The 178,687-nt window shown below is 44.3% G+C and carries 135 protein-coding genes, 1 tRNA gene and 5 pseudogenes; 80 read left to right on the forward strand and 61 right to left on the reverse strand.

All coding sequences use genetic code 11. The features are described from left to right. Both GPLA_RS04535 and GPLA_RS04540 read right to left on the reverse strand, forming a co-directional pair. Positions 1-448: PfkB family carbohydrate kinase (locus GPLA_RS04535; protein WP_264370809.1), on the reverse strand; the 448-nt coding region annotated here is incomplete at its 3' end. A 37-nt stretch (positions 449-485) separates the two neighbouring features. Next, entirely contained in the window at positions 486-2,075 is a 1,590-nt protein-coding gene (locus GPLA_RS04540; RefSeq protein ID WP_007103660.1) for a sugar porter family MFS transporter, read from the reverse strand. 344 nt (positions 2,076-2,419) lie between these two features. Here GPLA_RS04540 and GPLA_RS24185 point away from each other — a divergent pair. From GPLA_RS24185 to GPLA_RS24245, 3 genes and pseudogenes are all read left to right on the forward strand, one after another. Beyond that, positions 2,420-4,806 (forward strand): annotated as a pseudogene (locus tag GPLA_RS24185) (beta-galactosidase). Between the two features lie 600 nt (positions 4,807-5,406). Next, on the forward strand, positions 5,407-6,708 hold the full coding sequence (locus tag GPLA_RS04550; RefSeq protein ID WP_007103662.1) for a cystathionine gamma-synthase family protein: 1,302 nt from the start codon (positions 5,407-5,409) through the stop codon (positions 6,706-6,708). A 397-nt stretch (positions 6,709-7,105) separates the two neighbouring features. Then, positions 7,106-7,633 (forward strand): prepilin-type N-terminal cleavage/methylation domain-containing protein, encoded by a 528-nt coding sequence (locus GPLA_RS24245; RefSeq protein ID WP_040513915.1) that lies wholly within the window; start codon positions 7,106-7,108, stop codon positions 7,631-7,633. Positions 7,634-7,820: 187 nt separating this feature from the next. Here the strand turns inward: GPLA_RS24245 and aldA are convergent, their stop codons facing one another. From aldA to GPLA_RS04580, 4 genes are read right to left on the reverse strand one after another with little or no spacing between them, the layout of a single operon-like run. Continuing rightward, positions 7,821-9,284: an aldehyde dehydrogenase gene (gene aldA / locus GPLA_RS04565; protein ID WP_007103665.1), complete on the reverse strand. Its 1,464-nt coding sequence runs from the start codon at positions 9,282-9,284 to the stop codon at positions 7,821-7,823. Positions 9,285-9,289: 5 nt separating this feature from the next. Then, complete coding sequence (locus tag GPLA_RS04570; protein ID WP_007103666.1) at positions 9,290-10,054, reverse strand: 2,5-didehydro-3-deoxy-L-galactonate 5-reductase; 765 nt, start codon at positions 10,052-10,054, stop codon at positions 9,290-9,292. Positions 10,055-10,093: 39 nt separating this feature from the next. Beyond that, positions 10,094-11,116, reverse strand: coding sequence for a zinc-dependent alcohol dehydrogenase (locus GPLA_RS04575; protein ID WP_007103667.1), 1,023 nt, complete (start codon positions 11,114-11,116; stop codon positions 10,094-10,096). A 9-nt stretch (positions 11,117-11,125) separates the two neighbouring features. Further along, a complete protein-coding gene (locus tag GPLA_RS04580; RefSeq protein ID WP_007103668.1) occupies positions 11,126-12,262 on the reverse strand; it encodes a mandelate racemase/muconate lactonizing enzyme family protein in 1,137 nt (378 codons plus the stop codon). Between the two features lie 216 nt (positions 12,263-12,478). On the opposite strand from GPLA_RS04580, the gene GPLA_RS04585 reads away from it, so the two are divergent. The 4 genes and pseudogenes from GPLA_RS04585 to GPLA_RS04600 all read left to right on the forward strand — a co-directional run bounded on the left by GPLA_RS04585 (position 12,479) and on the right by GPLA_RS04600 (position 18,954). Then, positions 12,479-13,048: a GntR family transcriptional regulator gene (locus tag GPLA_RS04585; protein WP_226993060.1), complete on the forward strand. Its 570-nt coding sequence runs from the start codon at positions 12,479-12,481 to the stop codon at positions 13,046-13,048. 531 nt (positions 13,049-13,579) lie between these two features. After that, on the forward strand, positions 13,580-16,354 hold the full coding sequence (locus GPLA_RS04590; protein WP_007103670.1) for a TonB-dependent receptor: 2,775 nt from the start codon (positions 13,580-13,582) through the stop codon (positions 16,352-16,354). Positions 16,355-16,612: 258 nt separating this feature from the next. Beyond that, positions 16,613-18,166: a tryptophan halogenase family protein gene (locus tag GPLA_RS04595; RefSeq protein WP_007103672.1), complete on the forward strand. Its 1,554-nt coding sequence runs from the start codon at positions 16,613-16,615 to the stop codon at positions 18,164-18,166. A gap of 120 nt (positions 18,167-18,286) precedes the next feature. Further along, positions 18,287-18,954 (forward strand): annotated as a pseudogene (locus GPLA_RS04600) (SapC family protein). Between the two features lie 312 nt (positions 18,955-19,266). Here the strand turns inward: GPLA_RS04600 and GPLA_RS04605 are convergent. After that, entirely contained in the window at positions 19,267-20,217 is a 951-nt protein-coding gene (locus tag GPLA_RS04605; protein ID WP_007103673.1) for a class II glutamine amidotransferase, read from the reverse strand. Positions 20,218-20,483: 266 nt separating this feature from the next. On the opposite strand from GPLA_RS04605, the gene GPLA_RS04610 reads away from it, so the two are divergent. Both GPLA_RS04610 and rho read left to right on the forward strand, forming a co-directional pair. Next, a complete protein-coding gene (locus tag GPLA_RS04610; protein ID WP_007103674.1) occupies positions 20,484-21,011 on the forward strand; it encodes a gamma-glutamylcyclotransferase family protein in 528 nt (175 codons plus the stop codon). Between the two features lie 402 nt (positions 21,012-21,413). Then, complete coding sequence (gene rho / locus GPLA_RS04615) at positions 21,414-22,382, forward strand: transcription termination factor Rho (protein WP_007103675.1); 969 nt, start codon at positions 21,414-21,416, stop codon at positions 22,380-22,382. Between the two features lie 794 nt (positions 22,383-23,176). Here rho and GPLA_RS04620 read toward each other — a convergent pair. Continuing rightward, entirely contained in the window at positions 23,177-25,174 is a 1,998-nt protein-coding gene (locus GPLA_RS04620) for a PAS domain-containing hybrid sensor histidine kinase/response regulator (RefSeq protein WP_007103677.1), read from the reverse strand. 436 nt (positions 25,175-25,610) lie between these two features. On the opposite strand from GPLA_RS04620, the gene GPLA_RS04625 reads away from it, so the two are divergent. Next, positions 25,611-26,081 carry a DUF6789 family protein gene (locus tag GPLA_RS04625; RefSeq protein ID WP_051997637.1) on the forward strand — a complete coding sequence of 157 codons (471 nt, stop codon included), beginning with the start codon at positions 25,611-25,613 and terminating at the stop codon, positions 26,079-26,081. Between the two features lie 148 nt (positions 26,082-26,229). Here the strand turns inward: GPLA_RS04625 and GPLA_RS23680 are convergent, their stop codons facing one another. Beyond that, positions 26,230-26,472, reverse strand: coding sequence for a hypothetical protein (locus GPLA_RS23680; RefSeq protein ID WP_007103679.1), 243 nt, complete (start codon positions 26,470-26,472; stop codon positions 26,230-26,232). Positions 26,473-26,723: 251 nt separating this feature from the next. On the opposite strand from GPLA_RS23680, the gene GPLA_RS04635 reads away from it, so the two are divergent. From GPLA_RS04635 to recD, 6 genes are all read left to right on the forward strand, one after another. Beyond that, on the forward strand, positions 26,724-27,725 hold the full coding sequence (locus GPLA_RS04635; RefSeq protein ID WP_007103680.1) for a zinc-binding alcohol dehydrogenase family protein: 1,002 nt from the start codon (positions 26,724-26,726) through the stop codon (positions 27,723-27,725). A 115-nt stretch (positions 27,726-27,840) separates the two neighbouring features. Next, entirely contained in the window at positions 27,841-28,992 is a 1,152-nt protein-coding gene (locus GPLA_RS04640; protein WP_007103681.1) for an L-dopachrome tautomerase-related protein, read from the forward strand. 225 nt (positions 28,993-29,217) lie between these two features. Then, positions 29,218-29,871 carry a peroxiredoxin-like family protein gene (locus tag GPLA_RS04645; protein WP_007103682.1) on the forward strand — a complete coding sequence of 218 codons (654 nt, stop codon included), beginning with the start codon at positions 29,218-29,220 and terminating at the stop codon, positions 29,869-29,871. A gap of 334 nt (positions 29,872-30,205) precedes the next feature. Further along, positions 30,206-33,667, forward strand: coding sequence for an exodeoxyribonuclease V subunit gamma (gene recC / locus GPLA_RS04650; protein ID WP_007103683.1), 3,462 nt, complete (start codon positions 30,206-30,208; stop codon positions 33,665-33,667). Next, positions 33,664-37,599: a UvrD-helicase domain-containing protein gene (locus tag GPLA_RS04655; protein ID WP_007103684.1), complete on the forward strand. Its 3,936-nt coding sequence runs from the start codon at positions 33,664-33,666 to the stop codon at positions 37,597-37,599. Before recC ends, GPLA_RS04655 begins: the two co-directional genes overlap by 4 nt. Beyond that, on the forward strand, positions 37,593-39,602 hold the full coding sequence (gene recD, locus GPLA_RS04660; protein WP_007103685.1) for an exodeoxyribonuclease V subunit alpha: 2,010 nt from the start codon (positions 37,593-37,595) through the stop codon (positions 39,600-39,602). Before GPLA_RS04655 ends, recD begins: the two co-directional genes overlap by 7 nt. Positions 39,603-39,644: 42 nt before the next feature. Here recD and GPLA_RS04665 read toward each other — a convergent pair whose 3' ends face one another. Further along, positions 39,645-44,033 (reverse strand): hypothetical protein, encoded by a 4,389-nt coding sequence (locus tag GPLA_RS04665; RefSeq protein WP_007103686.1) that lies wholly within the window; start codon positions 44,031-44,033, stop codon positions 39,645-39,647. A gap of 164 nt (positions 44,034-44,197) precedes the next feature. On the opposite strand from GPLA_RS04665, the gene GPLA_RS04670 reads away from it, so the two are divergent. From GPLA_RS04670 to GPLA_RS04680, 3 genes are all read left to right on the forward strand, one after another. Then, positions 44,198-44,587, forward strand: coding sequence for a DUF2750 domain-containing protein (locus GPLA_RS04670; RefSeq protein ID WP_007103687.1), 390 nt, complete (start codon positions 44,198-44,200; stop codon positions 44,585-44,587). 1 nt (position 44,588) lies between these two features. Continuing rightward, positions 44,589-45,164 carry a DUF6942 family protein gene (locus tag GPLA_RS04675; protein WP_007103688.1) on the forward strand — a complete coding sequence of 192 codons (576 nt, stop codon included), beginning with the start codon at positions 44,589-44,591 and terminating at the stop codon, positions 45,162-45,164. Between the two features lie 146 nt (positions 45,165-45,310). Next, on the forward strand, positions 45,311-47,074 hold the full coding sequence (locus GPLA_RS04680) for a SufS family cysteine desulfurase (protein WP_007103689.1): 1,764 nt from the start codon (positions 45,311-45,313) through the stop codon (positions 47,072-47,074). Positions 47,075-47,115: 41 nt separating this feature from the next. Here the strand turns inward: GPLA_RS04680 and GPLA_RS04685 are convergent, their stop codons facing one another. After that, positions 47,116-47,655, reverse strand: a complete 540-nt coding sequence (locus GPLA_RS04685) for an isochorismatase family protein (RefSeq protein ID WP_007103690.1) — start codon at positions 47,653-47,655, stop codon at positions 47,116-47,118. A 286-nt stretch (positions 47,656-47,941) separates the two neighbouring features. Between GPLA_RS04685 and GPLA_RS04690 the strand changes: the two genes are divergently transcribed. After that, positions 47,942-48,901: a purine-nucleoside phosphorylase gene (locus GPLA_RS04690; RefSeq protein WP_051997639.1), complete on the forward strand. Its 960-nt coding sequence runs from the start codon at positions 47,942-47,944 to the stop codon at positions 48,899-48,901. Between the two features lie 9 nt (positions 48,902-48,910). On the opposite strand, the gene GPLA_RS04695 is transcribed toward GPLA_RS04690, so the two are convergent. Continuing rightward, on the reverse strand, positions 48,911-49,150 hold the full coding sequence (locus tag GPLA_RS04695; protein ID WP_007103693.1) for a DUF3565 domain-containing protein: 240 nt from the start codon (positions 49,148-49,150) through the stop codon (positions 48,911-48,913). 263 nt (positions 49,151-49,413) lie between these two features. On the opposite strand from GPLA_RS04695, the gene GPLA_RS04700 reads away from it, so the two are divergent. Next, complete coding sequence (locus GPLA_RS04700) at positions 49,414-50,037, forward strand: MarR family transcriptional regulator (RefSeq protein ID WP_007103694.1); 624 nt, start codon at positions 49,414-49,416, stop codon at positions 50,035-50,037. After that, entirely contained in the window at positions 50,037-50,768 is a 732-nt protein-coding gene (locus GPLA_RS04705; protein ID WP_007103695.1) for a DUF3307 domain-containing protein, read from the forward strand. Before GPLA_RS04700 ends, GPLA_RS04705 begins: the two co-directional genes overlap by 1 nt. An 8-nt stretch (positions 50,769-50,776) precedes the next feature. Here GPLA_RS04705 and GPLA_RS23910 read toward each other — a convergent pair whose 3' ends face one another. The 4 genes from GPLA_RS23910 to GPLA_RS04720 all read right to left on the reverse strand — a co-directional run bounded on the left by GPLA_RS23910 (position 50,777) and on the right by GPLA_RS04720 (position 55,298). After that, entirely contained in the window at positions 50,777-51,076 is a 300-nt protein-coding gene (locus GPLA_RS23910; protein ID WP_083881996.1) for a hypothetical protein, read from the reverse strand. Between the two features lie 106 nt (positions 51,077-51,182). After that, the gene (locus GPLA_RS04710) at positions 51,183-52,568 is read right to left on the reverse strand and encodes a GGDEF domain-containing protein (protein ID WP_007103696.1); all 1,386 of its coding nucleotides are present in this window, start codon (positions 52,566-52,568) and stop codon (positions 51,183-51,185) included. 188 nt (positions 52,569-52,756) lie between these two features. Further along, positions 52,757-54,001 carry a glycosyltransferase family 4 protein gene (locus tag GPLA_RS04715; protein WP_040513900.1) on the reverse strand — a complete coding sequence of 415 codons (1,245 nt, stop codon included), beginning with the start codon at positions 53,999-54,001 and terminating at the stop codon, positions 52,757-52,759. Positions 54,002-54,005: 4 nt separating this feature from the next. Further along, positions 54,006-55,298: a GGDEF domain-containing protein gene (locus GPLA_RS04720; RefSeq protein WP_007103698.1), complete on the reverse strand. Its 1,293-nt coding sequence runs from the start codon at positions 55,296-55,298 to the stop codon at positions 54,006-54,008. 54 nt (positions 55,299-55,352) lie between these two features. On the opposite strand from GPLA_RS04720, the gene GPLA_RS04725 reads away from it, so the two are divergent. Beyond that, entirely contained in the window at positions 55,353-56,420 is a 1,068-nt protein-coding gene (locus GPLA_RS04725; protein ID WP_007103699.1) for a 2-dehydropantoate 2-reductase, read from the forward strand. A gap of 4 nt (positions 56,421-56,424) precedes the next feature. Here the strand turns inward: GPLA_RS04725 and cysZ are convergent, their stop codons facing one another. Then, the gene (cysZ, locus tag GPLA_RS04730; protein WP_007103700.1) at positions 56,425-57,159 is read right to left on the reverse strand and encodes a sulfate transporter CysZ; all 735 of its coding nucleotides are present in this window, start codon (positions 57,157-57,159) and stop codon (positions 56,425-56,427) included. Positions 57,160-57,374: 215 nt separating this feature from the next. On the opposite strand from cysZ, the gene smc reads away from it, so the two are divergent. Genes smc through GPLA_RS04750 form a run of 4 tightly spaced genes read left to right on the forward strand, consistent with a single transcriptional unit; the run spans position 57,375 to position 64,612 of the window. After that, on the forward strand, positions 57,375-60,860 hold the full coding sequence (smc, locus tag GPLA_RS04735) for a chromosome segregation protein SMC (RefSeq protein WP_007103701.1): 3,486 nt from the start codon (positions 57,375-57,377) through the stop codon (positions 60,858-60,860). A gap of 21 nt (positions 60,861-60,881) precedes the next feature. Further along, entirely contained in the window at positions 60,882-62,186 is a 1,305-nt protein-coding gene (gene zipA, locus GPLA_RS04740; RefSeq protein ID WP_007103702.1) for a cell division protein ZipA, read from the forward strand. A 50-nt stretch (positions 62,187-62,236) separates the two neighbouring features. Beyond that, a complete protein-coding gene (gene ligA, locus GPLA_RS04745) occupies positions 62,237-64,270 on the forward strand; it encodes an NAD-dependent DNA ligase LigA (protein ID WP_007103703.1) in 2,034 nt (677 codons plus the stop codon). A 3-nt stretch (positions 64,271-64,273) separates the two neighbouring features. Continuing rightward, positions 64,274-64,612 (forward strand): DUF3392 domain-containing protein, encoded by a 339-nt coding sequence (locus tag GPLA_RS04750; protein WP_007103704.1) that lies wholly within the window; start codon positions 64,274-64,276, stop codon positions 64,610-64,612. Positions 64,613-64,697: 85 nt separating this feature from the next. On the opposite strand, the gene GPLA_RS04755 is transcribed toward GPLA_RS04750, so the two are convergent. Further along, positions 64,698-65,237 (reverse strand): DUF2062 domain-containing protein, encoded by a 540-nt coding sequence (locus tag GPLA_RS04755; RefSeq protein WP_007103705.1) that lies wholly within the window; start codon positions 65,235-65,237, stop codon positions 64,698-64,700. A gap of 49 nt (positions 65,238-65,286) precedes the next feature. Here GPLA_RS04755 and GPLA_RS04760 point away from each other — a divergent pair, with 49 nt between their 5' ends. From GPLA_RS04760 to GPLA_RS04805, 10 genes are all read left to right on the forward strand, one after another. Next, entirely contained in the window at positions 65,287-67,566 is a 2,280-nt protein-coding gene (locus GPLA_RS04760; RefSeq protein WP_083881998.1) for a DNA internalization-related competence protein ComEC/Rec2, read from the forward strand. A 104-nt stretch (positions 67,567-67,670) separates the two neighbouring features. Next, positions 67,671-69,428, forward strand: a complete 1,758-nt coding sequence (msbA, locus tag GPLA_RS04765; RefSeq protein WP_007103707.1) for a lipid A export permease/ATP-binding protein MsbA — start codon at positions 67,671-67,673, stop codon at positions 69,426-69,428. Continuing rightward, positions 69,425-70,408 carry a tetraacyldisaccharide 4'-kinase gene (gene lpxK / locus GPLA_RS04770; RefSeq protein ID WP_040513901.1) on the forward strand — a complete coding sequence of 328 codons (984 nt, stop codon included), beginning with the start codon at positions 69,425-69,427 and terminating at the stop codon, positions 70,406-70,408. Before msbA ends, lpxK begins: the two co-directional genes overlap by 4 nt. 7 nt (positions 70,409-70,415) lie before the next feature. Beyond that, the gene (locus GPLA_RS04775) at positions 70,416-70,622 is read left to right on the forward strand and encodes a Trm112 family protein (protein ID WP_007103709.1); all 207 of its coding nucleotides are present in this window, start codon (positions 70,416-70,418) and stop codon (positions 70,620-70,622) included. A gap of 9 nt (positions 70,623-70,631) precedes the next feature. After that, positions 70,632-71,396: a 3-deoxy-manno-octulosonate cytidylyltransferase gene (kdsB, locus tag GPLA_RS04780; RefSeq protein ID WP_007103710.1), complete on the forward strand. Its 765-nt coding sequence runs from the start codon at positions 70,632-70,634 to the stop codon at positions 71,394-71,396. A 38-nt stretch (positions 71,397-71,434) separates the two neighbouring features. Continuing rightward, positions 71,435-71,668, forward strand: a complete 234-nt coding sequence (locus GPLA_RS24300; RefSeq protein ID WP_040513903.1) for a hypothetical protein — start codon at positions 71,435-71,437, stop codon at positions 71,666-71,668. A 102-nt stretch (positions 71,669-71,770) separates the two neighbouring features. Continuing rightward, positions 71,771-72,769: a D-cysteine desulfhydrase family protein gene (locus GPLA_RS04790; protein WP_007103711.1), complete on the forward strand. Its 999-nt coding sequence runs from the start codon at positions 71,771-71,773 to the stop codon at positions 72,767-72,769. A gap of 161 nt (positions 72,770-72,930) precedes the next feature. Beyond that, positions 72,931-74,715: a GGDEF domain-containing protein gene (locus GPLA_RS04795; protein ID WP_007103712.1), complete on the forward strand. Its 1,785-nt coding sequence runs from the start codon at positions 72,931-72,933 to the stop codon at positions 74,713-74,715. Between the two features lies 1 nt (position 74,716). Then, on the forward strand, positions 74,717-75,157 hold the full coding sequence (locus GPLA_RS04800) for a GNAT family N-acetyltransferase (RefSeq protein WP_007103713.1): 441 nt from the start codon (positions 74,717-74,719) through the stop codon (positions 75,155-75,157). A gap of 10 nt (positions 75,158-75,167) precedes the next feature. Then, complete coding sequence (locus GPLA_RS04805; RefSeq protein ID WP_007103714.1) at positions 75,168-75,662, forward strand: DUF2919 family protein; 495 nt, start codon at positions 75,168-75,170, stop codon at positions 75,660-75,662. 78 nt (positions 75,663-75,740) lie between these two features. On the opposite strand, the gene GPLA_RS04810 is transcribed toward GPLA_RS04805, so the two are convergent. Next, positions 75,741-76,154, reverse strand: a complete 414-nt coding sequence (locus GPLA_RS04810; RefSeq protein WP_007103715.1) for a hypothetical protein — start codon at positions 76,152-76,154, stop codon at positions 75,741-75,743. 20 nt (positions 76,155-76,174) lie between these two features. Then, positions 76,175-77,083, reverse strand: coding sequence for a LysR family transcriptional regulator (locus GPLA_RS04815; protein ID WP_007103716.1), 909 nt, complete (start codon positions 77,081-77,083; stop codon positions 76,175-76,177). 126 nt (positions 77,084-77,209) lie between these two features. Between GPLA_RS04815 and GPLA_RS04820 the strand changes: the two genes are divergently transcribed. Next, the gene (locus GPLA_RS04820) at positions 77,210-77,884 is read left to right on the forward strand and encodes a hypothetical protein (RefSeq protein ID WP_007103717.1); all 675 of its coding nucleotides are present in this window, start codon (positions 77,210-77,212) and stop codon (positions 77,882-77,884) included. Positions 77,885-77,903: 19 nt separating this feature from the next. Here GPLA_RS04820 and tcdA read toward each other — a convergent pair whose 3' ends face one another. Then, positions 77,904-78,728 (reverse strand): tRNA cyclic N6-threonylcarbamoyladenosine(37) synthase TcdA, encoded by an 825-nt coding sequence (tcdA, locus tag GPLA_RS04825; RefSeq protein ID WP_007103718.1) that lies wholly within the window; start codon positions 78,726-78,728, stop codon positions 77,904-77,906. 249 nt (positions 78,729-78,977) lie between these two features. Here tcdA and GPLA_RS04830 point away from each other — a divergent pair, with 249 nt between their 5' ends. Together GPLA_RS04830 and GPLA_RS04835 are read left to right on the forward strand one after the other, a co-directional pair. After that, positions 78,978-80,399 (forward strand): mannose-1-phosphate guanylyltransferase/mannose-6-phosphate isomerase, encoded by a 1,422-nt coding sequence (locus tag GPLA_RS04830; RefSeq protein ID WP_007103720.1) that lies wholly within the window; start codon positions 78,978-78,980, stop codon positions 80,397-80,399. 27 nt (positions 80,400-80,426) lie between these two features. Beyond that, entirely contained in the window at positions 80,427-81,872 is a 1,446-nt protein-coding gene (locus tag GPLA_RS04835) for a phosphohexomutase domain-containing protein (RefSeq protein ID WP_007103721.1), read from the forward strand. Between the two features lie 104 nt (positions 81,873-81,976). Here GPLA_RS04835 and gltA read toward each other — a convergent pair whose 3' ends face one another. Beyond that, a complete protein-coding gene (gltA, locus tag GPLA_RS04840; RefSeq protein WP_007103722.1) occupies positions 81,977-83,257 on the reverse strand; it encodes a citrate synthase in 1,281 nt (426 codons plus the stop codon). 412 nt (positions 83,258-83,669) lie between these two features. Between gltA and sdhC the strand changes: the two genes are divergently transcribed. The 8 genes from sdhC (at position 83,670) to sucD (ending at position 93,552) form a co-directional block, all read left to right on the forward strand. Next, the gene (gene sdhC, locus GPLA_RS04845) at positions 83,670-84,044 is read left to right on the forward strand and encodes a succinate dehydrogenase, cytochrome b556 subunit (protein ID WP_013753529.1); all 375 of its coding nucleotides are present in this window, start codon (positions 83,670-83,672) and stop codon (positions 84,042-84,044) included. Beyond that, positions 84,038-84,385: a succinate dehydrogenase, hydrophobic membrane anchor protein gene (gene sdhD / locus GPLA_RS04850; RefSeq protein ID WP_007103724.1), complete on the forward strand. Its 348-nt coding sequence runs from the start codon at positions 84,038-84,040 to the stop codon at positions 84,383-84,385. Before sdhC ends, sdhD begins: the two co-directional genes overlap by 7 nt. Further along, entirely contained in the window at positions 84,386-86,155 is a 1,770-nt protein-coding gene (gene sdhA, locus GPLA_RS04855; RefSeq protein ID WP_007103725.1) for a succinate dehydrogenase flavoprotein subunit, read from the forward strand. 14 nt (positions 86,156-86,169) lie between these two features. Continuing rightward, positions 86,170-86,880, forward strand: coding sequence for a succinate dehydrogenase iron-sulfur subunit (locus GPLA_RS04860; RefSeq protein WP_007103726.1), 711 nt, complete (start codon positions 86,170-86,172; stop codon positions 86,878-86,880). Positions 86,881-87,055: 175 nt separating this feature from the next. Continuing rightward, a complete protein-coding gene (locus tag GPLA_RS04865) occupies positions 87,056-89,878 on the forward strand; it encodes a 2-oxoglutarate dehydrogenase E1 component (RefSeq protein WP_007103727.1) in 2,823 nt (940 codons plus the stop codon). A 9-nt stretch (positions 89,879-89,887) separates the two neighbouring features. Beyond that, positions 89,888-91,390 carry a 2-oxoglutarate dehydrogenase complex dihydrolipoyllysine-residue succinyltransferase gene (gene odhB, locus GPLA_RS04870; RefSeq protein ID WP_007103728.1) on the forward strand — a complete coding sequence of 501 codons (1,503 nt, stop codon included), beginning with the start codon at positions 89,888-89,890 and terminating at the stop codon, positions 91,388-91,390. Between the two features lie 123 nt (positions 91,391-91,513). Next, positions 91,514-92,683: an ADP-forming succinate--CoA ligase subunit beta gene (gene sucC, locus GPLA_RS04875; RefSeq protein WP_007103730.1), complete on the forward strand. Its 1,170-nt coding sequence runs from the start codon at positions 91,514-91,516 to the stop codon at positions 92,681-92,683. After that, a complete protein-coding gene (sucD, locus tag GPLA_RS04880; protein WP_007103731.1) occupies positions 92,680-93,552 on the forward strand; it encodes a succinate--CoA ligase subunit alpha in 873 nt (290 codons plus the stop codon). Before sucC ends, sucD begins: the two co-directional genes overlap by 4 nt. 60 nt (positions 93,553-93,612) lie before the next feature. Here sucD and GPLA_RS04885 read toward each other — a convergent pair whose 3' ends face one another. Further along, positions 93,613-94,653: a cupin-like domain-containing protein gene (locus GPLA_RS04885; protein WP_153810532.1), complete on the reverse strand. Its 1,041-nt coding sequence runs from the start codon at positions 94,651-94,653 to the stop codon at positions 93,613-93,615. 453 nt (positions 94,654-95,106) lie between these two features. Between GPLA_RS04885 and GPLA_RS04890 the strand changes: the two genes are divergently transcribed. From GPLA_RS04890 to GPLA_RS24305, 3 genes and pseudogenes are all read left to right on the forward strand, one after another. Then, the gene (locus GPLA_RS04890; protein WP_007103733.1) at positions 95,107-97,956 is read left to right on the forward strand and encodes a TonB-dependent receptor; all 2,850 of its coding nucleotides are present in this window, start codon (positions 95,107-95,109) and stop codon (positions 97,954-97,956) included. Positions 97,957-98,105: 149 nt separating this feature from the next. After that, the gene (locus tag GPLA_RS04895; RefSeq protein WP_007103734.1) at positions 98,106-99,596 is read left to right on the forward strand and encodes a tryptophan halogenase family protein; all 1,491 of its coding nucleotides are present in this window, start codon (positions 98,106-98,108) and stop codon (positions 99,594-99,596) included. Position 99,597: 1 nt separating this feature from the next. After that, positions 99,598-101,119, forward strand: a pseudogene (locus tag GPLA_RS24305) (tryptophan halogenase family protein). A 172-nt stretch (positions 101,120-101,291) separates the two neighbouring features. Here the strand turns inward: GPLA_RS24305 and GPLA_RS04905 are convergent. Further along, positions 101,292-103,547, reverse strand: coding sequence for an alpha-amylase family glycosyl hydrolase (locus GPLA_RS04905; RefSeq protein ID WP_007103735.1), 2,256 nt, complete (start codon positions 103,545-103,547; stop codon positions 101,292-101,294). Between the two features lie 372 nt (positions 103,548-103,919). Between GPLA_RS04905 and GPLA_RS04910 the strand changes: the two genes are divergently transcribed. Next, the gene (locus GPLA_RS04910; RefSeq protein ID WP_007103736.1) at positions 103,920-105,824 is read left to right on the forward strand and encodes a glycoside hydrolase family 13 protein; all 1,905 of its coding nucleotides are present in this window, start codon (positions 103,920-103,922) and stop codon (positions 105,822-105,824) included. A 783-nt stretch (positions 105,825-106,607) separates the two neighbouring features. Continuing rightward, positions 106,608-107,468 carry a 3-keto-disaccharide hydrolase gene (locus GPLA_RS04915; protein ID WP_007103737.1) on the forward strand — a complete coding sequence of 287 codons (861 nt, stop codon included), beginning with the start codon at positions 106,608-106,610 and terminating at the stop codon, positions 107,466-107,468. Between the two features lie 116 nt (positions 107,469-107,584). Here the strand turns inward: GPLA_RS04915 and GPLA_RS04920 are convergent, their stop codons facing one another. The 5 genes and pseudogenes from GPLA_RS04920 to GPLA_RS04935 form a co-directional block, all read right to left on the reverse strand. Further along, positions 107,585-109,462 (reverse strand): sialate O-acetylesterase, encoded by a 1,878-nt coding sequence (locus GPLA_RS04920; RefSeq protein WP_007103738.1) that lies wholly within the window; start codon positions 109,460-109,462, stop codon positions 107,585-107,587. 410 nt (positions 109,463-109,872) lie between these two features. Beyond that, positions 109,873-110,166 (reverse strand): YciI-like protein, encoded by a 294-nt coding sequence (locus tag GPLA_RS04925; RefSeq protein WP_007103739.1) that lies wholly within the window; start codon positions 110,164-110,166, stop codon positions 109,873-109,875. Positions 110,167-110,506: 340 nt separating this feature from the next. After that, positions 110,507-110,683 carry a hypothetical protein gene (locus GPLA_RS23415; RefSeq protein WP_007103740.1) on the reverse strand — a complete coding sequence of 59 codons (177 nt, stop codon included), beginning with the start codon at positions 110,681-110,683 and terminating at the stop codon, positions 110,507-110,509. 51 nt (positions 110,684-110,734) lie between these two features. Then, positions 110,735-110,916 (reverse strand): annotated as a pseudogene (locus GPLA_RS24310) (aldehyde dehydrogenase); the annotation flags it as partial. A gap of 177 nt (positions 110,917-111,093) precedes the next feature. Next, a complete protein-coding gene (locus GPLA_RS04935; protein ID WP_007103741.1) occupies positions 111,094-111,729 on the reverse strand; it encodes an SDR family oxidoreductase in 636 nt (211 codons plus the stop codon). A gap of 393 nt (positions 111,730-112,122) precedes the next feature. On the opposite strand from GPLA_RS04935, the gene hpf reads away from it, so the two are divergent. Continuing rightward, the gene (hpf, locus tag GPLA_RS04940) at positions 112,123-112,479 is read left to right on the forward strand and encodes a ribosome hibernation-promoting factor, HPF/YfiA family (RefSeq protein ID WP_007103742.1); all 357 of its coding nucleotides are present in this window, start codon (positions 112,123-112,125) and stop codon (positions 112,477-112,479) included. Positions 112,480-112,663: 184 nt separating this feature from the next. After that, positions 112,664-112,891, forward strand: a complete 228-nt coding sequence (locus tag GPLA_RS04945) for a hypothetical protein (RefSeq protein WP_007103743.1) — start codon at positions 112,664-112,666, stop codon at positions 112,889-112,891. Positions 112,892-112,959: 68 nt separating this feature from the next. Here the strand turns inward: GPLA_RS04945 and GPLA_RS04950 are convergent, their stop codons facing one another. Together GPLA_RS04950 and asnS are read right to left on the reverse strand one after the other, a co-directional pair. Next, entirely contained in the window at positions 112,960-113,877 is a 918-nt protein-coding gene (locus GPLA_RS04950; protein ID WP_007103744.1) for a LysR family transcriptional regulator, read from the reverse strand. Between the two features lie 246 nt (positions 113,878-114,123). Next, positions 114,124-115,521, reverse strand: coding sequence for an asparagine--tRNA ligase (asnS, locus tag GPLA_RS04955; RefSeq protein WP_007103745.1), 1,398 nt, complete (start codon positions 115,519-115,521; stop codon positions 114,124-114,126). Positions 115,522-115,782: 261 nt separating this feature from the next. On the opposite strand from asnS, the gene GPLA_RS04960 reads away from it, so the two are divergent. Both GPLA_RS04960 and GPLA_RS04965 read left to right on the forward strand, forming a co-directional pair. Then, the gene (locus GPLA_RS04960) at positions 115,783-116,169 is read left to right on the forward strand and encodes a hypothetical protein (RefSeq protein WP_007103747.1); all 387 of its coding nucleotides are present in this window, start codon (positions 115,783-115,785) and stop codon (positions 116,167-116,169) included. 185 nt (positions 116,170-116,354) lie between these two features. Next, positions 116,355-116,666 carry a hypothetical protein gene (locus tag GPLA_RS04965; RefSeq protein ID WP_040513910.1) on the forward strand — a complete coding sequence of 104 codons (312 nt, stop codon included), beginning with the start codon at positions 116,355-116,357 and terminating at the stop codon, positions 116,664-116,666. Between the two features lie 81 nt (positions 116,667-116,747). On the opposite strand, the gene cysK is transcribed toward GPLA_RS04965, so the two are convergent. Beyond that, the gene (gene cysK / locus GPLA_RS04970) at positions 116,748-117,764 is read right to left on the reverse strand and encodes a cysteine synthase A (RefSeq protein WP_007103750.1); all 1,017 of its coding nucleotides are present in this window, start codon (positions 117,762-117,764) and stop codon (positions 116,748-116,750) included. 140 nt (positions 117,765-117,904) lie between these two features. Here cysK and GPLA_RS04975 point away from each other — a divergent pair, with 140 nt between their 5' ends. The 3 genes from GPLA_RS04975 to ggt all read left to right on the forward strand — a co-directional run bounded on the left by GPLA_RS04975 (position 117,905) and on the right by ggt (position 121,662). Beyond that, positions 117,905-118,357: an Lrp/AsnC family transcriptional regulator gene (locus tag GPLA_RS04975; protein ID WP_007103751.1), complete on the forward strand. Its 453-nt coding sequence runs from the start codon at positions 117,905-117,907 to the stop codon at positions 118,355-118,357. A gap of 179 nt (positions 118,358-118,536) precedes the next feature. After that, positions 118,537-119,910 carry a Na+/H+ antiporter NhaC family protein gene (locus tag GPLA_RS04980; protein ID WP_007103752.1) on the forward strand — a complete coding sequence of 458 codons (1,374 nt, stop codon included), beginning with the start codon at positions 118,537-118,539 and terminating at the stop codon, positions 119,908-119,910. Positions 119,911-120,012: 102 nt separating this feature from the next. Continuing rightward, entirely contained in the window at positions 120,013-121,662 is a 1,650-nt protein-coding gene (gene ggt, locus GPLA_RS04985) for a gamma-glutamyltransferase (RefSeq protein ID WP_007103753.1), read from the forward strand. Positions 121,663-121,747: 85 nt separating this feature from the next. Here ggt and GPLA_RS04990 read toward each other — a convergent pair whose 3' ends face one another. The 5 genes from GPLA_RS04990 to GPLA_RS05010 all read right to left on the reverse strand — a co-directional run bounded on the left by GPLA_RS04990 (position 121,748) and on the right by GPLA_RS05010 (position 127,757). After that, on the reverse strand, positions 121,748-122,467 hold the full coding sequence (locus GPLA_RS04990) for a hypothetical protein (RefSeq protein WP_083882000.1): 720 nt from the start codon (positions 122,465-122,467) through the stop codon (positions 121,748-121,750). A gap of 223 nt (positions 122,468-122,690) precedes the next feature. Next, positions 122,691-124,574 (reverse strand): alkaline phosphatase, encoded by a 1,884-nt coding sequence (locus GPLA_RS04995; protein ID WP_007103757.1) that lies wholly within the window; start codon positions 124,572-124,574, stop codon positions 122,691-122,693. Positions 124,575-124,587: 13 nt separating this feature from the next. Continuing rightward, positions 124,588-126,171 (reverse strand): alkaline phosphatase, encoded by a 1,584-nt coding sequence (locus tag GPLA_RS05000; protein WP_007103758.1) that lies wholly within the window; start codon positions 126,169-126,171, stop codon positions 124,588-124,590. Positions 126,172-126,452: 281 nt separating this feature from the next. Further along, on the reverse strand, positions 126,453-127,208 hold the full coding sequence (gene lpxH, locus GPLA_RS05005) for a UDP-2,3-diacylglucosamine diphosphatase (RefSeq protein ID WP_007103759.1): 756 nt from the start codon (positions 127,206-127,208) through the stop codon (positions 126,453-126,455). Between the two features lie 54 nt (positions 127,209-127,262). After that, positions 127,263-127,757: a peptidylprolyl isomerase gene (locus tag GPLA_RS05010; RefSeq protein WP_007103760.1), complete on the reverse strand. Its 495-nt coding sequence runs from the start codon at positions 127,755-127,757 to the stop codon at positions 127,263-127,265. A gap of 185 nt (positions 127,758-127,942) precedes the next feature. Here GPLA_RS05010 and cysS point away from each other — a divergent pair, with 185 nt between their 5' ends. Continuing rightward, on the forward strand, positions 127,943-129,337 hold the full coding sequence (cysS, locus tag GPLA_RS05015; RefSeq protein ID WP_007103761.1) for a cysteine--tRNA ligase: 1,395 nt from the start codon (positions 127,943-127,945) through the stop codon (positions 129,335-129,337). Between the two features lie 140 nt (positions 129,338-129,477). Here cysS and GPLA_RS05020 read toward each other — a convergent pair whose 3' ends face one another. From GPLA_RS05020 to GPLA_RS05070, 11 genes are all read right to left on the reverse strand, one after another. Then, complete coding sequence (locus tag GPLA_RS05020; RefSeq protein WP_007103762.1) at positions 129,478-130,569, reverse strand: NHL repeat-containing protein; 1,092 nt, start codon at positions 130,567-130,569, stop codon at positions 129,478-129,480. Positions 130,570-130,920: 351 nt separating this feature from the next. Next, positions 130,921-131,523, reverse strand: a complete 603-nt coding sequence (leuD, locus tag GPLA_RS05025) for a 3-isopropylmalate dehydratase small subunit (protein WP_007103763.1) — start codon at positions 131,521-131,523, stop codon at positions 130,921-130,923. 10 nt (positions 131,524-131,533) lie between these two features. Continuing rightward, positions 131,534-132,958, reverse strand: coding sequence for a 3-isopropylmalate dehydratase large subunit (gene leuC / locus GPLA_RS05030; protein WP_007103764.1), 1,425 nt, complete (start codon positions 132,956-132,958; stop codon positions 131,534-131,536). A gap of 30 nt (positions 132,959-132,988) precedes the next feature. Next, complete coding sequence (locus GPLA_RS05035; RefSeq protein ID WP_007103765.1) at positions 132,989-133,606, reverse strand: isochorismatase family protein; 618 nt, start codon at positions 133,604-133,606, stop codon at positions 132,989-132,991. Positions 133,607-133,626: 20 nt separating this feature from the next. Beyond that, positions 133,627-135,492: a hydantoinase B/oxoprolinase family protein gene (locus GPLA_RS05040; protein ID WP_007103766.1), complete on the reverse strand. Its 1,866-nt coding sequence runs from the start codon at positions 135,490-135,492 to the stop codon at positions 133,627-133,629. A 9-nt stretch (positions 135,493-135,501) separates the two neighbouring features. Next, positions 135,502-137,565 carry a hydantoinase/oxoprolinase family protein gene (locus tag GPLA_RS05045; protein ID WP_007103767.1) on the reverse strand — a complete coding sequence of 688 codons (2,064 nt, stop codon included), beginning with the start codon at positions 137,563-137,565 and terminating at the stop codon, positions 135,502-135,504. A gap of 32 nt (positions 137,566-137,597) precedes the next feature. Then, positions 137,598-138,500, reverse strand: a complete 903-nt coding sequence (locus GPLA_RS05050) for a hydroxymethylglutaryl-CoA lyase (RefSeq protein ID WP_007103768.1) — start codon at positions 138,498-138,500, stop codon at positions 137,598-137,600. Beyond that, a complete protein-coding gene (locus GPLA_RS05055) occupies positions 138,500-139,702 on the reverse strand; it encodes a CaiB/BaiF CoA transferase family protein (RefSeq protein ID WP_007103769.1) in 1,203 nt (400 codons plus the stop codon). The genes GPLA_RS05050 and GPLA_RS05055 overlap by 1 nt, the downstream gene beginning before the upstream one ends. Before the next feature lie 42 nt (positions 139,703-139,744). Then, positions 139,745-142,321: a TonB-dependent receptor gene (locus tag GPLA_RS05060; protein WP_007103770.1), complete on the reverse strand. Its 2,577-nt coding sequence runs from the start codon at positions 142,319-142,321 to the stop codon at positions 139,745-139,747. A 19-nt stretch (positions 142,322-142,340) separates the two neighbouring features. Continuing rightward, positions 142,341-144,191, reverse strand: a complete 1,851-nt coding sequence (locus GPLA_RS05065; RefSeq protein WP_007103771.1) for a sigma 54-interacting transcriptional regulator — start codon at positions 144,189-144,191, stop codon at positions 142,341-142,343. A 310-nt stretch (positions 144,192-144,501) separates the two neighbouring features. After that, positions 144,502-144,906, reverse strand: coding sequence for a VOC family protein (locus tag GPLA_RS05070; protein WP_007103772.1), 405 nt, complete (start codon positions 144,904-144,906; stop codon positions 144,502-144,504). Positions 144,907-145,207: 301 nt separating this feature from the next. Between GPLA_RS05070 and GPLA_RS05075 the strand changes: the two genes are divergently transcribed. After that, on the forward strand, positions 145,208-145,669 hold the full coding sequence (locus tag GPLA_RS05075; protein ID WP_007103773.1) for a VOC family protein: 462 nt from the start codon (positions 145,208-145,210) through the stop codon (positions 145,667-145,669). A 28-nt stretch (positions 145,670-145,697) separates the two neighbouring features. On the opposite strand, the gene GPLA_RS05080 is transcribed toward GPLA_RS05075, so the two are convergent. Together GPLA_RS05080 and gloB are read right to left on the reverse strand one after the other, a co-directional pair. Further along, a complete protein-coding gene (locus tag GPLA_RS05080) occupies positions 145,698-147,359 on the reverse strand; it encodes a LysM peptidoglycan-binding domain-containing protein (protein WP_007103774.1) in 1,662 nt (553 codons plus the stop codon). 29 nt (positions 147,360-147,388) lie between these two features. Continuing rightward, on the reverse strand, positions 147,389-148,162 hold the full coding sequence (gene gloB, locus GPLA_RS05085; protein WP_007103775.1) for a hydroxyacylglutathione hydrolase: 774 nt from the start codon (positions 148,160-148,162) through the stop codon (positions 147,389-147,391). Between the two features lie 156 nt (positions 148,163-148,318). On the opposite strand from gloB, the gene GPLA_RS05090 reads away from it, so the two are divergent. Further along, positions 148,319-149,068: a methyltransferase domain-containing protein gene (locus GPLA_RS05090; protein WP_007103776.1), complete on the forward strand. Its 750-nt coding sequence runs from the start codon at positions 148,319-148,321 to the stop codon at positions 149,066-149,068. Between the two features lie 60 nt (positions 149,069-149,128). On the opposite strand, the gene metG is transcribed toward GPLA_RS05090, so the two are convergent. Continuing rightward, on the reverse strand, positions 149,129-151,156 hold the full coding sequence (gene metG / locus GPLA_RS05095) for a methionine--tRNA ligase (RefSeq protein WP_040513911.1): 2,028 nt from the start codon (positions 151,154-151,156) through the stop codon (positions 149,129-149,131). A 118-nt stretch (positions 151,157-151,274) separates the two neighbouring features. Here metG and apbC point away from each other — a divergent pair, with 118 nt between their 5' ends. Continuing rightward, positions 151,275-152,339: an iron-sulfur cluster carrier protein ApbC gene (gene apbC / locus GPLA_RS05100; protein WP_007103778.1), complete on the forward strand. Its 1,065-nt coding sequence runs from the start codon at positions 151,275-151,277 to the stop codon at positions 152,337-152,339. A 78-nt stretch (positions 152,340-152,417) separates the two neighbouring features. Next, a complete protein-coding gene (dcd, locus tag GPLA_RS05105; protein ID WP_007103779.1) occupies positions 152,418-153,017 on the forward strand; it encodes a dCTP deaminase in 600 nt (199 codons plus the stop codon). Positions 153,018-153,119: 102 nt separating this feature from the next. Here the strand turns inward: dcd and GPLA_RS05110 are convergent, their stop codons facing one another. Continuing rightward, complete coding sequence (locus GPLA_RS05110) at positions 153,120-154,019, reverse strand: AraC family transcriptional regulator (RefSeq protein ID WP_007103781.1); 900 nt, start codon at positions 154,017-154,019, stop codon at positions 153,120-153,122. Positions 154,020-154,133: 114 nt separating this feature from the next. Here GPLA_RS05110 and GPLA_RS05115 point away from each other — a divergent pair, with 114 nt between their 5' ends. Both GPLA_RS05115 and GPLA_RS05120 read left to right on the forward strand, forming a co-directional pair. Continuing rightward, on the forward strand, positions 154,134-154,601 hold the full coding sequence (locus GPLA_RS05115) for a YHS domain-containing (seleno)protein (RefSeq protein ID WP_007103782.1): 468 nt from the start codon (positions 154,134-154,136) through the stop codon (positions 154,599-154,601). Positions 154,602-154,948: 347 nt separating this feature from the next. Then, positions 154,949-155,025, forward strand: a tRNA-Pro gene (locus GPLA_RS05120). A 219-nt stretch (positions 155,026-155,244) separates the two neighbouring features. Here the strand turns inward: GPLA_RS05120 and GPLA_RS05125 are convergent. After that, positions 155,245-155,649 (reverse strand): DUF1801 domain-containing protein, encoded by a 405-nt coding sequence (locus GPLA_RS05125; RefSeq protein ID WP_007103783.1) that lies wholly within the window; start codon positions 155,647-155,649, stop codon positions 155,245-155,247. 276 nt (positions 155,650-155,925) lie between these two features. Here GPLA_RS05125 and GPLA_RS05130 point away from each other — a divergent pair, with 276 nt between their 5' ends. From GPLA_RS05130 to GPLA_RS05160, 8 genes are all read left to right on the forward strand, one after another. Continuing rightward, positions 155,926-157,851, forward strand: coding sequence for an alpha-amylase family protein (locus GPLA_RS05130; protein WP_007103784.1), 1,926 nt, complete (start codon positions 155,926-155,928; stop codon positions 157,849-157,851). Positions 157,852-157,901: 50 nt separating this feature from the next. Continuing rightward, positions 157,902-158,768 carry an alpha/beta hydrolase gene (locus GPLA_RS05135; protein ID WP_007103785.1) on the forward strand — a complete coding sequence of 289 codons (867 nt, stop codon included), beginning with the start codon at positions 157,902-157,904 and terminating at the stop codon, positions 158,766-158,768. Positions 158,769-158,805: 37 nt separating this feature from the next. After that, positions 158,806-161,271, forward strand: a complete 2,466-nt coding sequence (locus GPLA_RS05140) for a glycoside hydrolase family 31 protein (RefSeq protein ID WP_040513912.1) — start codon at positions 158,806-158,808, stop codon at positions 161,269-161,271. Between the two features lie 350 nt (positions 161,272-161,621). Continuing rightward, positions 161,622-162,191, forward strand: coding sequence for a substrate-binding periplasmic protein (locus GPLA_RS05145; RefSeq protein WP_007103787.1), 570 nt, complete (start codon positions 161,622-161,624; stop codon positions 162,189-162,191). 267 nt (positions 162,192-162,458) lie between these two features. Continuing rightward, positions 162,459-162,779, forward strand: a complete 321-nt coding sequence (locus tag GPLA_RS23100) for an excalibur calcium-binding domain-containing protein (protein ID WP_007103788.1) — start codon at positions 162,459-162,461, stop codon at positions 162,777-162,779. Positions 162,780-162,941: 162 nt separating this feature from the next. Beyond that, on the forward strand, positions 162,942-163,571 hold the full coding sequence (locus GPLA_RS05150) for an HD domain-containing protein (protein WP_007103789.1): 630 nt from the start codon (positions 162,942-162,944) through the stop codon (positions 163,569-163,571). A gap of 153 nt (positions 163,572-163,724) precedes the next feature. Continuing rightward, positions 163,725-164,111: a ribbon-helix-helix domain-containing protein gene (locus GPLA_RS05155; protein ID WP_007103790.1), complete on the forward strand. Its 387-nt coding sequence runs from the start codon at positions 163,725-163,727 to the stop codon at positions 164,109-164,111. Between the two features lie 222 nt (positions 164,112-164,333). Next, positions 164,334-165,257 (forward strand): M14 family metallopeptidase, encoded by a 924-nt coding sequence (locus tag GPLA_RS05160; RefSeq protein ID WP_007103791.1) that lies wholly within the window; start codon positions 164,334-164,336, stop codon positions 165,255-165,257. A gap of 78 nt (positions 165,258-165,335) precedes the next feature. Here GPLA_RS05160 and GPLA_RS05165 read toward each other — a convergent pair whose 3' ends face one another. Further along, positions 165,336-166,142 (reverse strand): class II aldolase/adducin family protein, encoded by an 807-nt coding sequence (locus tag GPLA_RS05165; protein ID WP_007103792.1) that lies wholly within the window; start codon positions 166,140-166,142, stop codon positions 165,336-165,338. Positions 166,143-166,231: 89 nt separating this feature from the next. Between GPLA_RS05165 and GPLA_RS05170 the strand changes: the two genes are divergently transcribed. Beyond that, a complete protein-coding gene (locus tag GPLA_RS05170; RefSeq protein ID WP_007103793.1) occupies positions 166,232-167,170 on the forward strand; it encodes a LysR family transcriptional regulator in 939 nt (312 codons plus the stop codon). Positions 167,171-167,522: 352 nt separating this feature from the next. After that, a complete protein-coding gene (locus GPLA_RS05175) occupies positions 167,523-168,806 on the forward strand; it encodes a DEAD/DEAH box helicase (protein ID WP_007103794.1) in 1,284 nt (427 codons plus the stop codon). A gap of 117 nt (positions 168,807-168,923) precedes the next feature. On the opposite strand, the gene GPLA_RS05180 is transcribed toward GPLA_RS05175, so the two are convergent. Continuing rightward, entirely contained in the window at positions 168,924-170,336 is a 1,413-nt protein-coding gene (locus GPLA_RS05180; protein ID WP_040513913.1) for an MFS transporter, read from the reverse strand. 186 nt (positions 170,337-170,522) lie between these two features. Next, a pseudogene (locus GPLA_RS05185) lies at positions 170,523-172,212 on the reverse strand (RluA family pseudouridine synthase). 297 nt (positions 172,213-172,509) lie between these two features. Between GPLA_RS05185 and GPLA_RS05190 the strand changes: the two are divergent. The 3 genes from GPLA_RS05190 (at position 172,510) to GPLA_RS05200 (ending at position 175,160) form a co-directional block, all read left to right on the forward strand. Beyond that, complete coding sequence (locus GPLA_RS05190; protein ID WP_007103796.1) at positions 172,510-172,917, forward strand: DoxX family protein; 408 nt, start codon at positions 172,510-172,512, stop codon at positions 172,915-172,917. 115 nt (positions 172,918-173,032) lie between these two features. Beyond that, positions 173,033-173,509 carry a peptide-methionine (S)-S-oxide reductase gene (locus tag GPLA_RS05195; RefSeq protein WP_007103797.1) on the forward strand — a complete coding sequence of 159 codons (477 nt, stop codon included), beginning with the start codon at positions 173,033-173,035 and terminating at the stop codon, positions 173,507-173,509. A 343-nt stretch (positions 173,510-173,852) separates the two neighbouring features. Beyond that, on the forward strand, positions 173,853-175,160 hold the full coding sequence (locus GPLA_RS05200; RefSeq protein ID WP_007103798.1) for a transporter family protein: 1,308 nt from the start codon (positions 173,853-173,855) through the stop codon (positions 175,158-175,160). Positions 175,161-175,316: 156 nt separating this feature from the next. On the opposite strand, the gene GPLA_RS05205 is transcribed toward GPLA_RS05200, so the two are convergent. From GPLA_RS05205 to GPLA_RS05220, 5 genes are all read right to left on the reverse strand, one after another. Next, the gene (locus tag GPLA_RS05205; protein ID WP_007103799.1) at positions 175,317-175,607 is read right to left on the reverse strand and encodes a hypothetical protein; all 291 of its coding nucleotides are present in this window, start codon (positions 175,605-175,607) and stop codon (positions 175,317-175,319) included. A gap of 7 nt (positions 175,608-175,614) precedes the next feature. Further along, on the reverse strand, positions 175,615-175,809 hold the full coding sequence (locus GPLA_RS23915; RefSeq protein WP_007103800.1) for a hypothetical protein: 195 nt from the start codon (positions 175,807-175,809) through the stop codon (positions 175,615-175,617). 15 nt (positions 175,810-175,824) lie between these two features. Then, a complete protein-coding gene (locus GPLA_RS05210; protein WP_007103801.1) occupies positions 175,825-176,496 on the reverse strand; it encodes a C39 family peptidase in 672 nt (223 codons plus the stop codon). A gap of 19 nt (positions 176,497-176,515) precedes the next feature. Beyond that, positions 176,516-176,863: a hypothetical protein gene (locus GPLA_RS05215; RefSeq protein WP_007103802.1), complete on the reverse strand. Its 348-nt coding sequence runs from the start codon at positions 176,861-176,863 to the stop codon at positions 176,516-176,518. 82 nt (positions 176,864-176,945) lie between these two features. Continuing rightward, positions 176,946-178,592 (reverse strand): hypothetical protein, encoded by a 1,647-nt coding sequence (locus GPLA_RS05220; protein ID WP_007103803.1) that lies wholly within the window; start codon positions 178,590-178,592, stop codon positions 176,946-176,948. Positions 178,593-178,687 lie beyond the last annotated feature (95 nt).

The following is a 178,687-nucleotide window of genomic DNA, read 5'->3' on the forward strand; positions in this document are numbered from 1 at the left end:
TGCTGCCGTTAGCTTTAAGACGGGTTATCATTTTGATAAAACCGCTTTTATCTGCCTCCGGCAATATGGCCAGCGTAATACCACTAAAGTAAACGAGATCGAAATGCGGCCAATTGGCTTGGCAATCATTTTTTTCTATAAGCTGCATAAGTTGTGTGGCGGCAGAATCTTTACGCCAGTAATCAAAGTGACGCTCGCCGCTGGGATCGTTTTGGATCGCGTAGATACCCACATTGTTATCGGTTGAGGTAAGGGCCAACTGGCTATTAATACCTTGTTGTAACCAATGCTCTGTCATCAGAGTGCTAAATGCGTCTTGGCCTACGCCGGTGAGAAAGTAGCAATCTAGGCTGTCCTCCCATCGTTTGGCATAGACCAGTGAATTGTAGGTATCACCCGCGAAGGAGTGACTCAAGCCAGCATGCTCGTTCAGACTAAGCTCAAGCATGCATTCGCCTATCGCTAACAACGAAGGATTTGGCATATTAAGCAACGCTCGCTTTGGTTTGTGGGCTATATAAATCCAGTTCAATTTCTTCAATGGTTTTGTTTTTGGTTTCTGGCATGATTTTGCACAAGATCACGAAACCAATCGCCCCGCTAATGGCATAGAAAAGGAATATGTCACTGGCTCCCATATGACTCAACTGCCATGGGAAGAACTGCTGAACCAGATAGCTAACGATACTCGCCAGTAAAGCAAACATCGGAATGGCCGTACCCCGAATGGCAATCGGGAATATCTCTGAAAATAACACCCACATCACGGGACCAATTGAGAAGTGAAACGCTGCTATATAGCCCATCACCCCGATTAAAATCATATTCGCGTTCACATTAGTGGCCATTTGCATCAACTGACCCTCATGCCTTCTAAACTCTTCAAGACCAATCACGGATTGCAGCATATTTTTAAATTCGATATCTGATGAGAAGGCCGTGCTCACCATATTCGCCATGCCCAAGGTGTTATGTTCCCGCGTGAATGCGCTTATTTGTTCTGGCGATAGCATATAGGTGGCCTGGCTAAACGCGTAGTGGCACATAAATAAGCTGATGGTGCCGGCTGCAAGACCATAAATAACCAATGGCCTACGACCCAGACGGTCCACAAGCAGAACCGCCCCAATGGTAAAGACTACACTGACTAATCCGACGATCAGAGCTTGAAAGAATGCGGCGTTGGTGCCAAGACCGACTTGCTCAAATACAGTGGGAGCATAAAACATGATGGCGTTAATACCGGTAATTTGTTGCACCACACCCATGGTTAGGCCAATAAGCGCGGCCTTGCGCATTTTGCTGCCAAACATGGCTTTTAATGCTTCCATCGTGGACAAGGCATGTTTATCACCCAGCTCAACGCTGTGCTGAATTTGCGCTAATTCACGTTGTGCTTCTGCAGGGGATAAGAAACGCTGCAACACTAGGTTTGCTTGTTGAATATGGTTATTCATCACCAACCAGCGGGGGCTCTTAGGAATGAAAAATAATAAAATTAACCAGATAATAGCCGGTATGATCTCGATAGCGAGCATCCAGCGCCACGTATGGGTGTTTAACCCCATAGCAATAACCCAATCGGCATCCAGTTGTGAGGCTTGTAAGATAAGGTAGTTAGCGAAGTAAGCCGTCGATAGGCCAACAACGATGTTAATTTGTATCATGGCAACCAATTTCCCCCGTAGCTTGGGCGGGGCGATTTCGCCTATATACATGGCTGCAACTGACAACGAGGTAAAAGCTAAGCCGCCGACGAAGCGCGCCGTCACTAACATCTCAAAGGACACCGCTAAAACAGAGGCCACAGCAGACAAAATATACAAAAAAGCAATAATCAGTAAGGCTAAGCGCCGACCGTATTTATCGCAAATCATGCCTGTGATAAGCAGGGCAAACAGAACCCCAAAACCAGGAGCACTGACCACAGCACCAATTTGTAAGTCGGATAAGGAAAACTCTTCGGATATAAATCTTACAGTGCCTGAGATCAGTGCTGCATCTAAGCCGAAAATGAAACCGCCAAATGCCACTACAATCGCACAGAAAAAAACATGCCTTACTTGATTATTCATTGATGTTCCCATTTACGTCGAGTAGTGCACACTACTTATTTTACATTATCTTAATACTAACCCAATTATTGATAATTGTTAACAATTAATTATCAGGTGAGAAATGACCGTTATCTTGAACAGCCTAGTTTTTATTGCATAAACCTTTGTATGCAACGCATTTTCTTGTGGTACTGGGTAATACGGGTACTTATCCAAATTGGCGCTCATCAATTAAACAACGGATAATCGTATAACTTTCACATTATTATATGATAATAAAATTGTTAACAATTTTACATTAACAATCTGCCATGTATAATGCAAAAATGTTAATTTTGTTAATATTCTTACGAGGAAAAATTATGAATGTCAAAAAAACTGTGTTGTTCTGCGCCGTCATGGCTGCATTATCTGGCTGTAGCGCTAGTGGGTCGGATGATAATACCGATGTGGCAGTTGTTTCTCCTAATGATAAGCATATTAATACCCAAAGCGACGAGCAAGCCCTAGGACTGGAAACGATATTTGATGCATCACAAGCTGACGCGCTACAAGACGTTAAGTGCACCAATGCAAGCGGTACCGTAAACAACGCATCAAATGCAGGCTTAACGGTCACTTTTCATGGTAAGAGCAATATTAATAGTGCTGTGGATTTTGTGCCTAGGGTGCCATGGGATTGGAGCAAATTAAATGATTTTAATATCGCGTTTGATATCAGTAATCCTGGTGAGCACTCAGTGCAATTGTTCCTGAATATTTCTGATACAAATGGCGATACCTACACCCGATCGGTAAGCGTACCTGTGGGCGGACAAAAAACCTATTACGCCAAAATGGCGGGGCATGATCTGGCTAAATCTATTAGTGACTCAAAGAACGAATTTAACTTTACGTCTGGTCTGCGCTCGAATCCAGATACCTGGTCATCTGACGATATGCAGTTCATTTCATTGTGGGGCAAAAAAAACCTTAGCTCAGCGGTATAAGTAAAATATCCCTTAGCATACAGAACAATTTATTTGATAAAAAGGTCACCATTAATAACATTCGTTTGCGCAAAAACCCGCCTATGGATACCCAGTATCTTACTGGGGTAGTGGATAAATTTGGTCAAAATGCCAAACGCGAATTTGTCGGTAAAGTGCACTCGTTAGATGAATTACATAAGGTGCGCGATCAGGAGCTCGCTGAGCTAGATGGAAAATGGAACGCGGCGCGTTCTAAATGGGGCGGTTGGCTGAACGGCCCTAAACTTGAAGGAACCGGGCATTTTAGAACGGCTAAATATAAGGGGAAATGGAGCTTGGTTGACCCAGATGGATACCTGTATTTTGCCACCGGACTCGATATTATTCGGTTAGCAAACTCATCTACTATGACAGGCTATGATTACCCTGCATCCGCGTTGGCGAAAGCGGACAATGCGGATGTCACTCCCGCTGATTCACAAGGTCTTAACCGTGTTGATGACAGTGCCGTGCCGTTACGCTTTGTGGCATCCAAGCTGAGAAAAGACTTGTTTACTTGGTTGCCCGAATATGACGAACCTTTGGGAAAACATTATGGATATCGCACCGGAGTGCATTCAGGCCCGCTAAAACAAGGTGAAACCTACAGTTTTTATTCGGCTAATTTGGATCGTAAATACAGTGAGCTTGCTCCTGATTATATGCAGAAGTGGCATGACGTTACCTTGCAGCGTATGCGCAACTGGGGATTCACTTCACTCGGAAATTGGACCGATCCGGCGTTTTACGATAATCAACAAGTACCATTTTTTGCTAATGGCTGGATCATCGGCGACTTTAAAACCGTTTCCAGCGGCGACGATTTTTGGGGCAACATGCCAGATGTATTCGATCCTAAATTTAAAGAGCGTGCATTGCAGACCGTTAGCGTGATCGCACAAGAAGTCAAAAATACCCCTTGGTGCGTCGGTATTTTTATTGATAACGAAAAAAGTTTCGGACGTAGCGAAACGCCTCAGTCGCGGTACGGCATTGTATTCAACACCCTTAAACGTGATGGGCATGAGGTACCCACTAAAGCCGCTTTTACCAAGATGATGAAAAATAAGTATCACAGCATAGAGGCTTTGAATTCTGCGTGGGGTAAAGATATTGCTTCTTGGAATGTCTTTGATAAAGGCATGGATTCAACATTATCGCCGGATCCCAAATCTGCTGACAAACAGCTAGAGGATTACAGTGATATGTTATACGCCTATGCTGATAAATATTACGCAACGGTTGATAACGCATTGCAAACCTACTTACCGGATCATCTCTATCTAGGTTCACGTTTCGCTGATTGGGGCATGCCCATGGAAGTGGCAAAAGCCGCGACAAAATATGTCGATGTAATGAGCTATAACATCTACAAAGAAGGATTACACCCCAAAGGTTGGGAATTCTTAGCGGATTTTGATATGCCATCTATTGTAGGCGAATTCCACATTGGCGCCACTGATAGCGGGTTATTTCATCCGGGTTTGGTACACGCGGCCACCCAACAAGACCGGGCTGATATGTATCAAGACTATATGCATACTATTATTGATAGCCCATATTTCATCGGAGCGCATTGGTTCCAGTATATGGACTCGCCAATTACCGGACGTGCTTATGACGGTGAAAACTACAATGTAGGGTTCGTGAATGTAACTGACACACCTTATGCCCCCATGGTTAAGGCCGCAAAAGCGTTACATCAAAATATGTACCAACGCCGTTTTAACGCCCAGTAGCGATTCTTTATTGTATGCAGCGCTATTTTCTTAGCGCTGCAGCTCCTATATCGATAATCATCAACCCCCTGATTTCCGTGTTTATCGATTCGTTGAATAGCGCAAGCGTAAATTAACCTTGAATAAGTCTGTTAACATATTTGGTTGATAGCGCAGCCAAACATGTTGTTTCCCCTAAGCGGTACGGCGTTATAACGCACATCTAAGCGCATTTGTACTGCGCGCTTAACGATCTTTTCATTATCGTTTTTCAATCATAAAATCGACTGCATACCATCCATTAAGCTGCACATTGCTAAGACATTTAAATGATTCTGCGAATTTCAGTGGCAGAATAACAAATAGTAAAATTGAGTACCCGCTCAGGTATTGACTGCCAACGCCCCATTGTCGTCTGTGTTTAAAGCGCATCGAGTGGGTTAAAGAGTATGATATTATTTTGCAAATTTGATTTTTCATTGCTCATTTATATGGCGCTGCCACTAGGTTTTGTAGCGCGTTGGCCTAGCGAGCAAAGGTGATTTTAGCGTGCAGCTTAGACAATGCAGGCATAACGAACAGCAACGTTTAAGACGATATCTACAACAGGAATAACAGATTATGGCGAACGATAGAAACTACAAAAAAAGCAAAATCGGTGATCACGTACTTAAGCCTGAAACCATGATGATGTCCTATGGTTATGACCCACAATTGTCTGAAGGTTCGGTTAAACCGCCGGTTTTTCTAACGTCGACATTTGCCTACCAGACACCGGAAGAGGGCGAAGAATTCTTCCACATTATGGCTGGGCGTAAGCCCGCACCACAAGGCAGTGTGGGTGGCCTGATCTACAGTCGCTTTAACCATCCCAACGTAGAAATTGTTGAAGACCGCCTATCTCTGTTCGAAGGCGCTGAATGTTCAATCGTTTGCTCCAGCGGCATGGGGGCTATCAGTGCTATACTGCTGGCTTATCTGCGCCCTGGTGATGTGATTGTGCAAAGTGCACCTCTTTATGGCGGCACAGAAACCTTGATCCGTAAATTTCTTCCCGAATTCAACATCGAAACTGGCGAATTCCACGACGGTCTGGACGAGTCGGGGATGCTTACCTCACTACGAGCTGCTGGTAAAAAAGGCCGCGTCGCCATGGTGTTTATTGAATCACCGGCCAACCCAACAAACTCCCTTGTCGATTTCGAAGCACTCAACCGGGTGTTAGATATTATCGAAACTGAGACAGGCCACCGGCCAATCAGTGTTTGCGACAACACGCTTATGGGGCCGGTTTTCCAACAAGTCGTGCCCCAAGGCATTGATATGGCTATGTATTCGCTGACTAAATACGTTGGTGGTCACAGCGATCTCGTTGCTGGCGCCGTTTGCGGTAGCCGTGAAATGTTGCGCCCCGTTCGCGCAACTCGTGGCGCGCTCGGCTTGAATCTTGACCCGCATACGAGCTGGATGATTTCCCGCTCACTGGAAACCTTGAGCATCCGCATGGAACGCGCCGCCGACAGCGGCCGTAAAGTGGCACAATGGATCGCGGATAATGGCTACATTGCAGCAAAAATCCTCCATCCTGAATTTATCCAAGATATAGCCTACCAAGCTGTGTATAAGCGCCAATGCTCAGGGCCGAGTTCGACCTTCTCATTTGTGCTGGACGTGTCAAAATCAAGCGCCTTTCGCTTGATCAACAATCTGTCTATTTTTAAATCTGCCGTCAGTCTGGGTGGCAGTGAAAGTCTTATCTGCCACCCAGGCAGCACCACACATTCGGGGGTGTCTACGGAGTTACGCGATAAATTCGGTATTACTGACGGCCTTATCCGCCTATCAATCGGTCTTGAGCACCCTGATGATCTTATCGCCGATCTCGATAATGCTTTCGAGGTGACTTTCAAGCAGAAAAAATAGGCTTAGCAGCCCGCAATGCAGGCTGCTAATGGCGATAGGGGCTTTACCGTCCGGTTTGAACATGACTGGAGTCATAATTCAGCACGGGGTTATGGATTTGCTTATAAAACCGTCAGCCCTGTGATGATACTTATTTTGCAGATAGGGCCTGCGCATCATGCCGGGTCTTTGACTGCGCCCTTGTATAAACAACAATCTCGAAAACATCGTACAGCATTGATTTTTACTGCATTTTTCATATTCATTTTGTAATTAATTCATATACCTATGTATATTTCCGTGGGTCCCATTGCAATTATGATCCCGATATAATTTACAATTATAACGATTGCACAGTATCGGGTTCATCTAAAGCCTATACGTAATAATATGGATTGTGGGATTTAGAAGAATGATTATGGACAAGCCTTCTAAGCGAGGTGCGCAAAGTGGATTTACCTTAATTGAATTAATTATTGTCATTGTTATTCTTGGAGTATTAGCGGTGACTGCGGCGCCACGATTTCTCAATTTGAACAGTGACGCTCATATTGCAGTCTTAGAAGCGATGGGCGGCGCAATTAAGTCATCTGGAACTTTGGTGTATGCCAAGTCAGCCATTCAAGGACAGAGTAATTTTGTGGTTGGCAACGTTGATTTGGACGGTGATGGCACATCGGATATTGAAACAAAATACGGATACCCAAGTGGCTCTCGCCGCAATGGTATTTCAAAAGCCATGAGTGATTCTTTTGCGACGGATTGGATATGGTCTACTAACTATACAGAAAGCGTATTTTATCTGACCTTGGCATCATTTACGCACACGTCCGGAGCATACGTTAATCAAGTGCCTATTGTCGCTTCAAACTGCTATTTAGTATACAACACAGCTGACAGTGTTGGTTCATCACCTTCTATTGAATACTTCACCTCAGGTTGTTAACACCATCGTATTTATGTCCCAGAAGCAAGCGTAGTAAGGGCACTCAAGTCGTGAGTTTAGTGAAATAAGCAATTCCTTCGGGCAGGAGAAGCGCTAATAGAATATAAAAAGGGTAAACCTAGGTTTACCCTTTTATTGTGTAGGACACGGACAGCAATGTTTTGCTCTTGTTATATTATTTTTATGCTTAGCCTTCGTTGATGTAAACAGTTTTCTTTTCGAGATATTGCTCGAGGCCAAACTTGCCATCTTCACCACCAAATCCGCTCTGTTTCCAACCATTATGGAAACCCTGATGCTGCTCACCCATACCGCGATTGATATACACTTCACCCACTTCCAAATCACTAATGGCTTGATTGATGTTGGCAAAGCTTTGTGTGTGAACGTAAGCACTTAACCCGTAGATACTGTCATTACAGAATTCAATGGCTTGTTGCATGCTACTGACTTTTATCACTGGTAGAATAGGGCCAAAGGTTTCTTCATGTACCACGATATTGTCTTGACTCACATCCACTAACACTGTGGGTTCGTACCAACATCCGCCTTCAAATCCTTCTACGGTTGCAGTTTTGCCGCCGGTGGCAAGGGTTGCGCCTTGCTTGAGACTCTCTTGTACTATGTGATCAATATTGTTGATTTCGCGTTGATTGCACTTAGGGCCCATCTGCGTGTCGGCCGCCATTGGATCACCTACTTTTAAGCTTTTAACCAAAGGCAAGAATTTTTCCATAAACTGGTCGTAAATTCCTTCATGCACATATAAACGCTCAACACAGGTGCAGACTTGACCACAGTTTGCAAAACGTCCCCAAAGGGCGTCTTCGGCTGCTTTATCCAGATCCGCATCATCCATAACGACCATAGGGGCCTTGCCACCCAATTCGAGCATGACTGGGGTCATATATTCCGCGCTGGTTTTATAGATTTGCTTACCCGCAACCGTCGAGCCGGTCATGGTAATCATTTTAGTGATGGGGTTTTCGCACAGTGCTTGACCTACCACTGAACCACTACCATTAATCACATTTAGTACGCCTGGTGGAATACCTGCTTCGTTGGCCAAACGGCCAAGTTCTGTGGTGGCCAGTGGTGTTTCTTGGGTGGGTTTGAGTACCATAGTATTGCCGGTAATCAAAGCCGGGCCAATTTTACGACCCGCCAGGGCTAAGGGGAAATTCCACGCGGTAATACCCACTACAACGCCTCTGGGTACTTTATGGATATAGATTTTTTCGTCTAGGTTATCTGAGGGCAGAATATCGCCTTCGATCGTTAAGGCATTGTCACAGGCATAGTCTATAAAGGTCGCAGTGACATCCACTTCCATTTCAGCCACAGAAAGCAGCTTGCCTTGTTCGGCGACTAACATAGGTGCCAAAATATGCTTGTTGTCACGGATCTTATTGGCAAAGGTCCGCAAAATAGTCTGACGAGTACGAGCGGTTAATTTTGCCCAGGATTTTTGCGCCTTATTGGCGACTTCTAGAGCGTGCTGAGCGTCTTGCTCACAGCCCTGTGGAATTTCACCAATGACTTTGCCAGTGGATGGACTAAGCACTTCAATAACACCCTGGGCTTTTGAGGCAACATACTGTCCGCCAATGAAGTTAACATTGTTGTTAAAATTAAAATCTTGAATACTCATTGAGATTATCTCCCCATCCAGCCGCCATCGACCAATAAAATCGCGCCATTTACGTAACTTGCTGCTTCAGACGCTAGGAACACCGCTGGACCTTTGAAATCTTCTGGTGTACCCCAACGACCTTGTGGAATGCGTCCCAATATAGCAGCAGAACGCTCGGCGTCGTTACGCAATGCTTCCGTATTGTCGGTATCAATATAACCTGGTGCTATGGCATTCACATTTACACCTTTGCCAGCCCATTCGTTGGACAGTGCCATGACCAGTTGACCAATAGCGCCTTTACTTGCTGCGTAACCAGGTACGGTTATGCCACCTTGGAACGTCAGTAGCGATGCCGTGAAAATGACTTTACCGGCACCGCGGGCTACCATTTCCTTGCCAATCTCTCGGCTTAGAATAAATTGTGAATTCAAGTTAACGTCAATGACCTTGTCCCATAGATCATCGCCATGCTCTGCGGCTGGCGCACGTAATATTGTGCCAGCATTGTTCACCAGAATGTCAATTTTCGGAAAATCAGCTTTTACCGCTTGAATAAAAGCATACAAAGCGTCGCGGTCAGAAAAGTCGCACTGGTAGCCGGTAAAGTTACGACCTAATGCCGTTACTTCTTTTTCTACGTCCGAGCCTTGTGATTCTAAGCTTGCGGAGACACCAATAATATCGGCGCCTGCTTCGGCTAAACCTAATGCAATGCCTTTACCTATTCCACGTTTACAGCCGGTAACTAAAGCTAATTTGCCTTCTAAACTAAACTTTTCTAACATATCAATTCTTTCCTCATAATCAATCGTGGCTAACGGTAACTACTGGGCATTACACTCAACTAGCGCTTTCATACCTTGTGGGTTTCCATCCATACTGGCAAATGCATTACCTATGTCTGCTAGTGGACTAACAGAACTAATAAAGGGAGTAAGATCAATTTGGCCGCTAGCGATTAACTCGATAGCCCAGTCAAAATCTGCCGCTTCGTAAACCCGGGCACCTAATAGCTCAAGCTCTTTCCAGAAAAATTGGAATAGATCAATCGGCGGTTGTGTTGAGTGAATTGCTACCATGACAATGCGGCCGCGACGACCAGCAATTTGTGTCATGGCTTCAATGGCGGGCAATACGCCTGATACTTCAAATACCACGTCAGCCCCTTTTGTCCCGGTCCAATCATCTACATAGGCGGCTAAATCGGTATCCATTGGGTTGACTGATTTCACCCCGAGTTCATCGGCAAAAGCTCGGCGACTTTCATTTGGTTCAGACACTAACACTTCAGCACCAACGCTTTTAGCAACGGCTGCGACTAATTGACCAATGGGGCCTCCCCCTAAAATGACGGCTTTTTCACCGGCTTGTAAACGTGAACGACGTACATCATGGCAAGCAACCGACAAGGGCTCAATTAATGCGCCTTGTTTTAAATCAACTTTAGCCGGCAATTTGTGCAACGTGCGGGCTTTCACTGTCCAACTAGACTGGAACGCCCCAGGGGTATCAATGCCCATAAATTTAAGGTTTTGACAAATATGGGTCAGGCCAGCATCGCACGTTGGGCAATCACCACACCAATCAAGTGGACGTACAACCACTTTTTCTCCTACGGCAAAGCCGTTAACGCCTTTGCCTATTTCGGCTACTACACCGGAAATTTCATGGCCTATGGTTTGTGGAATTGAAACACGTTTATCCATCACGCCATGGTAAATGTGCATATCGGTACCACAAATTCCCACATAACCAACATTTAGTCGAACTTCACCTTCCTGTGGAGCAATTGCATGCCCTTCGACGACTTTAAATGATTTATTACCAATATATTGAGCTGCGTACATGCGCGCCTCCTAGGAATGTTTAACTAAATAGGGAGTAAGTAACTCTGACTTAAATTCGACGCCCACTCCGGGGGTGCTAGGAGCGACGGCTTTACCGTTTTCAAGTTTCAGAGGGTGGGTGGTGTATCTATCTATAGGGAATGAATGCACTTCTAAGTAGCCTGCATTAGGCTGAGAGGCCATTAGGGATACGTGCAATTCATGCATACCGTGACTGCAAACAGGTAAATTGTTTGCATAAGCCATAGTGGCAACGGCTAACCAACCGGTTATGCCACCAATGTTTGATGCATCGGGTTGTAAAAAACCAAGTTTAGCCTGCGCAATTGCTTGGTTAAACTCGTATACAGTGTGCAGGTTTTCGCCCATGGCTAATGGAATGTTGATCTTGTCAGCTATGTGGGCAAATCCAGCATAGTCATCTGGAATAGTGGGCTCTTCAAACCAAGTGATATCGTATTGCTCAATGGCTTGGGCGAACTTGATAGCCTTATTTACCGTCAGTGAATAGTTGGCGTCCACCATAAAGGTAGCATCTGGGCCAATAAGGTTACGGACCGCCGCGACTCTGGCGACGTCTTCACGGTAATCTTCTTTGCCTACTTTAATTTTAACCGCTTGAAAACCGTTATCTAAGTAGCCTTGAATATTGCTAAGCAACTTTTCAGTTGAAAAGTTAAGGTCAATGCCACCTGCATAGCAATTAACTCGGTCACTGCAACCACCGGCTACCTTCCACAAGGGTTGTTTGAGCACTTTACAATGTATGTCCCACAGGGCGATATCTACCGCAGAAATCGCAAAACTCACTAAGCCACCGCGGCCGATATAGTGCAGGTGATATTGCATTTCTTCCCATAAATGGGTGATACAGCTTGCATCTTTACCAAGTAGAAAAGGTGTTAACTCGTCATTTAATAACGAATAAATAGCGCGGCCACCTTTACCACCTGTGTAGGTATATCCCACACCTTGGGTGCCGTCGGCGCAGGTAATGGTGCATAAGATCAGCTCAAAATGAGTATGATCGCCGTGTTTCGCATCGTTCAACACTTCATCCAGAGGCACGTTAAATAATTCAACGTTAATTGACGTTATTTGTGAACGGTTCATGGCAGGTGTGTCTAATTTGGTGATGACACTCATGATAATCCTGACTAGGTAAATTGATCGTGAATTAATTGTACATTGTTAACAATTAATTGCAAACCTAAATATTGATGTTATATATATGAACATTGTTAACTAAAAATATTTATCACAAGTAGATTTTTTCGTTTATTATATGGCATAAAATAAAATACTGCTTTTTGGGAAGCTTACCTTATGAAATCTAACAAAATTCTTTCCGTCAGAGAGTAAATCGCTGATGTACTCCGTTCTGATATTATTTCAGGTGAACTCGAACCAAACAGCAAACTGAACGAGCAACAGCTAGCAGAAAGGTTTGGTACCTCTCGTGGTCCGATCAGAGACGTGCTTATTAAGCTGACCAAAGAAGGTTTGTTGGTCAGTAAAGATAATGTGGGCTCGTCAGTGAGTAGTCCGTTGACCTCCGAATTACAAAAGCTAAGTATCGATATCCGGCGCAAAATTGAAGAGCATGCGGTTAAGCAGCTAGAAAATAATATTTCAGAAGCTGATCTTGCACGTATGGATGCCATTATCGATAAGATGCAGGAGCATTTCGATAAAGAAGAATTTACCGAATTAACCAAGACCGATATTGAATTTCATAAATACTTTGTTGGTCTGGCGGGTGGAGAAGATTTAACTAACTTGTGGTACCCAGTGGTACTGAGAATGCGTATGAACTACCAACGGATCCGCAACTCACAAACTCTAGTCGACGAGCATCGTCATATTGTGGATGCACTGCGGAAAAACGATCTCAAATTGGCCATTTCAAGCATTCGTAAAAACATAAAATAACCTTATATAAAGCCGTTTTATACAAAACGGCTTTTTTTGTTCATTTCTACTTGCCTATGCATTTCTGTAGTCAATATCACTGGCTATTCAACAACGACACCTTTTTTTTACCATCAACGAACTTTTATTTAGTAATGTCAGTAAGTGTGACTTTAATTCTGCTCTAGTGTGGTGAGCATTCCCCTTTCTTAAGGGTAAATAAATTGCTATTTGTAATGGGGCTTTCGTTATATTCCAACTCACTTAAATTTAAATTTATTATTATAATTTACAATGTCTTAGCGTGTAAATTTAGCTGAAAACTTCTTTCAAACATCAAGCCAATAAAATGCAAAAAAACGACCTAGCGACTTAATTCCAGCCTTGATAATTGTAAAAATATTGTTGATTTAGTTTGACTTCACACTACAATTTTCATTATATTTTGTAGATTGTTAACATTAAGGTTGATGACAATATTGGTTTTGTCATGTGGTAGATGTGACTAGAACTTATTCTTTCTGAATATCCAATATCTTCGAGGTGCACGAAATGAGTAACACAAAATTTAAACTAAACGCCATATGTATGGCGATGTTAGTGTCGTCCGCTAGTGTCTACGCTCAGCAAACGCCAGCGAATGCTGACGAGAGTGATGTTGAAGTGATTAATGTCACAGGTATTCGCAGCGCATTAAGTAAGTCGGCATCCATTAAACAAGAATCATCTGGTGTGGTTGACGCTATTTCTGCTGAAGACATAGGTAAGTTGCCAGATACCAACTTAGCCGAATCATTACAACGCATTAGTGGTGTATCAATTGACCGAGCCAATAATGAAGGTAACAAGGTTACCGTACGCGGTTTCGGTCCAGATTTTAACTTGGTGACCTTAAATGGTCGTCAAATGCCAAATTCATGTGCATTGCAATCTGCGGGGGTCTCTCGTAGTTTTAACTTCCGGGAAATCGCGTCAGAAAGCGTGTCTGGGGTCTCGGTATTTAAAACCGGTAAAGCCAATGTTGCCTCAGGCGGCATCGGAGCCACCATTGATATCAGTACTGCAAAGCCGTTTGATTATGATGGATTTAAAGCATTTGCCAGTGCGAAAGGTGTATACGATACCAGTGTAGAAACCGGCAGTAATATCACCCCTGAAATCTCAGGTATGATCAGCCAAACCTTCGCCGATGGTAAATTTGGTGTGTTGTTATCAGCTTCTCACTCGGAGCGTGATAGCGGTCGTGATCGCGTTGGGACGTCATCAGGTTGGGTGCGCAACCGTGCTAACCCTGATGGTGTTGACGCCAGTGCAATCAATTCCACTAACAACCCAACTGGGGCTTATTGGGTACCTTGGACACCGGAAATCGAACGCTTTGATACGGAACGTGAGCGTCAAAATGCGCAGTTGGTTTTACAGTTTGCACCCAACGATCGCATCGAAGCCACGCTTGATTACACCCTGTCACGTTTTGAAGAGACCAGCTATACCAACAAACAAGCATTTTGGTTTGATAACCCAACTGGGGTCGCCGATGAAAACGGTACCTTGGTGAATATCAGTAATGTTAACGATGAATTAAATTTCTGGGCCTGGGAGCGTTACGAGAAAAAAGAAAACGATTCAATCGGTTTTAATCTTAAGTGGCAGGCAACAGAGGCATTAAATCTGTCTTTTGATATTCATGATTCAACGTCTCACTCAAATCCAGATGGGCAAACTGCTGAAACTCTAGCTAACTTGAAAAATCCACCGGGTTCAGTGAGCTTAATTGCTGCTGATTTCAGTGGCGAAATCCCGTCGATTACTGTGGATGACTCTGGTTTACCGGGCGGTGCGTATAACCCTGACAATATTGTGTCTGATTTATACCAATTGCGCGGTTACGAGATGAAAAACAACATCAAGCAATACCAGTTTAATGGTAAGTGGGATAACCTCGAAGACGGCGCATTAGCCGCCATTAACTTTGGGGTAATGTACACCGATTATCAGGTTGATACGTATTTGTCTGAGCGCTTCTCTTTTGTGGATATTCCACTGGATGATTTGGGCTTAACGTTTTCGCCGTTGGGTAATTTCGCTGATCAGTTCTCGGGTGCCAGCAACTTGTTTCCCTTTATTCCCAAATATGATGCTAGTCGTTTTGTAGATATCGTCAAAGATCAAGGTTTGTTCCTTGCGCCTGATGTCACCACCAATGGGGTGAACGAAGAAACGACGGCCTTGTATGTCTCTTTTGACTTTAGAACTGAATTCAATCATTACCCCATAGATCTTAATGTGGGCGTTCGCTATGAAGACACTGACGTCAGTGCTTATTCAGTGCAACCAGGTATTATCGCGCTGAACTATCGGCACGCAGAAGAATTACGCCCGTTCTTTGACACCACAGCCACGGCACAGGAGTTAGACGGCAGTTATACCCGTATATTGCCGAACCTAGATTTTAGTATGGAGTTAACAGAGGATGTAAAAACGCGTTTCTCTTATAGCCGAACATTAGCCAGAGCGGGTATCAGTGCTATGTTCCCAGCTACGCGCATTGACGCACGTCCTGAAGGGCCATTTAATGCCTCTCAGGGGAACCCAAATCTGTTACCTATTACTTCTGATAACTTCGATATTTCACTTGAGTGGTATGACAACGACGGTAGCTACGCATCAGTTGGGTATTTTAAGAAATTCGTTGAAAACTTCATTGGTGCAGGCGTTGAACAACGTGCCATTAATGATGTTAACGGTAACCCATTACGTGACCCAAGTATTAACCCACGTCCTGGATGTCCTGATTCATCTGATACGCCGAATCCTGACTGTTTAAGCCAAGCGTCTGACCCGATTGTGATGTTTGATGTGTCGACGCCAGATAACCTACAAAATCGTGAAGTAGACGGTTGGGAATTTAATGCCCAGTATATGTTTGCGGATACCGGCTTTGGGGCCGTGGCTAACTACACCTTAGTTGACAGTGATGAAGCATTTGACCCCTATGATTTCGATCAAACCATCGCTTTAACTGGTTTAAGTGATTCAGGTAACTTAGTGGGCTTTTATGAAAATGAAAAGCTACAAGTACGTGTAGCGTATAACTGGCGTGATGAGTTTTTGTTAGCACTGGGCACAGAGCCTACGTTTACCGAAGCTTATGGTCAGTGGGATCTCAGTGTTAATTACGAGATTAATGAAACCTTCACCGTGTATGTCGATGGTCTCAACTTAACGGATGAAACCGTGCGTCGTCACGGACGTTTCGACCAGCAGTTAATTTCTGCTGAGCAATACGGGCCGCGCTTCAGTTTTGGCATTAGCGGTAAATGGTAAATCGCTCTGTCATCAACCTGGGGTTGCAATCCTAGGTTGATGGCGCTGTCGGTGAGCAGCGCAAATAGATAAAAACGTCAAACTAGCGAAAAATCCTTAACAGCCGCCACATTGAGCGGCTGTGTTATTTAGGTCGATTATGCACGCTGCACCAATCGATAGAGGCAAAATGTCAGCAGTGTTATGGTTAACTGCGTTAGGGCGGCGAAATAAATATGCCCATGGCAAAGCAATACACAAACCTTGGGAGAGTGGTCAGTGACACACGCAATTCAGTCCATTGTTATCGTTGGCGGGGGGACCGCAGGTTGGATAACGGCAGGAACGTTGGCGGCCAAGCTTAAAAATGAGCATGCTACGGGCTTTACCATTACATTAGTTGAGTCGCCGGATGTTAAACCCATCGGGGTTGGGGAGGGAACTTGGCCTACTATGCGCCGTACACTTAAAGCGATGGGCATAGGAGAAACCGACTTTATTCAACAATGTAATGTGTCATTTAAACAAGGGGCTAAATTCGCCAAGTGGGTCACGGGGGAGGAGGATGACTTCTATTATCATCCTCTGGTACTGCCACAAGATTTTGATAGGACTAATTTGGCGCGTCATTGGGCATACGCGCCCAGCGGGCAGTCCTTTTCTCAAGCGGTCAGTCCACAGGAAACCGTGTGTGAATTAGGCTTAGCGCCTAAAGCTATTACGACAGCCGAATACGCGTCCATTATTAATTATGCCTATCATCTTGATGCGGGGCTTTTTTCAGCCTTTTTGCAGCAACACTGCACCGATAAGCTTGGGGTGCGGCACATACTGGACAACGTTAGCCATATTAATTCGGCCTTGAATGGCGATATTACCAGTGTAAGCACAGCGCAAAATGGAGACATCAAGGGGGATTTATTTATCGACTGCACTGGCTTTAAATCGCTGCTGTTAGGGGAGCATTTCAAGGTCGGTTTTAAATCCTGTAAAGACGTATTATTTGTCGATCAAGCTCTTGCCATACACGTACCTTATGATGACGAAAATGCACCTGTGGCATCCCATACTATTTCCACCGGACAAAGCGCAGGTTGGGTGTGGGATATTGGCTTGCAAAATCGCCGTGGGGTAGGGCATGTTTATTCCAGTGCCCATACGAGTGAAGAGCGAGCTGGCGAAGAATTGCTGCATTATATTCGCCAAACAGGAGGCAGCGTCAACAGTGCGGATATTCGTAAAATTCCATTAAATCCAGGCCACAGAGAAAAGTTCTGGCAACGAAACTGCGTAGCCATTGGTTTGTCCGCAGGCTTTCTTGAGCCCCTTGAAGCATCATCTTTGCTGCTTGTCGAGATATCCGCCTCTATGATTGCAGAACAGTTTCCTGCCATGCGCGATGCAATGGACGTCATTGCCAAGCGGTTTAACCGCACGTTCTTGTATCGCTGGGAGCGCATAATCGACTTTTTGAAACTGCACTACATGTTAACCCAACGCAATGATTCAGATTTTTGGATTGATAACCGCGACCCAGTAACGATCCCCCAAAGCCTGCAAGATCATCTAACCTTATGGCGCTATCAGCCACCTTGGCACAATGATTTTGAGGATGCGGTTGAAGTATTTCCTGCTGCAAGCTATCAATATGTATTGTACGGAATGGGGTTTTATACTCAGCACAGTGCATTAGGACTATCAGACGCTTATCAGCAAAAAGCTGTCAGTTTACGACACAAAAATAGTCAGCAGTGTGAGCAGATGCGCAGAAACTTGCCAACCAATCGGGCATTGTTAAACAAAATTCATCAGTATGGTTTACAAAAAGTGTAATAGGATAACCCCAGAATAAAGTTGCGTACGAAGGCGCAATAGCACCCATTAAAAAATAAGGAGGCGGCCGTGGCTCAGCCTGTACTACTCGATATCAAGCATCATAGTGACATCCGTATAGTGACTAACAGAGGCGCTGAATACGGCGAAAATGTACATTTCATCCCAGTCGTTGCTGATGAGGTTAGAGCCTTAGTATTGGCCTACCCCATTTGCTTTTTAAAAGATAACAACACAGGGCAATTCGGCTTAAACGTGATCACGGGTTTTGAAGCAGGTGAGAACCTATTTTTGGATAATAATCAATGGTGTAGCCATTATGTGCCGCTCCATTTACGACGCCAGCCCTTTATGGTCGGCGTGACCGAAAGCGGTGCCGAGCCCACTAACGACAACACCGTCATCACTATTGATATGGACAGCCCAAGAGTGAATACCAGTCAGGGGAGCGTTTATTTGACGAGCACGGGAAAGCCAACCGCTACTTAGACGAAATCAGTGATTTACTGAGTCAATTAATGTCTGGTAATAAACGCACGGAGATTTTTATCAATGCGTTAGTGGAGCATGACTTAATTGAACCCGTGCAACTGGGTATTACCCTTTCAGGTGGCGAGCAAAAACGTTTTGATGGTTTGTATAGCATCAACGAAAGCAAACTGGCCGCATTGACAGGGGAAGCCTTGGAACAGTTTCACAGCAAAGGCTACATGCAGGCCTGTTACTTAATCTCGGCCTCAATGGGGCATATTCAAAAACTAGTGGAATGGAAGAAGGCGCGAGGTTAATTAGCCAAAAGCGTCCTATTTAATTTATTGTGTGGTGAGGGGGCGCTAGGTTGTCGTGCAAGGTGTTGCTTGAATATTTAGTTACGTCATTCGAGCAATGATTTCAAATCTTGGGCGCATCTTGCAGAATGTTTTTTATCATGTTTAAGCCTCTATTATTTGCAATAAGTTTATTAATCACGGAGCAATCGCCAATCAAATCTGATGTTTGTTCCCTCTAACTCTGACCCTAAGCGTTATTATTTGAACGCTCGAGGGAGGGAAAAATACCCCTATCATGAAGGGTGCTAAACACCCGTACGTTTCACCCATTTATACGTTCAATTTACTGACCTTTCTCGTCACGTTTGTGCCCTTTTTCTCGATAACGACGATTTCACCGAAATTGATATTCAGCCAATTGTCGGCATTTTCAGTTAGCGGTTCCGAGGCAAATATAGCGGACGTTGCCTCGTCGCCAGAACATACATCAATGTCGTAAGATTTTTCATATTGTTGAAAATTTCGACCTGTAAGCAAATACATAGGTTCTAGGACCATGGATAGCGCATAGTCTTTTGTATCAGGACCTGACTTTCGTAATGCTTTCCAGTCGCCAGTTACGTCGATTTCGCCGTTATGTCCAGTACCATAATTGACCCCGATAATTCGGTTGGGGGCAACCAAGGCAATCTTTAACTTGTTGAGCGCTAGGAGATCGAGGTTTTTCATCGTTTGGACGATGAGTTTAAGCATGTCCTCGAACCCATGTTGAACATCCTCGTTACTATCACTCTTGAGCAATGACAGAAGAAGCACGTAAAGAAACTCTGTGTCTGTGGTGCCGCGCATCTGTTTCAGGTACTTATTCTTACAGTGCGATAGTAGTTCTTTTTGTAATAATCTCCAATTCGACAAGTTACCGTTCTGAGCAATAATCCATGGAGTTTCTTGAAACGAAAAAGGGTGGCAATTTTCGTCGGCTAGTACTGTTTTCGAATTATAAGCTGCTGCTCTTACGTGAGCTAACATGGTGCTAGCCTGAATACTTGGTATGATCCCTTCGGCATTATCATCGTAAAAAGCAGGCATGGGCCTATGATAGAGCAAGGGTTCTTCTGGTTTCAAAAGATGTTTGCTCCAGGCGCCAAATCCCCAGCCCGCTAGTTGAAGTAACGGATGAAGTTCAGGGTCCAAAGACTGATTTATCAGACTATTCTCTGGCTTCAGTAGTAAGCTTTCAAGCGGTATTTCTGGTCCGATATAAGCAAGAACTCGGCACATGATTTATCCTTATTTGTTGAGTAAACAGGCGTACCTATGTTCGCTCACGTAACTATCGTTTATTACCGCATACAGCAGTATAGCCTGTGCCCATTAGTGCATACCCTTGGACTAGACGCAAATCGAGGGAGCAAGGAATTTACTTCTTTGTTTTGATAAGATAGGCACAATGCTCTGGTGGTCAATGAGCGCAAGCGCGGGCTTATGGTTAGTGTTTGCCTATCGCTGACGCCTTAACTTAACGCTATTAATACTGGAGGGCACATATGTCAGAACTGCTTTATGCCGCGTACGGCAGTAACTTGCATCCATATCGGCTATGCGCACGTGTACCCACTGCCAACCTCATTGGTATCAGCCACATAGACGGTTACGGTTTGCGGTTCAACAAGCGTGGCAAGGACGGTTCGGCCAAATGCAGTATAGAGGTGGCGGCAGAAAAAACATGTGTTGCCGTCTACAGTATCAATACCGATGATACGGCAGTGCTCGATCTGATTGAAGGACTTGGTCGCGGATACCATCGGGCCATAGTTGAAGTGAGTAACGTTGGGCCGTGTTGGACATACATTGCGACGCCAGAGGCCGTGGATAACACGTTAATACCATTTAGCTGGTACAAGCGACTTGTGATGCTGGGGTGTGAATACCATGATTTCCCGGTCGCGTATGTCGACGCTATTCGCGCTATTGCAGATGTAAACGACCCGGTGATTGACAGACATACTGTGAATCTCGAGCTGGTCGGGCGACTGGAGCAAGTTATGCACAAAGGTGATTTCATCGACCGCTGACGTCCTTAAATAGGAATAAATGGACCGAGTACCTATCGCGTCAGATATCTCAGAGTTTACAACCGTCCTGACCATAACATTATGCGTCATCACTGATTAATTTGTACTTCAAGCGTCGTAATTCACACAATACTGTTCGGTAAATGGTGTAAGATAGGAATATCTCCCATGTCATAATCAGCGGTCAATTCTAGCGTAATTGCGGTTTAAGCACCGTATTGCTTATCGTCGATTCTATCGGTCATTAGTTCCTTTGGTTCCCCAACCATAGTTTGGTAAGTAAGCAAATTAGATAGATGAATGGATCCAGCATAAAATATTGTTCGAGCAATAAATTGAGCTGTTCCGCAAGGGCCTGTGAACACCTCTAAAAATTAATCTCTAAGGCGATAAACCAATACCATGACAAGAAAAATATTATCTTTGAAGTTGAAAAGAAATAACGATCAGCAAGTCGACAAAGCGGTAGAAGAGGGCAAAGAGGCGTCTTATGTTGACCCACTAAAGCGTTTTTCAAATGGCGTGGCCATCAATCCGTATCAACATATTCAGTTAGCACTTGGCTCTGAGCAACCGACTATGCGCGCGATGGATTTAATCACGCCAATCGGAATGGGCCAGCGAGGGTTGATTGTTGCTCCCCCAGGCTGCGGGAAAACTACCCTGTTAAAACATATTTGCCAAGCGGTGGGTAAAGCGCACCCCGAGATTAAGCTCTATGCCTTGCTCATTGATGAGCGGCCTGAAGAGGTGACGGATTTTAAGCGCAGTGTGCCAGCAGAAGTCCATGCTTCATCTACCGATGAGAGCTACGATCAACACGTTCGTATGGCCAATGCATTGCTAAAGACTGCTCGCCAACAAGCTGGTGAAGGTCACGATGTCATGATAGTTATTGATTCGCTTACTAGGCTTACCCGAGTACACAATGCTGAGCGTAAAAGCAGCGGTCGTACTATGTCAGGCGGCATGGACGCACGTGCCATGGAAATACCGCGAAAATTGTTTGGTGCCGCTAGAAAAATTGAAAATGGTGGGTCGCTTACCATTCTAGCGACCATACTTTCTGATACGGGCAGCCGAATGGACCAAGTCATCTTTGAGGAGTTTAAAGGCACGGGTAATATGGAAATTGTTTTATCACGTGAGGTTGCCCAGCAACGGATATTTCCTGCACTGGATATAGCGAAAAGTAGCACTCGTCGTGAAGAGCTGTTGCTAAATGCCAAAGATATGGAACACGTGAGAGTGTTGCGCAGAGCGATTGCTCATCTTAAACCGTTAGAAAGCGCCAAAAAACTTGCTGAATTGCTTGAAAAGTATCCTACGAATGCTGAGTTGCTGACTCAATTTATGCTTCAAAAAGCATAAATTCACTGGGTTCAACGAATGTTTATGTCTGCAATAAGCAGTGATGGGAAGGTTAATTATACAAGGGGGCTGAGCTTTCATCGTGTTAACGCAATGGCTATCTAATCTTATTAATCAGTTAATTGAATAATATCTGTTTGCTCGATACTGGTCGCACTGAACGACGAAATCGCTATGGGTACTTAGGATAATTTTTGCGCACGTTTTTGCGCAGTGATAACAACCATTTCATATTCATCGTCATTGCTGGTATTTGCTGGCGGAACTTGTTGAGCTAAGCAGGTCGAAGAAACTGAAAATATCAGACTGCTAATAAGTCCATTTTTATAAACGGATATTTGGCTGAGTATGGTGCCGGTATTAGATGTTCCTTTTCTAAATTACATTGCACGAGCCTAGGTGTTCGATTAAACCATGTTGATGGTATTTTATTCGCTCAGCAAAAAATAAAGTCGATAATTTAGCCATTTTGTTGGAGATCCGAACGAGGTAATTGTCTGGAAATAACCTGGAAACAATAAGTGCTAGTTATAATGAAATAGCGGCTCAAGTGCAAAGGTGAGATGAACATATGGTTAATTGCAGTAACAAACCGACAACCTATTTTCATTATTTCTAGCGTGCACAAACGAATATTGGGACAGAAAAATGCTACATTTGAAGTGTGTTTATATCATTCGAGTATCAAATGTCTGGATAAATTTAACGTACGTAAACGCTAGGCGTTTAAGGGAAAAAACAGCCGCATACAGAGTTCCTTCACCCTACATGCGACAACAGACTTAAGCCGTTATTCACTTAACTGGTGAATCATTTACGGTAAAGATGTTTACTAAATCTGCTAGTTTCACCGGCTTAGTGAAGTGGAAGTCAAAGCCTACTTCTTTGGCTTTACGCACATCTTCTGCTTGACCGTAACCGGTCAAAGCGACAATTATTCTTTTTTTGTTTTTGTGAATTATGTTCTTAGCCACTTGGTAACCATTCATGTCGGGTAAACCGATATCCAATAAAACAATGTCTGGGTCAAAATCGTCAACCGCACTCAATGCTTCAAGAGCTGTATATGCTGTGATTACACTATGCCCCTGCAAGCCTAATAGCTCTGCCATGGTATCTGCTGAGTCGGTATTGTCATCGACTACCAAGATGCGCTTGTGCACTGTATTAGGTTTAACGGGTGTGTTTGGGGCTAATGTCGAAGCGTCTACTCTGGGTAAATGAATGCTAAAACATGAACCTTTGCCTAAACCGTCACTGTGCACCGTGACGTTACCCCCATGCATATGCACTAAGCGCTGGACGATATTTAAACCTATGCCTAATCCGCCTTGGGATCTATCCAATGTCTGCTTCGCTTGGGTGAATAATTCAAACACGCTAGCTTGCATATCAGCAGAAATACCGCAGCCGTTATCGGAAACGGTAATTTCAGCCAAGTCTTCTAACGTGTTTACTTGAATCTCTATTTTTCCGCCCACTTGGGTATACTTAATCGCATTATTAATGATGTTTGTTAAACACTGCACTAGACGGGTCATGTCACCACTGACATATAATTTATGTTCATGGTCGATGAAATTAACTTGGTGATTCTTCTGCGCTATTGCACTTTGTAATGATTCAGTTGCTACATTCACTATACTGGATAAACTTAGGGTTTCATGTTGTAACGTGATTCGGTTTTGACTGATACGTGATACATCGAGTAAATCATCCATCAGGTGGGTTAGATGGGTGACTTGACGGGCTAATATGCTGCCAATATTCTGTAGGCTGCTGTCTTGCTCAGTTGTTTGGATCAGCATCTCGCTAACATTGCGAATCGGCGCTAAGGGATTACGCAGTTCATGGGCTAACATGGCGAGAAATTCATCTTTACGGCGATGTTCTTCTTGCAATGATCTATTTGCAATAACACGCTCAGTGACGTTGTATCCTTCGACTAATATGCCGCTAACTTGTCCATTAGTTTCTAATATTGGTTGGTAAATAAAGTCTACGAAAATAGGTTCGCGTGTACCAAAGCTCAATGGAGCAGCTATACCTTGATGGCTATTACCACTTTGATAAACCTTATCTAGTAGCTCAACGAAACCTTGAGCGCCCACTTCGGGAACTACATCTGTGACTTTTTTGCCTAAAATATCAGCTTGGCCGAGCATTTCACAGTAGTTACGATTGGCATACTCAAAACGATGATCAGCCCCATGTAATACGCACATAAAGCTAGGCGCTTGATCAAAAAGGGCGCGCCAGCGTGCTTCTGCTGTTTTCATGCGTTGTTCGGCGAGTACTTGTTCTGTCGTTTCTGTTGTTATCACTAAGATGCCGCCAACACCGTAGTTAGCTTCAGGATGATCTATCGGGCCATAACTGTATGTCCAATACATTTCTTCTCGTTTGCGATTACGGGTAATGAACAGCAGTTGATTTTCATGCCAAGTGTGACCATTCCCTGACATGACCTGAGTGATTTGCGGCTCAATTTCTGGCCAAATTTCGGCCCAGCACTCATGCCCCCGTTGCCCTAATGCACTTGGGTGACGTTCAGATCCTAATGTGCGGGCATAGGGGTCATTATAAAATTGAATTAATTCTTCACCCCACCAAATAAGCATTGGGTGTCCGGTAGATAACAATAGGCGTAAGCTGGTTTTTAAGGGTTGTGGCCAAGTCTCTGGATTGCCCAATGACGTTGTATTCCAGTCGTAGGCACGAATAAGCGCACCCATCTCGCCGCCGCCAGACATGAAATTTAACTGGGTATGTGTACTTAGCTCTTGAGCCATATATTTACTTCTCAGCCAACATACTACCGTTGGCCCCTGTGGTTACGAAAGCACGCTTGATCCGTTGGCTGTTATTCCAGAGGTTAACAGAACGATGGTGAGGGGGGTGCTTACTCCTTAATAAAGCACACAGCATATTATATAAACCAGCTTGGATACTAAAACTTTTTGTCGTTCGTGTGGCTAAATACTTTGTCAAAGATTTTGATGAACAAGTCGGCAATAATGACATGGTGCGCCAGCGGGATATTTCGACTCTAAGCACGAGTAATTGTAACCTGTAACCGCTGTGTTCTAAGGAGGGGAACGGCTGAGATCCCACGCATCTAGCTCTATCTATTGGCGGTTATTGACCCCAATGATTGCTTGCAAATGAATGCCTGTATGTTAAACAAGGAGTTGTTAACACACAGTTAAAATCGAGAGGGCTATTACTATGTCGTTTAATGTATCCGTTATTTTAAAAGGTATAATTGCTGGATTCGTTGGTACTCTAGTACTAACAGGGTTGATGATGATTAAAAAAAACATGGGCGTTCTGCCCACGTTAGATCCCGTCCATATGCTGTCTACCATGGCGGCTGAAAAAATGGGCACACAAGTTAGCTTAACCACAGGTTGGATAATGCATTTTGCAATTGGCGCGTTTGCTTGGGGCGGCGCTTTTGCCGTGTTTAATCGTGCTTTACCTGGACGCTCGCAAATTGGCAAAGGGATTGTTCTTGGTATCGGCGCTTGGTTGTTAATGATGATTGGGCCCATGCCAATGAGTGGTGCTGGATTGTTTGGTCTTTCAATAGGGATCATGGCACCGATAATGACACTTATACTACATATTGTATTTGGAGCAGTGATGGGGTTTACATTTGCTAAATTGCTTGGCAATCCCCAATCCTCTGCTGTTTAGCTACCATCTGTGGCCCTAAGTTCGTTTATTTAGGGTCTATTTGCACAACTCAATGAAACCCCCGGAGGAGAAACCCATCCGGCTAGTTAGTATAAAAATCTTAATTGGCTTTTTTAAATTGTTTTTTTAACGTATTCACTTTGCTTACTTAGCGATTTTTGATCTCTTTCTTAAGGGCTTTGGCTGTTGCTTTTGCCATGGGAATTTTCGGTTTTAGCTTAAATTTAGAGTTGCTCATCAACTCAGTTATGAACTCACGAATAAATCGCCTAACTTCTCGGGCTGCACTGGTATCAAGCTCTTCCCATAAGCCGACAAACTCGGCACGTTCTTGCTTATCAATGCGGACAATTAACTGATTATTTTCCTTCTTTGTTTTTTTAGCACTCAAAGTATTGCCCTAACCGAAGCAAGATTTAATGAAGTAAACCGTATAGCAAATGTATATACATATACATGCATCGCTTTTTTAAGGAAGTTACTTTAGCTCTCGCTTAGTTTATTCACGACAAAGAGATGTTTATCTTCAAATAGTATTTGAAGATGTTTTATATATTCATGTGTTTTTAAAATATTCAAGTGGATTACAATGACGCTATCATTTGAGGAGAAACCTTTTTATACACAAAATTGGAGAATGTAATGAAAGCGATTGGTTATAAACGTCCCAGTGAAATATTAACGAGCGGTTCGTTACAGGAATATGTACATGAAGTTCCCGTTGCGACGGGTAGAGACTTGTTGGTTGAAATAAAAGCCATATCGGTTAACCCAGTTGATACCAAGCTTAGAGCCAACCTTCATGGTGGGGTAAGAGAAAAAATTCTCGGTTACGACGCGGTGGGTATCATCACCGCGGTGGGGGATGAGGTGAACCTCTTTAATGTAGGTGATCGCGTTTTCTATGCTGGTGATATGACTCGCCAAGGCAGTAATGCTGAGTTTCAGTTAGTCGATGAGCGTCTTGTGGGTTTAGCACCGGCGACGATTTCAGATGCGCAAGCGGCAGCGCTGCCGTTAACGGCTGTTACAGCGTGGGAATTATTGTTTGACCGTCTGCAGCTTAATGCCGACAGTCAACAAAGCTTGTTAGTGATTGGCGCAGCCGGTGGGGTGGGCTCGATTTTGGTTCAGTTGGCGAAGCAACTGACTAAGGTAACTGTTATTGCAACCGCTTCTCGGGAAAAAAGTGCTGATTGGGTGCGTAAACTGGGCGCCGATCATGTTATTAATCACCATGAATCTTTGCCTAAACAACTTGCCGAGCTGGGGTTTACCAGTGTGGATAATATTGTCAGTTTAACCAATACAGAGGATCATTTTGACGAAATAGTCGAGAGCATTACCCCGCAAGGTAAGCTTGCGTTAATTGATGACCCAAGCAGCATTAAAATCGGGGCGTTAAAGAGAAAGAGTGTATCTTTGCATTGGGAATTCATGTTTACCCGTTCCTTATACCAAACGGATGACATGCAAAAGCAACACGAAATATTAAGCCAAATCGCTAAGTTGATTGATAAGGGTACGTTAGTCACGACCTTAGGTGAACACTTGGGCAAAATTACCGTTGAAAATTTGCTTAAAGCCCATGCTATGCTTGAGTCGAAAAGCGCGGTAGGCAAGTTAGTACTCGAAGGCTTTTAAGCATTGTTTGGATAAACAATCAAAGCTAACGATAACCATTTTCCTTAACCCAAGGATATGCCTGTATGTCTTGTCATGCTTGACTTAGCGGGCACATTAATTAGAGATAAAATATATGAAGGTTCAATCGAGTCCACCGAGCATACTTGCTCGCAAATTAACGTTACTAACCTTAATCGGTGTGTGGGCATTAATCAGTTCACAAGCGTATGGGCAAAGCCAGCCAGAAAGTCAGCCACAAGACATTGCCCATGAACTCGAAACTTATGCGTTGTTTGATGAGAGCACGCCGCCTGGCAATATTGCCATTGGTCCTGATGGGCGTAAATTTCTCAGCGTGCATGGGTTTTACGGACAAGCCTTACGAATGGTTGAGTTATTTAACGATGGCTCGGTTAAGCCATACCCCAATAAAGCGTGGGCGTCAGCACCGGACGAAAATCAAATCGGTTTGTATAACGTGTTAGGGGTTGACGTGGATCAGAAGGGAGTGCTGTGGATGCTAGATACGTCTAGCGATGATCATGCAGGTCGCTTGGTCGGTTGGAATACGCGCACCGAATCCCTTGAGAAAATAATTTACATTGCCAAGCCTATGATCACCAGTGGTTCGTTTTTGAATGACTTAGCGATTGATAATAAACACGGCACCATTTATTTGGCCGATACCGCTGCAAACGAGCAAGCTGCTATTATCCTGGTTGATATAAAAACAGGACAAACAAGACGTGTACTAGAAGGCAGCCAGTTCACCCAGGCTGAAGATGTCGACATGTCAATCGACGGCACAGTGATCACCCTTGGTGGCGAACCAGTACGACTAGGTGTGAATCCGATCACCATCGATCCGGAATCGAATTGGCTTTATTTTGGCGCTATGTCAGGTACATCAATCTATCGAATCAAAACGGATGATTTGATTGACGTTAGCCTTGATATGTCCGCACTGGAAAACAAGATCCAGCGTTACGGTGATAAATCCCTATCTGACGGTATTACGGTCGATGGCGGCGGTAATGTGTACGTCACCTCTGTTACGCAAGGCGCAATCGAAGTAACGGATTCCTCAGGCGACAGCCGTACCTTATACAAGGATCAACGTATCGTGTGGCCAGATGGCTTTGCACATGGTCCCGATAACTATATTTATTTTACCGTGAACGAGTTACATCGCTCGCCCGTACTCAATGCCGGTAAAAATGCCAGTCAGGGGGAATTTAAAGTGATGCGTTTTCCGGCATTGTTTACGTCAAAAACGGCTCGTTAATCTCGTTAAACAGGGGATCGTATTCGATAAGAACAAGTAAATCTGAACCAAAAACGTCGTGTTAACTCATACCCAGTAACTGCGGCGTTTGATAAATCAAATGGGCTAAAATAAACGAGCTCAAAACGCCGTTAAGTGTCTTTGATTAAATCACAGCAGATCTTGTTGCGTTAGACGGGGAAATCAGCTCACTAACGCCCCATTTTAACGATAAGGAGTGGCAAATTGAGTAATTTAAGAGAGCAAACTAAAGCGCAAGTAGCCAAGTCGCGCCAAGCCAAACCTGAATTTATGCGAATGATGGATGAGTTGATGCAACAAGCGCATGAGTTTGAACAAGGTAAAGAGGCGGTGCTCGTCGGCCAACCGGGGCCTGAATTCAGTTTACCGAATGTGCAGGGTAACGATGTAACGTTAGCGGAATTACGCGCCAAAGGCCCAGTGGTGGTGACCTTCTACCGAGGTGACTGGTGCCCGTATTGCAATCTACAACTTAGAGCATTGCAGTCTATTCTGGGTGATATTCATCAACTTGGCGCTGAACTGGTAGCGATTAGCCCGCAAATACCAGATGATAGCTTATCGCAAAAAGAAAAATCCGAAATAGCATTTCCAGTATTATCAGACCAAGATGCTCAAGTCGCGGCTGCTTATGGTGTGGCGTGGCAGGTGCCGGAGTTGATTTTAGCGCATATGCGTAAAGACAGAGGTCTGGATTTAGCGCAAATTAATAATGGCAACGGCAGCGTATTACCTATCCCCGGAACCTTTATTATTGGCCGGGATGGCGTGGTACTTTGGCGATACGTTGATGTGGATTACAGAAAGCGCGCCGAGCCTGGCGACATACTGAGCGCACTTAAGGCGTATCAAGGCTAGCGTCAGTAATAAGGCTGGGGATTTATCTATATTGATGACGGGCGTTTAGTTCACCCTAAAGGGGGGATAAACACAGGTCATGGGGTTCCTTTCAATATGAAATCAGGGTTTTATTCAGTTCTTTTACTGGATGTAAACCCGCTTTTCTCTAAAACACCCAGACTGTATTTTGGGTTTATTTAAGCGCGTTTATCAAGCCATCGTATGGTTTTCAACTTATTGTACTGATTCACTTTTCTGACTGCAGAGCTTGCTTGCGGTGGCCAAACAATAGTGGTTTTATAAACAGTATTTTTGCTACACTTGGCTATCAATTTCCAAAGTGAAGTTCGTCATGTTACATCTGGTTCAGTCTAATAAAATGGAAAGTCTTGCTGCCTATCTCATTGGTTGGTTAGGTGAGAGTAAAAGTACTCTGCAAAACATATTTTCCCCTGATGTAGTGCTGGTACAAAGCCCCGGAATGGCTCAGTGGCTAAAAATTGAGATAGGACAAGCACTTGGCATTGCAGCCAATATTGATTTTCCGTTGCCCTCCAGTTATATCTGGCAATTGTACAAGGGACATGTGGCTGATTTACCAGAGCAATCCGCCTTCACCAAAGACAACATGACTTGGAAACTCATGAGTATTTTGCCTAGCATGAGTGGCAAACCTGAGTTTGCCAGCATTGCCCAGTACTTAAATGACGACCAACCCCTCAAGCTTTACCAGTTGTGCCAAAAAATAGCCGATATCTATGACCAATATCTGGTTTATCGTCCTGAGTGGATTTTGACTTGGGAGCAAGGCGAGAATAACTTGCCTGATACCGACGTTGATGCTCAGCCTTGGCAACCTATTTTGTGGCGCGCCTTAGTCGACTTTGCCAAAGGGTTAAATGAATATCCTTTTCATCGGGCGAATTTACATCAACGCTTACTAACCGAATTAACAAAAATTAACCACCAAGACGAGGCGTTAAAACCGTTATTCGTATTTGGCTTGTCTGCCATGCCCGTGCAACAACTAGAGATTTTTGCGGCTTTGGCAAAAACACGTGACGTGATCATATTCTGGTTTAACCCCAGTGCTCACTATTGGGGAGATATTGTTGATAACAAACAGGTTTTACAAGCCAAATTGCAAACCTTATTAAAACAGGCGAGTGATGAGTTTGCAGGCGGCATCAGCGGAGTGGAAGATTATTTGCTGGTGGGGAATCCATTATTAGCATCATGGGGCAAGCAAGGGCGGGATTATCAGGATATGATCTTAGGCTTAGAGGTAGAGCTACACGATGCGTTTATCGAGCAAAGGCCTGAAAGCTTGTTAGAGCATATGCAACATGAAGTGCTCGCGCTGACCCATCGAGGCGCTGCTGAGCCTCTGCCAGCAGAAGAGTTGTTGTCAAACGGTGAGCACTATCCCAAGATAGCAATTGGGCAAGAGGACAGCACGCTTCAGGTTCACGCTTGTCATTCGCCGGTACGTGAGCTTGAAGTATTGCATGATCAGCTGTTGCATCTTTTTGCCCAAAATTCCGAACTACATCCTGGCGATGTCATCGTTATGATGCCAGATGTTGCGGGCTATGCTCCGATCATTGATGGGGTCTTCGGTGGCACAGATAAAGCCTTGAACATTCCCTATGCAATTTCTGATCGCAATGCTCAGCAAGAATCTCCCTTATTGAACAGTTTCATGCAGCTCATGTCGCTGCATCAAAGCCGTATTGGATTGTCTGATGTATTAGCCTTGTGCGAAGTACCCGCCGTGCAGCGTAAATTTGATATTAACCCTGAGGAATTTGATTTACTGAGTGTTTGGCTCGGCGATGCAGGTGTGCGTTGGGGCTGGGATGGTGAGGATAAGTTACGCTGGGCGCTGCCCAATGAACCTCAGAATACCTGGTTGTTTGGTTTACAACGCTTGCTGGCCGGTTATGCCATGGGCGGTCAAGGTATGTTCGACGACTCTGTACAACAAATTGCGCCTTACGAGCATATTGAAGGTCAACATGTTATTGCCTTGGGCAAATTTTATCTGTTTAGCCGTGAGTTAGGTAAAGCGTTAGCGTTTTGTCAGCAAAGCGCTAGCCTTGAAATGAAGAAACAAGGGGCTCTTGCGCTGATTGAACAAGTATATCTGCCTGACGATGATGACCAGTCATACATACTGCAGTTGCGTCAATCTATTGAACAAATGACCGCGCACCAAAATCAATATACCGGCGAGATTGTACACGATGTATTTCTGGCTGAACTTGAACAGAATCTGTCGAGTAAAGGTGTTGGTCAACGATTTTTAGCCGGCTATGTCAATTTTTGTACTCTCATGCCCATGCGAAGTGTGCCGTTTAAGGTAGTGTGCCTGTTAGGGTTAAACGATGGCGATTACCCAAGACAAGTTGTGCCAGTCGGCTTTGACTTGATGCGGATAGGCAAAGGCCGACGGGGGGATCGTTCCCGTAGACTAGACGATAGATATTTGTTTTTAGAGGCAATATTATCAGCACGTAAACGTCTTTATTTAAGTTTTCAAGGTTTTAGCGCCAAGGATAACTCTCCGCGCAGCCCGTCAATATTACTCAGCGAATTACTTGAATATACCGAGCAAACATTTTGCTTAGTAGGCGATGATGGATTAACACCAGATGCCTGCGTACATAACTTACATCAGCATATATATCACGAACATGCGTTGCAGCCGTTTAATCCAAGGTATTTCAGTGCCGATGATGAGAGGATATCGCAGCGCAGTTTTCAAACTCATTGGTTGGCATTGGCGCAGCAACTTGACGAGGGCTATGTTGCTAGGGATGAACCATTGGACTTTTGTCCAATGCCGTTGTCCATATTACCCGATGTGGCACATACGAGCGAGGTTGAATTAGACGAGTTATTGCAATTTTTCAGTAACCCAGCGAAAGCTTTTTTTAGCCAGCGCTGGCAAACGCGTTTAACCCGTATTTATGATGTGCAAAGCGATGATGAACCGTTTGAGCTTGATGCACTTTCTCGCTATGTATTAAACGAGCGGTTTGTCACAACAGAGCATCAGGATTGGACCGCTCGCTTGCGTGCTGAAGGTAAATTACCCACTGGCAATATTGCGGACATCAGTTTGCAGCCGATTCGTAAACAGTCTCAAGCATTAGCTGATGCACTCGCCGCTATCATTGGCGGGCCCCTTGATGAGGTGCGTCCTAAACGCGAGGAGATCAATCTTGAACTGAGCTGTCTATGCCCGCTAACGTCTGACCTTGACAGTGCTAGCTCCGGATCTCAAACGCAGAGCAACACTGTGCTGCAAAGTATCCAAATAACCGGTTGGATTGATAACTTGTATAACGGTAATTTACTCTTTTGGCGACCAGGTAAGGTGAAAGGCAATAACATTACGCAATTATGGTTAACCTGGCTGGCCTTGTGTGCCAACGGCAGCGTAGCTAAGGATAAGTGTGCATATTTTGTTGGCATAGACGATAAAGAACCGTTTCGTGTGGGCGTTGTTGATATGGCTGAAGCAAAAACGCAGCTTGCTGTTTTTATACGTTACTGGCGTATAGGACAGCGACAGGTGCTGCACTTTTATCCTAAAACGGCCTACGAGTGGTTAAGTGTGCAGGATGAAACAAAAGCGTTGTTAAAAGCACAGCAGGCATTTTATGGCAGTCATTTTGCCAAAGGTGAGGGAGAGGAGCCGCATATTCGCAGAGTTTGCCCTGATTTGACCCAACACTTTGACGCTTTCAGTGATGTGAGTCACGCGTTACTTGGCCCCTTATTTGACGAATTAGGAAGCCAATCATGATCCCATTAGATACCAAAACCTTTCCTTTAGTGGGCTCATCATTAATTGAAGCGAGCGCAGGTACAGGTAAAACATACACCATAGTGAATTTGTATTTACGTTTACTGTTAGGGGATGAGTGTGCACCTCTGAGTGTGGACAAAATATTGGTGGTGACCTTCACCAATGCGGCCACCGCAGAGCTGAAACAACGTATTCGCCAGCGCCTGCACAGCGCGTATTTAGATTTTTACGCAGGCGAGAGTACAGATGAGTTTACCCAATATCTCATTGAGCGCAGTGCCAATCTTGAGCTCGCTTGCCACCGTTTATTGTTAGCGATCAAACAAATGGACGATGCTTCCGTGTTCACTATTCACGGCTTTTGCCAGCGCATGCTCAGCTTGCATGCGTTTGAGAGTGGGGCAATGTATGAGCAAAGTCTGGTTCTTGATGAATCTCAGTGGTTAAAACTGGCAGTAGAAGATTACTGGCGGGGGCATATGGTCAATATCCCCGTGGGGATCTTAAAAGAGGTCCTTAAAATATGGCGCGGCCCATCTGCACTGCAATCGAATTTGCAGTCGTTGTTATATCGTCATGTCACGCCACTGCAAACCGTTGATATTGCCACGAGTCATCAAAGTGTTGAAGGTTATATTGCAGCGGTGCATGAAACGAAACGCTGGTGGTTAAACAACACAGTTGCGACTCAAATTTCTGAAGCTGGGCTTAAAGCGAATACCAAATTGGGTAAAGTCGATTTCATCGAAAAAATGCAAGCCTTTTGCCTAAGCGATGAGACACAAGCGGATTTTGACAAAGATGTGTGGCATGCGTTTAGACCTGAAAAAATCACGAGTGCCATGAAAAAAACCTCGAAAAGCCTAACGCATTTGGACTTTACCCGCTTTGAAGCACTGGTGCGTTTGCAACAGCAATGTCACGAGCAGCTTTTACTGGCCTACAGTCTGGATGCACTGAAAGAGATTGCATCGAATTTGGCTAGCAATAAGAAACGTTTGCAGTTGCTGTCTCCAGACGATTTACTGAGTAATTTACACCGAGCCTTAACTGACCAAGTATTGCCAATTCAGACAGGCGACGGCGGGGCACAAACGCAACAGTCTCTGGCAAAAGCGATTCAGTTGAGTTACCCCGCCGCGCTTATTGATGAGTTCCAAGATACGGATCCTATTCAGTTTGATATTTTCCGTATTATTTATACGCAAGACTTTAGCGATATTCAGCCTTGTTGGGTGGCTATTGGCGACCCGAAACAGGCTATTTATGCGTTTCGTGGGGCTGATATTCATACCTATATTGCTGCCAAAGAGCTGGTGGACCCGTCGCACCAATTTACCTTAGGAACGAATTGGCGCTCTCAACCTAGCTTGGTTGAAGGGGTGAATACTTTGTTTAGCCAAAGTGAAGCCGGTTTCTTATTTAAAGACAGTATTCCATTTCAAGCGGTGAACAGCGTCGAGCAGAAAAATGGCTTACAGCTTGTGGGGCAAAAGCACAATAGTTTGGACTTTCACCATTTACTCAGTGATAGCGGCGCTCCCCTTAGCTGGGGAGATGCGCAAAGTGCCATGGCTAAACACTGTGCATGGCGTATTGCTGATTTTATCGCCCAAGGTGCAAATGGCGAAGCGAAAATAGCGCAGCGCGCGCTTATGCCCGGAGATTGCTGCGTATTGGTGCGGGATCGAAACGAAGCGGATACGATTAAACAATCCCTCGCTGAGCTCGGGGTCGATAGCATGTTTTTGGCTCGTAAAAGCGTATTTGCAAGTCAAACCGCTGTGGATTTGTTTGCCATAGTGCAAGCGCTGGCGAACCCTAGCCATGACCGTTATTTACGCGGCGCCATCAGCAGTGAATTATTTTGTTATGACGCCCAAGCACTAGACGACCTATTCAGTGACGAATGGCAGTGGCAAAAATTGGTAGAGCAATTTGCCTATTGGCACCAGCTTTGGCAGCGACACGGTTTGATGATGGCGTTAAACATTTTGATGCGCCATTTCGGTCTCGCCGAACGACTGGTGGCGCATTATCGTGATGGACAGCGACGTTTAACTGACTTACGTCATTTAGTCGAATTGCTGCAAGTGCAAAGTCAATTAATGACTGGGGAAAGTCAAATGTTGCACTGGTTTCAAGAGCATCTAGCCGAGCCAGATAACGATAATGAAGGCCAGCAAATTCGACTAGAGACAGAGCAAAATTTAGTGCAAATCATCACCCAGCACACCAGTAAAGGATTGGAATACCCGCTAGTCTTTATTCCGTTTGCTGCACGCTGCCGTGAAATGAAAGAAGCTATTTATCACAGTGAGAAAGAAGGCCTAGTCATTGATTTTCTGGCTGCTGATGCCAACTTAGCATTAGCGGATCATGAACGCTTAGCAGAAGACATTCGCTTACTGTATGTGGCGTTGACGCGGGCGGTGCATTACTGTTTTATCGGTCTGTGGAATAACAGTCATCCGCAACGTAAAAAAGAATCACAGTTGTTACAAACGGCGCTCGGTCGGGTGCTGTTTAACCAAGACAGTCAAATGAGCGACGCGGTTATCGCTAAGCGTTTAGATGACTTAGGCCGTGATATAGATGTGGGCTATCACGGGTTTAGTGCTCATGATGCGCAACGCGCAGTCAATGATTTAAAACAAATTCAACAGGCCCGAAGTGTGCAAAATACTGATAATAGTGCCTCGAGCAATAGGCTAACTAGGTTAACAGCTGCACATTTACCCCATGGGGTGACTCGGCGTTGGCGGTTAACCAGCTACTCTGCGATTAGCAGTCAGCAACATCATGAATTTCTATCCCCGGGACTTGATGAAGGCAACGATAAGATTGATTTACTGGCCAGTATTGGGACGCAATCTGGCGTTGAGACAGTAGTTAATAGACCGGCGCAACCATCTTCTGAACAATCTGCAGCGCTGGGTGAACTCGGCACGGATGGTGTTATTACCCAGCAACCCCCTAATAATGAAATGTTATCAGACGTGGAAATGCAGCTACCGCTCGAGGATACATTTGACAGCTTAACCGAAAGTGTCAATGAGCAGGAAGTGTTGGATCAATTCACGTTTGTCAAAGGGGCGCAAGCAGGCTCTTTTTTACATGCTGTGTTGGAATCGATTGATTTCGCTAATCCCGTTGAGTTGACGAGCGTGATAGCTGAAAAAGGCACTTGGTATGGTATTGAGGATAAGTGGTTTTCGGTCATTGAAACGTGGATCCTCGATGTATTACAAGCCAAATTGTCCAGCGATATCCCCGATGCTACACAGCAATGTGAATGGGGGAATCAAAGTGAAAATCTTAGTTTGAGTGACTTAAGCAAACAACAAGTACTGGTGGAGATGGAGTTCCATATACCCTTGGTTGAGGTGCAGGCGAAAGTCTTTAATCAAATATTGAATCGACATATTCCCCAGCGACACCATCATTATCAGTTCGAGCAACTCAATGGCATGCTGAAGGGATTTATAGATTTAACCGTGCAACATCAAGGGCGATTTTACGTATTGGATTATAAGTCGAACTATTTGGGGGCGGACTTCGCGGATTATCATGGTGAGGCAATGGCGAAGGCCATGGAAGAACATGATTATTATTTGCAGGCTATTTTATACACTTTAGCACTGCATCGTTGGCTGAAAAATAAATGGCCTGACTATGATTTTAGCCGTGATATGGGCGGGGCGTATTACACCTTTTTACGGGGCATGCACAGTGAGAAACCGGGCAATGGGGTGTTTTATATTTTGCCGTCACAGGCGTTAATCGACGATCTTGATGCGTTATTTAGTGGCCAGTATGACAAAGCCGATAGAGCGAGCAAAAATGAGATTGCTGACCCAGATGCAACAAAAAGCACTGACAACAGCGGTGATGCATCCACGTCACAAGGACAATTAGATTTATGGTAGCCAATAGCGAACAAAGTGTTGATAACAACGAAGAGTGTAAAGTGGCCACCACGGCCAGCATTTTACGCGACTTGCTTAATGTTGGGCGTATTCGCCCGTTAGATGCTGCATTCGCTGAGTTTATTATACATCATGAGCACGCAGACTCGGTACTCGATCACGGGGGAATTCATATCGTCGGCTTGCTAGCGGCGTATTTGAGCAGTCGATTAGGTGAGCAAGACAGCTGCCTAACATTGCACAGCTTTTATCAGCCTTTCTTACCCTTTTATCATTTTGGCTCATCAGCAGAGCTGAACCATGTGCTTGCTGCTTCGACGTGCGTGGCTAGGCTCGATGCAAATCGGCCATCAACGGATATTAACAAGCCCTTGGTGCTGGAAGGAAATGAGCTGTATATGCAGCGTTATTGGCAATACGAAGTGCATCTCGCTGACAAAATTAACAGTATGACAGGGCAACCATCGGTACTAGATATGGATGAAGGCCGTGCTTTATTGGCGCAGTTATTTATCCATAAAGCACCGCTTCCCGTCGATGAGGCACCTTCAAACGCCAATGGTACAGAGTATGACATTGACTGGCAAAAAGTGGCGGTGTGTCTTGCGGCCAGTCAAAATGTTAGCGTGATAACAGGTGGGCCGGGAACGGGGAAAACCACGACTGTTATTCGTCTAATGGCACTGCTACAAGGATTAGCGCGGCACAAAAAAAGTCGTTTGCAAATTAAGTTAGCCGCGCCGACTGGCAAAGCCGCTGCCCGTTTAAGTCAGTCTATTAGCGCGGCTATGGGGCATTTACCCGAAGCGCTGCAAGCGGATTTACCTACCCAGTGCAGCACCATACATCGCTTGTTGGGCAGTATCCCTAATAGTCCCTATTTTCGTTTCAACGAGCAACATCCGCTTCACGTGGATGTATTGATAGTGGATGAAGCCTCCATGGTCGATTTGCCGCTGATGAGTAAATTGTTCGCCGCATTACCCCGTCACGCCAAAATTATCTTGTTAGGGGATAAGGATCAGTTAGCCTCAGTAGAAGCGGGCAGTGTGCTGTCTGATATTTGTGCGGCGGCACAGAATTTTTCGCCCACGGTTTACAACCAACCACCGCCCTACAGCAGCGATGCATTAACGGTGATTAAAGCCTTGTGTCAAATTGAATTAAGTACACCCTATGTGAATAACGCAAAAATCAGCAACAGCTTAGCGCTGTTGCATAAAAGCTATCGTTTTAGTGAGCACAGCGGTATTGGTCGTTTAGCGAGAGCCATGAATACAGGCAAATTACCTGCGTCTAAAGCCTTGTTTGCCAATACCGATTACCCTGATGTGCGCTGGAACGCCAGTGATGAGCCCAAAGCGTTGGTCAATAATTTGCTCAAGGGCTATCAAGCGTATTTTTCGTGCGTACAAACGCTGTGCACAGATGGCCAGTTCGAAACTCAGGGCACAGAGGTATTTGCTTTGTTACAGCAACAACAAGTGCTGTGCGCACAGAAAGAGGCAACTTGGGGAGTGCATCAGATGAATGCGCTGATTGAGTCTGAGTTAAATAAACAAGGCCTGATTGACCTGGGTCGGGATTTTTATATTGGGCGGCCCGTTATGCTTAGGCAAAACGATCATAGTTTAGGATTATTTAACGGTGACATAGGCATTGTCATGCCTGATGAGCAAAATGAAGGGTTGGTTAAAGTTTGGTTTGTCACTGAACAGAATACCTTGCGCGGCGTCTTGCCTAGCCGCTTACCACCCCATGAAACAGTCTATGCGATGACAATTCATAAAAGTCAGGGCTCAGAATTTGAGCATGTTTATTTGTGCTTGCCTCGAGTCGAAACACGCTCTCAAGCACGCCTATTGAGTCGAGAGTTATTGTACACTGGCCTGACCCGAGCGAAAAAGTCATTCACTTTGTACAGTGATGAACAGGCATTATCAGTCAGTATCGCCAGGCGCTGTAAACGTGGCAGTGGTTTGGCAAAACGCCTAATCGGCTAAGATCAAGCCAGCCAAAATAGCCGTCAGTCTTTTAGGTCAGCGCTAATCTTTGAGGTGGCCGCGCAACATGTTGGCACTTGTGGTTAAACTGGCAATGGTGCCGATAACCCCAGCAAGAGACGCCGCTATTATATATAACGATTGACCCGACGTGAGAGCAACGGCACCAATAACCAGTACCAGCAACAAACCTAAGGGCAGACGGTAGTTTTTCCAGGTGCCGGCTTCGCCGTCGTTAACTAATTGATTCATTGTTTGTGCGCTTTCAGCGTGGCGCACAAAATGAGCAAAACTTTGGTTGATGATGGTGACGTGCCTACGCTGGACCTTGATCAAGCCTGCTAATGCCAGATGCTCGATCATTTCACTGTTTTTTGGGTTGATATAGTGGCCCTTCGCCAAGTTGTACAAAGCGAGCTTTTCAGCATTGGAGCACAACTCCCATTTGTAGCGATATAAGGCACCGGCAATTAACAGTATGTAATTGATGGTTGCCCAATAACGCGTGCTATACAGTTTACTTGATGCACGTTTTAGGTGGGTATAGGCTTTACGTAGTGCGGCCGATTTGTGCCAACTGGAGAGGTTTTCCCAGATCAGCCAATTAGTCAAATTAAATGGTGGTGTTAGCTCGCTAATGGCCATTTCAGGTGCGGTAACACAAGGGAATAAGCAGGCGAGATCAGCAAATAGGTGAATTTCATCATGCATGACCTCTTGATCAATTTGTTGAGTGATCTTGCTGGGTAATTGAACATTAAAGTCCAGTAAACAATCAGCCCAAGATAAATAATCAGCATGGGCTAATTTGGCTGTATCGTTAACCTGTGCGAGAGGGTCTTTCATCTTCACCCGCTGCAAACTGTAGAATCCAGCGTACAGGGTTAATCGGCTAATTTTACCCAGTAAAACCAAGGATTTAAGCTCCATCAGTAGGGTAAGCAGCGCGGATCGGTGTTTAGGCACTTCTAAGCATACTTCGATGTCCCATATTTCGAGGTTAAAACCCTGGCCATTGGGCTCAGCGCGTAACGTCATTTTTATGTTAGGTAAGTCGATTTTTTCGGTTTTAAAGCGTCGCAAGCACGGGCTAATTTGCAGTAATAAAGCAAAGCAGGGTAACGTTGTCATACCCTCGAAAAATACCTGTTGTGAGACGCGAGGTTTATGCAATTCAGTCAGATGCAGCAAGGTCGTTAAATCAATTCCATTCGGTTTGGCTGAGTCCACTTTAAGGGTTAGCTGTGGTGATATTTGGTCGCATTTTTCATCACTCATTGGCAGGTTTAAACTGCGGATATGGCGTAAGAAAAAAGACGAGTAATAGAGTCTTTGCCACAGCGTCACACGGTTAAAGTGCAGCCAAGCAAGCAGCACTAGGGTGATTGCACATAAGCCGAATATCGTTGCCCAGATGGGCATATTGAAGCTTTTCATGTTGGATGCGTCGTTAACCAATGCATTATTGGGCTCAGGCGTATGAGAAAATGTGATAAATGAGTCTAACCAAGGCCAATCTTGCGTGGCGTTGATCAAATCTAATGCATTGGGGAAATCGTCAGGGGTGACCACAGTTGAATAGTTTTCGCACTGTTGTTTGGACTGCTGTTGGCTTTTATTGTGCGGCGTCTCGATGGGGTTATGACCATTGAGTAACGCGGCGGCGTCCATACGGTGCTTGGTTATTGAGTTTGGGAAGCGCGTTAACCCAATAGCGGCGATTTCTGCCCGTTCTCGATTAAACTTGTTGCACTGTTGGTATTGGTAATAATGTGACAGGTTCTTCAGGGGAATGGTCATCACGGAATTTAAATAGAAAGCTTGCCCTAAGGCTAATGCGCCTAGACCAACAGCCAAAAATAAGGCACCTTTTTTGCCTTTTTTATGGATCGAAAAACTTTCTCCAGCGGATTCGAATAGTAGCTTATACCCGCGATACCCAAAGTAAAATATCAGTAGTAAAGTGCACGCAATAATCCAGAGGAAATAACCTGCGTTTTCCTTGGGGTAAATAATTAAATGAGTGAAGGTAAAAAGGCAATACATAATCCCAATCAAGGTTGAGCATAAATGCAGCATTTCTTTGGTGTCAAAAGTGGCCGGCAGATTAACGACTTGTTTAAGTTTGTCGGTATCAAATACTCTGGCTAATAGCCAACTTATTAAGGCAAGCACAGTGACAAAGACAGCAAAGCTAATGCACAGAAACATGAACTGGCTGGTCATCAGGGCATCTAGGCTGTCATCTGGGTAGAAAACCACTACGGCCCATTTATCTATGATGCTAGGCTGCACAAAAAATCGACCTGCTTGTCCGTGGTAAAAACCATTTATGGCATTGTTTACGCTTGCTCCTGGGGATGCGGTTTTATCTAGTGCAGCGCGAATACGCTGGCTTAATATAGGACTATGATTGCCAGAAAAATATAAATTTTCTACCAAGGAACGACTGGCATCACCGTGGAACAATACGTCACCGTTGTCTCTGTCGACTACCATAAAGGTCATGTCCATTGGGGCCGGTGGGGCGAGGCTGACTCTTGGTAACAGTACATCTGCGGCAATGACATCTGCGTAACGATTGGCTTTAGGGCTGTGATCTTGGGCAAGATTGCGCTCTTTGTAATCTGCGGTATACAGGGGCATAGAGATAGTGGTGCCACGGGTGGCGTTGTTAACGTTGAGTAGACGCTGAATATACACTTGCGTGTAGCGCTGTGGTGTTTCGCCGTCGCTTTTAATCTTGCGATTGGGTAACGTCCAGCCTTTGTGATCACGAATTTTCTTAAAATAATCTCGGTTTGACAGCTCAAAACCTTCAGGTAACACGTTATTTTCAACAAAATAGAAAGACGGCGTCAGAATAGCGCCATCTTTGTTCAGTAAAAATACATTCAGTAGGTTTAATGCGTGATTTGACTCAGGCGCAGTCGATATATAGGTTTCTAAACTCTCATTTGGGGTTAAGTTTAGGCTGAGGTTGCGGGCGAAAAAATCAATGATTTGGGCGTTTTCGGGGGCAATGTCATCACTGTGTAAAAAACGACTTAAATTGGTCGCATTTAAATCACTTGTTAGGGAGAGATGATTCTCATCGTCACAATAATAATTAAGGGAGAACTGGGCGTCACTACTGGCAGCTGCGTTGGGTAAATCACTGAATCTAGCCTCGTCGTTTTTTGCGTTATCAGGCTTTGCCATATCTTGGCAGCGAATGTCCGAAATACTGAGCAGCGCGGTGTGAAACTCGGCTAACAAATCACCTTCTATAAGTTGGCTTGTTTGTGCTCCGGGTAAGACAATCGGCGGCGTGTCTTTTTGTTTTTGGTAAGCGGTGCTCTGTTGAAGTAACTGATAGAAACTACGGTACTGATGAAGCTTATCAAATACCTCAAATACATCATGCTGTATGTTTTGCGCCACGATTTTAGCGTATTCGACGGCTTGTTGATCTTTGTTGTAACCTACTACATATTTTTGCAAATATGCCAATAACATGGATAACACCACAATAAAAAATGCATAGCTAATCAGGTGCGTGAGATTGCGATTGGTTGGGGTTATGGAGTGCGTGATGGGTAGCAAGAATAACCGAACTAAGGCCAGCATAAACAACAAACTAACCAAACTGACAACTAACAGCGACGCGTTCCAACTAGTAGTACTTTGTTGAATAAGCTTTGCTCTGGGCAATAAGCCTATTAGGTAAAGGTGATTTAGCGTTTCGCTTTTTTCGCCATACTGGTAAGTAATAGGAATGTCGAGTGCGAATGGGAAAGCAAATACGCGGTATTTCCCATAAGACAGGGTAATATCAATATGGCTGCTGTAGCTGGGTAATGGCACTTTATCGCCTGATGGTTTGCCCTCATCCGCCATTGACAATAAGGAGCGGGTTTCCTGACGCAAAAAGGCACGGTTGATACTGGTTAAATCGACAATCGATATGGTTTTTTCGTGTCCGGTGGATGCGAGTACGACGCCATCTTTATTGGCGAACAAATACTGACTGAAACCTGCTTGGGGGATGGGCAAAATATCTTCTACATCAAGTTTGGCATTGAATACTTTCTTAGGATCTTGAATGTTGATTTGCTGCGCTGACAGGGTGTAAGTAAGGGATTTACTGACGCTGCGCAGAGGTGTGCTGGTGACGCGCTGGTAACTGGGCAACAGTGAACGGATTGAGGTTTCGCTCTCGCTGTATTCGTGGGCGCGTTTAATTTTATCTAGGTTTTCATTGAGGGTATTTGAGGCTTCGTACAGGATCCGGTAGAGATTATTATTACTCGAACCTTCTTCGATGTTGCTGTAGTACAAATAGGTGTAGAGGCCTGCGGCAGAAAGTAAAATAATAAACAATAAAAACACCCGTCTCTTTGGCGTTTTTGGGGGGGATAGTGTATTCTGCGCCACCGATTTTGCCGACATTGATTCTCACCTGTTCCTTGTGTTGTTAAGTAACAGTTCAGAACGAGAGAAAAATCAAGTTTCTGGCCGAAATTTGCACAAATTTGAGGTGTAAGCCAAACTGGTATGGCTTGTTGGTACGCTCTCGTAACTCATCACAAACTCACTATATTCAGGAGCAAAACATGACAGAAATTTCAGCGGAAGAATTTATTACCCTTAGTAAATTGTTGCCCGAAGAACGTTTCGATTATGCCGTAACCCGCATGATTGAATCTCAGCATTTATGGGGACTTTTTGGTGATAATGGTTGGTTGATGTTAAAAGCTGAAGATGACGCCTGTGTGCCTGTTTGGCCCTATGCTGAGTTTGCCCAAGCATGGGTGAAAAATGACTTTCCAGATTGTCAGCCTAAGCAAATTGATTTTGCCCAGTGGCATCAAGCTTGGCTACCCGGCATGCAAAAAAATGGCACCTTAGTCCTCGTCTTTCCATTAAGTGAAGATGAAGAGGGGATCATGTTAGAAGCACAAGAGATGCTTGAGTGTATCGACGAGGAATTACAAGGCGAGTAGGGTGTTAAGCTCGGTTACCCTTGATACCGGCTTAGGTGCTACCGATGGACGTATTAAGGTCTATATTGCCAATCGTCCACCTTATCGAGACTTTCTCACGAGCAAGGCGCTCACCGCTCTGTGTGCGGGCGATATAGAGCAGATCAATCGTCATGGTGGCAATGGGTGGCGTAAGGTTTTTAACGTGTACGCCAAGCTTATATTTGCTTGGCGCAGTGTTGATCCTAGGTTACATACTCAGTTACCTGGTGGCGCTTGTACTAGTTGGCAAGCCTATCGAGACCAATTTTTGCTTCAAGAGTCGAGTCAAACGTCTTTGCTTTTTAGTCCGCCAGCACTCGAACAACAGGTGACCACCGATAATCATGTGTATCACATCATCATGGGGCGCACCTACGCTAAGTCGTTGTTGGCAGATTTAGCTTCGGACCAAAATGACAGCTTGAATTTAATCTGGCATGACAATGAATTTGCTAGCGATGACGCCAAACGGGTCGTGGTGTGTCCATATTTTGATTATCGTCAGTTATCTAATGCTAAAATCATGCGTTTGATTGAGTTGTTACAAACATACTAATTTCGTGGGCAAGCACCTGACTGCGTCAATATGGGTAATCCATGTAGCTGTTTATCAATCGAGTGTACAAACGTGCGAATTGACTTGATTAAGATATTGATTTTAACAACAATTCATTCCTGTTATTTCCTCCCTCTGAGTGTGTTATGTCCGAGTCTTTTTTACGTCAACAATTTCCCATTTTTAGTCAACACAACACGGATACACCTTGGGTGTACTTTGATAATGGGGCAACGACGCAAAAACCACAGACAGTTATAGATACCATTCAGCGCTTTTATTCACGGCAAAATGCCAATGTGCATCGTGCTAGCCACAGGGTCTCTGCGGCAACCACCGAAATGTTTGAACAAACACGTAAAGACGTCGCGGCTTTTATCAATGCGGCCAGTGAAAAAGAAATCATCTGGACCAAAGGTTGCACTGAAAGTATTAACTTGATTGCCAATGTATTAGCCAAAGGGCATGTTTCAGCGGGTGATGAAATCGTACTGTCGGCCCTTGAGCACCACGCCAATATTGTGCCTTGGCAGCAAATCGCCAAGGAGTTGGATTTACGCATTCGGGTGATCCCAGTGGACGAAAATGGTGTGTTGCAAGCTGATAAAGCCAAAAGCATGATCTCTCATAAAACGGCGTTGGTGGCGGTAGGTCATGTATCGAATGCGCTGGGTAATATTAATCCAATTGATGTCATTATCGCCCAAGCCAAGAAACATGGGGCGCTGACATTGATCGACGGTGCTCAGGCTGTCGCGCATTTATCGGTGGATGTGCAAGCACTGGACTGTGATTTCTATGTTTTTAGTGGTCATAAAATTTTTGGCCCCACAGGGATAGGTGTTCTATATGGTCGTCAAGTGTTACTAGAGGGACTGCCACCCTATCAGACCGGCGGAGAAATGATTGAAAGAGTCAGCTTTTCAGGCACTACGTTCCAAGGGTTACCCTTTAAATTTGAAGCTGGCACGCCAAATATCGCTGGAGTACTTGGATTAGGAGCGGCGATATCGTTCGCTCGTCATCACGCGCTAATGATATCGGCTCAAGAGCAGGCATTATATCGGGCTCTTATTCATGGTTTACAAAAGATTGTAGGCATACGCCTCTGGGGAGAGATAGATAACAGCATATGCATACAGTCGTTTAGTATTGATGATGTGAACAATCAAGATCTTGGGGTATTGCTGAATGAACATAATATTGCCGTACGAGTGGGTCATCATTGTGCCATGCCGCTTATGCAAGCACTGGGCATAGATGGCACTGTTCGTGTTTCGTTGAGCGCATATAACACCCTAGATGAGGTAATTTACTTCCTTCGCACGCTGGACATTATTCTTCGCACGCTTAAGCCGAATGTAATGCTTGCACCTCAAGCACATGTTAATTCCCCAGCGAACGATCATCCTAACATCAGTGACTCGGGAGAATTGAATAGTGTATTCAGCATACCAGTGCAACGTAAATATTCTTTTAATGTTAATGATGATTTTGATTTTGATTTTGATTTTGAAAGAATGCCGCTGGCATTACATATTCGTCAAGCGAGTAGTTGGGACGAAACCTATCGACAAATTATGCTGGCGGGTAAACAACTGAATAAATTGTCACCTGAGGAACAGATTGGCCAGTATGAAGTGATGGGCTGTGAAAGTCAGGTGTGGCTTAAGTGTGTTAACCAAGGTCATCATTTAGCGCTTTGGGCCTATTCACCGAGTAAAATAGTCCGCGGTCTATTGGCCATCATTTTTGAGCCGTTAGCGCATTTGACGATCAAGCAGATTAAGCAGTTTAATTTGCATGGATATTTAGATGCCCTGGGATTAGGTCGGCATGTGAGTCAGTCCAGAGGTAACGGCTTACAAGCTGTCATTGAACACATCCAAAGGCATGTCAACGAACGCTGATTTGCAGTCACTAGTATGTTTGTGGTGTGACTAAAAGGCGTTTATTTAATCAAAGGTAAGATAGCTTTAAACGCAGGGGTACGGCTATCACCTACTAATTCGTATAAAGCCATTTCAACGCTGGTCATGGCGGCGCCTTGGCGGCTCAACTTATTTATCGCTAAGGTTTTGTTTTCTGCCAAGCGAGAAGACGTCGCGTCACAAACAACATCCACTGAGTAGCCTAAATTAAGCATACCCAGTACACTTTGATAAACACAAATATGCGCCTCAATGCCACATACTAACCAGTTTTGCTTAGTATGTTGTTTTAACGCATCGAGAAATTCTGGTGCGGCACAGGCATTGAATGTGTGTTTAGTAATGGGGCTCCGAGGGGATAGTTCTTCACTAAGTGTTATGACGGTTTTGCCTAATTTTAGTGGTGCTTGTTCTAAGTAGATTATGGGTAATTCCAGTACCTTTGCGGCCTTAATAAGCATTAGGGTGTTGTGAATTAGCGTATCACTTTCATATACCATGTGCGCTAAATCACCTTGTATATCGACTACCACTAGGCCAGTGTTTTGAATTGTTAACATGTGGGCACCTATGACATGGGATAAGCTGTTACGTTAGCTAAGCCTAGGACGTATAACAATGCAATTCGGTGCATTGACGCCTCACTATGGTGCTTATTCATGTTTTTTCGTCATTCGCTTTTATTCAAAATATTGATTTTTAATGACTTATTTTTTCTTTCAACGGGCGTGCTTTTTGCTTTACAAAGCGCATTCGTGTTCAGTCTGGTTGCTATAAATCAGTCGTACCATTCATTAGGTTAGGAGTTGTCTGTTGAAGTTCGTATTTTTTGTTTTGTGTTTATTGATGAGTGTGTCTGCCGTTGGGGTAGAAAAGGAGCCCCTGGCGGTAAAAGTGTTTATTGCCGGTATGTTTGAAATCGGCGGGAATCAAGGTGACAAGGCGGGGGAGTTTCAACATTGGTTTGAACGCTACTTTGTGGACACTGCGCCGATAACTGTAAAAGGTGCATTGAGTCCAGTGTTTTGTAATCAAGATGGCGTGTGCGGTTCTGTGTTAGGAATGGGCAAAGTGGCCTCTTCTTCGTCTATGCAGGCAATTGTTTTAAATCATCAATTTGATTTTAACCACAGCTACTTCATTGTTAGTGGGGTGGGTGGCGTGCCGCCATCACAAGGGACAATTGCAGACGTAAACTGGGGAAGTTGGCTGATTGATTATGACTTGGGCCACCGCTGGATGCCAGATGAAGGCATAGCCGGTGAACCGGTATTTATGCCAAGGCAAGGTTATGAAGATATTCGACGTTATCAGCTTAATTCTAGGTTGGTTGATTTGGCCGTGGGCTTGTCTAAAGATGTGCAACTTCAAGATTCCGCCGAAGCTCAAGCTTATCGTATGCGTTATACTCAACCTCAGGCTCGTCGTAAACCCACAGTGACAGTCGGTACGCATATTGCTGGTGACACTTTCTTTCATGGCCCAGGCCTGTCCGCACAAGCCCAATATATTAGCCAGTTATATGGCGCAGATGACTATATGATTGCCGAAATGGAAGGGGTGGCGATTGCACAAGTTCTATCACGGACGGTGGGGATCGATAGATTGCTCAGTTTACGTGGCGCGGTGAACTTTGATCAGGGAAACCCCAACGAAACCACCTTGGCACACCTTGACCCTGCTCCCGGTGAAACGGCAGGTGGTTTTGCTGAAACAGTCGAAAATATCGCGTTGGTGGGAGAAAAAGTGGTCGATTATCTGGTGGAGAATTGGGCCGATTTCAAAGATGGCGTCCCTGCTCATTAGTCTGATTGTTCATTTTCTGGCTATATGATTCGGACTCGCTGGAGGGCAAAAATCTAATGGTGCTGTTTGGTCACACTTTTTGCATTCAAGTATGGCATGTAAATGCTGCTCACGTCCTTGGGGCGTGAGTACCCAAGGCCGATTGATCCAAGGAGGATCGTGGCGAACATGTTGAAAATGACCACAGGCCAGTTTAGCGACCCAATGAGATTCATCGTCTTGGGTATAGTCAATAATAGGCTGTTGCATATGGTCTATTTCCTCGAGTGTTAGCGGCTAGATTCATTGTTAACGCGGCGCATAAACCGCGTGAGAGTGTTATTTGAACAAGTCCTTCGTGATGTCCTTTGTGTTTACCAAACAACTTTATTTGGTTGTTTGTCTTATTGACACCCATTAAAGGTTGTAATCCAGTTGAACAATCATTTTTGGTTGTTTTTGTTGCGGCGCTATTATCATTGATCGTACACTGACTGCAGATTTAACCATAGGTACAACCCGAGGTGATATCCATGATTGCTGTTTTGACAGGAGATCTGGTGGACTCAACGGCCATGTCACGCAAGGATTATCAATTAGCTGTGACCTTAATGGAAGACTATATTACAGCATGCCAGAAACGTTTTAACGCCCGAGGTGAGTTATATCGAGGTGATGGTATACAATTGATTTTTTGTCAGCCTCAACATGCCATGCGCGGGGTGATTGAATTAAAAAGCTTACTTTTCTCGGCAACTCATACTCAAAAACCCATTGGTATTACGTTGTCGATTGGTTTAGGCGATCAGCTCATCGAAGGCAGTAAGCCGAGTGTTTCTCAAGGCTCTGCATTTACCTTATCAGGCCGCGGCTTGGACACGACACCCAGTGGACATGTGAGTTTGCATCATGAGGGTGGCGACTTTTATGAGGCGCTCGTATTAGCGACGCAATTTCTTGACCATTTACTGAACTCGCACACACAAATGCAAGCCAGAGTGTTATACCACTATTTAAAAGCCGGTTTCCCTACTCATTCTCAATTAGCCGATGTTTTAGGTACCAGTCAGCAAAATGTGACTAAGCATTTGAGCCGAATGGGAGGCGATTTAATCAAGCAGTATTTAGCCTTGTACGAGACGAAGGTGAATAACTAATGACGTTGTTATTATTAATGGTCTTGGCCCATGTTATAGCCGATTTTTATATTCAAAAAGATACCTGGGTGACGTGTAGAAAAGACAATCATTATGCTTCTTGGGGTTTGTGCAAACATGTGCTAACCCATGTGTTCTTATTGATCGCGGCTTTGTGGATCAGCGGGCAGTTAAACGGATCGGGATGGATTGCCATTGTTTTGATTGGATTTACTCATATGCTAATCGATATATGGAAGTCCTATAAGAATGACGGGTTATATTATTTCTTACTCGATCAATCCTTTCATTTGTTGGTTATTGTCGTGGCGTGGTTAGTCTTGAGCGGCAGTACGTTCGCAGAAATAAAAGCTCAGCTGTTATGGGTGTTGCAGATAAAATATCTGGCAATTGCCTGTGTTTACGTGATCGCGTGCCGGCCAGCCTCAATCGCGATATCGATAGCATTAAGCAATTACACCACACAGTTAGCAGACAAACAGACAGGGCTTGCATCCGCAGGGCGCTGGATAGGTTATCTGGAGCGTTGTTTAATTATTTCGTTTATTATCATAGGCCAATTTGCCGGAGTCGGATTTCTGCTGGCCGCCAAAACAATTTTCCGTTTTGGCGATCTGACCAAGGAGAAAGATATGAAGTTAACCGAGTATATGATGCTAGGTACCTTATTGAGCTTTTCGTGCGCCCTATTGTTAGGGTGGTGGGTGAATAAAAGTTTCTTGTCGCTTTAGCGCGCTGGTTAGATGATCAATGAAAAGCTTAGTAATACCCGTTTGCCTTGTTCAATGCGGGTAACACTGTGTTCGTACTTATCCGGTCGGAATAAGTAAATGCGTCCAAAAAAATTCATGATGCATTTTTGACAATGAAAAACACCGCCTATCTTAGGTTGCTTCAAGACAATATTAAATTTGTAGTATCTCCCGTTCGGCACAGGATCGATATGATTCATTACCTTATGCTGATTGGGATAGGTCACTAAGTATGCAGAGACACGTTTGGATGTGAATAGTACCTTGTTACGAACACGAGCTAGCAAGGTAACCTCCTAAGCCAATTAATTTTAAAAAACGATTGTAGCATTCTTGAACAATCGTTTTTTTGTTAATTTAGGCGTAATTAGATGGATTGACGCTAGCTTAGTATTAATTGATTTTATGCACGCGCACACAATTTTTCCCTGCGCGTTTAGCTTCATAAAGGGCATCGTCCGCCACTTTAACAAGTCGCTCTAATGAGCGAGCCTGAGGCGTATATGTCACCCCAAAACTTGCTGAAATGAGCAAGTCTATGTTGCCCATTAATACCAAAGGGTGCTCAGCTATTTTAGCACAGGTACGCTGGGCAATGACCCGAGCTTTTTCGACCTTAGTGGCCGGCAGTAAAATAACAAACTCTTCGCCCCCCCAGCGTGCAATAGCATCGTGCTCGCGTAGTTCACTTTGTAATAAATGAGCGATTTCAATTAATACTTTGTCGCCCACATTGTGTCCATGGGTGTCATTAATACGTTTGAAGTTATCCACGTCTACCATGATTAGACTAACCTCTTGGCTAGCCCTGACGATTTTGTCGAAACGCCATTGAATATGTGGCCGATTGTGCAGTTGAGTGAGAGGATCGAGCTGATGTTTTTTAGCTGATTCACGTTCAAAAAAACGAATAATCACATGGGCGGTAACGAATATCACGAAAATAGCCAATAATACAAAAGAGGTATGACTGGTATACGCTTCCGTACTGGCATCTTTGCGTGATGACAGAGGTGTGAGCAGGTATAGTTTCCAGTGCAGTGCCTTTAAATCGATTTGGGCAATTAAACTAGTGGCATCAGGCGTTTTAACAATAATATTGTTCAAATTCGGTAAACTTTGCTGCTCTGGGGTTAACGCCTGAAACCAGTGCAGTTGCTCCACAGAAAGAATACGCTGACCGTCAGCGAGCAGTTTGGGGTTTGAGGCCAACACCACATCCTGGTTGTTATCCGCAAAGATAAAGTCATAACCAAAAGAGTCTTTGTATTTGTCAAATACCTCTAAGAAGGTTTTTAAGCGCTTGCCAACCCCAATAAAACCAAGAAATACCCCCTGATCGTTAAACACTTTCACATCAAAATAAATGTGGATATCTTGTCGATTACCTAATGCTGCTGCTATGTTTTTTGGTTGTTGTTTTACCCTAAAATACCATTCTACTTGACCTTCTTTTAAGGCTAATGTGCTGCCATTGGCGTTGTATTGTTTACGGCTGGTTTCGCTGGCGACAAAAAAGTCCATGTTGTAATCCATGGACATGCGTTTGACTAATGCGAGCATGGCCATATCATCAATCTGTTTGGCCGCCATTAAATTGCGTAATGTCGGCGTATTGGCGAGGATCTGCGCAGTATGTAGGGGTTTAACTAATTCTTCTGTGACCAAATCAAATGCTGGTGACATAGATTGCTGTTGCAGACGACTTTGTTCTTCGACTGAGTCAGATAAGGTTAAATAACCACTGATCGCCACAGCAATGGCCATAATAAACAACATGCTGGGCACTTTGAAGCCAAGATGGGATAACCTACTTCGATGGGGAGTGCTCAACGCGAAAATCCAATTGCCATTAAAAATTATAAAGCTTACGTGTTATTTCAGCTCAGGAATATACAATTTTAGTCGTAGTTTTTGTATAAAAAACCCACTAAAAGTAAATTTTTAGCCACTTTTGCGTGTCATCGCTAGCTTTCTAAGGGACGATTTTTAGCCTCAATCCACTGGGCCATATACTGGGTACTTTTATGTTGGTGATGTTGCAACATGCTACCTGTGAAGTTTTTCAGTCTATGGGCCGTCAGGTTATTTTTAAGCTGTGTTAAATGGTTAATAAGTGCCGGTGCTAGCTGCCGTTTATCAAAGCGCTGTAAGGCATGCTCGCCTCGTTCACCGGCTTGGTGCCATAACGCTGGGTCTTGATATAACGCAACTGCCTGAAAGGCAAACTCCAGTGCACTATGGGCAATGGCACCAGGCCAAGTATCTTCAGTACACATGCCCTCAGCGCCAATGGATGTGGTAACACTTGGCGTATTGCACAGCATGGCTTCTGCCAACTTGCCTTTAATGCCGGCACCAAAACGCAGGGGAGCCAAGCATACGCGGGCGTCGCCCATGACCGCTTTGGCATTCTCTGCCCAACCTTTGATATGAAAACCTTGCTTGGCATTGTGCAATTGACTGGCCTTTGGTGGCGGATAAGCCCCATAGATGTGCAGCTCAGCGGCTGGTAGAGCTTGTCTAATCAAGGGCCATATTTCTGTCTTTAGCCACAGAACAGCATTCCAGTTGGGTTCATGGCGAAAATTGCCAATGCTGATGAAGTGCTGGCGCTGTGAGAAGGTTTTGTGTTTAGAAGCATCACCACTTGGCACTAAGTCGAGCATAAACGGACAATGATAAAGCAATGTCTCAGGCACACCGAAAGTATTACCTAGCAGTGCATGTTCATAATCGGAAATAATTAAACTCAAATCACAGCGATAGATAGAAGCCACTTCACGAAGCGCCAAATCACCCTTTAAGTCTTGCTCGGTTACCGCACGATCCTGTTTGAACGCACGATGACGAGCATCGCGCAAACTATGTAAATCCTCGGTATCAAGCACGCGCAGAGCGTTTGGGCAATGCTTTGCCACGCGCCAGCCAAACTGTTCTTCTAACATAAAGCGATCGAACAACACCATATCGGGCTGTTGTTGTTGAATAAAATCGTCAAAGCTAGGGCAATTTAGCGAGATACTGTGTTCGCTTATGGCCATTTTAGTGAGGTCGATTTTATGCTCGCCTTGCAAAGCTGGGCTGGCAAAGCTGACAGTCCAGCCTTGCTGGGTAAAGAGTGTCAGCAAGCTCATCATATGTTGCCCAGCTGCGGACGAGTTTGGTTCAGGCCAGACATAGCCGATGACTAAAACGTGTTGAATTGACATAATATTATCCGGGTTGCTTGGCGAGCTGTACGCAGTTACGGCCTGCTTTCTTGGCAGTATATAGAGCAACATCTGCTTGCTTCATAATATCGCTAAACTGACTGTGTTGACTGTTGCGTTTAGCAATACCAAAGCTGGCGGTAATGTTCACTGTTTTACCTTGAGGTTGTTTGCTTGCACCGCGTTTTGGCGCTTTTTTAGGACGAGGTTTATCACGCAATGTAATTGGATAATCAGCAATAAGCTGACGAATTTGCTCTACAAAAGGCAGCGCCTGATCGGGAGTTTTACGTGGAAATATCAATACAAACTCTTCGCCACCGAAACGAAATGCCTTGCCACCACCTCCGATTTTATTTAAACGGCTGGCGACAAGTCTAAGTACTTCGTCTCCCACATCGTGGCCATAAGAGTCATTGAATTTTTTAAAATGATCGATATCTGCCATGACCACGACATATTTTCGACCAAGTGTATTCACGTACTGCATCAGTGCCCGGCGAGATGGGATGGCGGTCAGTTCATCTTTGAACGCCATGTTAAAACTGTCTTTTAACATGGCGTATAGAAAGCTTGTAGCTAACGTTAGGGCTAATACATTATGTAATTCGAATTGGGCATAGGCTGGCATTATCGCCACAAAGACCACACTTAATAACAATGCACCGTGGTTATGGTCAGGTACATAGAGGAATCGCGCAAAACAAAGCACAACAGAAAACGTCACTAATAGCCACTCGAAAGGTGTGTACAGGGCGTTCAGTCTTGGCTCTAAATTATTGGCCAAGGTATATATTGGACTGAGAAAATTTTGACTGATTGCAGGCAAGTGCCCCAACATTAGCCAACTGAATACGCCGACAAGTGTGAGCTTTACTAGGGTCAGTATTAGGTTGTGAGAGGAAAAGCCGCGGTCCTTGGCGCAGCTTAAATAGCTGAGCATCAATAACGCCATTAGCGGTAAGCGGCGGGTAAAGTCAGACGAGAGGGCTATTTTTTCTTGTGCAAACAACAGTAGTATAGCGGTTAAAATACAGCACCAAAATAATCGACTCCGGCCAAATTGCAGTGCAATTAACGCTGTAATAGTGACGGCTAAATAGCCAATCCACGGCAATGGAATAAACCAGTCAAGAAGTAATGGGCGTTGTGTTTCAAATGAATACAGCACAAGAAGAAGCAATGTTGCATACACAAAAATGTGACGAAAAATATTGTGCAAATAGGTCAAAATGTCAGACTCGAGCTGGGTGTAAAGCGCTATTGTATGAAATTTTTGTTTGTTCCATAAGTGCATGTGTTAATTTGCTACAAATTAAATGAATATTATCAATCTGTTAAAAGGAGACTTATGTCGTCTCACGTAGTTTTTGGAGCCGGATTAATTGGCAGTTATCTAGGCGCAAGCATGCATCAATTAGGGTTTAAGGTAGCACTTGTTTGCCGTGCATCAGTGAAAAGCAAGTTAGCTCAAGGTGTTACTCTAACAGACTATCAAGAGCACTATGCTCAAGCCCAAGAGCTGAATTTTCTTGATAGCGAAGTGCTATTAAAATTAAAACCAGAACAAATAGCCTGTGATTATTTATGGTTGACCGTTAAATGCCATGGTGTTGAACAAGCTTTGCTCGATATTGCGCCGCTGGTAAGTAAACGTACGGTAATTTTGTGCTGCCAGAATGGCTTAGGATCTGAGGCTCCTGTTAAGCGCGCCTATCCCAATAATACTGTGCTTAGGGTCATGGTGCCATTCAACGTGGTGGAGCTAGAAAAAGGCCATTTACATCGTGGCTCACAAGGTGATTTAACGATAGAACAGGCTAATAAGGCGGATCTCAGTGAGAAATTAGTCTCCAGTCTCAATAGTGACTTATTACCTGTCGCCCTTTCAAAGGACATGCAATCCTTGCTGTGGGCAAAACTGCAGCTAAATTTGGGGAACAGTATTAATGCGTTAGCCGATATTCCGGTGAAAAGCATGTTGCAGCAACGGGGCTATCGCGTAGTTATTGCCACCATGATGCAAGAGTTGCTAGCAGTATCAAAAGAATTAGGACTCGAGTTGCCAAAAGTAACATCGGTACCGGCAAATGTGGTGCCATACGTTCTTAAATTGCCCAACTTTTTGTTTAAATTGGTGGCCAATAAAATGCTGGCTGTTGATCCTAATGTGCGTACATCAATGTGGTGGGACATGTCACAAAATAAGCCGACAGAAATACAGTATCTCAACGGCGCTGTGGCCAATGAAGGAGCAAGGGTAGGTGTACCCACCCCTGCAAATAATCGAATCGTGGCTTTAGTTGAGGCTTTATCAGAGGCTAAAAGTAGCAACCGAGTCGGAGGTAAACAACCGAAAATTGCGCTTACTCGCCCCGTAAGTGCCTCTCAACTGCAAAGGCTCATTCGACAAGACTGATGCCTTAGTGGTGACTGTCGTTTAATACCTTGGGTTTAAGATTATCCACCCACATAGCCGTTGCACCGCAAATAGCCACCGGCATAACCAGAAAGTTAACAATGGGGATCATCGAGAAAACGCTGACCCCAATGCCAAAACTAAAGCAACTTCCGCGGCTTTGATTAAGGGTACGGCGCATGTCTTTAAAGGATACTTTGTGGTTATCGAAGGCATAATCACAATATTGAATGGCCATCATCCAAGCACTAAACAGAAACCATAATACTTGGCCTATCACTGGCAAGATAAAGAACAATAATAGAAAACCTATGGCCCGGGGCAAATAGTAGCCAAGTTTCGATAGCTCGCGACCTAAGGTACGTGGAATGTCTTTGACTATGTCCATTACCCCAGTATCACCTAAATCTTGGCCGGTCAGGTGTTTCTCCACTTTTTCTGCTAATAAGCCATTAAACGGTGCGGCAATCCAATTTGACAACGTCCCGAAAATAAGGGCAAAAACCAGTAAAACACTGATGACTGCCAAGGGCCAAATGATGTAACTTAACGCAGTCTTAAGCCAGCCTAGCCAGTCGGGGATAAGCTCGACTAACCAAATAATCGCGCCATCTATTTGGCCAAAGAGGGCATATAATGCGCAAGAAAATAAGATCAGATTTACTGCTAAAGGAATAAACACGAAGCGCTTCAAGCCCTTGGTTTGAATTAACGTAAAACCTTGTAGGAAATAATTCACAGATCTGCCTCTTTTGTATACTATTTGTACATTTAGTTGTTACTCGCCAAAAATTATGTAAAACCTTGAATTAATTGGCAAATGTAGATGCTAACTTAGGTTATTATACTGACGAACTCAGCTTCGGCAAAACGTCAATTGTTACACGGGGTGAGTTTTGCTACATTTTGACTGTTTCCCATAATAACGATAAAACCGGAATCACTCTTTTATTCATGCGTTTAAAGAAAATAAAGCTCGCGGGGTTTAAGTCTTTTGTTGACCCAACCAGCATTCCCTTTCCAGATGATATGACGGCGATAGTCGGGCCTAACGGCTGCGGTAAATCTAACGTGATAGATGCTGTGCGCTGGGTTTTGGGGGAAAGCTCTGCCAAAAATTTGCGCGGCGATGCCATGGTCGACGTTATTTTTAACGGCTCCAGCGCGCGTAAGCCTGTCTCTCAATGTACAGTTGAATTGGTATTTGATAATACGTCTGGGCGTATTCAAGGTGAATTTGCCAGTTACAATGAAATATCGGTTAAGCGCCTGGTCAGTAAAGATGGGCAATCTAGCTATTTCCTTAATAATAGTAAATGTCGACGCCGAGATGTCACTGACTTGTTTCTTGGTACCGGATTAGGCCCCCGTAGTTATGCCATTATCGAGCAAGGAACGATTTCTCGCTTAATTGAATCCAAGCCCCAAGAGTTACGGGTTTTCATTGAAGAAGCTGCGGGGATCTCCAAATATAAAGAACGTCGCCGTGAAACTGAAAACAGGATCCGCCATACAAAAGAAAACCTTGAGCGTTTAGAAGATGTGCGCGGGGAACTGGGTGCCCAACTGCAAAAACTTGAGAAACAAGCCGTAGCAGCCAAACAGTATAAAGCGCTTAAACAGCAAGAACGTCAATATCGTTCAGAATTAGTGGCAATTCGCTGGTCAAATTTTAATGACACAATTATCACGTTAGAACAAAAAGCTCAGCAGCAAGAAACCGATTTACAAGCCTTTATTGCTCGTCAGCGTGGCGATGAAAAAGAAATCACGGTTTATAAAACGCGCCAACAAGAACACAAACAGCAATTACAGGATACCCAACAAGTCTATTTTCGGTTAGGTACAGACATTACTCGCCTTGAGCAAAATCAGTTGCACAGTAAACAGCGTATCGCACAAATAACTCAAGAACTGGCAACGCTTCAAGAAGCCGTAAACGATAGTGAATTAGAACAAAAAACCAGTGCGCAGCGCCTATCAGACTTAAATCACGTTATCACCCTAGATGCGCCAGAGCATGAGTTGACCGCTCAGGCATTGGAGGATGCAATTTGGCAATTACAAAGCTTGGAAGAACGACTTGCTAATGAGCAGAATCAATGGCGAGAGCAAGAGCTGACGCACCAAAAATGTAAGCAACAGAGCCAAAACAATCACGAAAAAATTCAGTCCATCTTGGCGATGCAAATGCGTACCCAAGAGCGAGTAGGGGAAATTTCTAACGAGATCACTGCGCTGCAAACAACCGAATTTAGCCAACAAATTAGCTTAGCCAATAAAGCCCAACAGCTCGCTCAAAGCCAGTTTGATGAAGCACAGGTTAGTTATCAGGCGGTAACCGAAACATTGCATCAAGCGGAGCTTAATTGGCGCAGTGCCGATGACGAAAGAGCGCATACCAAAGGTGAGTTGCACGCGCTCAATGCGCAAATTTCCGCGTTGCAAGGAGTTCAAAATTTAGCGGTGGGTCATCAAGACCATCAACAACAATTGACCGATATGGGCATTGAGAGTCAGCCTTGGCAGGCGTCATTAACAGTCACTCCTGGATGGGAGCGAGCGGTTGAGGCTGTCACTGCACAGTGGCAAAATGCGTTATTGCTCAACTACCCAAAAGATATCGCGAATCTACTTGTCACCAAAGAAATGCAAGGTTTAGCTGTTATCTTTGGCAATGCACCCTCCCTGGAACCAAAAGCTAATACTTTAGGTTCAGTGCTGCATGATTGTCACTTTCCCTTGTGGATGGGGGATATTCGCCTAGCGCAGTCCAGAGATGACGCGATGAAGCAGCAGACATCATTGGATCTAGGTCAAAGCGTGGTGAGTGCGGATGGACTATGGGTCGGCAGTGATTGGCTGATTGATGGCTGCAAAGAGGAAGAAAGCGGTATTATTCAACGGACCAATGCCATAGTGTCGTTAGAAACTAAACAACCAGATATAGAGTTACGTTGCGATATTGCGCAGCAAGAAAGTGTGCAAGCCCAGCAAAACGTCGAGCGACTTAGTCAAGATAAAGAACACCATCGTAATGCACTTTCGGCCTGTGAAGGCGAGCTGAACAAATGTAAAAATCACTGCCAATGGTTGGTACAACAACAGCAAAGTGATAGCCAGCGTCAGCGTAAACTTGATGTTGAATTACAGCGCCAAAAGGCGGTGCTGGGCGAGGAGGAAACTCAATTAACGGACTTAAGGGCACAGACAGACGCGTTGGCTGAAACGTTGGTGACCTTGAACGAGCAGCAAACAGACATTGAACAGCAACGGGAACAGCTAAATAAACAAATACGAGAACAGCGGCATCAAGTCGATAATCTGAAAAACCGCCAACATCAACATGCCTTAACTCTCAAAGGGCAACAAACAGAGCAGCAGAATTTATTAATTGCACAAGGACGCGAAACGGCCCAGTTGCAAAATATGTTGTATAAAAAAGAACAGCTTACGAGTGAATTAACGCAACTATCAGGCCCTTTGACAGACCAAGTCGAGCAATTACAAAGTATGTTACGTGAGCATCACCTTCTTGATGAAACGCAGCAGAAACTGCAGATCACGTTAGGCGACATTGAGCATGAGCTTGGCCAGATAGAGAAAGGCCAACAGGCAATTAATACGCAGATTCAGCAGATGCAGGTGAATGTTCAGAATACCAAATTGGAATGCGAAGGTTATCGCGTGAGAGCCAATAGTGTGGTTGAGCAGTTAAATGAAATGAAAATACAGCTCGATCCCTTGCTTGAGAGCCTTAATGAAAATGCTAATGAAAAACAGTGGCAAATTTATCTTGAACGCACAGTTGCCAGCGTAGCGAGACTGGGGGCCGTGAATTTAGCCGCGGTAGAAGAGTACGATGTTCAAGCACAACGTAAACAGCACTTAGATGAACAAAATCAAGATCTTGAGTCTGCACTGGAAACATTAGAGCAAGCCATTCGTAAAATTGACAAAGAAACCAGAAGTCGCTTTAAAAATACCTTCGATCAGGTTAATAATGGTTTGCAGACTTTGTTTCCAAAAGTCTTTGGTGGTGGTTCGGCGTACTTGGCGCTGACCGATGATGATTTATTGGAAACGGGTGTCAGCATTATGGCAAGGCCACCGGGAAAGAAAAATAGTACAATTCATCTGCTTTCTGGTGGAGAAAAAGCTCTGACCGCTTTATCATTGGTTTTTGCCATCTTTCAATTGAATCCTGCGCCATTCTGTTTATTGGATGAAGTGGATGCACCTTTGGATGATGCCAATGTTGGACGTTTTTGTAAGCTAGTCAGTGAAATGTCTAGTAGTGTGCAATTTATTTATATCACCCACAACAAAATTGCTATGGAAATGGCGAGTCACTTAACAGGTGTAACTATGGCGGAACCGGGTGTTTCACGCATGGTAGCCGTTGATGTAGAACAAGCGCTAGCTATCGCGCAAGCATAAAAAAGGGTATGAGTTAATTCGATGGAAGATGTATTACGCTGGACGTTATTTATAGTGGGCACCTGTGCGATTGCAGGGGTGTTAATTCATGGTTTGTGGGTATCTCGTAAGGCAACCAGCAAAGATAAACGCGGCGCGAAAGTTGACCGTCAGCGCAGAGACGGCTTGCATACGCCTGCGTCATCCGAGCCTAGATTTTCTTCGTTTGATGAAGATTTTGAGCAAAATGATACCCAGGCAGATAAGTCAGATTTTGATGACTTTGGCGTAGGACCCGTGCGCGTCGTGAGCAATAATCATTCCCTTGAAACGAATACGCCATCCGAGGAACAGTCTGACGATGACAGCCATTACGGGCCAGAATCCTCGGATGATGTAGATAAAGAACAAGACGTGGAAGAGGGAGACGCTCTGCCAGCCGACTTCGACCCTATGATTGAACCCGCTTCAGCGCCACCACCTAAGCCAGTGACCCCACCTGGTAAAGTGTACGCTTCGGTTGTAACCCAACCTAAACCTGAATATGCCGCTCAAGCTAACCATTATACCCAAGCGGGTGCACGCCAAGTAAAAGATGTGCCTGAGCCGCCCACATTTTTGCTAAAAAGTGGGCAGCAAAAAGACGGAGTTCAAAAAGCGCCGACAGAGGAATTACTGCCACAGCCGGCTGTGTCACCGACTACTTCGGATGGGAATGTCGGTGGACGCCAAATAGACTCGGATGTGACAAATAAAGTGATGCACAGCCGTAAAAATGAAGTGGCAAACCGCAAACGTCGCGAGCCAAAATTTACCGAAGATCAGTTGAATATCGATTTCGATGAACAGCAGGCTGATAATAATAAGGGCCCGGCGCAACCACAAAGAAGTGAAGCAAAACCTCAGGCGGCCGAGCAGCCTCAAGAAGTCTTAGTACTCAACGTTAAAACCGCAGACGATGCACCCATCCAAGGGGCGTCGTTATTACCCATGTTACTTACCTTAGGTTTTAAATTTGGCGATCAAGATATATTTCATCGTCACGTGAATGCTAACGGTAAAGGGCCAGTACTGTTTAGCTTAGCGAATATGTTTAAACCGGGTGTGTTTGATATTGATCACCTAGAAAATTTTACCACCCAGGGCGTGACTTTATTCATGATACTGCCGATTGAAGGGGACCCACATCAGGTCTTCAATATGATGCACAACGCGACCCGCAAAATTGCCGATGAATTTAATGGGCAAATTCTAGATGGTCGGCGTAGCATGTTAACCAAACAAGGTTTGCAGCAATACGTTGAACGCATTCGCGAGTTCGAACGTAAGCGAATGATACGTCGCTAATTTTAGGGAGCGTTAGCTCCCTGTTTTCTTTGAATATCTTGGAACATTTTATGTCTAATGCTTTGTCACCTGCCCAAAGGCTGACGCAACTTATCAATACGATTAACGAATATAACTACCAGTATTACGTACTCGACAATCCAACGGTGCCAGATGCGGAGTACGACCGTTTAATGCGAGAACTACTCGACATTGAACAAACTTATCCAGACCTGCGCAGCTCTGATTCGCCGTCACAGAAAGTGGGTGGCACGGCGCTCAGTGCGTTTGAGCAGGTTGAACATGAAGTGCCCATGTTGTCGTTAGATAATGCATTTGACGAGCAAGACATGGTGGCGTTTGAAAAGCGTATTAAAGACAGACTAAAAAATACCGACAAAATTGGGTTTAGTTGCGAACCCAAGCTAGATGGTTTGGCCGTCAGCATCTTGTATGAAAATGGCAAATTAGTGCGTGCAGCGACCAGAGGCGATGGTCGTGTGGGTGAAAACATCACCACTAATGTGCGTACAATTGCCAATGTACCCCTTAGTTTACGTGGTGATAGCTACCCAAGTCGCTTAGAAGTACGCGGCGAAGTGATTATGACCAGAGCAGGCTTTGTTACCCTAAATGAAGCTCAAATTAATAAGGGCAAAAAGCCCTTTGTGAATCCAAGAAACGCTGCAGCAGGCAGCTTACGACAGCTTGATCCTCGGATCACCGCTGGGCGACCACTATTGTTCTATTGTTATTCTCTCGGTTTAGTTGAAAATGAACAGCAACCTTTGGATACCACCCATTCGTCGCGCCTAAAACAGTTAAGTGAGTGGGGGTTGCCTTTAAGTAAAGAACTCGAAACCGCAACCGGCGCGCAAGAGTGTCTTGAGTATTTCCATAAAATTGGTGAGTTGCGCAGCCAATTAAGCTATGACATTGATGGGGTGGTTTTCAAAGTAGACGACATCGAAATGCAGCAAGCCCTAGGCTTTGTTGCCCGGGCGCCTCGCTGGGCTATCGCCCATAAGTTTCCTGCTCAAGAAGAAATCAGTTCCTTGCTGGATGTCGAGTTTCAGGTTGGTCGAACGGGGGCTATTACACCTGTTGCGCGCCTTGTACCTACCTTTGTGGGTGGGGTCACTGTATCGAATGCCACGCTGCACAACCAAGATGAAATTAATCGTCTGGGGATCATGATTGGAGACACCGTCATCATTCGCCGGGCAGGGGATGTGATCCCGCAAATTGTCGCCATCGTGACCGAAAAACGCCCTGCAGATGCCAGAGAAATAACCTTTCCAACTGCGTGCCCTATGTGTGACTCAGCGATTGAAAAATTGGAAGGTGAAGCGGTTGCCCGGTGTACAGGCGGACTTTACTGTAAGGCCCAGCGTAAAGAGGCCATGAAACACTTTGCTTCACGCAAGGCTTTAGACGTCGACGGTTTAGGTGACAAACTCATTGAGCAATTAGTCGATGGGGATATGGTCAAAAGTCCCGCGGACTTTTTTTCCTTAGATATAGCGCCTCTATCGAGTATGGAGCGCATGGGGGAGAAATCTGCCGTCAATTTGGTTAACGCACTCGAACATAGCAAAAAAACCACGTTAGCTAAATTCTTATACGCATTGGGGATCCGCGAGGTGGGTGAAGCCACGGCACAAAATTTAGCGCTGCACTTTTTAACCTTAGAGGCCATAGAGCAGGCAGATATCGAATCCTTACAAACCGTGCCTGATGTGGGCGTGATTGTTGCTCAGCACGTATTTAATTTTTTTAGGGAAGCGCACAATCTCGAGGTCATAAAGGCATTGCGTGATGCAGGTGTACATTGGCCAACAATAGAAAAAATAGCGCTGGATCAGTTACCACTAGCTGGGCAAGTCTATGTGTTAACAGGCACGTTAAACGTGATGGATCGTAATCAAGCTAAAGCGAAATTACAGGCTCTTGGGGCCAAGGTTTCCGGTAGCGTTTCTGCCAAAACGGATTGCTTAGTCGCGGGGGAGAAAGCGGGTTCAAAATTGACCAAGGCCCAAGATTTAGGTGTTAAAGTGATAAACGAAGATGGCATGCTCGCCATGTTTGCTGATTTGGAAGGTTAAGTCGTGGACCTATCGATTATCTTTGAAGGCTTAGCCAGTCTCACGCGCTGGTTAAGTCCGTATTATGCTGAAATTTCTATGACCATAGTGGCCACTGTGTTGGTAATTTACGGGGACATACTAAACAAAAAGATCAAACATATTTTGTCGCCCTACCACTTTATTGTGCGCACCTCGGTATTTGTTGTTATTTGTGCTTTTGGTTACGGGGCATTGGTTATTTTTACCACTCCCCACGTCAAACTCGTATTAATGATGATCCCTAGCTTGTATCGTGGAATAAGTGTCGTCAGTCTGTTTTTGTTGTTGGGGTATTTGGCGGAACATAGACGCTATATCTAATGCGTTTTCTGCAAATAATCAGGAATAGGGCAAGTGCCTTTTAAAGCGATTAATGAAAAGCCAGCATAGAATGCTGGCTTTTTTGCTATTTACTACATTTAACTCTTTTGGCTTGGTACTTCGCTTGGCGCACTTGCCATGCCTTAACAACAGACCAACGCCAAACATAATTTAAACCAAAAAATCCGACTAATCCAAAGAAGACAGAACACACACCACAACCTAATAAAAACGCAGGACCGATCGTTTCTATGCTTTGCACTACCCAATCCCAACTTAATTGAAAATGAAACGCTTGGGTATCGGTACCTAATAGAGTGGCACCGACGAGATAGGCGCCGTAAAAAATGGGCGGCATGGTAAACGGATTCGTGATCCAGACAGTGGCCATAGAAAGCGGCAAGTTGACGCGTAACGGTATTGCGACTGCGGCTGACAGCCACATTTGAAACGGTACCGGCCAAAAAGCGAAAAACAAGCCCAGACCAAATGCCCCTGACGCCGAACGGCGATTGAGGTGCCATAGATTGGGATCGTGCAACAAGGTGCCGAATATCTTCAATGCTTTTTGCTTCTTAATCTTATGGTGATCAGGTAAAAAGCGTTTAATGAACTTTTTCAGCATAATTCTCTATAATGTGTTGTGAAGTGATACACAGGATGTGCCTAGCACTATGGACGGTAGACTTTTCAGTTTTATTGCAGCAAGTATGTCTGCCTTGTTTTGGTTGTCACTTCCCGCGATCCTCATTCTACCAATAATCCTGTGTCTTGCCATACTGCTATGGCGTTTGCCGCGTATCATTTCAAGCTGCAAACGTTTTAACCATTACTGCAGTTGTTTTTTGCTAGGTATTTTTTGGATGGCAAGTGTAGGGCATTGGCAGCAAACTTGGCAACTCCAAGCAGACGATTTTACCCAAGGAATTTGGATCCAAGGACGAATTACGAGTCTAATCGACGGTAAACAAAGTCCACGCTTTAATCTTGATATCTCAGTTATCGAGCAGCGTTCATTAGTGAAAAAAAGACGCATTAGACTGAGCTGGACAAAGCCAATGTGGTCATTAAAACAAGGCCAAAGGGTGCAGTTATGGGTGAAATTGAAACCTGCTCATGGCTTAGCAAATCAAGGTGGTTTTCATTATCAACAGTGGCTCTTTAGCCAAGATATTGTTGGCACAGGCTATGTTAAAACAAGTGAAAACAATATATTACTCGAACCTAACCTCAGCGTGCGTCAGCGCCTATTAGATCAAATTATGGCAACTGAACTGGCGACCACTCCTTGGATAGCCGCCCTTGCATTAGGTCATCGAGGTCTGCTGACGCAGGACGATTGGTTGTTGGTACAGCGCACCGGCATTGCGCACTTAATTGCTATATCTGGGTTACATTTAGCCCTAGTTGCCAGTTTGTGTTATTTGCTCATCGCCAGCGTTTTACTTTTTTGTTACCGAGTGTTAATTACGACTCAAACGGTAAACTTTCATTTTGTCAGCATCTTAATTACGTTGTTTGCCACTTTGGGTTACGCCTATTTGGCAGGACTCGGTTTACCCGCCATGCGTGCATGGTTGATGTTGGCGCTAACGGCGTTGTTACTCTTTACTCGCCTGTATTGGGGAATAAAACGTATTCTACTGGTCAGTATCAGCGCATTTATTTTGCTATTCCCATTGAGTTTATTTGGGCAAAGCTTTTGGTTAAGTTTCAGTGCTGTGCTAATCATAAGTTTTGTGTTTTGGCGATGGCCAGTCAAGCATCAAGGTTTTTCCATCAAGAACTGGTTTGCTGGGATGTGTCGACTGCAACTGACGTTAAGTATTTTGATGCTGCCAATCGTCGCTTGGCAGTTTTCGTTTGTTTCTTTGGCAGCGCCATTGGTTAATCTAATCGCTGTGCCCTTAGTGACTCTAATTGTTGTGCCTCTATGCTTGCTCGCTGTGGTGATGCTGTTATTGAACTTGGCTCGGGGTGATGATGTGCTGGTGTTGGTTGATTATGGCTTACAATTATTACTTGATAAGTTGGTTGAGGTCAGTAACTGGTCAGCCTCGGCGTTTACAATACCGGCTATTCCGGCGCTGGCTTGGGTCTGCTTAACCTTAGCAACGTTAGTCATAATATTGCCCCGTGGTTTATTACCAAGAGTAGCGGCGGTTATGCTTTGTTTACCTTTATTGTCTTATGGGCTTACAACACGCGCAACGCACTGGCAAGTAAATGTACTCGATGTTGGACAAGGTCTTTCGGTAGTCGTAAGCAGGCACAATGACGCTTTGCTATATGATGTTGGTGCAGCGTATCCCAGCGGTTTTAATATGGCTGATAGCGTGCTTACACCCTATTTACACAGTCACGGAATGACGCATGTTGGCATACTCGTTTTGAGTCATTTCGATAATGATCATAGCGGCAGTGAACCTGCGCTACGTCGCTCTATGTCGATTCTACGCACGTACACGACTAAAGATAAATGTCGTTATGGTTGGCAAATGTATTGGCAAGGTTTACAAGTTTCAGCATTGTGGCCAGACGATCCTAGCTTGCACAACGATAACAATGGCTCCTGTGTGCTGCGCATAACGGATGGGCATACAAGTGTGTTATTGACCGGAGATATCGACGCATCAGTAGAACGAAAATTGGTGCAACACTACGGCGACGCGTTGCAATCACAGATATTAATTGCACCACATCATGGCAGTAACACTTCATCGTCGGCGGAATTTATTACGGCAGTTGCACCACAGCATGTCATTTTTAGTCAGGGATTTATGAATCGTTGGGGGTTTCCTAAAAATGAGGTGGTGACACGTTACCAACAGACAAATGCACAACTCTATCGTACGTCTGAAGACGGACAGATACAGGTGACGGTTGAAGATAGGGGCATAAAAGTGCGTACTTTCCGCCACGATATGTATCCATATTGGTATGCAAATCATTAAATTGTCTGAAAATTAAGCATTAAATAATTGATAGTTGGGGAAATTCCCCCTAACAGTTACAATATCCCAGTGTAACCTTAACTAAGTCGAACTCTAACGCTTTCATGACTCATACTTTACCGTCTCAAAATGTATTCAAACGCTTCGCCGTTTATCTTAAAGATTTCAAGTTGGCTTTTATCGTGGCCATCATTGGCATGGTCGGCTATTCACTGATCGACGCTTACGTTATCTCGCTATTACAGCCTATTATTGATGGTAATGGTGGTAAATGGGATTACGATTATCTGCGCTTAGCGGCCTATTTTGTTATCCCGGTATTTGTGGCAAGAGGGATATTTAATTTTATGGGTACCTACACCCTTTCTTGGATCTCTAGCCAAGTGGTAATGAAGATGCGTGAACAGCTTTTTCATCAATACATGCACTTGCCTGTTGCGTTTCACGACCATCACCCGTCTGGTCAGCTTATATCTAAAGTGATTTATGATACTGAACAAGTGGCGGGCGCAGCAGGAAAAGCCTTTCTGACGCTCATCAGAGAAGGCGCTTTGGTTTTTGGTTTACTTTTTTGGATGTTTTATCATTCTTGGCAATTAGCGTTAATTTTTATTTTGATTGGCCCTTTGGTCGCCATTATTGTCTCTATTGTGAGCAAACGTTTTCGCTTGGTCAGTAAAAATATTCAACAAGCCATGGGCAACTTGACCTCGTCTGCGGAGCAGATCATCAAAGGCCATAAAGTAGTACTCATGTTTGGTGGACAAGATTTAGAGGCGTCGCGATTCGCCAAGAAAAACAACCATAACCGTCAACAAAATATGAAATTAGTGATTGCGCAAATCCTAAGTGTCTCCTCTATTCAAGTTATTGCCTCGGTGGCACTGGCGGTGGTTTTATATATATCAAGCAAACCTAATTTCATTACCGACTTAACGCCTGGCACGTTTGTGACTGTAGTGGTGGCTATGACCATGCTACTCAAGCCATTGAAGCAGCTCACTACGGTCAACAGTGAATTTCAAAAAGGCATGGCTGCGTGTGTGAGTATTTTTTCAGTACTTGATAATGCCATTGAAAAAGATACCGGCAATCAGCCACTGAACAAGGCAAAGGGCAAACTAGAATTTAGGGATGTGACCTTTCATTATCCTAACAAAGAAGAGGCGGCTTTATCGGATATGTCGTTTACCGTCGAACCCGGGAAAATGTTTGCCTTAGTGGGTCGCTCAGGTAGCGGAAAGTCCACTATATCTAGCCTGCTCACGCGTTTTTATGATGCCCAGCAAGGCACCATTTTATTGGATGGTGTACCGCTACAAGATTTCAAACTAAAAGATTTACGCCGTCAATTTGCCCTTGTTTCCCAGCATGTCACGTTATTTAACGACACAATTGCTAATAATATTGCCTATGGCTCTGAAGGGAGGGTGACACCAGAACAAGTGTTAGCAGCTGCAAAAACAGCTCACGCGTTAGAATTTATCGAACAATTGCCCCAGGGCATGGAAACCCTAATAGGTGAAAATGGCTTGATGCTTTCAGGAGGGCAACGCCAGCGTTTAGCGATTGCTCGAGCGGTTTTGTTAGATGCACCTGTGCTTATTTTAGATGAGGCTACATCAGCCTTGGATACGGAATCAGAAAGACTGATTCAGGATGCGTTAGAGACGTTACAACAAGATCGTACCAGTATCGTTGTCGCTCACCGCCTGTCGACGATCGAAAGCGCTGATCAGATATTAGTCATAGAAAAAGGGCGTATATTAGAGCAGGGCGATCATGGATCATTGTTGTCACACGACGGTGCTTACGCTCAGCTACACAAGCTGCAGTTTGGTGATGGACAAACCGTCGCGTGAGATGGATCGAACGTGTTTGGTACCAGCAGCCTTGGTATAAGTGGCCAATTATCATATTGATGTTGCCCTTAACCTGGTTATTTTGGCTAATATCTCGTTTGCGTCGTGGGGCATTTTTACTCGGTTTTAAAACATCTATTAAAGTGTCAGCGCAGGTCATTATCGTCGGTAATATCAGTGTTGGTGGTAACGGAAAAACACCTTTAGTGGTGCATTTAGCAAAATTTTTAGCGGCCAACGGTTACCACCCAGGGGTATTAAGTAGAGGTTACGGAGGACAATCCGAAAGCTACCCGTGCAGCGTCACCCAAGACAGTCAGCCAGAGCAAGTGGGTGATGAGCCTGTACTCATGCGTCAACATGTAACATGCCCTATGGTGGTCGACCCTAAGCGCGCCAGAGGCGCACAGTTTCTAATTGACACGCACCACTGCGACGTAATTATTTGCGATGATGGCTTGCAGCATTATGCGTTGCAGCGGGATATTGAAATTGTGGTAATGGACGGTAAACGCCGTACCGGAAACCAATTTTTAATGCCCTCAGGCCCCCTAAGAGAATCAACCGCTAGACTAAAAAATGTTGATTTTGTGGTCATCAACGGGGAGGGGGCATCAACTAACGAATACTTGATGCAACTCGTTCCAGGACAACTCATCAATGTAAAGCAGTCGACGCAGCGCTTAGCACTAAATGCGCTTAAATCGCCAGTTGTTGCTGCTGCGGGTATCGGTCATCCGCAGCGCTTTTACGAATTACTTGAGCAACAGGGCGTCACGTTAAAACAGTGCTTGAGTTTTGTTGATCATCATCAATTCGAAAAAGCCGATTTGCCTCAAGAACGTGTGCTGATGACCGAAAAAGATGCTGTTAAGTGCCGACCTTTTGCGCATGAAGACTGGTGGTATTTACCCGTTAATGCCAAGCTTGATACAGATTTTGAACAGCAATTGTTAACCAAATTACGCAATAAAAAGTGAGATGAATATGGCATTTGATAAAAAATTACTTGAGATAATAGCGTGTCCTGTATGCAAGGGAACGCTTATTTTAGATAAGCCAACCGACGCAAATGAACGTTTGGTTTGCCGATTTGACCGTTTGGCTTACCCAATTGAGCAACATATTCCAGTGCTGCTTGAAACAGAGGCTCTGGTGTTATCCAGTGAAGAATTAGAAAAAATCACCAAGTAAGGCTGCCCTATGAACTTTAATGTGATCATTCCCGCACGTTATGCATCGTCTCGATTTCCAGGTAAGCCGCTGGTTGAAATTAATGGCAAACCTATGGTGCAGCACGTGTATCAAAGGGCGATAGAGTCAGGTGCGTCAAATGTGATTGTTGCCACAGACGATGCGCGTATTGCAAAAGTGGTCAGCGATTTTGGTGGGCAATACTGTATGACCGGCGCCCATCATGAGTCTGGGACGGAGCGACTGGCAGAAGTGGTTGACATGCAGAACATGCTTGCCCAAGAGATAGTGGTTAATGTGCAAGGTGATGAGCCGTTTATTCCAGCTGAAAATATTCAGCAGGTCGCCGAAAACTTGCATCATCATCAACAAGCTGAAATGGCCACCTTGGCGGTAAAAATAGTTGATGTAGAAGAAGCATTTAACCCTAATGCAGTAAAAGTCGTCTTGGATAAACAGGGCTACGCCATGTACTTCACTCGAGCGACGATCCCTTATGATCGTGCGCGTTTTTTAGATGAGGATAGCATAGACGAAATTGGTGATTACTATCTCCGCCATGTGGGGATTTATGCTTACCGCGCAGGTTTCATTAAGCAATACGTTAATATGTCACCGTCAGGCTTAGAGCAAATTGAATCTTTAGAACAATTGCGAGTGTTATGGCATGGCGAAAAAATCCACGTGGATATCGCTCGAAAAACGCCTCCAGCAGGGATTGATACTCCTGAAGACTTAAAACGAATATTAGCCGACCCGAGTATCGTTTTTTAAGAACGAGTTTGCGCAGTGTTTGTGAAAGGAGGTCAGCAATGTCAAACCTTGTTATTACCGGTGCCAACCGCGGGATAGGCTTAGCATTTGTTAAGTATTATCTTGCCCAAGGACATCAGGTCTACGCACTTTTTCGTAATACGTCTGACGAGCTGACTGGAAGTAAAGCACAGGTCATGTGCAAACCGAGATGGCTAACTACGGCGGCGATGTTTACCTGTCACTGCACGCGCCGCCATTGCCTTGCGTATTCAGCCGTTAACCCTTACTAATAGCGGTTCACTTTCTTACGCTAATGGGGAAAATATTCCCTGGTAAAAGACGCAAACCTGCCATGTTAGGTTTTATTTTTGCGATGTCCTCAGAGGCCAATAATGTCAATAAATACAATAAATAAAGTTGAATTGGGGGTATTTCCGACCCCCATTCATAAGTTAGCCCGTCTTTCGGCTCATCTGGGCGGCCCTCAAATTTATATTAAACGAGATGATCTTACTGGCTTAGCCTTAGGTGGCAATAAAACTCGTAAGCTTGAGTATTTACTGGCAGATGCAGTGGCACAAGGTTGTGATTGCGTGATTACTGCTGGAGCAGCCCAATCCAATCATTGTCGCCAAACGGCAGCAGGCGCTGCAAAATTGGGTTTAGGCTGTCATTTAGTACTAGGTGGTCAAGCACCCAATATGGCCAATGGAAACTTGCTGCTTGATGCGCTTTTTGGGGCGCATATTCATTGGAGCGGTGAAAAACGCAAAGGCGAAGATATTCCAAAATTGGTTAATGAACTGCTCAGCCAAGGAAAAAAACCATATGTTGTACCCTACGGTGGTTCGAATACGATAGGAGCTATTGGTTTTATCCAGGCTTATTCTGAATTGATGTCACAGTGCGAGTCATCACATGAGACATTAGATTTTTCTGATATCGTATTTGCGTCAAGCTCTGGCGCGACGCATTGCGGGTTAGTGCTTGGGCAGCATATCCATAAAGGAAAAAGTAACATAATTGGTATCAATATAGACAAAGATGAAATGGGTAAAGACAGTTACAAATGCCAACTACAGGCGTTGATAGAGCAAAGTGCACATACGCTAGCGATTGATTATCAGGGCTCAATTGATGAATTGCATCTAATTGATGATTACATCGGTCAGGGTTACGGTGTGGTTGGAGAGCTAGAACGTGAAGCCATCGCCTTGTGTGCTCAGTACGAGGGGATTTTACTCGACCCCGTTTATACAGGGCGCGCGATGGGGGGATTAATCGATATGATCCGCCGTAAACAGTTTAGTGCTCACAGCAACGTACTCTTTTGGCATACCGGCGGAGCGCCTGCTGTGTTTGCTTACGCCAGTGCGCTGCAGAACGTTTAGTGGTTGATTTTCAACCACTTGTTGCAAGTTGCCGTGCATTAGATCAATTTTATCGCCTGATTGCACGATAAGTGTGCAGTTCAGTTAATTTAATGGTGGATAAAATTTTTCTTAAACACTATGGTTTATCCCCTCCTTTAGTCTAAGTGGTTGGTGATTTTGTGAAAGGGTTGTTGGCGATAAACGTCTTTTTTTGGCTTTGTACGTCTTATGCCTATGCTGAGCATAGTGAAGAAGTCGAAAAATTTATTATTGCCGCGCAAGCTGCCACCTATGATTGCCCAAAAAGCGATATCAATTCTGCCCTCGATACTTACCTCGCCTCCGACGAAATCATTAAAGGCCAACAGGATAGGCTGCGGCTGATCAAATCGCATTCTTTGATCTGTGTTGGCCAATATGAGCAGGCTCGTGACATTTTAAATGGGCTATTTAACGATAACACCATAGATAAAAGCAGTGCCCTTTATGCGGGGGCTGTGTATCAACTTGGCTTTATTCTGGATGTTCAAGAAAACCCCCAGCGCTGTGATTATTATGCTCAGGCGGAATCTTTGGCAAGGGATCGTTATTCCGATATTTATCTGAGTGCACAACTAGGACTCATCACTGTATGTAATCAGAAAACCACCGATATTTCAGTGAAGTTAGGTAAGCTGTACTCATTATTGGAAAAGTTTGTTGAGTTGGATGATATTGCTGCGGTAGCGCATATCCATAACAATATCGGTCTGCTCTACGGCAGTATAGGACAAAATGAACTCGCGGCTGAGCAATACTTGAAGTCTTATTATATGGGGCTTGAGGTCTATGCAACGAACAACCAATTAGCGACACTGATTAGTGCCATCAGCGCTAATATGGCCAGTGGCGATGTCGTGGCAGCTAAACAAAATATTGAAATATTTAGGCGTGCCAATTTAAGTGTGAATACCCCGTTAACCAATGCATGGTTACATTATGCTGAAAGTCGTTATTATTTCCGTTTAGAAGACTATGATCATTTACGTAATAGTTTGCTAAAACTACATTTTTATCTACCTAAGGTCAGCAGCGATATCATTCATCGCAATGCCAAGCTTTATGGCGTGGCATTATGTATTTATGATAAAGACACCCAGTGCGTAGAGGATTTTTTAGCAGAGCAAGAAGCGTTAAGTGAGCCCCAACACAAGAAATTTTTAGCCAGACGTGATTACCTTTGGGTGATGGCAAATGCCTATTTCTATACTAATAACCTTGAGAGCGCCGAAAAAATATTTGATTTATATACACGTTTAGCTAACAAGCAAATATTAGATCAGCAGCGTTCAGGCCGAGTGCTCGGCGTGGCAAATTTACATAGTCAAATTACCTCGCTAGAAACCGAATTAGAGCAGCAAGCGGTGCAGAAATATCGTTCTATTGTGATATTAAGCCTCGGATTTATTTTACTGTTAGCTGGGGTCTATTTCTTGGTCGTCAAACGCTATATCAAAAGTGTCAGCAGCGACACATTAACCGGCTTGTTTAACGAGCGAGCAGTGATCGGCATGATGCGTCGTTTGCCACAAGCGCAAAATGGGCGAACGAATGCCTTGGCGCTTATTAATATTAGTAATGTGCGAGATGTGCAAAGTAAACATGGCCACATCGCCGGTGATAGAGCGTTACAAGCTGTGACCTATTGCTTACATAAAGTCACCCGGGAAGAAGATGTAGTTGGCCGGGTGGGCAGTGAACAATTTGTGGTGTGTTTGCGCAGCATTGACGAAGCGTTGGCCCGAGAATTTTTTGAACGAATACAAAGCGCCTTGAATGATACGCAATTCATCGCTGCGGTAGGCGAACAAGTTTTGATTGAGAGCCAAATGAGTATTTATTTATCCGTCGAGGGATTCTCTGATATCGAGGAGGTGCTAGCGGATATGCGCGATTCACTTTCTGATAAAGATGAGTCAAAGTGACATGACACAGATAATTTGCAGTATTGTGAATACTCAAGAACAGCTAGCACGCTGCTTCCCATTAATGCATCAGCTTCGTTTGCATCTTACCCTCGAGGCATTTTTGCAACAAACGCGTCAACAACAAGCAAACGGCTATCAACTATTACAAGCAGTCTATGGGCAAAATATTTGTGGTCTTGCTGGGTTCAGTCTTGGACAAAAGCTTGCTTGGGGTAAACATTTATACGTGGATGATTTAATCACTAATGAAAATCAGCGTTCAATGGGGGTTGGTGGGGCTATGCTTAAATGGCTAGAACAGTATGCATTGCAACACGATTGCGACCAGCTGCATCTTGACTCTGGTGTGCAGCGTTTTTCTGCACATAAATTTTATTTACGTGAAGGGTTTGTTATTTCCAGCCATCATTTTGCTAAATCCCTAGCTTTGGCTGAATAAACAGAATTCTATGCGTTTATTGCTTCCCCTTAAATATTACGACGATGCTGGGCGTATCAAGCCATCTAAAGCACTGCTTTGGTGTTTGTTCTATATTTGCCGGCCAATATGGGTATTTATTGCATCTCTTACCTTTCGTCAAGATAGCGGGGCATTGTTAGTCTTATTTTATCCTCATAACAGTTATTTTTATAGCAGTTTGCTGATCGCGCTACCAAGCTTTTTGGTGGTGTTATTAATAAGCTTTAGGGCAAAACTATGGGATGGTCGCGCAGGCGTTTTATTTACTCTGATTAAGCCATTAATACTGTTAAGCCTAGTGACCGACATTGCCTTTCATATACTGATGGCTTCTAAGCAAAACTGGAGTTTTTCTTGGCTGATTGCCGTCACCATTTTGCTGGATAGTATTTACATGTACTGGATAAAAAACAATCAACACTTAGCTTTGTTGAGCCTTGATTGGTCAAAACCATCGGTGCCATCAACTAATATCGCCAAATAAATTAAGTACTGGCGTGATGCTAATCTGCTGATCAGGCGGGGACGGGTAAGAACCTAATCAGCATCTTATTGAATACAATTATTGGCGATTGTTAGCTACAGCTTGTTCAAAGTAGTTTTTAACACTGATTTGGCTGTCATTTACCAAACGTTGATAACAAATACCAGCAAAAGCATAGGTGTTGCCAGCGTACTCTAATACGACATAAGGGGCGCGTTTATCTGATTCGTCATATTTCCAAAAACCGCCTATTTTCCGACGAAATAACTCGCCAACATAGGCGCCGTATATATTGCAGATAGTAAATACTGCATTTTCTTCTAATGCTTCAGATTCGTATTTACCCAACCAACTTAAAATGACATCGTCGACGACGGCCAAACTCTGTTCGCTCTCATCGAGAACGACAGCAAATTCTTGTTCTGTGGTTTCGATGGCATTTTGGGCGCTGTCGATCATCAATTGTGTTAATTCTTCACGGGTCATTTGCATTTCGGTCTCCAAATTGGACATTATTTTTCTATAAACTGGGTATTAAAAGGACTTTGCTTGATTAACGTTTGATATAGCAAGTTTGTACCTGGGCCGCAAGAATCAGGTTTAGGCTTAACCACATAACATATTAACGGCCTGAAACTACTGCCTTTTATCGGTAGCCTGTGTAGGGCCTTTGACTCAATTAAATGCTCGACGATAAAATCAGGTAGCCAGCAAAATCCAATGTTTTCTAATAGTAAGTCAACCGCTGTTTCAAATGTACTTACGGTCCAGCGTTGTTCTGATTTAAGCCAGCCTTGTTTTTCACTTGGTGTGCGCGATGTATCTTTGATGACGAGTTGCAGGTGTTGCTGTAGCTCGTTTGGATCTATAGGGCCTTCTAGTGAAGCGAGTTCGTGCTCTGGGTGACATACAGGGTAAAGGGAGCATTCTGCTATTGGCTCGCCTAAAAAACCTTTAGGCATAATAGGCGATATCGCTAAATCTGCCCAGCCTTGAGTGATTGCTTCTTCGGTACCAGTCAACACGGTTTCGATGATCCGCAACCGGCTGCCGCGACTTTCTGGGTAAAATGCGTTTAGAACGGGATAAAGCAACTTTTTAGGGTATGCTAAGTCTACCGCTACGGTAATTTCAGGCTCCCAATCCTGATTAATATTCCCCGCTAACTCCTCTAAATCTTGTACGTTCTGGGTAAGGTGACGAGACCGACGTAACATCACTTCGCCGGCTTCCGTTAAAAAGGCTTTACGACCTTTCACTTCTAATAGTTTTACCCCTAGCTGATCTTGAAGCTTAGCCACCGCATGATTTAAAGAAGATTGACTTTTATTTAATTTATTAGCGGCATGGGCATAGCCACCGAAGTCTACAACAGCTTGCAGGATGCGCCATTGCTCTATGGTCGTTTTCGCACGATACATTAGGTTTCTAATTTTTCGAAAGAATATAGCTATGCTAGGGGGAGTTGCAGGCAAAAACAACTTAAGTTGATCTCAAATCGTTGATTAGGCGTAAATTATTGTCTGTTTAAAGCTAAATTATTTATTATGCGCTATTCATCCTTACTACCGTTTTCAGCTTTACTTGTTTTGGGCTTAATGTCATTTCTTATTGATGTGGACATCATTCCACCTGGTATTGAGTTACTGGAATCATTAAAAGCGCGCTTTGATGGATATTTGTACTGGCTGATTCTAGCGATTATTTTACTCGAATCGATTGTTTACGTTGGCTTCTACTTTCCCGGACAATTTTTTGCGGTCTTATTAGTGGTATTGGCCAAGCCACAATGGAACGACATCTTGTATTTAACCTTGGCAATGGTAACGGCGGCAACGCTTGGCTCTATGCTCAATTACTATATGGGAAAACGATTTGCTCAGCATGAAAAGAAAACACCTATAAATCGTAAATCCTCAATTAAGTATCTATTAGTCGCAATGATCCACATTAATTCGTTGGCATTTTATATGTTCAATCAAGGTGCTCAGCGCAGGCCGTTCAAAGTGGTTTTTTTAGCCGGTTTGCTGAACTTGCCTTATTACCTCGGATTAATATTCGCAACCACGGTACTCAGCGAAGAGATCATGAAATTGGCAGAGAATACCCTGTTTATTTTATGTGCCATTGGGATTTGGCTGCTAGTGTGTGTGTACCTAGATATTAAAAAATACCGTAATACAAAGTTATACGCCCACCAAAGAGAACAGGAATTGAAATAAGGTCCAAGGGTAGGCGGTATTATAAAATATTTTCTTCGAGGCTAATCGTTCTTGGCTGCGGGTTTTGCTTTTGTGCCGTGAGCTTCTGGATAACGCGAGCAGCAGCAACAAATCCAAATGTCGCAGTCACTGCCACTGATGCGCCAAAGCCATTATTGCAATCAAGTTTTACACTGCCGTTCGTCAGGTTTTTAGTCTGGCACACTGAGCCGTCGGCTTGGGGGTAGCGCAGTTGTTCGGTAGAAAATACACACTCCACTGCAAATCGACGCTTTGGATTGGTGGTAAAACCGTATTCCTTGCGCAGTATATAACGCAGTTTTGCCGCCAGAGGATCCTGAATCGTCTTTGCTAAGTCAGCCACAGCTATTTGCGTTGGGTCGATTTGTCCGCCGGCACCACCAATGGTTATTATCGGGATTTTGCTGCGTTTACAGTGTGCCACCATGGCGGCTTTCGCTTTTACACTATCAGTGGCTTCCACCACATAGGACATATCTTGTGTCAGTAGCTGCTTAACATTATCAGGCGTCACAAAGTCTTCCAGCACATCAACCCGGCACTCAGGATTGATCTGCAAGATGCGTTCGCGCATGGCGTCGACTTTTGCTTCGCCCACGGTGTTTTGCAAGGCATGTATTTGCCTGTTGGTATTGGTGACACAAATATCGTCTAGATCAATCAGCGTAATATGACCCACTGCACTGCGGGCAAGAGCTTCTGCTACCCACGAACCAACGCCGCCAATACCAACAACGCAAACATGGGCGCTACGAAGAATTCCAGTTTCATTGACACCGTATAAACGTTGGGTTCCGCCGAAACGTTGGGAAAATTGACTCATGGTAGACCGCTGTATTGAATTGTTAAACGCTAGTATATCAGGGCAAGGTATACTTTTTGCAAGCCATTGTGGTTTGATTGGTTTCGTGCCCAGCATGGGTGCGGTTAAGCTAGAGAACAGAAACATCATTTATTTTCGGTATTTAGGCGATATAAATCGTTAGTTCGTTGAATATAGGGGATGGTTTTAATACCATCCATACAGATCAATTTAGTCGTAATTAGTTTAGATAATAAAAAGGAAAATGAAATGAAACCTGTCGTTTTAGCTGGTGGTAGCGGAAGCCGATTATGGCCAAAATCTCGTGCGGCGCTGCCGAAGCAATTTCTGCGATTAACCTCAGACTTGACCATGTTGCAAGATACTGTGGCTCGCCTTGATGGCACCCAAGCGGAACAACCCATTGTAATATGTAACGACTCTCATCGCTTCCTTGTTGCTGAGCAATTAAGACAGCAAAATATCCAGCATGGCGGTATTTTACTCGAGCCTATGGGTCGTAATACTGCTCCCGCCATTGCACTCGCTGCGCTTCACGCGTCGTTAAACGGCGAAGACCCTACCTTGCTTGTTTTGGCCGCTGATCATTTAATTAATGATACTGCCGCGTTCCACAAAGCGATTGCTCAGGCGGAAATATTGGCAGAGCAAGGTAAATTAGTCACATTCGGCATCGTGCCAGACAGTGCGCATATTGGTTACGGATATATTCGTAGTGGCGACAAAGTTGCCAATACTGAGGTAGGCTTTGATGTCGCCGAGTTTGTTGAAAAGCCAGATTTAGCCACGGCTCAGCAATATGTTGATTCAGGTAATTATTTTTGGAACAGTGGCATGTTCTTATTTAAGGCCAGCCGTTATCTACAAGAGCTGGAAAAATATGCACCGGATATGCTCGATATCTGCAAGCGCGCAATTGCTACCGAAACCCCTGATTTGGAATTTGTGCGGGTTGACGCTGAGATATTTGCTACCTGTCCTGATGACTCAATTGATTATGCTGTCATGGAAAAGACAGATGCTGCTGCCGTCGTGCCCTTAGATGCAGGGTGGAGCGATGTAGGAAGTTGGTCTTCGTTGTGGGAAACAGCAAAAGTCAAAGATGAAAATCAGAATGTTATTATTGGTGACGCTATTTTAGACGATGTGCATAACAGCTATATAAATGCAGAACAGCGACTTATTTCAGTGGTTGGCTTGGACGATGTGGTTGTAGTTGAAACCAAAGATGCGGTTTTGGTCGCCCATAAAGACAAAGTACAAAATATCAAGAATGTGGTAAATAAACTTAAAGCAGATAAACGTCCTGAGTTTGAATTTCACCGAGAAGTCTTTCGCCCTTGGGGCAGTTATGACTCTATCGACAACGGTGAGCGTTTTCAGGTGAAGCGTATCACCGTAAAACCAGGAGAAAAGCTGTCTGTGCAAATGCATCATCATCGTGCTGAGCATTGGATTGTTGTGGCTGGGACCGCGAAAGTGACCAATGGCGATGAGACGCTATTGTTATGTGAAAACCAATCAACTTATATTCCCGTTGGTGTGGTGCATGCGCTAGAAAATCCAGGGCGTATACCGTTAGAGCTCATCGAAGTGCAATCAGGAACCTATTTAGGGGAAGATGACATAGTGCGCTTTTCAGACCGCTATGGTCGTGTTGAAACTAAGTAATCGTTCACGAATTAGGAAGATAACTGTATGAAGATAACCTGTTTTAAAGCTTACGATATACGCGGTAAGTTGATTGAACAACTTGACGAACGCGTGGCATATCGTATTGGCCGTGCGTTCGCTGAACATTTCAGTGCCAAGACGGTTGTGGTCGGCGGGGATGTACGCCTGACTTCCGAACCGCTCAAACTCGCTTTAAGCGCTGGTTTGATTGATGGAGGGTGCCGGGTAACTGATTTAGGCATGACAGGCACAGAAGAGATCTATTTCGCTACCAAGCACCTTGCAGTGGACGGCGGAATAGAAGTAACAGCCAGTCATAATCCAATTGATTATAACGGTATGAAGCTGGTCAAAGAAGGTTCGCGTCCAGTCAGTGGTGATACGGGCTTATTTGCCGTGCAGGCGTTAGCTGAGAGTTATAATGACTCAGATGTCGAAGCAGGCTTGCAGCAATACGTTAACCGTTTCGTTTCCGATGATGATTTCATACAGGGACAATGTAGTATCTGTCCTGAAAAGTTACAGCGAGGTGGTCAATATTCAACTTTGTCCATCATGGATGCTTATGTTGAACATATGTTGAGCTATGTTAACAGCGATGGGTTGACGCCGCTTAAATTAGTGGTGAACGCGGGCAACGGTGCCGCCGGCAAAGCGCTAGATGCCATAGAAGCCGGACTTGTGAGTAAAGGTGTACCGATTGAATTTATTAAAATTCATCATCAACCAGACGGAACGTTCCCAAACGGCATTCCTAACCCTTTGCTACCAGAAAGCCGTGCAGATACGGCCAACGCAGTAATACAACACCGAGCTAATATGGGGATTGCTTGGGATGGTGACTTTGACCGTTGTTTCTTGTTTGACGAAACCGGTGAATTTGTTGAAGGTTATTATATTGTTGGTCTGTTGGCGCAGGCATTTCTAGAAAAAGATCCCGGGGCAAAGGTCATTTATGATCCACGTGTATACTGGAATACCGAAGATATAGTCAAACGTGCCGGTGGTGTGCCGATTAAAAGCAAGACAGGGCACGCCTTTATTAAAGAACGTATGCGCGCGGATGATGCTGTGTATGGCGGAGAAATGAGTGCTCATCATTACTTCCGTGATTTTGCCTATTGCGACTCAGGGATGATCCCTTGGTTGTTAGTGGCAGAGCTTTTATGTTTACAGCAGAAACCACTTTCTAAAATGGTTGCTCAACGTATTGCCGCGTTCCCATCATCAGGGGAGATTAATTCAGTATTGCAGGATCCCGATGCCTCGATTGCTAATATCTTGCAGGCCTATGAAGAAAAAGCCAATGTAGTGGATTACACAGACGGGATTGGTCTTGAGTTTGATGCATGGCGTTTCAATTTGCGTAAGTCTAATACTGAGCCAGTTGTTCGCTTGAATGTTGAGTCTCGTGGTGACATTCAATTGATGCAAGCTAAAACCAAAGAGTTATTAGCCATGCTAAAATAGTATTAAGGATGTCTAAAAAATAGAGGTGTCTGTTTTCATAGTCACCTTATTTGAAATAAAAAAATAGCGCCAATTGGCGCTATTTTTGTTTATAACATCGAGAATTATTTTTCGATTTTATTATATTTACGCTGTGCTTCACCGGTATAAAGTTGGCGAGGTCGACCGATTTTCTGACCTGGTTGGCTCAACATTTCGTGCCAATGTGATACCCACCCTACGGTTCTTGCTAGGGCAAAAATACAGGTAAACATGTTAGTCGGAATACCGATGGCTTTAAGAATAATACCTGAGTAAAAATCTACGTTCGGGAATAATTTCTTTTCAGCGAAGTACGGGTCACTTAGGGCGATGCGCTCTAGTTCCATAGCGACGTTTAACAAAGGATCATCGATATTCAATTCAGCCAACACTTCGTGACAGCTTTCACGCATGACCGTTGCACGGGGATCGAAATTTTTGTAAACCCGATGACCAAAGCCCATTAAACGGAAAGGGTCATTTTTATCTTTCGCACGGTCAATAAATTCAGGGATACGGTCTACTGAACCAATCTCTTGCAGCATGTTTAAACATGCTTCGTTAGCCCCACCATGGGCAGGTCCCCAAAGTGATGCAACGCCTGCGGCGATACAAGCATAAGGGTTAGCACCTGATGAACCAGCTAAACGCACGGTAGAGGTAGATGCATTTTGCTCATGGTCAGCATGCAAAGTGAAAATTCTATCAACAGCACGTGAAACGACCGGGCTGATTTTGTAATTTTCTGCTGGCACAGAGAACATCATATTTAGGAAGTTTTCCGCATAAGAAAGGTCATTACGTGGATAAACAAACGGCTGGCCGATGTTATATTTGTAACACATTGCAACCAATGTCGGCATCTTAGCCACAAGACGATATGCGCTACGTAAACGTTGCTCTGGGTCCGAAATATCTAAATCGTCGTGATAGAAAGAGGCCATCGCACCTACAGTGCCACACAACATCGCCATTGGATGCGCATCACGACGGAAGCCACGGAAGAAGTTATTAACTTGATCGTGAACCAAAGTATGGCGGGTAATCGTATCTTTAAAGTCACGATACTCTTGGGTAGTCGGTGTTTTGTCATGTAACAACATGTAACACACTTCTATGTAATCAGAGTCGCGGGCTAAATCTTCAATTGAGTAGCCGCGGTGTAATAAAATACCTTTAGCTCCGTCGATGTATGTAATCGACGACTCACATGAACCTGTCGCCATAAAGCCCGGATCGAAAGTGAAATACCCCTGTGACCCCAACGTACGAATATCGATTACATCATGCCCTGCAGTGCCAGATAGAATCGGAAGTTCGACTACTTTGTCACCTGCTTTCAAAGTGGCTTTATTGTCTGCCATGTATTGCTCTCCTCAGAAAAGTTCTGTTTGCGATAAGCCGCATTATATGATGTTTATCGGGGAAAATTGGCGCTATTTGTACTCAGGTTGACGCCAGAAGTCAATTTAAAACCATTTTTGCTTAATAATTATTCACTTCTATTCTACCCTAAATATTCACCGTAATTATGCATGTAATTTATGCTTGATTATAAGCCGTTAATAACGAACAACAATTGTATTTATTGGCGCTGCTGGATATACTCCTGCTTGTCGTCTAGCTCTTGTTAACAAGAATAATTATAGCAACAAATTGTTTACAATTTGCTAACAGGATGGGCGGCAGGACACATGTATCTTTAAGCGATTGGTTATGTGCAACACATTTCCAAACAATGACTAGACAACCTACGGGTAAAACAGGCATCAAAACGTGAAAAAGCAGAGACCAGTTAATTTACAACTAAATACAATCAGTTTTCCCCCTGCAGCTATAACATCTATCCTTCATCGCATAACGGGCGTCGCAATGTTTTTTGCGTTGTTGTTTGTGATTTGGGCTTGGGCGGAATCTGTATCTTCTCCAGACGGTTTTGCATTTGTGCAAGAACAAATGTCAGGAGTTATCGGTAAGATAATCGCAATCGGTACTATCTCAGCACTGACTTATCATATACTTGGCGGCTTACGTCATTTAGTGATGGACATGGGGCATTGGGAAGAACTTGAGTCAGGCAACAATAGCGCGAAGATTGTTATTGGTTTGTGGATTGTACTGACCGTCGTTGTAGGAGTTTTATTATGCTAACTAACCAAGCGAATTTTAAGCGCGATGGTGTACAAGATTATGTCACCGTACGTGCAACTGCGATCATTATGACCGCGTTTACGTTTTATATGCTGTGGTTTTTCCTTAGCACCCCGACAGTGACTTACGAAATCTGGCACGGTTTGTTTTCATCTTTAGCCATGAAAGTATTCACTTTTGCAGCACTGGTATCAGTGATGCTGCATATCAGAATCGGTTTTTGGCAAGTGCTAACCGATTACGTTAAATCAACAGGCCTTCGCGCCGTTGTGCAATTTTTTATTAACCTAGTAGCGTTTGTATATGTTGCTGTGGGTTTATTTGTTTTGTGGGGTCTATAAATGGGTATTCCAGTTCACGAGTATGATGCGGTTGTAATTGGTGCTGGCGGTGCAGGTATGCGTGCTGCATTACAAATTTCCGAGTCAGGAAAGTCTTGCGCGTTATTATCAAAAGTATTCCCAACCCGTTCACACACAGTGTCAGCTCAAGGCGGTATTACGGTCGCCTTAGGTAACTCCCATGAAGATAACTGGGAATGGCACATGTATGACACCGTTAAAGGGTCAGATTACATTGGTGATCAAGACGCTATTGAATACATGTGCAAAACCGGCCCTGAAGCCATTATTGAAATGGAAAACATGGGGTTACCTTTTTCACGTTTCGAAAACGGAAAAATTTATCAACGCCCTTTTGGTGGCCAATCACAGAATTTTGGCGGCGAGCAGGGTGCACGTACTGCGGCTGCAGCTGATAGAACAGGCCATGCGTTATTGCATTTGTTGTATCAACAAAACGTAAAGAATAAAACGAAAGTATTCAGTGAGTGGTATGCACTTGATTTAGTGAAAAACCAAGACGGTGACGTTGTTGGTTGTACCGCTATCGACATTGAAAGTGGCGAAGTGGTTTTCTTCAAATCAAAAGCAGTCGTATTAGCAACCGGTGGCGCAGGACGTATCTTCGCTTCTACCACCAATGCTCACATCAATACTGGTGACGGTGTTGGTATGGCGATACGTGCTGGTGTGCCCATGCAAGACATGGAAATGTGGCAATTCCACCCGACCGGTATAGCAGGCGCAGGTACATTAGTGACCGAAGGTTGTCGTGGTGAAGGGGGTTACCTTCTGAATAAAGACGGTGAGCGCTTCATGGAACGTTATGCACCTAACGCGAAAGATTTAGCTGGTCGTGATGTTGTTGCCCGCTCGATGATGACGGAGATCCGCGAAGGTCGTGGATTTGACGGTCCTTTAGGTCCGCATTTGAAATTGAAACTTGATCATCTAGGTAAAGACGTACTCGAGTCACGCTTACCAGGTATCCTTGAATTGTCGCGTACTTTCGCTCACGTTGATCCGGTAAAAGAGCCCATCCCCGTGATTCCTACGTGTCATTATATGATGGGTGGCATTCCGACTAACGTAAATGGACAAGCATTAAGTATTGATGCCCAAGGCAATGAAAAACCGATTCAAGGCTTATTCGCCTGCGGTGAAATTGCATGTGTATCTGTGCATGGTGCAAACCGCCTTGGTGGTAACTCATTGCTTGATTTGGTGGTATTTGGTCGTGCGACAGGTTTACACCTTGGCAAAGCAATCGATGAAATTGAAAGCCGTGAAGCCACAGCTGATGACATCGACGCAGCATTAACGCGTTTTAACCGTTGGGAAAACTCCGAAGCGGGTAAAGGTGAAGATCCGGTTCAAATCAAGAAAGACTTGCAGCAATGTATGCAGCTTAACTTCTCTGTATTCCGAGAAGGCGATGCCATGGCTGAAGGTCTGAAAGAGCTCGGCGAAATTCGTGAGCGTTTGAAAAATGCTCGTTTAGATGACAAGAGTAGCGATTTCAACACTGCGCGTATTGAGTGCCTAGAATTAGACAACTTGATGGAAACGGCATACAGCACGGCTGTTGCAGCAAACTTCCGTACAGAAAGTCGTGGTGCACACAGTCGCTTCGATTTCCCAGACCGTGATGACGCGAATTGGTTATGTCACTCCGTTTACTTGCCTGAAGGCGACAAAATGTTGAAACGTGACGTAAATATGACACCTAAACTACGTGAGGCTTTCCCACCGAAAGCCAGAACTTACTAAGAGGAGTGCAGCATATGCAATTATCATTTTCTGTTTATCGCTATAACCCAGATGTAGACAATGCTCCTCGTATGCAAGACTACACGCTTGAGGTTGAAGAAGGTCAAGACATGATGGTGCTTGATGCACTTATCGCGTTGAAAGAAAAAGATCCAACGTTGTCCTTCCGTCGTTCCTGCCGTGAGGGCGTTTGTGGCTCTGATGGTATGAACATGAACGGTAAAAATGGTTTGGCGTGTATCACGCCGCTGTCTACGTTTGGCCGTAAGAAGATCATCGTACGTCCTTTACCGGGCATGCCAGTGGTACGTGACTTAGTCGTCGATCTATCTCAGTTTTACAATCAGTACGAAAAAATTAAGCCATTCTTAATTAATGATAATAACCAGCCTCCTGCGCGTGAGTTTTTACAATCACCTGAAGAGCGTGAGAAGTTAGATGGATTATACGAGTGCATTTTATGTGCATGTTGTTCATCATCATGCCCTTCGTTTTGGTGGAACCCCGATAAGTTTATCGGCCCTGCTGGTTTATTACACGCTTACCGCTTTTTAGCGGATAGCCGTGATACCGCAACAGAACAACGTTTAGGTGATCTTGATGACGCATTTAGTGTGTTTCGTTGTCACGGGATCATGAACTGCGTTAGTGTCTGTCCAAAAGGATTAAACCCGACTAAAGCGATAGGCCAAATCAAGTCGTTGCTGTTACAGCGGGCTGTTTAGTTTTTAATTCTGTAAGTTAGGTCTGCAGAATGATAATGTCTAAATAGCCATCCCGAACAGGGTGGCTATTTTTTTGTTTTCAAACTGCAGTTTAAGGTGAGCATCCGCAAACCTTTAAAGGTCGTGTGCAGCAGCACATTTAATTGTGAGTCTTACTACAAATCAAGGGACAACAATGCAACAAAGCGTGATGAAAGCATGGTGGGAATCTTCTCACATGGCTGGTGGCAACGCTGCTTATGTAGAAGAATTATACGAAGCATATCTCGATGACGCAAAAAGCGTATCCGATGAATGGCGTGCTATTTTCGATAAATTACCTAAGGTTGAAGGCGCTGAGGTTGAGACCAAGCACAGTGAAATTCGTGACCAATTTCGTGCATTAGCTGCACTTGGCCCTGTTGCTAGAGCAGGAACGGTTTCAAAAGGCACATCTAATGCCAGTGACGAGAAGCAAGTTAAAGTATTACAGCTTATCAATGCTTATCGTTTTCGCGGTCATCAGCATGCCAACCTCGACCCTTTAGAGCTTTGGAAACAACCGAGAGTTCGCGATCTTGAGTTATCGCATCATTCGTTATCGGAACAAGATTTTGAAACAGTATTCAACATTGGTTCGTATGCCATAGGCCAAGACAGTATGAAGTTGGGTGATTTATTTAAATCACTAAATCGTACCTATTGTGGCTCTATCGGTACCGAGTACATGCACATTACCGACACTGAACAAAAGCGTTGGTTACAAGACCGTATTGAATCTGTGCAAGCTAAACCTCAAATCCCTCGCGATGAAAAAGTATCGATTCTTAAAGGTCTTATTTCTGCCGATGGCATGGAAAAATACCTAGGGGCTAAATTCCCAGGAGCGAAACGTTTCTCTTTAGAAGGTGGTGATGCGTTAGTTCCGATGCTAAAAGGCTTAATTAGCCACGCGGGCGATCACGGTACCAAAGAAGTGGTTATTGGTATGGCTCACCGAGGACGTATTAACGTTCTGGTAAACGTACTAGGTAAAAACCCTTCCGTTTTATTTGATGAGTTCTCAGGTAAGCATGACAACACTTTAGGTGCTGGCGATGTTAAATACCACGCAGGTTACTCTTCAGATTACGCTACGCCGGGTGGCAACGTGCATTTAGCACTAGCATTTAACCCGTCTCACTTAGAAATCGTTAATCCAGTGGTTATTGGTTCGGTGCGGGCTCGTCTAGATCGCAGAAATTGTACGGATGGCTCAGTTGTTTTGCCTATTACTATTCATGGTGACTCGGCGATTGCTGGCCAAGGTGTAGTGCAAGAAACATTTAACATGTCTCAAACTCGCGGCTTTAAAGTGGGTGGGACGGTGCGTATCGTTATCAACAACCAAGTTGGCTTTACGACATCGAATAGCGAAGATACACGCTCTACTCAGTACTGTACTGATATTGCGAAAATGGTTCAGGCACCTATATTCCATGTGAATTCAGATGATCCTGAAGCGGTTATGTTCGTGACCAAATTGGCATTAGATTACCGCAACAAATTTAAACGTGACGTGGTCATTGACCTAGTTTGTTATCGCCGCCACGGACACAACGAAGCTGATGAGCCAAGTGCAACTCAGCCAGTGATGTATAAAAAGATCAAGAAGCATGCTGTTCCGCGTCAATTGTATGCAGAGCAGTTGTTAGCTGAAGGCTCTATCGAATCCCATGAAATAGATAAGTTAGTGTCAGATTATCGCGCCGCACTTGATCATGGTGCCTGTGTGGTGGAAGAGTGGCGCCCGATGACAGAGCATTCGGTAGATTGGACACCATACTTGGGCCATAGTTGGGATGTGCCTTACAACAACGCCATTAGTGTAGATAAAATACGCGAATTGGGGCAGAAGCTGTGTAGTTTCCCAGAAAGAATCAAGTTGCAATCCCGAGTCGGTAAACTCTATCAAGACCGAACAGCTATGATCGATGGGGAAAAACCTCTCGATTGGGGTATGGCGGAGAATCTTGCTTACGCCTCGATAGTTGATGGTGGTTTGGATATCCGCATGACAGGACAAGATTCTGGACGTGGAACCTTTTTCCATCGTCATGCTGTGCTTCACAGCCAATCAGATGGCGAGACTTATATGCCCTTGGCACACTTGCATGAAAAGCAAGGTACCATGGAAATATACGACTCCGTGTTATCTGAAGCGGCAGTGTTAGCATTTGAATTTGGTTATGCGACGGCAGAACCCGGTACCTTAACAATCTGGGAAGCCCAGTTCGGCGATTTCGCCAACGGTGCGCAAGTGGTGATAGACCAATTTCTTAGTTCAGGTGAAGCGAAGTGGGGTCGTTTGTGCGGCTTAACCATGTTGCTTCCTCATGGCTACGAAGGACAAGGTCCTGAGCACAGCTCGGCACGTCTAGAGCGTTTCTTACAAATGTGTGCTGATCATAATTGGCAAGTATGTGTGCCTTCAACACCTGCACAGGTATTTAACATGTTACGCCGTCAAGCTATACGCCCAATGCGTAAGCCATTGATCGTGATGTCGCCTAAGTCATTGTTGCGTCATCCGTTAGCGGTTTCTTCACTAGAAGAATTGTCCACTGGTGTATTCCAAAACGTGATTGATGAGATTGACGAAATGGATGCCGCTAAGGTCAAGCGCGTCGTGATGTGTTCGGGTAAAGTTTATTATGACTTGCTTGATCAACGTCGTAAGAGTGAACAAGATGACGTGGCGATCATACGTATCGAGCAGTTATATCCGTTCCCTCATGCTGAAATTGAACCTATCGTCGAAAAGTTCAAACATGTTACCGATTGGGTTTGGTGTCAAGAAGAGCCACAGAACCAGGGCGCTTGGTATTGCAGCCAACACCATTTCTGGTCCGCTATTCCAAACGGCGCAAAACTTAACTATGCCGGTCGTAACGCATCAGCGTCACCTGCGGTAGGATATATTTCTGTTCACAACCAACAACAAAAAGACTTGGTTGATGATGCATTAACTATTAAATAAGGATCCAGTATGTCAATAGATATTAAAGTACCGGTATTGCCAGAATCTGTGGCCGATGCATCAATTGCCACTTGGCATGTAAAGGTAGGTGAACAGGTTACTCGCGATCAAAACTTGGTTGATATCGAAACCGATAAAGTGGTACTTGAAGTGGTTGCGCCCGCTGATGGAGTGTTGAGTGATATCCTTGATGAAGAAGGTGCAACGGTATTAGGTGAGCAAGTCATTGCTAAATTTGAAGAGGGAGCTGGCGCGGCACAAGCTAAAGAGCAAAGTGCACCAGCTACAGAGAATAAATCCAGTAATAAATCCAGCAATAAAGGTGAGTCAGTGGAGATTAAAGTACCTGTGCTGCCCGAATCAGTGGCAGATGCAACCATAGCAACGTGGCATGTTCAACCGGGCGAAGCGGTTTCTCGTGACCAGAATTTAGTTGATATTGAAACCGATAAAGTGGTTTTAGAAGTGGTTGCGCCAGCCGATGGCACCTTGAGCGAAATTCTTGCTCAAGAAGGTGAAACGGTTATGGGCGAGCAAGTTATTGCTAGTTTCGCATCAGGCGCTGCACCAGCCAAAGCTGATGCACCTGCTGCCAGTAGTGATAATGACAAGGCAAGTGGTGCGGAAAATGACGCACTTAGCCCATCTGTTCGTCGTTTATTGTCAGAAAAAGGCATTGATGCTGCAAGCATTAAAGGCACAGGCAAAGGCGGTCGTGTGACCAAAGAAGACGTTGAGAAATCATTGTCTGCGCCAAGTAAAGCCGCGGCTCCAGCTAAAGCAACCACTGAAGCGCCAGCGCCTGCTGGTGAACGCACTGAAAAACGTGTTCCTATGACTCGTTTGCGCAAAACGATTGCCACGCGTCTACTTGAAGCGAAGAACTCCACAGCGATGCTGACGACGTTTAACGAAGTGAACATGAAACCCATCATGGATCTTCGTAAGCAATATCAAGAGTCGTTCGAAAAACGCCACGGTATTCGTTTAGGTTTCATGTCTTTCTATGTGAAAGCCGTGACCGAAGCCCTTAAACGTTTCCCTGAAGTGAATGCTTCTCTTGACGGTGATGATATTTGTTATCATAACTATTTTGACATATCGATAGCGGTTTCTACCCCTCGTGGTTTGGTTACACCTGTATTGCGAGACTGTGACAATTTGGGTATGGCAGGCATCGAAGGTGGTATTAAAGCACTTGCACTTAAAGGTCGTGACGGTAAGTTGTCAATGGCAGATATGCAAGGCGGTAACTTCACTATCACAAACGGTGGTGTGTTCGGTTCTTTGCTTTCAACGCCTATTATTAATCTACCCCAGAGTGCTATCTTAGGAATGCATAAAATCCAAGATCGTCCTATGGCGGTAAATGGTAAGGTGGAAATCTTACCTATGATGTATTTAGCACTTTCTTATGATCATAGAATCATCGACGGTAGAGAGTCGGTTAGTTTCTTGGTTACGATCAAAGAAATGTTAGAGGATCCAACGCGTCTGCTACTGGATGTATAATCGGATCTAGGCGGGTCAATCTTTGATTAACTCGTATCTCGCCGTTGTTGTTTCTATGATATCGGCTAACAAAATCAAGCTGCCAAGCGCGGCTTTTTTCTTAAACAAAACGGATAGAAAACCATGAATTTGCATGAATATCAGGGTAAACAATTATTCGCTGAATACGGTTTACCTGTATCTGAAGGATATGCTGCGGAAACTCCGCAGGCAGCAGTTGAAGCTGCAGATCGTATTGGCGGTACTGAATGGGTTGTGAAATGTCAGGTTCACGCTGGTGGTCGCGGTAAAGCAGGTGGCGTTAAGCTTGTTAAAACCAAAGATGAAATCAAAGCATTTGCTCAAAAATGGCTTGGTCAAAATTTGGTGACTTATCAGACAGATGAAGCTGGGCAACCAGTAAGCAAAATCTTGGTAGAAAGCTGTACAGATATTGCCCAAGAATTGTACCTAGGTGCAGTTGTTGACCGTGCCTCTCGTCGTGTCGTTTTCATGGCATCCACTGAAGGTGGTGTTGAAATCGAGACGGTTGCTGAAGAGACACCAGAAAAAATTCTTAAGGCTGAGATTGATCCTCTTGTAGGTGCTCAACCTTACCAAGCTCGCGAAATCGCGTTTAAACTTGGTCTTAAAGGCGTTCAAATCAAACAATTCACTCAAATCTTCATGGGTTTGGCTAAATTGTTCGAAGAAAAAGATATCGCACTAATTGAAGTTAACCCGCTTGTTATTAAAGAAGACGGCAACCTTCATTGTCTTGATGCGAAAGTCGCAATGGACAGCAATGCTGCTTATCGTCAGCCTAAGCTGACAGAAATGCACGATCCTTCACAAGAAGATGCTCGTGAAGCTCAAGCAGCTAAGTGGGAACTTAACTATGTAGCACTTGATGGCAACATCGGTTGTATGGTTAACGGTGCAGGCCTAGCAATGGGTACCATGGATATCGTTAACTTGCATGGCGGTTCTCCTGCTAACTTCCTAGATGTTGGCGGCGGTGCAACTAAAGAACGTGTTGCTGAAGCATTCAAAATCATCCTTTCTGACTCAAATGTTGCAGCTGTTTTGGTTAACATTTTTGGTGGTATTGTTCGTTGTGACATGATTGCTGAAGGTATCATAGGTGCTGTTAAAGAAGTGGGCGTTACCATTCCTGTTGTTGTGCGTTTAGAAGGTACAAACGCAGAGCTTGGCCGTGAAGTATTGGCTAACTCAGGTTTAGATATCATCGCTGCTTCTAGTTTAACGGATGCTGCAAAACAAGTTGTTAAAGCTGCCGGAGGTGCCGCATGAGCGTACTAATCGACAAAAACACCAAGGTAATCTGTCAAGGTTTCACTGGTGGACAAGGTACTTTCCACTCAGAACAAGCTATCGAATACGGTACACAAATGGTTGGTGGTGTTACACCTGGTAAAGGCGGCACAACTCACCTTGGTTTACCTGTTTTCAATACAGTACGTGAAGCGGTTGCAGAAACAGGCGCAACAGCGACTGTTATTTATGTACCTGCGCCATTCTGTAAAGATTCTATCGTTGAAGCGGCTGATGCTGGTATCGAATTGATCGTGTGCATCACTGAAGGTATTCCTACGCTTGATATGCTTTACGTAAAAGAATACGTAAATCGTAAAGGCGTACGTATGATCGGCCCTAACTGCCCAGGTGTTATCACCCCAGGCGAATGTAAGATCGGCATCATGCCTGGTCACATCCATAAGCCAGGTAAAGTAGGTATCGTTTCACGTTCTGGTACTTTGACTTACGAAGCTGTAAAGCAAACAACTGATGAAGGTTTCGGTCAATCTACCTGTGTTGGTATTGGTGGCGACCCTATCCCGGGTTCAAACTTCATCGACATCCTACAGATGTTCCAAGACGATCCTAAAACTGAAGCAATTGTGATGATTGGTGAAATTGGCGGAACGGCTGAAGAAGAAGCGGCTGCTTACATCAAAGCTAACATCACTAAACCTGTTGTTTCTTACATTGCTGGTGTTACTGCACCTGCTGGTAAGCGTATGGGTCATGCTGGTGCAATTATCTCTGGTGGTAAAGGTACAGCTGATGACAAATTTAAAGCTCTTGAAGATGCAGGCGTTAAAACTGTTCGTTCACTTGCTGACATTGGTCAAGGCCTTCGCGAAATTACCGGTTGGTAATCACGTGTGAGCAATAAAAAAACCCGCTAACAGCGGGTTTTTTTATTTCTGCAGATTATTTTACCCTAATAGTTTTGCTAACCACTGATGAACTTGATGACTGACTTTATCCGTGTACTGACCCAATATACCTTTGGCCGCTTGGGGGATATGTTCACCGGGATCTGTGTCTTTATCAAACAGGTAATGCTCTAACATGCTTTTCCAAGCTTGTTGCTGTTCGTACGGTTGACTTTTCAACGCTTGAATAGCGTGAATAAGCATAGGAAAGGGTAGGGCCGTGGAAACCTTATTGCCGCTCCACCAATAATTAATCAACACATTCAGATTGCTCAAAGATTCAACATGATGCCACCAGGGAGAAGGGATGTAGATAGCGTCTCCGGGTTCAAGTTCAACAGATAGCCCATGTTTGAAGGCCTGTACATATTTTGGATGTTGGGCTATATCTGGCGCGCGAAGGTCAACTAGGCTGATTGGCTGACCTGCCGGGGTAAATTCCAACGGGCCCACATACAGGTTTTTTACTTGCTCGGGGGGGAATAAGGTAAAGCGGCGTTTGCCCCCTACGACTATGGCAATGTTATGCGCTTCGTCAAAATGCGGCGCTACTGTTACTTTGTTTCCTATCCAGATAAAAGGACGACTTTGGGGTAACAACGGATTATTCAGTTGTGATTCAAGTGCCGGTAGGTAGTCTTTAATTCTGATACTCTGCAGACAAAATCGGTCACTGGTGCTGCCCTCTGCAAACCGCTGCATTTCTTCGAGTCCCTGAGCCAGAGTAGCTTGGGCAACCTTGAAGTTCATGCCAGTAAGGCTTTGATCATAAAACATGCGTCCTTGGGTATGGCTGGGTAAATTGACTAATTGCAGTGGTTTTTGACTATCGAAGCCGCGTAAGTACTGACGTAATGTACTATCGGATATTTGGGCATTTTTTACTATGGGCCAATTCGCTGCAAAACCTCTCAACACTGCTGGTTGATATATGTCAGTGATTTTTTGCTTAAAATTGTCTGGGCTTACGTCCCACACCTCCCTTGGTGGAGGCATTGACTCTAGGCTGCCCCAATCATTAACGTTTGTGCTGTTCATCATTACCTTCCAATTCTGTCATATATGCAGGCTATCACTGCAGAACGTGTACATACATTAACCGCTGTATTTTAACTGTTTACGGTTTTTTAATTTTTTAACTCGTTGCCTGATCAACTCGGTGTTTGACTTTGTACACTATATTGAAGACCGTTGTTATGGGTCATTATAATCTGTTGACGATTTATAACGGTGTATTTACGGTCCGTCGTTAAATGATAAATTATTTTAATATCAATGTGTTATTTCTCATTGTTAACGTTTTTTTAGGATATTCGTCTGCTGTAATTACTACTCAAATGAGTGTTATTTTTATTGAATACGTATGCAAGGCATTGAGGGGCAACTGACTCAGGCTGTACTATTCGACTACTAAAACAAAGATATAACAATTAACTACAACTTATTAACTTAACGTTAAGTTTCACACGCCAGTCACACAAACGGGACACACATATGAAATATTTTAAACCTAGTCTTATCAAGGTTGCACTGATATCGAGCGGTTTTGCTTTTGGTCTTTCGCCTATGGCTTTCGCCCAGGAAACCCCTGCCGATGCGCCTAGTGATGATACTGAAGTCATTCAAGTGACAGGTATTCGCGGCAGTTTAATGCGCGCTCAAGCCATCAAAATGGATAACACTTCTATCGTTGAGGCTATTTCTGCCGAAGATATTGGTAAATTACCCGATACTAGCGTGGCCGAATCTCTGGCTCGTTTACCTGGTTTAGCCGGCGAGCGGCGCAACGGTCGTACCAGTGGTTTATCTGTACGGGGATTTAATGAAAACTATGTGGGCACCTCTTTAAACGGCCGTGAGCTGTTAGGTATGGGTGATAACCGCGGCGTAGAGTTTGATTTATACCCGACTGAAATTGTATCGAATATATTGGTTTATAAAACACCCGAAGCCGGGATGTTGACCCAAGGTGTAGGCGGCACCGTCGACTTACAAACAGTAAAACCTTTGGGGCAGGAACGGACCTTTGCTGTTAACGGCAGCTTCGAACAGAACGAGCAAGACTCGGCTAACCCCGATTATGACAATGACGGCCATCGTTTCTCGTTTAACTATATTGATTCGTTTGCCAATGACACCATAGGTGTCGCCTTGGTATTGGCATCATTGGAAACTCCTCGTCAGGAAGAGCAATTTAGAGGCTGGGGTTATGCAGATGTTAATACTGACAGTCCAAGAAGAGCGTCAGATACTGCAATGGCTTCTCCTGGGGATGTAGTGTTAGGTGGGCACGATTCATTTGTACGTTCTGCGCTATTAGAGCGTGATTCTATTGCCGCCGTTATTCAATGGGCGCCTAATGATAGATTGATGGTGCAACTCGATGCTTTGTACATTGATTTTGAAGAAAATGAAGTCAAACGTGGCCTGGAAGAAGGCGGCGCAGAGTGGGGTGTTGGTGATAACTATCAAATCACCGGTGTTGACAACGGTTTGGTTACCTCAGGTTATTACGATGGATTCCTTTCAGTTATCCGCAATGATGGTCGCAGTCAAAAATCCGATTTAACCACCATTGGTATAAATGCAGAATACCAAATCAATGATAACTGGACAGCTGAATTGGATTTTTCTACCGGTGAAGTGAAGAAAAAAATCACCGATATTGAAAGTTACTCTGGGGTAGGCCGTGCTGGCATTGATGGCCGCTCTCAAGCTGCGCGTTCGTGGGAGATGACCTCTACGGGTGTGATTTATAGTGATCATCCAACTATTGCCCCACTAGATTACACAGACGCAAGTTTAATCACCTTGGCTGGACCACAAGCCTGGGGTGGGGCGTTATCACCATTATCTACCTTTCAGGACTCAGGCACTGGCTTTGGTCCTGATACTGCCCAGGACGGATTTGTAAACGACGCTGATTTTAACGAAGAGTTAGACACTATCCGCTTACAAGCCAATGGAGTAGTGGAGTGGGGGATTTTCAGTGGGCTTGAAACGGGTATCGTTTACTCCGAGCGCAGCAAGACGAAAATCAACACAGGGGTCTTTTTAACGGCTCCTACTTGGCCTGGCGAAGGTCCTATACCAGATCCGGTAGGAGTCGCAGACTTGAGTTTTATCGGTATTAGCGGTGTGGTGGCCTATGACAGTTTGGCCTTATATAACAGTGGCTATTATATCGAGTCTGATGCCGTTCGCTTGGATAACACCAGATTAGGCGATACCTATGAGGTCAACGAAGATCTGCTGACTGTGTATGCGAAGCTTGATATTGATACCGAGATTGGCGATGTGTATGTGAAAGGTAATATTGGTTTGCAGATGGTCAATGCCGATCAAAGTGCTACTGGTTTTAGTGGCGTCAGTGGCCCAGATGGGTTTACAGTATCCCAACCTGTTGACGGTGGTACCTCTTACACCGACGTGTTACCGAGCTTGAACTTAAGCTTTGAAATTGCTGAAAATCAGTTTATCCGCACCGCATTATCCAAAGTTATCAGTCGCCCCCGTATGGATGACATGAAACCCAATAATCAGGTGTCGTTCGCGTTTAATGACAGCAATATCTTAAGCACGGATCCACTAAACAGCCCTTGGTCTGGTAGTGCCGGTGACCCAGAATTAAAACCTCTGGAAGCTAATCAATTTGACTTAGCTTATGAAAATTATTTTGCTGACGATGGTTTTTTTGCTGTTAGTTTTTTCTTTAAAGACTTGACCAATTGGACACGGAGTTCGGCCGAACTTGCCGATTTCTCAGAATTCTTTATCCCTGGTTACCATCAATCCTCAGCAGAGACCGGTAATCAAGACCCTGCAACGTTCTTGGGTGTAGTTACGGGTAAAGAAGATGGTCTTAAAGGTTTTGTCAGAGGTTACGAATTTCAGGTAGGGTTACCCTTTCATGTCTTGACTGATTACCTAGATGGTTTTGGTGTAGTTGCCAGTGCCACCTTCTTGGACGGCGAGTTCGACGATGGTCAGCGTATACCTGGCTTATCACAAGAACTGTATAGCTTTACGGCTTATTACGAAGCCAAAGGGTTTGAAATTCGGGTGTCAGGCACCAAACGTGACGAATTTTTGACGGAAGTCCGTGGTTTGAGCTTGTCTCTTGGTCCAACAACTGACCAAGGTGGTGAACAGTGGGATGCGCAAATCGGTTATGACTTTGCCGATTCTGGCATTGCCGGTCTGGAAGGGTTGCGTATTACCTTGCAAGGCCAAAACTTAACGGATGAAGCGACCGTGCAAGCCAATGGAGGTGATTCAAGACAAATCACTCAATACCAAAGCTTTGGCCGCAACTACTTATTAGGTTTTAACTACTCTTTCTAAGCGTGTATACGGATAGAGAGAAAGGTCATCGGCTTTACCAGTGACCTGTTTTAACCTAGTATCGAGTCTGCAGAATTTATAAAACGTCAACTAAAAAACCCCAACTAGTTTTGCTATTGGGGTTTTTTTATTAACTAAAAAGTGGATAGATGAAAAACCTAATCAAAAAAGTGGTCATAGTCGGGGGAGGCACTGCCGGCTGGATGTCTGCAGCCCTATTACAAAAAGTAGTTGGGCCTAGCATCACCATCGAATTAGTTGAATCGGAAGAGATTGGCAGCGTAGGTGTGGGGGAAGCCACTATACCGCCCATCCGGCATGTCAACCAAGTACTGGGCATTGATGAGGCTGAGTTCTTGCGGGAAACAAAGGCCACCATCAAATTAGGCATTCAATTTGAAAATTGGCGTGTACAAAATGAACATTACTTTCATTCTTTTGGCGCTGCGGGTAAGAGTTTCGCCTTTTGTCAGTTTCACCATTTTTGGAAGCGCGGCCAACAATTAGGCATAGATACTAGCTTGTGGGAATACGATCTGAATTATTTGTGCGCACGGGAAGGCAAGTTTGCCCAGATCAAAAGTAAGGATGCAATTTTAGAATTGCCCTATGCCTATCATTTTGATGCGTCACTCTATGCCGTTTATTTGCGAAAGTACTGTGAAAAGTTAGGCGTGAAACGTACCGAAGGCAAAGTTGAGCAGATTAGCCTGAACAAAGATTCAGGTTTTGTCGAAAGCTTAATCTTGCAAGACGGAGGCACAATAACGGGGGATTTGTTTATCGATTGCTCGGGCTTTAAAGGCCTGCTCATTCAGGAAAAACTCGGGACAGGCTATGATGACTGGAGTCACTGGTTGCCCTGTGATCGCGCCCTAGCTGTCCCTTCTGAGCGGTTTGACAAGACGCTTCCCTATACTCGTTCAATAGCGCACAGTGCAGGCTGGCAATGGCGTATCCCCTTGCAACACCGCAACGGAAATGGTTTGGTGTATAGCAGTAGTCATTCCACCGACGAGCAGGCCCACGCTACCTTACTATCCAACCTTGATTCAAAGGCCTTGGGAGAGCCTAAGATGCTACGCTTCAAAACCGGTCGGCGGCGCAAACAATGGGACAGAAATGTAGTAGCCATAGGTTTATCCAGCGGCTTTTTGGAACCCCTCGAGTCCACCAGTATTCATCTCATTCAGTCCGCTATTGTGCGACTCATCCACCTTTTCCCACATAAAGGAATCGACGATTCTGCAGTGAAAGAATACAACATGCAGTCAAAACTAGAATTTGAACAAATACGCGACTTTTTGATTTTGCATTACCACGTCAATGAACGCACTGACAGTGATTTTTGGCGAGATATGCGTACTATGGATATTCCTGACTCTCTGGCCCATAAAATTCAGCTTTTTGCCCAAAATGGTAAATTGTTTCGCGAACAGAATGATCTATTTTTGGAGAGCTCTTGGCTGCAAGTTATGCTGGGGCAGGGCATCATACCTAAAGATTATCACCCCATCGCCAATAACCTCCCTGAGCACAAGCTACGCGAGATGTTGACAAATATTAAAAATATTAAACACGAACCGCTGAGCAGCCTGCCTAGTCACGACGAGTTTTTACAACAGTTTTGCAAGGTTTAATATGACAAAGCCCTTCCGTATTATTGTTGTCGGTGGCGGTACCGCTGGTTGGATGGCGGCCAACCTGTTCGCCCATAAATGGGCAGATAAAAACGTGCAGATCACTCTGGTGGAATCTGCGGAAATCGGCATAGTAGGAGTCGGAGAGGGCTCTACTCCAACCCTTAAGCGTTTTTTTTCGATGCTCGGTATTGAAGACAATGAATGGATGCCCAGATGCAACGCAACCTACAAAGTAAACATTAAATTTGACGGCTGGAGCCCACAGTCAGGTATAACCAGTTACAGCCACCCGTTTACCACCCAACTGGATACCTTTACCCGACGGGCGTTTTTTGTGAATTGCCGCACCCGACGCCTTGGCCTAGATACGCACACCAGCCCCGCTGACTTCTTTATTAATGGACACTTAGCCAAACAAAATAAAGGTCCGTTAACCCCAGAAAGTTTTCCGTTTCCCATGGAGTACGGCTACCATTTCGATTCCCAGCTGCTCGGGAAATTTTTGGCTGAGCATGCGCTTAAGCTAGGTGTCACGCACCGCCAGACGACAATCGACAAGGTTAAACAGCATGCCAGTGGGGATATTAGCCAATTGATCACGGCTCAGGGAGAAAGCTTAGCTGCGGATTTTTTTTGTGGATTGCAGTGGCTTTAGGGGCTTGTTGATGCAACAAACCCTTGGTGTGTCATTTAAGCCATATAAAGACAATCTGTTTAATGATTCCGCTTTGGTTATGCCAACCCCAAGTGAAAATACGGTTGCTAACCAAACCACAGCCACGGCTTTGGCTAATGGCTGGTGCTGGCATATTCCCTTAACTAATCGGATCGGCAATGGCTATGTATACAGCTCGGATTTTGTCACGAAAGATCAGGCTGAAATCGAGTTTCGTCAACATCTGGGAATGCTTGATAACGAACAGACATGCCGTCATTTACCCATGAAGGTCGGTTGCCTGGAGCAACATTGGCGAGGTAATTGTCTGGCTATTGGCTTATCTCAAGGCTTTATAGAGCCTTTGGAGGCAACGGCGTTACATCTGGTGCAAATTTGTATCGAACTTTTTATTATCAAGTACGAACAAGGTAACTTTAGCAACCAACATCAGGCTGAATATAATAACAAGATCAGCGAGCGATTCGAACGGGTGCGTGACTATATCGTTGCCCATTATAAACTGAACACCAGACAGGACAGCGATTATTGGCGAGCCAACCGCGACAACGGCGTATTATCAGATTCACTCAGCCAGCTGTTGGACGTGTGGTATAAACGCGAAGATCTAGAAGCAGAAATCACCCGCCAAGATCTCAGTACCCACTTTAACGCTGAGTCCTGGCATTGTTTATTGGCTGGCTATGGTGCTTTTCCAGCCTTGGCGGATAAGCAACCTGGTAAGGGGGACTTGTATCAAGAGCAAGGAGTGCAGAAGTTTATTCAAGGTTGTGGCTTAAATTTTTCGTCCCATCAACACAACCTTGAAACCTTGCGTGCTACTAGCAAGCAGGCGTTAATATAAGCTGGTTTTATCTGGCCCCTGGCATGGTTATTTAAGCTGCCGATTGGCATGAGGGTTTACATCTAGAAGTGCCATTCGTCTGGAAAAGGGGTCGGAATAACATTGTGCGATAACAAAAAACACCCTGGTAATGTATCTGCCAGGGCGTTTTTCTAGTAGCTAAGCGCCGGGACTATTGGAAAATCTCTTCCGCTAAATCGATGACACCTGTGGCCGATGGATCAGACGTAACAGAGCGATTGGTGCCGGATTCCCAGACCACATTGCCGAGATCGTCTTTGAGAATATATTTGTATTCAAAGTAAGTATCTTTTGGCACGCTCACAGGTAAGAACCATTTCCAGTACTGGTTAGGATCCGGATTGTGGAAGGCGTCTAATGCCTTGTCCGGTGCCCAACTTCCAAGTTCAGGAATACTGCCCACCACATACACGTTTTCACCTACTGAGGTATAAGCTTGCACATGGAAAATCATTTGATTCTGATCATCTGATAACACGTTGAAGGTAAAGTTATTACTGGTAACCGCGCCTCTTTTCACCGTCACCACTTTTTCACCAGCGACAACCCCAGGTACCGTTACCTGGATGCGGTTGTAGTCATTAGCGACAACGCTTGCTTGTACCGAACCAAAAAACACCTGGACTGAACCGTCTAGGCCGGTACCAACGATTGTCACTTCGTTACCCGCCCTACCCGCAACCGCTTGCATATCACCTATATGCGGATCGCTACCAAGTTGCGCGTCATGACTCCATACATTCACTTCCTGCGGGCTAAGGGTGAATCCCGTAATTTGTGCTCCGCCGGCTGAAATCACGCTGGCTGTGCTGCCACTTAATTCCCCAGTGAGTACATCATTGTATGTGCCTACTGGCATACTGGTGGTTAGGTTAGGGACGCTGTAAGTGTTATAGGGGCTACGGTTAATAGCGACTATGACCTCTTTCTCAAAAAACTTGCGCGACATTACCAGCACATCTGAGGTTGAATATAAAATACTGGTCAAGCCATAAGCCAAAGCATCATTTTGTTGTCTAAGGGCGGATAATTTTTGAATGATCCGGTAGGCACGCGTGGTTTGGTTAAAGCTGCTAGACGTATCCATGAAGACGCGGCCGTCGTTACCGTCTGTACCGAAACCTTCAACATACTGCTCACTGCCGTAGTACACATTGGGAATGCCTCGAGAAACCAATGTTGTGGCTAACGCAAGCTCCAAACTTCGGCCGTCACCGTTATTTTTTAGAAAACGTTTCACGTCATGATTATCAAAGAAGGTCACGGTCTGGTTGGCATAATTGTATTGGGTATCAGTGTATTGATAAAAGTTGGCTAAGGCATTCATATCTTCAGAGCCGTTATCGAGCACATTGGCTATGGTCCGATAAAATTCGAAGTCCAAATTATTAATCGTGGTGCGCGTTGGAAAGGATGCATATTCGGCAAACTTGGGATCCGGTTTGCCGATAAAAAACTCACCAAAATGGGTCACTGCGCCACCTGGAGCTGAATCAATGGCATCGCGAAAACCTTTCGCAAAGGCTGGATTCATATGCAGGGTGGCATCGTGGCGATAGCCATCAATGCCTTTGGCTTTCCAAAATGTAGCGGCTTCTTCCATGTGTTCAACTACAGCCGGTAGCTCGTGGGTAAAATCGGCTAAAGATCCTAGGTCTTTATAACGAAATCCAAAGCGACTGCTGTCACTGCCTCGGTCGCCGATCCGGTGAAACCAGCCGGGATTAACGGTACCGTTAGGATCCGCTATCAAGTTATCCACTGAACCGTCGTTATTGTAATCTAGCGGATCACCGCTGGCATTAAAGACAAAATCACCATTAGCGTCTCTATCGGGCTCATATAAACGGCCATTTTCGGGGGAATAACCCGTAGTCGGGTTTTGCCAGCGACTGGTGTGATTGGAAACGAAGTCAACGACTACTTTAATACCTTGTGCGTGCAAAGCATCGACCATATCGGTGAAATCTTGCATGTCGCCAAAGTGGGGGTTGGTGCGAAAATAATTACTCACATGATAACCGTGATAACTGGAATAAACGTCTGTGCCGCCGCTCGGTTGTACGTCATTAATCGGTTCATCCCGATTGGCATAGGGCGCCGAAATCCAGACCGCCGAGATCCCCATGTTTTTCAAATAAGATACTTTGTTGGTGATCCCTTTAAAATCTCCGCCCTGATAAAGTTTGAGGTCGGCACCACTACCATCAAAAATTTGTGACGGTGAGCCTGCAGGAATGTTATTGCTAGGATCGCCATCCGAAAACCTGTCGGTAATGATTTGATATACCACATCTTTGGCTGTTACTGGCCCAAGAGCACTGCTGGCGGTAGCCCCTAAAGACAGTGCCGCAAAAGTGATTAACGATATTGTCTTTAAGGTGTATTGGTGTGAGATTCGTCTCATGTGTTCTCCAATTATCTGTTTAGTAAAACGAACGCCGTTGTTCCATATTTAATGGATAGCCGCGCATCTGTTTAACATTTTGCTAACCTTTTCTAATTATTTAGTTTACATCAATTGAAAAACGTAACTAAGGCCAACGTAGCTGAATACGTATGCAGCATCCGAGCTAATCACAGTGAGGCCATGTCAATGTTGGCCCCGCCGCGAGTTCAACAAGGAATAGCGCACAGCCATATAAAACACTATGGTGAGTGCGCTCTAAGTTATGCATACGTATGCTGTTTTACTCATTCGCAGGGCACTGCTAAGGTGTGCTCTTATGTCGTTAGTCTTAGGGTTGAAAACTCAATCCGTGTCTTAGGTTGCACTCTCATGAATAAGTCATCATCATCCTTTTTGTTTCGAAGCCTAGGGCTTTCGCTTGCTAGTATCCTATATTGTCAAACTGCTTTTGCGGTTTGTGCAACCGATACTGATGCCTCCCCCAAAGGCCCGATTCAGCTTAATGCGCAAGGCGAGTTTGTACCCCAGTGGGCTAAGAAAGCCGTGTGGTATCAAGTCTTCCCTGAGCGTTTTCGCGACGGCGACAGCAGCAACAATCCCACCAAGCAGGATCTGGTGGGTGCCGATCCTGCAGAGCCTCCCAAGGAATGGCAAGTACACCCTTGGGGCAGTGATTGGTTCGAATTACAAGCCTATGAACAAGCCAATGGCGAGAAAGAGTTATGGAAACACATGCTTAGACGCCGCTATGGCGGCGACTTGCAAGGCATTATTGATAAGCTGGATTATTTGCAGGACATGGGGATTAATGCCCTGTATTTGAACCCGGTGTTTGACTCGCCGTCATTGCATAAATACGATGCGGCCAGTTATCACCATATAGACCCAAATTTTGGCCCCGACCCTGAAGGGGACCGCAAGCTCATGGCGAGCGAAAACGCCACGGATCCAGCATCTTGGGTGTGGACCCAAGCCGACGAATTGGCTCTTAAGCTCATTAGCCAAGCCCATAAACGGGGTATTCAGGTGATTTTTGATGGGGTGTTCAACCATATGGGGATCAATAGTTTTGCTTTTCAGGACCTCAAAAAAAATCAGCAAGATTCACCTTATAAAGACTGGTTTACGGTCACTTCCTGGGATGATGAAAAGGCCGGCACCACGTTTGCTTACGAGGGCTGGTTTGGCGTGCCTTCGTTGCCGGAGTTTAAAGAAGATGGAAAAGGCCTAGCACAGGGGCCTAAGGAGTATATTTTTGCAGCCACTGAGCGCTGGATGAACCCCAAAGGTCAAGGTGCGGCGCAGGGCATAGACGGTTGGCGGCTGGACGTCGCGTTTTGTGTGGCCCACGGTTTTTGGAAGGACTGGCGTAAACACGTGAAATCGATTAACCCAGATGCTTATCTGACTGCAGAAATAGTTGATACGCCAAAAAACGTTAAGCCATATATGCAAGGTGACGAATTTGACGGCGAGATGAATTACAATTTCGCTTTTGCCAGTAGTGAGTTTTTTTTCAACCCCGGCGACATGAGTATTAGCCCGAGCGAATTTGATACAAAGCTTCGTGAGATGCGTAACTTATATCCTAAAGGGGTAGCTTATGTTACCCAGAATTTGTTTGGTAGCCATGATGCTAACCGAATTGGTTCACATATAGTCAATCGCGGTATCGGTAATTTTGCCGATTGGGGAACCTATTTCAATTTATCCCAAGCCGCCAGTAATCCGGACTATCAGGTACGTAAACCTAACGAGCAAGAGATCCGATTACAAAAGCTGTTTGCTGTGATGCAAATGACCTATGTGGGCGCACCGATGATTTATTATGGTGATGAAGTCGGTATGTGGGGCGGTAATGATCCTGATGACCGCAAACCTATGTTGTGGCCAGATATAGAATATGACGACGAAGTATATCTGCCCGATGGCAACAAGCGCCAACCAGACAAGGTAAACATAAACACCGAGCTACAAGCTCATTATAAAAAGCTCATCCATATGCGTCACCAGAATCCAGCTTTGACCCTAGGTAGTTTCACTACTTTGCTTACAGATGATAAAAAGGATCTTTATGGCTACGAACGTGAATATCAGGGGCAACGTGTGTGGGTGATTTTTAACAACAGTGACCAAGAGCAGCAACTAACCCTGGATAATCCTCAACATTATCAATTTACCGATAGTCTAAGCGGCGCCAAAATCACGCAACAGCAGGACGTTTTAAGTATAAGGTTACCGCGAAAATGGGCTGCGGTATTGGTCAAAGGATAACCTTCGCTCTGGAATAGTTCCATGATAGGGCCGATGCGCTGTGGCAACTCCGTTGGGGCAACCCCGTCGGAGCGACCCCATCGTAGTAGGCAGCCATTGGAAAAGGTCAATCGGAGTCGCGTCTTTCGCAATGGCGCCTTAATGGCCTACTTAACAGTTTTCTAACTAAGAGATTGTCTTTACATTCAGATTTAGATTACAGATTCGGCTGAGGCCGAGCTTATAATTCCTCCCACATGCGATATTAATTAACTCGCTTTTCTCTGCTGTTAAGTAAAGATCTGGCAAGTCATCGGCAGACAGTTGTGAATTCAAAATTGCCACTGGGAATTGGTCTACCGTTGATTTAGGTAGTGGCGGGAAGGCGCACAAGTCGTTATAGGTGAGCCTAAACTGCTCACCTATGCTGTGGCTGCTAACTTAATGATAGATATTCCCACTAGCGCAACCTATCGCTTCAGTGTGACAGGGCCTGACCCATCAGCACCTACAGTGACGTTGACTGAGTTGTAGCCATAATGTGGAAACAGGTGAAACCAGCGTAATTCCTTACGCTTTGTGGTTAATTTTCACTAATTAAAACACAAACGCGATATGGATTATCGCGTTTTTTATTTGCGCATTTTACCCAGGCCCGATAGTGAAATTTTAAGTCAGTCAAGGGCCAAAGCCATACCATAATGGGTAATAACACAAACCCGTTACCGATTTTGATTATCGAATTTACGTTGGATTTCCCTAAACTGTTTGTATGCATAAGCGCGATAACGAAAGAAAAATACGATGAAACAGACAATTCAATTTATAGGGATGGTTGCCGCTACTTGTGCGGCTTTGACTAGCTGCACTAATAACAAGACAGATGAAACTCAGGCTGCAACACAATGGGTTTCACTTTTTAACGGTGAGGATCTTCAAGGCTGGCAAACGTATGTCAGTTATCAACCAAAAGATAGCAAGTACCAAGACCCTGATAATATGCCGGTACGCGGAGTGAATAACGATCCTAAAGAAGTTTTTAGCGCACACGACGGTATGCTGCGTATATCCGGCGAAGAGTGGGGCGGGATCAGTACAATTGAAGAGTACGGCAACTTTCATCTTAAATTCGATGTGAAGTGGGGAGATAAAAAATGGCCACCGAGAGTAAATTTACCCCGCGATAGTGGCGTTTTGTATTTTGCTGTAGGCGAACCAGGCCGTTCCATGAATCACTGGATGCGGAGTCACGAAATGCAAATTCAGGTGGGAGACAGCGGCGATTATCATAGTTTAGCTGGCGTATTGATTGATACGTACTGTGGTGACGCCCAGCAAGGAGACTGGCACTTTTACCGTTACGCGCCGGACATGCCCTTGTGTAAAAACATTGCCAACAGAGTATTGAAATTAGGTGAGTTCGAGCACCCCGTAGGTCAATGGGATACTATGGAGGTCATCGCTGACGAAAACGTTGTGATCCATAAAGTTAACGGCCAGGAAGTATTTCGAGGCTATAACTCAAGGCAGAATATAGACGGGCAATACAAGCCCCTTACCAAGGGGAAAATTGAATTTCAATCGGAAGGCGCTGAAGTGTTTTATCGCAATATTCAAATTAAAACATTAGATAAGCCGATTAAGGATGCGGGTTCAAAAACCTGAGGTGAATAGTGAGGACAGCTAATGTGCATTATCCCAGTAGTGGTTATCGCTATTGGGAATAACCTCTACTGGGATACACTAGCATCTAGCAGACACCGATTTGTGTCAATCTTGCGTTATTTTGCGCTCACTTGCTCGGCCGCCCAAGTGTCACTCCGAAAGGGAACCGCGGGTAATTTTTCGCTATTAATCAAATTTGCCCTAGGGTTATCTGCCCAGGCATAACGTACCGCCACAGGCTGGCTGATTTCTGGATGAGACACTACTACGGTTTCGCCTTCAATGTGGGCTTGCGCTACCCGAAATACCTTGTCTTGACCGGCGATGATGAATCCCTGTAGGGTTTGATTATCCACAGTACTGAGTTTACTCCCTTGATTAAAATGCACGATCCCTTGATGTGCTTTGACGTCGAGCCGCGTAAAATCGGGACCACTTGGGATTATTGGTAAACCATATACTTTGCTGGCGGCTTGGCGCCATAATCGCTCACCAACTTGCCGCTTCTGCTTAGGATGCACATTGTCTGCTTCACCCACATCAATAGCCACAGCCATTCCCGTATGAGGTACGTCTAATGTCTGGCGTTGTGCATCACGCAGATACGCCCATGCACTATCGGGCTGCAGGTCTTGTTGAGGTAAATACGCTGCCAATTGAACGAATATAAATGGCATGTCCGGTGCTTGTGCTTGGTCTCGCCAATTGCTGATCAGATTGCTAAATAAGGTGTGATAGTAGACTTGTTTGTTGACGTTACTTTCCCCCTGATACCAAATGACACCTTGAGCCGTGTAAGGTAATAAAGGATAGATCATGGCATTGTACAAAAAACTTGGGGTAAAGGTGTAATTCATCACTTTAGGCATGGGCGGCTCAATGTTATTACTCATTCGCCAATGCTGGGCAATATCCGTTTTTTTACCATTGATACTCAACCATATTTTGTTATTTTTACCCACCAATACCTGATTGTCCCAATCGCTATTAACGCGTAAGACAATAATATTATTGCCTTTTTTTAATAAATCTAGGGGAATTTGATGAATAGAACTACTGTCCTCCCAATTTTCAGTGGCGATATGCTGACCGTTAACAAAAATAAAGGCATTTTGAACAATATCGCCAAAACTCAACATAATGGGGGAGGTCGGTAAGGCGGGTAAGGTAAAATCGCGGCGTAACCATACGAAGTGATGCAGCGGGCTTTTATTTGGTAAATCAATAGTTTGCCATGAGCTATCATCATATTCGATGTTCGCTGCGCCAACGCTTAACGCACCTTGAAGATCGTTTATGCGTTGCCACTTTTGTTCAATTTGTTTTGTATTGGCGGCTAATACCTCGGGCCAATCGTGCCGGGCTTTAACCTTTGCACTTTGCGCTTCATATCCAGCAGTCTTGGCAACGGTTTCGATATCTATCCAAGACTCAGCTGGTGTACCACCCCAATTACTTTCAATGATGCCAACGGCAACCTGTTCTTGTGCTTGCAATTTTCTAGCAAAAAACCAGGCTACAGCGGAAAAATAGCCAACGGAATCGGGCGAAGCCAATTGCCAATGGCTGGGTGGTAAATGGGTTTGTTTTGTTGCCGCTAGGGTATCAGGCACATCAAAAAAACGTATGAGTGGGTGATGAGCGGATGCAATTTCTTGCTCGTTACCGACCACATCACCCTTTAATTTCCACTCCATGTTGGATTGGCCGCTCGCGATCCACACCTCACCAAAATACACATCATTAATCGTCTTAATATCATCTGCGCTTACGGTCAGGGTAAAGGGGCCTGCTTTGGCATGGGCAGGCAGGTTAATTTGCCATCGGCCATCAGCACCGACGTCAGTACGATAATGCTTATCGAGCAAACTAACAGTCACTTGCTGGTTAGCCTGACCTTCGCCCCAGATACGAACAGGTTTATCCCGTTGTAATACCATGTGATCAGAAAATAAAGGGGATAATGTCAGTGCGTGTGCATGAATACTGCTCATTAAAAAAATACATCCTATAAATATGGTGTGTCCCATCGCCATTCCTTTTTTACCTGTAACAGATAGTCGCTGCCAAAAATGCTTGTAGTAATCACAATATTACGGGTTCGTTAAGGGTTATCATTTACGATTTTTGTTTTTATAGTTCGAGTCGTTCGCATTTTGGCAGTTAAAATAACGTATGCGTCGTTTCAGATTTTTAGCGCGAAGCAATATGTATTGCTTCTTAAACGAGAATGCTAAAAAGAATTATTTTTTTAGTCAAAACGAACGCCTATTTACCGATTCTGCGTGCATAGAGGCGCAAGGCGTTTTTCGGGTAATTCCCTTGGGGGAATGTTTAATTGTGCCAACCCCAGGAGTCGTTGCTTATGCAATATCGAAGGAATTGCTGTTGTGTTATCTAAACACTAATTGGGATTTTCAACGCCGGCCCCCAATACGATTGCCCATTCATTTACCTGCCAGCTTTTGACTAATCCATTGAGCACATAAGGATCTTGAGCTGCAAAATCTTCAGCCACTTTGGCTGAACTGCCCTCGAACAATAAGGCTGCGCCGAGTGTCGGCTCTGTTAATGCACCACCTAATCGTAACTCACCACGAGATACAGCAGATAACGCAAGTTTTAGGTGTTTTTCACGAAACGCTGCGCGCTTTTGTAAATACTCAGGTACCACATCATAGGTTAATAAATAATACACTTAGATCTCCTTATTTACAGGGCCGCGAGAAGCAGTATAACGGTTTACCCGATCTGCTTATCAATAATCTACCCAAGGCAATAATGCACATTGAGCTGAATGTTACTTGCCCATACCTAGCTTAGCCAGTCGCGAGAGTTAAAAAGTAATGATAAAAGCCATCATCCTTTTTATACCCTATCGATTCATATAATGCTTGCGCATTAACATTCTCGAATACCGTGGTTAAGGTGATACCTTTTGAATGGGAACTTGTCGCTAACGTCTTGGTCGCGACTAGCCGTTTTTTAGCGAGCCCTAATCGACTCGAGTTTGCAGCAACAAACAGATCATTTAATACTCAATTAGACTGAGCGGAAATAGACGAAAAAGTAGAGTGAAGCTGAGTAAAACCCAGTGCGTTTCCGCAGCTGTTATAGGCAATAAAGATAACAGATTGTTCATTTTTAATACGCTGATAAATGAAATTAGTCGCTAAATCTACATCTGATGTTTGCTGATAAAAACCGATAAGCATCAAATGATGCGCTTACGTCTTGTACATTTTCTAACGTTGCGCGTCTTATGCTAAGCGATCGGCAATCTTTAACAACATGTTGGAGCGTTCTTGAACTGACATTTTACCCCGTACTACTTTTGCTGCATGAGTGGGGTCGAGCACCAATTCGATGCCTTCAGCGCTTGAGCGAGGGATCTCGCAAAACGCTTGTCAGTAACCGGTGTCAGATTTTTAAAATACCCCCTTAGGGGCAAAAAAAGCCAATGCTTTGTTTCTGGAACTAGAATAGGCGGTAGTGGTATGTAAACACCCAACGCTAGGCTAAACGCGCACTACAGTAAGTATTATCAATAGAGATAAACCAAAACCCTCGCTAACGGCGAGGGCTGATATTTTTCCTGATGGCAAAGGGCGTCCACACTATGTGTTTACGCTAATGCATCTTTTAATGTTTTTTCACCGTTGAATAACTCGAATATTGTGTTGTTTAGAGCGGGGTTGCCCACAGTGTAGGTTAGGGCACTTGCCACGTCCTCACGGGTGATAATCATTTTTTCTTTCTTAGCTGGTTTTGTCGTCTGAAAACGCCCCTTAGCTACGTCGTTAATCAAACTACCAGGTCGCAGAATTGTGTAATTCACGCCGCTTTGAATAAGATGCTCATCGGCCATATGTTTGGCTACTAAGTAAGGTTTCATTTTATCTGACCCTTGCGCTGGGTCGTCGGCGCCAATGGAGCTGACCATGACGAAATGCGAAATGTCAGTATTTTTGGCGTAATCTACGGCTTTGCACGCGGCCCATAAGTCGATGAGCATGGTTTTATCTGCACCTGTATTGCCACCTGAGCCTGCGCTGAAAATAACCTGATCGCAACCTTCGAATGCATGGCTGAAATCTTGCTCTAAATCGCCCTCTATTATGTGTAAACGATTTTGAGCGATATCTGATAATTTTGCTTTATCTCGCACTAACGCGACCACGTCTTGTCCGCTATCTAGCAACTGCTGAGTGGCCATTTTACCGATTTGTCCACTGGCACCTATGATCAAGGTCTTGTTCATTTAATATTCTCCTAAAGTCTAGTATTCCTTACGTAAATAAACCGCTTATGATGACGGTGTGGTTATTTAGTCAGAACATATTTTTGCTCATTGCCTAATAACACTGGGGTCTTATTATCCCTTTTCAACGAATAAGAGGTTATTAGCATTTAAACGCCTAACTATGCGATAAAGAACACTGGGAGGGGGAAAACAAAATAAATGGCGTGTTTAATATCCATTTTGCGCTTTAATTAAGCAAACAGACTCGATTTCACAAAGTAAACGTGAATTGGGATGCGAAATACTTGAGTTTTTACCACGCTGCCCCAAACTCTATTGTTAGTGCCAAGAAGACGTACTGTTAAAAGTACAGTAAAGAAAAGAAGTAACGTTAATTCAAAAGGAAAACCTATGAAAATAAATCTTTCAGGTCACCATGTAGATTTAAGCGATACCGTAAAAGAACACGTCGATGAAAAATTTTCTAAGTTAGCAAGTCATTTCCCTACGTTAATTGCTCTGGACATCATTATTTCAAAAGAGCATGGCGAATATGATGTTGAGATCAGTACGCAATATGAAGGCACACGTATCTCTGCTTCAGCTGAGAACTCTGTGATGTATCCTGCGATTTCTAAAGCCGCTAAAAAGATGGATGCTGCACTAAAACATCGTAAAGGTCAGTTGAAAGGCGATATACACAAAAAACCAGAGTGTACAACGCCAGATATAGCCCACGAAATTATTCAAGAGATGGATTTAACCTAGTCCATCTCGTTTATTCAGTAAGATGACATAGCCGCTCTTTTGAGCGGCTTTTTTGTGTATTCACAAAAAGCACTGGAGGCTAACGTAGACACTTTCCCCAAGGTTGATTACCATGCGTTTTTTGCATTACCCGCTTTACTAAAACAGACATTTCCCGTGTGCTTAGATAACAGAGAGAATAGCGTTGATCAGCGAATTACAATTTCAATTTAGCAGTGGCCAATTGGCTAATCGATTCTTGAACGAACTCACGCATTGGACTTCATCGTCGGGTAATGTGGCGGTCAAAGCTAAGTTGGCAAAAGGCTCTGATACAGTAAGCGTACGCTATCTGTTTGATGGAAAAGGGTTTGATTATACCTGTTCAGAACTGGACGATTTAGCCAATAAATACGGCGGAGAGGAAATCTAGTTTATTGCATGAAATTTTGCGTTAAGCCATATGCCACAATCGTTACTGCGGCATATGGTTAGTCTGTGCTAGCCGTTTGTAGTACTGGGATGAAATGTCGTCACTACATCAGCGATTTGTTCTCTTAGCCACATATGCGCATGGTCGTGATCTGCACTGACATGCCAATATAGAAAGTACTCGACCGGTGCTAACTCAAAGGGTAATTCATAGATTGAACACTCATAATGCTTAGCAAGATGGTACGGAATACATGAAATTAAGTCCGTTTTAACAATGACAGCAGGCACGGTTAAAAAGTGCTGACCGCGCATGACGACTCGGCGCTTCAAGTTTAGTTTGTCTAAGGCTACATCAATTGGACCCGGGCCTGTTCTACGCTGAGAAATATTAATGTGACCGAGTTGCAAGAAGGTATCTAAATTTAATCCCTGACTTAGTGCCGGGTGATTACGACGAGCAATAACAACAAACCTATCTTCTGCTATTTTTTGCTTACACAGATGCGGATCAACAAAAGCTGACGACGCATCTGCGTAAAAATCTAAGCTACCACTGGCCATGGCTGACACTATATTAGTGCGGGATATATCGTAGTTGGTTAACGTGATGTTCGGAGCGATAACCTGCAATTTGGCTGTTAGCCTTGGCATGATACTGACTTCTAATAAGTCCCTAGCGGCAAAGTTATAACTAATCTCTGCAGTAGCTGGGTCAAAGGTATGGCTTTCTTGCACACTTTTACGCAATAAACCCAAGGCTTCTCGCGCTGGACCAATAATATTTTGTGCGGCCGGAGTCGGTGTCATGCTGTGACCCGTGCGTACGAACAATGGGTCGTTTAACATTTCTCGCAAGCGTGCCAGTGAATTACTTACTGCCGGTTGGGTGATACACAATACATCAGCCGCTTTGGTTAAGCTGCCTGCTGTATATATCGCATCAAATACGGCAAAAAGATTAAGATCGATTCTATTTAAATTCATAGTTTTATCACTTTACGCTCTGATTAGGCCTAGAGTAGCCTAAATATTCCATCATTTGAGGTAATGTTGAATTATACAGAACATTCATTGAATTGATAGAAAGGCTGGGATGGTTCATTGTAAAAAATTGTAATAAAGTGCTTTAATTCAATTATATAGCACGACAAACTGGCATTTTATCGACGTGTTCGCAGACGTGGGGGTAAAAAAAAGCCACCTAAAAGGTGGCTTTTCATTTTCTTAATTTTAATAGTTGGCGTTGCCAGGTGTACGAGGAAACGCGATGACATCACGTACGTTCTGCATACCTGTCACATACGCGACTAATCGCTCGAAACCTAAACCAAAACCTGCATGGGGTACGGTACCGAAGCGGCGTAAATCACGATACCAGCTATAGTCTTCTTGACTTAATCCCATCTCTTCAAGACGACGGTCAAATACGTCTAAGCGTTCTTCACGTTGTGAACCACCAATAATTTCACCAATACCCGGCGCAAGTACATCCATAGCGGCAACGGTTTTGTTGTCGTCATTTATGCGCATATAAAAGGCTTTAATGTCTTTCGGGTAATTCTGCATGATAATCGGCGCTCCAACATGTTCTTCCGCTAAATAACGCTCATGCTCAGAGGACAAATCAACTCCCCAAGAAACGGGGAACTCAAATTTTTTGCCACAGTTTTGCAGTATTTCAATGGCGTCGGTGTAATCCATGCGCACAAAATCCTGATCTATCACTTTTTCGAGGCGAGTAATCGCCTCCTTATTGATACGCTGAGCAAAAAATTCCATGTCGTCGGCGCGCTCTGCTAACACGGCCTTGAATACATATTTCAATAAGTCTTCTGATAGCTGGGCGATATCACTTAAATCAGCAAAAGCAACTTCAGGCTCAATCATCCAGAATTCAGCAAGGTGACGACTAGTATTGGAGTTTTCGGCACGGAATGTCGGACCAAATGTATAGATTTTTGACATGGCCGTAGCGTAGGTTTCACCGTTCAGTTGACCCGATACAGTGAGGAAGGTCTCTTTACCAAAAAAGTCTTGGCTGTAATCAATCTGGCCTTGCTCTGTGGTAGGTAGATTCATCATATCCAACGTGGATACTCTAAACATTTCCCCTGCGCCCTCAGTGTCACTGGCGGTAAGAATAGGTGTGCTCACCCAGCAATAACCATTTTCATGGAAAAAACGGTGAATAGCCTGAGACAAACAGTTACGCACACGTGTCACCGCACCGATAACGTTAGTTCTTGGGCGTAGGTGAGCATGCTCACGCAAATACTCTAAGCTGTGGCGTTTTGGCGCCATAGGATAAGTATCAGGATTCTCGACCCAACCTACAACCTCAACATCGCTGGCTTCAATTTCAAGAGATTGCCCTTGGCCTTGGGATTCCTTCAGTACACCTGTGGCAATAATGGAGCAACTAGTGGTTAACCGTTGAATGTCGACATAATTATTCAGGGTATTCAGGGCAATGACCTGAATGGGATCAAAGCAACTACCATCATGCAAAGCAATGAACGACAAACCAGCTTTAGAGTCACGACGAGTACGTACCCATCCTTTTACGGTGACTTGCTGACCAACTGAATATTTACCGGCAAAAATATCTGCCACTGGGGCTTGCGCCATGTTTTCTCTCCAAACCACTTTGGGTATTTTTATTAAAATTCGGACCGAGCCAAATTATGTCATTTTTTGGGGGGGGAAGTGCCATGATATCGCGGCTAAATCGACTAATTCAGCGAACGATTTATCAATAACAAAACAATTTGTGTGAAAAATACGCGCATTAGGCCAAAATAATGTGTCCGTTTCTTGGCTAATTTCACAAGGTGTGTAATCTTACTCAGGTGGGGCTTAGACTCAAGATAAATCGGAAGCAAGCAGGCAATGGAACGTAATAAACAAGATTGGCAGGGTAAAAACCGCCGAAAAACACCAATTGAAAACGACAAGCTGTTTCAAATGATGGTTGGCGTCAATGTTTTTGGCTGGGCTGTGTTTATAGCGGCGTTAATTGTTTTCCATTATGCGCGGCCTGAATTTATCACAGGCGTGCAAGATTTTTGGGGGGTGACGGGGCGTGAACAATGGTCGGCGTCTTTGAGTACTTATCTTGTGGCATTATTGTTCTGCTGTGTGGGTTTGAGTTTAGCCGTATTATTGTTGAAGCGAAAACGCACCCGACGCAAAAACGATAACTTTGGGGTGAATGGTTTCATATTGTTGCTGGTCGCAACGATCAGTTTAACAATCTTGTATTTTGAGTTTACCTAAGCAATTTACATCATGAAAATGATTGCGTATTTTATTTACCGTAAAATTACGTTGACTCAATTGAAGATCAAAATTCACTCAAAATTGGTTTGATGGGACGTGCATTGCTGGCTATATTGTAACTGTCTTGTACATGTATGTGTGTGGTGGACTCGTTTTCAAAAGGAATTTTAGAGGAACCGATAATGTCTAATAATAAAACACTAATATCATTGTTGCTCACCGTCGTTATTACTGCTCTCACCATCGTTATTTTCTTGCCTTTGGCGAATCTACCGCCAGAAACGTCACACTCGGCACTGTTTATGGTGGCACTATTGCTGTTCAAAATTGCGGGGGCAATCTCGGCAGGTGTATTACTGATGTTGGTTATCAGTGACAGACCTTGGCGTAAACTGCGTCATAATGATGATGTCATTTTTGCTCGGTATCAGCATGGCAACCCCACTAAACCCGAGCCGTTTAATCACGCCTACAACGGCCATTCACAGAAGTAATAATCACGATATTTGAGCAACCATAAAAAGGGCACTTTTTCAAAGTGCCCTCAATGCTATTTTATACGGCGTTATTGCCGGCTAGTCTTGGGGAAACAAATCGGTACTAAAATAACGCTCAGCCGTGTCAGCTAATATGGTGACAATCTGTTTGTTAGCATATTCTGGACGTTGGGCGATCGTGATGGCTGCACAAGCGGCTGCACCTGATGAAATACCTACCGGCAAACTCTCTACTCGCGCAAGCTCTCGGGCATAGGTAATGGCATCTTCATTACTGATGGTAATGATTTCATCTAATAAGCTAACATCCAGCACGTCAGGTACATGGCCTGAGCTCAATCCTTGAATTTTATGCACGCCAGCGCGGCCCTCACTAAGTACCGGACAAGAAGCCGGTTCTACCGCGATAATTTTGATATTAGGGTTACGAATTTTAAGGGCTTTGGCGATACCTGTGATTGTGCCACCTGTGCCTACGCCAGCAACTAACACATCGACCTTGCCATTGGTATCGCGCCAAATTTCTTGTGCCGTGCTATTAAAATGCATATCCGGGTTCGCTTGGTTAGCAAACTGATCGAGCATTACCGCATCTTTGGTTTCATCAACGAGCTGTTTGGCTTTATCAATCGCTCCTTTGGTACCCAGTTCTTTGGCCGTAGTTACTATTTGAGCACCGTAATGTTTGATCAGTTTTTGACGCTCAATCGACATGTGCTCGGGGATCACTATGGTTAATGGAATGCCTTTCATGGCGCAGATCCACGCACAGGCCACACCATTATTGCCAGAGGTTGCTTCAATTATCTGGGTATTCGCATTAAACGAATCTGATTGCATCAGCGTGTTGATCATGGCTAATGCAGGACGATCTTTAATTGAGCCAGCAGGGTTAAAATATTCCACCTTAGCGAGAATGTCGCCAACTGCTTGATATTTTGCACCCAGACGGCTTAAACGGACCAAAGGCGTGTTACCAATGGTTTGGGTGATGTCGTCATAGATTCGCCCAGTGTGAGCGCTGAATTGGAGGGTTTCTGCGCTGTTTTCATTTTTTTCGTTATTTACAGCAAGTGCTAAGGCTTCATTTGACATAAAGTTAATACTCTTGATTAGGATTAAATCAGGTCAATACTATGCCATAGGAGCGGCGAAAAATTATTCTAACTATTGCGCTTGTTTTGGCTGCATTAAAAATTTATTCTAATTAAATGTAAAATATTGGAATTATTTTTATGGATAGGTTGGATAAAGAGATTTTGAGGCTATTGCAAGAAGACGCAACTATGTCCGTTAATGATGTGGCAGACCGTATTGGCTTGAGCACCACCCCTTGCTGGCGGCGAATTCAAAACCTAGAAAAGCAGGGGATCATTACCAAGCGCGTGGCGCTACTGGATGCACAAAAACTCGATTTAGGCATGACGGTCTTCGTGCAAATAAAAGCGGGTCGACATGACATTAATTGGTTAAGCCGCTTCGCTGAACATGCCGCTGGAATGGAGCAAATAGTTGAATTCTATCGTATGAGTGGAGAATACGATTATATGCTGAAAGTCGTGGTGGCTGATATGAAGGCGTTCGATGTTTTCTATAAAAAGTTAGTCGGCGGGATTGAGTTATCCGATGTTACATCAAGTTTTGCCATGGAACAGATAAAGTATACTACCGCATTAGCAATTCAATAATTTTATCTATGTGTTTAAATCATGGGGGAAAATAGTGTAATGTTGCAGACGAACACCGCAAATTTGTGATAATTTATTCTAGTATTTGCTCGCAAGTGGTAAATATTTATTTGAGGTGCACACCCCCCCAATTCAATAAACGATAATAATAGCGCGTCAGCGCATAAATAAGGTTCTATATGGAATGGTATTCTATTCTTCCGCCGATCATCGCAATTGTAGTAGTTTTTTGGCGCAAAGAAGTAATATTGGCACTCATTTTGGCTATTTTTTCAGCTGAAGCTTTACTTGCCTATCGGCGAGGCGGTGAGTTTTTATTCAGCGGTGTTATTGGCTCAGTTGAACGGGTAATTGAAATAGCGAGTTCAGCGGGCAATGCACGTATATTAATTTTTAGCATGTTAATTGGTGCGCTGTTGGCTTACATCCGTAATTCAGGTGGCGTGACGGCGACCGTTGAAATGCTTATCAGTAAAGGGGTTGCCAAGAGTAAACGACAAGTAGGGCTACTTACCATGTTCACCGGTATTGTGGTGTTTATTGAATCGAATCTAAGCGTGTTGGCGTCGGGTATTTTGTCGCGGGGTTTGTACGACAAATTTAAGATGAGTCGAGCGCGCTTAGCCTATGTTATAGACAGTACGAGTGCCCCTGTGTGCATTTTAATTTTACTCAATGGTTGGGGGGCATTTGTATTAGGCCTGCTAAGCAACTACGAACTTGAAGAATCTCCTGTTTCTATTTTATGGGGCACGATTCCTTTTAACTTTTACGCGATTATCGCGCTGTTGATTGTCACCTACACCATAGTAACCGATCGGGTACATGGCCCGATGCGAGAAGCAGAGCGTGAGATGCAACATAATAATGATGCCAGTCTGCCTATCCCGGCTAGTAAAGCTCGTTTTATGCTGATTCCGTTAGGTACCATGATCTTCGGTATGATTGGCTTCATGTTATGGACCGGTAACGGTGACATAGCAGCGGGCAGTGGCAGTAAGTCTGTGCTTTATGCAACAGTATTAGCGTGCATGGTGGCTTACTTTTTACTGATCAGTGCTAAAAAGTACACGCACAAAGAATTAGTGGACGAGGGTTTTAAAGGTATGGGAGAGATCCTACCTTTAGTGACTATTGTACTGTTTTCATTAACCTTGGGTGGTAGTTTGAAAGAGTTAGGCACTGGCATATTTGTCGCTAACCTAGTCGGTGACTATTTACCTTTGTCCTTGATTGTTCCTGTGTTGTTTTTAGCGGGAGGAATTATGTCATTTACTACAGGTACATCCTGGGGTACGTTCGCCATTTTAATCCCTATCGGTGTGCCTTTGATCCAAACACTGGGCCTGCCACCTTCTTTGGTGCTAGCCGCTATACTAGGCGGCGGTGTATTTGGGGATCATTGTTCTCCCATTTCTGATACCACAGCCGTTTCATCGATTGCATCGGGTTGTGATTTATTAACCCACGTACGTACCCAAATGCCTTATGCGTTATTTGGCGGGGCACTGGCATTCATTGCTTACTTTATTGCCAGTTTGATTATGCTTTAGTCGTTAATATTGCTGCTTAATGCGTCACGTTCCCATCGATAATCATTCGATTTACGTGGCGTTTACTTCCCATATAAACAATAACAGCGAAAAGGAGATTTGATGAAAAATTCACTTATGCTCGTATTATCGATACTTGTGCTTAGTGCCTGTGGTGAGCAAAAACAGCAATCCGCTGTTGCTATGCCGGATGCGTTTAGTGCGGATGTTGCTAAACAGATTATGCAGGATGGTGGAAATGCTGTTGATGCAGCTATTGCAGCGCAGTTTGTGTTAGCGGTAACTTTACCTGAGGCCGGTAATATTGGCGGCGGTGGTTTCATGCTGGTCTATAAGGATCAACAGGCTGATTTTATTGATTATCGCGAGCAAGCTCCCTTGGCCGCTCACCGAGACATGTACCTAGATGAGCAAGGCAATGTGGTGCCTTATCAATCTGTTATCGGTATTTTGTCATCAGGTGTTCCAGGTACGGTTGCGGGCATGTGGTTAGCCCATGAAAAATATGGCACCTTACCTTGGAAAGACTTAGTAGAACCCGCAGTGAAGCTCGCCGCAGATGGTTTTGTGATGTCAGAAAAGCTTGCCGGTTACATCAGTCGCTATAGTCAGCATTTAAAAGACAATAAATTTGCAGTTAATTTTGACGATTACTTTGCATCGGCAAAAACGGGTGACGTATTTAGACAGCCTGAACTTGCTGCGACGTTAGCACTTATACGTGACCAAGGCCGTGATGGTTTCTATAAAGGAAAAACCGCCAAAATCATTGCCAACTTTATGGCTCATCACCAAGGGTTAATTAGCGAGGATGATTTGGCACAATACGAAGCCAAGTCAAGACAACCAATTTCGGCTAAATGGCGTGAATATCAAGTGTTAACATCGCCACCGCCTAGCTCTGGTGGTATCGCGATTATTCAATGGTTAACTATGTACGACCAGTTAACTGCGGGCAAAGCAAAACTAGAACACAATTCGGCCCCTTATGTGCACGTATTAGCCGAAGCGGGCAAGCGTGTTTTTGCCGATCGAGCGGAATATCTGGGGGATCCTGACTTTATTAAAGTACCGGTCGCAGAGTTGATAAACCCTGATTACATCGCTAAACGTGGCGCAGATATCAGTATGGATCGTATTTCTGTCACTGAGCTTATTAAGCCCGGCTTAAAAGAAAGTGAGGAAACGACCCATTTTTCGATTGTTGATAAATGGGGTAATGCAGTGTCGAACACTACAACGATTAATTTAGGGTTTGGCAGTGGCGTTGTGGTTGAAGGGGCAGGCTTTTTGTTGAATGATGAAATGGACGACTTCAGTGCTAAACCTGGTGTGGCGAATGTGTTTGGCGCAGTAGGTGGAGAGGCGAATGAAATTCAACCTAAAAAACGTATGTTGTCATCCATGACACCCACCATAGTGCTCAAAGACGGTAAAGTCAGTGTGGTGACAGGCTCACCAGGGGGGACAACGATTATTAGTTCAGTGTATACCTCAATATTGAATACGTTAGAGTTCGGCATGAGTGCACAAGAGGCGGTAGATGCCCCCCGTTTTCATCATCAGTTATTGCCGAAGGATACCATCCGTTATCATCAGGGCTTGACGCCTGACGTGGTCAGCGCACTAAAGAAGATGGGCTATATCATGGATAACAGTCGATTTGGTGATTTGCATACTATAGTGGATCGGGATGGCAAACTTGAGGCCGGCTCTGAATCCAGTGGGCGTGGTAAGTCGATTGTATTTTAGTCTCTAAATTGAATTAAAAAACGGTTGCAGACTTTTGGGGGCAACCGTTTTTTTGTATCAATTAGTTCCCTACGTTAACGTTTATTTAATGCTGGTGTCCGCCATCTAATGCGTGACCTTTGTCATCATAAAAGCCCGAAGCCCCTTTTTCGATAAAGCCTAAGGTAACCATTTTCGTTAAAAAGGCATCACTGTGATCATCGCCGATATCAGCAAAATCGGTACTTTGATAAGCAGCGCGTCGGTCAAAAAATATGTTGATTTTGCGTGTGTCGCTGGTGACGTTTTGCAACGTCCATACTTCCTGGGTACTTCCTTTTTGCCAACTGTAGTAGCTGACTAAGTTTTGCTGGGTTAAGTAGCGCACTTCGATTTTGGTGTCACCCATGCTTTTAGTGTATATCCGTGTTTGCTCACAACCTGCGCCAGTTTCTTGTTGAACATTTAATTGTGATAGTAAGGTGTCGGAAATAAGCTTATAGCGGTAATTCCAGTCTGATTCTGCTTTTCCATGCACCTTTTCACCAGGTTGGTATTCGATGGCACGTTGTTCATTATCAAAAAACCGCGTGGGTTTTATCAGCTGATTTTTGGCTAAATACCAACTTTCGGTAATGTGGGTTTGCGGGTATTGATGGGCGACAGTTTTACCGTTTCGCCACAACACTAATTCGCTAGTATGGTGCTTGTTGCCATCGGTTGCGGTAATTTGATAGCTGGCTGTCAATTTGGTTGGAGAAATGTCACAAGTCGCAAATGCCTGGCTCGCATACAGTGAAATAATTAAAAATAATGATGAACGCATGATGTACTCCGGAATTTATGGTGATCGAATTGATAAGTGGCGCGTCAGTTTCTAATGATGTGCATGTGGTGTATTACCGGGCTCAAGTTCGTTGTACCGATCCTGTACTTAAACAGAACTATCCTGAGTACTTCAAATAATAAAAATATGCTCGCCGTGTTGATCATGCTACAAAAACTAACGAAAAGAAGCAGGGCGCGCGCCCTACTCATATAGCGCACCGTTACTCTGGTGATTGAGCCGCATTAGCTTTGTTCGTTAAGTCAGCAGCAAAGTCCATGATGTGATACAGCATACTTTGCTCATTGGTACCGTTGACTAACAATGCAGCTGGGCCACTGGCGTAAACGCCAACATCTTCACCTGAATGCGTCTCAGAGGAAAATGGCACAAGCGCTTCTTGATGGTATCCCGTTGTAGTGGTGTCTATGTCAGCTAAGTCTTGTCGACCTGCTGCAATCTCAAGATTGTAGGCTTCATCAGCGTCCGTTTCGCTACCAAGGTTACGAAAACCTAAGCCGTTGGTGTAACCTAATGTGGTGTATGGCATATCATCGGCTGCAAGCGCGGGCATTTCCTCGCCAACATTGACCACTTTCCCTAAAATAGGGTTACCACGTTTAGGGTAACCAGCAATGGTAAATACATGACCATGATCCGCGGTCACCAATATTAAGGTTTCGCTTGGATCGGTATTATCGATAGCGCTTTGTACGGCATTGGCAAATTCGATGGTGTCGGTTAACGCATTGTAAGCACTGCCAGCATGATGGCCGTGATCAATCCGCCCTGATTCCACCATCAAGAAGAATCCATCGTCGTTGTTATCTAGTATCTGAATCGCTTTCTTAGTCATTTGGCTAACTGAAGGTTCGCCAGCGACGTCATTTTTGCGGTCGGCTTCGTATTGCATGTGTGACTCATTGAATAAGCCAAAAACGCGCTCGGTTGTTTCGGTATTAATGCCGTTGAAACCGGTTTCGTCCATGAGAAATACACCATTGGTGTATTTCTCTTGCCACTCAGCGGTTAAGTCACGGCCGTCAGTGCGATCTCCTTCTATTTCACTTACGGCATCAGTGCTGTTAAACGCAGGATCTTTAGGTAAAAAGTGACGACGTCCGCCACCAAAAGCCACTTCGATACCATCTACATCAATACCGCTAATACGGGCTTCAAGGTTAGCCTCGAAGTTTACAAGTTGTTGGGCAATATCTTCACAGCCAACGGTAATCGCTGCTTGAGGCATATCCGAAATATCTTCCCAGTTACGGTCAGCCGATTTTGCATAGGTCGCAGCGGGAGTCGCATGGGTGATACGGGCAGTGGAGATAATACCCGTCGATTTACCCGCTATTTCAGCTAGCTCTAACGCGGTGATTAATTCATTACCTGCTACAGTAGAGCAGTCGCCACGTTCAATGTTTTCGTTAACACCAATTACGCCCACATCGGTTTTTACACCGCTCATCATAGCGGTCATTGTACCTGCTGAGTCCGGGGTTTGAGCATCGACATTATAGGTTTTAGCTAAGCCTGAAAACGCCAGCTTATCGAAGCTAAGTTGGTTTTCCTCCCCTAGATTACCTTTGCGTTGACCATCGAGAATACGTGATGCGGTTACAGTTGAAATCCCCATACCGTCACCTACGAACAGGATGATATTTTTGGCACTGCCACGCAGGCTTGATATACTTTTAGCTGCTACTTGTGGCGTTGTGTCTGCTGTGCTTTTTGCCGCCGTTGTGTTGGTCGCATCTAACCAAGTTTGACGGGCAGCAGAGACTTCTTGCTGCCCGTCAATGAACCAGTCGTTGTTTACATTGCTGAGTAATGCGCTGCTACTCACACTCGTAACGCCCGGTGTGCAAACATATTCTGTGGCGTTAATTTCTGTTGATTCGAGCGTACCACTGGCATCTGCGTCGATACCTGATTCAATTTGTACACCACTATTTGGGCAATTTACATCGCCAGTCGCCAGCGCTGTTTGTACGATAAGGCTACTTGTACCGTTGCTTCCGTTTGTACCATCATCGCCATCATCCACACAGGCTGTCAAACCCATTACTGCAAGCGCAATTAAACTTAAATTTACGTTTTTCATATTATTTCCCTACCTATTCCTGAATTAAATCAAGCGCTTGTTCGATGATGTGAAATACAACGCTTTGCTCTATTACGCCCTGTACTAACTGCGAACCTGGGCCGCTAGCATGTAAGGCGACGTCTTCACCCGAATGAGTTTCTGAACTAAGTGGAATAAGTGCTTCTTGGTGATAACCCGAGGCCGTGGTATCCACGTTTGTGATATTCATACGACCTGCAGCAATTTCTTGGTTGTAACTGGCATCAGCATCAGTTTCTGTTCCAAGATCCTGAAAGCCTAAACCATTGGTATAACCCAACGTCGTGTAGGGCATGTTATCAGCCGCTAATGCGGGCTCTGTTGCACCAACTGAAACCACCTTGCCTAATATAGGATTACCGCGTTTGGGATAACCAGCTATGGTGAATACGTGACCATGGTCAGCGGTGACCAAAATAAGCGTTTCTTCTGGATTGGTATTTTCCATTGCGGATTGAATTGCGTTTGATAACTCAATCGCATCCGTGAGTGCGTTATACGCGCTACCTGCATGGTGACCGTGATCAATGCGACCTGATTCAACCATAAGGAAAAATCCTTTTTCGTTGTTGTCTAACACATCGATCGCTTTAGTGGTCATCTCAGTCAATGATGGTTCACCTGCAACGTCATTAGCGCGATCGGTTTCGTATTGCATGTGTGACTCATTAAACAAACCAAATAGATGCTTTGTGTTAGCTGCATCCACTGCGTCAAAGCCAGTTTTATCCATAACATAAACGCCGTTGGCGTAAATATCTCGCCACTCTTGAGTCAGATCACGTGCGTCAGTGCGATCACCTTCCACTTCGCTGACGGCGTCAGCACTGTTAAATGCGGCGTCTTTGGGTAAAAAGTGACGACGACCGCCACCCATAACCACTTCAAGTCCGTCAACGTCAACGCCTTCGAAGCGTGCTTCTAAGTTACTTTCGAAGTGAACCAGTTGATCAGCAATATCTGTACACCCAGCAGCTACTGCAGCTTCTGGCATATCTGATACATCTTCCCAGTTACGGTCAGCTGATTTTGCATAGGTTGCTGCGGGCGTAGCATGGGTAATACGAGCGGTAGAAATAACACCCGTTGCCATGCCTTTAATCTCAGCTAATTCTAATGCGGTAGACACCTCATTACCTGCAACCGTCGCGCACTCACCGCGTTCAATATCCTCATTGACGCCGATTACACCTACATCGGTTTTGAGACCAGATATCATTGCTGTCATCGTACCTGCTGAATCTGGCGTTTGCGCATCAACATTGTAGGTTTTAACAAGCGCGGTATGCTGGAAAGACTCGAAGCTTAAGTAGCCTTCTTCGCCCGGATTGCCAGCCTGTTGCCCCTGTAAAATGCGTGCAGCGGTCAGCGTCGAAACACCCATGCCATCGCCAACAAATAAAATTACGTTTTTGGCTTTAAATTGATTATTTGTTTGTAATTTTGTGGCTAATTTGGTTTGTGCATCGGTGTACCAACTGCTGTCAGTCTGATAAGTAGGTACGACGTCAGCGTGCAGCGCAGTGGAAACAGCGAATGCGAGTGCACTGGCTGTTGCGATCCAGTTTTTTTTCATGCTTATTATCCCGAATTTGATGTGCTTTTGGTTGTTTTTGCTACTGGTGAGCCCAGTAACCGCAGAGCTAGGGTAAGGGAGTCATATGAATTATCGCTGACACTTTTTTGACAAATTGGTGACGTTAATAGGGCATTACTGTGGCAAATTTTTTAACGAATGATCAACGAGTGGAATAGCAGCGCACGAAAACAGCAAAGTTGTGGGTGTATTCTTAGCCGTAAATATACCCTTAAGGTTGCTCAGATGAAGGTAAATTTAGCGTGAAGGATGGCCTGAGCCTATGCTTGATTCTCTGCTTTTCTGCGCTTGAAAAAGGGATGTGCTGTTAGTTCTATTTTGTCTTGGGTTACCTTCAGAATACTGCCTTGATCGTACCAATCCCCTAATACTATACGCTTAGCGGGTAAGCCATTTACATTGAAATTATGAATAGCGGGGCGATGAGTGTGCCCATGTATCAAACGTTGCACGTCGAAACGCTGCATAGTGTCTTCTACTTCCTGCTGGGTGACGTCCATGATTTCCGTGCTTAGCTGCTTTTGATTTTCTTTGCTTGTAGCTCGTCCGTTATCCGCTATTTTCTGACGAGTGGACAAAGGCAGGCATAGTACTAATCTTGGCCACCACCAACCTCGGGCTTTGCGTCGGAATTTTTGATAGGCCACGTCTCGGGTACAGAGTTCGTCACCGTGGGTTATTAAGGTTGGTATGCCATATAAATCAACGACAACCTGTTCAGGTAAAAGCGAAAACCCAGCCTGGGTAGCAAAACGCTGGCGTATTAAAAAATCACGATTACCATGAATAAAATAAATCTTAACCCCGCTGTCAGCCACCCGTTTAAACTCCCGGGCGATTGCTTGGTTAAAAGGGGTTTGATTGTCATCACCTATCCAGACTTCGAACAGATCACCCAACACGTATAACGCATCAGCTTGAAGAGCGTCGTGCTGCAAAAACTGAAACAAACATTGACTAATGTCTTCGCGTTCAGCTGACAAGTGTAAATCGGCAATAAAATAGCTAAATGACATACAGTAGGGCTCGATATGAGGCTTATTCAGAATAAATAAGCCTCGATAATGGGATTATTCGCTTATTTCAACTTTTTGAATAACCACATCTTCAACAGGTACATCTTGATGATAACCTGAGTTACCTGTTTTCACGTCTTTGATTTTGTTTACCACGTCCATACCGTCAGTCACTTTGGCAAATACGCAGTAACCCCAACCGTCGCCAGATTCGCTGCGGAAGTTTAAGAAGCTGTTGTTCGCCACATTGATGAAAAACTGTGAGCTAGCTGAATGAGGCTCGTTTGTGCGTGCCATTGCTAACGTACCAATTTCGTTGGCCAAACCGTTGTTTGCTTCGTTTTTGATGGTCGCTTTAGTTGTTTTTTGCTCCATACCCGGCTCAAATCCGCCGCCTTGAACCATAAAACCATCAATAACACGATGGAAAATGGTGTTGTCGTAGAAACCTTCTTTAGCATAACTTAGAAAGTTAGCAACGGTTTCAGGCGCCTTGTCTGTGAAAAGCTCGATGCTTACCGCACCGTAATTAGTATGAATTGTGACCATTATAATGCCCTCAGATAAACCATAAAAATAAAAGTACGTCATTCTAACGTAAAGCGAAGCGCTTTTTAAGCAGTTGATTCATATTGATTAATGCGAGGTGGGTGACTCAGTGATAGAATCGGCCTTTGGGTGTGCATTCGCGCGCCAATTTATAGACTCATTTATTATCAATAGGAAGCCGGTTAATGCTGCACATATACAACACACTGACTCGACAAAAAGAGCTTTTCACGCCTTTACATGAATCGAAAGTAGGGTTGTACGTGTGCGGTATCACAGTGTACGACTTGTCACACATGGGACACGCTAGAACGTACTTGAGTTTTGACTTGATGGTACGTTTTTTACGTCACAAAGGGTACGAAGTGAATTACGTACGTAATATCACCGATATCGACGACAAAATTATTCAGCGCGCCAATGACAATAATGAAACCACCAGTGAATTAACTGCGCGTACCATTGCCATGATGCATGAAGACTTTGCTGCCATTAACTTGCTGCCTCCTGATATTGAGCCTCGTGTTACCACTCATATGCCTGAAATTATCGCCATCATCGAACGTTTAATCGCTAACGGCCATGCCTATCAAGCTAAGTCCGGCGATGTGTTGTTCGACGTCAGTTCCTACCGTGATTACGGTAAGTTGAGCAAACAAGATTTAGAGCAACTCAATATGGGATCGCGTGTGGATGTCGATAACGACAAAGACGATCCCATGGACTTTGTACTATGGAAGTCGGTTAAACCAGGCGAGCCAAGTTGGGCATCACCTTGGGGAAAAGGTCGCCCAGGCTGGCATATCGAGTGTTCTGCCATGAATCAAAAACACTTGGGTGAGCATTTTGATATACACGGTGGTGGCTCTGATTTGATTTTTCCACACCATGAGAATGAAGTCGCTCAGTCATGCTGTGCTTATAACACTCCTTACGTAAATTACTGGGTGCACACCGGTATGGTACAAGTGGATAGTGAGAAAATGTCTAAATCCCTTGGCAACTTTTTCACTTTACGTGATGTACTGAAGCAACATGATTCAGAAACCTTACGTTACTTCTTAATGTCTGCCCATTACCGCAGCCAGTTAAGTTACTCAGAAGGTAATATCACCCAAGCGCGCAGCGCACTTGAGCGTTTATATACCGCGCTGCGTGACGTGGTGGCAAGTGACAAGGTAGATATGCAAAGTGGTGATTATCTTGTGCGCTTTGATAAAGCGATGGATGACGACTTTAATACACCTGAAGCCATGGCTGTGTTGTTTGATTTAGCGCGGGGAATTAATAAAGCCAAAACTGAAGGTGAAAGCGGGGCTGAGCGGGCAAGTAACTTAGCCGGAATATTGCTTAACTTAGGGCAGGTGTTAGGTATTTTGCAACGTAGCCCTAATGATTATTTGCAAGGTGATGAGCAAGGCGGCGATGAAAGCGCGCAAGTTGAAGCGCTCATTAAAGCGCGAAATGATGCTCGCTCGGCCAAAGATTGGCCCGCAGCTGACGCTGCTCGTGATGCGCTAAATGCGCTGAATATCGTGTTAGAAGATGGGCCAAATGGCACCACCTGGCGCAAAGGCTAAGTCAACATCTATGACTTGAGCTTCATGTTTACATTTTAAATGCAAAAAAGGTGAACAGACCACTGTTCACCTTTTTATTTAACGGTTTTTGAAGGTGTAAATGGCGACTTATAAGGTTAATAGCTGCGTTAAGACTTGAATTATTGGAGATGAATAATAGATAAAGTATGGGGCGCATCAGCTTGACTGTTAACCATTTCAGGGCTATCAAAAACAGCGTCAAAGTTCATAATTATCATATCCTTACCACGAATAATAAGCTCCGATGCGGCATCAATTTCGCCTGTTGCACCATTGGTATCACCGTTTTGTGCAATCAGCGCACGGTCACCCTGCATGTCTATGCTATATATGGCGTTAGCAAACAAGTCAGTCACATAAAGTTTATTAGTACGCTTATCCCATTTTATGCCGTCTGTAGCGCGCATACCATCGTTGAACAAGCGCGTCTCAACCTTGTTATTGTATTTGTCCATAGTCGTTTTCAGTACTGACCCATCTTCCATTATGGTGGTATAAATATTACCAACACCATCAATGGTTAGTCCGTTTGCGCCAAATTTGAGTTTGCCACTTGATATGAAACGTTCAAACAAATGTTTGTCGTGAATTCGGTTGCTAATAAAAGGTTCGATATGCGCCGGACGGTCAGCGGATAATTCAGCCAAGTTGAGCTTATAGATACCACTAATTGTTTTACCATCTTGAACTTTGAGTACAGTATCAGAGACAAACAAATCACACCCTTTAAATACCAAACCATTTGGGAAAAGCAAGCCGCTGGCGACCACATCTGTACTAACGGCTTTCCCCTCTACTACGTTGATACGTAAAATACGCGACTTGTATTGATCGTTAAACCACATTTGCATATCCGCCACATACGCATTGCCGTCGGGTCCAAAAGCAATTCCCATTGGCGCAACCTTGCCTGTGGTGGGCTCCATATCCGCATCAGTAAATGTGTACCAAGTGCTCAACTTATTATCTTTGTCCACTTTGCCTATCGTTGGTAAAGCGGGAGTTGTCATTAATCCAGCTTTGATTAATGTATCGTTGTGGAAGTTAGGAGATGTGAAGTAAATATTGCCGTGGCTATCTAGATCACTGCTAGCCGGAGAATTAAAAGTGTTAGGCAATGTCATTAATAACCCAGCAGACTGTTTTGCAAAAACACTCTGCAGCCCAAGCAAACTGATAATCAGTAACGTTAATCTAAATATAGAACTCATTTTTTGTTTCCTACCTATTGTTTTACAAGTAGCCAGTAGCTTACATCCTGCTTATTATCTTTATAATCCACGTTTTAACTGAATTAGAATATAGTTTCTATTGATAATGTGTGAATTCGCAAAGACCTACTAACGTACCTCAATTGGACGAGATGCCGTGCAAAATGAGTGGATTCTGGTGGGTTGTCAATACATGACCTTTGAGCTTCACGCCAGTGTTTAATGGCGTCTGCAATTTATCAGGTGGGCATGGAGGGAGCAATTTGATTAGTCTAATACGTATTGATTACTGATTGAAACGGGCTAACGGATAAGCACTAACCCTTTGTTATTTCAGCGTAAATATTAACCTTAGGCTAGCCAGCTTGGTATAGTGTCTTCGTGCTCGACGATAAGTGACGAGAGTATTAAAGATTGATCTATCATATCTCTGCCAGAGATAAGATTTTCTTTATGATGTTTTTCGATGGTAAACGGATACGTATTGTCGCCCTCGGTTACCGCTTGTGCCGGTAAATCAACACGTAATTGCGTATCCGGTTTTGCTTCAATCATCTGCGCTAGGTATTTTATGTCGTCTTTGTTTAATACAATTGGCACGATTAAATTATTGATACAGTTTGCGTAGAATATATCGGCAAAACTGGGGGCAATAATCACTTTAAATCCGAAGTCTGCTAGCGCCCAAGGAGCATGCTCTCGACTTGACCCACAACCAAAATTTTCCCCGGCTAACAGGATTTCAGCACCTTTATATTGTGGTAGGTTAAGGATGAAATCTGCTGCGAGTTGGGTGCCTTGTGCGTCGGAATAGCGCCAGTCGTGAAATAAGTGTTTTCCGTAGCCAGTTCGAGTAACACCCGTTAGAAACTGCTTAGGCAATAGCTGGTCTGTGTCAACGTTGGCTTTTAAAAAAGGCAGAGCGTTAGCGTGTAAAACTGAAAAACCTGACATTTTTATGCTCCTATTTAAATGTTCTGATATCGGTGAATTTACCGACTATGGCAGCAGCGGCAGCCATTTCGGGACTCACTAAATGGGTGAAAGCCCCACGCCCTTGCCGACCGACAAAGTTACGATTACTGGTTGATGCGCAGCGTTGTCCTGCCGTTAATACATCGTCATTCATGCCTAAGCACATAGAGCAGCCAGGTAACCGCCATTCAAAACCAGCTTGTAAAAATATCTGATCGAGACCTTCTAGCTCAGCCTGATGTTTCACCGCCGCAGAGCCAGGCACGACGATCGCGCTGACCTTAGGCGATATTTTATGGTTACCTATTACGCTGGCAGCTTTGCGTAAGTCTTCGATGCGGCTATTGGTGCAAGAACCAATAAATACATGACTGATTGACACATCACTGAGCATTTGCCCAGGGACGAGTTGCATGTAAGTTAATGCTTGGATAGCCGCTTCTTTTTCCATTGCGTTGGTCACTGAGTCTGGACAAGGGATCGGTTTATCTATGGCAACGACTTGCCCTGGGTTTGTGCCCCAAGTTACTTGGGGGGCTATGTCATTTGCGCGAAGCAGTACTTCTTTATCAAACCTTGCTCCTTCGTCACTTTTTAGCGTTTTCCAGTGTGTTAATGCGTCGTTCCATTCCCTGCCATTTGGGCTGTGTCGGCGGGTTTGTAGATAGGCAAATGTGACATCGTCAGGAGCTATGATCCCAGCTTTGGCACCGGCTTCTATACTCATATTACAAATAGTCATACGCTGCTCCATGCTCATTTTTTCTATGGCTTGGCCACAATACTCAATGACGTGCCCCGTTGCTCCTGCATGACCTATGTGACCTATAACTGCCAGTATAATGTCCTTGGCAGTTACGCCCGCGCCCAATTTGCCGTCAATGCGAATGCGCATACTTTTTGCCTTACTCTGGCGTAAGGTTTGCGTGGCAAGCACATGTTCAACCTCCGACGTGCCGATACCGAATGCCAGAGCGCCGAATGCACCATGAGTGGCTGTGTGGGAGTCACCACATACCACCGTCATACCGGGTAATATAAGGCCCATTTCAGGCGCCATAACATGCACGATACCTTGCTCTTTACTGCCTACGGGGTAAAGCACAATACCGTGATATTGGCAGTTATGGACTAATGTGGTCAATTGCAACGCGTTTAACGGGCCACACGCATCAAGTGCTAAGGAGCGCGTCGATACGCTGTGATCCATAGTAGCTATGGTTTTATGGGGGCAACGTACATGGCGTTTTTTTTGTTTTAGGCCATCAAATGCTTGTGGTGAGGTCACCTCATGTATCAGGTGGCGGTCGATATAGAGCAGTTGTTGCTTACTATTTTGTTGCGTAGCGTTTTTTGCGGGAGCAGCGGAAATAGCATGAGCTTCCCACAATTTGTCATAGAGGGTTTTGGACACGTTTGTCACCTTGTATCAATATTTTATGGATTACAGCTGGGCCAGGGCACCACACAACTCTTCTAGGGATACCACCACACCATATTTAGCATTGATGTCGTGTAAACTGGCATTGTGAGCGGTTAAATTTCGATCGCCGCAGCCCTGAGGTACCACAAAAACAGGGTAATCGTGTTGTAAACCGTCTACCGCGGTCGCTCTTACGCAACCGCTGGTGGTTAATCCGACAACCACAATTGAATCCGCATTTTTGTTTTGTAAATGTGTGTGCAAATCGGTTTTAAAAAAACCGCTAGCCCAGCACTTTTCAATAATGGGCTCATCTGGTCTGGGGGTTATTCTTGGGTCAATCTGTACCCACTTACTGTTGGCTTGTAGTATGTTTAAGTCCGGCAGTCGGGTACGAAATACGCGAGCTTGTTGCTCATTGTGGTACACCACAGTGGTGTATAAAATGGGCAAGTCTCGGGCTCTGAATTGTTCAAGCAGATGCTTAATGTTGTCTACTTCAGCTGTGAAATCTCCCCCTAATCGGCTCTCTGATTGCGTAAACCCCAATGACATGTCGATGATCACCAACGCTGGGCGTGAGCCAAGCGTTAGTGAACCAACGGATAAATCATGATCGTTCGTGGTCTTTTTGTTCACATGATTTCCTCTATCCACGATTAAGCTCGAGCTCGAACAAAGCGTGGTGTTTCAGGTGCAGGAAGACCAGTTTCTTCTAAGCAGCGGGCTTTTATTTCTTCAATAGTGCCACCAAAGTCGAATAATTGCGTTTCGCCTCGAGCATTACTGAGCTTTTCTCGTAATGTTACGGTTTTCGTTAACTCAACGTGGCCATTTTCTATTATTACGCCATAACGTTTCGCCCCTTCAATGGACACCAAACCGCGATTTACGTCGTCCAAAACATGAGCCGGTTCACGCAAGTATGGGTCACCCCAACCACCACCACCCCAAGTGTTAAAGTACAGTACGTCGCCTTTTTTAACTTCGATGCCATCACACTTTGCCGGCAAGGTTTGCTGTGTGCCATCTGCTCGGTGAATTACTTTTGTTGAACGCATACCAGGCGTGCCACCGTTTACACCCCAAGGGTACGTTAACCAACGATCATCATGGATAGCGATTGATCCATCGTTTAAGAATCGATAAGCAACCGACAACCCGTTTCCACCTCGGTATTGTCCTGCGCCACCTGAGTCGACGATGGTTTCATATTTATCTACCTGTAGCGGGAAATAAGCTTCGATGAATTCATTGGGAACATTAGTAAACCCCGGCCACAACGAGTGGCCATCTGGACCGTCTCCAACAGGACGACCCGGGATCCCACCAAAACCAATCTGAAATAATTGAAACCACTCGCCGTTATCATCGTAACCAGAATAGAACAGGTGTGGAGAGTCAGAAAACCCCGCTGCGTTCATCGCTTCTGGCGCTCCTTGACCGAGTAACCCACCCATTACGTCGAAAATACGTCCTAGGGCATGAGTTCTGCCAGACAATGCCGCAGGAAAGTGTGGTTTAAGCAGGCTGCCTGCCGGGATGTGCACATCCACTAAATCGTAAAATCCATCGTTAAATAAAATTTGTGGATCGACCAAGTTAATGGTGAAAGAGCCAAAGAACATTTTGAACATGTCTTCGTTTAGGTAAAAATTGATTGAGCTTTGTGCTTGCGGATCGGTTCCTTCGAAGTCAAAAAATGCGCGGTCACCTTCGCGCCACATTTTACACTGAATTTTATACGGGCCCATGCCCACGCCATCGTCACAGACATAGTCCACAAAGGTTCTTGGCTCTTCTGGTACCAACATATTTATAATGGCACTCATGGCGACACGGTTTCGTTCAAGCATGATCTCCATGGTGGAATAAAACACGTCGTCGCCAAAGCGTTCTGAAATTTCAATGCAACGTTTAGCGGCGGTATTACAGGCCGCAACTAACGCATTAAGATCGAATCTATTCCACTGAGGGGTACGCACGTTGTGTAAAATTAAATCCAACAAGTCAGATTGTAACTCGCCTTTTTTATACAGCTTAGTGGGGGGGATCCTAATGCCTTCTTGGAAAATGCTTTCGGCTTTGATCGGTATTGAGCCTGGCACCATACCGCCGTTATCAGACATATGCCCAAACATTGCAGACCAAGCAATGTGGCGGCCTTCTCTAAAAATAGGCACCAATACAATCCAATCTGGAAGGTGAGAAACCGCCGCATTGGTCATATAGGGATCGTTAGTCAAAATGATATCGCCTTCTTCAAGCTCCCCTTCAAATGCATCCATGAAGCCGTGAATGAATGAGCCGAATTGACCTACTACCATTTTGCCATCTTTATTGGCAATCATAGGGAAACAGTCACCTTGCTCACGTATGCCAGGGCTCATTGCTGTTCTGAATAACACGGCGTCCATTTCTTCCCGTGCGTTGCTTAGGGTATTTTCAATGATATCTACGGTTACCGTGTCTACATCGACACGGCCCAGAGGCGACGTATTGCTTTGTTTTATTTTATTATTCATGTTCGTCTCCTAAAACTTTATTGGATTGATGAGAATATTACCGACAACGTCTACTGAGGCTTCATAGCCAGGCAGAATGACGGACGTTGAATCCATTTCACATATAATGGCAGGGCCATGTAGGCAGATGCCTTGATGCATCTTATTTCGGTCGTATATAGGGGCGGTGTGATATTCACCTTCGAAATAAATTTTGCTGTGGGCGATAGTACAATCTGCAAGCGTAGCGCCTGCGGTTCCACGTGGCATGGTTGGTAGCTCGCCGCTGCTGGCAGTGGCAATGGCACGGATCATAACGATTTCGTGTCCTTCTTCTAAGGCAAAGGTAAAGAGCTGAGTGTGCTCTTTATCAAATTGCGCTTTTAAGACATCCAATCCATTGGCTTGTAGTTCGCTTAGGGTGAATTCAACAGACAATTGAAAGGCTTGTCCTGTGTATCGCACATCGGCTTGAAAGGTAAGATCTTGTGCGTCTGCAGGGATCCCGTCTGCTAAAAGTGTGGAACAGGCTTTCTCTTGTAACTCAATAAGAGCACTGGTGAGTTCCTCTTTAGTGCTGTTTTTGAGCAGTTTCACATAGGTACGGGATGCTTCATCTCGCACCTGCGTGGTGGCATCACCGTAGGCACACAAGACACCGGGTCCGGGAGGAATTATTGTCGGCCAAGCTTGCGTTAAAATACCCAGTGCATTGGCATGCAGAGGACCCGCACCGCCGAACCCCACTAAGGCGAAGTCTCGTGGATCGAACCCTTGCTCAACAGAGACTAAACGAAGGGCACCAAACATAGCTTCGTTGGCAATTTTGATTATACCTTCGGCTGCTTCTTCAACGGATATACCCATAGCATCGGCAACTTTTTTTACGGCCGCTACCGCGGCGCTCTTATCGATCGCCATGGCACCTCCTAGTTGAACGTCAGAAGGTAAGTAGCCCAGTACAACGTTTGCATCACATACCGTCGGTTCGGTTCCGCCTTTCATGTAGGCGGCAGGTCCGGGTTTTGCACCAGCTGATTCGGGACCTACTCGCAGGGCTTTGGTTAGCTCAGGTACAAAAGCGATAGAGCCACCGCCTGCTCCCACTGTACGTACATCCACCGAAGGTGCGCGCACTGTTACATCGCCAACACGCGTTTCGCGACGAACGCGAGCTTTAGCGTCTTGAATAAGGGCTACATCTGTCGAGGTACCGCCCATATCAAAGGTCAATATGTCGTTAAATCCGGCTTTACTACAAAAATGTATGGCACCAGATACCCCGCCAGCGGGTCCAGACATTAACAAGTTAACTGGACTTTCGGCTGATGAGCGAGCGGATGCTAAACCACCGTCAGAACGTAAAATAGATAAATGTAAATCGTTACCCATTTTACCCATTAGCGATTGACTCAAATTATCCACATATCGTGCGACTTCAGGTCTAACGTAGCTGTTGACTACAGTGGTTTCGGTGCGCTCATATTCTTGCATTTCAGGCACCACATCACTGGATATGGAGATGGGAACATCCGTAAAAAACTCACTGGCAATGTTCTTCGCTTGTTGCTCGTGGGCACCGTTTAAATAAGAATTTATAAAACAAATCGTTAACGCTTCGACTTGGCCGGTATTTTTAAGTTTTAGCAGTTGTTCTCGTAAGGCGACTTCATCTAATTCGGTAACCGTTTGTCCTTTTGCACTCATGCGCTCGTCTGCTTCTATGGTCAATTCGAGCGGGGCGAGTAGAGGCTTTTTGACAAAGCTTACCCAACCACCTAAGCCACCGGGGCAAAAAGACCTTGCCACTTGCAGCACTTGCTTGTAGCCCTTAGTGGTCACTAGACCTACCTTTGCGCCTTTGCCGGTTAATACCGCATTGGTCGCGACAGTAGTGCCATGCATGACTCTGCCGATTTTACTCACATCGACACCTGACTCTTGGCAGATACGGGCAATACCATTGAGTACCCCGACAGATGAATCTTCTGGCGTTGAGGGAACCTTCGCCGTGTGTGTTTCACCCGTTATTTCATTAATCAACAGTAAGTCAGTGAACGTACCGCCTACATCTACACCTAATCGATAACTCATATTGCTCTCCGATGTAAGGCTAAATTAGCCCCTTAATTGTTATAATATTTTTCCATCCAGGATTTCGCTTTACCGCCGGTCGCGGTGCCCGTTAAGGCAATGGCTACATTAGATGCTTTTAACAGTAATGGGATATTGATACCGGTATCAAAACCCATTTGCTCAAGCATCATGACGACATCCTCAGTCGCCACATTTCCGCTGGCGCCAGGGGCAAAAGGACAGCCCCCTAAACCCGCTATTGAGGCATCGAATTTGCGAATACCTGCTTCAATTGCAGCATATGTATTGGCAAGCCCCATGGCTCGAGTATCATGAAAATGACAAGATAATATGTCGCTATCGAATCGGCTTACTAAGCCACCCATCAAGCTTTGTACTTGGGCGGGATTTGCTGCACCGATAGTATCGGCAATGACAATACCGCTCGCACCTGCTTCAATAAGTTGTTCGGTTACGCGGTACACCTCATCGGGCGCTATTTTCCCCTCGAACGGACAGGCCCATGCAGTCGCTACGTAGGCTTGCACATTTGCCCTTTTTGATTTTGCTAAACTCAGTACATCCCGACTCACATTGACACTCTGCTGGGTTGTCATGCGAATATTTTTCTCATTCATAGTGTTTGATGCAGCTATTACCAGCGACGTCAGGGGCACGTTTGCTTCAAGGGCTAACTCGAACCCTTTCATATTTGGGATAAGTGCTGAATACCGCGCACTTCCTTTGGGTAACATGGCAAATAAGTCCGCGGTTCCCGCCATAGCGGGAACCGCTTTAGGAGACACAAATGCACCCACTTCTATTTCAGGCACACCTGCAGCTTCAAGGGCCAAAATCAGACTCAAACGTTGCTCTAAATTAAGTACCTTGGGTTGATTTTGTAAACCATCACGGGGACCCACGTCGTTAATGGTGACTTTATTTGATGCCATTAGCCGATTACCTTTGCTGTTTTCAGGCGTTTAACTTCTTGAGCGTCCATACCTAATAATTCGTTCAGCACTTGGTCGGTATGTTGACCTAGCCCAGGGGCGGCAGTGAAGGTTTCTTCGTTGGTTCGTGAGAACTTAATAGGGTTGCCAGGCCCCTTGGTTTTATATCCTTCAGGGTCTGATAACTCCACAACCATATTACGGTGCAATACTTGCTCGTCGCTCAGGGCTTGGGAGAACTTATTGACTGGCGCACAAGGGATACGCGCTTTTTCAAGTAGGTTTATCCAGTGTGCTGAGGTATTTTTAGACAGCACCTTGTTGAGTGTTTCGTTGATGAAGTCTTGATCTTTCCAGCGACCGGGTTGCGTGTCATATTCTGGTTTATCGAATTCGGCTACCTTTAATAAATCTTTCAAATTTTGCCAGAAATTATCGGTGATAACGGCAATGACAATGTGCCCATCAGCCGTGGTAAAGGTATTGTATGGCACGTGTACGAAGTGCGAGTTGCCGATAGGATAGGGGTCTTTACCTGATATAAAATGCATCGTTGCCATGTAATTCAGTAAAGAAATTTGGCAATCGAGCATAGACACGTCAACGTCTTGTCCTTCGCCACTGCGCTCGCGTTCAAGTAAAGCCGCTTGAATACCCATGACGGCAAACATTCCGCCGCCTAAATCGCCAATGGGGATACCAGCTCTAATTTGTTGATCAGGACCGGCGCCAGTAATCGACATGCCGCCACCCATTGCTTGTGCAACTTGGTCAAAGGCAGGGCGTTTGAATCCGGGACCATCGTTACCAAATCCCGTGATTGAACAAGAAATAATCCGTGGATTCACTTCTTTGAGGTGCGCATGGTCAATTTTCAAACGGGTAGGCACACCGGCTCCGAAGTTATTAATAACAACATCTGATTTTTTGACTAAATCGTAGAATACCTTTAATCCTTCGGGCGACTTAAGGTCTATACAGACGCTCTGTTTATTTCGGTTAAGCGTAATGAAATACGCCCCCATGCCGTTAATAGAATTTTCAGGGTCGTTGGCCAGTAACGAGCGTGTGCCTTCACCTTTTAGGGGTTCAACTTTAATTGTTTCAGCACCTAAATCGGCTAAGATCATCCCGCAATAAGGACCAGACAACATATGCGTTAAATCAATGATACGCAGTCCTGATAAGGGTTTATTTTTCACTATAAATTACTCCAATGTGGAAAAGCCAAAGGGCTTTGGAAATTAGAAACGATAAGCAAAGTCAACACCGTAAGAACGCTGGGCTGAAGGATGTAAAAAGGATCCTCCAAACTCAGGTGTGGGTATCACTTCTTGTAGATAATTTTCATCAGTCAGATTTTTAGACCAAAGGGCCAGAGTCCAGTTTTCACTGTCTAGACTGACACGTAAATTAAGGGTGCTGTAGGCGTCACGCGTAGCGTTTGAAAAATCAACCGAGTGCGGGCCAGCGGGTACACCGCCACCTAAGGTGCCAAAGAAGTCCCAAATAGTAGGGGTTTGTTCATCTTGCAGCGTATGGAAGTAAGTTTGACCCACGTACTGCCAATCAATACGGCTGGTCATAAATAGATCTTCGGCTAACGAGTAGTCCCAGCTAACGCCAAGTGTGTAGGTTTCATCCGGTGATTGAGGCGCCGTATTGCCAACGGAAAGTGGACGGTTTTTATTTTCTTTTATTTCACTATCAAGTAAACCAACACCAGCAAAAATACTGACATCTTCCGTTACTTGGGCTTTTATATCCATTTCGAAACCTTGGATTTTAAGCTCATCGATGGTGGTAACCGCGCGAATTAGGCCAAATGGACCTGCGAAAAATTCAAAGAATTGGTTGTCGTCAACGGTTGTGTCGAATATTGCGCCGTTGAGTTTAATAAGGTCATCGAACAAGCTTGATTTAAAGCCTAACTCGATGTTAGTGGTGACTTCTTTGTCATATTCATCACTGACTAATAATTGTGCATTGACCGCATCACCAGGGCTACCATCACCTGTGGCGTTGAACCAAAAATCAAGGGTTGCCTCAGTACCAATGGAATTGAATCCACCGCTTCTAAAACCGACACCGTAGCTGGCATACCAGTTCCAATCATCGCTGGCAGCGTATGCTAGGGTTACCTTAGGCTGCCAGTGACTGAACGTACTATTTCTGTCGGGTATACCATCTGGGTTTGCAGTAAATGCAGGGTTGATGGGACCCACTACGCCGTCAATTATGGTGTTTATGTTGAGGCCCGAAGCACTGACATTGGGTACGTTATTGCTAACATCTCGAGATTCATGATCGTAACGCAACGCTACTGACAGCTCCCACTGTTCGTTAAAGTCATACTCGAGTTGACCAAATGCAGACATGACCGATGTATCAAACGTATCATCGAATAAAAGATCTGTAGGGTTAGGACCAGTTGCTGGGATGTAGGCTTGCTTTAAAAAGCCTTGACCTGTGTCTGCCCCATAGGCAACAACGACGTCTCGTTCAATTTCTGCAAAATATAAACCGGCGATCCAACGTAACGGGTCACTTGGCGAGTCAGAGGTGAAGCGCAGCTCACCACTGAAGTCTGATTGACTGCGCTCTTGGAATTGATACCCGTCACACGATGTCGGGGTGAATGGACCGTATACGCCAGTGAATTCAACGCCGGGGGCGAAAACACCAAAAGGAGCAAAAAACTCTCCGAATAAATCGGTTCTACCCGCACCACCGATAGCTGTTGGGGCGTTATTCAACGTGGCGCGATCAGTTTGACATTGGGCGGTAAGCTCATAACCGTAAAAAGAAGCACTGGTGCCATCAGATAACAGGGTTTCCTCTAAGTCGTTGTAGGCAAGTACCGCGGTGACATCAAAGCCGTCTAAATCCAGGTCTGCTTTTAGTGATGTTTCAAAGGTAGATTGTTCGTTTATGCCCGGCACGTTGAAGGCGAAAATAAAATCGTGCTCGTTGACGTCGGCAAAATAAGCAGGCTGATTAAACGCGTCGACAAATGACGGCAAAGCAAAAGCCGCATTGTAGTTAATGGCTCCGCCCTCTACGTCACTGACGCTGGCGCGAAAGTCCAATGTGAGAATATCGGACGCGTCCCATATTAATCGGCCTCGAATATTGCTGTCTTCCAAATAATCCACTGAGTCGTCAGCACCGGTGAATGCATTAGTGTAAAAACCATCTGTGGTGTTACGACTTGCTGATAAGCGTCCGCGTACGGTGTCTGAGAGTGCACCAGATATAACACCACTGGCTTTTTGGGTATCGTTATTGGCCAAACCGATCTTAACTCGACCTTCAAATTCATCAGAAGGCTGTTTAGTGGTGACTATGATTGCTCCTGCCACTGCATTGCGACCGTACAATGCACCCTGTGGGCCTTTTAACACCTCAATTTGTGCTACATCGAATAATTCTTCGTTGAAGCCATTTGGATTGGTCATCAGCACACCGTCGACTACATAGGCAAATGTTGATTCAGCGTCACGGGTTGAAACTATCCCTCTGATGGTAACTTGGGTATCGCCTACGTTTGATGCATCGACCATTGTAATGTTTGGGATCAATCCTATAGCGTCACCCGGTCGTTCTATCCCTGCGTTTTCAATAACCTTTTCTGACAGCGCTGTAATCGCAATGGGCACTTCTTGTAGGCTTTCAGGTCGCTTGCGCGAGATACTGATAATTTCAAGTTGTTCATTTGATGCCGTTTTTTCTTGCGCTTTAGCATCAGCAAGAGGATAAAATCCGCTGCTGAGCGCTAATATAATGCTGCTGGTTAAGGTATTTAGTCGCAGATCTGCCATGGTGTGTTCTCCGTTAATTTTAATTATTGTTTATGCGTTTAAGCCGCCGCCATAACGTGGTTTGACTCAGTCCTAAATACGCCGCGGCGCGGCGCTTGTCCCCATTGAAGCGAGTCATAGCTTCAACAACTAGCTCAAGCTCTTTCGCTTTAACTAAACCGTTGTCTGGGTCAAAATTTTCGTGCTCTAACATTTCTGGCGCAATGTGGAGTAAAACCTGTTGAATATTGTTCGTGCTATTAGCGGTGTACAAATAGGCAACTAAACGCTCTAACACATTTTCCAATTCACGGACGTTGCCTGGCCAAGCGTAATCACCTAAAGCTGATATGACAGGAGGTAAAATATCGTCAACGGAGAACGGCAACTTATAACTGATAATAAAATCAGCTAACTTTTGTTCGGAGATACGTTTGATATCTTCAGGGCGCTCGCGAAGGGCTGGAATATGAATATTAAAAACGTTAAGGCGGAAGAATAAATCTTCTCTGAATGAGCCAGCCTCAACCAGTTCACGTAACGGTTTATTGGTTGCCGCGACTAATTTTAAATTGACTGGTTTCTCTTCATTTGAGCCGAGAGGCCGATAATGCCGTTCTTGCATAAAGCGTAGTAACTTTGATTGCTGATCGAGTGCCAGCTCACTTATTTCATCAAGAAATAACACACCATTTTGTGCTTCTTCGATAAGACCTTTTCGACCGCCACGTTTCGAACCGGTGAAAGCCCCATCACGATAGCCAAAAAGCTCACCTTCAAACAATTCAGTCGGAATAGCGGAACAATTTAACGCAACAAAACGTCCTTCACAGTAAGGACTGTGTTGATGAACGGCTCTGGCGATCAGTTCTTTACCTGTGCCAGATTCACCAAAAATCAGTACGTTACTAGGTGAGGTTGAGAATGATTTAACCTGATTGACCACCTCAACTAATGCCGGTGACGAGTACACTAAGTTGTGACGGTTGGTGACTAACTGTTTTTCTGTTTTAGGTTTCTTTCGATAGAACTGATAAACATAGGAAGGGCTGCCTTTAGCCATCACACAGTCTTGATGAAACCACCAATCCGTTCCATGTATTTGGCATTCGCCATCTGTTGGACGCTGTTGTTCATCGGAGTGTATAAAACTTTCTAGCTCTATATGACTCTCGCTATCAACCCCTAATTCGTCATAAGCCGCTTGATTAAATATGACCGAATCACCTTGTTCATCAGTCATAAAAATAGGGGTTTTTGATTGGTACACAAGCCAATCGGTTAGGGCAGTACGTTGCTGGGTTTGTAAATGATTACGTCCGGCGCGGATGGCATTGGCTAGGGTTTTTCTACAGGATTGCGCGGAATACAACAAGAATGCTGGGATTTCATGTTGCGCTGCCAGACCACAGACCAAGCTTGCGCCAACATATACTACGTTGTTCACTTGACGAGTCAGTTGAAATAACTCTCTGGCTTGGTCTGAAGTGGTATAAATTTCTTCTTGAATAGAAACGTTTAACGCCGTTTCTAATAGAGGAACGACAGGAGACGATTCAGCGAAATTGATCAATACGATATTGCCGGAAATCTGTGCGGCTCTTTTAACCGCAGAAATAATGTCTTCTGGGGTGCTATCCAGAGACAATACGGGGATATCTAATGCTGACTTTAAGTAAGCGGCGTTAGCCCCTGCGCTGACAATCACGTCAGGTTTGAAATCAGTTATATGTTGTTCAATTTCCTTGACGCTTCCAACGATGGTATCAAGAATGCGAAAGTGCGCTTTTTCGGTAAACTCCGGCATAACGCTGGTCATAAGCTGACTAAACTCTTTGTGCCCAAATACCAAAACACGTACGTGCTCAGAAGAAGATTTAGAAACTTTCATTTCTGCTCTCCTAAGCCTGTCGGCGCCAACAATAATCTGTTGAGCACATTGGTTATATTTTGGGTAATTAAGTAGTCCACGTTATCTTTTCGTTTTTTCATTTAGTTTCTCGCAGGTACGGAGCATGTAGCATCAGCTATGCCATACTCGTTATTTTTTATTGTCCCCTCCATTTTTAAGGGGCTGTAAGGGATGTGTGGAAATAATATTGCTTACATCTTAGCAACAAAAAACACATAATTAGTTTCATTATGAAAAATATTTTTCATAATGAAACTAATTTGAAAGGTTAAAAATAGAAAGGAATATTTTAGCTGGGTTGGCAAAGTTGCAAAGTAAAAGCAAGCGATAAAGGACACTCAATATCATGTACAGACCAATTGTCGAGGCCTGTGCGAGGACCTTTAGCATCCGGTGCAATACCGCGTTCAACGAGTGCGTCTAAAGTACTGCTTAAATCGTCTACACCAAATGAGAGTAAAAAAAGCCCCTCACCGCGTTTCGCTAGAATACGTGCTACTTCGCCGTGTTCATTCAGAGGCTGAACTAATACCAACCAAGCATCACCGACCGGAAAACGAGCGGTCGTCACATTTCGCCCTGATAATGCTTCGACGATTGGCTGGCAATCAAATAACCTTGTGAAATAGGGAAGGGCCTGATTGATATCTTTAACCAGGTAATTAATGTGATGGATTGAACGAATATGATTCATGATTTTTAGCTGCGCCCGTTGAGTTAAGCGATAATATGAGCATGTTGTGTGCCATAGTGAGTGTCAGGGGCCTTGGATGCTAGGCGTTATTATTTAGATCTTAGTTGAAAAGCGCATACTTAGAAAATTGAGTCATAGTTTTATCGTCGTTTGATCATCGAAGTATATGTACGCGCTGGATTTAGTTTATGGTTACGTGTTTATCTAAATCGGCAGCTCCTATGGGGTTACGATGAAAGGAAATTGCGCACCAATCGTTCTCGTTGTAGGTATATAAACTTTTAAAACGAGAAGATCGTAAATGAAAAATCTAATTTTGGTGATTGTCTTATGCCTATTTTCAATCGCAAGTGGTGCGCAGCAAAGTGTAAGGGGGGTTGACCATGTGGGATTGACGGTGATTCATTTGCCGGCATCTGAGCAATTTTTTATCGACCATGCGGGTTTTCGAGTCGTGGGTCGAGATGAGCAATACCCGGCTGTTTTTCTTTCTAACGACAGTGTGGTTATTACGTTATGGGCGGCGACTAATTCTGAGAGTGCCGTTAGGTTTGACCGCAAAAATAATGTGGGGTTACATCATTTGGCTTTCAAAGTGGATAGCGAAAATGCGTTAAACGCTTTGTATGAAACGTTATCGAAAGATGAGGGGGTGATTGTAGAGTTTGCCCCAGAACTGGCTGGGAATGGCCCAAACAAACATATGATGGTGTACGAACCTAGCGGTAATCGAATTGAATTTATGTTTAGGGCAAAGCCCTAAACCTATTTATCAGTACGGTGACTCGCATTTAAGTGCGAGTCACGTCAACCATGATTTTTAGCTTCTGACCAGGCTGGAGATATTTTTCCGGATTAATTTGATTCCAACGTTGTATATCAGACACATTCACCTTGAACTTGTTAGCAATTCTAGCCAGCGAGTCACCACCGCGAACCGTGTAGGTGAGGGTACGCATCACCGCGTCACTGTGCTGCTTTTTTCCTTTACCATCTAACCAAATAACGAGTTCTTTGCCAGGGCGAAGTGTGTCCCGAGGGGCCATGCCGTTCCACTTGGCTAAGCTGCGCATATTGACCTTATACTTGCGGCTGATATCCCACATGGTGTCACCACTTTTTACCTTGTGTTTTACCTGATAGGTGCCGCTTTTGTGCTTAGATTGAGTGTCGGCTAAACGTTGGTCTTGGGATAATGAATAGAAATCCAGCGATTTTAACGCCACTGGAATAACCAGATATTCACCCGCGCGGATCATATTTCCCTTCAATTCGTTTACTTGACTGATGATATCAGGCGTCGTGTGGTATTGATGGGCCAATTTAAGTAGGCTGTCACCGCTTTTTATTTTATGGCGTACCCAGTTCAAGCGCTCTTTGGTATCCGTTGCTGCAAGCGCTTCACTAAATGCATCTACTTTGTCCACTGGGACCAATAGCTTAAATGGACCCTCTGGATCCGTTGCCCAGCGGTTATAGCCAGGGTTCAAAGCGTGCAGTTCTTCCACGGTTAACCCAGCCATGTCAGCGGCCAGTGCGAGGTCAATCTGCGAACCCACATCGACCACATCGGTCACTTTGCTATTTTCAATCACCGGCCAGCTAAACGCGTACTTTTCTGAATTACGCAGAATGTCCGCTAGTGCCAGCAGCTTAGGGACATATGCGCGGGTTTCTCTTGGTAAGTCTAACGCCCAATATTCCGTGCTTTTACCTGCTTTTTTGTTCTTTTTAATCGCACGCATTACCCTGCCTTCACCGCTGTTGTATGCTGCAAGGGCGTGTAGCCAATTGCCGTCAAACATCTCGTTGAGGTAAGTAAGATAGGCAATAGCCCCATCCGTTGACGCCATTACGTCTCGACGTCCGTCGTACCACCATGTTTGCTTCATGCCAAAACGTTTGCCCGTCGCAGGGACAAATTGCCACATGCCTGCCGCGCGTCCATGGGAATAAGCGAAGGGGTCAAAAGCGCTTTCCACTATGGGCAATAAGGCCAATTCCAGCGGCATGTTTTGCTTTTCTAAGCGTTCAACAATGAGGTACAAAAACGGCTTAGCGCGCTTAGCCACTCGTTGCATGTAAGAGGGATGCTTTAAATACCAATTACGCTGGCTGGCAATACGACTATTATCAGCAAAATCAAATGCAAGGTTTTGGCTGATATGCTGCCATACATCCACCGCGGCTATATCTTGCGGGACAGGTTCTGGCTCTATGACGACTTCCACTTCTTCTTCAGGGTGCGTAATAGGAATGGTGCCTTCGTCTGCGGCTTCGCAATCATATTCATCTTGCGCTAACTCACCTGATTGTTGGCAGGAATGAGCGATTTGTTGCGCTATTTCATGTTCTTGCTCGATTTGCTCAGCAATATCAGGATGGTTTTCCATCATCTGACAAGCCGGTAGTAGCGTCACAAGAGACATACACAGCAGGGTTTTTAAGCGCACTAAGCGTTCCTTTTTAATAGTTTTCGTTTTTAAAAGTTATCTTTCCATGCTCTGAGCGAGGCAAACACCGCTTCAGGGGTGGCCAACGCTTGTCCGGCAAAATGCTCGGCACGTTGCTGTACTTCCTTGTTATTGGTGCGCAAAAACGGGTTAATGGCTTTTTGCTGACCAATGGTTGACGGCAACGTAGGTTTTAAATCAACTCTCTGAGATTCCGCCCAGCCTTTATAGTTCAATAGAGCCTCGTTATTTGGCTCTGCTGCCTGAGCGAACTTTATATTCGCTAAGGTGTACTCGTGGGTGCAGTAAACCTGTGTGTCATCATCTAGGCTCATTAATCGACTCAAAGATTGATACATCTGACGTGGTGTGCCTTCAAACAGTCTGCCACATCCAGCAGAAAAAAGTGTATCACCGCAGAACAATCCGCATGGACCCACATACGCTATGTGATCCAACGTATGCCCCGGTACTTCAATAATATTGAGGCTTATACCCAAAGAGGCTAATTCAATGTTGTCACCGTCAGTCAGGCGTTGGTTGATGGCTTGAATATTTGGGTTGGTAGGCCCGAACACGTTAATGTCGCCAAAGGCCTCAAGTAAATCGCTCAATCCACCTGTGTGATCGCTATGATGATGGGTGATGAGTATGTCGGTTAATTGCAGGTTATTACGTTTACAGTACCTAATAACCGGTTTTGCATCACCTGGATCAACCACTGCGCAGGTTTCACCATTGGTTAAGCACCAAATGTAATTATCCTCGAATGCTTTAATTGGTTTAATTTTCAGGGACGGCATGACGATCTCCAGTGACAACAGTGATAAAACACGTGTAAAGTAATCCGACATTATACATATTCGAATTGTTAGTGCATGCACTAGTCTTACCTTGCTCACTATGTAAGGTGTAATATGTTGTTATGCCATTGGTAAAAATAGGTCGTTATTTAATTGATGAAACCCGCGTTACTTGATACTAAACCACGTTACCCGCGTTCTTGGCAGGCGTTGCCTTACGGTCGTGAGCGAAAAGCCATAGTAGAGTCAGAACTAGATAGTATTACCCAACAATTTTTTGGTTATCATTTGGTAAAAGTAGGCAATTTGAGTAGTGAACTGACGCTGTCTAAATGTTCAATTAAACACTGTGTCAATATGGTGGCCAAAGAGCACGAGCACGCCACTATGCGCTCATTATCGCGAAACATGGCGCTAAAAGAGAGTAGTGTCGACGGATTCGTATTGGCTCATGAACTTGATTTTGCCCAAGATCCACATCAGATTTTACGAGAAATAGACCGAGCCATCATGCCTGATGGCGATTTGGTTATTGTTGGCTTCAATCCCTTGAGTTTGACTGGGTTACGTAAATTGTTTTGGTTTAATCGCCAGAGTTTATTGCACGAAGCACGTTTTTTCAGTGTGCCGAGGATCAAAGATTGGCTACATTTGCTGGGTTTTGAAGTCACTCAGGTAAAGTATCGGCCGTACTCAAAACTATTTACCGCTCGTCCAGACAATATAATTGTTCGCTGGTGTCAGCGCTTCTTACCTCATTTGGCCAGTGTATATATTATTGTGGCTAAAAAGCGCACGGTTCCATTATCGCCGATTAAACCCAAATGGCAGCTTCAACCTAAATTTAGTGCCGTAGGAGCAAGTATTCGCGCGGGTGGTTTGAATAGTGAGAAACCGCAAAACTAAAAAACCTGCGCTAAGTTTGTGACGTAGGCAGGTTTTGATTTTTGAATTGCAAAAAGTGTGTTATTTAACTTTCATACCTGCTTGAGCACCTTCATGGGGCTCCATTATCCACAGATCTTTACCGCCGGGGCCGGCTGCCAATACCATACCTTCAGATAATCCAAAGCGCATTTTACGTGGTGCTAAGTTAGCGACCATAACGGTGTGTTTACCAATTAAATCTTCTGGCTGATAGGCTGATTTAATGCCCGCGAATACCTGACGGGTTTCTCCGCCTAAATCGAGCTCTAAGCGCAGTAACTTGTCAGCTTTTTCCACGTGTTCAGCGACTACTATCTTAGCGATACGTAAATCTATTTTGGCGAAATCATCAAATTCTATGGTCTCGCTAATAGGATCCTTTGCCAATGGGCTATTAGGATCAATAGTAACGGTTGGTGCTAAGTTTTCTTTGGAATCGTCAACCATAGCATTGACCTTATCCATATCCACACGCTGCATTAAGGCTTTAAATTTATTGATCTCATGGCCAGTTAATATGCTTTGAGCACTTGTCCAGTTAAGATCGTCGTTTAAAAATGCCTCAGCTTGCTCGGCTAATTTAGGTACCACAGGCTTTAAATAGACCATTAGGATGCGGAACAAGTTAATGCCGAGTGAACAAACATCATGGGTTAAAGCCTGTTTGCTTTCATCTTTAATGGTGACCCAAGGGGCATTGGTATCAATGAACTGATTGGCTTTGTCGGCCAAAGCCATAATCTCGCGAACGGCTTTATGATATTGACGCTCTTCAAATGCTTGGCTGATGCTAGCTTGGGCGTTTTGAAATTCAGCCACTAATTCTGGTTCTAGTACGTTATCGGACAACTTACCGTCAAAGCGCTTAGTAATAAAGCTCGCGCATCGGCTGGCAATATTCACCACTTTGCCCACTAGATCAGAATTTACTTTTTGCGCGAAATCTTCGAAGTTAAGATCAATGTCACTGACGTTGGCCCCCAGTTTTGACGCAAAATAGTAACGCAGATACTCAGGATTTAAGTGATCTAAATAGGTGCGGCCTTTAATAAACGTCCCTTTAGATTTAGACATTTTGGCGCCATTAACGGTGACAAAACCATGCACATTCACGCCAGTCGGTTTTCTGAACCCTGCGCCTTCAAGCATGGCCGGCCAGAACAGGCAATGGAAGTAGGTGATGTCTTTACCGATGAAATGGTAAAGCTCAGCAGTGGAGTCAGCGCCCCAATATTCGTCAAAGTTAATGCCAGTGCGATCACACAGGTTTTTAAAGCTCGCCATATAACCTACAGGTGCATCGACCCATACGTAGAAGAATTTGTTAGGCGCCCCGGGTATTTCAAAACCAAAATAAGGCGCATCTCGACTGATATCCCATTGTTGCAAGCCTTTTTCAAACCATTCCTCAAGCTTGTTGGTAATTTCACTTTGCAGAGCATCGCTTTTTAACCAAGTGTGCAGCATGTCGGAAAACTGCGGTAAATCGAAGAAAAAGTGCTCTGAGTCTTTTAACACAGGTGTCGCGCCAGAGACGACTGAACGGGGATTTTTCATTTCCGTTGGGTCGTATGTTGCACCACAGCTGTCACAGCTGTCGCCGTTTTGATCGTCCGTTCCACAGCTAGGGCACGTACCTTTAACAAAGCGGTCAGGCAAGAACATGTTCTTTTCAGGATCGTATAACTGGCTGATCGTGCGCTTGGAAATATAACCAGCGTCATTTAATCGATTATAAATCAACTCAGAGAGCTCTTTGTTTTCGTCACTGTGTGTAACGTGGTAATTGTCGTATTCAACGAAGAAGTCGAGCAAGTCTTGATGGTGCTCTTCACGGGTGCGGGCCACCATTTCTTCAGGCGTAATGCCAAGCTCTTGGGCTTTAAGCATAACCGGCGTACCATGTGCATCGTCGGCACAGACACTGTATATTTCGTGGCCACACATTCGTTGAAAACGCGTCCATATATCCGTTTGGATATGCTCTAAAAGGTGACCCAAGTGAATCGAACCATTTGCATAGGGGAGGGCGCTAGTAACAAGAATTTTACGTGGTTGTGACGACATGTTTAGTTTGGTTTCTTCGTTTAATTAAAAAGGCCGCAAATGGTATCTAAATTAAGGCACTATTGCATCAGGTAAAAGCTACCTTGCGCCAATTTCATTGTTATTTATTAGGAGTGTCATGTTATTTAATCGGTCTAAGCCTGAGCAAAAAGTGCGACAGCTCATTTCAAAACTACTCGCTACGGCGTTTAACCTCAGCGAAAAGCAAGTTGGATCTTGGCTAACAATATCCTCACATGATGTGTTGATCTGCTTGCCATTTGCAGCGGGACAGTTGCATGGTGCTTTAGAGCAGCAAATTCGCGCTGCATCGAATGAGCAGAATGTGACGCTAGGACACATCGTGTTCGAAACCGCGATACAGGCCTCACCTACAAAGGTGAGTAAAGTGAGCAAGATTAAAAATATTGTTGCTATAGCATCAGGCAAGGGCGGCGTGGGTAAATCGACCACCAGTGTGAATATTGCGTATGCCCTGATGGCTCAAGGTGCAAAAGTGGGCTTGTTAGATGCGGATATCTACGGGCCATCTATCCCTATCATGTTGGGCAATACGGAATCGACGCCTGCCTCCCGTGATGATAAAACCATAGTGCCTTTTGCTGCCCATGGTTTGGTGGCAAGTTCGATTGGTTATTTTGTGCCGGCAGAAAATGCCACGGTTTGGCGCGGCCCTATGGCCAGTAAAGCTCTGGAACAGTTACTGCGTGAAACGGACTGGCCAGAGTTAGATTATCTCATTGTCGATATGCCCCCAGGCACAGGGGATATACAGCTGACACTTGCTCAACAGATACCGGTGAGTGCCGCGGTGATTGTCACCACACCCCAAGACCTAGCCGTGGCCGATGCAAGCAAAGGTATCTCCATGTTTAATAAAGTATCTGTCCCTGTGCTTGGTTTGATTGAAAATATGAGCCTGTATATTTGCCCGAAATGCGGTCATCAGGAACATATTTTTGCGCAAAATGGGGGAGTTGAATTGGCCAAGCGCAATAATGTGCCCTTGTTAGGGCAATTACCTCTGAACATCAAAATTCGTCAGCATACAGATAGTGGTACACCTCTTTTGGTATCCGAACCTGAGGATCCACTTAGTCAAACATATATGCAGTGCGCTTTGGCGATCTCAAAGCAACTGTATTTGAATGGCTTGTCAGACTTACGCATACAAAATGTTTAAAAACGTTGAACATACCGCGCTGGCTACGCATAATTGCGCGGCTATTTATCTAAAACCCTACTACTGAGTTCAAAAATTATGCGTTTGTGCGACAAAGACATCTTGACCCACCTTAAAAACGGCAAAATCAAAATTTTACCTGAGCCTGATTATGCTGAAATAAGTGGCGTAACCGTCGACATTCGCTTAGGCAATAAATTTCGGGTCTTTAATGAACACCAGGCACCGTATATCGACTTAAGTGGGCCTAAAGCTGAAGTGCAAGCTGCGCTTAATACTGTGATGAGCGATGAAATTAGCGTGGGTCCAGACAAATCGTTTTTTCTACACCCTGGTGAGCTAGCTCTTGCGGTGACGCTTGAGTCAGTGACGCTACCCGGAAATATTGTTGGTTGGTTAGATGGGCGCTCTTCATTAGCACGTTTAGGCTTGATGGTGCACGTCACTGCGCATCGCATCGACCCTGGTTGGTCAGGTAATATTGTATTGGAATTTTTCAATAGCGGTAAATTGCCCTTAGCATTAAAACCGGGTATGAAAATTGGCGCACTGAGCTTCGAAGTGATGTCGGACTTCGCAGACAAGCCATATAACGCGCGTGTGGATGCTAAGTATAAGAACCAAGAAGGCGCAACTGCTAGCCGCATCAGCGGTGATGATAAAACTGATGAACAATAACGTTTGTCAAAAATGGTGTTAGTGCTTTGCTAATGCCACCAAATTCATCGCTGGGTGTTAGTGGGGATAAACCATAGGCATTTAGTGCAATCCGGTTAGCCATCACCCTTGTTCACCTACTTGTGCCCGTATCGCGCCAGGGCTCATGCCAAGCACTCGTTTAAACGCCTTTGAGAATGATGACTCGTTGTCATATCCGCAGGCTAATGCAGCGTGTAGCGTAGAGACATTCTCGTCAGCAAGCATCCGATAGGCCATACCTAAGCGCCACTGAGTAACATATTCCATGGGGGATTGCTGCATAACGGTTTTGAATAGGACGTTAAACGCCGCCCGGGACATAAAACATTGCTGAGCAAGTAACTCAATCGTCCATTTTTTATCCGGAGCACAGTGTATTGCCTGCATAGCCGCGGCTAATTTTGGATGAACCGTTGCGGCCAGTACTCCGGTGTCAGTGGGCAAATGTTGACGGAAAATAATCGCTAAAATTGCCTCAGCAATTCTGCCCATAATCAGCTCAGAGCCTTTATTTTCATGGCGAGACTCATCCAATAACGCATACAACAAATAGTGCAGGCCAGTAGGTGTCCCCTCCAATGATTGACTTTTAATGATCACAGCATGGGGTAAATGTGTGGTGATACTGCTAATCAAAGGGTGGTTGTGACTAAAGTAACCGCAAACAAGGCCCGTGGAATTTACGTCTGGCCCGTTAGCGTAATTTTGTGATGGAGTGCTGTTAATCACAGCAGAGGTCTGGCTATCGCTGCTGATTACGTGGCCGGTATCGCTAGGGAATAGCACTATGTCACCTTGGGACAACTGCGTAATCTCATCGCTCCCGGGTAGGGTTAAAAAGCAGTTACCGTGGCTTACAACGTGAAAATTCATATATTGCGTACCTGACGTATCTATTGCCCAACTGCCACAATATTGGCCATTGTGAAAGATAGTGGCGGATACTTTAAAAGTGGCAAATAACTGATTTAATACATCCATAGACGTTCTGACATAACCTTTAGTTTTACAGACATAGTGATGAAAGGCACCACTACCTATACTTTCCCTCGTTGACTACATCAGTCCCTGAACATCCAAATCGAGGAAATAAAAATGAAAAATCTATTCACCCTAAAATCTCTCTTTACTGCCGTAGCTATCAGCGTCTCTAGCCTAAGTTTTGCGGGCGTTGATACACAAACCGACAGTAACGATGTTATTTTAGCCGGTCACGATGCGGTAGCCTATTTTACCCAAAACAAACCTGTACTGGGTAAATCAGAATTTACTGCTGTACATAACGACGCGATATATCGCTTCAGTAGCGCGGCTAATCGTGATGCGTTTAACAGCAACCCTGAAAAATACGCTCCTGCGTACGGTGGGTTTTGTGCTTTTGGCACAACGTTTGGTAAAAAATTCGAAATCGATGGCAAGGCTTTCGAAATCGTTGATGGTAAACTTTACGTCAACAAAAACCTTGACGTTTATCAAGCATGGAAAAAAGACATTCCTAAGCATTTAGTTGAAGCACAAGAGCAGTGGCCGACCATTGAATTCACGCCGAGTGCACAGCTTTAATTGAGCTTTTGGCAAACACTATTCAGATAAACTAGAATCCCATTTTATGGGGTTTTAGTTTATCTGTGGCGGGTGCATAAAATAACCTCATGGCATTTTTCTAACGCAAGCAAAAGGCAAGGCCGATCACCATTTTTGATTCGTTACAGGGATTGACCGGAAGCAAGCGTAAGTTCATTCACATTAAAAATGCGCGCATGGGTGTATTTGTTGAATATAAAATATCCAGGGGAAGAGAAAACAGCACTAAAGGACAGCGATTTGTTTAACAAATAGGCGAACAGTCAAATCAAAGCGTATTTCTCATTGCAAAATATCCAAACTCCCGTAATATTCGGCACCTCGGTCGGTGTGTAGCGCAGCTTGGTAGCGCACTTCGCTGGGGGCGAAGGGGTCGTAGGTTCGAATCCTATCACACCGACCATTTCTAAACGCTTTCAGCACTACTTGGCTAAATACAGCCTCTTGTTAATACCTTCATATATCACTCACCTAATTCTCTGATGTAATGGCTTTATAAAGCCATGCTTGTTGCTGTTTAAAAAGACTGTAAATTGATTTTTCTTTGGCTATTTAAGGCTGAATCATTTGGTAAATATTCATCACTGGTTTACCTATAGCAGTTGAATTGCCGGGTTGTATTCTATGCACCTAACAAAGGTAAAGTTTTGATACTGTGATATTTAAGTGCCAACGTGAGGCAATGTGCCAAGGCTGCAGTATTCATATTACCAGTCAAAGCAATCACAATGGCTCTTTTACCCTCATAGATGAATTCGTCAGGGTAAATTTCGCGAAAGGTTTCCACTAAAACCGACTGGCAATGGAAATAGACTTTGATGTGCTCCGGCTCCTTGTTTTTCCAGTCAATTCGAACGGTGCTGCCGCCTTTTGTGCGATAGCTGGGCTCGTTCCATTTAAGTGACTCTTCCACTTCCCCCAAGGCATTTTCTTTGGCCACTGCAAATATTAAGTTGCGGATTGTCCTGAAATGCTGAGCCGCTGTTAATGGGTATGTGTCTAATTTGTCGTAAATTTCTGTTTTCATTTTTATGACCATTTCGATTTTAGCGGTTTATCCTGCATCATCCGGTTATATGACGTGCAATTATTACCAGAGTCCAGAGTTGTTTAAACAAGATATCTATGTACCGATTAATACAGCGGAGGTAGTTAATGAATACGTATGTAGCACGCTATCGATACAGTACTACTCAGGTTATCATTTGTGATTAAATTGTTAACACACTAAGCTGTGTTTTTCATGGATATGTGCGCATGCATAGTCAGTGAAATAGCAGTTTTATTCTTGGAAGTAGCCGCCATGTATAATCTCACAGCATTAACACACATTAAAAAACGCGTAATCTCTATCATTCTGATTGCGACAGGGCTAGCGGCCTGCACAGCGCAAACAAACTCTCAGGTTGTGCACCACATACAGGACGGGGCTGAAACGGTGAAAGGGATTAATGCACAACATGGTAAGCCAGTGGTCTATCAAGTATTTACCCGTTTATTTGGCAACACCAATACTAGGAATAAACCTTGGGGCACGATAGAAGAGAATGGTGTCGGAAAATTCAGTGATTTTACTGATGTTTCGCTGAAAAGTATTAAAGAACTGGGTGTCAGTCACATTTGGTACACGGGAGTGCCGCACCATGACGTGATAGCTGATTACACAGAGTTCGGTATTAGTCAGGACGACCCTGATGTGGTGAAGGGACGAGCGGGCTCCCCCTATGCGGTTAAGGATTATTATTCCGTTAACCCCGATCTAGCGGATGATCCAGCGAATCGACTCCATGAATTCGAAGCACTCATTCAGCGAACCCATGACAATGGCATGCAGGTGATCATTGATATTGTACCCAATCATGTGGCGCGTAATTATCAGTCTATCGCTAAACCTGAAGGGCGAGCTGATTTTGGTGAAAATGACGATACGTCGGTTGAATACGCCAAAGACAATAATTTTTACTATGTGGTCGGGCGAGACTTCAGTGTGCCCCTAGCAGCCAAGGGGTATAAACCCCTTGGCGGTGAGTCGCATCCACTGGCGGATGGTAAGTTTATTGAGTCGCCAGCAAAGTGGACCGGAAATGGTTCGCGTAAAGCCCAGCCTGATGCAAATGATTGGTATGAAACAGTAAAAGTAAATTATGGTATAAAGCCCGACGGCAGTTATGATTTTGACCGTTTACCCGATAATTATCGTAATAAAAGTAGCGCTATACACGCGCGTTTTTGGGCAGACAAATCGGTGCCAGATTCATGGCGAAAATTTCGTGATATTACTCAGTATTGGTTAGCCAAGGGCGTGGATGGCTTTCGCTATGACATGGCTGAAATGGTACCGGTTGAATTTTGGAGTTACCTTAACTCACAGATTAAGCAAAGCAACCCTAACGCGTTTTTGTTAGCTGAAGTGTACAACCCCGATAAATATCGAGATTATATAGCCTTAGGCAAAATGGATTATCTATATGACAAAGTCGGTTTTTACGACAGTTTAAAAGCGGTAATGCAAGGACAGTCGCCAACCTCGGCGCTCGTTAATGCACAAGCGACGGTGCTTGATATTGAACAGCATATGTTGCATTTTCTTGAAAATCACGACGAGCAGCGTATCGCCAGCCCAGAGTTTGCCGGTAATAGTGAAATAGGCAAACCTGCTTTGGTTGTATCTGCGCTCATTAGTCGCTCGCCGACGCTACTTTATTTTGCCCAGGAGTTAGGTGAGGACGGCAGTGAGAACATGGGATTTGGGGCGCAGTCACGTACCACAATTTTTGATTATGCAGGGGTGCCAACTCATCAACGCTGGATGAATCAAGGTAAATTTGATGGTGGTGGATTAACCCTGCAAGAAACTGAGTTAAGAGAATATTACCGTAAAGTGCTGGGTATTAGCGCTAGCCAAAGTGCAATGTTAGGGGCGTATCAGGATTTACATCAGGTGAATATTGCCCATAAAAAGGGTTACGACCAACAGCTGTATTCGTTCAGTCGTTTTAATGAAACACAAAAAATGCTCGTGGTAAGCAATTTTGCAACCAGCCCAAAAAACTTCGAATTACAGATACCAAAAGCATTAATTGGCCAATGGGGATTACCTGATGGACAATACCCTATGGCAGATTTGCTCAGCGGGCAGACGAAGACAATGTTAGTTGAAAATCAAAATGGTCATATATCAATGGGGTTAGGATCGTTACAATCTGTGGTTCTTAATCTCGTTGATTAGTCAGCGATGGTATTTTCACACACAGTTTAAGCGGGAAAAGGCAGATTTTAATGATTAAGTGGCTAGATTGCAGGTTAGGACGTTTACTCGCAGTACTTGTTATGGCGGGGGTATTATTGTCCTTAAGTGGTTGTGACAGTGCTGTTCCTCGGGCATCAACTGCGGCACAAAATGTATCTGTGTTACCTTATCCTTTTTTGATCCCAGGGCTTGAACGAGAGCGTACAGTACGTTTATATTTGCCACCAAAATATGCCACTGAAACGCGATCCTATCCGGTAATTTACATGCATGACGGGCAAAACTTGTTTGATAATGCAAGCGCGTTTGCTGATGAGTGGCGCGTGGATGAAAGCCTGAATGCTTTAGCGAAAACATCAGGGCGTGAATTCATTGTGGTGGGCATCGACAATGGTGTCGATTTTCGGATGAATGAACTCAGCCCGTGGCCAAATAAACGTTTTGGCGAAGCCCAAGGTAAAGCGTATATGGAATTGATTGTGGAGGTGGTGAAACCTTATATCGACACGAATTACCGTACCCTTAGTGATGCTAATAATACCGCGATTATGGGAAGCTCTATGGGGGGACTAATATCTCACTACGCAGTTCACAATTACCCCGATGTGTTCGGTAAAGCGGGAATATTTTCCCCGTCTTACTGGTATTCTCAAGATGTATTTAGCGATACAAAATTACACAGAAGCAAAGATGCCGCTCGACTCTATGTTTTATACGGAAGCGAAGAAGGTGATGGAATGATCTCTGATGCAGATAAAATGCAACGCCTAATTAAACAGCAAGGTCATCCTCGGGTAAATATGGAATTTATAACTGTGCCTGGTGGTCAGCATAATGAAAAATTATGGGGACAATCTTTCACCGATGCAGTTAAGTGGTTGTTTGAAATTCACTGAGTGGAAACGCCTGTAACGGACTAATTAATAAGATATTATGATTAAAACACACTTTTCAATTGGACGAAAAATGCTTATTCGCTTATCTACATTTTGCCTGTTTTTCTGGGCGTGTATGGCGCTCAGCGCTGAATATATTTCCCATGAACTTAAAGGGCAGGTGCTGCACATTCAGACCGATGAAGGGCCGCTTACCGTTACGGCACAGTCGCCCAATGCATTCGAGGTGTTTTATCAGCCAGCAGATGTGCAGCAGTTACCTTCTTTTGCGATTGATGGAATAGCTCAACCCGCAGATTTAACGGTACAAGATAATGACGCGGTATTGGTTTTTCATACTGAAAATATCCGCGCTGAAATTAATAAAAAGCCGCTACGTATTCGTTATTATCAGGGAGATAAATTGTTGTTGGCGGAACACAACGGCTTGTTTATTGACGACAAACAACGTGGTTTTAGTTTTGACTTACAAACCGGTGAGAAGCTACTCGGTGGTGGTGAGCGCATTGTCGGTATGGACCGACGAGGTCAACGTTTTCCGCTGTATAACAAAGCACATTATGGCTACACCACACAATCAAAACAGATGTATTTTGGTTTACCAGCAGTGATGTCGAGCAACAAGTATATTTTAATATTCGATAACTCCGCCAGTGGTTATATGGATTTAGGTGCCACATCGTCCGATGAAATGCGTTTTGAAGCCATGGGCGGCAGAACAAGTTATATCGTCGTGGCGGGCGACACGTATCCTAAGTTAATTGAACATTATGTTGATGTAACCGGCAAACAGCCATTACCCCCACGCTGGGCTTTAGGCAGTTTTGCTTCACGTTTCGGTTACCGCAGCGAGCAAGAGGTGCGTGACACAGTCAAGTTGTATCAGGAATCAGGCTTTGGATTAGATGCCATCGTACTGGATTTATATTGGTTTGGGGCTGATATAAAAGGGCATATGGGGAACCTTGATTGGGATACAAAAGCCTTTCCGACTCCGGTGAAAATGATAGCTGACTTGCGTAAAGAAGGGGTGAAAACGATTTTGATCACCGAACCCTTTATTCTGTCGTCATCAAAAAAATGGCAAGACGCGGTCAATAATAATGCATTGGCGCTGGATAACGACGGTAAGCCTTACCAATTCGATTTTTATTTTGGCAATACAGGTTTAATTGATGTATTCGATCAAGGTGCTCGTGATTGGTTTAACCAGACCTATAGTGAATTATTCAAACAAGGTGTTGCGGGCTGGTGGGGCGACTTAGGTGAGCCTGAAGTACATCCAAGTGATATGTTGCACAACGTCAATGGTATTAATGCCACGGGTGATGAAATTCATAATGTTTACGGACATAAATGGGCAGAGCAGGTTTATCAACATCAGCTTTCGCTGGCACCGAAAACACGTCCATTTATTATGATGCGCTCGGGATTTGTTGGTTCCCAGCGTTACGGCATGATCCCATGGACAGGAGATGTTAGCCGGTCATGGGACGGGTTAAAACCTCAGGTTGAGTTATCATTGCAAATGGGTTTGTTCGGTCTTGGTTATACTCACTCTGATTTGGGTGGCTTTGCCGGTGGGGAAGTGTTCGACCCGCAAATGTACATACGATGGTTGCAATACGGTGTGTTTCAACCCGTTTTCAGGCCTCATGCTCAAGATAATATCGCCCCAGAGCCGGTTTATCATAAAGGTAAAACCAAAGATATTTTGCGTTCGTATGTTGAGTTACGCTATGCCATGTTGCCTTACAACTATTCATTGGCATTTGAGAATAGTTTGACCGGTATGCCGCTTATGCGCCCTATGTTTTTCGAAGACGAAAGCGATCTAAGTTTAATTGATGAGAAGGAGCAATATTTTTGGGGCGATGCTTTGCTGGTAAAGCCCATCACCAGTGCGAACATGAAAGAAGTGAGTATCAAACTGCCGAAAGGGGCTTGGTTTAATTTTTGGAGCGATGAGCGTTATGATGGAAGTCAAACAATCACCCAAGTGACGGATATTAAGCTATTACCGGTATTCGCACGAGCTGGCGCCATTATACCTATGACGCTGCCTGTTCTAAGTACTGACAACTATTCTACCCAGTCTTTGGATTTGCATTATTACGCGGATCATAGTGTGCCAAAATCGAGTGCTGTTATGTACAACGATGATGGTAAGAATCGACATTCAATACGTGACGGATCATTCGAGACACTGACGTTTTCTGCGGATCGTGAAATACATACACAAAGTGGTACCGATAAACTCGCTTTTCGTTTAAGCACAAAGGGTGATTTCAAGGGCATACCTAGCAGTCGAATGATCACCTTGTGGGTGCATAATTGGCCTCAGGGGGTAAATCAAGTGTTGGTAGGCGAAAAAGCATTAAGCTTAATCGAAGATAAAACCGAATTTTTAAATGCTGATCGCGGTGCGAGATGGGACAGTGAGACAAACACCTTAGAAATAAAATTCAGCTGGCAAAAGGACGCCATGGTGAGCGTGCAGTAGGCACATTTTAGCTGTTTAAACCAAGCAGGTGGAAGGCACGATATTGCGCGACTAAGCTGATATACACATGTCATGTACTAGGGGGAAGTTACTGCTTTGTAAATCAATATCTTGAATAATTGAATAGCTTATTTAAGTTGGTAATTTTCGTTGGCTGCGTTATGTTAATTCTATACTATCTTGACGCTGTGTTCATGTGACACGTTACTGAACCAATGTGAGTTTGATTTTTGCGCTATCGAAACGGACTTTTATTCGCTCTCATCCTGTTATTCAGCCAAGTAGGCATCGTTAATGGTAAACCTACTTTAAAGGCATGTGGACATCACGATTATGCACCTTGGAATTGGTTGCAAGACGATAAAATCGTTGGTGTATGTGCCGAAGTTGCATCTGAGCTTTTTGGACGTTTAGGTTATCAGGTTGAACTAACTTACGTCGGCCCTTGGAAGCGTTGCCAACAAATGATTGAATCAGGGGAGGTTGACCTTAATATTTGCTCATTCAGTAACGACCAGCGAAAGCGCTACTCCGTCTTTTCTCAAACACCAATGGCGTCGAATGAAAACGCATTATTTATGCGTAAAGGAGATTACTTTGATTATACGGGACTTGATTCATTAGACGATAAGTTTGTTGGTTTAGTAAGAGGTGTAAGTTTGGGGAATGAGATAGACATTCATCTGCAGCAAAAAAGTCACGTTATCCGAGCAGAAAATTATCATCGATTATTTGCCATGCTCAAACTTAAAAGAATTGATGCGGTTATTATCGGTCGGCAATCTGGGCAACATTTGCTTAACTTATATGGACTGAATACTGATATTGTTGCGGCAACGACTCCATTAGTAAAAGGTGATTTATATTTTTCCATGTCTAAACAATCGTCTTACATTACATTACATCACTTAACGACATAGAGAGCGCACTCCAATCACCCCAGTATCGAGTATGGCTTGCGAGTTTGTTAGCGAGATATTCTGCTAAACATAAAGCGTTCATTCAAAGAAGTAAGCCTGTGATTGATAACACATCAAATGCTGACGTGAACCGAACACAGTGAAAAATATCGATTAGTCGGCTGTACTCAAATATCCTTATTTACGTATTCTTATACACATCAGTACTGGTGCTAGTCAGAAGTAGTGTTATATATTGCTTTTACAATACACATATCAAATTGGGTTATGGTTAAAATAATTATTTTAGCGGCGCTGTGTTTCGCTGCATTTAAGTACGTAGGGGAACTTAAAGCGCAATCAAACGACCCAGCCAACACGCCCGTTCGTCAAACAACCATTGAGTCTCGGACTGATTATTCTCCGGGAAGAAAATCGATACGTAAACCCGCACCTACTGTCATGAACTTTCGTTGTGATGGCCGTCAGTATTGCGGGCAAATGACATCCCGCGCTGAAGCTGAGTACTTCCTTCAGCATTGTCCGCATACTCGTATGGACGGCGACGATGACGGTATTCCTTGTGAAAATGACAATCGGTTTAAGTGAAATATGTAATTTTCGCTAGTAAACTGCAGGTTATCAACGATATAACCTGTAAAAATTCAAAAATTAGTGCTTTATTCTCCGCATTATTAGATATTCTTTGTGTATAAAAATATACAAGATGCGGTTGCAATTGATCAGCACACAAACGCATAGGTAATGGACATGGATGCATTTGTGGTCAAAATGGCAGAGTTCATTAAGGTGGAGATGGTCACTGATCTTGCACACGATTTTGAACATGTAAGAAGGGTAGTGCGCAATGCCACGCAATTGTGTAGCGCCGAAAAAGCGAATGAATGGGTAGTAATGCCTGCGGTTTGGTTGCATGACTGCCTGACACTAGCGAAAGATCACCCTAAGCGATCATCTAGTTCGATTATGGCGGCAGACAAAGCATTGGTTTTTTTAGCAAAGATTGACTACCCAGCTGAACATTTTGATCATATACATCATGCTATTGTGGCTCACAGTTACAGTGCCGATATTACGCCTAAGAGTTTAGAAGCGTGTGTGGTTCAAGATGCCGACCGACTCGATGCAATTGGTGCCGTTGGCATAGCCCGCTGTTTACAAGTGGGAAGTGCATTACAGCGCAGACTGTATGAACCTGATGATCCTTTCGCGTTATACCGAGAGGTTGATGATGCACAGTTTACCCTAGACCATTTTTATCAAAAGTTGTTAAAGATTGAAGAGACGATGCATACGGATGAAGCAAAGCGAGAAGCACGCATTCGCACTGACTTTATGCATCACTTTATCCGCCAAATTAGACAAGAAATAAATTTTTAATAAGCGGCATTATTCAGGCTATCGGTCACTGTAGTATAGATTTGTTACCATTTTGAATAGGGTCTATGCTTAACTTTAACAACATTATTCAAATTTTGGATCGTGTTTAAGAATAAAAATAATGTGTTCGAACATTCTAAAAGGAGCGTTAGTATGTGTCAGTTGTTTATAGCAGCAGAAGCTGAGTTATGGTTAAGTAAAACAAAGTCACTACGTATTGAAGGGGTCGTCACCTCTATTCGGTTGGAAAATTTCTTTTGGGATGTATTAACCGAAATTGCCTTTCGCGATGATATGTCTGTTAATCAACTTATCACTAAATTGTACTTTGAATCTCAGGAAGCAGAGTTAGACTTAAGTAATTTTACCTCATTTTTACGTGTATGTTGCAGTCGTTATTTATCACTGGTTGCCGATGGCGAATTAAGTCGTTGTGAGAAAACGCCCATGAAAAAAGATGGGATCGAGTTGCTTCTATCAAAAGAGAACCAACGTACTCAAGCGAGACGCCGTTGCTTTACCAGAGAACCTTCCATTTAGGGACTCGATTATGTTCGCTATTGTCGTTCTAGTGATACCGAACATCGAGCTTTGATTTCGGTTGTTACATCCCTGAACAGTCAATATTTGCTGACAAAACGCCTTGTTGGTTTCCAAAACAAAAACCCGCTATATCTGGTTCTTATCGATAAATACTTTATTATATTCGTGTTCACGTTGCCCGTTTACGGTTAACAAACTGCATAATTTTAAAGGTAATTCATGACTGCACAGTATACATATTCAATCGGCACCCCTGGAACCCCCTGGAGCGAATCAGAAAAACAGCAATGGTACGAAAATCAGGTTATTAAGCGTAGCTATCTAAATGAAGTCGTTGTGCATATCGATAGTCTGCGTCCAGAGTTTAATGTCGAGCAATATGGAACGCTAGAGTATAACGCCGGACGTTACCCACTTTATGTGATATCCACCAAGGAGTTTAACGCGCAAAAACCAACCGTGTTAATCACTGGTGGAGTACATGGTTATGAAACCAGTGGCGTTCAAGGCGCGCTGCGATTCGCTATGCAATATGCAACGGACTACCAAGACGATTTTAATCTGCTGATTGCCCCGTGCATCAGTCCTTGGGGTTATGAAACCATCAATCGCTGGAACCCGATGGCGATTGATCCGAATCGCTCATTCGTACCACAAAGTTTATCTCCTGAGGCGGCACAAATAATGGCCTATGTGAGCAAGTTAGGAATGTCAATTACTGCTCACATCGATTTACATGAAACTACTGACACTGATAACAGTGAATTTAGACCTGCATTGTCAGCGCGCGATGGTATTTTTCAAGATAATTGGCAGATCCCAGATGGGTTTTACACAGTGGGTGATGCACAAAACCCGCAAGAAACATTTCAGCGTGCTGTGATTGAAAGTGTTGAAAAGGTCACTCATATTGCATTACCGGATGAAGCAGGTAAGTTAATTGGCTCGACGATGACCCAGCACGGTGTAATTAATTACGCTTTGAAAGATTTAGGTTTATGCGCCGGCTTTTCAAATGCTAGCTATACCACAACCACAGAAGTCTATCCGGACAGCGTTAATGCTACACCTGAAGAGTGTATTTTAGCGCAAGTTGCAGCGGTGACTGGTGCGTTAAACTATTTGCGTGAGCAAAAGCTATAGGCTGATTTACGCTAAGTACAAGGTCTTGATTGAGTGTTGAACAAACAGCCTATATGTGAACTGTTTGTTCAAGCTAGACTATTCTAAAAAGCTTGGGTCTCGGTCTTCTAACATGGCATACAAAGGCTGAAAATTGCCCCAAGTGACTAGTTCTGAACCGTTCGCAGCGCGAGTTTTCAAGGCAATGTCATGCTCAATCAGTGTTAGTGAACCCGCCGCTTGTGCGAGCAATTGACTCTGGCAACAGCTATCCATCAAGATGAAGTTCGCTACTGCGGCATCAACAGATGACCCCACTGTAATCAACCCGTGATTCTGCAAGATCACTGCGCAGTGCTGCGCTAATGATTCAGCTATCATATCACCTTCGTCTTTATCCGCTACCACACCTGTGAAAGTTGAAAAAAGCCCCTGGTTTTCGTAAAAAATGCAAGCATCTTGCGAAATAGGCTTTAACAGCTGACCTAGGCAAGAAAACGCACGACCATATTTTGTGTGGGCGTGGGCAACCGCATTTACATCAGGACGAGCCATATGCACCCGAGAGTGTATTGCAAAAGCGGCATTGTTGACGGCATGTGCGCCCTCTACAATATTTCCGTTATGATCGATGCGAACCAAATCTGTCGCTTTAATCATTTTGAAATGAACACCTAAAGGGTTTACCCAAAAAGTGTCTGGCTCTATGCAATCGCGCAATGTGATATGACCCGCAAGTCCTTCATCAAAGTGATGTAAGGCAAATGCGCGAAAACCGGCAGCCAAACGCTGTTTTTCATACTGGCGTTGTTGTTCTTTATTCGTAAATTTAGGCGGCATGGGGATTCTAAATTTACTTGCTCCAATGGCCATGTGCTGTGCATCTAGTTGGTTGTTCTCAATCATTCGTTACTCGACTATTTTAATAAATTGACACCAGTCTATGATTTCTTACAATGAATACGAATGATGAATAGTAATCTTTAGGTATTAATATGCTGCATGGTAAAATCGATTTAAATTTGTTTCTTATTCTTGTGGCTGTCTACCAAGAGAGATCTATAACGGCAGCAGGGAAAAAGTTGCATCTTAGTCAGCCAGCGGTAAGCCATGCGTTATCTAGATTGCGGGTAAAATACCAAGATCCATTATTCGTTCGCCATGGGCGAAAAATGCTCCCCACCGCGCGATGTCAAACTATTATGCCCAGAGTGCTAAGTTCAGTGTCTGAACTAGAATCAACATTGCATAATATCGGTGATTTCGATGTTCATCAGTATCAGCGAGAAATGAAATTTGGATTTCGAGATATACTCGAATCACTATTTTTTCCCGAGTTGGCGACTGACTTATTAACCAATACCCCTAACATCACAGTAAATAGTCGTCAGGTCAGTCGAATCGACATGGAGTTTGCCCTTGAAAGCCAAGAGCTGGATATTGTCATCGATGTACTTAGCCCGACCAGTGCTGACATTCACCATACCTTGATTTGCGACGAGCATTTTTCGTTAATTTGTCGCAAAGACCACCCAATATTGTCGGACTTGACCTTAGCAAACTACATCAAAGCAAACCATGCACTGGTAAGCTTTAAAGATTCAGCGGTCAATACGGTCGATATGGCGCTTGCTAAGCATGGCGTAGCGCGCAGCTTTGCTTTGAAATGCGAACACTACTTCGCCGCTACTAGCGTTATTAGTCGCTGCGATATGTTGCTTACTATGCCTAACGCTTATGCCCGTTTACTCAAACAGCAAATGCCAGTAGAGATCGTTCCATTACCATTTGAGGTACCAGTGCTGCCTGTTCATATGTATTGGCATAAACAGGCTGTACATGATCCATTAAACAGTTGGATGCGCACTAAATTATTGAATATAGCAAAGCGGGTGATCCCGTTGCCGCATATCGCCAGTAATCCATTGTCCTAACGCAGGCTTGGTTTATTTTTTCGTATGAATCCCTTACATTTTTGCTGCAATCGTGGGGGATAATTACCGCCGCCAGCGACAAAATGACCAGCTATTGTTATGCATAAAATAGTGTTACTTCATTGCATTTGGCTAATTTATGGTAAATAAGTCGCTTAAATACGCATAAATTTACGATTCAATGAGGTGTAACCGGGCAAATTCCTGTATATTTCGCCATCGTTTTTAAACCCATCACACAAATTCAACATTCAGACGTTACGCTTATCCAGTAATGTCACGGCAACTATTTACACAGATAGCATGTAAACAAGTTGCGTCTATGTTTTTGTCTGCCGAAAGAGAAATTAGTATGAACTTTGCATCATTAGATTTAGCGCCAGAGCTACAGCAAGCCATTGATGCTTGTGGCTACAAAAAAATGACCCCCATTCAACAGCAAGCCATTGTGATTGCACGTCGCGGTCGTGATGTCTTAGCCAGTGCACAAACTGGAACGGGCAAAACAGCCGCATTTGCGGTACCTATTTTGCAGCAGATACTCGATAAGCCAAAGACGACTGCACCGGGAATGCCTCGGGTTGTTATTTTGACGCCCACTCGGGAGTTGGCCGAACAGCTAGCGACAAACATTGCTGGTTACGCGCAATTTACCGATATTTCTGTGTTGGCTTTGTACGGTGGCGTAAAGCTAGGTGGGCAGGCCAGTAAGTTAAAGGCAGGTGTGGATATTGTTATTTCTACTCCTGGACGTTTACTTGAACATATGACGCTAAAAAATGTTGGATTAGCGAAGGTTGAATTTGTTGTGCTTGATGAAGCTGATCGTATGTTGGATATGGGGTTTATAGCTGACGTACGTCAGATGTTAGCCCAGATCACATCAGCACATCAGACCTTGTTGTTTTCAGCGACTATTTCACCAACGGTGAACGAGTTAGCCCACAAATTGCTTAAAAACCATCAGGAAATTCGTGCAACGCAATTGAACAGTGCGGCGGATACTGTGCAGCACGTTATGTATCCTGTTGCGGAAGAAGATAAAATTCGCTTATTTAAGACGTTGTTGGCGGAGCAAAACTGGTATCAAGTATTGGTTTTTACCAGTACTAAAGAACAAGCCGATAAGTTAATGGCAGCTCTTAAAACCAGTAAAATTGACGCTGCGGTGTGTCATGCCGATAAAAGCCAGGGCGCACGTCGCCGCGCAATCGCTGATTTTAAATCGGCAAAGTTACAAGTTTTGATTGCTACCGAAGTCGCTGCTCGCGGTCTAGATATCCAAGGCCTTGATCACGTTGTTAATTACAACCTGCCATACTTGCCTGAAGATTATGTACACCGCATTGGTCGCACGGGCCGTGCAGGGCAGCAAGGTAACGCTATCTCATTTGTGAGCCGTGAAGAAGAGCGAACTGTCGAACGTATAGAGCGTTTAATTAATTGTAAAATCAAACGTATTTCTCGCCCTGACTTTGCATTTAGTAGTCGCGAGTCTTTGCTTAAAACCGTGCGTAAACATAGTAAAAATAGCCGCACTAATAAGGTGTCGCAAACTGTTATCCGTATGGATAAAACAACAGGGGCTAAGGTAAAGCCGAAAGCGAAGCCAAAGGCCAAACGCCCTAGTAAATAAACAATTCTTTAGGCTGTTTATTGTAGCCTGATGCGTTAACTTAAAAAAGCGAGCTTGGGCACTATCCAAGTTCGCTTTTTTGTTTTCGTTAACGATCAATGGCGAGAGTTACCGGTTCTATTCGCCTGGGCTCGATATGGCTTTTTCTGGCTTTTGTTCACGCCCGCGAAAACCTGAAATAACACAGGCTATCAAGACGAACGCAAAGGATATATTTAGTGCGACTAATACGGTTTGCAGTAGTGCAGGGTACTGTTCGGGTAAAATCTGTGCGTCACCAATGTAATGGTGTACCAGCAAATTAACTAAACTCATGCCAACTAAGTTGCCGATTGTTCTGGCTAAATTAAGTGAAGCGGATGCCACTCCAAGTTCCGAACTGTGAACTGCCCCCATAATTGCGTTGTTGTTTGGGGTCGAAAATAGACCAAATCCTATGCCAATAAGCAACAATGAACTGCCGATATACCAAGCTTGTGTGTCGATATCCATTCGACTTAAAATAAAGAAACCGCAAGCGACAATACTGCACCCCAGCGTGGCTAAAAGGCGGGGCTGGACTTTATCGGATAAGCGTCCAGATAAGGGAGCCAGAAAAGCCATAGCCAATGCCTGGAGCAAAATAATCTGCCCTGATTCAGATGGACTAAATCCTTTTACATATTGTAGATATAAACTGAGTAGGAAGGTTAAGGGGTAGTTACTGGCGTACATTAGCAGTGATGTGACAAGTGACATGGAAAATACACGGCTTTCCTTGAACATTTGCACGCGTATTAGTGGCTGATCGCGCTTAGACTGATGCACCACAAAGAGCACCATTGCAATAAGTGCAACGCTCAATAACACAATACCTATGATTGACGGTAGCTGACTCAACCCAAATACCAGACAAGTCGATGCGATTATAAATATACCTGAACCACGCCAATCAAATTTGGCTTTGCGTTCATTTTTCCACTCGCCATGCATGCGTAACTTAATTAACAGCAATAACATAATTACCAATGGGACTTGGAATAAAAATACCGAACGCCATCCCCAAAGTTCTGTTAACCAGCCGCCCACAGCAGGGGCGACGGTTAAACCGATATACACACACGCAGCTGCGATACCCAGGGCAAACCCGCGCTTTTCTGCTGGTGTAACCGAGGTTAGTATGGCAACCCCAGTGCCAAAAATCATGGCCGCAGCCGCGCCTTGCATGAATCGCCAAAATAATAACCATTCCATATTAAAGGCGAGGGCACACATGGTAGAGGAAAGTATATTAAGCACTAGCCCGTAACTATAGATACGCTTACGTCCGTAATTGTCGGCTAATTTACCAAAAGGCAACATCAGTGCTACGTTGGCTAACAGGAATATAGTGGGTAGCCAGCTGACCATTTTGGCATTGGCGTGCAGTTCTGCCGCGAGATCTGGAATGGCAATGTTGACTGATGCCATGCCCAAAGGGCCTATGAATGAGCCTGCGCACACTACAATCAATGCTACGGTGGTCAACGGAAGTTTGGAGAAGTAAGCCATATATATCGCAGATTACGTAAGGAATACCCATGATACCCATTGCTGTCATGACTTTCACTTGGCACTCGATGAATAATCGGCATTTAACAGATTAAGAGGTTAAATAATTTCCCCGTTACCTATTTTAGCCTTGACGCAATACAACCTTCGATGCTCAGACATCTATTTTTAACGCTCGCTGCGACTTTAAAAGTCGGGTTCGCACGTCAATTCTAGCCATGCTTGTGTCACTGGATGATAGAGCCCGAGTGATTGAGCATGTAAATGCAACCGTCGCTCTGATGTGCCGTAAAGATCATCTCCGACTATTGGCATATGTAAACCACGTTCGTGGGCGCAATGTACACGTAATTGGTGAGTTCGCCCGGTTTTTGGATGCAAAAACACTTTGCTGCGCTTTAGTTCCTTGTGTCTTTCTATTATCTGCCAAGTAGTATGAGCTGCCTTGCCCGTCTGTTCACAAACGCATTGACGTGGTCGGTCATAAAAGTCCCCCGTCAAGGGTAAGGTAATTACACCCTCATCTTCTTCTAACAAACCCTCGATAAGTGCCACATAGCGTTTACTTACTTGACGGTTAATAAACTGTTTTTGCAGTATTTTATGAGATGCGGTGGTGAGCGCGATAACCATCAGGCCGGATGTCGACATATCCAAGCGATGTACAATTAATGAGCCTGTCGCTTGGGGAAAGAGTGCCTTTACACGACTAAATACTGAGTCAGCTATATGTTTACCTGGCACTGACAGTAGTTGAGTAGGCTTGTTGACTACGAGCATAGAATCATCTTGATAGATAATATCCTATTTTTTTGTCGCTAGCTGTATTTTGCAACAGTAGATTTTCATCTACTTCTAGTCCTAAAAGCATGTGATCCAGTATTGGCTGGCATTTCCCCATACAAGCTGGGTAGAATTGAGTATGTCGTCTTACTTGTGATTTTGGGGATGCGCCCCACCAAAACTCTGCCATAGCCAGTGGCTGTAAATTATGTTTGTAAGCATGATGTAATAGCTTAGGCGCGGCACATTCACCGGCTCCTGCTGGCGGCGTGCGCATAACCGTGTCACTAAATATTGCTGCAAGCGATTTGTGTGCCCCTCGTGCATTTAAAAATTTATATTGCTCGAATATACGGTGCTGAAGCTGGGCTGATAAGGTTTTACGATGCTGTTTAAGTTTGTCTATTTGCTTATCAAACAGGCTTAACGCATTTGTTGCATCATCAACTTGGCGGGTTAATGCTATTTTCAGATGTGCAAAACGCAACTTATCGTCGATACTTTGTTGCGCTAATTGAAGGTGAATCTCGGCACTATATTTAGGATCGGCGGCTTGCAATGCTTCACGCTGCTCTTTACGTTTTGCGCGATTCGTTATGACATGATGACGTTGTGAAGCGAGTTCACTATCGCAGAAAAGTTGAATTTTTGCCAAGCTCGCTTTCAACGCAAGGTATTTGTCATCGCAAAGTAGCACATTCAGCTCTGTCGTTATGTTGTTGATTATCTTTTGTTCAGCATGAAAAAAGCTATCACTAGCTAACATATCGAATACCGGCGGAACAAAGCCGGATAAATGGTTTGTATCGGCTAACTTTCCAGAAAAAGCACTGAGGTACCCCACCTCACCCATGGCATTTTTAACTAACAATACGCCGAACATTTTTCCGATGATTTGCTCGGGATCGCTACTCAAGCCAAAGTTGTGATACCAATCATCTTGGGTCTGCAAATGTTTCTGCAATTCTGCCGCAGCCAATATGCAAAGAGGGTGCGGTTGATAATAAAACGGAAAAGTAAATTTATCAGGCAATGATAGTCCAGATATATCTTCGCAGAACGGAGTAAAACATGATGGAGGAAAAGGATTCATAGTCGACATAAGCTATTGTATTAATGGTTAATTCGGTTAACAGATTGATGGGATGTCATATTTGTGGCATATAGATGTAGAAAGCTTGCTCTAGCAAGCTCTGCAGTTTATCACAGGAATGAAAGGTTAAGTGTGCTGGGATGAATCACTTTGCATTAAATCGATAAATAGTGCATACGAGTCCGTGTTGTTTTTTCGATTACGGCAATAAAGGCGAGTGAATTACACATAGGCGGCACTAGCAAAATGTTATGGGTGTTCCTACGCAATAATAAAAACAAACCCCAAGGTATAAAGATGAATTTATTTGAAAACACATGTATTTTGACAGGGCGATTACTTCTAGGGTTATATTTCATTTTACCTGGGCTGCAGAAAATCGTCAGTTTTGACATGATGAGTCAATATATGACACAGCATAATGTTCCGATGGTTTCGCTATTATTAGTCATTACCATAGTATTACAACTGAGCGCTGGTCTTGCCATTATCGTTGGCTTTAAAGGGCGTCTAGCGGCGTTTATATTAGCTGGCTTGACCTTGGTAATAAGTGTCTTTATGCATAACTTCTGGAACTTACCTGAAGGTGGGGATGTTGCCCATGAAACACAAAATTTCGTCAAAAACATGGCTATTATGGCGGGACTGTTGATTTTAGCTGCTCGTGGTACCGGCCAGTTTAGTTTAGATAACCGCGCTAAGTAACCTCACTGAATTAGGCTATAGGGCTAAAGTCCAGTGCTCGTGAAGTAATGACGGTTCAAGGTTATTTATACATGAGTATTGGCTTTGCTGAGCTATAATTTTTCATAGGTAAAAAATGAATAAAGTTGGTTTAGGTGGAAGTTGTCATTGGTGTACAGAAGCTATTTTTCAGTCGATAGAAGGTGTGATTGATGTGGAACAGGGCTGGATAGCGGCCAAAGCCCCTAATGAAGATTTTAGCGAAGCAGTTGTGGTGCATTTTAATCCCGCTCAGGTTAGCCTGCATAATTTAATCGAAATACATTTGTTATCTCACAGTGCGACGTCTTCACACAATATGCGTGCTAAGTACCGCAGTGCTGTTTATGTGTACAATAAAACGCAGTATACACAAAGCATTAGAATTTTGGCTGAGCTACAAATTCACTTTGCAAACCCTCTGATTACGCAGACTTTGCTATTTGATAAATTTGAAGCATCTGCAACGCATTATCAAAACTATTACAAGAAGGATCCTTCTCGTCCGTTTTGTCAAAATATTATTCAACCAAAACTCGATAAATTGAAACGTTATCTAAATCATAGAAGTTAAAGCATGCCCATTTTCAGGTAGAATTATTTCCCTTAATTTATTTGGATTATATAAATGGATGGCTAAATGTTTTAACTTTTATTTAGGCCATTAAAATAAAAGACATTTTTAATGCACGTCAAAAATGTTAATGATTCACTGAATATTCGATCTGGCTATTAGTATCGGTTTTAATATTTCAATTCTCCCTATGAACTACGTTGTAATGCTCACATTATTCATCTATTTTTAAAAGGCTTAAAATAGGTTTTATTCATCATTAATTAGTAACGATATTGTCTATAAAGCGGATATTGATCAAACAATAGTTTGGATATTTTAATATATGGATAAAGGATTAGTTATGGAAAATACAACATCTAATTTTTACCCTTACTATTCATTAAGACTCTCTTTTATTTCACTTTCTTTATACCTTATCTCACCGCAACTCTGTTATGCCGCACAAGATAAGCAACTGGATGATACAGTTATCCATTCCTATCAAGAGGAGCTCAAACGCCAGCGCAATATGCTACGTGAGCAGGGCGCTCAAATAGCAGAACTAAAACGTATAGTTGATGCCTTAACCAAAGGTCGCCAAGTTAAAACGTTACAACAGGATAAAAAGGCCAGTAAGACAAGCAACACCATAGTGAAACGTGAACAAGTCGTCACTGCTCGTAAAAGTCAGAACGATCAAAGTAAACCGCAGCATACTCCAGACAACCAACCCGTAGGCCAAGCGCCACCCAAAAATGCAAATCCGATAGAAGTTAATGCCATACCGAACGATAATGTCAGTGGCGTACTTACAGGAAAAGGACGGTTAGTCTTGGAGCCTTCAATTGGTTATTCGTATACTGATAACAATCGTGTATTTCTAGATGCATTTTCATTTATACCCGCCCTTGTGGTGGGGTTAATTGATTTACGTGAGATAAAGCGACATAGCTTTATCGGCAGTGTTTCAGCACGGTACGGATTAACTGAGCGTTGGGAAGTTGATCTGAAAATACCGTACATAGGCCGAAATGATAGTCAGCGTTCACGCCCGGTAAGTATCGGTGTTAGTGAAGATGAAATTTTTAATGCAAGTGGTCATGGTCTTGGTGATATTGAGTTGTCAACCCGTTATCAGTTGAACGCGCCTGTCGACGGTGGTCCTATTTATGTTGCTAATTTAGTTGCAACTATACCCACAGGAACAAGCCCTTTTGAAGTAGAGTTCATGCAGTCTACGCCGGGTGCAGTATTTCCGACGGAACTCCCTACAGGCTCAGGTTATGTCAGTATTCAACCAAGCTTAACGGCGATTTACGCTACAGATCCTGGCGTTTTCTTTGGTAATATCAGTTATGGCTACAATATGGATACGGATGAAGATGTGGGAAATGTTGACCCTGGAGACAGCGCAGGAGTTAGCTTTGGGTTGGGTGTATCGTTAAACGAGCGTGCATCAATGAGCCTTAGTTATTCCCACAAGCACGTTTTAAAATCAAAAATTAATGAGATGAAAATTGACGGTAGCCAATTAGATATTGGCCAGCTTATCATTGGTTATTCATTTCGCTATTCTGAGCAGACTAATATTAGCCTTTCCCTTGCGATTGGTGTAACGGATGATGCTCAGGACACCCGCCTAAACTTCAGGTTGCCGGTAACATTTTAGTCTATAGGCAAACTATACCTGCACCATGTTATGACTAACGACGTTTTAACGATCGATTACATAGGTGTCAATAATAACATTTTTGATTAAGATAATTAACGTCCATTGATACTCAGGTTATGTTGAATACTGAATTTTATCTGTCTCTCGGTGTTATTATTGATGAGTTCGCGCATCAAAAAATGTGTTGTACATTTCACTGTGTGCGAAAGCTTGTTGAGCTTGTTCCAAATTTTTGATGGTGATATCAATATTCGTAATTGCTGAAAGCGTTTGGTTGTCTAAAGTGTTTTGTAATACCGTATTGAGGGTATTGTTTGGCAATACAGAACGTAAATTAAACTCGTCTTTGCCTAAAAAATTCAGGTCTTGGGGGGATTGAAAATAAGAATGGGACGTTAACTCTCCGTTTCTAAAGATACTTTTCTGAAAGTTAATATCTACCACAACACCATTACCTAATACAAAAACCGCCACGAAGGGAAGAAAGTGTTGAGTCTGTTACTGCTTGCCAATGAGAAAAGTCGCCGATACCAGTGGCCATAACATCCGATTCTTGTTTAGCTTCAACGAGTATAGGCAGTGAGAGCAAAGAACAAATTAATGTTTTATAAAGTATTCTTGGTGTAAGCGAGAGAGAAATATTCATTGGATATCCCTAAACTTAAAAGTCGACACTTGATGGCTGTAAAACGTTGAACAACCCTAAGCTGGCATGGTCAATTGCTAAACCCAAGTTTGCCCGAATCTGATGATCCCATTGTTGGTCATTTATATAGTGATTTGCCGCAATTTCTTTGCGGTCTTGAATGACAAAAAGAATTCTATTCCCCCACATTTCTTCAAATTTGGTTTTCTTTATGGATTTCAAACCAATCGCCGGATCACCCACCAATACCGCATCGTCAGTGCTGCCTTTAATGATGACAAAATGCATGTAACCATTGTTGTTAATGATAGTAATTGCAGGCACTTGTGCACTAGACAGTTGCTGTAAGCTGATCTTGAAACCATTTGCATGATATCCGCGGCGCGACAAATAATGCTTCATGTCTAGCAATGAGAAGCCCTGGTGTTTAATCTTCTCTTGATTACCGTGTTCAAACATATCTTTAAATACATTCAGTTCATTAACTACGTCGTCATAGTGAAATGAAAGTAAGCTAGCAAGTGTCGCAGAGCCACAGCTAAAATCGTATTTTTGCTTATAAATTGTTTTAAATCGTTGCTCAGCAATACTGGATACTTTAATGGAGTATTGCCCGCCAAAACTAACAACACCACCAGAAACTGAACGACAAATTAGTAGTGTTGTTATCAGTATAAAAAGTCTCATATTTACACCTATTCATCCGTTAATTAGGGCTAATAGTGACAGTGATAATGGTTGAGTCTTGGATAATTACATTGTTACCTGTGTTTTGAATAATGGAGAACACGCCAGCTGCTTCGCTGAATGAACCCTGACCTATGCTGTTGCTGCCAGTTACACTGTTCGATGCATAATTGTCCGTGAGTACGGCTTCTAAATGAGTATTATTGGTGATATCGAACACTCCCCCCATTCCTCTTTCCTGTGCTAAATCTTCAAGTAAAACAGGCGATAATTCGTCAATATCGGTTTGTGCTAGCAGATAGCATGGAGTAAACGTTATTAAGGCAAATAGAGTAAATACCTTGGTATTTTTAAATATTTTCTTCATAGCCCGTATCCTTTTTAATAAGTTGCTGACAATGATTGCCAGCAACTTATATTTCCTTTAAATGAAACCTACATAAAAGCTATTACTGCGGGTTTACATTCACATTTCCCTGGAACGATACTTGTTGTTGAGCTAAGGCATTATGGCCAAGGTTCTGAACATTTTGGTTAATACCAGCGGTACCATTAAATGTATCAGACATACTATTGTTGCTGGCAATAGTGGACTGGTTGTCAAAGCTGTAAGTGACATAATTTCCAGTAACTGCGCCGGTTAGGTTTGACTCATTGACACTGTAGGTTGTGGTTGCTACGCCACCGTTGTTGGCTGCGGATGTCCCCCAGCCTTCAGACCAAGCACTGCTATAGTCGCTGTTGTCGCTGTTATCACTATTATCACTGTTGTCTACTGTCGCTGTGCTGCCGCCATTTGCTGATGCTCCACCTTCCGCTGCGTTGGCATAGCTGTTGTCGGAATTATTTGAGTTGTCGCTATTATCACTGTTGTCGCTGTTATCAGAATTATCCGAGTTGTCACTATTATCTGTACTTGCAGTGCTGCCGCCATTTGCAGAAGCTGCTCCCATAGCATTGGCTTGAGCCATACTATTATCACTGTTATCACTGTTATCAACAGATGCGGTGCTGCCACCATTCGCTGCTGCTGAGCCCATTGCACTCGCATTCGCCATACTGTTATCAGAACGATCTGAAGTGGCAGTGCTTCCATTGTTAGCGGCTGCGTCAGTGGCTGACGCATAGCTATTATCGCTATTATCACTGTTATCTGAATTATCGCTGTTGTCTGAATTATCAGAACGATCACTCATGGCTACACTGCCATTGTTTGCAGTGGCCTCAGTACCGGTTGCTGAACTGTTATCACTGCTGTCAGAACTAGAACTGTCGCTATTGTCTGAGTTATCAGAATTGTCGCTGTTATCTGAATTATCCGAGCGATCTGTCATGGCCACACTGCCATTGTTAGCGGCGGTGTCGGTGGCAGAGGCATAGCTACCATCGCTATTATCGCTGCTGTCGGAATTGTCACTGCTATCTGAATTATCAGAGCTGTCGCTATTATCTGAGCGGTCAGACATGGCTATACTGCCATTGTTAGCGGCTGAGTCAGTTGATGCAGCTGAACTTCCGTCAGAGTTATCACTGTTATCCGAGTCATCGCTGTTATCAGAGTTGTCGCTGTTATCAGAATTATCCGAGCGGTCAGACATAGCTAAGCTACCGTTGTTAGCCGCAGAATCAGTTGATGCAGCAGAGCTACCGTCGCTGTTATCGCTGTTATCTGAATCGTCGCTATTGTCAGAGTTATCGCTGTTATCGGTGGCAGCCATACTTCCGTTGTTAGCAGCTACTTCAGACCCTGACGCTGAACTTCCATCCGAGTTATCACTGTTATCTGAGTCGTCGCTATTGTCTGAATTATCGCTATTGTCAGTGGCTGCCATACTACCGTTGTTTGCAGCTACCTCTGAACCCGATGCTGAACTTCCATCACTGTTATCTGACGAATCAGTGCTGTTATCCGTAGTGGCGCTTGAATTATCGTTTGCGGCAGTTGAGGCATCACCAGTGCTATCTGCGGTTGACGTAGCGGTTTGAGAATCAGCAGTTTCAGTTGCCGTGTTGGTTGGATCTGCCCATACGCTGGTTGCAGAACCGAGTACGAAAGCCATGCTTGCTACAAGTAAACTCTTATTAAATACTTTCATCTTTTATGCTCCTTTAAAAAACGATTTGTCGCCATCTAGCGAAATTTACACTGAAAATAGCAACCCTTAAATATTCAAAATATAACCAGAGAAAG

It is taken from the genome of Paraglaciecola polaris LMG 21857 (assembly GCF_000315055.1).
Taxonomy (GTDB): Bacteria; Pseudomonadota; Gammaproteobacteria; order Enterobacterales; family Alteromonadaceae; genus Paraglaciecola; species Paraglaciecola polaris.

Bases quoted from the DNA above. Each gene is read 5' to 3' on its own strand.
- GPLA_RS05040 (WP_007103766.1), bottom strand. From the start codon at position 135,492: ATGAATAATAAAATAAAACAAAGCAATACGTCGCCTCTGGGCCGTGTC.
- GPLA_RS05020 (WP_007103762.1), bottom strand. From the start codon at position 130,569: ATGAGTTCTATATTTAGATTAACGTTACTGATTATCAGTTTGCTTGGG.
- GPLA_RS04700 (WP_007103694.1), top strand. From the start codon at position 49,414: ATGATTGCTGTTTTGACAGGAGATCTGGTGGACTCAACGGCCATGTCA.
- GPLA_RS04590 (WP_007103670.1), top strand. From the start codon at position 13,580: ATGAGTAACACAAAATTTAAACTAAACGCCATATGTATGGCGATGTTA.
- GPLA_RS05110 (WP_007103781.1), bottom strand. From the start codon at position 154,019: ATGGATGTATTAAATCAGTTATTTGCCACTTTTAAAGTATCCGCCACT.
- GPLA_RS24300 (WP_040513903.1), top strand. From the start codon at position 71,435: ATGTCAAACCTTGTTATTACCGGTGCCAACCGCGGGATAGGCTTAGCA.
- GPLA_RS04635 (WP_007103680.1), top strand. From the start codon at position 26,724: ATGAAAGCGATTGGTTATAAACGTCCCAGTGAAATATTAACGAGCGGT.
- GPLA_RS04830 (WP_007103720.1), top strand. From the start codon at position 78,978: ATGAAACCTGTCGTTTTAGCTGGTGGTAGCGGAAGCCGATTATGGCCA.
- recD (WP_007103685.1), top strand. From the start codon at position 37,593: ATGGTAGCCAATAGCGAACAAAGTGTTGATAACAACGAAGAGTGTAAA.
- GPLA_RS04815 (WP_007103716.1), bottom strand. From the start codon at position 77,083: ATGTATCGTGCGAAAACGACCATAGAGCAATGGCGCATCCTGCAAGCT.
- GPLA_RS04720 (WP_007103698.1), bottom strand. From the start codon at position 55,298: ATGCACTTATGGAACAAACAAAAATTTCATACAATAGCGCTTTACACC.
- GPLA_RS05170 (WP_007103793.1), top strand. From the start codon at position 166,232: ATGCTGCATGGTAAAATCGATTTAAATTTGTTTCTTATTCTTGTGGCT.
- GPLA_RS04640 (WP_007103681.1), top strand. From the start codon at position 27,841: ATGAAGGTTCAATCGAGTCCACCGAGCATACTTGCTCGCAAATTAACG.
- GPLA_RS04915 (WP_007103737.1), top strand. From the start codon at position 106,608: ATGAAACAGACAATTCAATTTATAGGGATGGTTGCCGCTACTTGTGCG.
- GPLA_RS04685 (WP_007103690.1), bottom strand. From the start codon at position 47,655: ATGTTAACAATTCAAAACACTGGCCTAGTGGTAGTCGATATACAAGGT.
- GPLA_RS04935 (WP_007103741.1), bottom strand. From the start codon at position 111,729: ATGAACAAGACCTTGATCATAGGTGCCAGTGGACAAATCGGTAAAATG.
- sdhA (WP_007103725.1), top strand. From the start codon at position 84,386: ATGGGTATTCCAGTTCACGAGTATGATGCGGTTGTAATTGGTGCTGGC.
- GPLA_RS04910 (WP_007103736.1), top strand. From the start codon at position 103,920: ATGAATAAGTCATCATCATCCTTTTTGTTTCGAAGCCTAGGGCTTTCG.
- GPLA_RS05065 (WP_007103771.1), bottom strand. From the start codon at position 144,191: ATGAAAGTTTCTAAATCTTCTTCTGAGCACGTACGTGTTTTGGTATTT.
- GPLA_RS04695 (WP_007103693.1), bottom strand. From the start codon at position 49,150: ATGCAACAGCCTATTATTGACTATACCCAAGACGATGAATCTCATTGG.
- GPLA_RS04610 (WP_007103674.1), top strand. From the start codon at position 20,484: ATGTCAGAACTGCTTTATGCCGCGTACGGCAGTAACTTGCATCCATAT.
- GPLA_RS05115 (WP_007103782.1), top strand. From the start codon at position 154,134: ATGAAAAATCTATTCACCCTAAAATCTCTCTTTACTGCCGTAGCTATC.
- GPLA_RS04800 (WP_007103713.1), top strand. From the start codon at position 74,717: ATGACACAGATAATTTGCAGTATTGTGAATACTCAAGAACAGCTAGCA.
- GPLA_RS04820 (WP_007103717.1), top strand. From the start codon at position 77,210: ATGCGCTATTCATCCTTACTACCGTTTTCAGCTTTACTTGTTTTGGGC.
- GPLA_RS05180 (WP_040513913.1), bottom strand. From the start codon at position 170,336: ATGGCTTACTTCTCCAAACTTCCGTTGACCACCGTAGCATTGATTGTA.
- GPLA_RS05075 (WP_007103773.1), top strand. From the start codon at position 145,208: ATGAAAAATCTAATTTTGGTGATTGTCTTATGCCTATTTTCAATCGCA.
- rho (WP_007103675.1), top strand. From the start codon at position 21,414: ATGACAAGAAAAATATTATCTTTGAAGTTGAAAAGAAATAACGATCAG.
- GPLA_RS04995 (WP_007103757.1), bottom strand. From the start codon at position 124,574: ATGAAAAACGTAAATTTAAGTTTAATTGCGCTTGCAGTAATGGGTTTG.
- leuD (WP_007103763.1), bottom strand. From the start codon at position 131,523: ATGTCAGGTTTTTCAGTTTTACACGCTAACGCTCTGCCTTTTTTAAAA.
- GPLA_RS04670 (WP_007103687.1), top strand. From the start codon at position 44,198: ATGACAGAAATTTCAGCGGAAGAATTTATTACCCTTAGTAAATTGTTG.
- GPLA_RS24245 (WP_040513915.1), top strand. From the start codon at position 7,106: ATGGACAAGCCTTCTAAGCGAGGTGCGCAAAGTGGATTTACCTTAATT.
- GPLA_RS05155 (WP_007103790.1), top strand. From the start codon at position 163,725: ATGTGTCAGTTGTTTATAGCAGCAGAAGCTGAGTTATGGTTAAGTAAA.
- sucC (WP_007103730.1), top strand. From the start codon at position 91,514: ATGAATTTGCATGAATATCAGGGTAAACAATTATTCGCTGAATACGGT.
- zipA (WP_007103702.1), top strand. From the start codon at position 60,882: ATGGAAGATGTATTACGCTGGACGTTATTTATAGTGGGCACCTGTGCG.
- GPLA_RS05000 (WP_007103758.1), bottom strand. From the start codon at position 126,171: ATGAAAAAAAACTGGATCGCAACAGCCAGTGCACTCGCATTCGCTGTT.
- GPLA_RS05160 (WP_007103791.1), top strand. From the start codon at position 164,334: ATGACTGCACAGTATACATATTCAATCGGCACCCCTGGAACCCCCTGG.
- GPLA_RS04690 (WP_051997639.1), top strand. From the start codon at position 47,942: ATGAGTGTGTCTGCCGTTGGGGTAGAAAAGGAGCCCCTGGCGGTAAAA.
- GPLA_RS04725 (WP_007103699.1), top strand. From the start codon at position 55,353: ATGTCGTCTCACGTAGTTTTTGGAGCCGGATTAATTGGCAGTTATCTA.
- GPLA_RS05200 (WP_007103798.1), top strand. From the start codon at position 173,853: ATGGAAAATACAACATCTAATTTTTACCCTTACTATTCATTAAGACTC.
- GPLA_RS04990 (WP_083882000.1), bottom strand. From the start codon at position 122,467: ATGCGTTCATCATTATTTTTAATTATTTCACTGTATGCGAGCCAGGCA.
- GPLA_RS04835 (WP_007103721.1), top strand. From the start codon at position 80,427: ATGAAGATAACCTGTTTTAAAGCTTACGATATACGCGGTAAGTTGATT.
- kdsB (WP_007103710.1), top strand. From the start codon at position 70,632: ATGAACTTTAATGTGATCATTCCCGCACGTTATGCATCGTCTCGATTT.
- GPLA_RS05070 (WP_007103772.1), bottom strand. From the start codon at position 144,906: ATGAATCATATTCGTTCAATCCATCACATTAATTACCTGGTTAAAGAT.
- smc (WP_007103701.1), top strand. From the start codon at position 57,375: ATGCGTTTAAAGAAAATAAAGCTCGCGGGGTTTAAGTCTTTTGTTGAC.
- GPLA_RS04905 (WP_007103735.1), bottom strand. From the start codon at position 103,547: ATGAGACGAATCTCACACCAATACACCTTAAAGACAATATCGTTAATC.
- GPLA_RS04605 (WP_007103673.1), bottom strand. From the start codon at position 20,217: ATGTGCCGAGTTCTTGCTTATATCGGACCAGAAATACCGCTTGAAAGC.
- GPLA_RS04665 (WP_007103686.1), bottom strand. From the start codon at position 44,033: ATGTCGGCAAAATCGGTGGCGCAGAATACACTATCCCCCCCAAAAACG.
- asnS (WP_007103745.1), bottom strand. From the start codon at position 115,521: ATGGCGCAAGCCCCAGTGGCAGATATTTTTGCCGGTAAATATTCAGTT.
- gltA (WP_007103722.1), bottom strand. From the start codon at position 83,257: ATGGCAGACAATAAAGCCACTTTGAAAGCAGGTGACAAAGTAGTCGAA.
- tcdA (WP_007103718.1), bottom strand. From the start codon at position 78,728: ATGAGTCAATTTTCCCAACGTTTCGGCGGAACCCAACGTTTATACGGT.
- GPLA_RS05215 (WP_007103802.1), bottom strand. From the start codon at position 176,863: ATGAAGAAAATATTTAAAAATACCAAGGTATTTACTCTATTTGCCTTA.
- GPLA_RS04570 (WP_007103666.1), bottom strand. From the start codon at position 10,054: ATGTTAGAAAAGTTTAGTTTAGAAGGCAAATTAGCTTTAGTTACCGGC.
- apbC (WP_007103778.1), top strand. From the start codon at position 151,275: ATGTTATTTAATCGGTCTAAGCCTGAGCAAAAAGTGCGACAGCTCATT.
- GPLA_RS04960 (WP_007103747.1), top strand. From the start codon at position 115,783: ATGGAACGTAATAAACAAGATTGGCAGGGTAAAAACCGCCGAAAAACA.
- GPLA_RS23415 (WP_007103740.1), bottom strand. From the start codon at position 110,683: ATGCTTATCGGTTTTTATCAGCAAACATCAGATGTAGATTTAGCGACT.
- GPLA_RS04625 (WP_051997637.1), top strand. From the start codon at position 25,611: ATGTCGTTTAATGTATCCGTTATTTTAAAAGGTATAATTGCTGGATTC.
- GPLA_RS04965 (WP_040513910.1), top strand. From the start codon at position 116,355: ATGTCTAATAATAAAACACTAATATCATTGTTGCTCACCGTCGTTATT.
- GPLA_RS04575 (WP_007103667.1), bottom strand. From the start codon at position 11,116: ATGTACGCAGCTCAATATATTGGTAATAAATCATTTAAAGTCGTCGAA.
- GPLA_RS04810 (WP_007103715.1), bottom strand. From the start codon at position 76,154: ATGCAAATGACCCGTGAAGAATTAACACAATTGATGATCGACAGCGCC.
- ligA (WP_007103703.1), top strand. From the start codon at position 62,237: ATGTCTAATGCTTTGTCACCTGCCCAAAGGCTGACGCAACTTATCAAT.
- sdhD (WP_007103724.1), top strand. From the start codon at position 84,038: ATGCTAACTAACCAAGCGAATTTTAAGCGCGATGGTGTACAAGATTAT.
- GPLA_RS05125 (WP_007103783.1), bottom strand. From the start codon at position 155,649: ATGAAAACAGAAATTTACGACAAATTAGACACATACCCATTAACAGCG.
- cysK (WP_007103750.1), bottom strand. From the start codon at position 117,764: ATGTCAAATGAAGCCTTAGCACTTGCTGTAAATAACGAAAAAAATGAA.
- GPLA_RS05220 (WP_007103803.1), bottom strand. From the start codon at position 178,592: ATGAAAGTATTTAATAAGAGTTTACTTGTAGCAAGCATGGCTTTCGTA.
- GPLA_RS04860 (WP_007103726.1), top strand. From the start codon at position 86,170: ATGCAATTATCATTTTCTGTTTATCGCTATAACCCAGATGTAGACAAT.
- GPLA_RS05045 (WP_007103767.1), bottom strand. From the start codon at position 137,565: ATGAGTTATCGATTAGGTGTAGATGTAGGCGGTACGTTCACTGACTTA.
- GPLA_RS05210 (WP_007103801.1), bottom strand. From the start codon at position 176,496: ATGAGACTTTTTATACTGATAACAACACTACTAATTTGTCGTTCAGTT.
- msbA (WP_007103707.1), top strand. From the start codon at position 67,671: ATGACTCATACTTTACCGTCTCAAAATGTATTCAAACGCTTCGCCGTT.
- GPLA_RS05165 (WP_007103792.1), bottom strand. From the start codon at position 166,142: ATGATTGAGAACAACCAACTAGATGCACAGCACATGGCCATTGGAGCA.
- ggt (WP_007103753.1), top strand. From the start codon at position 120,013: ATGAAAAATTCACTTATGCTCGTATTATCGATACTTGTGCTTAGTGCC.
- GPLA_RS23915 (WP_007103800.1), bottom strand. From the start codon at position 175,809: ATGAATATTTCTCTCTCGCTTACACCAAGAATACTTTATAAAACATTA.
- gloB (WP_007103775.1), bottom strand. From the start codon at position 148,162: ATGCCGTCCCTGAAAATTAAACCAATTAAAGCATTCGAGGATAATTAC.
- GPLA_RS04805 (WP_007103714.1), top strand. From the start codon at position 75,168: ATGCGTTTATTGCTTCCCCTTAAATATTACGACGATGCTGGGCGTATC.
- GPLA_RS05175 (WP_007103794.1), top strand. From the start codon at position 167,523: ATGAACTTTGCATCATTAGATTTAGCGCCAGAGCTACAGCAAGCCATT.
- GPLA_RS04975 (WP_007103751.1), top strand. From the start codon at position 117,905: ATGGATAGGTTGGATAAAGAGATTTTGAGGCTATTGCAAGAAGACGCA.
- GPLA_RS04580 (WP_007103668.1), bottom strand. From the start codon at position 12,262: ATGAGTGTCATCACCAAATTAGACACACCTGCCATGAACCGTTCACAA.
- GPLA_RS23100 (WP_007103788.1), top strand. From the start codon at position 162,459: ATGGTTAAAATAATTATTTTAGCGGCGCTGTGTTTCGCTGCATTTAAG.
- GPLA_RS04680 (WP_007103689.1), top strand. From the start codon at position 45,311: ATGTCCGAGTCTTTTTTACGTCAACAATTTCCCATTTTTAGTCAACAC.
- dcd (WP_007103779.1), top strand. From the start codon at position 152,418: ATGCGTTTGTGCGACAAAGACATCTTGACCCACCTTAAAAACGGCAAA.
- aldA (WP_007103665.1), bottom strand. From the start codon at position 9,284: ATGAGTATTCAAGATTTTAATTTTAACAACAATGTTAACTTCATTGGC.
- GPLA_RS04550 (WP_007103662.1), top strand. From the start codon at position 5,407: ATGGCGAACGATAGAAACTACAAAAAAAGCAAAATCGGTGATCACGTA.
- GPLA_RS04920 (WP_007103738.1), bottom strand. From the start codon at position 109,462: ATGAGCAGTATTCATGCACACGCACTGACATTATCCCCTTTATTTTCT.
- cysS (WP_007103761.1), top strand. From the start codon at position 127,943: ATGCTGCACATATACAACACACTGACTCGACAAAAAGAGCTTTTCACG.
- GPLA_RS04790 (WP_007103711.1), top strand. From the start codon at position 71,771: ATGTCAATAAATACAATAAATAAAGTTGAATTGGGGGTATTTCCGACC.
- GPLA_RS04895 (WP_007103734.1), top strand. From the start codon at position 98,106: ATGAAAAACCTAATCAAAAAAGTGGTCATAGTCGGGGGAGGCACTGCC.
- GPLA_RS04620 (WP_007103677.1), bottom strand. From the start codon at position 25,174: ATGGCTCAAGAGCTAAGTACACATACCCAGTTAAATTTCATGTCTGGC.
- GPLA_RS05090 (WP_007103776.1), top strand. From the start codon at position 148,319: ATGAAACCCGCGTTACTTGATACTAAACCACGTTACCCGCGTTCTTGG.
- metG (WP_040513911.1), bottom strand. From the start codon at position 151,156: ATGTCGTCACAACCACGTAAAATTCTTGTTACTAGCGCCCTCCCCTAT.
- GPLA_RS05135 (WP_007103785.1), top strand. From the start codon at position 157,902: ATGATTAAGTGGCTAGATTGCAGGTTAGGACGTTTACTCGCAGTACTT.
- GPLA_RS04540 (WP_007103660.1), bottom strand. From the start codon at position 2,075: ATGAATAATCAAGTAAGGCATGTTTTTTTCTGTGCGATTGTAGTGGCA.
- recC (WP_007103683.1), top strand. From the start codon at position 30,206: ATGTTACATCTGGTTCAGTCTAATAAAATGGAAAGTCTTGCTGCCTAT.
- GPLA_RS04705 (WP_007103695.1), top strand. From the start codon at position 50,037: ATGACGTTGTTATTATTAATGGTCTTGGCCCATGTTATAGCCGATTTT.
- GPLA_RS04715 (WP_040513900.1), bottom strand. From the start codon at position 54,001: ATGTCAATTCAACACGTTTTAGTCATCGGCTATGTCTGGCCTGAACCA.
- GPLA_RS04885 (WP_153810532.1), bottom strand. From the start codon at position 94,653: ATGATGAACAGCACAAACGTTAATGATTGGGGCAGCCTAGAGTCAATG.
- GPLA_RS04980 (WP_007103752.1), top strand. From the start codon at position 118,537: ATGGAATGGTATTCTATTCTTCCGCCGATCATCGCAATTGTAGTAGTT.
- GPLA_RS05150 (WP_007103789.1), top strand. From the start codon at position 162,942: ATGGATGCATTTGTGGTCAAAATGGCAGAGTTCATTAAGGTGGAGATG.
- GPLA_RS05050 (WP_007103768.1), bottom strand. From the start codon at position 138,500: ATGGCATCAAATAAAGTCACCATTAACGACGTGGGTCCCCGTGATGGT.
- GPLA_RS05060 (WP_007103770.1), bottom strand. From the start codon at position 142,321: ATGGCAGATCTGCGACTAAATACCTTAACCAGCAGCATTATATTAGCG.
- lpxH (WP_007103759.1), bottom strand. From the start codon at position 127,208: ATGTCATTTAGCTATTTTATTGCCGATTTACACTTGTCAGCTGAACGC.
- GPLA_RS05130 (WP_007103784.1), top strand. From the start codon at position 155,926: ATGTATAATCTCACAGCATTAACACACATTAAAAAACGCGTAATCTCT.
- GPLA_RS04755 (WP_007103705.1), bottom strand. From the start codon at position 65,237: ATGCTGAAAAAGTTCATTAAACGCTTTTTACCTGATCACCATAAGATT.
- GPLA_RS05195 (WP_007103797.1), top strand. From the start codon at position 173,033: ATGAATAAAGTTGGTTTAGGTGGAAGTTGTCATTGGTGTACAGAAGCT.
- GPLA_RS04865 (WP_007103727.1), top strand. From the start codon at position 87,056: ATGCAACAAAGCGTGATGAAAGCATGGTGGGAATCTTCTCACATGGCT.
- GPLA_RS05140 (WP_040513912.1), top strand. From the start codon at position 158,806: ATGATTAAAACACACTTTTCAATTGGACGAAAAATGCTTATTCGCTTA.
- GPLA_RS04890 (WP_007103733.1), top strand. From the start codon at position 95,107: ATGAAATATTTTAAACCTAGTCTTATCAAGGTTGCACTGATATCGAGC.
- GPLA_RS05190 (WP_007103796.1), top strand. From the start codon at position 172,510: ATGAATTTATTTGAAAACACATGTATTTTGACAGGGCGATTACTTCTA.
- GPLA_RS04655 (WP_007103684.1), top strand. From the start codon at position 33,664: ATGATCCCATTAGATACCAAAACCTTTCCTTTAGTGGGCTCATCATTA.
- hpf (WP_007103742.1), top strand. From the start codon at position 112,123: ATGAAAATAAATCTTTCAGGTCACCATGTAGATTTAAGCGATACCGTA.
- GPLA_RS04775 (WP_007103709.1), top strand. From the start codon at position 70,416: ATGGCATTTGATAAAAAATTACTTGAGATAATAGCGTGTCCTGTATGC.
- GPLA_RS04950 (WP_007103744.1), bottom strand. From the start codon at position 113,877: ATGAATTTAAATAGAATCGATCTTAATCTTTTTGCCGTATTTGATGCG.
- odhB (WP_007103728.1), top strand. From the start codon at position 89,888: ATGTCAATAGATATTAAAGTACCGGTATTGCCAGAATCTGTGGCCGAT.
- GPLA_RS04760 (WP_083881998.1), top strand. From the start codon at position 65,287: ATGGACGGTAGACTTTTCAGTTTTATTGCAGCAAGTATGTCTGCCTTG.
- GPLA_RS05010 (WP_007103760.1), bottom strand. From the start codon at position 127,757: ATGGTCACAATTCATACTAATTACGGTGCGGTAAGCATCGAGCTTTTC.
- GPLA_RS04710 (WP_007103696.1), bottom strand. From the start codon at position 52,568: ATGTTGTTTATTATGGCCATTGCTGTGGCGATCAGTGGTTATTTAACC.
- sucD (WP_007103731.1), top strand. From the start codon at position 92,680: ATGAGCGTACTAATCGACAAAAACACCAAGGTAATCTGTCAAGGTTTC.